Below are 203,237 nucleotides of genomic sequence, written 5' to 3'. Positions count from 1 at the left end.
AGCGCGCGTTTATCTTTATTGCATGGAGCGTGCGCTCGCCCCCTGCGTGACGGGGTGTGCGCCTTGGTGGATGCACGATTTTTTTGATAATCAACTCGCGTTTGTTGGCGCACGCACTTGTTAGCGCGCGTTTTTCTTTATTGCATGGAGCGTGCGCTCGCAACACACTGCGTGGCAGGGTGTGCGCCTTGGTGAGAATGCGCGATTTTTTTAATCAACTCGCGGTTTTTGGCACGCGTATTTGTTAGCGCGCGTTTATCTTTATTGCATGGAGCGTGCGCTCGCACCCCCCTGCGTGGCTGGGTGTGCGCCTTGGTGGATGCACGATTTTTTGATAATCAACTCGCGGTTTGTTGGCGCTCGCACTTGTTAGTCGCGTCGTTTATCTTTATTGCTCGGAGCGTGCGCTCGCCCCCCCTGCGTGGCAGGGTGTGCGCTTTGGTGAGAATGCGTCGATTTTTTTAATCAACTCGCGGTTTTTGGCGCACACTTGCTCCAACAAAGCCAATCTTGGAACTCGACAATCTCCGCAAGCCCCCGGGGGAGGTACGCGCACCGCGCGTGCCGGCGCACGCTTGCTCCAACAAAGCAAATCTTGGAACTCGACAATCTCCGCAAGCCCCCGGGGAGGTACGCGCACCGCGCGTGCCGGCGCACGCTTGCTCCAACAAAGCCAATCTTAGAACTCACAAATTTCTGCAAGCGCTATTTATGGTTTTTAAAAAAACTCTTCGTTTTTATATTGCGATGATGTGGTACTTTTAAATAAGTTAAAGCTTTTGACATTAAAAAGATTTTTTTGCTAATTTTTTATAGGCAAAAGCGAAGACAAATGGGGGTATCTCAAAAATGAACGGAAACGTAATCGTCGGGCAGTCTGGTGGTCCGACTTCTGTCATCAACTCAAGCCTTGCAGGCGTTTTCAAAACGGCGAAGGACCGCGGAGCGAACAAAGTCTACGGGATGATACACGGAATAAAGGGACTTCTCGACAGGCAATACGTCGAGCTTTCCGACAAGCTGAACACGACGATGGCAATCGACCTTCTCAAAAGAACGCCTTCATCATATCTCGGCTCGTGCCGGTACAAGCTTCCCGAAATAGCGGACTCGCGCGAAACGTACGAGAAGATATTCGCGATACTGGACGAGCTTGAAATCGGCTATTTCCTGTACATCGGCGGGAACGATTCGATGGACACGATAAAGAAGCTTTCCGATTACGCGAAGGAAACCGGGAGCGCGATAAAATTCATGGGCGTGCCGAAGACAATCGACAACGACCTCGCGATTACCGACCACACGCCGGGATTCGGAAGCGCCGCAAAATTCATAGCGGCAACGATGAAGGAAATCATACGCGACGGTCTTGTCTACGACTATCCGACGATAACGGTCGTGGAGATAATGGGGCGGAACGCCGGCTGGCTGACATCGGCGGCGGCGCTGGCAAAATCGGACGACTGCGAGGGCGTCGATTTGATTTACCTTCCCGAAAAACCGTTCGACGTGGAGAAATTCATCAAGAAAATCAGGAACCTGTCGAAAACGGGGCGCTCGATTGTCGTGGCGGTTTCGGAGGGAATTAAAACAGCCGACGGGAAGTTCGTCTTCGAGCTTGCCGAGCACGTCGAATTCGTCGATGCGTTCGGGCACAAGCAGATGTCGGGAACGGCAAAATTCCTCGCGAACAAAATAACGGCAGTTCTCGGACTGAAGGCGCGCGCAATCGAGCTTTCGACGCTGCAGCGGTGCGCCGCGCACATGACGAGCAGGACGGACATAACGGAGGCGTACAACGTCGGGGGCGCCGCGATAAAAGCCGCGTTCGAGGGAGAGACCGGAAAAGTCGTCGTGCTCAAGCGCGTCTCCGACGACCCGTACATGTGCATCACGGAACTCGCCGACGTCGGCAAAATCGCGAACGTGGAGAAAAAAGTCCCGCTCGAATGGATTACGGACGACGATTACGTGGCGCAGGATTTGATTCACTACATCCACCCGCTGATTCAGGCGGAGCTTTCCCCGATTATGGTCGACGGACTTCCGCGCCACCTCAAAGTGAACTGATTCCGCGCATAAAAAATCCGCCCGAAAAGACACGCGAAACGCTTCAATCCGGGCGGATTCCTCTTTTTAAGTCAGAACTTACTGCCTTTTGTATTCGGTATCGTCAAAAGTGACAAGCCCGTTCGCAACCGTCAAAGTCACCGGCTCAGCATTTTCGACATTCTCAAGCGGATAATCTGCATTCGTGAACGTAACCGATGTCTTTCCTGCCTGTGCAGCAGTCATAACCTTCTGCATTATGGCTGATTCGGATATAGCATCCTCGTTAACCGCTTTCGCAATCGTAAGAACGACATCGCCGTCAGACTCTGGGGCGCCAGTGTACGTTCCGGTCATCGCATCGAAGTCGAAAACCATCTTGAAACCAGCCTCGGATTCTTCTCCGTTCACATGAACCTTGAACGTTTTATCGGAATAGAAAGTGACCGTCTCCGTTCCGTCTTCAGTATCCTTGTAAACCGCAACCGTGCCTGCGCCGTCGTCATCGCTGTCATCGGAACATGAAACGAACGAAGACGCCACGAAAACAGCGGCGGCTGACGCCATCAGCGCCAAAAGAACTTTGCTCAATTTTTTCATAAAACTCCTCCATTGAAATAGGTTTTTAGACTATACAAAAAAAAAGTACATTGACAACAAAAAACCGATTTTGAAGGGTAAAAAGGCAAGCCATTCTTCTTTCGGGGGATTTTTTAGGAATGCGTTTTTTCCTTTCGGGAAGGCTTTTTTTTAAGGGAACGCCGTTTTTTTTGTCACACGGATTTGTGAAGGTCTAACGACCTTCACGGGGATTTTTTGGAAGGGGAGAATGCGTTTTTTCCTTTCGGGAAGGCTTTTTTTCTAGGGAACGCCGTTTTTTTGTCACACGGATTTGTGAAGGTCTAACGACCTTCACGGGGATTTTTTTTGGGGAGGGGGAATGCGCTATCAATGCTGATAATACACTGTTATCAATGCGCACCTTCCTCGCGTCAATCAACCCTCCAGGGGCGCAACCGCGTTGCGCACGCGCGCGCTCCAATATACGAATGTCACCAGAAAATGAAAGCGCACGCATCGCGCTACATCCGATGCACAACCATCCGAATCAATGCGCACATTCCTCGCGTCAATCGACCCTCCAGGGGCGCAACCTCGTTGCGCACGCGCGCGCTCCAATTCGCGAATGTCACGCGACAATCAATGCGCGCGCCTACATCGAGCTTGAACCGAATCCGCACGACAGCAAATCGGCAAGGGTGTGCTTCTCGAATTTTCCGGCATTGTCGGAGCAGAGCACCTCAAGGTTCGGGTTGAACTCGTACATGAACTGGCGGCACATTCCGCACGGCGTGCAGATTTTTTCGGAAGAGCCGGCAATCGCGATTTTCGTGAATTTGATGTGCCCCTCGCTGATTGCCTTCGACATCGCGGTGCGCTCGCCGCAAATTCCGCACGGGTACGACGCGCTTTCTATGTTGCATCCCGTGAAAACGGTTCCGTCATCGCAGAGAAGCGCGGCTCCGACCTGATATTTTGAATAAGGCGTGTAGGCATTTTTCCTGGCGTCAAGCGCCATCTCGACAAGTTCTTTGTCAGTCATGAGTTCCTCCTTTGAGCCGCGCGGAAAATCCGGAAGCGGCCCAGTTTCCCCGAAAAGCGGGAGCATAATTCTATCACAATGAAAGGAACTCCGCGAATATGCTGAAATCACTCGAAATCGTCGAAATTCGAATATATATTGAGCGATTTCCGCTCGGTCCTCGCCGACTTCCGCGCCTTCACGGCATCTTTCCGCCCGATTTTCTTCTTCACGACCGCCGAAAAATCGGAACTGACGAGCAGCTCGCTCGACTTCTCGCTTGCGACGCGCCGTTTCCGCACATCCGCGCCGATTTCCTTTTCCGTCGGCGTCCGCTCCACAAGGATGACGTTCGCCGACGAGACAGAAACAGCCCAAGAAAGCCCATCCCCAGCTGGAACAGCCGAAAGTGCCGCCTCCAAATCGGAAAGCGCGATTCCCGCCCGCTTCTTCCCGCTGATACCAGCCGCCGCCCTCACCTTCTTCGCGATGTCCGCCTCCGAAAACCGCGCCCGCTCCCCGAACGCCTCCACAGCCCCAGCAATCGCCCGCTGAACAATTGTCAAAGATTCCATTTCCATAAAACCGATTTTACCGAAAACACCCCAACAAAAAAATCCAATCTCAGAACAAAGAATCAGAAAATTACCTCGCACACCTCACCACGGTAGGTACGCGCACCAGCGCGTGCCGGCGAACGCTTGCTACAATCAAGCCAATCTTAGAACGCAAAAATCCCTGCAAGCGCAAAATCAAAGCACACACTCGCACTCCCCACCACGGTAGGTACGCGCACCAGCGCGTGCCGGCGAACGCTTGCTCCGACCAATCCAATCTCAGAACGCAAAAATCCCCGCAAGCGCCGATTGTTTTTTTTACTGTGTTTTCTATAGCATAATTTACAAGGGAACGCTTTTTAGATTATGGCGGTTGCCTCCGATTCTTCATGGAAGAAGGAGGCTGTCTATGACGATTTACGAAATCGTGGTACTTGTCATCATGATATTGAATCTGATTATAGACCTGCTCACCTTCCTAAAAAAATAGGACAAGAGCATAAAAAAGCCCGCCAGACAGTGACCAACTTCGACGGGCTTGTATAAGCAACACGGAGGTAATCGCTTAATCTTCCAAGCGTCCCCGTTTTTTTAAAATACACGCAGATTTTTATTTAGTCAATTGCGCACACATTATTTTACCCGCGCTTACCATCCGCTTTTTATAGCGTTCGCACCTTTGTGGATGATGTATATATGACATAGAATTGAGCAATTACTCCGACAAATAGCAATCCTAAAATTCGAAAACGCTCCGCAAGCGCAAAATCAGAACGAAAAATCAGAAAATTACCTCGCACACCTCACCACGGTAGGTACGCGCACCCGCGCGTGCCGGCGAACGCTTGCTCCGACCAATCCAATCTTAGAACGCAAAAATCCCCGCAAGCGCAAAATCAAAGCCACCCTCGCACACCCACCACGGTAGGTACGCGCACCCGCGCGTGCCGGCGAACGCTTGCTCCGACCAAGCCAATCTTAGAACTCGAAACGCCCCGCAAGCGCACCCTCGCCCCCCACCGCGGAAGGTACGCGCCCAAGCGCGTGCCGGCGCACGCTTGCTACAACAAAGCCGAACTTAGAACTCGCAAAACTCCGCAAGCGCCGATATAATCCCTTTCCGAATAATACTGCGCGTCTTGTGCGCAAAAGAGGTGAAAAATGAGTTTCAAAGATTCGAAAGTCGTCATCGTCGGAGCCGGAAATGTCGGGGCAACAACGGCATACAGCATCCTGAACCAGGCAATCTGCGAGGAAGTCGTCCTCATCGACGTGAACAAGGACAAGGCGATTGCTGAAGCGCTGGACATGCAGCATTCGATTTATTTCATGAACAGGAACATGTCCATAAAGGCGGGGGACTATTCCGACTGCAGGGACGCGGATGTCGTCGTTATAACGGCGAGCGCCCCCATGCCCAAGGATTCGCACAACAGGCTTGAGATGCTCGCACCGAGCATGAGAATCGTCAAGAGCATCGTCGACAGCGTGATGTCGAACGGGTTCGACGGCGTTTTCGTCGTCATCTCGAATCCCGTCGACATCATGTCATACTACATCTGGAAGCTTTCCCGCCTTCCGAAAAACCGCATCATCGGAACTGGAACGACGCTCGACACGGCGCGTCTCTGCTGCGAGCTTTCGAAAATGTACAACCTTGACGCAAAAAGCGTCGAGGCGTTCGTCATGGCGGAGCACGGCGACAGCGAGATGGTCTCATGGGCGAGCGCGACAATCGGCGGGAAAAACCTTTCAGACGTGTTTGCGGACAACGCCGACAGGACGAAGGACATAACGAAGGACGAGCTTCTCAAAAGGACGAAGGAAGCCGGATGGGAAATCTTCAACAGGAAGGGAAACACCTGCTACGGAATCGCATCAAGCGCGACGGCGATAATCAAATCGATTCTGTTCAACGAGAACAGGATTCTTCCCGTCAGCGTCGGATTGAACGGCGAGTACGGGCTGAACAATATGTTCCTGAGCGTCCCGACGATAATCAACAAGAACGGCGCGAAGGAAATCGTCGAGATAAAACTCGCGGACGAGGAGCGTGCTCTCCTGCAAAAATCGGCGGAAGTCGTGCAGGGGTTCTACAAGGAACTGCAAATCTGATTCCCCGCCCGCGAGAACAGACCTGTTCGGAAACTGAGTTTTCCCAACAGGTTTTATAAAAACGCTCACTCGGCGGGAGCAGCCTCCTCGTATTCGTCGACGGCGCTCTTCGCAGGGGTTTCCGGCTCGTAGCGCGGGTCAATTGAGTCGTCGCAGAGGAAATCCGCGAGGGCGCGCGCCTGCGCCTTCGTGAAGTAGTAGCGCTGCTCGATGACGGTGTCCGCGTGGTTCTCGCCTTTGTCCTTGGAAAGGTTCTCCGTAGGCGGAACAAATATGCAGAAATAGGGCGATTTTCCGATGAATTTATATCCGAAATAAACAGTCGGTTTCGAGCGGTTCGAAAGCATCCTCGCGTTTATGCCGAATTCCTCATACGCGACGACGGAACCGTACGCGCGCTCCGTTTTCTTCGCCTTTTTTTCAAGACGACGCGCCTCGAAATCCTCAAAATACCTGTCGACGGCGCGTATCAGAGCGTTGCGCTCCGCCTTCGCGAGGAAGAACGCGTACGACGACGTGTCGTAAAGAACGTAGAATCCCGCCATATCGGTGTGCGGTTTGTATATCGAATAGCCCTTCCGCAAAATCGTGTTTCCGAACGTCGTTTTGAGCGTGAGCGTCATCTCGTCTATCTTCTCGAATTTCTCCGTTCCGAAAAACTGCTCCGAAAACGATTTCTTCCCGCCGCGTATTTTTGCGTCGCTGTAATTTTCCTCCGAGGAAACAGCTTCCGACTTCTGCCCTTCTTCAGCTGCCGGAGCCGAAACAGTCCCGTACTCATCAACTTTTCCGGAACTCGCGCATGAGCAGAGCGCAAACACACACACCGCGATTCCTGCCGCAATTTTTTTCATCATGAAACTCCTGATTTTAATATGGGGGAATCTTACCACAGGCGCACGCATTAGTTAACGAGCGTCGAGCGCACGCTTTGATTAACGCGCGTTTATCATTTGCGGTTTGGAGCGTGCGCCCGCAACCTGCAAAAGCAGGTGTGCGCCCTGGTGGATGACGCGGGGTACGCTTTGGTTAACGCGCGTTTATCATTTGCGGTTTGGAGCGTGCGCCCGCAACCTGCAAAAGCAGGTGTGCGCCCTAGTGGATGGCGCGGGGTACGCTTTGTTTTACCCGCGTTTATCTTCGCAGTTTGGAGCGTGCGCCCGCAGCTCCCGCGTAGCGGGAGTGCGCCCTGATGGATGGATGGAAGTATGCTTTGTTTTACGAGTTTTTCGTGCATGCATTAGTTTATCCGCGTTTATCTTCGCAGTTTGGAGCGTGCGCCCGCAGCACCTGCGTGGCAGGTGTGCGCCTTGGTGGATTTTCGATATTTGCTTTTATTTTCTCGTGTGGGATTTCCTTCGTCAACGTTTTTAAGCTCCAGAACAAACAACACCCCCACCTCCCCGCTCGGGTAGGCACGCATTCCCGAAAGCCCACTTCACCACCAAGGTAGGCACGCCCCGCGTGCCGGCGCACGCTTGCTACAACAAACCCAATCTTAGAACTCCCAAAAGACTCTGCAAGCGCGCTTGCCTCCGATTTCTCGTGAATGAAGGAGGCTGTCTGTATGAAGATTTACGACATCGTGGTGCTCGTCATCATGATTCTCAGTCTGATAATACAGGTGCTCTCTTTCCTGTTCAAATAGGTTAGAAGCATAAAAAAACCGCCCCACAGTGTGACGACTTCGAGGGCGGTTTATATAAATCGCTAACGGAGGCAAGTCGCGCTTTTCGCGAACGTCCCCGATTTCGTTTATATTACGCGAGATGATTTCCTTCGTCAACGTTTTTAAGCTCCAGAACAAACAACACCCAACCTCCCCGCTCGGGTAGGCACGCATCCCCGAAAGCCCACTTCACCACCAAGGTAGGCACGCCCCGCGTGCTGGCGCACGCTTGCTACAACAAACCCAATCTTAGAACTCCCAAAAGACTCTGCAAGCGCGCTTGCCTCCGATTTCTCATGAATGAAGGAGGCTCTCTGTGACGACTTACGAGATTGTGATGCTCTGCATCGCTCTTGCCGGTTTGGTTATACAGGTGCTCACCTTCCTGAAAAAATAAGGACTAGAGCATAAAAAAAGCCCGCCTGACAGTGACCAACTTCGACGGGCTTTATAACAAGCCAACGGAGGCAAGTTGCTTCTTTCCGCAGTCGTCTCCGATTTCGTTTATATTACGCGAGAAGATTCCCTTCGTCAACGTTAAACCTCCAGCAATCTCCGCCTCACGCGTGCGAAATAGTGCCACACGGATTCGGGATTTCCAACGGAATCCCTTTTATTTGTGTTTGACTTTACTTTTTCCAGAACGGGAACTCGGATTTGCTGTAAAATTCTCAGTGAGTTTTTCCCAAAAAGCCACTGACTTTTTTAAAATTCTCAGTAACTTTTTTTGAAATTCTCACTGAGTTTTTTGTCCATGAAGTCCCCACTCGGGTAGGAACGCCCCCGCGTGCCAGCGCACGCTTGCTACAATAACCCCAATCTTAGAACTCGCAAAAGACCCTGCAAGCGCCCCCACCAAGGTAGGCACGCGCCCCCGCGTGCCGGCGCACGCTTGCTACAATAACCCCAATCTTAGAACGCGCAAAAGATTCAGCAAGCGAGCTTGCTACAAACCAAGCCAATCTTAGAACTCGCAAACGACTCCGCAAGCGCAAGCGCAAATAAAAAGCCCCTCCGCAAACTGCGGAAGGGCTTCCTTCTTGTCTAGTTTATGCTGAAAGAGCGCTCAGATTAGAACCAGTACTCGAACTTGACCGGGATTTCCCAAGAGAAGTCTTCGCCAACTCCAAGGAATTTGTCATTTTCATCGAAGTAAGCGTTCTTAAGTGGGTAGCGGCCACCGTTGTTTGTAGCACCTTCGAATGCGATACCAATCTTTCCGTTTGACCAACCCTTCTCAACGCCGAGACCAAAGACGAGGCTGTCCATGTGGTCAGCAGAAGAAGAGTTCTGCCAGATTCCGTTCGCGTAGCGGACATCAGCGAAGACTCCAAGTCCCTCGCCGAGGTCGTAGTCAGCGCCAACGCCGAAGCTGAATCCGAGAGCGTCATCCTTGTTTTCTTTTTTATCAGCAGCATTGATTGCTACGCCGGCAAGGAGGTGAGCCGTGAGAGCGTCAGCCTTGTAGCTTCCGCCGAGCGTAACATAAGGATTGTTATACCCACCATCAGTAGTAGCACCGTTCAGAGTCGGGATTCTTGCGCCGACAGAGATGCTCGCGTTCTCGACTGCGCTGACGTCGAACGCCACGTCAATCTGCACGTTCTCTTTTGACTCAGTCTCGCCGACTTTTGTCGCGCGCGCCTTTGTCTCCAAACCGAGCTTGAACGTTCCGACGTCCTTTATATCGTAAGCTGCGGCGTATTTCGCGCTGCGGCCGTATGTATCCGAGAATTTTTTTGCAGTTCCGTCAAGATTAAGCGGAATATCAGCAACAAGGGTCAAGCCCTCAACGGGGGTTGCCTGGATGCTGACGCCGTTTCCCTTGACGAATGCGGGGAATGTCCAGCCTTCGCATTCGATGCGCTTGTTGACACAACCAAGGCGGTCCCAGTTCCACAATCCGTAAGCGACGTCGCTGCGGAGAGCGTTCACGTCCAATTTTCCCATGTAAAGTTTTACCTGCTCAATCGGCTTGACCCAGATATAAGCGTTGTCGCCCATACCGAAATCAGTTCCATTTCCGTGGATGTCAAGTTTGAAACCAACGTTGTCAGAATCGCCGCTGACGGCAAGCGCAGTACGGGGAGCATTTCCGCCCCAAGACTGGTGCACATCCGTCACTATATCGCCGTCTCCGGAGTTCGCGGCGGTAATCCAAAGACCCCTTCCCCACGAACCGAAAGAAATATCAGCGGAAGCCAATCCCGCAACAGCAGCAGCAAGCGCGGCGACAGTTATAACCTTTTTCATATTAAATCTCCAACCTTTGCAATTTTCACAGGGCTACACCCTGCATTTCTCCTTTTTTTAATGAGCCACATTCCCGAATCCGCATTTCACGAACCCGTGGCGCAGCATCAGCGGAACCTCGCGGCAACAAATTCGCGCGTTCCGAACGACGCAGAATCCTCCCATGTGAAGACGCCTCCTCCGTCCCCAACCCGTTTTACCGAGAAATCCGGCAGCCCACGTCAAAGTGCCGTCTCTCTCTTTCCAACTAATATTGCTGAAAGTATAAAACCCTCTCTCTACAGCTGTCAAAAAAAATCTTCCCGATTTTTATCATTTAATTCTTCTTTTTGTTAACTTTTTGTCATTTTCGTGCAAAAACACATCGGAAAAAACATATTTCCCGCTTTCATTTTCCGCAATTTTGGGCAATCCACACGCTCTTTCCCGGCACAACGGAAAAAACTCGCAGCTAATACACACAACAAAAACGCTCCCCCAAAAGGAATCTCTTCCTCTCAAGGGAGCGTTTTTTGTTTTAGGTGATTCCGCGTTCGCTCAAAAAACACTTGTGGTCACTGAGCGAAGCCGAAGCTGCTTATTTGTACAGCTCAACCAGCTTCTGCAAGTGCTCGAACTTGTCGTATATGTGAAATTGTTGTAATTGGCATTTGAGAAGAAAATGTTAATCTCCATTCTTCAAATGCAGCAGACTTTACAGATTCTATAAATATGGGATAATCCAAAGTGTACTTATATATTAGCCCATATTCAGCAAAAGACAAGTTTAGAAAATGCCTTTTTTTCAAACAATAAAATACCCCAACAGATTCTTTTCTGTCAGGGTATTTTATTCAAAAAAGCCTAAGACTTTACAAAAAACGCCGTTCTTTCAACAATCTCTCGTCGAAAGAACGGCGTTCATTTTTCAGTCAATCGCCCCTCGCAAGGAAATCTCCTCGCAAGGGGCGTTCACATCAGCTATGATTTTGCGTTAGCAAAATCGAATCCGTGTGACAATTATTTGTAAAGCTCAACCAGTTTCTGCAGGTGCTCGAACTTGGCTTTCGCGGCCTGCTCGTTCCTGTCGAAGAGGACTTTCGCCCTTTCCGGGAACTTGCGGGTGAGCGCGCTGTAGCGTGTCTCGTTGTTGAGGAACGCCTGGTAGCTTCCGTCACCCTCTTTTGACGTGAGCGTGAACGGATTCTTGCCTTCCGCCTTGAGAGCCGGGTTGAAGCTGAAGAGGTTCCAGTAACCGGCCTTCACGGCAGCCTTCATCTCGTCCTGGCAGTGGTTCATTCCGCCCTTCACGCCGTGGAGCTCGCACGGAGCGTATCCGATGATGAGCGACGGACCGTTGTATGCCTCAGCCTCCTGAATTGCCTTGAGCGCCTGTGCGGGGTTCGCGCCGAGCGCAATCTGCGCGACGTAAACGTAGCCGTAGCTCATAGCGATTTCAGCAAGCGATTTCTTGCCCATCTCCTTTCCTGCAGCCGCGAACTGGCAGACCTCGCCGATGTTCGAAGCCTTTGAAGCCTGTCCGCCCGTGTTCGAGTACATCTCCGTATCGAATACCATGACGTTGATGTTCTCGCCGGAAGCCAAGACGTGGTCCAAGCCGCCGAAACCGATATCATAAGCCCAGCCGTCGCCGCCCATAATCCAGACGGATTTTTTGGGAAGGTACGCTTTCTTCTCAAGAATCGGCTTCACGCAGTCGCACTGCACTTTCTCAAGCTCGGCGATAAGCGCGTCGCTTGCGGGGCTGTTCGCGAGGGTGTTGTCCTTCGTCTCGATGAATTTGTCGAACGCAGCCTTGAGCTCGGCAGAAGCCTTGTCGCTCTCCGCGATTTCCTTAATCTGCTCGATGAGGTTGTCGCGGATGTATTTCTGGCCGGCGTACATACCGAGACCGTGCTCCGCGTTGTCCTCGAAGAGGGAGTTCGCCCACGCCGGGCCTTTCTTCGAGTCCTTGTTGATTGTGTAAGGAGCCGTCGCAGCAGGTCCGCCCCAGATTGAAGAACAACCCGTAGCGTTCGAGATGTACATGTGCTCGCCGAAAAGCTGAGTGATGAGACGCGCGTATGAAGTTTCCGCACAGCCAGCGCAAGAGCCAGAGAACTCAAGAAGCGGCTGGTTGTACTGAGACGTCATCGGTGAAAGCGGCATCGTGTCCACTTCCGGCTTCTTCGACACGTTCGCGACGAGGTAATCCCACTGTCCCTGGTTCTGGACAAGAGATTCCTGCGGAACCATCGTGAGCGACTTCGTCGGACAAACAGTCGTACACTCGCCGCATCCCATACAATCAAGCGGAGAAACGGAAAGCGTATACTTGTACTGAGACAGTTTCGGGTTCTTCACCGCGAGCGTCTTCGCGCCGAGTCCCTCGACTTTCGATGCCTCGTCAGCAGTAAGAAGGTACGGGCGGATTGTCGCGTGAGAGCAGACGAACGCGCACGAGTTGCACTGCACGCACGTCTCTGAATTCCAAGCCGGAATCATAACGGCTGTTCCGCGCTTCTCGTAAGCGGAAGCTCCGAGCTGGAACTGACCGTCCGCGATGTCCTTGAACGCCGAGACCGGGAGGTTGTCGCCGTCCATGAGCGCAATCGGGTTCATGAGCTTCTCGACCATCTCGACGGTCTTCTTCTCGCCCTTGAGCGCGGGTTTCGCCGCATCGGCAGCAGGGTTCTTCCAAGAATCGGGAATCTTAACCTCGTGCAAAGCGCCCGCGCCCTGGTCAATCGCCTGGCAGTTCATGTCGACGATGTCCTGTCCTTTCTTCGAGAACTTCGCGACGACCTTCTCCTTCATGTACTTGATTGCTTCTTCTGCGGGGAGAACGCCCGCGAGCTTGAAGAATGCAGACTGAAGAACAGTCGAAGTGCGTTTTCCGAGGCCGATTTTCGTCGCGATGTCAACCGCGTCGACGGTGTACACCTTGATGTTGTGGTCGGCGATGTATTTCTTCGATTCCGCCGGAAGATGCTTGTCGAGCTCCTCGTCGCTCCACTGGCAGTTGATGAGGAACGTTCCGCCGTCCTTCACGTCCTGAACCATCTTGTAGCCCTTGATGATGTAGGACTGGTTGTGGCAGGCGACCAAGTCGGCCTGGTTGATGTAGTACGGAGAGCGAATCGGTTTGTCGCCGAAGCGCAGGTGCGAAATCGTGATTCCGCCCGTCTTCTTCGAGTCGTACTGGAAGTACGCCTGGATGTATTTGTCGGTATGGTCGCCGATGATTTTTGTCGAATCCTTGTTCGCGCCGACAGTACCGTCGCCGCCGATTCCCCAGAATTTGCACTCGACCGTTCCCTCAGCAGAGGTAATCGGAGCCGGCTTGACTTCGGGAAGAGAGAGATTCGTAACGTCGTCCGTGATTCCGAGCGTGAAGCGCGCCTTCGGCGCATCCTTCGCAAGTTCCGTGTAGACAGCGAAAACGCTTGACGGCGGCGTGTCCTTCGAGCCGAGACCATAGCGTCCGCCGGAAAGAACGACGTCGTTCAGCCCAGCCTCGCGCAACGTCGTCGCGACATCGAGGAAGAGCGGCTCGCCGAGAGAACCCGGCTCCTTCGTCCTGTCGAGGACAGCGACTTTCTTCGCGGTCTTCGGAAGTTTCTCGAGGAATTTTGCGGAAACCCACGGCCTGTAAAGGTGAACCTTGATGAGACCGACTTTCTCGCCCTTCTTCGTGAGGTAGTCGATGACTTCCTCCGCGACATCGCAGATTGAGCCCATCGCGACGATAACGCGGTCGGCATCGGCGGCACCGTAATAATCGAAAAGGCCGTAGTTCGTGCCGAGCTTCTCGTTGATTTTGTTGATGTACTTCTCGACGACGGCGGGAAGCGCATCGTACGTAGAGTTGCATGCCTCGCGGTGCTGGAAGAAAACGTCACCGTTCTCGTGCGAGCCGCGCATTGCCGGATGCTCCGGGTTGAGCGCATGGTCGCGGAATGCCTTGACGGCATCCATGTTCACCATATCCTTGAGGTCGGCGTAATCCCACGCCTCGATTTTCTGGATTTCGTGTGAAGTGCGGAATCCGTCGAAGAAGTTTATGAAGGCGACTTTTCCCTCAAGCGCGGCAAGGTGCGCAACGGGAGCCAAATCCATGACTTCCTGCGGGTTGCTTTCCGCGAGCATGGCGCATCCTGTCTGACGGCAGGCATAGACATCCGAATGGTCGCCGAAAATGTTGAGCGACTGTGTCGCGACGCAGCGCGCCGCAACGTGGAACACGCACGGAAGCTGCTCGGCAGCAATCTTGTACATGTTCGGAATCATCAGAAGAAGACCCTGCGACGCGGTGAACGTTGTCGTCAGCGCGCCCGATGCCAAAGAACCGTGCACAGTTCCGGCAGCACCGGCCTCGGATTCCATTTCGATGACTTTCACTTTCTCACCGAAAATGTTCTTCTGACCGCTAGCAGACCAGTTGTCAACCCAGTCAGCCATTGGTGACGACGGAGTGATTGGATAGATTCCAGCAACCTCGGTAAACGCGTACGCGACGTGGGCCGCGGCCTGGTTTCCGTCCATTGACTGTTTCTTTCTGGACATATTAGTCCTCCTAAAAAAAATATAGATAGATAGAATGAGAAATGCGATTTTAGAGGGCAGAAAAGTTAATTCTGAAAACGTGCGCCCATTCTATTCGACAACGCTCCGATTAGCAACAAACAAAAAAATACGGAATTTTGCTTATTACGACATACGCGAACCGAAAACAACCTCCACGTCAGATTCAAACGCATCGTCAGCTACTGTAGAACCGGAGGGAACTACAACTTTGCGCAGCTTGAAGCATCCGGCAAACGCCATGCTCCCGATTTCGACAGGCTCGACGTCGCCGTCTCCGCCGCAGAAGACGACTTCCTCAAGATTGTCGCAGTTTATGAACGCCCCGGAATCGAGCACCTCGACGCTCGGGGGAAGCTCGACGCGGCACAAATTCTTGCAGAACATGAACGCGCCGCGCCCTATATACGAGACGCCGTTCGGAATCTCGATTTTGCTGAACGTCCCGAATGAATACGAATTCCACGCAAGCCCCTCCGCCTCTGCCGGAATCGACGCTAGCGCAAGATGGTTCTCCTCGCCGATGTCGCTCGTCGGGCAAAGCACGAAATTCGTGGCGGTGTTCAGGACGACGCCGTTCTTCTCCACAAAAACAGGATTCTTCCTCAAGATTGAGAGCGTGTCCGCAAAGGAGTCGAACGCAAGTTCAAGGAGCGACGGGGGAAGCGAGACGGTATCCGCGTTGAGCTTCACGCAGCTGTCGAACGCCTGCGTCGCGATAATCTCAAGCCCGTCGGGAAAATTGACCGACTCAAGGTTCACGCAGTCGTTGAACGCGCCGTTGTTTATCTCGCGGATTGACGGAGGAAGGACGACCGAGCGCAGGTTCTTGCATCCGGAAACGGCATACGAGGGAATGTACTCGAAACCGTCGGGAAAAACGATTTCCTCCACCTCGCTATTGTCGATGAAGCCGTCTCCCTCGTCCTCCATCGCGACGATTCCGTCGGGAACGACGACTTTTTTGTCATGACCGAGGTACGCCGAAAGAATTTTCCTTCCGTCCTCGTCCTCGTATATCTCGAAATCTTCGCTTTTGTTCATGCATTACCTCAACAGCAAAAAAACAGTAAACGTGAATATGATTTGGATTATGTGGCAGAGCTGGTCGGCGACAAGATTTATCTTCTGGCTGTTCGCCTTCAGATGGTCGATTATGCAGTGGATTACGACGTTTATGACGAACACGAAAAGGAACCAGAGCGGAATCGCGAAGCGGTACCAGACCATGATAGGAAACATTATGCAGAACGACCAGCTTATGCAGTGCATGACGAGCGATATAATCCAATCGTATTTGTACAGTTCCTCGGGTGAGTTCTCGACCCACCAGGATTTTTGCTTGAAGCTCGCAAGAATTCCCTGCATTTTGAAGTCATCAACAATATGAAGGAAAAGCATACACAAAAAAATCGAAGCGTCTTTCATTTGAAGTCCTATCAAAAGAATCCGGAATCCCTTCATCCGGGCACGAACCTAAAAAAATGCCTTTTTGCGGGGCACCCCCCAAAGCGGCGGAACATGTCCGAAAAACGAGGGCGTTCAGGACAGGTCTTATTCTATCACAATCACTTTGAAACGTGAAATTTTTTATCTAGCGACGTGTATTTTCCGCCGTCATACCGGTAATTCAAATCGCGGCTGCGGATTTCGCATCCGCACACCTCGTAATCGCAGATGAAATCGTCGAGCGCCGCCTGCATCTGCTCCTCCGCGTACGGCTCGTCGAAAACCGTCGTATTTTTCGCGAGCATGTTCATGTCGAGGATTCCGGTGCCCGAATCATACGTCATCTCGATTCTGTAGATTTCATCGACTTCGATTTTCTTGGTGAACACTTCTCCGGAACAAAATGCGCAGACGAGAAGCGCCGGAAGAAGGACGATTTTTTTCATGTGGGAACTCCGTAAAAACATATCCCCAAAAACACCGCCGCGCCGAAAAACGCCGGATTTTTCGGGAACAAAATCAGAACCCTGCACGACATGGCGGGATTCCGTTGTCTTTCGACGCCCTTCTATTATAACGCCCCCGCCGCAGATTTTATCCGTTTCGATTTTCGGCCGCCGATTTTTCTACTCCGAAAGGAAATTTTCCTCCACATCCTGCTTTATCTTCACGAACGCGCGCGTGTACGCCATGTCGAGCGTTTTTGCCCCGACGCGCGGGAACTGCTTCGAGTACGAATAGACGCCCGCGCCCGATTTGTTCCGTATCGAAATGTCGAGCGACGGACGGACGAACGGCCCGATTTCAAAATTTTCCTCAGACGCGCTGACCTCGACGACGATATCGTACAGCGCGGAACCGGAAGCCGAGGAGACGTATCCTTTTTTTGCGGCAACTGAGGAGACGACCGTCGAAATGCGCGGGAATTTTTCCGCGCCATCGCCCGATACGGAAACGGAAAACGACACGTTCTTTTTCATCGCGCTGCATTCTGTGGGAAGGCTTGAAAGGATTCCGAGCGACTCGGCATACGTTTTCGTGTCGGCGGGAATGATTGTCGTCTCGGCATGGATGTATCGCTCCGCGGCAGGCGCAAGGACGACCGCCTTCGACAGCGCGCGCTCCGCGACGAACGGTTCCCCGCACGAAAAAGCCTCGGCGCGGTAAGATGCGACTGCCCCCATCAGCGCGGAAATCCTCGATTTGTAGAGCAGAGCCGCGTCATTCCTGTTGAGATACGCGAGGACGAAATGCTTTTTTTTCTTCTTGTCGAAATAGCTGTCGGTGAACTGCGCCCCGAAAAATTCCGCGCACGACGAAATCTCCGCGACCTGCGCAATCGACTGGCTGTTTCTCTTCTCAATCCCGCCGTTTCCCGACACGAGCTGGATTCCCTTCACAGCCTCCGTCACGACTTCCGTTTTCGTGTCGAAGAAAAGCGATATTTCCGCGATTGCAGCCGACTGAGCCGCCTTCGCCGAATCGCCCTCGCCGAGCGCGCGTATAAAAACCGACGACGGGAATTCCTTCTCCGGCTTTTTCACCCACGAAGGAACGTCCGCGGAAAAACACGGAAAACGCAGAAGAATAAACGCGGCGAGAAATAAAATCCTGGTTGTTTTTGTGCTCCTCATTTTTCCTCCATGAAAGCAGCCCACGGCGGATTTTCAGTAAACGGAATAGCTGATTATCGCCTCGAACTGCTTGCCGTCCTTCGACGCGTACACCTCAAGGTTGTCGGGGCAGTCCTGCGGAATGTCGAAGTCGAGCGTAAACGCGCCCGTCTTCGGGTTCTTACCGAAAAAGACGAAATCGTTCCCGCCGAGCACGAACGCGATTTTCGTGAACGATTTTGACTCAACGGAAAACGACTGCCTCGTCCCGCGCTTCACTTTTCCGGCAAGCGGAGAAACGCGGAACAGCGACGTCCTGTCATAGCCGCGGAACATCTGCGGAAAGCGGGGAGCATCCCCGTAGCCGCCGTACGTTTCGTCCGCGCGGACGGACAGCGTGGCGACGTTCTCGTAATTCGACGTGTTCCGCTCGAGCGCCTTGAGGATTTTCGTCACCGCGTTTATGCGGACGGTGTCGAGCGGATCGTCGGCGTAATAATACCTGCCGTTATCCTCCACGAGAACATACGACGACTCGAATTTTTCAAGCTCCGCGGCAGTGATTTTCTTTTTCGAAAGAAGCGCGCGCGCCGCCGGAAGAACGCCCGACTCGAATTCCGCACGCGAAAAATACGGCGGGTTCATCGGCTTTCCGTCGCTCCGAGCCGCAAGCGCTATCCTGTACTCGCCACCGTCGGGGACATCGACGAACAGCCGCTTCCCGCCGCCGATATTCTCGTACCACACCGAATCATCAACGATGCCGCCATCTTTTTTCCTGAGCTTGCACATCGTCATGACGCCGCCTTTCGAATTCAACAAGTCGAACGAGAAAATTCCGCCGATTTTGTTCGTGTATTTCGGCTCCTCCTTCCCGAATTTCAGCCCGTACTCAAAAAACAGCCCCGGAAGATACGGCTCCTCCACGAATTTCTCGCCCGTGCGTATTTCTTTTTCGCCGAGAAGCTGCCAGCGGCTTTCCTCGGGAAGGTGCGAGTAGATGAACTGCGCGGGCGAAAGGGAAAGCCACTGCGTCGTGTACCGCTTTATAAACGTGCGCCCCTCCACATATCCGGCATCCCACGTTATGTCGATAAGCTGCCATTTGTTCCCCATTTTGACGGCATTCCACGCGTGGTCGCTTTCATCCCTCAAATATCCGGGATAGAACGCGCCTTTTGACCATCCGGGAATTATCTTCTGCTCAATTTTCGCGTAATAGCACATCGCCGCAAAAAGATTCGCGTACCCGACACAGACAGCGCGCCTTTTTTTGAGGACGGTTTCGTAATCCTGGCTGCCCGCGCCTTCCTCCGTAAAGACATCGGTATCGTAGGCGATGTTGTCGCAAATCCAGTCGTGCATGACCTTCGTTTTTGACGAGACATCGGCGCTTCCGGAAACGAGGAACGCGACAAGCTCGGGCAGCGTTTCTTCCGGCGTCACGAAAATCCGCTCGGCAATGTTTTTGGGGACGAGCCTGACGCGGGAATTCATCGCCGCAGAGAACAATCCGTGCGGAACCGAAAAAAAGAGGAGCGCAGAAATCGCAACGACAAAATTCTTCTTCAAAAACATACGGCAGCCTCCCTTCTAGTAGCGGTTTGCCTCGCGCTCGTAGATTTTTATGTTCCCCGAAAGCGTGGAGTTCTCGGAGCTGAGACGGTTTATCGTCGAATTGTTGGAGCTTATGATATTTTCCTGCTCCTTTATCTTTTTCACGACGCTGTTGTACGCGTTCAGAAGCGCGATAAGCGCAATCGACTTTCCAAGATACTCGCCGCTCATGCGGATGTACTCGGAATTCTTCGAGTTGTACGTGTTCCGCTCGCTGTTGTATGCGGAGCGCGCAGTGCTCAGGCCGCTCGCGCATGTGTTCCGTACTGTCGACGACGTCGCAGCGTTGTATTCGTTCGTCCAGTACGTGACCCGCGAATCCCAATAATCCATCTGGCTTTTTGCGTGGCGGACTTCACTCTCAATTCTGTCGACGCGGCTTTTCAGCCTGTCGCATTCTTCCTTTGCCTCCTCGTACCGCGCGTCGGCGGCGTCGCGCTCGATGCGGAGCGACGCGATTTTTCCCTGCGCAATCGAATTCGAGCTTTGCAAAGATGAAATCGTGCTGTTGTTCGCCGCGATTTTGTTGTTCGCCGCCGTAATCTGGTTCTGGTAATACGTTTTCCGGTACGCGGCGAGCGTGCGCCCGCTGCTGTCGGAGGCGTACACGTTGGCGCCTCGGTTTATGAGATGGTTTCCGAGGTCAGGGTTTCCGCGCTGGAACGCAAGCATCGCAGCGGTCGTTCCCGACGAGCCCGCGTAATCGACGTCGATTCGCTTCGAGTCGAGGAGCATGTCGAGCATCTGCTTGTCGCCAAGCTCGACGCAGGTATGGAGGAGCGTCGAGCCGTTTTTGCTCCGCACGCCAAGATTCGCGTCAGCCGCGATAAGGTCGGAAAGGACGGCGTAATTCTTTTTCTGCACGGCATACTGGACGGGAAAATTCCCCGTGGAATCAGCAATGTCGATTCCGCCCTGCCACACTATGAAGAATTTGGCGAGGCTGTCGTTCCCGTCGAGGATGCTCCGAACAAGCGCGGTCTCGCCGGAACTGCTTTTCCGTGCGGTGTTCGCGCCGTTTTCCGCGAGCACCTTGAGGCACCTCGTGTCGCTTCCGTCCGATTTCCGGAACGCGAACCAAAGCGGGAACATGTCCGTCGTCGTCTCGCGCTCGATGTCAGCCTTGTGGTACAAAAGGCTTTCGACAATCTCCGGTTTGTTCTGCTCGATTGCGAGGAGCAGCGGCGTTTTGTTTTCCGTGCTCACTATATCGACGACGCCGTTGTGGCCGCTCACGAAATCGAGCGTGACGACGCTCCCGGATTCGACGGCGGCAAAATAGATGTTCTGGTTCTTTATGTCGGCAGTATCGGTGTCCGCGCCCTTCCCTATCAATATTTCCGCCGCCGTCGTGTTGGCGTTCTTGATTGCGTAATAAAGCGGTGTCTCGCCGCGAGAATTCTTGTGCTCGAGCGGAATGTTCTTCTGGAGGAGATACTCGACGATTGCCGACGTATTCTTCGAGAACGCGACGTAATGGAGCGCGTTGTTCCCGTCCTTGTCGAGCGAATCCAATTTCGCGCCGTTTTTTATGAGCGTGTCGATTATCGTGGGATTTCCCGTGCGTACCGCGATGAACACAGGATTCTCGATGCCGGAATTCGAAATCGGCGCGCCGTGCTCCATCAGCGCGATTATGACATCGGAATTCTCCGTCTTGATAGATTCGGAAAGCGCGTTTTCCTTGCGGTTGTTCGCGTAATCGAGCTTGAAGACATCGTTCTCGATGAGGAACAGCGCCTCGTCAGTCCTTCTGTTCTTGATGAGATAGATGAGCGCGTTCGACTTGTCCTTGTCCTTCCACAGCCTGAACGAAATGCTGTCGTAAACGCCCGCGATGTCGTCGTAATCCGCGTTGTCGAGGAATTTCTGCGACATGCACGACACGAGCGACGAGCAGCAAAGCAACGCACATGCAAGTATCGAAATGAATTTTCTCATAATCCGCCCCCGCTCACTCCACAATGACCATGTACCATCCGGCTGTGCTCGCGCTGACTTCCAGGCAGTAGTAGCCGGTTATCTCCGACGTGAATTCGCTTCCCGAAGCCGCCTGTACTGTCGTCGAAACATACGGATAGGGAAAACCCGCCTTGTCCGCGCCCGCCGCAAAATACCGCACGCTCGTCGTTGCCGGAGTATAGACCTCATCGTCGTCCGTCTCGAAAACTTCCGGATTCCGCGTCTTGTCGTATATCGTCACGGTGTACTTCTCGCCGCCGACTACCGGGAAATAATAGAGGACGTGATAGTCCGCCTCGAGCTGGTACACATCGTAAAGCGACCCGTCCGTCTCATCATACACCAGCGGATACGCGTTACCGTACGCCTCGACATCGCTCCACGCGCCGTATTTCAGCTTTCTGGTTCCATAAACCGAAAACGATTTCTCGCCTTCCACGCCGCCGCAAACAGCGGAGACCTTGTAGAGCACGGTGTCTCCCGCATATGCCTTCGTGTCGCTGTATGTTGTCCCGGATACTTTTGACGATGGGGACGACTCGAACGAATATATGCTGTCGCCGCGGTACACATTGTAGTAGTCCGCCCCGGAAACGGCGTTCCATGAAACGGTTATCGCGGATTCGTTCGTCGTCGTCGCCTGCACGTTCGACGGCGCGGACGGCAGCTGAATCGAAATGTCGGAAATGTCGGACTCGTTCAAAGGTGCGCACGACCACAATGCGGCGGAAGCCAGCAGCGCAAAAACAACTATCGCTTTTCTCATCCTCTTCCTCCTACAGCATGTAGTAGATGCCCGCCATAAGCCCGACGCTTCCGCGTGCATTCAACTCCCTTTTCTCCGAGGGAAGCTCGACCGAATACGGAAAAAAATCCCCCTCGAATTTGAACGAAAAATCAAGCCCGAATTTTCTGCCGAGCGGAATCATATAATCCACCCCGAACACGAACCCCGGAATGACGGGGCTGTCCACATGAACGTCGATTTTCTCGCCGGTGCCGTTTCCGCGGTAGACGTAGGTGCAGGAAAGCGGAACGGAAAGATTCAGCCCCGCGATTGTCTTGAGCGACGTCCTGAACAATTTGAACTGGAACGAAAGGCACACCGGAACGTCGAGCGCGACAATCTTGACTTTCTCCGCGTAGAATCTGTTCCCGTCGCGCTCGATGATGATTTCCCCGCCGCCGTTGAAAAGTTCCGCGCCCGTCTCCACCCCGAAGCCGTGCCAAAGCCGGTAATTGAAAATCGCACGCCCCGTCAGCGAGACGTATTCCGACTCCTGAATGTGATACATCCCTGACGAAATGCTCGACTGCCCGCCCTTGTCGGAATACTTGTCGCGAAGTTCATCATAATACGAGCCGTTCAGCCGCGTGCCCACGGAAAGTCCGCCAGAAGCGGCAACGGTCATCGGATGCGCGGGCATTTTTCGGCTTGTCGCGGATTTCGCTTTTTTTGCAGACGTTCCCGCGCCCGCCGCAACCGCTTTTGAGAGCATGTTGCGCAAATCCTTGTCGCGCAGGCTCACCACGCCCTGAAAAGAGATGATTTTCTTCGTCTCGATGTTCGTCATCTTGAGGTTTATGACGTAGCCGCTCGCTTTCGGTTTTCCGTCGCCGTAAATCGAATACTGCGCGCCGAATTCCGCGCCGAGCTCCGCCCAGTCCTCGTCTCGGACGTTGCCCGCCTGCTGGTAGTTGCGCTCCTGCTCGATTATGTTGTCGTTCTCGCGCTCGACGACATCGATGTTGTCGCTGTCGGTAAGCTTGACGAGAAGCGTGCGCGAGACATAAGACGAAAGGTCGGCGCTGAAATTGTTGTTATCATCGCGCGTGTCGATTTTGTCTATCCTGACGTTCACCTTCTCGTCGCCGATTTTCGTGCTGAATTTTGCCGCGGCATCGGCAATCACCTCGTCGAGCGACTTCGACTTTGCAAACGCGCCCGCGCACAGAAAGACAAGGAGCGCGGCAAAAATAGGTTTTCTCATAAAGCAGATTCCTTTTGTTCCTCTTCTCATAACGCCCCCGCCCTAGTTGCTCTCAACGACCTGAATACCGAAATATCCGGAAGTCGACCTGCTGTATTTCTTGCATTCCACGACGATATACGCGTCGTACTCGCACGTAAAAGTATCTGATGCTCTTCTGTCAATGAAATTCGAGTTGCTGTTTCCCGCGTAGTAATAGGTGAATTCCATGTCAGCTTTTGAAGATGACGTAAATGTCGTATATACATCCATGTCCGCATAATAGATTGTGTATCGCTTGCCTTTCGTTGCCTTGAAGTAGAAGCATTTTGTTGTCGTCGTCGAAGATGCTATAAACGTTCTTGTGAAATTTGTCGTATTGAAGTAAGTTCGCGTAGAGACATAAGTCGCTCCGGACGGCAGCTGAGACATCTCTCCATACTGCAAACCGTAGGTGACATAGCCGTATCCTTCTGAATCGCTTCCCTGCACCCACGAGCCGTCATACGAATTATAGGCTTCAACGGTAAAGTAATAATAGATTGTACCATCAGTGCGGTTGTTTATTATCGAAGAAACATCGCAAGAATGCGTATTCTCGACGGGCGTCAAAGTCTGCTTTGTCGTAGTATCGACGGAACCGTTCGTGGCGGATGTGCAGTAGCTGACGCGGAATTTCGTCGCGCTTCCGCGCACATCCCACGTCACGGAATATCCTGTCGATGTCTCAACAACTGCAATGTTCGTCGGAACAGAAGCAGTCCTGCCGCTTCCGGCTGTCCATTCAGTTTTGTAATCGCCGTCAATCGCGCGAACCCAATAATAATAGACAGTATCGATATCGAGCCCCGTCAACGAAATTTGCGTGTCCGTCGTAAATCCTTTGTTGTCTGACGGAAGCGATTCCACATACGCGCTGTCGCCATCAGAACCGGAATACGCAACCTCATAAGACGAGGCACCCTTCACGGCATTCCAGCCGATATACGCGTAATCTGACGAGAACCATGTATGTTCGCTTGAAAATTCTGGTTTCGCGATAAGCGTCTTCGCCTCGACCCATGACGGAATCTCGCCTTCCTCGGCTTCGGTCATCGCGGAACTTTCATACCCGACAACCCTGACAAGATATGTCGTTCCGGCTTGCAATGAGGAGCGACCCATAGAAAGTGAATTTGTTGAATTTTCGGAGACGAGCGTCGCTCCCGTATCATCATAGACGCTGACTTTGTAGCAGTCAGCAGTTTTGTCGGAATTGGTCGCTATATCATGGTACGAAACTACATCCCACGAAACCGTGAGCGACGTTTCCGTCCGTTCCGTAATCCTGATGTTCTTGGGCGCGGGGATTTTTACGGTGTAGGCGGCGCCTTCCGTCGAGCATTTTTTGTTTCCGTCAACGCAGCTTTCGACCCAGAAATACCACGTTCCCTTTGTGAGATCCTGCGCCGTGAAGTTCGGATTTCCGCTCGCGGGATTGCCGATTTCCGACGAAAGAAGCGTTTTCTCGCCGTCGGTTCCGAGCGATTTGTAGACGTTGTATGTCACGCCGTCGATTTTGTCCCAGACGATTTTTGCCTCTCCGTACGTTCCTGTCGATTCGGCGCCGATGTTTCTCGGCGGGAAAAGGTTTATCTGGACTGTTTTTGGCTCGCTCCACTCGGTTTCATCGGACGCGGAGCCTTTTACGGCACGGACGCGGTAATCGATGCTCGGGGCGTACGCCGCCAATGTGACGGCCGCGGAATACGTCTCGCCAGCATCCACGTTCGCGCTCAGCGTCTGGTCGAATTCAGTCCATTCAGATATACCCCCCCCCGTATTTTTATACGACACGCGGTAGCCGGAAACGCCCTCGGCGGCAGTCCACTCAAGGCTCACGACACCGCTTTCGTTGCACGAAGCCGCGGAAATCGCAAGTTTGGGCGCGGAAGTGACGATTTGTCGGCATTCGGTAATCTCGCTTTCCTCGGAATCGTTGTACGCGATGAGCCAATAGCTGAACGACTGGATTTTTGCCGAATACCCGATGACGGTTCCGCTCGTTCCCGTTGCCGCGGGGATGATTTTCACCGCATCCGAGATTTTTCCGTTCACGGATTCCATGACGGAATATCCAGTCGCAGACGGAACTTCCTCCCAAGTGAAATTCGTCACGTTGTTCACGGGGTCGTAAACTGCGGTGAAATTCTTCGGAGTCGCAAGCGTCTTTGTTTTCGAAAGCTCGAAGTCGCCGTCAGCAGCGTCGTTCTTGCATCCCCATGCAAAAAAGAGCAGCGGAAAAACGCATAACAATGATTTCAGTCGTCTCATAGTATCTTCCTTAAAAATCTTCACGAAAAAGCCACGACTTCAGAGTGAATCAACAAAAAAAATGTTGCCATGCTGAACGGATTCCGCATCCCGTTTTTTAGGTTGCGGAACGAGTTTTTGATGACAACTTTTTAGTTAATTTACTTTAATGCAAAGCCCCTAATGCTTAAAAAGTATTTTAAGTTCAAAAGCCCATATTTTCAAACGAAAAAAAACAAATCTTGCCGTTCCGAAAAATCCGGCGCAACAAAAAAAACGCGGCATTTCTGCCGCGTCCTGCAAAGAAAAATCAAGCGTTTATGCGCCGAAGTAGTTCAAAGCGTTGCCGAACGAGATGTCCTTCACGATTTTCGTGAGCATCTTTTCGTCGTTCGGGTATTCGCCGTTCTCGACCCAAGTTCCGATGATGTTGCAGAGGATTCTCCTGAAGTACTCGTGCCTTGAGTATGAGAGGAACGAGCGGGAGTCCGTGAGCATTCCGACGAAGGCCGGAATCATGCCGAGGTTTCCGAGAACCTTTATCTGCTGCTCCATTCCGTCCTTGTGGTCGCAGAACCACCAGCCTGAGCCCATCTGGATTTTGCCCTTGATTCCGCCGCCCTGGAAGCAGCCCATGATTGTTCCGATTGAGTAGTAGTCTTTCGGGTTCAATGTGTAGAGAATCGTCTTCGGTGTGCCGCCGGCGGCCTCGATGAGCGAGAGGAGGCCCGCGAGGTTCTCAGCCATCGGCTTGTCGTGGCTTCCGTCGAATCCAGTGTCAGGACCGAGCTTCTTGAACATTGCCTTGTTGTTGTCGCGGATTGCGTTCATGTGCCACTGCTGCACGATTCCGCGCTCAGCGTATGCGCGTCCGAGAGCGACGAGAACCTTCGTCTTGTAGGCTTCGGCTTCGGCTTCTGAAATCACTTCGCCCTTCAATGCGCGCGCGACGACAGCGTCGATGTTCGCGTCTGTGTCGACCTTGCACGGCGGATACTCAAGCGCGTGGTCCGACGCTTTGCAGCCGTTCTCGATGAAGAAGTCGAGTCTCTTGATGAGGGCCTTGATGACGTCGTCGGATGTCTTGATGTCGATACCGCTGACTTCTGAGAGCTTCTTGATGTAGTCCTTGTATGTAGGGAGATTGATGTTGATTGCCTTGTCAGGTCTGTATGACGGGCGCACTTTCGTCTCGATTTTGCCGATTGGGGCTGTTCCAGCGGCGATTGCCTTGTGGTATTCGAGCGAGTCGATTGGGTCGTCAGTAGTTCCGACTGCGTAGACGTGAAAATTCTTGAAGATTCCCTTCACGCTCAAATCCTCTGTCTGGAGAATCGCGTTAGCCTTTTTCCAGATGCGTGGGGCAGACTCAACAGTGAGAGGCTCAGTGATTCCGAAGTATCTCTGGAGCTCAAGGTGCGTCCAGTGGTAGAGAGGATTTCCGATGAGGTGCTCGATTGTCTCCGCCCACTTGAGGAACTTCTCGTAGTCAGGTTTGTCGCCTGTGATGTAGTCCTCTGTGATTCCGTAGGTTCTCATCTGTCTCCACTTGTAGTGGTCGCCTCCGAGCCAGATTTCAGTGAGGTTCTTGAACTGCTTGTTGTTCGCAATCTGCTCCGGCGGAAGATGGCAGTGGTAGTCCCAAAGCGGCTCGTCTTTGCAAGCTGCGAACAGTTTCTGAGCTGTCGGTGTGTCGAGAAGGAAATTCTCGTCCATGAATTTTTTCATCTTATGCTCTCCATAAATCAACGGTATTTGCAAGCGCAGCAAAAACTGCGTAAGCGGTTCCATTCTAGCATTATTTGCATTTATAAAATAGAAAACAAACGACTGATTTTTGACCGCAACGTCATCGCTCCAGAAGGAACCGTAAATAAAAATCGGCGCAAAAAAATAAACCTGTTCGGAAAACTCAGTTTCAGAACAGGTTACCTAAAAATGCGATGCTCAAAACGTGCCATTTGCGCGCTTTTGAACTCGTCGACCTGAGCGATAAACGAAGTTATCGAACAGGTCTAATCAGCGCCGAAAGAATTCAGCCAAAAACGACAAACGCGTTCCGCCTTACATCGCAGTGTAGCCGCCGTCGACGGGAAGTATGACGCCCGTCACGTAGCCGGACGCGGGGCTTGAAAGGAAAATCGCGGCGGTATCAAGCTCGCCCTCGTTTCCGTACCTCGAAAGCGGAATCATCGTGCGCGCGTTCTGCTGGAAGAAATCGGAGTCGAGCGTCTCCTTCGTAAGCGGGCTGTAGAAATAGCCCGGGCAAATCGCGTTCACGTTGATGTTGTATTTTCCCCATTCGGAAGCAAGCCCGCGCGTAAGGTTCACGACGCCGCCCTTCGCCGCGTGGTACGGGGAACACGGCGCGACTTTGTTCCCGACAAGGCCGTACATCGACGCGATGTTTATGATGCGGCCGTATTTCGCGGGAATCATCGCCTTTTTTGCGACGGCGCGAGCCATCTTGAACGTTCCGCCGAGGTCAACATTCAGCTCGCCGTTGAACTGGTCGTCTGTTATATCCTCGGCAGGAGCGACGGCTCCCGTTCCGGCGTTGTTTATGAGTATGTCTATTCTGCCGAATTTCGCGACAATCGCATCGACGGCTTCATTCACGCGCTCCGTGTTCGTTATGTCGCACTGGACGGCAAGCGTTTCGACGCCGAACTCGTCGGCAATCTCCTTCGCGACGGCTTCAATCAATTCCTTGCGGCGGGCAATCGCGACTATTTTTGCGCCCTGATTCGCCAGCGCCTTCGCCATCTGAACGCCAAGACCAGTCGAGCATCCCGTAACGACGGCAACCTGCCCCTTCAAATCGAAATACGATTTCATAAAAGCCTCCTGTTTTTGCCATTTTCCCGCCCCGGAAATCAGCCTCCGGAGCAGGTCTTTTGAAAATCGCCTTGAATTTTAGCACGGTATTCCGATTCTGAGAAGATGTTAGCTATAACTAACAATTATAACTGAAAAAAAATGTCGGAACTATTCAAAACATGTCGTTTTTTTTACGAAGAAGCGCAATTCTATTGCTTTCCTTATTGTAAAAATTTTGCCTACCTCTAAAATAGGGGGCACCATTCTTAAAGGAGTAGAAACTATGAAGAAAGTTTTGGTCTGCAAGGAAAAAGACGAGCGCGAGACACGCGTTGCGCTGATTCCTGACGACGTGAAAAAACTCGTGTCGATGGGATTCGAGTTCAAGGTTGTCTCTGGTGCGGGCGTAAAAAGCGGTTTTTCCGACGAGGCGTACACGAAAGCCGGTGCGACTATCGTTGCAAAGGAAGAGGACGCTTATGCCGATTCCGAAATCGTCGTGCGCATTATGAAGCCCGAATCCGTTTCGGGGATGAAGGCAGGAACCCTCCATCTCAGCTACATGGATCCGTTCAACGAGAAGGACCTTCTCAACGATTTCGCGAAAGCCGGAATTCAGGCGGTCTCTCTTGAGATGATTCCCCGCACTACCCTCGCCCAGAAGATGGATGTCCAGTCATCGCAGACTTCTTTGGCAGGATACGTCGCTGTCGTCAATGCGGCTGCAAAACTTCCGAAAATTCTTCCGATGATGGTCACTCCGGCGGGAACAATCAACCCGGCGCGCGTTTTCATTATTGGTGTCGGCGTCGCAGGTCTTCAGGCAATCGCTACGGCAAAACGCCTTGGCGCGCGCGTTGACGCATTCGACACGCGCCCCGTCGTCGAGGAGCAGGTAAAATCGCTCGGCGCATCATTCGTCAAAATCGACCTCGGCGAGATGGGACAGACGTCGCAGGGATACGCGAAGGAGCTTACTCCGGAGCAGATTGCGAAGCAGAAGGAAGCTCAGGCAAAAGTCTGCGAGAAGGCGAACATCGTCATCACGACTGCGAAGGTCTTCGGCCGCAAGGCTCCGCGCCTTATCGAAAAAGCTGTCCTCGACCGCATGATGCCCGGCTCAATCGTAGTCGATATGGCTGTTTCGACAGGCGGAAACGTCGAAGGCTCCAAGCTTTTCGAGAATGTCGTCACCGAGAACGGCGTCACGATTATGTCGGGCGACTTGCTCGAGCGCCAGGTTCCGTACGACGCATCGAAGATGTTCTCCGGAAACATCACGGCTTTCCTCACGCACGCCGGTTTCTACAACAAGGAAGCGAAGGAATTCAACGTCAACATGGAAGACGACATCATGAAGGGCTGCCTCCTCACGCAGGGCGGTCAGATTATTCATGAGAGGTTCAAGGCATAAAACGCGCTGTCATTCCGAAAGATTTCGTCGGAATCTCTTGAAAACAGACCCTGAAAAAAGTTCAGGGTGACAAATTGGAGAAAATTATGGACATAATGCTTATTTTCGTTTTTGTAATCGCTGCATTCCTCGGATTGGAGCTGATTGCAAAGGTTCCCTCACAGCTGCACACGCCGTTGATGTCAGGAACGAACGCTATTTCCGGAATCACCGTTGTCGGCGCAATCTCAATCACGGCTGCAGCCGTCAAAATCGGCGGAAAAGTCGGAGCCGTTCTGGGCTTCCTCGCCATCGTTTTCGCGACTATCAACGTCATCGGCGGTTACATGGTCACAGACCGCATGCTTGGTATGTTCAAGAAAAAGGACTCTAAGAAATAAGTCTGGAGGAAGAAAAAAATGAACGACACATTGATAAAAATTCTTTACATGATTTCTTGTATCTTCTTCATCCGCGGCATCAAACTCCTCGGAAAGACTGATACAGCCCGAAAAGGCAACGCGTATTCAGCGGTCGGTATGCTGATTGCGTGCGTGACGGTTCTTATTCAGAAAGACGTCATGAGCGCATTCTCTACGGATGCCGCAACGTGGGGCGGAAACCCGCTTCTTTCAAACGGCTACTGCTGGATTATCGTCGCGGTTTTGATTGGAACTATCATCGGCGCAATCTGGTCCAAGAAAGTCCAGATGACCGGAATGCCGGAATTGGTCGCTTTGTTCAACGGTTTCGGCGGTTTGTCCTCGCTCCTCGTCGCTTTGACGCAGTACATCGCCGCGGCAAAGGGAGATTACTTCTCTGCGGTCTCGCTCGGTCTTACAATCGCAATCGGTGCTGTCGCGTTCACAGGTTCTTTGGTCGCATGGGGCAAATTGAGCGGAAAAATGACGTTCAAGGGTTGGGTCATCCCCGCGAAGAACGCTGTGAACGGAGTTTTGTGCGTTCTCGGTCTTGCTTCAATCGTTGCGTATTCATTCTTCACCGCTGAAAATCCGTTCGGATTCGCTGAAATCGAGAAATGCGGCGTCATCGCCTGCACGGCAATCTTCCTCCTCTTGGGATTCACGATGGTCATCCCGATTGGTGGCGGTGATATGCCGGTTATCATCTCTTTCTTGAACGCTTTGTCCGGTTTGGCTGCGGCATTCGCCGGTTTCGCAATCAACAACACGGTTCTCGTCGTTTCCGGCTGTCTCGTCGGTGCTTCTGGTCTCATCCTCACCTTGATTATGTGTAAGGCTATGAACCGCACATTCGGCTCACTCCTCTTCAAGAGCTTCGGCGGTCAGAAGAAGAAGGGCGCGGCGGGTCCTGCAAAGGAACCGAAGGCAATGTCTGTCGAGGATGCTTACATGATTCTCGAAGCCGCGAAGAACGTCGTGTTCGTTCCGGGATACGGTATGGCTGTTGCTCAGGCTCAGCACGCCGTCAAGGAACTCTGCGACAAGCTTGAGGAAAACGGCGCGGAAGTGAACTTCGCGATTCACCCGGTCGCTGGTCGTATGCCTGGCCACATGAACGTTTTGCTTGCTGAGGCGAATGTTCCGTACGAGCAGCTCAAGACTGCCGACGAGATGAACCCGCAGATGAGCAACGTTGATGTCGCAATCGTCATCGGCGCGAACGACGTCGTAAACCCGGACGCTATCAACGACGAAAGCTCACCACTCTACGGCATGCCGATTGTCAACGCGCACGAGGCTCGCACAGTATTCGTATTGAAGCGCGGAAAGGGTACGGGATTCTCCGGTGTCGAGAACCCGCTCTTCACTAACGACAACACGGTCATGATTTACGGCGACGCGAAGGCTACGGTCAGCGCTCTCGTCAGCGAGTTCAATGAATAGCCGCACTTGATTTTTTGCAGGGGCTTATCGTATATTGATGCAATAAGTCCTTGCCATTCAAGGCGGCAGGCAACTTGAGTGTCTGTTAGGCGAAAGCAGCGTATTGTGTTCAGAAGCAGTATTCTGCCAGCCTCTGAAGGGTTTTCCGTAGACCTCATCTGAACTAGGCGAAAGCCGAACGAAAACGGAACAAAGGCTCTGCGAATGGCGCAGGGCTTTTTTTATGGAGGAAAGATTTGTTTGATATTCTTGCTGCTCAAAATGCCTTTGCAAAATTGCTTGATATTGAATATGAGTTCATTCGTGGGCGGAAAAACAAGAATATTACTTTGAATGTGGAATTTCAGAAGTCACATTTTTTTCACATTGCCGGATTACAGCATTTGACAGATTTGCCACGACTAAAACTCGCAGCGGAAAAAATTTACAATCTTTTGGAATCTGGCGGTATTTCTGCAAGCCACATAGAGTCTTCAAGGAATTATGATTCCATAAAAAAGCGGATTTCTCTTTTGCCGAAGCTGGAGCAGATTTTTGACAGCAACGATACGATTTTCAAATATAATGCGGCATTACAAGCTTTCTCAGTTATTGAAGCAGAATTTCTTCTGAAGAATGAGATAGCGAAAATGCCCATTTTTACTTTTCTTTCAAAAGAAAAGAACGGAAAATCATAGATGGTGGTGGTTGAGCGCAGTCGAAACCAACACAGCGGCAGAATGTGCGCCAGTTTCTCGATTGGGGGCTGGCGTTTTTTGTTTTATAGGTTCTGATTGAAATACAGGGAGGTTGTTTGTGTATATTGCATTTGATAGTAATTTTTCGAGAGTTCATATTGATGATTGTGTGATAAGAGAAAAATATTTCTGTCCATATTGTAAAAGTCCTCTTGTTGTTCGAAAAGGTGATGTACGCCGACACCATTTTGCCCATGAAAAATATGCATTATGCAGCGATTCATGGAGTTATGACCGTATTGCTAATGATTCTGATTGGCATAGAAAATGGCAGGAAAAATTTCCTATAGATAATCAAGAAATCTGTCTAACTTTAGGAGAAATAAAGCATCGTGCTGATGTTATGGTTCTCCGAACAGTATTGGAGTTTCAGCATAGTCCTTTGAGTTCTGAAAAATTTTCAAATCGCAATTCATTTTATTCTGAATTGGGCAACAAAGTAATTTGGGTTTTCGATTATCAAGATGTAAAATTTTCAGTCAATGAAGAGAATGATGATATCAATGTTATTTGGAATCAGCCGAAACATACTTTCGACACTTTTACGGACGCAGATAGATTTGATGGCGTAGAAGTGTATTTTCAGATTTCAGAAAGCGAATTGTGGCGCATAAAAAAAATATCTGAGAAGGGTTTTGAAAATTTTCTTGCAAAAAAGGTGTCTGTTTCTGATTTCTTGGCGAGTTTAAAAGATTCAAACGGAAATTATCCAAATCCTGAACATAAAGATTTAAAACAGAATATAGCATATTTAGATTTTAAGAAAAAATACAATATTACTCTTAACCCTCAACAAGAAAGAGCTGTACAAACTGTAACCGGAGCAAACCTGCTACTTGCTGTACCAGGCAGTGGTAAGACAACAGTTCTTATCGCTCGCATTGGATATATGGTGATTTGCAGGCACATTTCTCCTCTATCAATTTTGGCATTGACTTATACAACGAAAGCGGCCAGTGAAATGAAAAAGCGTGCTGTCGATTTATTTGGTGATATTGTAAAAGGTGTAAGTTTTAAGACAATAAATGCTTTCTCTTATGAAGTACTGAAATATTACGAAAATTCGTCTTTTAGTAAAAAAAAGATGTTCGGCATAATAGACGAAAATGATAGGACAAAGTTGTTACGTGCTATATTCCTCGAAATAAATACTGATAAAGAATTTCCAACGGAAGATGTAATAAAACAGCTTTCGGTCGATATAACACGAATGAAAAACGGCATTGATATTGAATCTATGAAATCGCTAGTTCCAAATTTTAAGCAGATTTATGAACGGTACAACGATAGTTTGAAGAATATAAAAAGAATGGATTTTGATGACCAAATTCGTTATGCCGTCAGTGTTTTGAAAAAGCACCTTGAAATATTGAATTATTGCAAGAATAGATACCCTTATATATGCGTAGATGAGGCTCAGGATACTTCAAAAAAACAGCATGAATTACTGCACTTAATCTCTGGTGACCATATTTTTATGGTAGGTGACGAAGACCAAAGCATTTATTCATTTAGAGGTGCATTTCCTAGAGCATTGACGAATTTTGAAAATATATACCGCAATCCGTATATTTTGCGGATGGAGGTGAATTATCGCTCGAATAGTGAAATTACAGACTTGGCGAATCGGTTCGTCGCAAGAAATTCCATGCGACATAAAAAATCTATTATTTCGAGCAGAGGCAAAGGCGGTAGTGTAAAACTGATTTCGTATAACAATCGTGATGAGGAATATCAAAAAATCTATTCTCGTTTTTGCTGTAATATTAATGAAGACACTGCAATATTGTATCGCGATTCTGATTGTGGAATCTGTCTAATTGCAATGCTTTTTGAGAATAATATTCCGTTTCGATTGCTTCAAAATTCAACGACATTCTTCACGAATAAATTTGTTTCTGATGTTGATAATTTCATAAAACTTGCAACGAATCCGTATGATACGGAAACTTTCTTAAAAATATATTATAAAATTCCTGATGCAAAATACAAAAAAGAAGCTGCGCAGAACATAGCAAAGTACGCTAGAAATACGAGAAAAACAGTCCTTGAGGCTATATGTGGCAGTTATAATCGTAAGGGATATAAATTTGCAGACCACATAGAATATATAGCTCAAATTGCTGACAAACCTGCTGATGTGGTTGAATACATACATGAAATTACAGAAAATAAAGATGAAATGGCTTATAGTGTTTTGAAAAATCTAGCAAACCATATTAAGCATATTTCCGAATTTGGAAATTATCGCACGTTTTTAAAAGATAAAATCAAAGATTGCAGTGAAAATCCCAATAAAGAATCTTTATTAACATTGTCTACGATTCATAGTGCGAAAGGTCTAGAATTCAAGAATGTAATTATACTTGATGTCAACGACCATTTTATTCCGCACGTCGCACCATACGATATTGAGGAAGACGAGGAGAAAAAAGATTTATATCAGGAAGAACGACGCTTGTTCTATGTCGCTATGACCCGTGCAAAAGATAATTTGTATATTGCTCATGTAAAAGAAGAATCCAGCTACTTTGTTAATGAACTAAAAAGAATATCTGGACTTACGGTGAATCAAAAACGACCGTGAGGGTGCTAGTTTCTGAATTTTAGCTAATATTGCCACACGGATTCGATTTTGCTAACGCAAAATCATTGTGATGGGAATATACGCCAGTTCCTTGATTGGGGGCTGGCGTATTTTTTTAATCTTTTCAGGACTTCCCTACACGCTCCACCTGGCTTCTTTTGCCTGCAAGTCGTGCATTTTTACGAAAAGCGAACCTTCTTTTGCTTTCAACTGGCTTGGGCTTCCTTGTTCGGCGACTTTTCCATCTTTCAAGACTACGATTTTGTCCGCGTTTTCTACGGTGCGCATTCGGTGGGCGATGACGAGGACGGTTTTGCCTTTCAAGAGGCGTGAAAGCGCCGACTGCACTTTGCTTTCGTTTTCAACATCAAGGGAGGCGGTGGCTTCGTCCAAAAGTACAATCGGCGCGTTTTTGAGAAGGGCGCGGGCGATTGAGATTCTCTGCCGCTCGCCGCCTGAAAGTTTGGTGCCATTCTCGCCGATTTTTGTGTTGTAGCCGTCGCTAAGTTTCTGCACGAACTCGTCGCAGTTTGCAGCCCGAGCCGCCTGCATGACTTCTTCGTCCGTCGCGCCGTGTTTTCCGAGCCTAATGTTTTCCATAACGGTGTCGTCAAAAAGAACTACGTCCTGAAAGACCATCGAGTAATCTGTCAAAAGCGTTTCTGGTTCGATTGTGTCTATGTCGATTCCGCCCACGGTGATTTTTCCGCTGTCCGCGTCCCAAAGTCGTGCTGCAAGCCGTGCGCAGGTTGATTTTCCGCTTCCGCTTTCTCCAACGAGAGCGGTGACTTCGCCTTCCTTTGCGGTGAACGAAACGCCGTCCAGAACTTTTCCGTCGGAATAGGAGAATGAAACATTGTCAAAAACGATGTTGTGACCGGCTGGCTTGAATTCACTTTTTCCGCCGGCAGTTTTTGTGTCGTAGATTTCCATGAGACGCTCGGCCGACACTTCCGACATGAACACTTCCGCAATCAGGGCAAGGCTCTGGTCAAAAGGAGCGTACACTCGCGTAATCACGAGCAGGAACATGAAGAGCGTCATAAAATCAACTTGCCCGGAAAGGATGAGATTCGCGCCTGTGAGAATCGTCGTGGCGACACCGAGACGCATGATGACGCTCGCCGCGTTCACGAAGATTCCTGTGGCAAGCTCGCCAGAAATCAGCGTCTTTTCCTGAAAATCAATCGTCCTGTCCACTTCTGAAAGGAATTTTTCTTCCTGGTTTGTCGCGTGGATTTCCCGGAGATTTTCGATTGTTTCCTGCATGGTGTCGGAGACGGCAAGGCTCGCTTTTTTTGTTTTTTCAGCATTCCGCTTTGCCATTTTTCGAGAGCCAAACAAAAGTGCAAACGCAACCGGAACTCCCCAGAGGCATGAAATCATAAGCCGCCAGTCAAAAACGGCAAGCATGACCGCAACAATCGCAGTCGAAACATAGGAGCCGTAGAGATAGCCTAAGACGTGCGACCAGACATGCTCCATGCGGTTCACGTCGCTCATAATCGTCTCTGTCAAATCCGCCAAATCACGCTTTCCGAAAAACGAAAGGGGCAGCTTTCGGAGCCGCTCGGCAATCCCGATTCTCATGTCCTTGATTTCGTCGTAAACCAGGCCGTAAGTCGAACGGTACTGCTGAATGTGCGTCAAAAGCGAGAGGACGACGAATCCCAGAATCAGCGCAAGGAAAAATGCCGGTTTTGGAAGAGCTTCGCCACCTGTATGGGCTTTCATAAATCCTTCCATCAGAAAATAGAGGATTCCCATTCCGCCCATGACGACAAGGTTCACGATAATCGTCCAGAACATCCCTCTTTTTGTGTTTGAAACGCCTTTGTCTGAAAGCGCGTATTTTCTTTTGAATTTTTCCCCGAACATTTTTCTGTCTCCTTTTTAATGGCTATGTCTGTAAAAACGATTGATTTTGATGTTTTTCTTGGTGTCATGCTGAACTTGATTCAGCATCCATGTCTTCAGCGTGCATAGATTCCGAATTAAGTTCGGAATGACACTAGAAGTCAAAATTCTGACAAAGCGTTTTCGATTTTCCATTCTGCGGCTTTGTTGTAGTCCGCCCACATTTTTGCGTAAGTTCCGCCTGCGTTTTTGAGTTCTTCGTGCGTGCCGCTTTCGATTATTTTTCCGCCTGCAAGAACGAGGATTTTGTCTGCCCCAACGACCGTGGAAAGCCGGTGCGCAATCATCACGACGGTTTTTCCTTTGGTCAGCCTTTTTAGAGCCGCATGAATCAGCTCTTCGTTTTCCGGGTCGGCAAATGCCGTTGCTTCGTCAAGAACGACAATAGGCGCGTCCTTCAAGATGGCTCTGGCAAGTGCAATCCGCTGCTGCTCTCCGCCTGAAAGATATGTTCCCTTGCTTCCGATTACGGTGTCGATTCCGTCAGGAAGATTTTTGATGATGTCCTCGCACTGCGCTTCTTTTAACGCCAGAAGCACTTCCTCACGGCTTGCATTTGGCCGGGCAACACGCACGTTTTCGAAAATCGAAGTCTTAAAAAGGCGTGAGTTCTGGAAGACGAACGAAATCTTTTCCATCAAAACTTTCTGGCTGATTTCCTTAACATTCACGCCGCCGATTTTTACTTCACCGCCCTGAACATCCCAAAAGCGCGGGATAAGGCTTGCGAGAGTCGTTTTTCCGCCGCCGCTTTCTCCAACCAAGGCGATAGTCTCGCCGCTCTGGGCTTTGAACGAGACATTTGAAAGGGCTGGACTTTCGCTTCCGTCGTAGGTAAAGGTCACATTCTCGAATTCAATGCTGTTGTCGTTTGGCACTTTCGGGTTTTCGCTCTGTGGCAAAACCGGAGCGTTCATCACCGTGTCAATTCGAGCAAGGGCGGTTTTCGCAAGAAGAGTGCCGCTTGAAGCGAACATGATTCTGGCAAGGGCAGTGGAAATGATTGCGCTGAAGACGGCATAAAAAGCAAAATCCGTCAAAAATTCAGCAAAAGTTCCGCCTGAAAGTGCTTTTGGGGCAATCAGAAGGGCAGCCGGAATCAAAAAAATGAAAACGCCTTCCGTAACGGTCAGGTTCACCGACTGAGGAAGCCGGCAAACTCCGTCTGTGTATTCTTCCGCGCGTTTGCTGTATTTTTCGATTGATTCCTTAAAAGAGCGGAACGAATAAACGGTCTGCTGAAAGACTTTTACGACAGGGATTCCGCGGACGTATTCAGTTCCCGCCTTTGCCATTTCGTCCTGTGCGCCTTGGTAAATCAGCATGAGCTTCGCGTTTTTTCCGCCCATCATCGTGCAGAGCATAAGAATTGAAATCACAACCGAAAGAAGACAGGCTGCTCCCATTTTCCAGTCGAAGACGAACATCAAAACGACTGTGGAAATGAACATTGCCGCCGTTCCGGAGATGTCCGCAAGATTGTGCGCAAGAAGCGTTTCCGTTTCGCTCGCTCCGTTGTCGAGTTTGTTGCGCAAAAGCCCGGAGCCGTTCGAATCGAAAAATCCGAACGAGGTCTTCATCAAATGGGCGATTCCCTGCTTTCTGATGTTCGAGGCAGTCCTGAACGCCGCAAGATGAGTGCACATGAGCGCAAAAAAATAGATGAGGATTCCGCCAGTTGCAGAAGCAAACGCAATCCAGCCGTAGCGGATAATGTCGTGCGCCTCGCCAAAATTCGGAGCCACGCTGATTAAGTCCCGCACGACCAGCCACACAGAGATGAACGGCACCATTCCAGCGACCTGCGCCACAGCCGAAAGAAAAAGCCCGATAATGGTGAGGGCTTTGTAATTTCCCGCATAAGCCAAGAGGCGTGAGAGCGGGGATTTTTGTTTTTGCGACATTTGATTTCCTCCGTAACTGTGTAATTTTGCTTTCTAAAAAACGTACCGCGCTTTGAGGTAAATGCTTGAGTAGTCTTTGTATTTGCCGTAAGTGCCCGTTTCTTTGCCTTCGTTAAAAATGTAGCCGCCGAGTTCAAGAAAAATTGAATCGGAAAAGCTGTATTCGCCAGAAAGTTCGATTGCGCTGTCAAAATCCTTCAGCATAAGAACGCCTGAAGCAGAAAGTTTGAGCGTCTCCGATAAAAGCGATTTTGAAATGCTGAGAGTTGTTCCGTGCTCGAATTTTCTTGTGCGCTCAAGATTTTCTGTTTCGCCAAAAAGACTGTCGCAGAAATACTGTGCGGTGAACGTCCAGCCTTCTCTCATCCAATCAAGACCTGCAAGGGCTGCGAGATTGTTGTGCTCTTCGGTGTTTTCGCCGCCGGAAAGTATTTTTTGCGCAGCGGTTTGAAAATGTCTTTTCGGGAAAAATGCTCCTTCAAGGCGCAGGACAGTTTCGCCAATCGGAATAGCGGCATCTGCGCCAAACATCGCCATTTTTTTGTATTCGGCGTTGATTTCGATTTCTGTCTGCGTTCCGTTTTCGATTTTTGGCGCATAATCCAGAAACGGCATGTCTTCCCAGCCGTAAAAGCCGTAAAGCGAAATGTCGAATCGTGAAAAATAGCCCGAAAGTTTTAGCGCGTATTCAGTGTTTTTTATGTTCTTTTCGGGCAATTCGATAGAAGAAAGTTGCGCTTTTTGCTCTTTTGGCAATTCTGCCGCCGTAAAAATCGGAATGAAATATGCGTCGAGGGAAAGATTTCCTTTGTTGAGCGAAAAACGCACCGAGTCGATTGCAAAATACTCGTCGTCAAAAAGGGCGCGGGTGGAAGAATAATCTTTGGGGCAGAGTACATTCACAATGTCGATTCCGTCCGCCTTTCCCCATGCAGCCTTTTGCCTGCCTGCGCGGAGAGACCAAAAGTCCGTCGTGTAGTCGAGGTAGATTTCTTTTAGTTCTGCATACGTTTTGTTTTCAGTTTCATCGAATCCTGCACGCCCTTCCGCATACGCAGAAGATTTGTTGTAAAAAGCTTCGAATTTTCCGTTCAGGTACGTGTCGCCTAAGACGAAATCCCCGCGGTTTTTCGAGCGAATTGCGCCCGCCCAAAAACTCCCTGCTTCGCCTGAAAACTTCACTTCCTGGGAGGCGAGGGAAAAAATGAAAATGGAAAGATGAAAGATTAAAGATAGAACTTTTTTCATAGTCAGCCTCTTTTATTTCATCGAATTCTTCCTTTTTCCAGTGACGAAACGGTAAAGAGCAAGTCGTCAATGTCGCCGCCGTCGTAAACGATGTTTGCCGACTCGAAAAGCGACCAGGTGCCGCTCTGAACGTTTTGCATCTTCATTTTTTGCGCGGTGGTAAAGCCCTTGATTGTGTTAAAGTCGGAGCAGGTGAGGACGCGGTGAAGCTGGTTTTGTCGGTCGTAAAATTCGCACTTTCTAAGGATAAAATCCGACTTTGCGATGTACGAAATGTAGCGCGGGTCTTTCTGATTTTTGTCTTTTGCAAGGCATTCAACTTTGTAGCAGTCAGTTCCGTCCACGCTTTCCTCGCCGAGAAGATTGTAGTCGTAGTCGCTCAGGCTTCGCTCTCCCATGTCGCGGTAAGTAAAGTCCGTTCCCATAAAGCTTCCGTCGCTTTCCGAGCCGCTTGAAGCGATTCGGCGGGTCTTTTTCATTGCGGGCATGTAAAGCCAGTTGTCCGAGTCCTTCTTTTTTCCGCTTGCGTCCTCTGCATAATCGAACATCAGGTAGCCGGTGCCCGAAACATCTTTTGGCTTAACAAAAATGATGACCTCTTTTTTGACATCTCCGTAATCCTTGCTCTTCATGAGGACTTCGCGGATTCTGTCCGAGCCTTTTTTGGTGTGAATCGTGAGCGTCGCCGTGGAGGACGCTGTTACTGGCTCAGGAACTTCGTCCGCCTTTTTCATAATCTCGTAGCCCGAAAGCGACTGTGCGAAAGAGCTGAGAACTGAAAACTGAAAGATAAAAGCGAATGCGATTGATTTTTTCATTGTGGTGTCTCCTTTTTTACAAACGGATTTGTTCAGGTCTAACGACCTTCACTTTTTTAGAGTGAGTACCGTTAGGTACGAACAAATCCGTTTGTTTTATTTTCTTTTCCGAATGGTTTTGCGATATAAAGCAGCACCGGCGTAATCGTATAGTCCGCAATCAGTGCGCTTCCGAGTCCAACTACCGAAAGCCAGCCGATGTTCACAAGAACGTTCATCGTGCTGGTAAGGAAAATCGCGAACATGGCGCAGAGAATTACCGTGGTCATAATCATCGTTTTTCCGATTTCGCGGTAGGAATTTTCTATTGCGCTCCGGTAATTTCCGGTAAGCTCAAAGTGATATTTGATGTGGTTTGTAAAGTGAATCGTGTCGTCAACGGCGATTCCGAGAATCATCGGCATAATCATTGCGGTAATCATGTCCAAGTTCACGCCAGCGTATCCCATAATTCCGCCAATCAGCACAATCGGAACGACATTCGGAATCATCGCGATAAAGCCCGTCCGAACCGAAGTGAATGCAAGCACGAGCAGCACGAGGATTATAACGAGCGACGTTCCGATTGACTTTATCGAACCGCGCACGAGTTTTCTGTTCATCTGCGCATACTGGACGACTTCGCCCACAACGCCCGCATTTTCTGCGTCCGGGAAAAGCTCTGCCACCCATTTTTTTACGTCTGCAAGATTTTTGACGATTTCTTCTCCGTCGTAGCCTGCAAGCTCAACTTTCAAATATGCCGCACGGAAGTCGTTGCTGATGTAGTCGTACAAATCCGTGCCGCCTGAAATCTCGTAAAGGAACATAATTTGCGTCACTAAATCCTGGTCGTCGGGGATGATGTATGCGTCTTCCCGGTCTTCGTTCAGCGTGCGGTTCATCTCTTTTACGATTTTTGTGACCGAAGAAACGCGCGGTTTTCCGTTTGAGACTTTCGTCTGGCTCAAAGTTCCGATTCGTTCAGCCAAAATGTCCATGTTTTTGAGCACCTGCGGATTCTTAATCGCATCTTCGTCCTTATATTCAATCAGAACTTCGTAGTCGTACTGGCTTCCAAGCTGGCTCCGGGTGATTTCAAGAAGGCGTTTGATGTAAGGCGTTCGCTCTCCCATCATGTCCGAATAATTCATGTTCACTTCGATTTTGAAAATGCCCGGAATCACGGCCGCCATAGCAAGGGCGGTTGCAATAACTGTAATCCACTTTTTGTTGAGGATTGCTTTTCCCATAGATTCAACCCGCAAATCCGCTTTTGTGGCTCCTTGTGTGTTCACGAATGTTGAATCTGGCTCTTTGTCCTTTCCAAAACTGTAGAGCACTGGAAGCAGAATGATGATGTAGGCGAAGACTGCAAAAACTGCCGCCGCCGTAATTCCTCCGACCCACCGCATAGGTTTGATTCCCGCCGCAAGGAAGGAAAGCATTCCCGCCATTGTCGTAATCACCGTAAAGAATAGTGCCCAGCCAGAATCCCGCACGCTCAAGACGATTGACTCTTTTCTTTTTCCAGTTTTCCTAAAGTGCATTTTGAAGCTGTTGATGTAGTGAACTGAATAGCCCACCGCCAGCGCCATAGAAAGAAGCACGGTAATCATCAGCATTGAGTTGTTGCCTTTTATGCCAAGCCAGCCTGAAAAACCAAGCGTCGTCGTGAGCGCGCCCACAGTTGAAATCGACGGCACGACAATGCCGCGTAGCGAGCGGATAAAAACCGTAAGACAGACGAGCATGACGATAAAGCCCGTGAGGATTCGCGTGACAAGCTGATTCATTGTGACGGCTTCTTCCTCGTATTCGGTGTAGCTCATGCCAGCAGGCCGGATTTCCCATTTGTCTGATTTGTACTTTGGGTCGCTGAAAACCTTCATCGCGGGCGGTGCGATTTTTTCCATGGCTTCGGTAAGATTTTCCGAGTACTGTTCAAGATTCACGATGAGCCAGGTTTCTGTGGCGTCGGCACTCACAAGCGTGTTCACAAGGGACTGCCGGCTTAAGATAAAGGACTTTTTCTCTGCAAGCTCGCTAGCATCCGAAGGAACGCCGTCCTCAAAAGGGCTGGTAACTTCAAAGCCTTCTTCCGTGCCGATTGGAAGGGAAAGTTCCATGAGCGACGTTATGCTTTGCGCATAGGGAACATTCTGCAAAAGGTCGTCGCCAAGCTCATCAATCATTTTTAGCACTTCCGGGTCAAAAACATCGTCCGCCTTGATGTGGGCTAATAGGCTGTCAGTCGAGCCAAAAATGTCCTCAAAATGGTCCTGATTTTTCTTCGTCGTCTCCCAGTCGTCAAACCAGTCTTCCTCGCCGTTGTCGAGCGTAAGCCGGCTGAGTCCCAGAGTCCCGACTACGGAAACAACTATCAGGCACAACAGAAAAGCCCAGCGGTGTTTTACTTCAAACCGCCCGAACTTTTCAAACCAGTTGTTGATTCTGGTAACTTTCATGCGCTCCTCCCCTTCCTACCACTCAAAAACAGCCCAGCGGTCGTTCATTTTTGGAAGCAGTTTTGCGAAAAGCCAGCCGCCGAACGAGTGCTTTTTCATCTCTTCGTTAAAACTGTGCTCTTCAACAAAACGGATTCCCTCGCACAAATCCGCGATTTCCTGTCCGCTCCAAGTGCCGCTTTTAAAGACCGCATTCGTATTCTTTACCGTGTCGTGATATTTTTGATTTTTGACCATGAGGGGATTATTCTGCTCCGCAATCAACGTTCCGGTCGGGAAATTTTCTTTGAGAACGGAAAGCAGTTTTTTGATTTCATCAAAAGTAAGATACATGAAAAGACCTTCGGCAAGGAAAAGCACTTTTGAATTTGTCTTTTTGATTTCAGAAAGGACTCTCTCGCACCAGCCGTTTTCAAGCACGCTCCCCGAAATCATTTCCTCGCGCTCCCGCTTTGGAAAAACTTTCTTCCGAACTTCGATTGAATCGGGCAAATCAAGGTCGAACCAGAAAATCGAGCCGTTATCCACGCGGGAAAATCGGTTGTCAAATCCGCAGGCCATATTCACGATTACCGCCGACGGATTTTTCGCGACAAAATCATTTACCATGCGGTCGAGCATTACTGTGCGGGCAATAACTCCCTCGTGGGACATGAATTTGTCAAAGGGTTTTGTGTCGATTCCGAGCGTCTTTATCATCTCCACAGCCACTTCATCACGGACGCGGGGATTTTTTCGCAGCGTTTCGTTCGCCTTAATCGCAACAGGAATCAGCGCCGTTGTTTCTATATCACCAAGATTTATATTCATTTTTTTTAAATCCTCCCTTTTTGTTAGTTCCAGCTAACTGTATAACAGCGTTATATCATTGTCAATAAAAACCAAATTTCCCAAAAATCTACAAAACCGTGCGTTCACACTCACTTTTGATTTTTCAAAAGTGCTAGGATTTAGAAACAAAGATTCTGGACTTTCGTTCAAGATGGAAGCCGGTCTTTAGAAATGGGACTGGCGTATTTTGTTTGAAGTTTTGCCCAAGCGTTCAATCTCATTACGGCATTTCTTTTGGGCGACGTTCTGCGACTTCCGATTTTCATGGACACGCTCGGCACGGTTGTCGTCGTGTTCTATGCGGGGCTTGTTTCTGGCATGGCTGTAGAGTGAGCTTGTAAGGCTACTGGAAGAGGGAGGAGAACGCGGAATAAAAAAGGCGGATGACGAGTTTTTTAGCCCGCCATTCGCCATCTTGAAAAATGCGCTTGCTATTTCAGTTTCTTGTAGCCGTAAACAGCGCTTTCGCCGAGTTCTTCCTCAATGCGAAGAAGCTGGTTGTACTTTGCCATGCGGTCAGTGCGGCTCATTGAGCCCGTCTTAATCTGACCGCTGTTCGTTGCGACCGCGATGTCCGCGATTGTGGTGTCCTCGGTCTCGCCTGAGCGGTGGCTCGTTACCGTCGTGTAGCCGTGTCGGTGCGCCATCTCGATAGCCTCGAGCGTCTCGGTGAGAGAGCCAATCTGATTGACCTTGATGAGAATCGCGTTTCCCGCTCCGAGCTTGATGCCTTTTTCGAGGAACTTCACGTTTGTTACGAAAAGGTCATCGCCGACGAGCTGACAGCGCTCTCCGATGCGCTCCGTGAGCTTCTTCCAGCCTTCCCAGTCGTTCTCGTCGAGTCCGTCTTCGATTGAGTCAATCGGATACTTCGTGATGAGCTCCTCAAGGTAGGCAATCTGCTCGTCGTCGCTCAAACACTTTCCGTTCGGGTCTTTCGGCGTGCCGTTTGAAAGCTCTTTGTAGTTGTAGAAGAACTTGCCGTCTTTTTCGACGCTGAACTCGCTTGCGGCGCAGTCCATCGCGATTTTCACGTCTTCGCCTGGCTTGTAGCCCGCGTCGCTGATTGCCTGAACGATTGAGTCGAGCGCGTCGTTAATGCCGTCGAACTTCGGGGCAAAACCGCCCTCATCACCGACTGCCGTAGAAAGTCCGCGCTTTTTCAGGAGCTTTGCAAGTGCGTGAAACACTTCTGCTCCCATACGAATTGCTTCCTTTTCTGTTTTTGCGCCGACAGGACGAATCATGAACTCCTGAAAGGCGATAGGTGCGTCAGAGTGCGCTCCTCCGTTGATGATGTTCATCATCGGGACAGGCAGAACGTGAGCGTTTGCGCCTCCGATGTAGCGATAAAGCGGAATGTTGAGCGCCTTTGCCGCAGCCTGCGCCGTCGCGAGCGAAACACCAAGAATAGCGTTTGCGCCGAGTTTGCTCTTTGTCGCTGTTCCGTCGAGCGCGAGCATTTTCATGTCGATTGCGCGCTGCTCAAACACGTTGTCGCCCTTGAGCGCTGGTGCGATGATTTTGTTAACGTTGTCCACGGCTTTGAGAACGCCTTTTCCGCCATAGCGCGCCTTGTCGCCGTCGCGAAGCTCAAGCGCCTCGTTCTCGCCGGTGCTTGCTCCAGACGGAACTGCCGCACGACCTAAGACGCCGTTTTCAAGAATCACGTCGACTTCAACAGTCGGGTTTCCGCGTGAATCAATGATTTCGCGTCCGATAACATTTGCGATTGCACATTTATTCAGCATTTTTTAAACCTCCAAAACGTTTTCACTTTTGCCGGGTTGTCTTCCCGACATTATAGTTAGTCACAACTAACAAAAGTTGTTATACCCTCCCCGTTCTTTTCTGTCAAGCGAGGAATTGTGCAGTTTCAGAGCTGCATACTTTTATAAAATCTTTCCATGCCGCATAATTCCGTCATGGCAGAAAACACTTTGCAGAAAATCCACGAGATTGCGGTTGCCGAATTCCTGGAAAAAGGATTCCGCGGGGCGTCTCTTCGGGAAATCGTCAAAAAAGCAGGCGTCACGACGGGCGCGTTTTACGGATACTACAAAAGCAAGGAGGAGCTTTTTTCGGCACTCGTGAAGCCGCACGCCGATTGCGTCGCGAATCTTTTCGGCGGACTTATCGAGCAGTTCAAGAACCTTCCGAAATCCGAGTGGGCGGATAACATGGCGACGTTCTCCAAAAAAGGAATCGTTCAGATTTACGAATACGCGTGGAAGCACAAGGACGCGTTCCGCCTCATACTGAACGCGAGCGAGGGAACGGTCTTCGAGAATTTCGTCCACGATATGGTCGAAAAGGAAATCGAAATCACGCACATTTTTTACCGGGAGATGGAAGCGCAGGGATACGAGCCGTATGCGTTCGAGCCGACGCTTGAGCACACGATTGTCTCGGGCGAATTCTCCGCGCTTTTCGAGCTTATCATCCACGACATCCCGTTCGAGGAAGGACTGAAATGCGCCGATAAAATCCACGACTTCTACGAGGCGGGCTGGCAGAGCGTTCTCAAATTGAATTGACCTAAATCGCGACTTTATGATATAACGCTGCTATCTATATTTATAACATTGTTATTCCGAGGTGAGATTATGACTTTTTCAAACAAATGGGTTGCTTTTGGTGTCGGCGTTGTGGCAGGTGCTGCAATTGTTTCACTCGTCAGAACTCCCGCATTCAAAAAAGCGTGCGCGGCTGTCGTCGGAAAAGGCTTGCAGCTCAAAGACGATGCGTGCGCGTTCGCTGAATCCGTAAAGGAAGATGCCGAGGACATCGTTGCCGAGGCAAAATACAACAACGCGAAAAAAGCCGAAGAAGCAAAAGCATAAAAAATATCATTCCGAAAATACGATGATGCCGGGCCATGCTTTTCAAAAAAGCCGTTCGGCATGACAAAAACGCTTTCTGAGGACTAATCCGTGACCGTCACAATCCATCACGCGCTTCCGGGAAGACTCCGCGTCCATTACGATATACGCGAAATCACTCCCCGGCAGGCGATTCTCGCGCAGAGCCTTATCGCCGTTCAGGAAGGGATAACCGACATTTCTGTGAACACGAACATCGGCTCATATCTGATTCTGTTCGACTCCTCCATTATTTCGCAGGCGGAAATCAAAAACCTGTTCAAAGCCCTCGGTCCGAAGTATCTTGACGACGAAAAACTGCTCGAAGCCGTCTCGCAGATTCCGATTACGGAAAGCATAACGAGCATTTTCATCGGCACGATGATAAACCACTTCGCGAAGAAACTGCTTCCCCTCCCCCTCCGAAAGCTGCTGCTCTTCATGAACATCGTCCCGCGCGTCGGCTCTGCGTTGGGAATGTGCTTCAGGCACGGGAACATTTTCAGCACGCAGATGCTCGACGCGACGGCTCTTACAACGGCGGCATTCACCGGCAACACGAACACGGCAAGTTCGATTTCCATGCTGCTGAACCTCGGCGAACAGATTGAGGAAGTCACCAAGCGCGTCTCATACGGAAATCTCGCCCACAAGCTGCTGATTTCCGACGAGCCGGTGCACATTCTCGAAAACGGCGAGGAAAAGACGATTCCTGCCGACGCGCTCAAGAAGGACGATTTGGTCATCGTCCGCGAGGGAAGCATGATTCCGTGCGACGGAACGGTCGAGCGCGGCGAGGGAATGGTCAACCAGGCGAGCATCACGGGCGAAAGCCTTCCGGTTGATAAAAAAGCGGGCAGCGGCGTCTTTGCCGGCACGATTCTGAGCGAGGGCGAACTTGTAATCCGCACGCGGACGACCGGCCGCGACACGAAAGTCCACAATATCATCAAGATGATTGACAACTCGCAGAATTTGAAGGCGAACGCGCAGCGGCGTTCGGAAAATCTTGCGGAGAAAATCGTCCCGCTCAATTTCGCGCTTGCCGGAATCACCTGGCTTTTCACGCGGAATCTCACCAAAACGATGTCGACGCTGATGGTCGATTATTCGTGCGCGATGAAACTTGCCGCGCCGATTGCAGTTCTTTCCGCGATGAAGGAGGCGGCAGGCTTGGGAATCAGCGTGAAGGGCGGAAAATATCTTGAGGAAGCCGCCGAAGCGACGACGATAATCTTCGACAAGACGGGAACTCTCACTTTTGCAAACCCGAAAGTCGAGAAAATCCACGCGATGAAAGAATACGGCGAGGATTTCGTACTTCAAACGGCGGCATGCCTTGAGGAGCATTTTCCGCATCCGCTCGGGCGGGCTGTCGTCTCGCTTGCGGAAGAGCGCGGGCTGCTCCATCCAGAAAACCACACGAAAGTCGAATACATCGTCGCGCACGGAATCGCCTCGACTTTGGACGGGAAAAAAGTGCGCATCGGAAGCGCGCATTTCATTTTCGACGACGAGAAAATTCCGTTCGACGAAAAAGTCCGCGACATTCAGGAAGAATCCGCGAAAAACGGCGAGTCGCTCCTGTATCTTTCCTATGACGGGGAGCTTGCCGGCGTGCTTACTATCGGCGACCCCGTTCGCCCGGAAGCACGGGAAGTCGTTCAAAATCTCAGGAAAACGGGAATCAAGCGGTGCGTGATGATTACGGGCGACACCGAAGGCGCGGCAAAGAAAATCGCGGAAAGCGCGGGGCTTGACGGCTATTATTCGCAGGCGCTGCCAGAAGACAAAGTGTCGCTCATCAAAAAGGAAAAGGCGGGCGGAAAAGTCATCATGCTCGGCGACGGAATAAACGACGCGCCAGCTTTGAGTGCGGCGGACGTCGGAATCGCAATCGAGGGAAGTTCCTCAATCGCGAGCGACACCGCGGACATCGTCTTGAGCGAGGGCGGACTTTCCTCTGTGGCGGCGACGCGCATTCTGGCGCAGGGGCTGATTCGGAAAATCTCCGCGAACAACGCTTTTATAATAGAAGTGAATTCGGCATTGCTTCTGCTCGGCGTATTCGGGCTGATTAGCCCGCAGCTCGCGGCAATCCTCCACAATTCCGTCACCGTCGGAATCAGCGTGAAGTCGATGCAGCCGATTCTCAAAATACAGTAAGGACGATTTTATGATTACCAGTTTTTTTCCCGGGCGCGTCAGGCTTCGCGCTCCGATTTTCAAGGAAAGCGATTTGGTCGAAAAGGCGCGCGCGCTTCTCCAAAAATCAGATGCCGTAAAAAAAATCGAGACGAACCCGCTCACGGGAAGCGTCCTCATCGAATACAGCCCATCGAAAGTCCCGATGGAAAAGCTTCTGCCGATGCAGGATTTCTTCGCGCGCCTCGCAGCTGAAGCCCAGCATTTCGACGGAAGTGCCGAATGCCGGAAAAAAATCTCCGGTATGCTGGATAAATTGGAAAATTTGTTTTAGAAAACGTATGCACAGCCACGGTAAAGCGAAATGAAATAGTCAGCACGAACAACAACTCGGCAACCTTTTTTCTTATGGATTTCATTTTCCACTTATTCATTTCTTGAATTCAATTTCAATTTGAAATTTCTGATATGAGAGTATCTTTGTATTTTGTTCCCGGATAAACAGAAAGAATTTGTACTGCAATAAATGTATTTGATTTCTGCAGTTCATACGAATCAAGTTTTTTGTAGTATCCGACATCAATTTCGTTATATTCGCCCAAATCGAGAGGCTGCCAGCCGTTAATGTCTTTTAATGTGAGTTTTTTTTCACCGATGACCTTCATTTTATAATTTGGACCGTTTACAGATTGCCCGACTATTTCACCCTGAATTATAAATACTTTGATATCTTTTGGACGGTTATTTGTTTCCCATGTTTTCTGGCTTTTACCAAAGCCACTCCAAATTCTCACAGGTCTTTTTACATCGACCCAAGCTATAACAACTTCGCCGATTCCATCGCCTTCAACGCCTTCGCACCAGGCCGTATCTGTTTTTCCGTCAAAACATTTTCCAGGTCCATACATTTCTGTCCATGTGTCATAGCGATATTGATTTGCCCAATCAATTTCGTATTCGTCCCATGAATCGCCGTTTTCATCTTTTTCATAGGGCTGCAATTTTTTAGGCGGATTTCCTTCCGCAGCTAGCCATGAACTTGCAAGAACCGCATCATTTTCTCCGCCAAAGCAGGAAATGTATTCTTTTTCAAGGACATCGCCGACCTTCATATTCTTAAGTGAAAGATTCCAGTCTGACTGTTTTAACGCGCCTTTTGGCCAAAGCTGCGCGAATGTAAAACTGCTAAACAGCGATAAAATCAAAATGCAGATAATAGATTTTTTCATTTTTTCTCCAGCGCCCCAAGTAACGGGCATCCGCCCAATTTTCTGTCGGCTTTGAAAATTTGTTATTACAGAATCATTTCAATTCAATGTAATGAGGAATCGGAATTATCCCCTCACGCACTTTATATTAACAAAAAAATGTTAAAGCGTGAGAACATTCTGACCGTCGCCGGTCAAATTTTCTGCTTCATCGGATGCTCCAATTTGCAACGCAAGCGTTGCTAAATCTTCTACACCCTCCACAGACCTAAATTCGGACACTCCTTGCCCTACTGTTTTTATTGCGTTCATTTTGAGATTGATGGCTGCGTTTACATCACGAATGTGCTCTGCTCCACATTCAGGGCAAATCCAAGAACGAATATTTAAATTCTTTGTAATCGGATTCTTGAATCCACAACAATGGCAAATCTGACTTGAAGCAAAGAATCTATCTGCCTTTACAATCTGACAGTTGTTTTCGTTTAGGGATGCTTTCCACAACAGTTTATTTGTGAAATTTCCCCACGAAGCGTCTCCGTAATTCTTTGCGTTTCGACTAAACTTCATCATTCCTTTCAAGTTCAAGTCTTCAATTCCGATGACTTGATAAGTTGAAACTAGGCGTTTTGTTTCTTTTTCAATCCAATCATTACGACATTCTGCAATGTAATGTTCCATACGAGCAACTTTTACACGAGCTTTTTCACGATTGTTTGAGCCAACTTGCTTACGCATGAGTCGTCTTTGAAGTTTAGTAAGTTTTTTGAGATTTGCCTGCTTCTGAGCAACATAGCCAAAATCTTTTCCGGATGAACCATCCGAATTTATGTAAAAATCTGCTGGACTAAAATCTAATCCGATGGCTTGGTTTTCGTCGCCTTCATAGATTTTCTTTTTATGACAGTATTCTCTTTCAAAAAGCAATACTGCATAATACTCGTTCGCAGGTTTTTTTCGTATTGTTATTGATTTGAGTTCGACTTCCCCTCGAAGGAAGAAGTCTAACTTGCCTTTTTTGTTTCCACTGTGTCGGAATTTCACCAACCCCAATTTAGGAACTTTGATTTTTCTTTCGTTCCAATTTAATGCTTTTTCAGACGGATTACACTCTCTGTAGCTGAAATCGTTTGATTTTTTCGACTTAAACTTCGGTTTGCCAACTTTTGCACCGGCTCGATTGCCTTTGATTGAAGAAAAGAAATTTTTGTAAGCAACTTCCGCAAACATTGTTGCTGAACATAATGCTTGGGCTGAAACTTCTGTCATATATGGGAATTTTGCTTTCATTTCTTTTTCTGTACTGAAATGGGCTTTCTTCCAAAGTTCTTTTTGCTTATTTTTGTCGGATTCGTTTTTGATTACATTCTGATAGAACTCGTTTCGTTCAAACAACCGATTATTATAAATCTGACGGCAGCAGCCAAAAGTTTTGTTGATAAGGATTTCCTGCTCTTTGGTAGGGTATATTCGTAATTTTAATGCTCGGTGCTGTTTTTCAGCATTTACTACTAATTTATTCATCATAATCAATACTTTCCTTATTGGTTGTGCTAGAGGATAATCGGGATTGCCGTCCTGATTACCTTCGTTTTATGTATATAATTAGTGGATTTTTTTATCGTTTTGTTACTTTATGTCGCTAAGCAAAAGCCATCAGATTACATTGTTAATACCCAGATTGACAAAAAAAAGAAGATTGTGTAATAATCCGTTTTGGATGGGGTGCTGGACTGATGGGACTATCCTGAAGCAGGAAAGCAGCAATCTTATAGATTCGAGGTTGCCTTTTGGAGTTTCACTCTTGTTTTCCGCCCATCCTCAAATAAGACAAAATCTCCTTCTTTTATCTTTTTGTATATATCATCTACGTTTTGAAAACTTATGAGTTTTGGTTTTGATGTATCCTGTAAAGAAACAAACCTGCGGTTCATTCTATTTGATTGCTTTTTGAGTGCGTTTGTCCGCCTAACAACGGGTTGTACCGCAGCGGGCTTGACCCGCTGTCGGCTACGAACCTTTGTTATACGTTCTTCTTCAGATGGATTTCCTGTTCCATCAACCAGATTTCTTTTATTTCTTATTATAATTAATAATTACGGGACGTTATACTAAACATTGTGATTTTTTTCATTTGACTCTGTCCCTTTTATCTGATTTTCTCCATCCTCAACCTTTTTAATCAATTTCATTCCTTCTAAATCAAGAACAAACAAAATAAGGATTAGTGATGCGGGAAGGATACCGCCTAAGGCTCCCAAAATTATAAGTCCGTAAGCGGGATCATCATACCCGTCTGCTAAAACCCTAAACAATCCGTTTATAAAAAGAAGAAAGAACGGAAGATTTATAAATCCTGCTGTAAGTCTGACTACTGCTCTCGGAAGATTTTTTGCATAAAACTGATGAACTCCAAATCCTCCGTAAAGAACGAGAAACAGATAGTAAAGCCATTCTTTTGGTTTATTTTTATTACAGAGGGAAAAAATCACACTACCAATTCCAATCAGATAGTAAAGTCCAAGAACAATCATCATACATCAGCCTCCTAAATCTAGTTCAAAGGAACATAACCAGTTTTTCTATGAGTTCGGTTGATGACCCTCCAAAAATTTCGGATCCTTATACCTGTTCAATGCCAATATCAATTCCTATTGATATAAATAAGCGACGTATGTCGCGTACTTACTTTCGCTTCCAGCCCAGTGGGCTGTGCGTATAACAACTGGTTGTACCGCACGCAGCTTGACTGCCTGTCGGATTTGAAAACAGTGTTATGTGTTCTTACTTCACCTCTTCTTTTCTTTCCCCAACAGTTTTATATATCTGTAAATTTTCTATTTTTCCAATACCCCAGATTTCTACAATTTCTATTTTTTCTGGTGTCAAAAGGCGATATACAATTCTTATGCTAGTCCCACAGGCGTACAATTTATAAAATCCTGTTAAATCTACGTTGTCTTTATTTTCTAAAGGAAGTCCACACAATGGGTTCTGTGAAAGTTTATCAATTTTTTTATTTACATCTTTTTTCACGCTTCCATCAAGTTTTTTATAGTCTTCAACAGCTTCAGGAATAAATTTTATTTCATACTTTTTCTCTTCCATAACTATTCTTCCCGAATTGAATCCCAACTTACTGATTTAGAAGCATCATAATTTTTCATTCTGTTTTTTACTGTTTCTGATATTTCCATCCTTTCAAAAATATTTTCAAGAGTGGAGAGATATTCGTATTTTTCAAAAGGAATCATTACTGCTTCCATTGCATTATTTTTTAGAATAAAAACAGTTTCTTTATTTTCTGAAATGTTTCGTACAGTCTGAGTTAATGATTTCTGAAGCTTTGTAATTGGCATCATCTGACTTGTTTCTACTAACATATTATCACCTCGCATATATATTATAATATATAGTTTTATATATAGTCAAATATATAATTTAAAGTAAGAAAAAAGCACAGCTTGATTCGAAGTTTTCATCATCGGCTAATTAAAATAAGCTAATATGCAGATTGCAAAAAAGATATTAATCAGGAACAAGAACACACTTAGGATACAAGTGCTTCCATTTATAATATAAAATTTTTTACCACCATAGAAATGCATGAACACTTTCAACAAAAAACAAACCAGTGAAGACACAAATGTGTAGATGCATACGCCCCCAAACACAAGGCATACTAAAGCAAAGCACAAGTTCACAAGGCGACCATCAGAACAACGATCCAGAATAAAAAGAAACACATCAAAGGCAAGAATTGAAAATAGAATGTAAAGATTAATCTTTAAGAATCGCATAACAGCCTCTTAATAATAACTGACATCATTTTTCATACTTTTTTTACCTTTCGTTGCCACTGGCAATCCACATAACAACTGGTTTAAACTGAAACGCGGCTTGACCCGCTGTCGGCTACGAACCTTTGTTATGTGTTTTTATTTTATCATAGCAAGTACGTATAATTCAGAACCATTTTCTGGAGCACCTGAGATTTATTGTCGCGCTTATCTATTCTTCTTCTGAAGAATTTTATTCAGGCAGTGGCTGGCTGTCGCAAACAAGACGATAATCGAAATATAGTCCACGGCAAACAGAAAATATCCGCGCTCCAAATCAAGAAAGAAGAACTGCTGCTGCAGAATCAGATATTTCCAGACTCCGCGCGCGATGAAGGCGTAAATGCCGTAAAGACAGGCGAGCGAGAAGAAAATGCGGAAGATAATTTTGCGGGCTGACTTTTTCGAGCTGCTTTCTTCTTCAAAATTCCCATTTTCGGCTTCTCTTTTCTGCTTTATCCTGTTCGCAATCATCCCCACATGAAGACCGATATGCAGCGCCATAAAAAGAAAATACCAATGGCTTGAAAGAAGATGCGCGGTTCGTGCAAAGCCAAGGTCGCTTTCAATTTTCAAAAATGAAAAAACGTGGTTTGAAAGAATGATTCCGCTAATCATCAAAAAAACTGCGCAAATCAAGATGCCTATATTTATCGATGTCTGCATTATACGATAGGGATTGTATTTCCCGCGGAAGATTGCACCAAACCAGCGGCGATTCAGTGCAAAATGCACAGCCCAAAGCACGAGCAGAGCCACGCCCAAAATTTCGTGCACAATATCGCTTGGGAACATGTAAGCTCCGCCCATGAGAATTACAGAAAGGATTGTCATTGCAATGTCGATGGGCATTCTGATTTTGTTCGCGTTCATTTTCGTACCACTCCGTTTTCTTTCAAATGCTTTTTTGCGTCTTACTTGAGCAAGCCATCAACATACTTCTTAATATCTGAGCCACTGCCACGGGTAAAATCTTTGCCACCTTTAAAGTCTGCGCCTTTTGCAAATTTTGACAAATCACTTCCGCTCCTGCCAAGTTTACTTCCGCCGCTTGTGCAAAGGGTAATAAGTTTTTTGCCCGACCAGTTTTGGCTTTCAACAAACGTGTAGACGATTTTCGGCGCGTACGCCCACCAGATTGGATAGCACAAAACTACCGTGTCGTAGCCAGAGATGTCGATTTTATTTGCTATGGCAGGTCTGCTCTTCGGGTCGTTGCATTCGATTGTAGAAAGCGATTTTTTGTTGTGCCAGTTCAAATCCGCATCGGTGTATTTGTGTACCGGCTGAATCTCAATTACATCTGCTCCGAGTGCTTGCGCCGCGTTTTTTGCCATGCGCTCGGTTGTTCCTGTCGCGCTAAAATAAACAACCGCAGTTTTTGCAAATGTTCCCGCCAAAATAAAACCTCCGAATAAAAGTGTAAGAATTTGCTTTTTCATAATATTTCCTCCATTAATTTAATTTTCCGTAATCTTCATCGCTCACCGGCTCGCACCAGGTCGTACTTCCTTCTTCCGCCGGAATCTCCAGTGCAAGATGGCTGAACCATGAGTCTTTTGCCGCTCCGTGCCAGTGCTTTACGCCAGCTCTAATGTTCACCACGCTTCCGGGAAGCAGTTCGACGGCCTCTTTTCCCTCTTCCTGATACCAGCCGCGGCCACCAACACAGATAAGCATTTGTCCGCCACCTGATTTTGCATTGTGGATGTGCCAGTTATTGCGGCAACCAGGCTCAAAAGTTACATTGAAAACCGGAATCTGCTCTTTGGAAATCTGAGCAAGGTAGCTTTGTCCCACAAAATATTTTCCATATGGGTTTGGCTCTCCAATCGAGAAGAAAATTGAATTCTGGTAGCGGTCTTTTTCGTTTGTGGCAGGCTCATTTTCCTTCCAGACTTCCTTTGCCAGACGGAATACTGCCCAGCCTTTTGGCCAGCCTGTGTACATTGTAGCATGTGTGATGATTGCGGCGATTTCTTCTTTTGTTACGCCGTTTTTCTTTGCATTTTGCAAATGGTATGTGAGGGAAGAATCAGTGATTCCGCTTGCCATGAGCGACACCACTGTTATGATGCACTTTGTTTTTATATCGATTGCCTCTGCGTTCCATACTTCGCCGAAGAGAACATCGTCGTTCAGGTGAGCGAACATCGGAGCAAAATCCCCGAGCTGCTCTCGACCTGCTGTCTGTGTAATTTTCTCTGCCATATTTGTCTCCTTGTTTCCTATAAAAGAGATTTGATGTCTTTTACAATCTGTTCTGTAGACATTCCACATTCGCGCAAAAGTTCATCGGGATTGTAGCGGTCGTAGAATTGCTTTTTAAGACCGTAGTTTTTTACCAGCATTTTGTTTGGTCCATAGAACGAAGCGATTTTTTGACCGAATCCGCCTTCAAGGATTCCGTCTTCAAGCGTAAGGACAAGCTGATGATTCTTTTCAAGACCATGCAGAAGTTCTTCGTCCAGGCCTGTGGCGAAACGAGGATTTATCAGGGTAGGTGTGAATCCACATTTTTCTTTGATTGCAGAGGCAACTTCCTCTCCTTTCTGGAAAAAGTCTCCGAGGGCGAGGATGGCAACTTTTTCTCCCTGCTTTTCAATCTTGTAGCGGTTCAATACGCTGTAGTCTTTGTCTGCAGGGCGGTGGCTCACGGCATTGCCGGGAATCAGAATGAGGACAGGATTTTCCTTCTGCTTTGAATCCAGGCTCCAATCCAGCATGGAAATGTACTCTTCCGCGCTAGAAGGGCAGAGCACCACCAGATTCGGAATATTTGTAAAGGCTGCAAGACCGAATATGCCCAAATGCGTTACATCTGTAAGTCCGTCAAAGGATGAATAATTCATAAGCATGGTAACAGGCGTTTTGTTGATGCACACGTCCTGGGAAATCTGGTCGTAGGCTCTCTGTAGGAATGTCATGTTGGTCACAACAAGAGGTTTTGCACCACTGCGAGCAATTCCCGACGCAATAGCAACAGCCGCTTCTTCGGCAATTCCGGTGTCGATGTATTGTCCGCCAAGTTCAGAGCGTTCCTTTGGACCAAGGCCCACAGACATCGGCATTGCAGGAGTTACCACTACAAAATCCTTGTCCTTTTTGGCTTTTTCTACTATATATTGGCTCGTCATGCCAAAATACGATTCACCGCTTCCAAAATTTACTGTCGGCTTTCCGGTTGCGCGGTCAAAAGGCATGCACCAGTGCCAGCTTTCCTTGTCCTTTTCCGCCAGCTCATAGCCCTTGCCTTTCTGTGTGTGAATGTGAACCACAACAGGACGATTTGAGTCACGGACTTTCTCAAAAACCGCAATCAATGAAGAAATGTCGTTTCCCTTTTCCTCGTAGATGTAGTCCAAGCCCCACGCCCTGAACATATTGTTTTCTGCCTTGCCGTTAGAGTCGCGAAGAGCTTTAAGATTCTTGTAGATTCCACCGTGGTTTTCGGCGATTGCCTGTTCGTTGTCGTTCACAACCACAATGAAATTTGAATTAAGTTCGCTTCCTGCAACGCTCAAGGCTTCCAGTGCCTCGCCGCCAGAAAGAGAGCCGTCTCCAATAATAGCAACGATATTTTCTTTTTTGCCGAGGATGTCTCTTCCCTTTGCAAGCCCCAAAGCCAACGCAATCGACGTGGAAGTGTGCCCGATGTTGAAAAAGTCGTGTTCGCTCTCATCTGGATTTGTATAGCCGGAATCTTCAGAAAAGCGGCTGTCGTCAAAGTAGCCGGCCTTTCGACCTGTGAGCATTTTATGCGCATAAGATTGGTGGGAAACGTCAAAGACGAATTTGTCGTTCGGAGAATCGAAAACATAATGAAGAGCGATTGTCGCTTCTACAAAGCCGAAGTTCGGCCCGAAATGTCCGCCGATTTTTGTAAGGCGGTTGAAAAGCCCTTCGCGGATTTCACCTGCCACAGTTTCCAGTTCCGAAACAGAACAGTTCTTTAAATCCTTTGGTGAATTAATCTTGTCCAAAATCATAAAAAATCTCCTTATGCTAAGTTTATTACCAGTTTTCTTAACGCCGCCCTGTATCTAGCGCGGCAAGTTTTTTCATTTCGTTCTCAGTCAGTTCAAAATCCCAGACATCAAAGTTTTCCGCAATGTGGGCTGGGTTTGAACTTCCTGGAATTGCCATATAGCCCGCCTGCAAATGCCAGCGGACGATGATTTGTGCGGCAGTTTTACCGTGGGCTCGGGCGATATCCAGCACAGCCGGGTTTTGCAGATGCTCTTTTGTGTGCCCCCGACCGCCGAATGGATAATAGCTTTCTATATAAATGCCTTTTTTGCTTGCCCAATCCCGCAAAGAATTATTCTGATATTTCAAGTGGTTTTCGTTTTGAATGACTGCCGGCGGAATCTCAAAATCGTTTATAAAATGTGAAACAGTTTTTTCGGTATAAAAATTTGAGATTCCAATAGAACGAATCTTGCCATCCTTAACTCCTCGAATCATCGCCTTGTAAACTGCGTCGTCGCCAGAGGCTGAACCGTGCTGATGAAGAAGAACAAGGTCGATGTAAGAAAGCCCAAGTTTTTGCAGAGAGTCGTCAATATCCTTGTCTGGAGAATTGCTCCAGGGCACGAGTTTTGTGGTAACAAAGATTTCTTCCCGCTTGCAGATTCCTTCTTTTATAGCACGTCGGATTGCATTTCCAACTTCACTCTCGTTGCCATAGTAGCGCGCTGTGTCAATCAGGCGATACCCGCTTTTTAGCGCAGCATATACGGCATTTTCACAAGTCTCGCCTGTAAGCGTCCAAGTACCAAGTCCAAGAATTGGCATATTGAAACCCGAATTTAGTTGGATTGTATCAGCGAGTTTTTGCTTGTCAAAAACTCTGGAAGCACGCTCCTGCGTGCGACGCATTTCATAACCGGAATTCAATTCCACATTCATTGAAAGCTTTTTCATGGGATTTTCCTTTGCCAAAACAAAATCTGTCATTAACAATGCCGCCAAAATCAAAAAAGTTTTTTTCAAAAGCATTTTCGCTATTCCTTTATCAAAAATACCGCCGTAACATCGCCCTTTCCAAGAATCTGCTTCAGCTCGGCCTGTGTTTTGCCGTCGACCCGCCCAAGCCGTGTGAAGTTCCAGCTGTTTTTGTCGTAGTAAATCGTAATCTGATTCCCCTGATACAGAATAATGTCGCCAGCGCTCGTTGTAATTTGAGTGTCGTTTCGAGGAAGCGTTTTTCCGAGCGAGCCGACTTTCTCAAAATTGCCGTAATCGTGCATTGAAATCGTTACAGACCCTTTTTTCAAAAGCTCGTAAAACGCCACAGCCGAAGAATTGTCGGTCAGGCTGGCGGAGAGAGTGTGATTTCCGCTTTCGCTTGTGATTTCAATCTGGATTTTCATTGTGGCTTCTCCTTTTTCTGTTGATGATTTATTATTCCCGCCTGCACAGGCTGTCATGGTAAAGAAGCCCAGCAGAGCAAAAATCGAAATAATTTTTTTCATTGTTTTCTCCATATTTTTCAGGGCGTTCGGCGTTCGCTTTGCGCACTTCGCTAACGCTCATCCTCCTCGCTTCGCTGCGGTGGACCGCTTCGCGGGTGCTCCAATCCCTAACGCAGTTTAGTAACATAATGTCACTTAACTAAAATGTATGCCATCTTTTGTGACTTGTCAATACTAAAATCTTATTTTAGTGACAAAAAGTTGCTTATTGCATAAATCCCGCCGCTGTGCTATTCTGCTTTTATGCCAAATTATATCCGCGCGCGAAGCGACGAACACAAAGAAGAGCGACTTTCTCAAATCAAAGAGGCAACGGCAGAACTTTTTCAAAACGCCCCTTACACCGAAATTACGCTCACCACAATTGCAGAAAAACTGGGCTGGTCACGGGCAAACCTTTACAAATACGTTACAACTAAAGAAGAAATCTTTTTGGAAATCGCTGCTGAAAAAATGAATGCCTATTACGGCTCTCTGCTTTCGGCTTTTCCGGAAGGCAATAATTTTTCTATTGAAGTGATTTCAGAAGTCTGGGCAGGAATCTTAAATGCCAATCAGGATTATATGCGTTATGTTTCTTACCTTAACCCGGTAATAGAAACGAATGTTACGGTGGAACGGCTCGCCGCCTTTAAGAAAAAATATTATGAGCTTGCCTACGCTTTCCGCGACAGACTTTCAAAAATGCTAAAAATCAGTCAGGAAGTTGCCTACAAAATTCAGCTGGACGTTCTTTTTTACGCCTCGTCCAATGCGGTCTGCTGCTACAAAAATCCGCTGGTTCAGGAAGCCCTCAAGCAAATCAACATCTCTCCGCCGCCAATGGATTTTTACAAAGATATGAAGGACTTTCTCAAGATGCGTCTGGAGTGGAAAGCGTGAACAATTTTTCATGGCAGCAGTTGAAATCCTCATTTCCGGCAGCTTGAATTCGACGGTCTTCATCTTCCGGATTATCTCGCCTTTTGGCATCTGTTTTCCGCTGCTTCGACAATCTTTCAGCAAGAAGAACGGCGAACCTTTGACGAGCATTACGAAATGCTTGCAAAAGACGAGGCGGAGCAGGCAAAACTCACGCCAACTCCCGAATGGCTAAAGCCGATTGTTGCCGAAGACGAAATTATGACAATCGCAACCATGAACAAAGGCGATACGGCCTTCCTCGTCACAGGAGACGCAAACCGAAACAAAGTGCAGGTCATGCCCGGCGGCGGATTCGTCACAACGGAAATCAAGCTCCCTAAGAACTGGAACGAGCTTGTCGCTCCTTTGGGCTACCAGCCGATTGAAAATTTCTATCTGAAAGCGAATTTTAACACTGACGAAGGTAAAAAGACGGATGCGACAAACAAAAGCAAAAAGCAGCCGACTGCGGAAAAAAGGCCAAAACAACCGAAAAAGCCCGTAACTTTGAAGAAAAAGTGACAAAATCACAGAAAATAATAACAATTCTGTGCTAGAACAATGTCGCATTTTTATGCGGAAAACACGAAACGCATCGAAATGCAAGGAGAACCAAAATGAAAAAGATTTTTGCGATAATCGCATTGCTCGCAGTTACGACACTTTCATTTGCGCAAGAATCGGGCGACAAAATTTCGTTCAGCGCAACTGACTTGAACGGCGCCCCAGTCACAAGCGAGATTTTCGCCAAAAACAAAGTGACCATGCTGAACATCTGGGGAACGTTCTGCGGACCGTGCATCCGCGAAATGCCCGACCTCGCAAAGCTCAGCGAGGCGAACAAGGCGAACGGCGTTGAAGTTGTCGGAATCGTAATCGACATCCTTGACCGAAAAGGAAACGTCGATTCGCGCGTGAAAAAAAGCGGCGAGGCAATCATCAAGCAGACGGGCGCGAACTACACGCACATAATTCCGTCGAAAGAAATGTTTTCGGGCGTTCTCAAAGACGTGCAGGCCGTTCCCACGACGATTTTCGTTGACTCAAACGGAACGCAAATCGGCAAGGCGCATCTCGGCGCAAGAAGCCAGAAAGACTGGCAGAAGCTCATCGACGAGATTTTGAAAAAATGAAATTGCCACACGGATTCGAAAAAAACAACGATTTTTCTTGCGTTAGCAAAACCGAATCCGTGCGACAATAAAAAGAGAACAACAAAAAATGACCGGAAAAAAACGAAAAATCATTTCAATTGTGTCTCTCTGTCTCGGAATCGTCCTTGTGATTGCAGGAATCTTCCGCGGAGAAGCGGAGACCGTCCTAAACAAGGCGACCCGAATCTGCATGGAATGCATCGGAATCGGATAAATCTTCGTACCGGGGTTTCGTCAGAAATCCCAAAATCCGTGTGACAACAAATGGAAAATATCGAATGGCAGAATCAAAATTAAAAAAACACAGTCGAATCCGTCTTTTTGTCCAAGCCGCGTTTGCCGCGCTCTCGAACGGCTACATAAAAGGCTTTGCGAACGGAAAAATCTTTGAGGGCGACTCGAAATTCCTTTGCGTTCCCGGAATGAACTGCTATTCCTGCCCGGGTGCGCTCGGCGCGTGTCCTATAGGCTCCTTGCAGGCAACTCTCAACGCCCGCGAGTACCGCGTCTCGCTGTACGTTGTGGGGCTTCTCGTGATTTTCGGGACGTTTCTCGGCCGATTCGTGTGCGGCTTTCTCTGTCCGTTCGGGCTGATTCAGGATTTGCTTTTCAAGATTCCCTTCATCAAAAAAATCCGCCGCCTTCCGGGAGAAAAAGGTTTGCGCCATCTTCGTTTCGTGTTCCTCGGCGTGTTCGTCATTCTGCTTCCGATGTTCGTGATTGACATTACGGGATTGGGCGAGCCGTGGTTCTGCAAGTGGATTTGCCCTGTCGGAACGCTTGAAGGCGGAATCCCGCTCGTGCTTCTGAACAACGCGATGCGCAGTGCTGCCGGTTTTATCTTCAAATGGAAAATCGCGATTCTTTCAATTACGATTCTTTCTTCTATTGTAATATACCGCCCGTTCTGCCGGTACGCCTGCCCGCTCGGCGCGGTTTACGGGTTCTTCAACAAAATCTCGTTCTGCCGCTTCAAAATCGACACAACAAAATGCACGAAATGCGGCGCGTGCCAAAAAGTCTGCAAGCTCGACATTCCCGTGTACGAAAATCCGAACTCGATGGACTGCATTAGATGCGGAGAATGCAAGGCGGCGTGCCCGAAGGGGGCGATAAAAGCGACAATCTTTTAGAAATCTGATACGACTCATTCGCAGCTTGCCGGATTTGTGCCTGCTACTTGTTGATAAAATAAAGTCCTGCGAGACAAATTAGAATTCCTGCAATTTTCGAAACGCTCAGCTGTTCTTTGTATAAGGCTATGTCCGTAAATAGTGTTGCTACTGCTAAAAAATTGCAAGTCTAAGTCAGTCATTGCTTAGACTTGCAAAAAAAATCAGTATTACCAGTCTTCACCCTTGTTATAATAGTCTAAAATAGATTTTATTCTTTTTTCAACTTGTTCACAATAAGTTTTATCCCCCACATTTTGAACATAAACATACTTATCACCTAACATTGCTATAGTATTAGAGCCCGTAGGTCTAAGAATAGACGCATTTACAACTTTTGCATAAGAGGAAGACTTAAAACCATTGCCGTCAGCTTGTCTAATAACTGCGTACAATTGTTTTTTTGATTCTGTTTTTTTCGAAAACTTATTTTCTAATAATTGTTTTTTTGCCTTATGTTTATTATAAATACTAGTGTATTTACTTTGAGGTAACGCCTCCCAAGCAGAAATAATTCTAATTTTATCATTTTCTACCTTTGCATTGATTACAACCATAACATTATTTTCAGCTACTATACCAAGCGTTTTATCATTTTCAGGATTAGTTTCATTTTCAATTTCTACTGAATAGGGGTCTTCAAAAACGTATCTTGCCAAATAAAAGCTAAACCCCTTTCCATCACCTGTATCTTTTATGTTTTTATTACTTTTTTCTCTATGCCATACAAAATTTCCACATACAACATCTTCGTTCTCTGGGCCAGTTGTATCCAACTCATACCAGGCTTGAGGAGTATCTTCAAATGGTGTTATTTCATTTTTTGTTTTAGCAGTCTGCTCAAGTTTGTCGGATTCATTATAGATTTTTTCAAAATCTTTATTGTCCATAATCGTTACCTCTTTCAACTTTAAATATGGCTATGTCCTGAAATAAAGTGGTTATGTTTAAATACTAACTAATTATGTATGATTAAACTCACAGATTGCTTTTTTGAAGAAGTTTATGGTCTTGCACGCTTACAAGAAGAGAATAATAGGTCATTTTTAGGAAAGATTATAAAATACATTACAAGTTTTGACGATTCAAAAACTTATTCATTTAGTCAAATTATGAGAATCTGTGTGTCTGTATACAAGACCAGTAAAAAACAAGAAAACTGGAATAGCCTTTCACAAGATTATTTTGAAGGAAAGAGTCTTGACGAATTTATAGAAAAAGTCTGTGTAAATAATAATAACATGAAAAAATCTTCAAGACCCATAGAGAGGTCTAAGATAGGATTGTCTGAACGACAGTCTGAAAGACTTTTATACTTTGTTATTGTTTATTCATTAGTTATAGAATGGGAAAGATTAAAAAAACGAATCTCTTATACTGGTGGCCATTTTTCTACTATGAACGACCTAAAACAAGTGATTAAGTATTGGAGAAGAAAAATTACAGATGACCCTCGATAATTTTATTTATCTGGTTACATACATCTAAAAGTTCCAGGTCGTCATTACCGTCAACATCATAACAGTACTGTATCTTTAAGCCATTATCTTTTGCAATGGCTATTGCCTCTGTTAAAGGAATTCCTTTAAAAATCAGATAAAGAGGGGCATTTAGGTCATTTGGGACTTTTCTACGGATAAAAAGGTTCTTAAATCCTTCCTCTGGGGAATAATCTACTTCAAAATCTTTTTCAAGTTTTCCTAAGTCAATCATACAAACCTCCATTTTTCTGGTTTAAATATTATAACTCTTCATACATTTACCCTGTAAAAATAAGTTTATTCCTACTATGCCATCCATTATTTTAACATAGTAGGAATTCTACAATTTGTAAAATCTTATTACTTGGCTACCATAACATACTGAACCTGTGCATTATTGCAAGCCGTAGACTGGGGCTGCAAACCGGTATAATCGTCCATTTTCATAAATGTCTAAATTAGGATAGTATTTTGGGGCATACTTTCTAACTAAATTACTTACATTTACAGAAACCTCGTCTAATCGGTAGTTAGGCTCACTGCTTCGTAAAGTGTTTGTAACAGATAAGTATTGCCGACAAAAATAAACTGCATCGCTATAGTTTGCAAACTGTATGTAATAAAATGTAGAATCGTTTGGACAATAGGCACTAACAAAGTATGTTGCACCGTCTAAACGGTACTTAGGAAGTATTTCACTTACTTCATAAGGTTGTGAACAATAGTAGGTATGGTACCTAGAATTATAAGATACATCAATAATAGCAGTTGCAAAAGAGCTTGTTACTGAAACAAACAGAGCTAAAAAAATTGCTGCAAACTTCTTCATAAAAAGTCTCCTAAAAAAATTGATTTTCTTTAAGAAGACTTCGACTGTCTTAAGAATACAGATTCACTACAATTCGTAGCAAGGAACAACGTCCTTTTGTTTATGGTTTAAATATTATAATTATTATTTGATTTACCCTGCAAAGTTCTAAATACAGTTTTGGCATTTCGTAGAACTAAGCGACACAAGGCAAAGGACTTCTTACGGAAAGTTCCTTAGATTTTACGGTTTTGTTTGTGCAGAACACGAAAGCCGATAAGATTTCAGATTTCTTTTCGTAAGGGTCTTTTGCCCAGTTCACGAAATTATGCCAGACCAAATAGTTATCCAGGTATTTTGTAGCGACACCGTGGAAACGAATTATCCAAGTTTTCAAAATACTGTGATAACTGTTGATGTGTTGAACATGAAAAATGCCTTTCTTGGACTTTCCAGTTTTTAATTGGATAAGCTCAAGTTTGTTTTCCTTAGCAAATTTCTGATAAGAATGATGTGCATCTGCACATAAAACAGAATTACTTGCAATTCTTCCAGAAAATACTTCCGAAAGATTCTTAGTCGAAGCACGTCCCAAATTTGACTGCTTTGAAATAGAAAGTCCGTCCTGTGTAACTGCACAAGGAACGCAAACTTGTTCGTGTGACAATCCACGTGTATGAACGTCGTTTCCACGCTTGTGTGCTTCACGTGGCATAACGAAAGAAGTAGACTTCTTGTGATTTCCTTTGAAAGAAAGTGCAAAGAAAGTTTCGTCGGCTTCGACTACGCCATTTAATTCAACTGAATTCTGCATGTTCTGCAAAGCGTCTAAAACCTTGTGTCGCCAAATAAAAGCTGTGTCTTTATTGATGCCACAGATTTCTGCACTGCGACGAACAGTAAAACCGTTCATCATACATTCAAGGTATTTCTTCCAAGTAGCAAAAGACTTTTTAGATGAAAACGTGATAGTATTGTTTCTGGCAGAAAAAGTTTTGTGGCAGTCATGGCACATAAAACGCTGCATTAAGCCTTTATGACCGTTTTTCTTGATGTTAAACGAACTGCAGTGTGGACAAGAAATCCCGTTTTCTGCTTTCTTGGACAAAAGAAAATCCTCGAATCCGTTGTAATTGTAATCAATGGATTCAAGGAATTGTTTTACAGAGTTCAAGTCTGCTTTTGAAAGTGTCTTTAATGTCTGGAAAAGTTCGCTTAATGTCATACACTTTATAACATAGTGTGAATTTTCAGAACGTCAATTAAAAACAACACTTTTTACGGACATAGCCAAAATTTTTACAAAAAAGTGAATTTTTTAGAAATTCTGGTTATACATATCATGAGGGGAAGGAAGGATTTATAAATCTGGAATTTAATCTAAATTTAGAATTCAAATCTAAATTTATATATACAAGAAATTTACAGGGTAAAATCATTACAAGTTATAATATCTATTCCAGTAAGGGACTAGTATTATGAAGAAATTATTTTTTATTATTCTGACAGTAGTTTTTGTAGGATTTAGTGTTATTGTTAAGGAATACTCTGACATTAATAAAGAACTTGTAAATGCCGTTTCTGAAAGGGTTGGAACTGCCAGAGCCGATAAAGCTCTTACAAAACGTTGTCGAAACATTGAAAAACTCTTTAACGAAACAAAATACCCTATTACAGAAAAAATGTTCTATTTTTACTTTGAACCGAACGCTTCAATTAATCCTAATACTGCCGGTATGTCAATAGGTGAAACAATAATAGTCTTTAATCCAAAGTATGAAATCACTGACAGTACGATAATTCACGAATTATGCCATGCAACTTTAGATAATCATAACATAGCTTCTATAAATCACGATAGCCCAGAGTGGAATGAGCTGATTAGCTATTTTGAAAGCCTCGGTTATACAGACCTTGGTGGCGATGGCTACTTTTATGAAGTAAAGCTCGCAAATTAATATAAACATATTATGCGAAGAGTCTGTCATATTTGTGGAAAACCATACGAATATCCCTCAACTGACCCAGACAAGCCAGTAAGCTTACGTCGGTGTTCATTGCCTGAGGAATGCCTTTTGCACAAATTTGATAAACGGTGTTTGCTGTAACGATTAATAAAATTGGCCAGATGTATGAAAACATGGACAACTCCTTTTCAAGGTTTCTTGTCCATCTTCTAAGACCTAACGATGAGACTGAATGCCCAAAGCATTCCTACCCGGTGGCAGTAAGAGGAGAATATCAAAATTTGCCTGAATCATCAACGAAACGGTTAATGCAAAAAAAGGCATTTCTCATTTTATCCGGAATCTCCATGAAAATCGCAGCATTTCTTCGGAAGCGGTCGATAGCGGCGGGAACGGCATCATGCTCTGCCGCCATACATAAAGAGCCTTGGCATTGAAACGCAGATTCTTGAAAACAGAGGGCAGGACGCTGTTTATGACACGCGAGTTTCGGCTATGGTGCTGAAAAATTCCAAAGCCGAAGTGTTTCTCGAAGCTCTTCAAAAATAGTAGAATCGCTCCAATCGAATGGAGCGATTTTTTTGTTCGGAGGTACAAAATGACATATTCGGAAGTGCTTGAGGAAGCGAGGAAGTGCATCGGCGACAAATGCAAGGCGTGTCCGGTCTGCAACGGGATTGCGTGCAAGAATGCGATTCCGGGACCGGGCGCGAAGGGAAGCGGGACTGTCGCGACGAGGAATTTCAACGCGTGGCAGAACATATTCGTGAACATGGACACGATTTACAAAAACGGCGCAGTCGATACTTCCGTTGAGTTTTTGGGGAAACATTTCGCGCTTCCGGTCTTTGCAGGTCCTGTCGGGAGCGTCAATTTTCACTACGGGGAAAAATTCGACGATTTGTCGTACAACCATACGCTGCTCACCGCATGCGCCAAAAACGGAATCGCGGGTTTCACGGGCGACGGCGTGAACATCAAGGTCATGGAAGGCGCAGCAAAGTCTATTGCGGCGAACGGCGGAATCGGAATTCCGACAATCAAGCCGTGGGATTCAGAGACGATAAAGGAAAAGATGGAGCTTGCCCGTCAGGGAAAACCGTTTGCGATGGCGATGGACATCGACGGTGCGGGGCTTCCGTTTTTGAAGAACAGGAATCCGCCTGCGGGAAGCAAATCCGTCGAGGAGCTTTCCGAAATCGTGAAGGCGGCGGGCGTTCCGTTCATCATCAAGGGAATAATGACGGCGCGTGGTGCGGAAAAGGCGCTTGAGGCAGGAGCGAGCGCAATCGTCGTGTCGAACCACGGCGGGCGCGTGCTCGACGGTTGCCCTGCGACCGCTGAAGTTCTCCCCGAAATCGTCAGCGCGGTCGGCGGACGCATGAAAATCATCGTTGACGGCGGAATCAGAAGCGGAACCGACATTTTCAGGGCGCTCGCGCTCGGAGCAAACGCCGTGATAATCGCGCGTCCGTTCGTCACTGCGGTCTTCGGCGGCGGAGAAGAGGGCGTGAAAGTCTACGTCGAAAAGCTGAAATCCGAGCTTGAGGACACGATGTCGATGACAGGCGCGCTGAAAATCTCCGACATAAGCCGCGACATGATTCGCATTGTGCGCTGAACGATTCCGCAATTTCGTCTATGCGCTTTTTGTTCCCGGGGGCGTTCCCCTACCCGTCAGGAACAGAAGCGTAGCACACCCCGCTGCTACCGAAGTGGCGAGGATGTAGCCGGAAGTGTTTGTCGATTTTCGTCTCTTCGTCTGTTTCTGCGAAATCGGCTTTTTCAGCCTTTTGTATTTCGAGAACGCTTCGGAATGTTCGTCGCGTTTTTGACGAGCGCCATCATCGCCATATTACAGCGCGCCCCACTTTTCGAGCGTTTTTCGAGCGCCTTGTTCTACCCAATCCTTGTAGAGCGGCTTGTTTTTCTCGTAGATTTTCAGGACATGCCCGGTGACAAGCGGATTTTTCTTTGAAAGCAGATAGTCGTAAATCGGAAGGGCGACGTAGCCGTTCTGCTCGGTTTTCAGCCGATTCAAAAGCGCGGCGTCCACGTCATCGTCGGCAAAGCGGCGGATTTGCTTGAAGAATTCGTCAAAAACGCTGATGGAAAGGCCCGGCAGCTTTTTGATGAAGATTTTCCGAATGTCGTATTTTTCGTCCAAAAGCGTTTCTATGCTGAAAGAAAGCGTGTCGGTCTTGTTGAAATATTCGTCCGCGTTGTTCAGCGTCGAAACCATGCAGGAAAGCGCGCGATTTTTGTCGCGTCCATAAAGGTTTTCCGCGATGTCCAGGTTCACGGCGTCGTATTTTTCCCACATCTCGAACAGAATATCGTCGTAGAACCCGTCGTCGCAGGGGCAGAGCGCGTCCGCGATAAACGCAAGATGGTATTTTCGGATGTTCTTGTTCGTCCGCGGCGAGAACACTTTCCGCAATTCTCTTTTCGAAAAATCGTCCTTGAACATCGCAAGCGATTTGTAAAAAGAGCGCCATTCCGCGCCGTAATAGTTTGACGGCAGAATCGAGTCCATGTACTCGGAAAAAAACGGTTTGAGCGAGTCGTTCAGAATGTACGGGCACGCTTTGAAAAACAGGAATTTTTCCTTTTTGTCCTTGAGCGAAAGAATAAGCTCGTAGTCTTCTTTTTTCTGGTACTTTGCGAGCGCGAAAACAGCGTTGTCGTTTCCGTCCAACGCCCACTTTCTCGTCAGTTCGTAGAGTTCCGCGGATTTTTTTTCTCCGTGCAAAAGTTCGAGCGTGTGAATGAGCGGCGATTTGCTTTTCAAAAGCCTTCTGTCGATTTCGTCCTGCGTTTTCTTGGAGATTCGCCCTTTGAGCATTTCGAGGAAAATGTCGCCGACCATTTCGTTTGAGACAATGCAGCCGAACATCGCTTCGATTTTCTCCGTGTCTGAAAGAGAATCGAGCGCAATTTTTTCGTAGTCCGCTTTTTCATCTCGCTCGACAAGTGCCTGAATCGCGTATGCGCGGATAACGCCGTTTTTGTCGGAGAGCAGTTTTTCAAGCTGCCCTGTCGTCGCGGAATCCCGCACGATTTCGTAAAGCTTGTATTGCCCGGGCGTTTCCCCGGCATCAGAGACCGCAGAACCCATGTAGCAGTTCGTTTCGCGCATTTTTTTCAGGACGGAATCGATGTCCTCCACCGCATGGCAGCTCACGAAACTCAAAACGAAAATCAGCAGGAAAATCACTTTTTCCATTTTTTCATTCCGTCGAACACCTCCTCCAGCGTTTTTGCGGTGATTTTCTTTATCAGAACGCCGATGGGGATGACCGTGCCGATTGACGCAACATAGTCGGGACTGTTCTCGGTCGGAAAACGGAGCGAGCAAAGATACTGCCCCGAGCGGTATATTCTTGATTTCGAATCGTACACCCACGGACCGACGACATACGGACGCAAATCGAGGTGCTCCTCGCCCAAATGAAGCTCGTGCCGCTTGTCGAAGTCGGCGCACTCCTTGTCGGTTGCGGGATGATAAAACAGTTTCCCCTCAAGGACGGGCGGTATGTCGTCATAAAAATGCAGGGCGCGGAACGCATCCTGCTCCTTTTCGATTATTTCCCGCGTTTTTTCGGGATTTCCGAACACGGCAAAGTATTCGGCAGTCTCTATTTTCGACTTCCGCTCCGAAAAACGGCAATACCGAAGTTCGTTTTCGAGGATGATGCTTTCCAAAATGAGCGAGCGCTTCGTATTGCGGCGTTTTTTGTGGGTTTCGTCGTCATCGAACGCGCACACCACCACGCATCCGTCTTTTTCGGCCTCTTCGATGATACGCTTTTTCAGCAACTCGTTTTTCCCGGATTCGTCCATTTTCACTCCCCAAAAACGCATAAAAATTCGTCATGCCGGACCGCCCGCACGGAATCGCATTCCGGCATCGCTTCTATTTTAGGTTCCGAATCCGGATTCGTCCATTATTTCAATGAATCTCGTTTCCCGTGTGCTTTCTGATTGATTCGATGTAGAATTCCGCATAGCGCGACAACGCGATATTTTTCCGCGTGAGGATTCCGACCGTCATGCTGTCATTCACGGAAAGCGGGCGGGCGATGATTTCTTTTCCGTTCAGCTCGTGGCTTATGATGCCCGAGCAAATCGTGTAGCCGTCAAGCCCGATGAGCAGGTTGAAAAGCGTCGCCCTGTCGCGCACTTTTATGTTCTTCGTGCACTCGAAATCGATTTCCGTGAGCGGCTCCTCGGCAAAATAGAACGAGTTGAAATCGCCCTGCTCGTACGTCAGGTACGGAAACGGCGCGAGGTCGGAAAGCGAAATCTCGTTTTTTGACGCGAGCGGATTTTTTTTGGAGATGAAAACGTGGAGCGGCGCCGAAAAAAGCGGCTCGAACTGCAAATTGTTCTTTTTGATGAGCTTCGAGATGACGTCCCCGTTCCTTTTCGACATGTACAGCACACCGATTTCGCTTTTCAGATGCGCCACATCCTCGATGATTTCGTGCGTCTGCGTCTCGCGGAGCGTAAAATCGTATTCCGCGCCGCCGAATTTCTTTATCACATCGACGAACGCGTTCACCGCGAACGAATAATGCTGGCAGCTCACGGAAAAAATCGAATTCCCTCCCCCGCCCCCCTTGAACCTGTCCTCGAGAAGGGCCGCCTGCTCCAGAACCTGCCGCGCGTACGATAAAAATTCGTCGCCCTCGTTCGTCACCGTAACGCCCTTGTTGGAGCGCGAGAAAATCACGATGCCCATCTCTGCCTCAAGCTCGCGGATTGCCGCCGTCAGGCTCGGCTGCGACACGAACACTTTTCGAGATGCTTCCGTTATGTTTCGGCAATCCGCCACCGCGACGGCATATTTCAATTGCTGGAGGGTCATAGGGGAATATTAATTTTTCAAATTGAATTCAGCGAGAATTCCGTTCATAGAAAGCCATCTCCCCTCTCCGTTCGGATAATTACAATCCTCTTGTCCCCAAATCCATTTATACACTTTTAATATTTTTTCAGTTTCCAAACCGCCGATATTCACCAACTGCCTGTTTTTAATAACCGCTTCCGGCTCCATTCCATTGCAGACATCCAACAAGCCGTAAATAATTTTTTCCGTTTCAGTTTTGTTCTGCTGATATTTGCATCGCAAATCATCCTTGATTTCATCATGCGAAATAAGCCACAAGCCTTCGTCAGTTGGAGAATAAATGAACACCATGAAGTCATTTTTAGCGAGCCGCCCAAAATTCCGTTTTCCGCCGGGTTTGTTGATTACAATTTTCTCGCCGGTCGACAAAACTTCAACTTCATAAAGCAAATACGGAATATTCATAAGCTCCATTCGAAACGTATCTTGCGTTGAGTTTGAAATGTTCAGCGGAATCAAATGCACGTTATGATTGAACAAGTTTTTTGACATACGTTTTCCCCTACCTGAAAATCACGCTCATAATTCCGTCTTCCATGTCCTTTATGCAGTAGATGTGTTCCATCACGTCAAATGTTTCTTCAAGATTGTGGCGTGCGCTTCTCCAGCCGTTTCCGTCCGTGAACCACACAAAAGTCACGCCGTCAATCGTGTCGATTTCGCCTGAAAGCGTTTTGTAGCTTCGAGATGTCTCGTTGAGTTTTGAGCCGCCGCTTCCGTAAAAGTTCGTTTCAATCACATAAATCTGCTTTTCGGTTTTTACGACATAATCAAATCGCTTTTCCATTTTTCCCTGATTTGATATTGCCGACAAATCGATATTCCATTTTTTTGAGATTTCGTGAATGTACATTTCCTTGAAATACGTTTTGTCTTTTTCAAAACCCGCTTTTTTTATGTAGCTTTCGACCAAATCCTCCATCAGATGCCCGCCCCTGTTTTTGCGGCCATTTGAATCAAGCCCCGTTTCGATTCCTGTCACATAATCAAGAAGATTCGCAATCAGATGTTTTTGGAGCAAATCGAACAAACCGGATTTTTCCATGAACTCAGAATATCTTTCGATTGTGTGAGTCTGCGTCGCAAAATCGAAAAGGCAGCTTCCGTTTTCATCGGAAACGGCGATTTCGGGATTTCTCACCGCGAGCAAAATCGGAATGCACTTCAATGTTTCCGGGTATTTTTTGAGGATTTTTTCAAAATCAGATTTGATATTCTTCGAGCCAATCAATGAATTCAAGATATTAAGTTCGATTTTTATGCTTTCGACATTCCCGTAAACTTTCCCAAAATCTACATAATAAGAATAAGTCGCTATGCTGTCACGAAAAGTCGAAAGCCACTTTGTGAAATCGCGTTTCATAATTTTCTCCTCAAAACACTGTTGCCAGATTGCTGATCAGAAGCTCGCTGATTGCGCCGCGCTTTTTTGCATTTGAATTTACCATTCGCGATGCGAAAACCCTTTTTATTTCAAAGTTTGAGTACAACATGTCAAAAAATTCATCGTTCGAGTCTGCATTTTTCGGGTCGGAATTGCTTGCTAGGACAAACGCGCCTTTTTTTGAAATCTCTTCAATAAAATCCTTCAGCTCAATCTGCTCTTTGTCCGAAAAACCGTTTACAGAATATGACGTGAAAGACGAAGTTTCCGACAACGGTCTGTAAGGCGGGTCTATGTAAACGAACGTATTTTTACCGATAAAGTCTTTGCACTGTGTGTAGCTTCCGGCTTTCATTTCTACGTTTTTCAATATTTTCGAGCACTCACGCAGATTGTCCACATCGCACAAAAGCGGATTTTTCGCGCTGTTGAACGGAACGTTGAAAAGACCTTTTGTATTTACGCGGTAAAGTCCGTTGAAGCATGTCTTGTTCAAGAAAATGAACAATGCCGCTTTTTCTATGTTTTCAGTTTCGTTCAGTTCTACTTTTATCGCATTGAATCGTTCGCGCTTCTCATAAAAGAAAAGCCTGTTCTGTTCCAAAGTCTGTTTTTTGTACCGCTCCTGCAAGTCTGAAAGCACGGTTATCAGTTTCTCGCAATTGCTTTTTACTTGGGAATAGGTGTTTATGAGCTCTTTGTTTATATCGTTTATCAATATTTCTTTGGGCTGAAATTTGCTCAAAACATCAAAAAGCACAGCTCCACCGCCGACGAACGGTTCGCAATACTTTTCAATTTTTGAGGGATATTTTTCTCGGATTTTTTCCAAAAGCTGAGTTTTTCCACCAACCCATTTTACGAATGGATGTGCAATAGCCATGAAAAAAAATATACTTTAACTCATTCAAAAAATCTACTTTCGCCAATTTTTCTCCATAGTCAAATTCTATCGTCAACTGATTGAAAATAGTATTTTTCGCTGTCGGCGCAAAAACGTATACTTCAAAAAATCAAACAGAAAAGGAATCGGATTTTATGGCGACAAGAACATCGGTTATTGGGTTTCCGCGAATCGGAAAAAACCGCGAGCTGAAATTTGCGGCGGAGAAATTCTTCAAAGGGGAAATAACGGCGGAGGAACTTGAAAAAACGGCAAAGGAGCTCCGCTCTTACGGCTGGAAAAAACAGGCGGAATGCGGCATTTCGTTTATTCCGTCGAATGATTTTTCTTTTTACGACAACATGCTCGACACGGCTTTTCTTTTGGGCGCCGTTCCCGAACGGTATGCGTCCCTTTCTCTTTCCCCGCTCGAAACATTTTTTGCGGCTTCCCATGGATATCAAGGCGCGGCGGGCGACGTGAAGGCGCTTCCGATGAAAAAATGGTTCAACACGAACTACCATTACATTGTGCCGGAGATTTCCGACGACACGAAGATTTCGCTTTCGCAGAACAACAAGGTGCTTTCCGAATTCAGCGAGGCACGGTCTCTCGGAATCCAGACGGTTCCCGACATCATCGGCGCGTACACGTTCCTGCGCCTCGCGACTTTTACCGGAAAAAAGGCCGCGGAGGATTTTGCCGCCGGATGTGCCGACGCGCTTTCCTCGCTTGCCGAATCCCTTTCAAAAGCGGGGGCGGAATGGATACGTTTTTCGGAACCCGCCCTCGTCCTCGACATCTCGGATTCGCAAAAAGCGCTTTTTCTTTCTATATATAAAAGCCTGATTCAAAAAATCCGCGCGAAGACGAAAATCAAAATCGCGCTCCAGACGTATTTCGGCGACGTGCGCGACGTGTACAAGGAAATCTGCGCGCTCGGATTCGACGCAATCGGGCTTGATTTTGTCGAGGGCAAGGAATCGCTTTCGCTTTTGGAATCCGGCTTCCCGAACGATGCACTTCTTTTTGCTGGAATCGTGAACGGGAAGAACATCTGGAGAAGCGATTACGCAAAGAAAAATACGCTTCTCTCGCAAATCAAGAATTTTGTTCCGGAAGAAAACATCGTGCTTTCGACATCGTGCTCGCTGCTCCACGTTCCGTACACGACGCAGGCGGAGGAAAAAATCAGCGGCGACATCAAGAAGCATTTCGCGTTCGCGGAGGAAAAGCTTTCCGAGCTGGCGGAACTTTCTTCGGGCGACGAGAAGGCGCTTTCCGAAAACAAAAAGCTTTTTGAAAGCGAGCGTGTGTTCAAAAACATGAGCGTGCAGAAAGCGCTTTCCGAACTGACGGAAGACGATTTTGTCCGGAAGCCTGATTTTTCCGAGCGGGAAAAAATCCAGCGCGGCGTCTTCAGCCTTCCGCTCTTTCCCACGACGACAATCGGCTCTTTTCCGCAGACGGCGGACGTCCGCGCGAACCGCGCCGCGTACAAAAAAGGGACAATCACGAAGGAGCAGTACGTCGCGTTCAACCGAGAAAAAATCGCCGAGTGCATAAAACTGCAGGAAAGAATCGGGCTCGACGTCCTCGTCCACGGGGAATTCGAGCGGAACGACATGGTCGAGTATTTCGGAAGCCAGCTTTACGGATACATTTTCACGCAGAACGCATGGGTTCAAAGCTACGGAACACGGTGCGTCAAGCCGCCGATTATTTGGAGCGACGTGAGCCGGAAAGGGCAGATGACGGTCGAATGGTCGGTTTTCGCGCAGGAGCAGACGAAAAAAATCGTGAAGGGAATGCTCACCGGCCCCGTGACGATTCTGAACTGGTCTTTTCCGCGCGACGACATCAGCCTGAAGGAGCAGGCGCAGCAGATTGCGCTCGCAATCCGCGATGAAGTCCTCGATTTGGAGAAGAACGGAATCAAAATCATCCAGATTGACGAGGCGGCGCTGCGAGAAAAGCTTCCGCTCAGAAAAGCCGACTGGCACAAGGAATACCTCGACTGGGCGATTCCCGCATTCCGCCTCGTCCACGCGAAGGTGAAGGCTGAGACGCAGATTCACACGCACATGTGCTACAGCGAGTTCAACGACATCATCCGCGAAATCGACGATATGGACGCGGACGTCATCACGTTCGAGGCGAGCCGCGCCGACTTGAAGATTCTTGACGCGCTCAAAGACGCACATTTCAGGACGGAAGTCGGTCCCGGCGTGTACGACATCCACTCGGCGCGCGTCCCGTCCGTGGAGGAAATCAAAACCGCGCTCGAAAAAATGCTCCTCAAAGTCTCGAAGAAAAAGTTGTGGGTGAATCCCGACTGCGGCCTGAAAACCCGCGGAAACAAGGAAACGGAAAAAGCGCTTGAAAACCTTGTCGAAGCGGCCCGGCAGCTGAGAGCCTGAAAGGAACTGCAAAAAAAAATGAGGCTTCGCTCATCGGAACGAAACCTCATTAACAACCACATTCCTTGACAGCAGGCCGCCGAATGGAGGTCTTGCGACCGAAAGTAAATGGAACAATGGAAAGCTCTGCGATTGGCGCGGGGCTTTTTTTTTGAGCGTTGTTGAGAAATGCCTAATTGACGTGCCTTTTCATTTCCTCCAATAACGCCATCACAGATTTTTTATCGTTCTCGCAGAGGTCTGCATATATCGAAAGAAGTTTTTTCCCGCATCCGCAGTCAATGTTTTTGCATTTGCGTCCTTCGACAAGCTCTTCCACAGTCACATTCAACGCTTTCGCTATTTTCACCGCGGAATCTATGTTCGGCAAAGCGTCGTGGTTGTTTATGTAGTTTCTGAGAGTATTCACGCTTATTCCAGTTTTCTCTGAAAGTTCTTTCGGCTTTATGTCCTGAAAAATCATTTCCTCTTTCAAATTTTCCTTGAATCCCATGAAAAAAGGATAATCTAAAAAGACGAAATTCTTCTTGCGGACAGTCTTTTCAGATTATATAATGGCGAATTGATGATTAGATTTAATCATTTTGACGTCTTATAAGATGATACAGGAGGCTTTGATTATGGGAAAGAAAAACGGAAAAACATCGAAGTTTTTTCACGAAACTCAAGAAATCACTGACTATCTTGCGGAAAATGATTTTTCCAAGTTTACACAGTACGTTCTAAACGACAACAGCAATGCAAGCGAGGCAGTAGATTTTCTAAGAGAATTATCCAGAAAATGCAGAGAGTTTGCTGAAAGACTAGAAGACACGCTGGAAAACTAAACGCTTGGAGACTGAAATGTTGTTCGTTAAAATTATTGTAGCAGTAATAGCAATAGCACTGATTCTTATTAGTATTGCAGCGCCGAATGATGGAAAAATTGATGTACCTTTCTTTTTTGAGTTAGGAATATTTCCTGGAGTAGCATGCATTCCTCTGGACATTGCATTATGGGGGAACTTCAGAGTACTTTTCATCATTTCAATTATCTTATTGGCAATCTCCATTGTCGGTATTATCGTTGCGTATATCATCAACAAAATTTCTGTTGCGAAAATAAAAGCCATAAAAGCCAAAGTGCTTGATTTGGGAGTTCTCACCTCAGAAACGATGGAATCTATACCCCTAGATTTGCTATACTCCGCCAATTTTTTTATCAGCGGCAGTTTAGGTTTTATAAAATACGATAGCTCGAAACCTGCTTTAAGCGTGGATTTAAAATCACTTGAAAACATGATTGTCATTGGCAGCGACACAAAAGGAAAATTGATGGCCGCTAATAACGGCATGGTAGAGATTCTATTTGAAACAGCAAGAAAATCTTGCACATTATATTTCAAAACATTTGAACATGGGGAGGATGCTGAATATTTACTTTGCAAAAAAGATGGCTCACTAATTCTATCAGACAGAAAAATCACCCTCGATAACGAGGAATATAAAGTAGTGCCACTTTTTCCGCCTAAGTACGAAAAACTGCTATGGGAAAACCGCATTCAAAATTTCACTAATCAGGACATAGCAAACAAAGTGCATGACGATATTGAAAACTGTACGGTATTTGGTTGGGAGGAACTGATTTTCTATCCGCCAACACTCCAATATGAATGGGATTAAATACAATCAACCAAAGCCGCTCCACAAAATCAACAGGAAATATTTCAAATGTGCAATTTTGCTGAACTTATCTCAAAAAATATAGGCTCGTTATTAGGACCGATATCGAATATTGTAGTTCTGATTGCAATTGCTGTAACTCAGTACAGACAAACCAATAGGTTTAAAAAAATCGAAAGTAAAGACATTGAAAAGGAGCGTAAAATCACACTTTTTGACAAAAGGTATGAAATCTACGATTTATTCACAAGACTTTATAACCGATGCTGCGACTTTCTGAACATTATTGAGAAAGAACAAAGAAATGGCAATTGCGAATTGAGTGATGAAGATATAAAGGATTTCCTAAGAGAGACAATCTGTTCTGATTTTTCTAATCTAGATGGGATTTTTGCACGAAATACATTTCTAGAAAATTCTAAGCAAAATGAAGAAGAAGGAAAAGACGGTTATAGAGAGGAACAGCGATTAAAAAGAAAATACCAAATACTGTATTCTAAATTTTTACATGATTCGTTTTCAAAATTGAACATGACAAAATTCTGCTTTGAAAACAAGCAAGTTGCCGAGGCATTGACAAATTTTTCAAAAATCTTGCTTATAGGAATTGAAAAAGAGTCGGATAGCAAAGATTTTGAAGAAAGAGAAAGCGATAATCATTTTTTAGCAGACAAGTTCTTTTCCGACTTACGGAAGTGTATGGATAAAATAGAGGCAGAACAGATAATTCAAAAAATGGAAAACGAAATTGAATTCAACATCGTATAAATTTTTAATCAAAATTTATATTTGTGCTATGACCAATATTTTTATAACAAGAAAAAGAGAGGCTAAGACTGCTGTATGATTGTTAAAATAGTTTTATCAGTAATATCGCTCAGTTTGCTAGTTATTGGATTTATCATTGATACATCAACTGATAGGCAAATTGATTACGATGATAAAGAAAAGAGACGGATTATAGTTAATCAACTTCTACACTTTGGCGTTATTGGCATTCTACTTTGTATTTCACTATGGGGGAATTTTGAAATATTATTTCGCATATCAATAACACTTCTTGCAATATATTTTATTATTCTTGGTATCGGTACGTTTAGTATTCCGCATTTTTCTTTTGGTGTCATTGGAATTCCTTTTTGTATTTCTCTATGGGGTAACTTCAGGCTTCTTTTTGTCATATCAAGCATTGCCGTTATAATTGCTGTGATTGTGGTTGTTGTATTTTTGATTCGCAAGTTCCTGAAAGAGAAAGAAAAAAAATCGAAGAGAGCTTTTGCTGTATACGATATCGAGGAGCTTGGAGAAGATGTATTAATGACTGCATATTTCTTTATTGATCGTGAGTTAGAAATGACAAAATCTGAATCTGAATCCAAAATTACCAATGAAAATGGAAAAGTAGTCGTAAGCAGAAGTTCTCTTAGAGATACAATTATTATTACACCAGATACAAAAGGAAAATTACTGAGTATAAGCGATGATGAAATAAAAATTCAGTTTGATTCAGAAGAGGACTGCTCGTTATCTTTTGAAAAAAGAAATGGAGTAAATTTTTTTCTAGCGACTAATAGCGAAAAAGAAGTTCTTTATGGAAAAAATGAATATAGAGTAAACTGTACCCCTCATGTTTTGTTTAAATTGGCAAAACGAAGGTCAACAACAAAGAGAACTAAAAAAGCAAAAGGTGCGTGGTAAATTTAATCCATGAAAAAAGTAAAAGCAAAAATCGACTGCTCAGCGGATTCTGACGCAGTTTTTCCACGAGCTGAGTTTGTGCGCAAAATCGCCGTTCATCGGCAAAAAGCGCGTCCAGCGTGATTTCACGAAGAGCGAGGCGAAAATCATGAAAATCCTCTTTTTGATGAACAAAGCCGTTGACGAAAGCGACTTGCTATACAAGGACATTTCGTCAGATTTCAGGATGCCGAGTCCGAACCGTGGCAACGGAATGAACAAAGATTTGACATATCTTTACTCTCTTCTCAACAAAAGCGGACGCTTTATGAAAATCTAGGCTTTCACACCCGTTCAGAAACCGTCATGCTGAGCGGGCTTCGACTACGCTCAGCCGCCTTATTAGCATACCTTTTGTAACACCACCAGAATTTTTAATCACCTATACGTGAATTTATACGTCTCCGCCTCAAAATGACAAAACCTTTCACACCCGCTCGGAAGCCGTCTTGTAAACTTCCATATCCTCGCGTTTGCCGATTGCAATAATATTTACGAACAGAACATTTTCCACGACAGAATAAACAATTCGGATTTGTTTTTTGCAGGCGTACATTTTCCTGTAGCCAGACAAATCATAGCCGTTCTTGTTTCCTAATCTTCCCCGAGCAATGGCGATGTTTTCAGCTTATCGAGCTGCTTTTTGACGAGTTTTTGATGCTCCCGTCAAGTTCGCAGAACTCCTGCAAAGCCAAAGGGTGAAATTTTATCTCGTATTCCACTTACAGCCCCGCCTTTTTCATTGCATCGTCATAGGAGATGTATTCGGAAACAGGAGTGTTTTTGCGCTCTTGGACAGTCTCGAAAATCTCTTTCTGCTCGGTACGTTCTTCCAGTGATTTCAGCCGCTCGTATTCGTCAATCGGAATCAGCACCGCCTGCATCTGATTGTTTTTTACGACGGCGATTTTTTCGTCGATGGATTTTGTCATTCTCTGCAAGAATCCTGCAAATCCGCGAACAAACTGGGTGCTTGAAACTATTTCATTACGGGCAAATGTTACCATACGAACCTCCTGTGCAAGATTTTACATAAAATAGTATGCAGAATTCAACAAAAAATTTTCTGCACATGCGCATTTCAGAGCAGCAGTTCAGACAAATACCGCCTCAAAATGATAAAATCGCTCATAAAAACATGAAAAACGAAGGAGTCAAAAGTGAACAACATTGTGGAAGTTCTGAACAACATCGACAGCGTAATGTATTACCCCGTTCTTATCATCGTGATGGCGGTGGCAGGTTTGTATTTCACGCTGCGGACGAAGGGCGTGCAGATTCGCCTTTTTGGGGAGGCGCTGAACGTAATACGCGAGAAACCGGACGACAAGAACCACGTCTCGTCGCTGCAGGCAATGCTCGTCTCGACGGCATCAAGGGTCGGAACGGGAAATATCGTGGGCGTTTCGACGGCGATTTGCCTTGGAGGCGCGGGAGCCGTATTCTGGATGTGGGTCATGTGCATTATCGCGACTTCATCGGCATTTGTGGAAAGCACGCTCGCGCAAATCTACAAAAGGAAGAGCAAGGACGGCTCGTGCTTCGGAGGTCCCGCATACTACATCGAGAAAGCGCTCCATGCGCCGTGGCTTTCCGTCGTCTTCTGCGTGTTCCTGATTGTGACGTATGCGGTCGGATTCAACATGCTCGCTTCCTACAATCTCCAGTCGACATTCGAGGCGTATTCTTTCTATGACAAGGGCACGACTCCGTTAGTAATCGGCATTTTCCTCGCGATTCTCGTAGGCTACTGCGTTCTTGGCGGCGGAAAGAGAATCGTCAAATTCACCGGCGTCATCGTTCCTGTGATGGGAATCTCGTACGTTCTCGTATCGCTCGTTATAATCGCGTTCCACATAAAAACGGTTCCTGCGATGTTCGCGATGATTTTCAGCGACGCGTTCAACTTCCGCTCGATTGCGTCGGGCGTTGCAGGCTCATGCCTCGTCTACGGAATCAAGCGCGGGCTTTACTCGAACGAGGCGGGCGTCGGCTCCGCACCGAACGCATCGGCAAGCGCGAAAGTTTCGCATCCGGTAAGCCAGGGACTCGTGCAGATGCTTTCGGTCTACATCGACACGCTCATTCTCTGCACCGCGACGGCTCTCATGTGCCTTGCGAGCGGAGTCGAGCGCAGCGAGGCAGTTTCCGGCGCGCCGTACGTCCAGAACGCGATTTCCACCGTTTTCGGCTCGGCGGGCGCCGTGTACATAACGGTCGCGATGGTTCTCTTCGCGTTCACCACGCTTATCGGAAACCTCTATTACGTTGACAACGCGCTGATTTATCTGAACAAGAAAAGGGAGCCGTCAAAAGTGTTCATGCGGATTTTCCACGCGCTCTGCGCCGCAATCGTCTTCGTCGGTGCGGTCATCCCGATGGACGCGGCGTGGGCTGTCGCCGACATTCTCATGGGCGGAATGACGTTCATCAACCTCCCCGTCTGCGTAATTCTCGGAAAAGTCGCAATCGACGCGCTCAACGATTACACGAAGCAGCGCAAGGAACTCAAAAAGAAAGGCAGCAGCGAAACTCCCGTCTTCCTCGCCAAGAACATCGCGCTTGACGAATCGGAGCTTGATTTCTGGAAAAGCGAAAACTGATTGGCGCGTTTTTTGAGCAGCAACAAGGGCGTACGGAACAACCGTGCGCCTTTGTTCGTTTTGCGCTACAGTATCATCATGAAACGAAATTACCAGCTTGAGATGGAGGACGTCATAGCGAACCTTCCGAATGACGGAAAAAAACCGACGCTTCTTCTCCACGCGTGCTGCGGTCCCTGCTCGTCGGCGGTCATAGAGCGGCTCGCGCGCACCTTCGACATCACGATTTACTATTACAACCCGAACATACATCCGCAAGCCGAATACGAGCGGCGGCTCGACGAGCTGAGGAAATTCATCGCGGTTTTTCCCGATTCCGTGAAAAACGGCGTGAAACTCGTCGTCGATTCATACAACCCCGAGGACTATTTCAGCGCGACGAACGTTCGGGCGGAGCCGGAGCTGAAAACAGAGCCGGAAAAAGGAGAGCGGTGCCGGCGATGCTACGAATTCAGGATGCGGAAATCGTTCGGCTTCGCGTCAGAAAACGGGTTCGATTTCTTCACGACGACGCTTTCGATAAGCCCGCACAAGGATTCCGAGAAAATCAACAAAATCGGGCGAGACCTTGAATCGGAATCGCCATCCTCAAAAACGAAATTCCTTCCGAGCGACTTCAAGAAAAAAGGCGGATTCCTGCGCTCGACGCAGCTTTCCGACGAATTCGGGCTTTGGCGGCAGGATTATTGCGGCTGCGTCTTCTCAAAAGAGAACCGCAGCTGAGCGACAATCCGCGCGCTGTGGTAGAATCTTCGCATGGAACAGACCGAAATCTCAAAGAATCCGATTCAGGAAAAGGCGGAGCGAATCCGCGACGTAATCAGGTACATAAAGAAATTCAAGAATGCAGCAGTCGTAATCCACATCGACGACAGGATAATCGACTCGCAGCTTTTTTCTAACCACATCCGCGACATCTCCCTCATCCACGAGGCGGGGCTACGCGTGATAATCGTTCCCGGCGCGCGACGGATGATTGACCACGCGCTCAGGCAGAACGGAATCGGCTGGACGGTCAAAAACGGCTCGCGGATAACGCCGCCCGAGGCGATGCCGCTCATAAAAACGGCTGCGTTCGACGCCGCGAATTCCGTGATGACGAGCCTCGCGGGCGAGCATTTGACGGCAGTCATCGGAAACTGGGTTCGGGCGCGCGGCAAGGGCGTCCTTTCGGGAGTCGATTACGGTTCTGCGGGCGAAATCGACAAAATAGACGACGGAACGCTCGCGACTGTCCTTGACAACGGGTTCATCCCGATTTTTCCGTGCATCGGCTGGAGCCTCAACGGAAAGCCCTACAACATCTCGTCTGTCCAGCTTGCCGCGCAGATTGCTGTTCTCCTCAAGGCGGACAAGCTTTTCTATCTGCTTCCCGATGCGGAGATTTCCGGAAAATTCTTTTCGGTCCCGGAGGAAATCGGGCTGTCGCCTGAAGGATGCGTCCCCGCGATGGATTTGGACGAGCTCGATTCGTTCCTCTCGCTGAACAAAAAGGCGGACAAATCGAAAATCGGGAAGGACACATCGTATTTTGACGGCGTCATCTCGATGGTGAAGCTCGCGAAAAACGCCGTAAAATCAGGCGTCACGCGCGTCCACATTCTCAACGGCTCAATCGAAGGAACGCTTCCGTGCGAGATTTTCAGCGACCTCGGCTCGGGAACGATGATTTACGCGTCGAACTACGGCAAATTCCGCGCGATGCGGCGCGAGGACATTCCCGCCGTCCTTTCGCTCATACGCCCGTTCGTCATCAAGAAAATCCTTCTTCCCCGCTCCGAGGAAATGCTCGAATCGACGTACAACGACTACATCGTCTACGAGCTTGACGGAGCGGTACGGGCATGCGCCGCGCTCCACATGTACGGAAGGGAGCAGGCGGAAATCGCGGGCGTCGCGGTCGACGAGACGTGCGCGCATATCGGAATCGGCCCGAAGATGATTTCTTATCTTATCGAGAAGGCAAAAACGGTGAGCATACAAAGCGTCTTCATCCTTACGACGCAGACGGCGGACTGGTTCGAGCGGCTCGGATTTGTCGCCGACACAATCGAATCCCTGCCCGAAGCGAGGCGCAAAATCTGGAACCCAAAACGCGGCTCAAAAGTTTTCCGCCTCAAGATATAGCGGACGGAGGTCAGATGCCGAAACACGCCGTGTTCTTTCCGCTCGTTTTTGAGCGGTAGAGCGCGGAATCGGCGCGGGAAAGCGCATCCTCGTAGCCCGCGTCGTCGGGCGAGAAATACGCGAAACCGATGGAAACGGTGACGTGGTGGATTCTTCCGTCAAAATTGAATTCAAGCGCGGAAACGGAGCGCAGGACTTTTTCCGAGAACGTGACGCATATCTCGCGTTTCATTCCGTCAAAAATCCCTACGAATTCGTCGCCGCCCCACCGGATGAGCCTGTCGCTTGAGCGGCAGTTCGCGTAGACGGTCTCCACGATTTTCCGGAGAACCTCGTCACCGGCTTCGTGCCCGAAATTGTCGTTGACGTACTTGAAGTTGTCGATGTCGAGCATCATTATCGCGGGACTCGGAAATCCCCGGCGGAAATCGAGGAAACTTTCCTCAAGCGCATCCGTGCCGAATTTCCGCGTGTTCGCCCCAGTCAGCGTATCCCAGTTCACCTGCCGCCCCAGAACCTCCGCCTTCTGCCTGAGCGCGCGCCTGTCGAGCGCGGAAAGCCGCATCAGCATCGAGATGAGGACGACGGCGATTATGATGCAGAACGGGATTATGAACTGGAGCATCCGTATGTTGAGGCTTTGGACGGTCTTCATCTTGCGCGCCACAAAAAGCATCCCGACGACCGATTTGTCGGAATTGCAAATCGGCGAATAAACCGAATAATATTTTATCCCGCGCACATCGACGCGGCCGTTGAAAACCTCGCCGTTCTGCAGGACTTTCTCCTCGATGAGCGGATTGGAGATGGTTGTTCCGACGACGTTCGCGAGCGACGAGGCGACGCGCGTGTCCCCGCTGAAAATCGTGCATTCGACGCCGAACGATTTCACGATGTCAAGGAATTTCTTTCCGGAAAGCGAATAGACGAAAACGACAGTTCCGATTATGTTCCCGTCGAGGACAACGGGCGACGCGTAAATCTCCGCAAAAATGAAATCCCCGAATTTTCCGTAATTGAGCGTCGTCTTTCCGTCAAGCGCATATTTTACGGAAACAAGCTCCGACAAATCGGAGTATTTCCTGAACTGCGTCCCCCGTTCCGAAATGACGATTCCATTCGAATCGGTAAGCGCAAACGCGTCAATCCCGAGCCGCTCGACCGTATCGGAAAGGAATTCGCTCATTCCCGTTCCGTCCCTGCCCGAAACCGCTTTTATGACGCTCGGATGGCCGGCAACGACAGAGGCGCTTCCCTTCAGGACGTCGCACCAATACGAGAATGTGTTCTGGATTCCCGTGCTGACGTTCATAAGCTCATTGTTCGTCATGTAGACAAAATCGCTCTCAAAAGCTCTGAATATAATAAAGATGAGCACGACAAACGCCATGATTACGGACAATCCGAAGTAGAAAAGCAAACGCGCGCCCGAAGAAATGACATGTTTTCTTCCCATAAAAACTCCGCCTGAACTGATTGGGCATGGCCGAAAAAAGGAACTTCCGCGCACGCCCGTATATTCCCGATTTCAGCTGGAACGCGAAAAAGAATGGAGCGCCGAAAAACGCGAGGATTGCCGTAAACGATGTGCCAAATTATAGGATAAGTTCGCAAGCCACTTGATTCACAATTCCGCTGAACAACTCCGAAACCGAAATCTCCGAACAGTTTTACTATAAATTGTTCATCCCCATTTGTAAACGAATCGCAAACGCAATTGCACAAAATCGCGTCAATGCCGGTCGATTAGCATTCGCGCGATTTTCCGATATACTTTCCGCATGGCAAAGACATTCGACGACAAGAAAATCATCTACACGATGGACAGGGTTTCGAGGGCTTACGGGACGAAGGTCGTCCTCAAGGACATCTCGATTTCATATTACTACGGGGCGAAAATCGGCGTTATCGGCGAAAACGGCGCGGGTAAATCATCGCTCTTCAAGATTTTTGCGGGAAAGGACACGGACTACACCGGCGAGACGAAGCTCCTTCCCGGATACACGATGGGCTATCTTGAGCAGGAGCCGTACCTTGAGCCGGGAAAGACCGTCATGGAAATCGTCCGCGAGGGCGTGAAGCCGATAACCGATTTGCTCGCGGAATTCGACAAGGTGAACGAGGCGTTCGGAGACCCCGACGCTGATTTCGACAAACTTTGCGCGCGGCAGGCGGAAATTCAGGAGAAGCTCGACGCGGCTGACGCATGGAACCTCGACGCGAATCTGGAGCTTGCGATGGACGCGCTCCGCTGCCCGCCCGCCGACCAGATTGTGGACGTCCTTTCCGGCGGAGAACGGAGGCGCGTCGCGCTGTGCCGCCTTCTCCTCCAGAAACCGGACATTCTCCTCCTCGACGAGCCGACGAACCACCTGGACGCGGAGACCGTCGCGTGGCTTGAGCGTCACCTGAAGGATTATCCGGGAACAATCATCGCAATAACGCACGACCGCTACTTCCTCGACAACGTCGCCGGCTGGATTCTCGAAATGGACAGGGGCGAGGGATACCCGTTCAAGGGGAACTACTCCGAGTGGCTTGAGGCAAAGGAAAAGCGCCTCGCGCTTGAGGAAAAGCAGGCTTCCGTCAGACGGCGCGAGATGCAGGAGGAGCTTGAGTGGATTCACGCGGGCGCGAAGGGACGCCAGGCGAAGCACAAGGAGCACATCACCAAGTACGAGGCGCTTCTTGCCGAGGAATCGAAGCGAGTGACGCTCAAAGACTCGCAGATTTCCATTCCGGCAGGTCCGCGTCTCGGCTCGCTCGTCATCGACGCGGAAAAACTGACGAAATCGTTCGACGACAGGGTGCTTTTCGAGAACCTCGACTTCCACATTCCCGCGGGCGCGGTTGTCGGAATCGTCGGGCCGAACGGCGCGGGAAAGACGACGCTCTTCAAGATGATTGCGACGGCGGCGGGACAGAAAGTCGAGATGCACGACGGAACGCAGGGCGAGGAGAAGCCGGACTCGGGCGAGCTGAAAGTCGGCGGAACGGTGAAGCTCGTCTACGTCGACCAGATGAGAAGCAAGCTCGACCCGAACAAGACTGTCTACGAGATGCTCTCTGGCGGCTCGGATTTGGTCAAGCTCGGCGCTGTTGACGAAAAGGGACGCCCCGTCAACGGAGCCGTCCGCGAAATCAACGCGCACGCCTACTGCTCGTGGTTCAATTTCAACGGTCCGGAGCAGAACAAGAAGATAAGCGTTCTTTCCGGCGGAGAGAAGAACAGGCTCAACATGGGAATGATGTTCAAGGAGGCGGGAAACGTGCTTCTTTTGGACGAGCCGACGAACGATTTGGACATCACGACGACGAGAAGCCTTGAGGAGGCGATTTCGACATTTGCGGGAGTCGTCATGGTCATCAGCCACGACCGCTACTTCCTCGACCGCATCTGCACGCACATTCTCGCGTTCGAGAACAACAGCGACGTGAACTTCTTCGAGGGCAACTGGAGCGAGTACGTCGAATGGAAGAAGAACGTCCTCGGAATCGACGACGACGTTCCCCACAAGACGGTCTACAGAAAACTCACGAGATAGCAGCGCGATTTTGGGGAACGCTTTTCCGTCATCGGGAATCCGTTCCCCAAAAAAATGCAAACAAAAGGAAGGGAACATGAAATTCAGGCGGAAGGAAACCGTAGAGGCGGTTCAGTGGACCGGAAAAAATCAGGCGGAAGTGAAGGCGTTTGCGGGTCAGTTCGCGATGTTCGACTTTGCGGACGTTACCGGAGACGGCGCGCTCGACCCGGTTCTGAAAGTGAAGTCGCGCGAGAAGATTTCCGCGGCGAATGCGGGCGACTACATCGTGCGCGGCCCAAAAGGCGATTTCTTTATAGAAAAGAAAGCCGATTTCGAGCGCGACTGGGAACAGGCTTGACCGATAAAAACGGGCGGATTTGTCCGGCACCGGCGGAATTCACTTGAAAAGGAGCCGCCCGCCGCGAACAAATCCGCTTCTAACCATATGCAAGCCGAACGGATTTCGCGGAAATTCCGTTCGGCATGAAAAAATCCAAATCAACCGTTTTCAGACAAAGCTTTTTCAAAAGCCTTATTCTTAATTCACGATTCCGCGGGCTTTTCGGGCTGAAGGCTCAGGACAAGTTCGGACTTGTCTTTGCCGTATGCGTCGAAGATTTTTTCAAGGACGCGCAGTTTTGCAACGGTACTGTTCGCCTTATAAAGGAAAATTCCCTGCCCCAGGCCGAACCATGAAGAATCGCCGTCCTTGTTGAACGCAATCTCGGCCATTTTCTTGCTGGAAGCTATCGCAATCATCGGCGCGTAATCCTCATAGAAAATCATTTTCGCGACGGACGTGTACATATCCACCCATTGGCTCGTCTTCTGCATCGGCTCGGCGGCGTACTGGAACGAAACGAGCTTCCGCCCCGTCAGGTCGTCGGCGCTTTCGAGCGTAACCTCGTCAAGCGAATCGGCAGGCGGAACGAAGTCGGTCTTGGGATACGGCCAAAGCGCCGTCATCTCCGAAACAAGCGCGTTTGTGCGCTCGTTCATCTCCGCTTCCGTCCATTTTTCGAACTTCAGGAAAATCTTGTTGATGTTCAGCCCGCTGTCGCGGAATCCGTGCTCGATTTCCTTCTTTTTCAAGAAACGCTCGTTGCTGAGTTTTGAATTGTAGCCCGTCAAAGTCAGATTCGGCAGCGTATGAAGGCGCGTCTCGAAAATCGTTTTCCAGTTTTCGCCCAAGTCGCGCTTCCAGTCGGCGGAAAGCGTCTGCGGCATGACATGCTCAACCGTAAGCCTGTTTTTCTCGTCGTCGCTGTCCATCAGCTCCACGATGTTGACGCGCTCAACGGAATCCTTGTTTTCCAGGCGGTCAAAAAGATACTGCTTGTTCTTTTTCTGCATCTTGTAGACATTCTTCTCGCGTATCGCAAGCGCAAAATCCTTGTCCGACGGGAAATCGGCGGAACCGCTCTTGCTTTCGAGCACATAAACAAGAACGGACGAATACGGGAAGCCGTTTTTGTTGAGGCGCCTTATATCGGAATCGAGCGTGCAGAAAATCTTGTTCAGAGCGTTCGTCGGAAGCGCGCACAGTATCCTGCGGAAGACGAACGACTCAACGCATTCGAGCGACTTTTCCACCTCGCTTTCGGAAATCTCGCCCTTCTCCATTGCGCTGAAAAGCGCGAGCAGGAACGGATAGCTGACGGAAACATCGATAAGCGAAAGGCGTCGCAGCGTCGCAGTTATTTTCCGCGAGACTGCCCATTCAAAATCGCCGACAAAAGAGATTCTTCCGTAAATCCGCGCGTAGAACAGCATTTCGGAAAGGAGCGAGCCGTACGAATCAGGCGAAAGCCCCTGCTTACGGACGAATTCCTTGAACGTGAAATAGACCGCGTTTATATTCGGAATGCGCTTCTGCTTGAGCGTCAGATAATGGCGCAGGAAATCGCTCACATGATAGTCGGTGAAACGCTCGATTTTGTTCCAGTATTTCTCGTAGTATTCGTTCTGCGTCTCGGCGTCCAGCCCCATCAGCATGAAATTCCGGATTTTGTCCGCCTCCGTCAAATCAAGCCCCGTCGAATTCAGGCTCTCGAATATGAGCTGCGGATTCTCGTCCTGCTCGACGAAGATGTCGATTATTTCAAGCCGCTTTATCGCGTCAACGAGTTTTTCCGGGGTGATTTCGCCGGCCAGGATGCGCGTGCAGAAATAGTCGTAGTTCTGCGTCACGTGCGAGTCGCGCTCGAATTCCTCCTCGTCGCCGTCAACGAGCTTGTCGAACGCGCGGCAGTCGTCCTTTATCGGCTTGAGCCGAAGCTTCCGCTCGTCCGAGGCGTACACGTCAACTATGAAATTCTCGCGGATGTAGCGCACGAGCATCGGGTCGGAGCAGGCAACTTTTCCCGCCGAGATAAGATTCGAAACCGCCACGAGGAGAATCGAAACAGTCGTAAGCCGCTGCTGCCCGTCGATGATGAGAAAATCAGAGCCGCTTCCGCCAGACGCCGGCGTCGAAACGATGCTCCCGAAAAAGTGCCTTTTCCGCTCCGTCTGCGAAACCTGCACGAGGTCGTCGAAAAGCTGCTTGCACTGTTTTTGCGTCCAATCGTAGTTGCGCTGGTAGACGGGGATTATGTAGCGGTTGTCCGCCCCGCTCATGAATTTGACGAGGAGCTTTGCCTGTCCGTTCATTTTTGACTCCTTTATTTTTGATACGTGAATTATAGCGGTATTTACGATTTCGATATAACCGAATTTTACAAACTGCCGGAAATAAAAATTTGCAATATTTAAAAATCGGACTTATCCTATTCTCTGTCTTAATAGTTAAAAAAAGGAGGTACTATTTTGCAAAGATTTACATTGCCCCGCGACTTGTATCACGGAAAGGGCGCGCTTGAGGCTCTCAAAAACCTCAAGGGAAAGAAGGCCGTCATCTGCGTGGGCGGCGGCTCGATGAAGAAGTTCGGATTCCTCGACAAGGCCGAGAAATATCTGAAAGAAGCCGGAATGGAAGTCTCGATTATCGACGGAATCGAGCCTGACCCGTCCGTGACGACCGTGATGAACGGAGCCAAGAAGATGCTCGAATTCCAGCCTGACTGGATTGTTGCCATCGGAGGCGGCTCACCAATCGATGCCGCGAAGGCGATGTGGATAAAATACGAGTATCCCGACAGCACTTTCGAGGACATGTGCAAGGTTTTCGGAATCCCGGAACTCCGCAAAAAGGCCCACTTCTGCGCCGTCTCGTCAACTTCCGGTACTGCTACGGAAGTCACGGCGTTCTCAATCATCACCGACTACGACAAGGGAATCAAATATCCAATCGCCGACTTTGAAATCACGCCGGACGTGGCGATTGTTGACCCGGAACTCGCCGAGACGATGCCGCAGAAGCTCGTCGCCCACACCGGAATGGACGCAATCACGCACGCAATAGAGGCTTATGTCTCAACAGCGAACTGCAACTATACAGACCCGCTCGCGCTGCACTCAATCAAGATGATTCAGGCGGATTTAGTGAAATCCTACAACGGCGACATGGGCGCGCGCGACAGGATGCACGACGCACAGTGCCTGGCCGGAATGGCGTTCTCGAACGCTCTTCTCGGAATTGTCCACTCGATGGCGCACAAGACCGGAGCGGCTTTCGAGGACGTTGGCGGCCTTCACGCGCACATCATCCACGGAGCCGCGAACGCGATGTACCTTCCGAAAGTCATAGCTTTCAACGCGAAGGACCCGACAGCCGCGAAAAGATACGCGGTCATCGCCGACTTCATGGGCTTGGGCGGCTCGACTGAGAAAGAGAAAATCTCCGCACTCATCAAATATCTCCGCGGCATGAACGACGACCTCAAGATTCCGCACTCAATCGGAACATACGGCTCCGACAGCTATCCGTGCAAGAAGGGCTTCGTCCCTGAGGACGTCTTCCTTGAGCGGCTCCCTGAAATCGCCAAGAACGCGATTGCCGACGCCTGCACTGGAAGCAACCCAAGGCAGCCGACCCAGGAAGAAATGGAGAAGCTCTTGAAGTGCTGCTACTACGACACCGAAGTCGATTTCTAGGAAGCTGAATTGCCACATTGAAAGCGAAAGCCGCCCGGATTTTTGTTCGGGCGGCTTTTTTGTCGATTTCGGCAGCCGGATTTTTCAGTCGTCGGAAATCTCGCCAGCCTGATACATGTTATAAAGCGCGAACTGGGCATTATAATCGCCCTGCTCAGCCGCCATCAAAAACCACTTCACCGATTCCTCTATATCAGCGGGCACGCCTTCCCCATCATGATACATGCAACCGAGATTTCTCTGCGCGGGCGCAAACCCCTGCTCGGCAGCCATGCGGTACCACTTTATCGCCTCAACCTTGTCCTGAGGAACGCCGTCGCCGGTATCATAATAATTCGCCATGTTGTACTGTGCGTTAACGTTCCCCTGCTCCGCAGATTTTCTGAACCATTTTATCGCTTCCGCAACATTCTTCTGAACGCCGTCGCCGGTGTCATACATAATCGCAAGATTGTATTGCGCGCGCTCATATCCTGATTCAGCGGCGGTTCGGTACCATTTCAGCGCCTTGTTTTTATCTTGTGCAGTTCCCGTTCCGTCATCGTACATCGAGCCGACGCAGAACTGCGCAGGGGCAAAGCCTTTCTCAGCCGATTCCATAAACAGCTTCGCTGCCGTTTCCTCATCCTGCTCGATTTCATCGGTTCCGCTTTTGTACAGCATGGCAAGATTGTACTGCGCGCTCGCGTTTCCCTGCGAAGCACATTTTTCATACAAGCCGACAAGATTTCCCGAATTCTGAACAGCAGCGCCGTCCACATTCATCAAATCGAGAACGAATTTCCCGCAGGAAGGGCATTTTTGCGCGCCTCCAGGCAGATTGCTTTCTGGCGGCTCAAATTCAGCACTACATGACGGACATTTCATACTTTTTCCTCCAAAAATCATCATTGCATAAAAAAACTCCCAGGCAGACCACAACCTGTCTGCGACGCGCGATTATAAACCCTGATTCCCGATTTTGCAAAAAAAAATCCGCCTGTTTTTATCAGGCGGACTTGCAGTGCAAATAGCGCGGATATTTTATTTCATCGCCTCAAAAATCACGTCGAAGAGGAAAATCGCGGCGAGAACCCATGTGACGAGCGGGATGTCCTTTCCTTTGCGCGCAAAAATCTTGCAGAGAACGTAGGAAATGATTCCGAACGAGATTCCCTTTGAAATCGAATAAGCGAACGGCATAGCCATTATCGTGATGAACGACGGGATTCCCTCGGAAATGTCCTTGAAGTCGATTCCCATGACGCTCCTCATCATCAAAAATCCGACGAAAATGAGCGCGGGAGCTGTCGCAGCGGACGGAATGAGCGCAAAAAGCGGGCTGAGGAAAAGCGAGACGAGGAAAAGGAGCGCGGTCACGACGGAAGCCAATCCCGTCCGCGCGCCGGCAGCGACGCCCGATGAGCTTTCGACGAAACTCGTGACGGTCGATGTTCCGAGACACGCGCCGAAAACGGTTCCCACGGCATCAGCCATCAGCGCGCCCTTCGCGTTCACGACGTTTCCTTCCTTGTCCTTGAGGTTCGCCTGCTCAGCGACGCCGAGAAGCGTTCCGATTGTGTCGAAAAGGTCGGTGAAGAGGAACGTGAAGAACACGATGAAGAATTTTATCGTGAGAACGCTCTTCCACTCGAAGCTGAAGAGAAGCGGCTTTTCCGGAGCGGAAAGCGGATGGAAGCCTTCCGGAATTTTCGTCACGCCGAACGGGATTCCGATTATCGTCGTTATGATGATTCCGACAAGAATCGAGCCTGGAACTTTGAGCGTATAAAGCGCGATTGTGATGACAAGCCCGATGAGCGCGACGATTGCAGAAGCGTGCTCCATATTCAGGTTAACGAACGCAAGCGGAGTCGCAGCGTCCCCGTCGATAATTCCGGCGTTCGACAAACCGATAAGCGTTATGAAAAGCCCGATTCCGACGGCGACAGCTTTCCTCAAGTTGACGGGAATCGATTTTATGATTGCCTCGCGGATTCCGAAAAGCGACAGTATGATGAAAAGCGCGCCTTCAAGGAAAACGGCGGTCAGCGCGAATGACGGAGAGCATTTCATTCCCAAAACGACAGTGTACGTGAAGAACGCGTTCAGCCCCAATCCTGGCGCGAGCGCGACAGGAAGGTTCGCGGCAAAAGCCATGACAAGCGTCGCCACGCACGAGCTGAGCGCCGTCGCCGTGAAAACGCCGCCCCACGAAAGCCCCGCAGCGGAAAGAATGCCCGGATTGACGGCAAGAATGTAGCTCATCGCGAGGAATGTCGTTATTCCTCCGACGATTTCGCGGTTCACGGTCGTTTTCCGCGAGTCCAGCTTGAAAACTGATTCCAGAATCATTTTCGATTCTCCTTAAAAAATGAATTTCAAGCCCCCATTCTACAAAGGAGGATTTATCGGGGCAAGCGCGCTTGCGAGGTGTTTTTCGTTCTCAGTTTGGATTTGTCGGGGCAGGCGTGCGCCGGTTCGCGCGGCGAACCTTCCGTGCCCGGGAGGGCGGTGCCGGGGGTGTTTTTCGTTCTCAGTTCGGCTTTTGTCGGAGCAGGCAGGCGACGGGACGCGGCTCCACGGATTTTTTATGAAATCCTGAACCGGAATCTGTTTCGGAAGATGCGGAAACAGGATTTCATATTTTTGCCGAAATGCTATCTGATGAAATTGGTGAAGATTTTCTTTTCGGCTTCGGGCTGAGCGACGCCGGATTTTTTTCCGGCTTCGATGCTTTTCAGAATCCACGCCATGTTGCGGCCGAGCGTTCTCAAAATCTGAAGCCCTTCCTCGTCTTTCATCACGTCGTCGCCGTTCGAGCCGTGAATCATGTTCCAATAGCGGGACGTGACGACGGGCTGCTGCGCATATGTCGTGTATTTGTTGAGGACATCGAGACACGCAGTCGTTCCGCCGCGGCGGGCAACTGTCACGGATGCGGCTGGCTTGAAGCGGACGGCGCCCTCGCCTTTCCAGTAGAAACGGTCGAGGAAAGCGATAAGCTCTCCGCTCGGGGAAGCGTAATAGACTGGCGAGCCGAGAACCATTCCGTCAGCTTCCTTCATTTTTGCGACAGCCTCATCGACGAGCGCGTCGATTTCTCCGGTAAGGGCACGCCCTCCGACCCAGAAAATCTCCGAGTCGATTCCGCTCGCCTCAAGTTCCTTCGCGACAACGCTCAATGCAGTGTACGTGCTGCCCTTCTCGTTCCGGCTTCCGTTGAAAAGAATGACTTTCATTTTTCCTCCTAAAAATATGGGAATCCTAAAAAACGCAGAACTCCATGCGGAGAAATGTACATATAAACCGCAAATCAGGCAAATTTTTCCCGCGACGATGACGGCTCATTCCGATTCGGGCACTTCCGCGCCGGAAACAATCTCGACGTTCTCGGCTTTTCCGTTCCGTTCCTTCGTTGATTCGGCGACGTAATCCGGCTCGCGCACGGACTCGAACCGGACTTTCATCCCCTTCCTGATTTTCACCGTGCTGAATTCCTTCCTCAAATTTCCCTTCCAGAAAAAATAATCCTTGCCATCGTCCGTTTTTATGAACCCGTAATTCCCGATTATCCGGACAACGACGCCCTCAAGCATCGAATCGGACGAGGCGGATTCCTTTCTGATGACCATGTAGTTCGGCGGCGTCTTGTCGTCGTGCTCCATGTCGTATTCGTCGGCGAACGCCTCAAGAAGCTGCTTGCACGTCCTGTATCCGTAATCGGAATAGCTGAAATCCGGCTTGAACGACTTTATCGATTTCGCGATGTTCGTGAGCGAGACGTAACCTTCCTCCGTTTTCGGCGACGAATCGTACGCGAGGGAAAGCAGCGTCGAAAGCGTGAATTTGTTCATGTCGGAATCCTCGTGCGCGGGAACTTCCGCAAGCTCGCTCAGAAGCGCGTCGTCGATGTTCCGCAAACGCTCGATGTACTTGAAATCGTTGCACGCGTTCACGAGAATCGAATCCGCCTTCGCCTTTTTCTCCTCGCCGATTCCGAGTACTTTCTTCCCGAGTTCCCGAAGGCGGAGCGCGAGCGGCGCGTATCCTTTGTCCGACGCGACGATGCAGAACGTGTCGATGTCGGCCCGCTCGGAGGCAATCTGAATTGCGTCCATTATTATCGTTTTGTCCACCGCCTGCTGCTCGCCGTTGTGGAACTGCTGAATCGCCGTTATCGGCTGGCGGGAAAGAAGGCTTTTCCACGGTTTCGTGTTTTCGATTGACCAGTCGGCATAGGCGCGCTGGATGACAATCGAGCCGTGGTTCTTGACCTCGGAAAGGATTGATGTTACATGTGCCGCGGAAATGTTCTCCGCATCAAAAAAAATCGCTATGTTCGCCATAAAACTTCCAAAATAAAAACATGCCCCGGAAATTCTGTTTCCGGGAAAGAAATATCAGAAACAATACCCGTACTCAAAAACGGGAATAATCCGCTCGATTCCGCCGACAAAGCGCTTCTGGACGCCGCGCGCGCGGAAAAAACCCCGCCGAAGTTTTTTCCCTTCCATCGTCTCGGGGCTGCGCTTCACAAAAAAATACGCCCTGAACGAAAAGCCGTCAGAAGAGCGTTCTCCGTCGTCCTTCGCAAAAACGACGCCGTCCTCGGTGAACGCGACGGGAACGAACGAATCGACGAAAACGATGCTTTCCTCGGGGACGAGATACGGATTCTCCAAATCCTCCGCAAAAAGCGCGCTGACAACGTCGTCCTTGCCCACGCCGAATTTTCTGACGGCGAATTCCGTCGCGACGAGCCGCAACCGGGCGTTGTCGCGGGACGGATACTCCGAATAGCGCCTGCACAGCCGCTCAATTTTCTCGGTGCCCTCCGACTGAAACGCCTCGTCGATGGACTGGTCCTCGTTTTTGGAAGCGGACTGCTCCGTTTTCGGCGAACGCGATTTTTTTTCGGAGAAAGGCGCAATCAGTATTCCGGCATTCATTCGCACGAAATTATCGTGCGAGATGAACCCGTGCTCGATTCCCGCGTTGACCTCGAATCCGACGTGGCTGCTCACCCATGCGCCGATTTTGAATCCGAAGTTGAAAATGCAGTCGATTTCGTTGTTGTTGAAATCGTAGCATTGCGAAATCCCCGTGTTGAGGAAAAAAAGGCTCGTCTCCATCCCGTACCGAATGCTATTGTGCGGCACGCCGCCGTAACGCGCGAAATCGTGCATGCAGAAAAGCGAAAACAGCGTCGTCCCGCGCAAATCATCGCCGTCGAACCCCTCGTCCATAAAAAGGGAGAATCCCGCGGAATTCGAGAAATTGTCGGCAAGCGAGCCTTCGATTTTCTGCCCGTCGACGCGTGTCGCGAACCCCGCCTTGTCGAAAATCGCGAAACTGAAATCGTCAAAAACGCCCGCGCCGGCGGAAAACGCGAGGAGCAAAAAAAGCGCAATGAAAAAAAACAGCCGTCTCATACACCCCGCCGTCATTTCGTCATGAACGCAATCGCGCCGTCCCATTTTTCCGGCGGAGATGCGATGAACTCGGCGCAGCGGGAACGCATGAGGCTTGCGGCTTTGTCATTCGGCGCGGCGGAAAGCGCCTTGTCGAAATAATCCTTTGCGAGGTTCCAGATTCCCTGCTTGTAAAGCCCCATTCCCTTGATGTAGTAATCCTTGTACGCGGCAGGAAATTCGTTTTCGTCGCGATCGACCGCGTAAATCGGCACTGCCGTCGCCTTTCCTTTCACGCGCACGTCGTCAAGATGGCGGAACGCGAACGCATTCTCGCCGGAACTTTTCAGGACGTCGTCGAAAACGCTTCCGCTTACGAGCACCTGCGTTCCGTATGTTTTCGTCAATCCTTCTAGGCGGCTCGCAAGGTTCACGTTGTCGCCGATTACGGAATAATCCGTCTTGTCCTTCGAGCCGATTGAGCCGACGATGACATCGCCGTAGTGGATTCCGATTCCGATGTTGAACGACATTCCTTCAGGAAGAACGAGGTCGCCGATATCGACGGACGCAAGCGCGCTCCTCATCTCGCACGCCGCGGCAACTGCGCGGCTTGAGTTGTCCTCGTAGCTGACCGGCGTCCCGAATTCCGCCATAATCGCGTCGCCGATGAATTTGTCTATCGTGCCGCCGTGCTTTTTTATGATATCGACCATTATCGAAAAATACCTGTTCAGGAACGAGACGATTACGTCAGGCTTGTTCCGCTCGCTTATGTTCGTGAACGAGCGGATGTCGCTGAACAATATCGCGACCGCCCTCGTCTCTCCGACGCCGACCTTCTCATCCGTGTTGTCGACCTGAAGGACGAGGTCGTCGATTATCTGCTCGGGAACGAACCGGCTGAACGCGCGCCTAATCCTCCGCTCGAAAAACATCTTCTTCTTCACAATCAGCACTTTGTCGAAGAGAATTCCCGCATTTTTCACGCAGAACTCGAAAACATCCTGCTTATCAAAGGAAATGTTCCCCTCCGCGACGACGTGGACAGTTCCGAAATAGCTTCTCTCGTCGAGCGTGCGCAAATCCGCGCTCTCGTACGATGAAAGCTGGACAGTTTTCGTGTAGAACCGGTCCAAATCAGGGCGCGGCTCGAACAGGAGCGGCTGGACTTTCGCGACATTGTAGTCGGGCTGGATTTTCTCGAAATCTGTCGCGCAGACGCCCATAAAATCGTCGATTTCGCGATTCCCGATGTTGCTCGCGTGCAGGCAGTATCCGTGCGGCCCGTCATCCTCGACGATAAAAAGCCCCGCCATCGGAACCTCGCACACTTCCACGATAATCGAGAGAAATTCGCGCACGACATCCTCGACAGATTCGATTATGTCGAAAATCTGTATTATCCTCGTGAGAATCATCGAGCGGAACGAGTCGGAGCGGAGGATTTTTACCGCATTTTTGAAAAGCACCCCGTCGTCAATCTCCTTCCGCGCCTGGACTACCGCAAGCCTGTCAACGCGAAGCCCGGAAATCTGCACAAGTTCCGCGACGCTCATCGACATCGTGTTCTTGTCCATCAGAAGGAAAACGTCCGCGCCGCAGTTCTGCGCCAGCTCCTCGTCAAACGGAAACGGCGTCGTCGCGTACATGCCCACGGAAAGCCCCTTCAAACACGAAATCGTGCGGACAATCCTGACGACCTCATAGCTTCCGGGGTTGTCCAGTTCCGCATTGAGAAGGAAAAGGTCGGGAACGGATTCGAGAAGCATGTAAATCGCCTCTTTTCCGTCCGTCGCGAACTGGATTCCGTATTCATCTCCGTCAAGCGTCGTCGCGAAAAGTTTCTGAAGCGTGGCGGACGGCTCAAGGATTACAATCTTTTTTGACATTTTTTTCTCCTGACTCTAGCGGACCAATTCCTGCACCGCGCTTATCAAGTTTCCGCGTTTGAAATCGCCTTTCGCGATAAACGCATTCGCCCCGGAACGCTCGAACTGCGCTTTTATCTCAGGATTCTGGTCCGCAGAAACGACGATTACGGGAACAGTCTTGTACTGCTCCATGCGCCTGATATTGTCGATGAGGACAAGCCCGTTCATTCTCGGCATATCCTTGTCCGTAAGAACCAAATCGTACTGCTTGCGCTTGAGCGACTCGAGCGCGTCGATTCCGTCCGTCGCGGTATCGACTGAAAAACCGCCGTTCTCCAGAATCGACTTTTCGATATGCCGCGTCGTGTCGGAATCATCGACAACGAGAATCCAGATGTTCCGCTTTTTCGTCGCCGCCTCGTATTTCTTTATGTCGTATCCGCGGAGCGACTTGAATTTTTTCAGGATGTCCGGGACGTGCAGAATCGGAACGATGTCGTAATGCTCGTCGAATACGATTCCCTGCAGAATCGAGAAATTCTTGAACGCCTTCGGGAGCGGCTTTACGACGAGCGAGACGTACTGCTGAACCTGCTCAACGATTATTCCGATTCGCTGCTCCATGTATTCGGCGATGAGAATCGAATCGGCATCGTAATTCTTGAACCCGCGCTGCTCCGTAAAAAGAGACGAAAGGGAGAAGCACGGGATGAGCTGGCTTTCGAGCCGTATGTAGCGCTGGTTCTGGAGCGTTATGTACTCGCTTCTCTTCCGGTAGATTATGTCCACGATATGCTGCGACGGGACGAGGAATTTGTCCTTGTTCGAATACACGAAAAGCCCCTGCAGCGTAGAAAGCGACATCGGGATGCGAAGGATGAACGCCGTGCCTTTTCCCGGCTCGCTCTCAATCTTTATGCGTCCCTTTATCCGCTCGACGTTCGTCCACACGACATCAAGCCCGACGCCGCGCCCCGAAATTTCCGTCACCGTGTCGCGCGTCGAGAACCCCGATTGAAACAGGAACTGCGAAAGCTCCCTGTCAACCATCTCGCTGATTTCCTCTGCGCGCTCCGGGTAGACTTTCATCGCCTTTTCCCTAATCCTCGCGAAGTCCAATCCGCCGCCGTCATCGCTTACAGTAAGCTCGATGTGCTTTGATGAGCGAATGCACTCAATCCGTATCGTTCCCTGCCTTTTTTTGCCCGCCTTCTCGCGCACTTCGGGAAGCTCTATTCCGTGGTCGAGCGCGTTGCGGACGAGGTGCATGAGAATATCGCCGAGCTGCTCAAGGATAACCTTATCTATCGCGATGTCCGTTTCCGGAATGTCGCAGACGACTTCCTTCCCGAGCTGCATCGCCTCAAGCGCGATTTTGCTCGAGAACGGGCGCAGGACGATTTCAATCGGGAGCATCCTCAAGTCGAAAACACGCTCCTGCACGCTGAAAATCGAAGTCTCAAGCGCGAAAAGGTCGGACTCGAACTGCTTGCGTATCTTGGAAAGCTCGTGGTTTCCGATTTTCTCCTCAAGGCGGCGGATTTCGTCGAGCTGGTGCTTCAGGCGGAATTCCCGCGTTATCATCGTGTCGAAGGAACTTATGATTTCGTTCACGCGCGAAAGCTTTATTCGTATCGACTGGATATCGGAAACAGGCGCATCGTCCTCGGCGTCCTCGTCGCTTTCCACGCGGCTGACGTCCGCCGTGAACGCGTCCAAATCGACAAGCTCTCCTGCCGCAATCTTGTCACAATACTGAAGATAGATGTCGATGTTCATCGCGTCGGAACCGGTGCGCTTGATATGCGCGACGCATTCCATAATCTTGTCCGCGACGACGGAAACGAGCTGGACGAGCCGGTCGGAATTCCGAATCTTTCCGTCCTTGACGCTTTTGTAGACGTCCTCCACGGAATGCGACAACCGCTCCACGCATGAGAAACCGAGCATCCTCGAATTTCCCTTCATCGTGTGGAGGTTCCGCAGAAGCCGGGAGAGAATTCCCTCATCTTTCGGCGCGGCTTTCAACGCAAGCACGTCGTTCTTGAATTCAACAATCAGCTCTCCGATTTCAGCAATATAGCTTTCGGTTATGTCGGACGAAATCTTCGCCATCACGCTCCCCCTTTTTTCCGGAAATAGAAGACGCTGCCATCGGAAATCTTATCGAACGAATCCGGCATGACTGTCGCATCGAGCTGGGCAATCTCGCTCATCGAGACGAACAGGCATCCTCCTGGTGCCATGCATTTTTCAGATATCGCGCGCAAAATCCTCGCGCGCAGGTCCTGGCTGAAATAAATGAAGACGTTGCGCAGAAAAACGATATTCTGACCGTGCGGAAGCAGCGCATCGGAAAACGGCGAGTCGATTTCCGCGAGGTTCAGCTTCCGCGTCTTTATGCACGAGCGTATTTCGCTCCCGAATTCGATTTTCCCGCCCTCTTTTGTGTACGGCCTGAGAAGATTCATGAACGAGCAGCCGTCGACGGAGCGGATCGATTTCGAGAGGAACACGCCGCTCTCGCAGTGCCGCAGGACGCGCGAATTGATGTCGCTCGCCGTAATGTCCGCGCGGACGCCGGCATCTTTTGCCAGAAGCGCAAGCGAATACGCTTCCTCCCCGAACGAACACGCCGCGCTCCAAATCTTAATCGGAACGGAACCGAAATTCGCTTTCCAAATAGGAAGAAGCTTGTCGCGCACGAATCGGAACTGCCGTTCCTCCCTGAAAAAATACGTTTCGTTAACGGTGCTTTCGTCAACAAGTTCGGAAAAAATATCGTTGTCCGAGACAAGAAGCCTCTTATATGTCGCGAAATCCGCATTCATCGAAGACAATTTTCGCTCAAGGTAATCCCTTATCCCTTTCCGATGAGACGACCGCGGAATGATTCCGATGCGGGCTGTTATCATCTCGACAATTTCCTCAAGTTCCAATTCTGATATCATCATTCACAACTCCGTCAGTTAGAAACAAGAGATACTATGCGGGCGGCAATTCTTCCCCTCGGAAGAACCTCGCGCGCGCCTCCTTCCTCGATTGCAGCCGCCGGCATCCCGAAAACGGCACAAGTCGACTTGTCCTCAACTATTGTCCATCCGCCGCTGTCGCATATATCGCGGCATCCCAACGCGCCGTCGCGCCCCATCCCCGTAAGCAGGACGGCAAGGCACGATTTCTTGTAGAAATTCGCCGCGCTCCTGAACATCCTGTTCACCGCAGGACGAAGGAACCGCTCCGGAGGCGCATCAGAAATCTTTATTACCGGATGACCATTGTTCTTCACGAACGCTATCTCAAGATGCCTGTCCGCGGGAGCCATGTACACGATTCCGGGAAGCGCCTCGACGCCGTCCTCCGCAAGCCTGACCGAAATATTCTGGCATGACGAATCGAACCAGTTGACCATGTTCCTGTCGGCACCGATTTCAATATGCTGCGTGTAGAAAACCGGAAGCGGGAAATTGTTTCCAAGTCCGCGCAGAACCTCAAGGACTGCGGTCGGCCCGCCGGTAGACGCTCCGATGCAGAGAATCCTGAACGGCCCGGAATCTTGGGCGCACGAGGATGAATTCCTTCCCGATTTTTTCCCGGAAGAGCAGATTGGGCCTGCGATGCGTGTGAGCTTCTCCATCATCTCGGAAAAGAATCCGTCCTTGTAGGAATCAAGGCTCGGCTTCGTCATAAAATCGGAAGCCCCCGCAGAACGGGCGTCAGCCATCGCGGAGGAATTCTCAGAAAGAATCAGCACGGGAATTTTCATGTCGCCGGAAAGAATTTTCGCCGCCTTCAGCCCGTCCATTTCCGGCATGTCGATGTCGCTTATAACTGCATCCGGACGTTCCCGCACAGCGCTGTCTATGGCGCGCCGCCCATTCGATACGGACGCGATTATCTCCACGTCGGGAATCTTTGTGAGATTCTGAGCAAGAATCGCGCGAATCACGGCAGAATCGTCCGCGATTATGAGTTTCATGTCCCCTCCTTTTCCACATCAGTCACAAAAGAAAATCCCCATATCTCAAATTTTGCGGTTCCGCGCCTTCAATTTCAGCGCGCCCGTAGAAAAGAATTTTCTGAGCAGCATGTCCGGAGAAACGACCAGCTGCGTCCGCCCGATTCCCCCTCCGTTGAACGACACAGCGCATATTCCGCACTCGAAAAGTTTTTCCCGAATCCCGAGCGGAGGAAGGCGCAGCGAGTCAAGCGCTATTATATTGCTTGAAATCGCCGCATTCACGGAAAGCGCAAGGCTTCCGCTTGCAGGAAAAGCTGTGTTTGTGTAGTCGATTATCTTTCCGCGGACTTCCTTGTCGAAATCGCTGTTGCGCATGACGATTACGACGTTGTACGATTCCGCGGGCGCGCAGGAAAACGTGCTCTCAAGCAGTCCGCCGATGTGGATATGCGGAAGCGTCTCCCTGTTGAACACGAGGCTGTTCGCCTCCTTGTCAACCTCAAGGTACATACCCGAAATCACGTATCGGCTTTGGATGAGAAAATCGACGGAATCGTATGCTATGCATGTAAAATGATCACGAACTTCCAAGGTCTTTCCTTATCAGATTCTCAAAAGAATTCGGGTTCAGCGCGGGAATTTCCTCACCGCCGTATCCGAATGTACCGAGAAAAAATCCGTCCTCCCCGCCGCCGGGAATCAGATTCAAATCAGAATCCTCGACTTCGGTAAAAAAAAGGATGTCCGAGATGTGGAGCGACAGCTGGTCGTCGACCCGTTTCAGAATCAAAAACAGCGGCTCGCTCGGCGGAGTCGTATTCTCGACGCCGATAAGCGCAAGGGGATTCACCACGGTAAAAGGGTCGCCGCGCCTGTTCAGGACGCCCTCGATATATGGAGGCATGAACGGAAGCCGATAGACGGAGACGTCCCTGATTATCTCCAGAACATCCGCAGACCGCACCGCGTATTTTTTTCCGGAAATTGCAAAGACGAGCCATGTCGTCATGCGCTTCTCGTCTTCCACCTCGACTTTTACATCGTTCTCGCCGATTTTTTCGATAAGCTCTTCGTTCATTTTTCCGTTTCTCCCCGTTCGACAGAAAAATCCGCCGGTAATAATTGAAATGCGGTGCCCAAAAACGCGCTTTCCGGGCGTTTCCGAACCCGCCGACTGTGGATAACGACGTTATCGAACAAGCCTATTTGTTCAGCTCTTCGGCAATCTTCTTGAGGTTCATCGACGCTACGGAAATGTTCTCCGTCGCCGCGCCGAAATTCTCTACGCCGGCAGAAATCTGCTTGAGCGTTATGAGCATCTGCTCGCTCGCGACCGCCTGCTGCTGGATTATAGTCGTTATGTCCGCCGCGCTCGACGCCGTTATTTCCGAAGCGTTCTTTATGTTTGTGAACCGCTCCTTGAGATTCTTGGCGCTCTCGCATCCTTCGTTTATCTTCTCGGTGCCGCTTTCGCTTGCAAGGATGAGCGAATCGGAAGATTCCTGAATCTCGTTTATGCGCTCCTTTATTTCCTTCGTTCCGTCGATGATTCCGTCGGCAAGTCGCCTAATCTCCGTCGCGACGATGTGGAAATTCTTTCCAGCCTCGCCCGCGCTCGACGCCTCAAGCTCCGCATTGAACGCGATTATCTTCGCCTGGTCGGCGACAGAATTGATGAGCGTTACAATATCCCAGATGTTCTCGATTTTGTCGCCGAGCATTTTTATGCCGCTTATCGTCCCTTGGTTCGCTTCCGCAATCTCGCGGAGCTGGCGTACGTTCTGGTCTATGTACGAGACGCCTTCGGAAACGTCGTCGCTTGTTTTTGTCGCCACGCCGGAAACATCCTTTATCTTCGTCGCGATGTTCTCCGACAGGGAGTTGTTGTCCTCCATCGTCGCGACAATCTCCTTTACCGCCGCGCTCTGATCCTGCGCGGTCGCCGCGTTTTCCTTAGAGGCCACGGCGAGATTCTGCGTCTCGACAATAAGCTTGCTGCCAAGCCCGTGCTCTTTCGCGCGCATATTTCCCATGACGTACATGTTTATCAAAGTGCAGATTGCCCCGATGAGAAGCATGAAGCATAGAATCACGATGACCTGAACCTTGAATTTCGCGTTGAAGTCGGAAACCGGGCCTTCGACAACGGCAAACCACGGCGACGTCCCGATTGGCGCGACCGCGTAATACCGCCCGTTCTTTATGAACGCACGCTCAAGCCCGTCAAGATAGCCTGCGACATCGTATCCGCCGAGCTCGGAAATCGACGATTCCTGAATGTAGTTCCCCTTCATTATTTTTGAAGCATCATCGTTCGTAAGATACAATCCTTCGGAATTGACGATATGAACTTTTCCGTGCGCGGAAACATAGACGTCGAAAACGGCATCCTTGAACATATCCAGATTGAGGTCAAGCGCCGCAACGCCGAGAAAATCTTCTTCGTTGTTGTAGACCGCCTGCGCGAACGTCACGCACAGATTCCCCGAGCGGTAATCGACATACGGCTCGGTGTAGGTGAAATCGCCTGCATTCGCCTCCGCATCCTTAAACCACGAGCGCTCCATCGGCTCCCAATCTTTATCCGGCTCCCAGTCGAGATTGTTTATGAAAAATCCGTGCCGGGAGAACCGCGATTCCTTCGTCGAATAATAGAAAAGCTCGGACTCGCTCAAATCGGACGAAAGCCCCTTGATTACGCGCCGGAGCACTTTCTCCTCGTGAATTTCAGAAACGATAGCCTGCCAGTTCGCAAGCTTGTCGACGCTCGGCTGAAGGCGGTCGATTATCTGGTTGCTCAGTTTTCTTGCGGCATTTCCGGCAGTCGTCATCACGTTCTCGTTTATGATTTTCATGGTCAAGCCGGAAAAAGCAATGCTCGCAAATATAGCGACGATTGCAGGAGGAAGGATGCTCGCGGCAAAAAGCTTGGGCGAAAGCGAAAACAATTTGAATTTCTTCATAAAAGCTCCACTTTGGTGATGGAAAAAATAAGCATACAAACGATTTTTCAGCCCAAACTCGCAGCCGAAAGTAAATTATTTGTAAAATCTCATTCCAAAACCAAAAGTTTTAGGGATACATTAAACTTTACTATAAGATTCCGCTTGATTCAAAAGAAAAACACAACTTTTCAATCTTTTTTTTGCTTTTTTCCGCGCTGACATTTTCCAGGAGTTTTTTCGGCGGGAATGGCTTTTTTCCCTATCCGGACGGAAAATTCGGCAGTAGATTAACTTGATAAGTGTCGTTCTGAACGGATTTAAAAAATCCTGTTTTCCGAATCTGCAATAGACCTGTTCAGAAACAAGCTTTCCTACGGAAATCGTTCGGCATGACAATCTTTTTTCTGGTTAGCCTACTATAAAAGCGCACGTATATGCACGATTTTTGGCAGAGCATAAAAAAACTCGCGCCCCGTCAGAGATGCGGAAGCGCGAGTTTTTTCAAAAAGAGGAGTTTTTAAATGCTCTTTCTTATTCCCTGCTGCTGAACGTGAACAGCGGAGCGGACTGCACCGACAAGCGCCGTAGTCCATCCGACGAAGATGACATACGAGCCGACAGCGCTGTACTGGAAAATATTCATCTCAAGGTATGAAGGAATCGTGATTGTCGCGGCGATTCCGAATCCGGCTCCGACAAGCCATACGAGGATGTCGAGTATGATTCCGTTCGAGCAGAAGAAAGCTGCGATTCCGGCAATCGTCATGAGCCAAAGCACGACAAGGAACGTCGCGTTGTATGCGTATCCGGCGCCGCCACGGTCAGCGACGTTGAAGAATTTCGCCGCGGCGAAGATGTTCTTCGACGACTTTACGGTCTCCGTTCCGACCTTCACGGAAATCATGTTTCCCGTTTCTTTCTGCTCGGTTTTCTTTTCAATCTCGGTGCGCTTCTCGACGACTTTTTCGACAGTTCCGTCAGCCGCAACCACTTCTGTCTCAATCAGCTTCTCGACAGGAACTTCCACCTCGACCTCAACGACTTCCTTCTGCTGCTCAAATTTGTCGATTTCCTCGGTCACGGAAACAATCGGAAGAAGAAAACCGATGAACGCGAGCGCGGAACCCGCAACGAATATTTTGCGGTCGAGCGATTTTTTCTTCAGGTTATCTAAAAATGACATAAAAATACTCCTCTTTTGTTTATCAATGGAATTTTTGCAATTATATAGCGTTCGTTTGTGCAAAGTCCATTAAAAAACCGTCGTGTTTTAGGATTTGGATTTTACCGACAACGACTTTGCGGGAAAAAACGGGCGCCGTTTTCGGAACGTTCCCGCCCCGGAAAGCGTACCCGCGCGGCAGGCGCGCATTTCGCGAGTGCCATTCACAGCTGAATTCCGCTATAATGTCCGATTATGACAATCTACGAGAAAGCTCTTGAGAAGCATGAGGAATGGCGCGGGAAAATCAGCACGGAGCTGAAGATGCCGCTTGAGACGAGGGACGACTTGTCCGCAGCGTATACCCCGGGAGTGGCGGAGCCGTGCAGGGCAATCCACAAAAACGCCGACGACGTGTACAAGTACACGTGGAAAGGAAACACAATCGCGGTCGTTTCCGACGGAACAGCCGTCCTGGGGCTTGGGGACATCGGACCTGCGGCGGGACTGCCTGTAATGGAAGGAAAATGCGTCCTCTTCAAGAAATTCGCGGGCGTCGATGCAGTTCCGCTCTGCATAGACACGAAAGACCCCAAGAAGATAATCGAATTCTGCAAGCAGATTGCGCCGACATTCGGGGGAATAAACCTCGAGGACATTTCCGCGCCGAGATGCGTCGAAATCGAGCGGACTCTCATCAACGAGCTTGACATTCCCGTATTCCATGACGACCAGCACGGGACGGCGATTGTCGTGACTGCGGCAATAATGAACGCGCTCAAAGTCGCGGGGAAAAAACCGGAGGACTGCACGCTCGTCGTCTCAGGAACGGGCGCGGCAGGCTCATCAATCATACGGATGCTCCACAAATTCGGAATCGGGAAAATCTACGGCTTCAACGTGAACGGAATCGTCATCAAGGAAGACGCCGACAAATACGATTTCCTCACGAAGGAGCTGACCGAAATCACGAATCCCGACAACAAGCGCATGACGATGGCAGAGGCGATGCACGGAGCCGACATTTTCGTCGGAGTTTCCGCCCCGAACCTCGTCACGGAGGAAATGGTGCGCTCGATGGCGCCCAAGTCGATTGTGTTCGCGATGGCGAACCCCGAGCCGGAAATCACGTACGAGAAGGCGAAGAACGCAGGCGCGTTCATAATCGGCACGGGAAGGAGCGACTACCCGAACCAGATAAACAACATCCTCGCGTTCCCCGGGCTTTTCCGCGGTGCGCTCGACTGCCGCGCGAGAAAAATCACCGAGGAGATGAAAATCGCCGCGTCGCGCGGGCTTGCTTCCCTCGTTTCCGACGCGGAGCTTTCCCCCGACATGATAATCCCGAGCGCATTCGATCCGCGCGTCGCGCAGGTCGTCGCGAAAGCGGTTGCCGACGAGGCGAGAAAGGCGGGGCTTGCGAGGGTCTGAATCCCGCATAAAAACAAGGCTGTGCCCGGCTTCCGGCGTGCTTGAGCGCCGGCTTCCGGGCAAAGCCTTGTTTTATAGGAAGAAACCATCCGCCCGATTGTCCGGGCAGCGCGCGGAGCAAAAACAACATGAAAGTCTTGCTGGCATGTACTTTGATGATTCTCATCCCTTCTTTTTCCGCGTTCCCGTTTGCGAAATTCTCGAAGTTCGGGGATTTCGAATGGTTTCTTGAAACGACGCGCGGAATTCAGAATTTCTCCGTCGGAAACAGCTCAAGCGCGAAGATGACGCAGAACGACGCGCTTGAATTCACGGGGCTTATATTCCATTCGTTCTACAAGCTGCGCCTCGTGTCGAAGGCCCAGCTCAACCTCGGGTTCACGAAAAAACCGATGTTTCTCTGGTCGGACACCCCCGATTTTCTCCACGACGACGAGAATCTGAACGAGAACCTGCGCTGCATCGAATTCGACTACCAGTCGTACCTTCCGAAAATCAACTACCAGTTCATACGGTTCATCCCGTTCGTCGGCTATTCGTTCGTCGATTATTCCGGCCCGGAGAACAGCAACGGCTTCGCATACAACAGCATCGCGGGCGGCATCCAGTATTTCTGCCGGATAAACACCTATTTCTCGCACGGATATTTCATATCATACTCGCCGATGTTCATAATTCAGGGAACGACGCTCGAAGACACGCTCCACTACATATCGTACGGCGCGGAAATAATGACGAACACGCACCCGCTCGCGCTGACCGTCTTTTTCAACGTGCGGAAGGCGTTCTCGCAGATGAACTTGTTCCGCATATTCGAGACGACGGAATACCGGTTCAATACGGTGGAGCTCGGATTCAGCTTCCACCTGAACCTCCGTTAGGCGAATCACGGAATAACGCACAATCCCCTGCCCCGGAATTCGCGCTCGGGCGCGTCGGCGCGGGCTTCCTGCCATTCGCCCATGTAGAACCAGCCTATTTTTCCTCCGGGAAGCGGAATTTTCTCTCCGCCGAGCCAGATTTTTTGCGCGTTTTTTTGCGGAACGCGCGCGAATTCCTCATCGCGGCGCGACTCGTATTTTTCGACGAGCCTCCCGATGAAATCGCGCGGGACGGTCGGACGCGGAACGGGAAAATCGAACCACTTCTGCACGTTCATGCCGATTCCCTCGCCGTGCATCCAGTTCTCAAGCGAAATTTCAAGCGCGCGGGAGAATTTCTCGCTTTTCCGCTCGCCCTCAAAATGCATGGCGTTGCTCGCAAAAATCCCGCCGCCTTTCGGCTCGACCGGCTTGAGCGCGGGAATTTTTCCCTCGCTCCATTCCTTGTACGCCCTCGAATGGCGCGTAAGGACGAATTTATGCCAGAAGCACGAGTCGAGCAGCCCCTCCGCGTAGAACTGCCTGAGCGTCTCCATCGAATTGACGAGGTTTTCGGGCTTCTCCCACCAGTAGCCGTAAATCATGTACGCGTGAACGAGGATTCCCGCCTCCTTGAACGCGCAGCACGCCGAGACGATCGACTCAAGGTCGGTTCCCTTGTGTATTTCGGAAAGCCCGTCGCTAGTCGCGCTCTCAAGACCCGCGGAAACACCGACAAGCCCGCCCGCCGCAAGAAAATCGGCGACGTCACGGGAAAAATACTTCTCGAAGCGGACGTTCCCCCACCAGGAAAGCGGCGCGCCCCGCTCAAGATTCAGCCGCGCGAATTCGACCATGAGCGCAGGAGGCATCGCCTCGTCAACGAAATGGATTCCGAACGTTCCCGTCCGTTCCGCCGTGCAGAGAAGCGACTCGTAAAGCGGGCGGATGTTCGTAGGGCAGAAGGAGCGCACGTAGTCGAGGGTGACGTCGCAGAACGCGCATTTATGCCAGTAGCAGCCGTGCGCCATGTACGCCTTTATCCACGCGCCGTCCGACCAGAGCCGGTGCATCGGATTCGTGTCGTCGATGAGGCGCGGATAGCGGGAAAAGTCGATTCCGGAAAAATCAGGGACGAGCGTACGCGTGACTTCCGCCTCGTATGTTTCGGACTCGGCATCAGACTCGACAGGCTCGACGACGCGAACGTTTTTTCCTTCCGAACGCAGAAAAAGCCTTAATTTATAGAAAGAAGAATCGCCGCACGCAGAAAATCCGCCGTCTTCCGCAGACGAAAGCGCGGAGACAAGATTCCTGTACCCGCCGTAGCCGCGGTCGAACGAAAGCGCGTCGCAATATGCACAAAGGCGTTCCTCGCGCGTCGTGCGCAGCTCCGTGCTGACGAACCCGCCGCCGAGGGAAACGAACGAACCGCGGAACCGATTTTTGAAGAACCGCCCCGTCGAAAGAGCCGCCGCGAATGTTCCCGCGAAGGGAACGGAGACGAGGACGAGGCATTTTTCAGAAAGAATCTCCGCATTTTCACGGGCGACGCGCTCAAGAAGCGGCTCGAAGAACTCCCGGAGAATCGGGGAATCGGCGCCCTTCTCCACCTCGCGGAAGGAAGACTCGCCCACCGTAAGGCTTTCCGCATACCGGACGAGGCTGAAATTCCCGTCAAACGCGACGGCAATGAAATCGGCGATGTCGGCAAGCGCGAAACTTGCGAGGCTCCGCGCGTCGTCCGTCGTCGGCTCGCGGCCGAGTTCCGCAAGGAAACGCTCCATCCTCGCCCCGCGCGGCACGTGCGCCCCGAACACGAACCGGTGAGCGTTCTCAAAACCGCTCCCGTCGGCGCGAAGGATGGCGCAAATGCGGTCAATCCATTCAATCCACAAATCCTTCGTTCCGACGTACCTGCGGAGATTGAGCGCGGTGTCGACGTCGCCTTTTTTCTCCGCGTCAGAAGCGAGCCGGAGCGCGTTCCCGGAGCAAAGCGAAAACAGCTTTGAAAGACCATCGCGCGAGAAAATCGATTCGAAAAGCGCGAGGCTCAAATCAAGCCAGCGCACGCATTTTATTGATTCGGAGAATTCGCTCCGGCGGAAAAACGCGGAAAGATACGCGCCGCTCGGATACGCCGTGTTGAGCTGGACGAGCGGCGGCTGGATAATCAGGACATTCATGGCAGAAGTATACCGAAATGCGCGCCAAAACTCGAACGATGCACAGCGCCGTTTTTTTCAGCAAAAAAAACATCAATTTTACAAAATTTGCTTGCATTATAAAAAATCAGTGGTATTATAAAAATCGTGGTGAGGAAAGAGATGAGGACTTACACCGACCGCACGACAGGAGGCGTTATGCAATTTCCGACAAAGATAGAAGACTCTTCGGAGTGTAATCACTAATTTATTGCGCCACCAGCGGCTAGGCTGGCATACATAAGATGCAGTTCCTTTCCATGAACATGGATTTCGGAATGCTGACATCCCAAACGGCACTGGAGAGACGGTGCCGTTCTTTTTTTTCTTTTATGAATTTTCAGATGTCCGGCGGCTCTTTTTACGCTTCCACAACGAAGGCACGTTCGATATAATTATTTCTCATTATGGAAAACGAAGGCGGACAGAAATCCAATTTGATTTTTTGCGGAAAAACGCCGGCTATTTCTTTTTTTTTGAACGTCTATGGGGACAATGCTTTTTTTGCATTGTTCCTTTTTTTTTGGAGAGAGCCATGACGTGAAATCAGCTCAGAACCTAAAATGCAATCGGAATATTTCAAAGCGGCCTGTCCTGAATCAGTGATTTCCGGGCAAGGTTGATACACAAAAACACACTATTTAAGCACCTGAAGGAGAAAATATGCCACTCAACAAAGATATCCACAAAGTCATGGTAATAGGTTCCGGTCCGATAATCATCGGGCAGGCGGCGGAATTCGACTACGCAGGAAGCCAGGCCTGCAAGGCGCTCAAGGAGCAGGGGCTTGAGGTCGTCCTCGTGAACTCGAATCCGGCGACGCTTATGACCGACCACACGATGGCCGACCAAATCTACATCGAGCCGCTCATCCCCGAGACAATCGAGCGCATAATCGAAAAGGAGAAGCCCGACTCGATTCTTTCTTCGCTCGGCGGGCAGACGGGGCTTACTTTGTGCATGGAGCTGGCAAAATCCGGGTTCCTTGACAGCCACGGCGTCAGGCTTCTCGGCGCGAAACCCGAGACAATCGACAAGGCGGAGGACAGGCAGCTTTTCAAGGACACGATGGAGAAAATCGGCGAGCCGTGCATTCCATCAAAAGTCGTGACGACACTCGAGGATGCGGTCGATTTTGCGGAGAACGAAATCGGATACCCGGTCATCATAAGGCCGGCGTTCACGCTCGGAGGAACGGGCGGCGGAATCGCGTACAACCACGATGAGATGATGGAAATCGCGCAGAACGGACTGCACCGCTCGCCCATCCACCAGATTCTCGTCGAGAAATGCATTTCAGGATGGAAGGAAGTCGAATTCGAGGTCATGCGCGACCATTCGGGGAACGTGCTTACGGTCTGCTCGATGGAGAACTTCGACCCGGTCGGCGTGCACACGGGCGACTCAATCGTAATCGCTCCGACGGTGACGCTTTCCGACAAGGAATACCAGATGCTCCGCTCGGCGGCGCTCAACATAATCTCGTCGCTGGACATGGAAGGCGGATGCAACTGCCAGTTCGCGCTGAATCCAGAGAGCTTCGAGTACGCCGTCATCGAGGTGAACCCGCGCGTCTCGCGCTCGTCGGCGCTCGCGTCAAAGGCGACGGGATATCCGATAGCGAAAGTTGCGACGCTCATCGCAATCGGATACAACCTCGACGAGATTCCGAATTTCGTCACGAAGAAAACTGCGGCGTGCTTCGAGCCCGTTCTCGACTACGTTGTCGTCAAATTCCCCAAATTCCCGTTCGACAAATTCGTCTACGCGTCGCGGAAACTCGGAACGCAGATGAAGGCGACCGGCGAGGTCATGGCAATCGGGCACAACTTCGAGACGGCGATTATGAAGGCGGCGCGCGGGGCGGAAATCGGCGTGAAGTCGCTCACCCTGCCCGTTTTTGAGGAAGAGAGCGACGAGGAAATAAGGCGGCGCGTCGGAGAATGCACGGACCAGCGCATCTTCGCGATTTTTGCGGCGATAAAGCGCGGAATCATGAGCATCGAAGAAATTCATTCCGTCACGAAAATCGACACGTGGTTTTTGGAGAAGCTCCGGAACCTCGCCAACATCGAGAACGAATTCGCAGCTCTCAAGGAAAAGAAAATCGAACCGACGCAGGAAATGTACGTCAGGGCGAAAAAGCTCGGCTACCCGGACAGCGTAATCAGCGCGATTTCCGGCGCGAAAATAATCGGCGCGGGCGGAATCCTTGCGGAGGCGGACGAGGCGAAAAAACTGAGCGCGGAAGGAAAACTCGCGCACATCGCGCCATCGTTCAAGATGGTTGACACGTGCGCGGGCGAGTTCAGCGCGGAGACGCCGTATTTCTACGCGGGATACGACAGCGAGAACGAGGCAGGAGCGTTCCTCAAAGAGCGCGAGTCGGAAGGAAAGAAGTCGAAGAAGGGAACCGTCATCGTTCTCGGCTCCGGCCCCATCAGAATCGGACAGGGAATCGAATTCGACTACGCGAGCGTGCAGTGCGTGTGGGCGCTCAAAAAGCTCGGGTACGACGTCGTCACGATTAACAACAACCCGGAGACGGTCTCCACCGACTTCGACACCGCGGACAGGCTCTACTTCGAGCCGCTTACGCCGGAAGACGTGATGGGCGTGTACAATACGGAAAAACCCGTCGGCGTCGTCGTCGCGTTCGGCGGCGGAACGGCAATCAAGCTCGCGAAATTCCTTTCCGACCAGGGAATCAGGATTCTCGGAACGAGCGCGGACGCAATCGACTTGGCGGAGGACAGGGAGCGATTCGAGGAATTGTGCGCGCGGCTCAACATCAAGAGGCCGAAGGGGCTTACGGTGTTCACGGAAAAAGAGGCGCTTGAGGCGACATCGAAACTCGGCTATCCGGTTCTTCTGCGCCCGAGCTACGTTCTCGGCGGGCAGAACATGATTGTCGCGTTCAACGACGACGACGTGCGCGAATACATGAAAATCATCCTCGCGCAGGGAATCGAGAACCCCGTCCTCATCGACCAGTACATGATGGGAATCGAGCTTGAGGTTGACGGAATCTGCGACGGCGAGGACATCCTCATCCCTGGAATCATGGAGCATATCGAGCGCACGGGAATCCATTCGGGCGACTCCATCGCGGTCTACCCGTCATGGAACCTGAACGACGTTCTCAGGCAGAAAATCATCCGCCAGTCGAAGGATTTGGCAATCCAGCTCGGGACGAAAGGCCTCGTAAACATCCAGTATCTCATCTACAACAACGACCTCTACATAATCGAGGTGAACCCGCGCTCAAGCCGTACCGTTCCGTACATCTCAAAAGTGACGGGCGTTCCGATGGTCGAACTTGCGGTGCGCGCCATGCTCGGGGAAAAAATCCGCGACATGGGATTCGGAACGGGACTGCACCGGATTCCGCCCTATTTTGCGGTGAAGGTTCCCGTGTTCAGCTTCGAGAAGCTGATGGACGTCGACACGCACCTCGGCCCCGAAATGAAGAGCACGGGCGAGGTTCTCGGAATCGCGTCAACGCGGGAGGAGGCAATATACAAGGGTCTCATCGCGGCGGGCTACAAGCTCAACCACCCGACAAAAGCGGCCGCGAACCCGCTCGGCGTCCTGTTCACGATTAGGACGACCGACCATTTTGAGATACCCGACCTCGCGCGGAAATTCTACGACATGGGATTCAAGCTCTACGCGACGGAGGGAACTGCGCGCGTAATCTCCGATTTCGGAATGGAAGTCCAGGTCGTCGCGAAAATCAAGGAGAATCCGAACGACAACGTGCTGACGCTCCTCGATTCGGGAAAAATCGCGTACATAATCTCGACAAGCGCGAAGGGAAGGAACCCGCGCGCGGATTCGGTCAAAATCAGAAGACATGCCGTCGAGCGCGACATTCCGTGCCTCACGGCAATCGACACCGCCAACGCAATCGCAGACTGCCTGAAATCGGCATATTCCGCGGAGAACGTGGAGCTCGTCGACATCAACAAGCTCAGGACTTCCAAGCAGAAAATCGAGTTCACGAAAATGCAGTCGACTGGGAACGATTTCATCGTCGTCAACGCTATGGAGCAGCCTGTCAAGAATCCGGCGGGGCTTGCGGTTCGCCTGTGCGACAGACGGACGCAGGTCGGCGCGGATTCGCTCGTCCTCATCGAGAAGAGCGACAAGGCGGACGCCACGATGAGATTCTTCAACAGGGATGGAACGGAAAGCCGCATGGCAGGAAACGCAATCCGCGCTGTAGCGAAATATCTCTACGACAACAACATAAACGGAATCGCGGACAGGCACGAGCCTTCGTCGCCGACCGCAACGCTGACCGTCGACACTGAGGCGGGCGTCAAGTCGCTCCTCCTCTACAAGCTGAACGGAAAGGTGAATTCCGTCCGCGTCGATATGGGCGCGCCGAAATTCAAGCCGAAGAACATCCCGACGAACCTCGGCGTCGCTCCGGTAAGCTTGGGCGGAAAAACGCCCGCGGAAGCTGTCGTCGCCCAGAAAATCGACGTGGCGGGAAATTCATATTCCGTCACGAGCGTCGCCGTCGGAAACCCGCACTGCGTCGTGTTCTCGAAATTCGTGGACAAGGAGCGCGTGACGGAAGTCGGCCCGATGATTGAGAACCACCCCGCCTTCCCCGAGCGCACGAACGTCGAATTCGTCCGCGTCGTCGGAAAGAACGAGCTGAAGATGAGGACGTGGGAGCGCGGAAACGGCGAGACACCCGCATGCGGAACAGGCGCGTGCGCGGCGGCAGTCGCTGCCGTTCTCAACGGGTTCTGCCCGCTCGACGAGGACATCACCGTAAAAGTCCGCGGCGGCGAGCTGATTGTCCGCTACACGGGCGAGACCGTTTTCCTCACGGGAACGACGGCGGTCTGCTTCTCGGGCGAAATCGAAATCTAAAAAACTGAAAACCCGCGTTTTTTGCGGATGGAAATCGGGATTGCGCGCTCGCAGTCCCGATTTTTTTTTGCGGAGCTAGTCGCGCCATTCTCTACCGTTCGTGAGAAAACCGCTTTCTGTACGGATGCGGAGCCACGCCGAATCAATGCCGTCGATTTTCTCTTTCGCGCACACCTCAAGAACTTCGGCGACGTCGTTTTTCTTCATCAGGGCGATTTTACTTGCGGAAAGTTTTAATGGAATCCGCGGCAACATACGAATGCCCCACAAAACGGATTTCATCCGACTCCTCGATGTGGTCGAGGACGTACTCCAGCACGCTGCCGGATTTCCCGAAATGCCAGTAAATTACGAACGCGCGGAATCTCATCCCGTAAGTTAGATGTTCCGTCCGTCCCTGTTGAACGGATAGACGAACGTCCGTTCGGCGCACTCACCGTCCAGTCCCGAATAGAACGAAATCTCGTACCAGGACCACGCCGTGAGCCAGCTGTTGCGAAGGAGATGGCATTTCGTCTTGAAGTAGAGCGAATAGGAATCAGCGCCCGCAGCGCGCACATTCTCCGCTGAAGCGAACGACGACTCGCGGTACTCGTCCTTCATTTTCGCCCCGAACGAAAGCGAAGACAAAAACGAGGCCTGCGCCATCAAAACGACACAGGCGACAATGGAGAACATTCTTCTCATTCAGGCTCCCAAAAAAAATCCCGCCCCGACACATTCTCCGTCAGGGCGGGAAAATTCATAAAACCGCGAATCCCGCAGGAACCATTCGCATCAGCGAATCATTCCGTGGTATTCCTGAAGCGACTTCACGCCGCCCTCGCCGCCGTTCCCGTTCTTGACGGAGGCGATTCCCTGCACGGCCGCCATCGCGCCTGCAAGCGTCGTGATGTACGGCACCTTGTACTTGAGGCACGCCTTGCGGATTGTCTTCCTGTCCTCGGCGTAGTTGCGCTTCGCTTTGGGAGTGTTGATGACGAGACAGACTTCCTTGTTCATAATCGCGTCGATTACGTCGGGACGTCCGCCGCCGATTTTGTTCACCACGTCGCACTTGATTCCGTTCTCGCGGTAGAATTCCGCGGTTCCTTCCGTGCTGACAATCGTGAATCCCAAATCCTTGAGCGTCTTTCCGATGAAGAGAACCTGCTCCTTCTGCCCTTCCTTGTTCGACAGGGAAATCAGGACCTTCTTGTTCTCCCAGGCGGCAGGCGCGTGCGGAAGCTCCGAGCCGGCGGCTTCCTGCGACTTGTAGAACGCGAGCGGGAAATTCTCCGCCATTCCGAGAACCTCGCCCGTCGAGCGCATTTCCGGCCCGAGAATCGGGTCAACGCCCGGGAAGCGCGCCCACGGAAGGACAGCCTCCTTCGCGCCGAAATACGGAATCGTCTTGTCCTTAAGCCCGAGCGACTCAAGCGACTCGCCGAGCATCATCCGCGTGGCGAGCCGCGCCATCTGCGTGTCGCAGACTTTCGACACGAGCGGGACGGTGCGGCTTGCGCGCGGGTTCGCCTCTATGACGTAGACCTTTCCGTCCTCAATCGCGTACTGCATGTTCATAAGGCCGCAGACGTGGAGGCTTTCGGCGATTTTCCTCGTGTATTCCTTGATTGTCGCGAGGTTCTCCTTCGGAATCGAGACCGGAGGAATGACGCACGCGCTGTCGCCCGAGTGGATTCCGGCAAGCTCGACGTGCTCCATGACCGCGGGAATGTAGACGTGGTTCGAGTCGGCAAGCGCGTCCGCCTCGCATTCGAGCGCGTTCTTGAGGAAGCGGTCGATGAGGAGCGGGCGGTCGGGTGTGACGCCGACGGCTTTCTCGACGTATTCCTTGAGCGTCTTCTCGTCGTAGATGACCTCCATTCCGCGTCCGCCCAAAACGAACGACGGGCGAATCATAATCGGGTAGCCGATTCTCTCCGCGCACGCTTTCGCCTCGTCAAAGTCCACCGCCATCCCGCTTTCGGGCATCGGGATTCCGAGTTTGTCCATCATGTGGCGGAAAAGGTCGCGGTCCTCGGCGATGTCGATGGAGTCGATTGACGTTCCGAGAATGTTCACGCCGTTTTCCTGCAACTCGCGCGCGATGTTGAGCGGAGTCTGCCCGCCGAACTGCACGATTACGCCGAACGGCTTCTCCTTCTCGTAAATCTGGAGGACGTCCTCCGTCGTGACCGGCTCGAAGTAGAGTTTGTCCGACGTGTCGTAGTCCGTGGAGACCGTCTCGGGGTTGCAGTTGACGATAATCGTCTCATATCCGAGTTCCTTGAGCTGCATCGCCGCGTGGCAGCAGCAGTAGTCGAATTCGATTCCCTGTCCGATTCTGTTCGGGCCGCCGCCGAGAATCATTATCTTCTTGGGGTTCGTCGTCGCCGTCGATTTGTCCTCGGCGTTGTACGTCGAATAGTAGTAGTTCGCGCCCTTCACGCCAGAGACTGGAACGGCAAGCCACGCCTCGCGGATTCCAAGCTCGTTGCGCCGTTTCCTGATGTCCTTTTCCGAGACCTTGAGTATTTTCGAGAGATATTTGTCGGAGAATCCGTCCTTCTTCGCCTGGATGAGGAGGCTGTCCTCGGGAACGCGTCCCGGATTCTGGAGCATCTTCTCCTCAAGCTCGACAAGCTCCTTCATCTCGTTGATGAAGTATTCCTTGACGAACGTGATTTCGTGCAGCTTCTCGACGGAAACGCCCTTCCTGAGCGCCTCGTACATCTGGAAATACCGCTCGCTCGAAGCCGTGCGGAGCATCTCGCAAAGCTCGTCGGCGCTCTTCTTGTTGAAGTCTTTCGCGAAGCCAAGCCCCGCGCGCCCGTTCTCAAGCCCGCGTATCGCCTTCTGGAACGTCTCCTTGAACGTCTTTCCGATTGACATGACCTCGCCGACCGCCTTCATCGAAGTGCCGAGCGAATCCTCCGCGCCGCGGAATTTCTCGAACGCCCAGCGCGCGAATTTGAGGACGACGTAATCGCCGTCGGGCGCGCCGCCCGGGGTGTACTTGTCGAGCGTGCCGTCGCGCCAGTACGGAATTTCATCAAGCGTAAGGCCGCTGGCGAGTTTGGCGGAGATGAGCGCAATCGGGAACCCCGTCGCCTTCGAGGCGAGCGCGGACGAGCGCGACGTGCGCGGGTTGATTTCGATTATGACGACGCGTCCAGTCTTGGGGTTGTGCGCGAATTGCACGTTCGTTCCGCCGATGACGCCGATCGACTCGACAATCTTGAACGCCATCGTGCGGAGCTTCTCCTCAAGCGCCTTGTCAATAGTGAGGAACGGCGCGGAGCAGAAACTGTCGCCAGTATGGACGCCCACCGCGTCGATGTTCTCGATGAAGCAGATTGCGACCATCTGGTTTTTCGAGTCGCGCACGACCTCGACCTCAAGTTCCTCCCAGCCGAGAATCGACTCCTCGATAAGACACTGGTGCGTCATCGACAAATCAAGCCCGTTTGAGACGATTGTGCGCAGCTCCTCGATGTTGTAGCAGAATCCGCCGCCCTGGCCGCCCATCGTATATGCGGGACGGACGACGAGCGGGAACCCGATTTTTTCGGCGATTTTCTCCGCGCCCTCGACGGTGTGGCAGATGTCGCTTCTCGGCGTGTCGATTCCGAGGTTCTTCATCGTCTCCTTGAAAATCTCGCGGTCCTCGCCCCGTTCGATTGCGTCGAGGTTCACGCCGATTACCTTCACGCCGTACTTGTCGAGGACGCCCGCCTTGTTCAGCTCCATCGCCATGTTCAGTCCCGTCTGGCCGCCGAGGTTCGGGAGAAGCGCGTCCGGGCGTTCCTTCTCGATTATCTGCGAAAGCCTCTCCACATTCAGCGGCTCGATGTACGTCGCGTCCGCCATGACGGGGTCGGTCATTATCGTCGCCGGGTTCGAGTTGACGAGGACGATTTTGTATCCCTGTTCGCGCAACGCCTTGCACGCCTGCGTTCCCGAATAGTCGAACTCGCACGCCTGCCCGATGACAATCGGTCCTGAACCGATAATCAGCACCTTGTCGATGTCTTCTCTTTTGCTCATAACGAAAAACCTCAAAAAAAAGGCTGAATCCAAAGAATTCAGCCTAAAAAATACGGATTAAAAATAAAGCGGACGATGATTTTATTGAGAGAAAGCCCTTTCTGTTGCAAATACACGCGTCCATAATCGGGATTGGAGTATACATGATTTTCCGGCTTTATGGTAGACGTCGCGCCCGCATAAAAATGCCAGACGGTTTCGATTCGTCACGAAAACCGGCGGAGAATGCCTCCGCGCAAAAAAAGACGGCACCGTATCTCCGGTGCCGTTTAGAATGCTGAAGTTCTTAAAAGAACCGCATTTTTTCTGTGCCAGCTTAGCCGCTGGTGGCGCAATAAATTAGTGAACATGCTCTTCTGAGCCTTCTCTCTTCGTCGGATATTGCATAACGCCTCCTGTACGTGCAGCCGGTGTAAGTCCTCATCTCTTTCCTGACCACGACTTTATGATACCACGGCTTTGTTAAAATGCAAGTGTTTTTTGAAAAATTCTGCGTTTTTTCTCAAAAAAAACGGCGAACGGTCATTTTTGCGCCGCTGAATTCCGCTCCCAAAAAACGCCGTCACCGTACCCCTGAATTGTGGCGTCCGTTTCTGCAAGGACAAGCCGTTTTTCCGCGAGGAGGCAGTATCTCTCGTCGATTTCGATTCCGGCAAACCGCCTGCCGAGTTTTTTTGCGACGACGCTCGCGGTTCCGCTTCCGAGAAACGGGTCGAACACTATGTCGCCGGGATTCGACGACGCAAGGATAAGTTTCGCGTACAGCTTTTCGGGCTTCTGCGTCGGATGCTCGGTATTTTCAGGCATCGACCAAAACGGAACGGTGATATCGTCCCAGAAATTCGACGGATACGTAAGGCGGAATTTCTTCTCCCCGTCAAATTCCCAGTCTTTCGGAATGCCCTTTTCCGTATAAGGCGCCAGAACCCGGCGCTTTACCTTCACGTCATCGATGTTGAAAACGTATTCCGCGGGATTTTTCACGGCGAACCAAATGTCCTCCATCGAATTCTTCCAGTTCCGGCTCGCGCCGCGACCTTTTTCCCGCTGCCATGTTATGCGGTTCAGCACCGTCATATTGCGCTCAAGCACGCGCTGGAGGGAAGCTGTGCATTTCCAGTCGCCGCAAAGATAAAGCGAGCCGCTCGGCTTCACTATCCGGCAAAGTGCGGGAAGCCACGACTCAAGATATTCCTCGTATTGTTCCGAATCCATCGAGCGGAACGAGAAATCACCGAATTTTTTCGAGAGATTGTACGGCGGGTCGCAGATGACAAGGTCGGCGAACGACTCGGGAAGGCGGGGAAGAATATCGACGCAATCGCCCAGAATCGTGCGCCCGACGAATTCATCCGCCCGGATTTCCCCCGAGCGCGCCGGAACAAAAAGCCTTTTCCGAAGAGATTCCGCCTCGGAATCGGAAATTTCGATAGTCTTGTTTCTGGGGGCTTTCGTTTTGTTTTCGCTCATCTTCATCTCCACGGGCGGAAAGCATGATACTTGCGGGATTCGCTCTTTTTCAAGCTATTTTGCAGTTTCCGGCATAAAAAAACGCCCCGAGCGGACTGGTTCCGGGGGCGGGATTTACTCAATTGTCATTCCGGATTCGCGTTCGTTCCGTCGTCAGGCAGCCGCGGGAAAACGATTCTTCTCACGCGGCTGACCTTTTCCGGGCGGAAAAACGACTTACAGCGTCACGCCGTCCTTGAAAATGGCAATCTCGCGGTAGCCGTTCTTCTCGTTTTTCGTGACGGAACGACCGGACACGATGTCGCAAATCTGATTGAGGAGCGCGTCGCGGACGGAATCGCTCGGCTCGTCGAGGAGGCGCGCAGCGTCGAAGTCAATCCAGCCGGATTTTTTCTGCGCGAGCGGATGGTTCGTCGCGATTTTCACCGTCGGGACGGGCGCACCGAGCGGCGTTCCGCGACCGGTCGAGAACAGGATGATGTTCGCGCCCGCAGCCGTCATGTCAGTCGTGGAGACGATGTCGTTGCCCGGACCTTCGAGAAGCGAAAGCCCTTTTTCGGTAAGGCGCTCGCCGTATTTCAAAACACCCGTGACGGGCGCCTTTCCGCCTTTCTGCACGCATCCGAGCGATTTGTCCTCAAGCGTCGTGATTCCGCCCGCCTTGTTTCCCGGGGAAGGATTCTCGTAGCAGACCTGGTTGTGGCGCGCGTAGTAGTCCTTGAACCCGTTGATGAGGTTCACCGTGTTGTCGAACCGGTTTTTGTCCACGCAGCGGTTCATCAGCATCTGCTCCGCGCCGAACATCTCGGGAACTTCTGTGAGCATGACGCGTCCGCCCATTCCCGTCATCGCGTCGCAGATTCTGCCGATAAGCGCGTTCGCCGTGATTCCGCTCATTCCGTCAGAGCCGCCACACTTCATTCCGAGGACGATTTCCGTGAGCGGGGCGCTTTCGCGGCGGAATGCCGAGACATATCCGGCAAGCTCCGTCAAAAGCCGTTTTCCCTCTTCGATTTCGTCCTCAAAATCCTGCGTGACCATGAATTTCACGCGGTTCTCGTCGTAATCGCCGAGGAAATTCTTGAAATACGGGATGTTGTTCTCCTCGCAGCCGAGCGAGACGACGAGAACGCCGCCCGCATTCGGATGGTTCACCAAATCGGCGAGGATGCGCGCGGTCGTCTCCTTGTCCGCTCCCATCTGTGAGCAGCCGTACGGATGCGTCCACGTGAAGAATCCTTCAAGGCCGCCTTCGACGCTCGGTTTCGGCTCGCCCGCGCAGAATTTTCCGTTCGCCCACGCGGCGAGATTCTCGGAAATTTTGTTGACGCAGCCGACGAGGGGAACAATCCAAACCTCGTTGCGGGAACCGACGCGGCCGTCCGCGCGTTTGTAGACGTTTACGGTCGGAACGTTCTTGCGGAGATGCTCCGATTCCGCGTACCATGCGTCGTAAGCCTTCTTCGCGCTGTCGGCGTTGTAGGAATACTCGAATTTCTCCGAAAGAAGCGTGTGAATGTTGTGCGTGTGGACGTGGAAGCCCGCCTTTATATCCTCTTTTGCCGCACCGATTGGGTAACCGTATTTTATTACAGGCTCATCCTTCTTTATGTCCCTGATGGCGAATTTATGCCCGGCAGTGATGTCCTCCTGAAGCGTGACGCTCGCTTCGGGAACGTTGTCCATCGCCTCAAGCACGACAGTGGTGCCCTTCGCAATCGGCTGCAATGCAACAGCAACGACGTCAGCTGAATTGATTCTGATAGCGATTTTGCTCATCGTTTTACCTCTAAAATTGTGTTTCGCAGATTTTATTATGAAAAGCGGTAAAAGTAACGCGTACTTTTAGCCCGATTCCGCCCCAAAAACGAAATCGGGCAATCGGGAATTCAGGAACACGATTTTATGGTGAACGGCCCGCTAATCGACGAATATTTCCGGAACGTCGTCCTCGTTCCCGGCATTTTCGGCATTTTCGGCATTTTCGGCGGGAACGTCCTCCGCGACGGATTCAGGCTCGGCTTCGGCAGGTTTCGCGCGGCCGTCAAGCTCGGCAATTCTCTTCGATTTTAGGGCGCTCCACACGGGAGCCGAAATAGACTTCACGCGGAACGCCTTGTAGGAAACGGAATCGCCGTTTTTTGTCGCGACCCAGAAATCGGCGCAGTCGACGACACCGACTATGACGACAGCCCCGGAAAGGATTTCCTCGCGGGAATACGACGACGAGGCGGAGGTTTCCGTCACGAACCGCTCAAGGATAAGCGAATCAATCTTCGATTTCGCGTCGAGGTCGGCAAGCTCGCTGTCTTCCCCTTCTCCCGAAACGATGAACACAATGTCGTCCTTGTCTATTTTGAGCAGCTTCCGTACCTTCGATTCCTTCCCTTTTTCTGCGGCGGAAACCCATGACGGATTCTTCTTCCCGCCGAATTCGCGCCCCTTCCAATCGACAACGCTCTCCTTCGCGAACGCTTCTGCCGCCATCGCAAGCAGAAAAGCCGCCGCAACGAACCTTCCGATTCTCATAATTCCTCCTAAAACGCGCGTGCGGAAAAACAGCGGAAAACCGTCTTTTCCGTGCGCAAAGCAGGTTCCAGAAACGCGCAGACGAACAACGCGGCACGGAACCGAAACGAACATCGGCGGAACAAAAAAAATCTCCCTCATCCATAAAAAAGACGAAGGAGATTTCGTTTGCGGTCAGCCGTTATTTTGACTCGCTGATAAGCGGCTCAAGAAGGCTTGTGCTGAGTGCCTTTTTGAGGAGCTCGGTCTCTGACGTGTTGTCCTCAACTCCGTTCAAAGCCGCATCGAGCTGTGTCTGGTACACATCCTTGTCCATAGCGAACACGACGATGTAGTTGTACTCGTAATCATAGTACTGGTCGCCCGGAACAGAGCCCTGCTTCTTTCCGACGAATTTCTCGTTGACGCTGCGAGTGCGGGTCCAGAACTGAGCCTCCTTGAGGAGTCCGTTCAGCTCAAGAGCTGAGAGCGTCTTCGTGAGAAGACCGACAGACTTTTCCTTTGACTGCTTTCCTGCGGCATCACTCGCCTGAATGCTTGCGTCCGCAGCCTGAGCGACAGCCTGCGAGAACGAATTCGAAACCTCGGCGCGGACATCAACGTTGTCGGTCCAAATCTGGAGGAAGTCGAGGTCGGTGCCCTTCTTGATGAAAACGAAAAGCTGCTTGTTGTCAAGCTCGAGCGTCTTCGCCACGCCAGACCGAGTTCCGTCAAGAGCCGCGTTGACCCACTTCGGGATTGCTCCGCCCATAGACTTTCCCTGATAGTCAATCATAACAGTTTCGTTATCGACCATCGGAACATTGTTTACGTTTGATGTAGTTCCGCAGCTTGCAAGCAATGATGCAGCCGCCGCAACAGCAACCGCGACAAATTTAGTCATTTTCATATATAAACTCCTTTCCCCCAAAAGGGGATATATTGATTCTAGCTGAATGAATATTCATCGTCAATTTTTTAGGATTTTTTTTTCCGTATTTTCATTCCATCCCCCTTTTTTTTGCCGGACATGATTGCTCCAACAAATCCGGACTTAGAACCCACAAAAGACCAGACAGCCACAAAAGGAGGCTCGCACCGCGTGTCGGACATGATTGCTCCAACAAATCCGGACTTAGAACCCATAAAAGACCACTCCCACAAAAGGAGGCTCGCACCGCGTGCCGGACATGATTGCTCCAACAAATCCGGACTTAGAACGACCAAAAGACCAAGCAATCAATAGAACTGAACCCCAAATCCGTGCTATGATTCGTAGCATTTTGCGTTTCGGATTTTCCGATTCAAATCTTATTGGGGGCTTTTTATGAAGGTCGTTGTAATCGGCGCGCAGTGGGGCGACGAGGGAAAAGGTAAAATCGTTGATTATTTGGCTGAGGACGCGAAGTACGTCGTCAGGTATGCGGGCGGACCGAATGCCGGGCACACAATTGTCGTTGACGGCAAGCAGTACGCGCTCCACCAGGTTCCGAGCGGAATCCTCTACAAGGACAAGAGCGTCTTTCTCGGTGCCGGAATGGTAATCGACCCGGAGGCGCTTTTCAACGAGCTCCAGATGCTCAAGGACAACGGAATCGATTGGGAAGGACGCGTCTTCATCTCCGACCGCGCCCACATCATCCTTCCGAGATACCGCGAGATGGACAAGAAGCGCGACGCGGAGCGCAAACGCCCGATTGGAACGACCGGACGCGGAATCGGAATCGCATACGCAGAAAAAGCCCACCGCGACGGAATCCGCCTCGCAGACCTCGACTGGGCGCAGAAGATGGCCGAATTCGACGGAGAGGACAAGGCGTACCTCGACAAATACCGCGACCGCCTCATCAGCATGCGCGTCGATTTGACGGCGAAGATGCACGAATACAAGGACGAGAACATTCTTTTTGAGGGTGCGCAGGGAGCGATGCTCGACATCGATTCCGGAACGTACCCGTATGTTTCTTCAGGCGCAAGCTGCGCTGCCGGAGCCGCGACGGGATGCGGAATCGGACCGCACGATTTGGACAAGATACTCGGCGTTTTCAAGGCGTACGAGACGCGCGTCGGAAACGGTCCTATGCCGACGGAATTCAACGATTCCGACGCCGCGGAAAGCGAGCTGTGCAGGACAGTGCGCGAGACGGGACGCGAATACGGCGTCACGACGGGAAGGGCAAGACGGTGCGGATACCTCGATTTGGTCGCGCTCCGCTACGCATGCCGCGTGAATTCGCTCGACTCGCTCGTCCTGACCCATCTCGACATCTACGACCCGATGGAGCAGATTGAGGCGTGCGTCGCCTACGACATCGGCGGAAAAATCGTCACGGACTTCCCCGCCGGAGTCGAGGACATGGAGAACGCCAAGCCCGTCCTCAAGAAATTCAAGGGCTGGAAGACGAGCCTCAAAAACATCCGCGAGTACGACAAGCTTCCGAAAGAAGCGCGCGACTACGTCGAATTCATCGAGGACTATTGCGAGACAAAAGTCGGAATCATAAGCGTCGGATACGAGCGCGACGAGACGTTCATCCGCACGGGCGTCTGGAAATAACCCGCCTTCTCCGAAACGCTCTGCCTGAAAAAACGGCTGATGCAGGTCTTGCCATGCTGAAACGGGATTTCGCAATCCGTTCAGCATGACACTTCTCAAGTCAATCAACTATAAAGGAGAGCGGAAAAACTCAGGCGAGAAAAAATGCCTCCGTTACGGGAGGCACTTTTTCTCCGAAATGAATTCGTTTGAAGCAGCAAGCATATTTCATCACCGAACGGAAGAATCACGATTCCTTGCAAAACAGCAAGGCAGCCGCGCCCGTCCAGCCTCATACAGCAAGTCCCCGCCACCATGTTGATTTTGTTCGGAATGACACGCAAAGTCATAAGCGTTCTGAAAACTGCCGTTCACTTCCGCCAGAATTCGGGGAGGAAGAGGATGAGCAGGTTGTACAGCTCAAGGCGGCCGGCAATCATCGCGAAACAGTACCAGAATTTAAGCGCGGGAGGCAGGACCCCGTAGTTGTCCGCGGGACCGAGCGAGCCGAACGCGGGACCGATGTTCCCGACCATGGAAAGCGACGCCGTGAACGATGTCAGTACGTCGAGATGCCCGAGCGTCCCCAGGAACGTCGTGAACACGACGAGCCCGAAATAGACGAAAACGAACGAGCCTATCGTAAAAACAAGGTCATTTCTCCCCGCGCTTCCGTTCAGCCGAATCGAAAAAACGCCGTGGGGATGGAGCATTTTCATCATCTCGTTCCTGCACTGCTTTGCCAGGATGCACCACCGCACGACCTTGAACCCGCCGGCAGTCGAACCGGAACAGCCGCCGACAAAAAAAAGCGCGAATATGACGAACTGCGCGGGAGGGCTCCACGAAAGATAGTCGGACGTCATGTAACCCGTCGAGCTGACAATCGAGGCGACCTGAAACGCCGAATAGCGCAGCGCGGAAAAGAACCCGCCGAACTGGGGAACAAGAAAAACCGCTATTAATATGGAAAAAACGAGGCAAATCACGAGGTACGCCTTCAATTCGGTGTTGCGCCTGACCTCGGAGAATTTTCCGGTGACTATGTAGAAATAGAGGCTGAAATTCACTCCGGCAAGAAACATGAAAACGGTGCAGACGATTTCGATTGGCGCGGAACCGTACGAGGCGACGCTTGCATTTCTCGTCGCGAATCCGCCCGTTCCGAGCGTGGAGAACGCGTACGAAATGCAGTCAATCGCGTCCATCCCGCATATTTTCAGCGCGAGCGCAAGCAGGAGCGTCAGCGAGCCGTAGAGAATCCAGAGCATTTCCGCGGTGTTCGCCATTTTCGGCGTTATCTTTCCCTTCTCGGGGCCGGTGCTTTCCGCCTTTATAAGGTTGAACCCGCCGACGCCCAGAAGCGGAAGGAGCGCGACGGTGAGCGCGATTATTCCCATTCCGCCGAGCCAGTGCATCTCGCACCGCCACAAATTCAAACTTCTCGGAAGGCGTTCGATATCGGAGAGAACCGTCGCGCCCGTCGTCGTGAAGCCCGAGCAGCTTTCGAAAAACGCGTCGGAAAAAGAGGCGAATTCGCCGGACATCAGAAGGGGAACGGAACCGAAAAGGCTTATGAAAATCCACGCGGACGCGACAAAAAGGAACACCGAGCGGGTCGAAAACCGCACCGTCTTCTTTTTTCCCGCAAAAAAGAAAAACAATCCGAGCGCGACGGAAACAATCATCGGGATGAGGAACGACGGAACGACGGAATTCTCCCCGCAGGCAACGGCAACCCCGAGCGGAAGCAGAAGCGAAATCCCGACGACAGCGAGAACGATGAAAATCAGCCTGAAAAATACAAACACGTCCATTCCCCCATTATCGGCACGCAGCAAAAAAGCGGGAACGCGCGCAAAAAATGGTTTGATGGGCCATCGCAGAATCCGATAATAGAAAATGGTTTTTCGTTCGAATTCCGCCCCGCGCGTTTTGGGACGAAGGCAAAACGGAAAACCGTTCGCAAAAAAATCATCACTAATTTTCAAACGGCATATCATTACAGTTATGAACGCTCTTTTAGACAAAATCTGGCAATTCTCAAGGAAAATCAAAAAAACGACGGCGCTCGGAACGGCGCTTTTCACGCTCGCCGCCGTTTTTCTCATCTCGCTTCTTCTCGTCGCAATCGATTTCGGCGGGAACAGCGCGGCGCACAACAACGCGCTCTATCGGTTCGGGAGAATGCTTTCGGGCGCATACGGAATAAGCTCGCTTTTCATACCGGCGTTTTTTCTCGTCTCGGCGCTTCAGATGATTGGGCGCGAATGGAAAATCAAAAACGGCGTGATTCTCGCGCTTTCGATAGTCCCGTTTTTCACCCTCGTCGCGATGGAGCGCCTGTGCAGGCATTTTTCCGCGACAAGCACCGGAACAGTTCTCGGAATCGAGCTGTTCTCGACGATTCTGCTCGGGACGATGATGGTCGTCGGCGAATTCATCCTGATTGCGATTTTCGGCGACATCGTGCAGGAGCGCGTTTCCGAGGACGGCGTCCTCAATTTCAAGAACTACGAAAAAGGCGAGAAAATCGAGGAACAAGTCCGCTCCGTTTACCTGAACGACGTCCTTGAGGAAGCGACGGAAATCGACGACAAGAAAAAATCCCCGTGGAGAAAGCGCGCGAAGGACGAGCCGGTGACGTTCGTGGACATGGCAATCGGCGACAAAATCCTCGACTTCGTGCGGAACGACGTAAAACCGGTCTACCTCGACGAAATGCTTGAGGAAAGCACGAAAATCGACGACGGCGAGCCGACGCTCGACATCACCGCCCCCGCCATCCCGCCCGCCTCCGAAATACTATCCACCTCCTACGAGACCGAAGACGAAAACCCCTTCGCCCACATCTTCGACAATCCCCCCGCAACAGAGCAAATCGACTCCAAAAACGAGGAAAGCGCGAACGAGGAAAGCGAAATCAATTCCGAAAACGAGGAAAGCGAAATCGATTCCGAAAACGTCGAAACGGAAATCGATTCCGAAAACGTCGAAAGCGAAATCAACTCCGAAAACGACGAAAGCGAAATCGACTCCGAAAACGACAAAAGCGAAAACGATTCCGAAAACGACAAAACTGAAAGCGATTCCGAAATCGACGAAAGCGAAATCAACTCCGAAAATGACGAAAGCGAAAGCGATTCCGAAAACGTCGAAAGCGAAATCGACTCCGCAAATGAGGAAACGGAAAGCGATTCCGCAAATGACGAAGCTGAAATCGACTCCGCGAATGAGGAAACGGAAAGCGACTCCGCAGACGACGAAATCGAAAACGATTCCGCAAACGGCGAAAGCGAAATCGACTCCGAAAATGACGAAAGCGAAATCAATTCCGCAAATGACGAAAGCGAAAACGACTCCGAAAATGACGAAAGCGAAAACGATTCCGAAAACGACGAAGCTGAAATCGACTCCGAAAACGTCGAACCGGAAAGCGATTCCGAAAACGAGGAAAGAGAAATCGATTCCGCAGACGACGAAGGCGATTTGGCGGAGGCGGAGATTGCGGGGGAACTTGTCGGGGGAATTTTCTCGCTGATGGACGACGACGCGGCGGCGAATCCTGTTCTGAAAGACGGGGACAACACGGATGAGCGCGCGGCGGCGGATTCTGCCATCCCCGACCGCGAAGAAATCGAACAAAACGAGGACGACAAGGAAATCGAGAGAGCGCGCGCGGAAAGGCAGGCGGCGTTCGCGGAGATTGAGTCGGCGGCTCAGAAAGCGTTGGACGAAGCGGGAAAAAATCACGAGGAAAACGGCGCCCGGTACGAATTCGACCCGACCGCGCGCCCTGTTGTCGACTCGGACGGGAACGTCATCGAATACGACGACGAGCAGGAAAGCGCGGAAAATGAGGAAGGCGACGAGGATTTCGACGATTTGAGCCGCGCGATGAACCACAAGATGAACGTGACGGACGACTTGGACGATTCCGATGACGAGGATGACGACGAGAACGACGATGCAAAAACGGACCCGTTCCGTCCTTCGACGAACAACTCGATTCCCGAGTCGCAAAAATTCAGGAAGGGGCCGTATTCGGTGCCGACCGATTTGCTCGACACGTATCCGGGAAACGAATACTGGATTGTTGACGAAGAGACGCGGAAAGCCGGCGAGGAACTGAAGGCGACTCTCTCGGAATTCAAGATTGAGGCGGAGGTTACGGGAATACGGAAAGGACCTGCCGTAACGATGTACGAGCTTCTTCCGGCGCCCGGCGTGAAACTCAGCAAAATCGTCGCGCTGCAGGACAATATAGCGCTCAGGCTCGCGGCGGCTTCCATCCGAATCGTCGCCCCGATTCCAGGAAAGCACGCCGTGGGAATCGAAGTCCCGAACAAAAGCCGGGCAATCGTAAGCTTCAAGGAAATAATCGAGCAGAATCTGCCGGCGTTCGATAAAATGGCAATTCCGGTCGTTCTCGGAAAGGATATTTCGGGAGAGGCGCAGCTGCTCGATTTGGCAAAAACGCCGCATCTTCTTATTGCCGGCTCGACGGGCGCGGGAAAATCGGTCTGCGTAAACTCGATGCTGCTTTCGATTCTCTACAAACGGAGCCCCGAGCAGGTGAAGCTCGTCCTCGTCGATCCGAAAATCGTCGAGCTCAAGCTCTACAACGACATTCCGCATCTTCTCACGCCCGTAATCACGGAGCCGAAACGGGCGCTCCAGTCCCTTCAGTACTGCCTGTGCGAGATGGAACGGCGGTACGCGCTCCTCGACGGAATGGGAGTCAGGAACATCATCTCGTACAACAAAAAAATCGTAGAGAAGCACATCGCGACGGAAAAACTTCCGTATATCGTCGTCATAATCGACGAATTCGCGGATTTGATGGCGACAACGGGAAAGGAGCTTGAGACGACAATCGCGCGCCTTGCCGCAATGAGCCGCGCTGTCGGAATCCATCTCGTCCTTGCGACGCAGCGCCCGTCCGTCGATGTCATCACCGGCCTCATCAAAGCGAACATCCCGAGCAGAATCGCGTTCATGGTCGCGTCAAAAATGGACAGCCGAATCATAATCGACCAGCTCGGCGCGGACAAGCTTCTAGGAAAAGGCGATATGCTCTACGTCGGCGTGACAGATCCGTTCCCGTCGCGCATCCAGGGAACGCTCGTGGGCGATGACGAGGTTGAGCGCGTCGTGGAATTCGTGAAGACGTACGGCGAGCCGGAATACATCGATGAGGAAATGTTCGTCGACGAGGACGAGGACGACGGCGGAAGCGGCGAGAGCATGTTCGACGACGGAAGCGACCCGCTTTACGACCAGGCGCTCCAGATTGTCATCCAGTCGGGAAAAGCGAGCGCAAGCTACATCCAGCGCAGGCTCAAAATAGGCTACAACAGGGCGGCGCGACTCGTCGAGGAAATGGAGGAGCGCGGAATCGTCGGCCCCGCAAACGGAAGCAAGCCGCGGGAAATTATCCATATGCCCGGCTAATTGTCTGGCACTGCCAAACGATTATGAGAAGCGCTCAAGGACGGCGGTGCTGTCTTTTTTGGGCGCGATGACGACAACTTTGTCGCCCGCGTTGAGGACCGATTTTCCGCCGAGAATCGAATACGCTTCCTCGCCGCTTTTGTGGCCCATAAGGATGAGGAACCGCCCCGGGTCGGAAATCTCCATGAGCATTTTTCCGTCAACGGCGGAACCTTCGGCGACCGTCACCTCGGCAATCTCAAGGAAACCGCCGTTCACCGTATGGATTCCCGTGACGGAGGAGCCGCGCAGATGGCTCATTATCGAATCGACGACCGTATCGCGGACGGGAACCGCGACTTCGATTCCAAGCCGGTGCGCGATTCCGCCGTACGCGTCGGACGGGACGAGGACGATTGAATTCTCGACGCCGAGTGATTCGATGTAGGCCGCCGTGACGATGTTCATCTCGTAATTCGACGTCGAACAAATCAGCAGGTCGAATTCGCCGAGGTGCTCCTCCTCGATGAATTCCTCCTCCGTGACATCGGCGCGGAACACCTTCGCAATTTTGTTGAATTTCTCCTCGGCGGCGGCGGCCCGCTCCGCATCGTTTTCGATTATGACGAAATTTGCCCCGCGGCGGCGAAAGAATTTCGATTCCGCCCTTCTCTTTTCCCCGAGTTTTTCCGCGACAATCGTGCCGATTTTCCCCGCGCCGACGAGCGCTATTTTCTGGATGTTCTTGAGTTTTGACCCGCACAGAGTCAGAAGCTCGCCTAAGAATTTATGCTCAAGAAGAATCCCGAGCACGTCGCCCGAACGAACGATAGTTTCGCCATACGGAAGAGAGGTCACGCCGTCGCGCTCGATATACGAGACGAGAATCCGCTTGTCCGTCAGCCGCCACAAATCCTTGAGCGCGTTCCCGTCGAACCGGCTTCCCGCCTCGACGCTTATCCTGACGATTTCATACGGCGAATTGTCGAACTGAAGCGAATCGGTTATCGAATTCTTTTCTATTGAATTCACGATTGCCTGCGCCGCCTCGAAATCGGGATTGACCATAAAATCGATTCCGTACAGCGGGCGGTGCTTCCTCGCGTCGGAGGAATGCTTCATCGTCGCCTCGGCAGTGTTCGCGTAATAGGCGTAGTTCCGGACGCGCGCGATTTTCAGCACGTCGGGGTAGACGGAATCGACGAGCGAGCACGTTATCATGTTGACCTCATCATTGCTCGTAACGCATACAAGCGCGTCGGCATTCGCTATTCCCGCGTCCTCAAGCGTCGAAAGATTGTTCCCGTCCGCAAGAATCGCCCCGCAGTCGAGCCTGTTCTCCGCATAAAGCACCGCATCCTTGTCGTTGTCAATCAGAACGACATCGTTCTTTCCGTTCACAAGCCTTTTCGCAAGCTCAATCCCCGTAAAACCAGCACCGATAATCACGATTTTCATGCTGAAAGTATAGCGTGCCTGCGCTTGCTTGGTCTTCATTTCGTTCTCAGTTCGTTTTTCTCGGAGCAAGCGTTCACCGGAACGCGGGGACGCGTTCCTACCCGCGCTTGCTTGGTCTTCAGTTCGTTCTCAGTTCGGCTTTCTCGGAGCAAGCGTTCACCGGAACGCAGGGGCGTTCCTACCTGCGCTTGCTTGGTCTTCATCTCGTTCTCAGTTCGGTTTTCTCGGAGCAAGCGTTCACCGGAACGCGGGGACGCGTTCCTACCTGCGCTTGATTGAGGCTTCATTTCGTTCTCAGTTCGGTTTTCCCGGAGCAAGCGTTCACCGGAACGCGGGGCGTTCCTACCTGCGCTTGCTTGGGGCTTCAGTTCGTTCTTAGTTCGGATTGGTCGGAGCAAGCGTTCACCGGAACGCGGGGACGCGTTCCTACCCGCGCTTGCTTGGTCTTCATCTCGTTCTCAGTTTGGATTGGTCGGAGCAAGCGTTCACCGGAACGCGGGGACGCGTTCCTACCCGCGCTTGCTTGGTCTTCAGTTCGTTCTCAGTTTGGATTGGTCGGAGCAAGCGTTCACCGGAACGCGGGGACGCGTTCCTACCTGCGCTTGATTGAGGCTTCATCTCGTTCTCAGTTTGGATTGGTCGGAGCAAGCGTTCACCGGAACGCGGGGCGTTCCTACCTGCGCTTGATTGAGGCTTCAGTTCGTTCTTAGTTCGGATTGGTCGGAGCAAGCGTTCACCGGAACGCGGGGCGTTCCTACCCGCGCTTGATTGAGGCTTCATATCGTTCTCAGTTTGGATTGGTCGGAGCAAGCGTTCACCGGAACGCGGGGCGCGTTCCGATGGGCGGTGGATAACGCGCGTTTAGAGCACGTGCTCCGTGATGAAACGGCCGACGCCGCTTTCGTTGTTGTCGAAGTCGGTGACGTATTTTGCGACGGATTTTATGTAGTCGCTGGCGTTTTTCATCGCGACGCCGTAACCGCATTTTCTGAGCATCGACTCGTCGTTGAGCGCGTCGCCGAAGCCCATCGCTTTTTCGATTCCGAACCCGAGGCGGTTGCAGAGCCATTCAACGGACTCGCCTTTTCCGCAGCCGGGGGGAAGGACTTCAAGAAAGTACGGTTTGCTCGTAAAAACGACCGCCCGTTCGCCGAATTCCTCCCGCATTTTTATCATAAGCTCGTGCGCGACCTCGGGCGTTTCCGGATTGCAAGGAATGAGCATTTTCGGGGAGCCGGCAGCAAGCAGGGAACGATAATCGGGCACCTGGACGCCGCGGACTTTGCAGAGGTCGATGTCCATCTTTATCCACGGGGTGAGCTTACCGTAATAGATTGTGTCGGTCGAATACACCTGCGTCTCAAGACCGGCTGAACGCGCCATCTCGTCAGCGCGAAGAAGAACATCGCCGGGAACTTTGTGGCACTGAATCTGCGTGCGCTCGTGCATGTCGAAAACGCTGCATCCGTTAATCGCTATGACGTACCTGCCGGCTTCCGTCCCCGCAATTTCGAGGCGCCTTACGAACGGGACGATTCCAGCCTCAAGCCGCCCCGAACAAAGAACAACGTATATCCCGCGGCGGGCGCATTCACGCAGCGCGGCGACATTCTCATCGCTAATCAGCGCGTTCCTGTCAAGAAGCGTGTCGTCCAAGTCGAGGGCAACGAGCTTAACGTCGAATTTTTCCATTTCTCCTCCATACATTGATTCCGGTAAATATTTTCCGCTGCCGGATTTCGCCTGAAAAAGTTTCAGGACGGGCAATCGCCTGATGATTAGAACGGCACCCCGAAAAACGATTCCGAACGAGCGGCAGAGCGACGACGAAGGTACCGAACACGCCCATTCTACCGAAAACGAGGCTGCTTTTCAGCGTCGAAAAAAAAATCGAAAATTTACAAAAAAATGATTTGACAGTTTCAGAAAGCTGGTCTTATACTTGAGGAAATCAAAAATGGAAACGTTTCCAAAAAGGAGAAATCTATGAAAAGACTGAACGCAATTGTTGCGGCAGCGGCTGGAATAGCTCTCGCCGGAGGAATCCTCGCTTCATGCAAAAAAGAAGAGGCGCCGACGGTCCGCTACCTGAACTTCAAGCCGGAAGTTACGGAGCAGTACAAGCAGCTTGCCGAAGAGTATGAGAAGCTGACGGGAACGAAGGTTATCGTCGAGACTGCCGCGAACAACTCCTACGAATCGACGCTCATGTCAAAGATGGCGACAAAAAAGGCACCGACCCTTTTCCAGATAAACGGACCGAAAGGCTACGCACGCTGGAAGGATTACTGCGCCGACCTCAAGGACACGGCTCTCTACCAGCATTTGAGCGACAAATCGCTTGCGGTGACGTCTGGCGACGGCGTTTACGGAATCCCGTACGCAATCGAAGGATACGGAATCATCTACAACAAGGCGATAACGGACAAATACTTCGCGCTCGAAGCGAAGAACACGCCGTTCACGAGCATGGATGAAATCACCGATTTCGAAAAACTCAGCGCGCTCGTAACGGACATGCAGGCGAACGCGGAAGTTCTCGGAATCAAGGGCGTTTTCGCGTCGACTTCGCTCAAAGCTGGAGAAGACTGGAGATGGCAGACGCACTTGGCGAACCTCCCCGTCTACTATGAATTCAAGGCGAACAACGTCGACCTCGCTTCCGACGCGACAAAGCGCATCAAATTCGAGTTCGGCGACAACTTCAGGAACATCTTCGACCTCTACCTCAACAACTCTACGGTAGCGCGCGAGACTGTCGGAACTAAGACGGTCGTCGACTCGATGTCAGAATTCGCGCTTGAGGACTGCGCTATGGTTCAGAACGGAAACTGGGCGTGGGGACAGATTGCAGACGTCGCAGGAAACAAAGTCAAGGCGGAGAACGTCCGCTACCTCCCGATTTACACGGGCGCGGCAGGCGAGCAGTCGCAGGGTCTGTGCGTCGGAACTGAGAACTTCTTCTCTGTGAACAGCCAGGCAACGGAAGCGGAGCGCAAAGCCGCAATCGATTTCGTCTACTGGTTGTTCTCAAGCGACATCGGAAAGGATTACGTCACGAACAAATTCCACTTCATCGCTCCGTTCGACACGTTCGATGAATCAGAGCGCCCCAACGACCCGCTCGCGCGCGAGGTCACGAGATGGACGCAGAGGGCTGGAATCGAATCCGTGCCGTGGAACTTCACGCTCTTCCCGTCGCAGAAGTTCAAGAACGATTTCGGCTCTTCGCTTCTCAAATACGCGCAGGGCACAAAAGAATGGAGCGCAGTTGCCAAAGATGTCGTGGACAGCTGGGCAAAGGAAAGCGACTCCGCTGAATAACAAAACAAAAGGGGCGAATTAATGAGGAAATCAATCGCACGCTACTTTCCGGTCTTCGTTCTGCCGACGTTGCTGGCGTTCACGCTGTTCTTCGTCGCGCCGTTTCTCATGGGAATCGGTCTCTCATTCACGAAGTTCACCACCGTCACGAACGCCAAGTGGGTCGGATTGGGCAACTACATCAAGGCGTTCACTTTCGACTCGGAATTCGTGCACGCGCTTGGTTTCACATCTTTGTTCACCGTCGTCTCGATGGTGACGGTGAACGTCATCGCATTTTCGTTCGCGATTCTTCTGACGAAAAAAATTCGCGGGACGACATTCTTCCGCTCGGTGTTCTTCCTCCCGAACCTCATCGGCGGAATCGTCCTCGGATACATCTGGAACCTGATGATTAACGGAGTCCTTTCCGTCTTCAATGTCGACATAACGTTCAAGACGGAATACGGATTCTGGGGTCTTGTGATTCTCACAAACTGGCAGCTTGTCGGATACATGATGGTAATCTACATCGCGGGTCTTCAGAACGTGCCCGACGAGCTTCTTGAGGCGGCGGAAATCGACGGAGCGTCCGCATGGGACACGTTGTTCCACGTAAAGCTCCCGATAGTCATGCCGTCGGTGACAATCTGCACGTTCCTGACGCTTGCAAACACGTTCAAGATGTTCGACCAGAACCTTGCTCTCACGGCAGGCGCGCCGGAGAACACGACGGAGATGCTCGCCCTGAACATCTACAACACATTCTACGGGCGCACCGGCTGGCAGGGAGTCGGACAGGCGAAGGCAGTAATCTTCTTCCTGATTGTCGCGCTGCTCGCATTCCTGCAACTCAAACTGACGAGCAGAAAGGAGATTGAACAATGAACAGAAAATGGAAAAAATGCACGACGCAGATTCTGCTTTTCCAGCTTTTGAGCATTCTCGCCGTCATATTCCTTATTCCGATTGCGCTTGTCGTAGTCAACTCGTTCAAGTCGAAGCTTTTCATCTCGAGCGAACCGTTCGCAATTCCGAGCGGGGAGATGTTCGCGGGATTCTCGAACTACATCGCGGGCCTTTCAACATCGGGATTCTTCGCGGCGTTCATGCGCTCGGCGTTCATAACGGTCGTTTCGGTCGTGCTCATCATAATCTGCACGTCGATGACGTCATGGTTCATCGTGCGCGTGAGAAACAAATTTACGGCGGGCTTGTATTACCTCTTCGCTTTCAGCATGATTGTCCCGTTCCAAATGGTCATGTACACGATGACCTACCTCGTCAACATACTGAACTTCGACAACGTAATAGGCGTGAACTTCGTCTACCTCGGATTCGGAGCAGGGCTTTCGGTATTCATGTTCGCGGGATTCATAAAATCAGTTCCGCTGGACATCGAGGAAGCCGCGGAAATAGACGGATGCAATCCGCTGCAGACGTTCTTTCTTGTGGTTTTCCCGGTGCTCAAGCCCACGACGATAACGGTGGCGATTTTGAACTCCATGTGGATTTGGAACGACTATCTGCTGCCATATCTCGTGCTCGGGACGGACAACAAAACCGTTCCGGTCGCGATCCAGATTGCGATGCAGGGCGCTTACGGCGCAACTGATTACGGCGGATTCATGGCGATGCTCGTGCTCGCAATCATTCCGATAATCGTCTTCTATCTGGCAGCGCAAAAATACATCATCAGCGGCGTAATATCGGGTGCTGTAAAAGGATGACATGATGACGATACGGGACATCGCTAGGGAATGCAACGTGGGGTTGGGAACAGTCTCGCGCGTGCTGAACGGACAGCCGGGCGTGCGGCCTTCCACGCGGGAAAAGGTTCAGTCGATAATCGACAAATACGGATTCGTGCTGAACCAGAACGCGAAATTGCTCAAGGAGCAGGACAGGCACACGATATTCATCTTCGTAAAGGGAACGTCAAGCATCCTGCTCAACTCCCTTCTCGAAACGATACAAGGCAGGTTCGAAACCCTTCCGTATACGGCGAACGTCGTCGTCCTTGACGAATACGACAACGAGGCGAAACGCGCATGCAGGATTTTCTACGAGCAGAAACCGCTCGGCATGATTTTCCTCGGCGGAAGCCCCGACGTTTACAAGGATGACTTCGCAAAAGTTCAGGTTCCGTGCGTAATCATATCGAATCAGGCGCATTCCGTGGTGAACAGGAACCTTTCGAGCGTCAGCACTGACGACGCAAGGGGCGCCGAGGAAGCCGCGGAATTTCTTATCAAAAACGGCCACACGAACATCGGCGTGATTGGCGGCGAGCTTGAAAGCTCCGAGCTTTCACGGCGGCGATTGGCAAGCTTTCTTTGCGCGATGAGGCGGCACGGGCTTGCGTTCAACAAGGAAACGCATTTCGTCCACTCAAAATACTCGCTTGAAGGAGGCGCGAGCGCCGCAAGGACGCTGATGAAAAGCGCGCGCGGGATAACGGCGATTTTTACGATGTCCGACGTCATGGCAATCGGAGCGATGAGAAGCCTCGCGGACATGGGGCTTTCCGTTCCGGGCGACATATCAATCATCGGTTTTGACGGGATACCGCTCGCGGAATTCTGCTGCCCGCGCCTTGCCACAATCAGGCAGAAAAGGGAAATGCTCGTGGAGGAAGGTCTCAACGCGCTTCTTGAAAGCATCGAACAGCAGAAACCGAGCGTGCACACGCTCCTTCCGTTCGAATTCATAGAAGGCGAGAGCGTGAAGGACATACGGCCGGCCCTCTAGCAGGGCATTTTTCACTCGCGTTAAGGAAGGAGCCGCGCGACAAAGGAAATCCGGCTGGACTCTTGAAAATCCGGATTTTGAGCCAATTTTCATTCGCGCCGTACTGGCGCAACGGTTTTCTCCGAAATCATTCGGGGATGCCCAAAATCAACGCAAGAAAAACGGCTTGTCCATAAAATCAGGGGCAAGCCTTTCGCACTCTTTCGGCACCGAAAGCCGGAAAACGCGCGACCGATGACTGAACAAGACGTTTTTCGGGCAAAAGGACTTAAACAAAATGGTACATCAGAACAAAAGGTCTTCGGGCGTGCTCATGCACATTTCGTCGTTGCCGGGAAACACAGGAATCGGCACTCTCGGAAAGCACGCTTTTTCTTTCATAGACAAACTGAGCGTGGCGGGACAATCATACTGGCAGCTTCTGCCGATATGCCCAACGGGATACGGCGATTCCCCCTACCAGAGTTTTTCGACGGCGGCGGGAAATCCGTATTTCATCGACTTTGAAGAGCTTGTATCGGATGGACTTCTCGAAAAGAGCGACTACGAATCAATCGATTGGGGAAACGACGAGCGCAGGGCCGATTACGGCATCCTCTACCAAAACAGGCGCTCCGTTTTCGAAAAAGCTGTCGCGAATTTCAAGGAAAAGACGCCCGCCGATTTCGACTCGTTCTGCAAGGAAAACGAAAACTGGCTTGATGACTATGCCCTTTTCATGGCGGTAAAAGACGCGCATGTCGGCGCTCCCCTCTCCTCATGGGAGGACGCGTTCCGCTTCCGCGACGGGCGCACGATAAGCGCGTTCAAGGCGAAGCATAAGGACGACATCGAATATTACAGAATCGTGCAGTATTTCTTCTTCAAACAGTGGATGAAGATGAAGAAATACGCGAATTCGAAGGGAATAAAGCTCATCGGCGACCTTCCGATATACGTTTCTGCCGACAGCGTTGACGTCTGGGCGTCCCCGGACAACTTCGCGCTCAACGGAAACCTCCGCCCCATCGAAGTCGCCGGATGCCCGCCGGACGGATTTTCCGCGACGGGACAGCTCTGGGGAAATCCCGTCTACAACTGGGAGCACATGAAGAAGACGAATTTCACGTGGTGGAAGAAACGCCTTGACCACAGCCTCCTCATGTTCGACGTCATTCGAATCGACCACTTCCGCGGATTCGAATCATACTACTGCATTCCTGCCGACAGCAAAACGGCGGAGAACGGAACGTGGCGCCCGGGTCCGGGTATGGAGCTTTTCACGAAGGCAAACCTTCTCGACAAGCCGATTATCGCGGAGGACCTCGGATTCCTTACGGACGGAGTTCGCGCGCTTCTCAAGGGAACGGGATTCCCCGGAATGAAAATCCTACAGTTCGCGTTCGACACGAGGGACGGAAACGACTACATCCCGGAGCATTACACCGAAAATTCCGTCGCGTACACGGGAACGCACGACAACGACACGATTGCCGGATGGACGAAAAGCGCGCCGAATGCCGACGTGAAGAACGCGATGGCGTATTTCTCGCTTGAGGACGAGTCCGCTCTTCCGAAAGCGATGATGAAATCCGCGATGAAAAGCGTCTCGGCGACGTGCATTCTGACGATGCAGGACATTCTCCTCAAAGGAAGCGATGCGCGTATGAACACGCCCTCGACGCAGAGCGGAAACTGGCAGTGGCGCGCGACGGAAGAGGAACTTGAGAAAGCCGATTGGGCATGGCTCAAAGACCTGACCACCGAATCGGAAAGGCTCCGGAAATAGCGTTTTTGAAACGCCCTGTACGTAAAAGCGGTTGGCTTCGCTTTTGCCCACCGAAAATTCTGGCAGAGTGTTAAAAAAAGCAGCATGGCACAAAAAATCCCGCGGACAAATGAAGCGCATTCCGTTTCACATCCGCGGGATTTTTTTATCGCCCCGTTTCCTCTACTTTCTGAAGAAGACTTTGTTCAAAAGCCCAATCGGAAGGACTGTGAGCGAAAGAACGATGCACAATCCCCACTGCGCGAACGAAATCGGCGTGCAGTTGAACAGGCGCCCGACAACGGCAAGTCCAGGAACGATGCCGATGCACACGATTGCTGCCTGAATCGCGACAATCATGAGGAACACCTTGAGGAAGTTCTTGTTCTCGCCAAGCCCGTTGAACACGTCGAACCCGTCGGAACGGCAGTTGAAACCGTTGATGAGCGCGCTCCAGATGAAGAAGACGAAGAACATCGTCTGCAAAACAAGCGCGTTCGCGACGTTCGCGGCGCCATCATCGCCGAACGAGAACGAAGGAACGACCCCGAGCGAAAGCGGATTCTTTATAAGGAAGAAACCGACAGCGGCAATCCAAAGGGAAGGAACGACAATGTTCGACATCATCGCTTTTCCGATTATGCTCTCGTCGCGGCGGCGCGGTTTTTCCGTCATGTATTTCTCAAGAGCCGGCTCCGTTCCGAACATAAGGCTTCCGAGCGAGTCGCAGACGAGGTTCACGAACAGAAGCATGACGACCGTAAGCGGCGTAACGGACTGGAAAACAGGCGACAAAAGCGTCACGAGAACGGCAGCCACATTTATCGAAATCTGGAAGCGCACGAATTTCAAGATGTTGTGGTAAATCGTGCGTCCGTACCAGACGGCATCCTTGATTGAGCGGAAGTTGTCGTCGAGGACAACGATATCTCCGGCTTCCTTCGCGGCTTCCGTTCCGCTGCCCATCGCGAATCCGACATCCGCTTTCTTGAGCGCGGGCGAATCGTTCACGCCGTCGCCCGTCATTCCGCAGACGAGGTTGAGCTCCTGCGTGAGGCGCACCATGCGCGACTTGTCCGTCGGGAGAGCGCGCGCGATGACGCGGATTTTCGGGAGGATTTTCTTCACCTCGTCGTCGCTCATCGCGTTGATATCGGCAGACGAAAGCGCGATTTCGTCATCGCTCTTTATAAGCCCCGCATCCTTCGCGATCGCCTTCGCCGTCTCAAGCCTGTCGCCCGTAATCATGACGACCTGGATTCCGGCTTTCTGAACTTCCGCAATCGCATCGCGCGCCTCGGGGCGCACGTCGTCGCGGATTGACGCGATTCCGACGAGGACAAGCCCCTCCTGAATCTCGTTCTCGACAAGCTCCGACTTTTCCTTGTACGCGAACGCGAGCATTCTCATCGCCTTCGCCGCCATCTCGTCGATTTTCGGATTTATGAGCGCGATGTCGAAATCTTTCACCGAACCGTCAGCCGCAAGATACTTCGAGCATTTTGCGAGCAGCTTTTCTGGAGCGCCCTTGTAGATGACGCGGCCGTCATCGAGCTGCGCCTGGCTGAATTTGTTCGCGGAATTGAATCCCTGCGCGCGGACGACACCGTCGGCGGAAATTTCCTTCGTGTTTTTCTGGACGAATTTCATGAGCGCCTGGTCGGTCGCGTTTCCGCCGATTACGTTTCCGGAAGAATCGATTACCGACTGCGTGTTCTTCGCGATGCAGTCGACAAGCTCCTTGCGGCAGCCGACGCTTGCGCCGATTCCGTCAAAAACCTCGACGACCTCAAGATGACCTTTCGTGATTGTTCCCGTCTTGTCGCTGAAAAGGATGTTGAGCGAACCCGCCGTCTCGATTCCCTGCGCCTTCCTGACGAGAACGTTGTGGTCGAGCATTTTCGACGTGTTCTGCATGAGGACGAGCGAAATCATGAGCGGAAGCCCTTCGGGGACAGCGCAGACGACGATAAGAATCGCCAGGTCAATCGCCTGGATGAACGTATTGAGCGCTTGCTGCCATCCCAGAGAGACGAACCCGCCGAAACCGCCCGCCTTGACGATTCCGATTGCGATGTAGAGCACGATTATGAGCGCCGCAGAGCAGTAGCCGAACACGGAAATCTGCTTCGCAAGCTTCGAGAGCTTGACCTTGAGCGGAGAGGGAACATCCTCCTCGTTCATCTCCAAAGCCATTTTTCCCATCATCGTCTTGATTCCGACGCGCTGGACTTTGAGATATCCTTCGCCATCAAATACGACAGCACCGCGGAAAAGCGACGACGCATCGACGAACGTGTCGCCCGTTATCTTCTCGGGAACGATTCCGTCAGGATTGGCCGTCTTCTTGCATTCCTCCGCCTCGCCGTTAAGCGCCGAGTTGTCAACGGAAAGGTGCCCCTCGACAAGCGTTCCGTCAGCAGGAATCTTGTTTCCGGACTGAAGAAGGACTACGTCGCCGACAACGACATCATCGACATCCACGACGCACACAGCGCCGTCGCGGACAACTTTGCATTTTTCCTTTTCGGTTCGCTCTTTCAGGCTGCGGTATTTCTGGTCGCTCGAAACACCAGTTTTTGCGGATATGAACGCGACGATAAAAACCGCAAGAATCGTCCCTATCGGCTCAAAAATAGTCTGCTCGATTCCGAGATGGGGGAAAATACGGCTGATGACGAACATTCCAATCATCAGCGCCGCGATTGCGAGCAGAATCCTAATCATAGGATCCCCGAACGTCTCCTTGAATTCCGACCAGAATGTAGCCGGCTCGCTGTCGGGAAGACTGTTGCTGCCGTTCTCTTTTCTCGAAACGAGAACTTGCTCCTGACTTAAACCTTCCATTTTTTACTCCTGTTCCCGGTTTTATTTGCCATCCGCACGCGCGGAGAAGCCGGAACGGGAACAATCCTATTATATACAGATTTTGTAAAGAAAAAAGAATCCAAAACAGGACACAGATGCGTTTACCTGCGGCAAAAAATCGCGCGGAACACCGATTGGGGCTGTTTTCCTTGACGGCACTGCTATTCGGAAAATATAATTTTACTGTTCTTGACCGGTACGATTTTTTCGAAAGATGAATTAGGGCGAGGCCAAATACGTTTTCCGGCGGAGGTTTTTTCGATGTTGCATTCCATAAAAAGCGCCATAATCATCACCATTCTTGCGGCAATCAGCATATTCCTTATTTTTTTCACGAGCTGGCTCGGCGCGCAAAGCATATCGTCCGTAACAATCGGCGCCATGACAATCCCGACGCTGAGCCTTCAAGGCGTCATGCAATACATGAGCTTTCTTTTCTGCATGCTCATGGTGCTTGTCGAAAGCCAGAACATTTTTGTCAGGGCGCTTCCGCTTACGATTGTGCTTGCATCGACTGCCGTCAACATTCTGAAAATCATGCGGACGGGGCAGCTTTCTTCCGTGCCGGGGCTTTCAGCGGCGCTGACGACATTCTGCGCGATAATCATCCAGATGAAATTCATAAGGCGGGAATCCGCGAACAGCAAGACGGATTACGTCACGGGGCTGAAAAACAGGCGCATTTTTGACGAGACGCTCCGCGAATCGTGCAAAAAGGGAAAGCGCGCAAGCCTCGCCTATTTCGAGCTGGAGAATTTCAAGCGGATAAACGACGAATTCGGAATCCTTGCGGGCGACATCGTGCTCAAGCGGGTTTCCGAGCGCATGAAAAAATTCGTCGGGAACGAAATCTCGCTTTTCAAGATGAACGGCGCGAATTTCGCGATGATTTTTCCGGGAAGCATCAGCCGCAAGGAGCTTTTATCAACGCTGAACGAAATAATCGACGAGGCGGCGAAGAAAATCGACGTGTTCAACGGCGAAGTCTCGGAAAACAGCTTCGAGCAGAGCTGCGAGGTCTCCCTTGTCTGCGGCGTGTCGAAATTCCCGGACGATGCGAGCGACAGCGTCGAGCTTCTGCGCGATGCCGCCAACGCAATCAGCTACGCGAAAAAGACGAACGCCCACGTGATTTTCTACAACAAGACGATGGAAGACGAGATGACGAACCAGCTCGAGGCGGAAAAGCTCATCAAGAACGCGCTCAAAAACAATTGGTTCTACCTCGTCTACCAGCCGCAATTCGAGACGAACACGAAGCGGCTCCGCGGGTTCGAGACGCTCATCAGATGCAGGAAACCCGACGGAACGTCCGTCAGCCCCGGAATTTTCATCCCGCCGGCGGAAAAATCGAACCTCATCATCCTTATCGACCATTACGTTCTCCGGCGCGGCATGATGGAATTCAAGCCCGTCCTCGACAAATCGAAAAAAAAGTTCATCCTCTCTCTCAACGTTTCCGCAAAGAACATCGCCAGCTCCGATTTTGCCGATCGGGTCAAGGCGCTTATCGAGGAGACGGGATTCCCGCCGAAATGCCTCGAAATCGAGATAACGGAATATTCGTTCTCCGATTCGCTCGAGACGACGGTCAGAAACATACAGATGCTCAAGAATATCGGCGTGCAGATTGCGCTCGACGATTTCGGGACGGGGTACACGTCGATATCGCAGCTCCTCAAACTTCCGATAAACCTCCTCAAAATCGACAAAAGCCTCATCGACAACATCGAGACAAGCCAGATGAACCGCGACCTCGTCGATTCCGTAATCTACATGGGCCACGTGATGAACTGCGAGGTGATTTCCGAAGGTGTCGAGAACGAACGGCAGCTTTCGCTCCTCAACGCGCACAAATGCGATTTCATCCAAGGCTTCGTCTGGGGCCGCCCGCTCGAATACAAAAAAGCTGTGGAGCTGTGCATGAAGCCGCAGTGATTTTTTCGTTCCAAGTTCGGCTTTCTCGGAGCGGCTTTGTGCGCACGTGCGCCAACGTGCGCCCCGGGCGGAATTGCGCGCGTGGTTTTGCAAAACGCGTTTTTTTAAGAAAGAAGCGGATTGCCGGTCTTTATGAAGCCGCATTAATCTCCCGTTCCAAGTTCGGCTTTCTCGGAGCGGCTTTGTGCGCACGTTCGGCAACGTGCGCCCGGGCGGAATTGCGCGCGTGGTTTTGCAAAACGCGGCGGCATTGTGGAAATGAGGGTTCTTTGGAATAATCAGTGTGATTTTTTAAGCTGTGTCCGCAAAAAGTGTTGATAAACGGGAGGGAACATCCGCTCATCATGGCAGTTTGCAATTCAGCACGGATTTCGAACAGAGCAAAAAGCGAGGTGGTTTTATGAAAAAAGTTCGGGGATTTTCCCTGCTGTGTGCGGGCGGGCTGCTTTTCTGCGCGGCGTTTTTAGGATGCGCGAAGAAGAGCGCAACGGTCGCGCTTTCGCAGATGCCAAAAGCGGCTTTCCGCGAGATGGCTGTTGCAGACGAAGCAGAAGTCGCTGATTTCTCGAATGCCGAATCGGGCGGCGTTCTTCCGGAAAGAGAGCGGAAACTCATAAAAAACGGATATGTCAGCATCGAGGTCGAAAGCCTGCGGGTGGCGCGGGAAACGGCGGAAAATTGGGTGAAAGCGTTCGGCGGGTTCATAAAGGATTCGGACGAATACGCCTCGCACCTTTCGATTACGGCGAGAATTCCTGCCGCGCGTTTTGACGAGGCGATGAAAGCGACCGGCGATTTCGGAAAAACGCTTTCGCGGAACATCTCCACGAACGACGTCACCGAGCAGTTCTACGATTTGGAAAGCCGCCTTGCCGCAAAGGAAATCATGGTGGACAGGCTCAATTCTTATTTGTCGAGCGCGAAGGACATCAAGGACATGATTGAAATCGAAACGAAGCTGAACGAGGTGACGTCCGATTTGGATTCCATGCGCTCGCGGATGAAGCGGCTTTCCGGGGACATCGATTTCTCCACGATTTCCATTTCCGCGGCACTTCCCGTAAACCGCACCGAAGATGGCTTCACGCTTCCGGACGCAAAAACGAAAATGCGCGAATTCACACGCAACGTCCTTGAATTTTTTGTGTCGCTCGCGTTCTTCGTCCTCTACGCCGTCGTTTTCGGCATCCCGATTATCCTCATCATCGCGCTCGCCTTCTGGCTCTTGTTCGGGAAAATCGGCATAATCCGCCGCCTCTACGCAAAACTCAAAAACTAAGCCGCGATGGTTCTCCCCTTCTGCGTCTCTTTGTTGGAGCGGAACAGGGCGCGCGTTTTTTATTTTCGCTCTGTCAGGTACCGGTTTCTCTTTTTATGAACGTTTTCCGCTGCGCCCAAGCCACCGATTTTCGGCGCTAAATAAGCAAACAAAACAGCCGGAGTCGCGGCACGGCTCCGGCTGTGTATTATGGGCACGCTATAAACTGTAGTTCAGTTTGCAGTCGGTTACTCAGCAGGTGTTACTGCGATTTTCTTTACATCCAATCCGCCTGTTCCGCTTGAACCTTTCTTCGCACCGTTACGGCTGAATACGAGGTAAACAGAGCCTGCTGCACTAACGGAACCAGTTACTGATACATCTTTTGAGCTTGCAGTAACTTCATCAGAAGCAACTGTTCCAAGAAGTTTTCCGTCTTTGTCTACGAAAGCAGCCTTGAATGGACCACCTGTTGGATTGTCAGATTCATTTGCACCTTTGAAATCGACAGTTGCAGATACTGTACCAGCTCCGTCAACTGAAATCTCCACATAGCGGTCAACAGTTGAGAGGTCAACGCCGCTTGACAAGTCACCGTCTGCCAAACCACCGTTGTAGTTGAGGGCAGTCGCTGCATTTGCAATTTCTTCTGTCAAAGATGCACCTGCAGCATGTGTTGAGCGGAATCGAAGAGTTCCTACTTTTGAACCTTTCCAATGAAGAATAGCACCGTTAGAAAGTGTTTTTGTAGTTGCTGTTGATGCAATCGGCGAGCCGATAACATCTTTCGAAGCCATATCCCAGCCCTCTACATCTGCGAGAACGATACCGTTTTCTCCGCCTGCGAAGTTGTATGTCTTTGCCGTAGCCTTTGTCTGCTCTGTAGCAGGCGATGCCGTACCGCTACCATTGTTGTCAGTACCGCTGCCATTGTTGTCAGCATCGCTGTACTGAGTCCCCTGGTTCTGTGACGAGCTGCCGTCGTCGTCGCTCGAATCGGAGCACGAAACGAGACCAAAAGACAAGAGAAGCGAGAACGCGCCACCAATAAGCGCCATCCTCGCGATTTTCCCAGAAGCTGTTTTTTTCATTTTTTCCCCCTTAGTTACCTGGAACTTTTTGTATAACAGAAGTATCCTATGGACGGAAAAAACATAAATTAACAATTTTTGTACTTTTACGATGTTTTTGAAAAATTTTTCACAACCACGGCGCATCACGAGGCGCGCGGCGGGCGGAAGAAACGCTCCATCATGCCCAGAAGCTTGTTGCAGAATTCCATTCCGTAGACTTTCGAGACGAACATCCCCACGTCGCTGCGGAACGAAATCGATTTGTCGCGCAGGATTTCCGCGTTGTCGCCCTCGCCCACAAAATTGAGGTAATTGAGCGCGATTCCCGATTTTCCGCACATCTCCACAAAACGACGCGAGGAATCGGCGCTGCGCCTTTTGTTCACGATTATCGCAAAGAAATACTTCGAGGAAAGAGTCGCCTTCGAAAGGAATTCGCGCAGGGATTCCGGAAAATCGTTGTCCTCGCACGGAATGATGAATCCGATTTGGTCGTCGGCGTAGATAAGGTTCAGGTTCTCCACTGCGCGCTCAAGCGGCTCGAAGTTCACGCCGTCAAAAAACTCAAAAGAGCGCTTGATTTTTCCGCAAATCCCGCATTTTGAAAGATAAAATACCGTCATTTTTCCCACCAAGAAGGAAATTATAAATGCGAATCTCCTTTTTTCAAGCAAATTTTTGACGAACCTGAAATCAGTGCTATCATAAAAAAAACTGTCGGCAAAACGCAGGGGAGTATGTACTATCATGACGGAAAACGAAATTTACGAAAGCGCAATGGCGAAATTCAAGGCGGAAAGCGAAAAGATGATTTCGCTAATCGAAGATTACATCACGGGAGAGAAATTCATCGACGAGATTGCCATGCTCCTCATCTACGCGGGCGATGAAAAATCGCGCGGCATCCTTCAAAAAGTTCCCGCGGATTTTGCGGAAAAAATAAAAACGCGCGTCGATGAATTCTCAAAAAGCGGAAGCGCGCTCAAAAACGATTCACCAAAAGTCCTGTCGTCGGTCGGGAGCACGATGCGTAAGCTAGGATTTTATGGAGAGGATTCCGTAAAAGGGCTGATTGACTCGCTGACGCTGGCCGAGGAAACATGCATGAACCACAAAATCGACGATTTTTTTGCGGTAAATCCACTTCTTGCGATGAACGCCGAGGAAAACTTTTTCGAATTCCGCGACATCTTGCTTCTCGACGACCGTTCCATTCAGAAAGTGCTCCGCGAGACGGAGTCGACTGACCTTGCGATAGCGCTCAAAAGCACAGACGAGGAAGTTCAGGACAAAATCTACAAGAACATGAGCCGCCGCGCCGCCGCACTGCTCAAGGAGGATATAGAATTCATGGGGCCGGTGCGGCTCAGCGACGTTGATGAAATGCAGTCGAAAATCGTCGCGATAATCCGGAAACTCGAGAGGAACGGCGAAATCATCATCGCGCGAACGCAGCTCCGGGAGACAGTCGTATGACGCAGATAGATTTTTTCTACAGAGAATTCGGCACGGACCGGTTCATCCACGAAAACGCGGCAATCGGAAAGGAAATCGTCCGCGTCGTCCCGAAAAGCAAATACGCCGCCGCGGACATGTTTTTTTCAAGCCGGGAAAAGCGCTGGAAAAATCTTTCGGAATTTCAGGGTCCGGGCGAAAAAAATGATTCCGCGATTTTTTTTGAGTACGCCGAGCGCCCCGCGTGCATTCCCGCTCTTGACATGCGGCAGAGAGACAAGGACGCGAAATACATCGAAGACTACACGGCCGCGGAGATGGAATTGTACCTCGAATACAGGGCGGAAGAGGCGCGGAGCAGATTCGCGGAATCGAACGCGCTCGACGGGAACAAAATCCCGAAGAACATTTTCGCATACGAGATTTCCACGGACACGGATTCGCTCGCCGTCGGGATAAAGGCGCGGGAATTTGTTCCGGTCGAAAAACCCGTGGAGAGGCAAACGTGCGACGAGACCGAGGAAACCCCGGAAATACGGTACGACATCAGAAACGGGAAAATATTCGAGACGATTGAGAAATTCGACATTCCCGAGGAAATCGCCTCGTTCGCGCTCGGAAAACTGCTCGAAGTCGCGTCGCTTTTTACGGGAAAGAACATAACGGCACAAAAGGGAAGCTCAAGCGAGGAAACGCTTTTGATGATGGACTACATCACGAACATCCCGCTCGAGCCGAACCTGTTCCCTGTCGTCAACGACGAATATGCCGCCCCGCTGAAATTCAAAATCGACCGCACGAACAGCCGCATTTTCGGCGATTTCTGCAAAAAAGCGGGAATCAAAAACCACCGGATGCTCAGAAAATCGTATATCGAGCGCCCCGCCGCGCTTCTGACGTACATGCGCGTAAAAAGCTGCGGCTTCAGGGACGTGAACATCTTCAACCGCGTCCTTTCCGAGCGGAATTTGTACACGCTGTTCGACGAAAACTGCCGGAGAACCACCGACCAGAATCTCGTCTTTTTTTGCAGGAAGTGCATAAAGGCGCGCGGTGAGACGTGCACGCTGAACCTGCTTTCAAAAACGACAACGGGCATCTACGGCGCGCATACCGACTTTGCTTTTGCCGACGGAATCGCCATGTTCCGCGCGTATTTCAAAAAAATCCCGCAGTTTCTCCGCGCGGAAATATACCGCGAGGGATTCACGCCCACCATCCACGACGCGCTTTCCGAAATTTCCTACAAATGCGAGAACGAGAACAAAAAATTCACCTACACGAAGAAACAGCGCTCGCTTGAGGACGACATCGACGGGTTTTCGTTCCGCCTGCCAACGGATTCGTCCAAGCTCTGCGACATCGGCATGAAAATGCACAACTGCGTGGCATCGTACACGGACAGCGTTCTGTACGGGAAATGCACAATCGTCTATGCCGAAAAAAAGGGCGAATACCGGATTTGCATCGAGATTTGCGGCACCGAGGCGAAACAGGAGCTCGCGCCACGGAACGGGGAACCGGGCGACGAGGAGAAAAACGCGCTCAAAAAATGGCACGAGCGCCACGGGATAAAGGAATAGCGCCGAGCCGCAATCACAGCGAGCCGAAGCACCGCTCGAAAATCTGCATGAATTCCTCGAACGATTCCTTTGTCAGCGCAGTCGAGGCGTACGTGCGGACGTTTTCGAGAAGCGATTTCGCGCCGTCGCTCGAATCGATGACTTTCGCAAGCCCGTCGTGGAATTTTCCGCTGTTCATCTTGTCGAAGTGCGTCCCGCCGTTTTTGAACGCGACCGTCTTCGTGTCCTGGACAAGCTCCGTCAGCGCGAGCGAAATCGCCGGGCCGTCCTTCCCCCACTTCGTGTTCGTGAGGAAATCGACGTAGTTTTTCGTCATCAGCCATTCGTGGACGCCGCCGCCACCGCGTATCGCGTGGTTCACGGTTTTCTTGATTTCCGGAACGGCCATCAGCTCCTGCACGCGCCGGGAATCGCCGTCGGCAACGCGGATGAAGAATTCCTGGAATCCCTCGCCGAGCGTCTTCGAGCCTGTTTTCGAGCGAATCATCGCGCGCAGATTCACTTTCGGGTCTTTCAGAATCCACGCCATGTCGCGGTCGGAAAGCTTTATCGCGCCTTTTTTCCTGAACGATGCCACGCGCGACTCAATCCGCCCCAGATTTATTTTCGAAAGCGACGCGGAGCGGATTCGCCTGATTGACGCGGAATCGGGAAGTTTTCCGCCGAGCTTCTTTATCGCGAGAAGCCCCTCTTTTCCGTTCTGCGAAAGATATTTGAGCGTCCTGTTCAGCTCGTCGGGATTCTTCCCCGTTTTTCTGATTACGTCGAGGAATTCGTCGCCGTCGCGGATGAGCAGTTCCGCAAAAATCTTCCTGTTTTCCTTTCCCGCTTTTTTCGCAAACACGAAAATCTCGTCGCCCCATTTTGAGTATGCCCGGAAGAATTCCGCCGATTTTCCGCCGAATTCCGAGACGAGCTTGAGACCGGAACGCCCCTGTTTTGCGGCAATCGCGCAGATTTCGTCGATGTGCCCCATGTTTTTCGAGAACACGTCGAGCGCGCTTTCCCCGTTCGCGAAAACCGCCTTGAGAGCGCGCTCCCCGCCCTTTTTCGCGACTTTGAGCGTCATGTCCCCGCCTTTCGTCAGCGCGAAAACAGCGTTGTCGCCGTATTTGAACAGCATCCGCGCCGCGTCGTCGCCGTACTGCTTCACGAGGGTGCGCCCGACTTTTCCGTACGCGATTTCGACCGTACCGCGGACGAGCTTGTCGCCCACTTTCGCGCTCCTCGCAACTTCCGCGACGACGCCCGAATTCTTTATCGCCTGCTGGATTCCCGGATAGATTTCCGCGGCTTTTTTCGCCGCCCGGCTTGCGCGCACCGCCTTGAACGCCGCCGACCCGAACGTGAGCGCAACATCGGCCGCATTCCACGCCTGCTCCTTGAAATATTCCTTCCGAAGGCGCGCGACTTCCTTTTCGTCGCCGAGCGCGCGGGCATTTTCCGTATCGCGCACCATGACACCCGTCCCGACGATTATGTTCAGCCCGGAAATCGAAGCGTTCGCGATGTCCGCGATTTTCGATACCGCAAGCGCGACACCCGCAACAGGCGGGCACGGAACCATCGTCACGGCAGCGACGATATCGCCACCAATCGAGATTCCCGCGAGGACAAGCTGCGTCGTCGATGTGACGCGCTTTATCGTCTGCTCGTGCGCCTTGTAAAAATCATACGCCTTGTCCGCCGCGGTTTTCGCGCCCTTTCTCTTCCACACGCCGTCGGAAGTCGGCTTTCCGTCCTCAAGCGTCCCGATGAATTCGTCGCCGTTCGGAAAAAGAAGGCTTCCCCTGCACGGAAGGACGTTCCCGCTCCAAATCGAGGAAGTGAGGATTACGAATTCGTCGCCCTCGGGAATGTAGAGCGCGCCCGTGCCCATCATCACGCCGTCGAGGAACTGCCCGTCGTAGAAAGAGCCGTCGGTGAAGAAGAATTTTCCCGTTCCCTCGATTCTGTCTTCCTTGAATTCGCCCTCGTATGAATTTCCGTCGGCAAAATAATACGCGCCCACGCCGCTTTTGAGGTTGTCCTTGAATTCGCCTTCGTACCTGTCGCCGGAAGCGTAGCGGAAAACGCCGTTCCCATCGTACTTTCCGTCGAAGAATTCGCCCGCATACGAATCGCCGTTCGCAAGGTACAGCTCGCCCTCGCCGTTCTGCAGGTCGTCGACCCACTCGCCGAAATACGCGCCGCCGTCAGCCCAATAGTATTCGCCGTATCCTTCCTGCCTGGAATCGACCCAGTTTCCGTCGTAATAATCGCCGTTCGGGTAGACCATAAGTCCCTGCCCGTTGAGCATGTCGTCCTTGAATTCGCCGTCAAAATGCGCGCCGCCCATCGACAGCGAGCCGAACCCGTTTTTCTGCCCGTCCTTCCATTCGCCGCGGTACCGGTAGTCGCCCGCATTGAGCACGCCCTGCCCGCTGAACGAATTGTTCTCCCAATTTCCCGAATAAAACCATTTGTCGCCGAAAAACGCCTCGCCGAATCCCGTGCATTTGTCGTCGAGCCATTCTCCGGCATACGAAACGCCGTCCGCGGACGTGAACGTCCCGAAGCCGTTCCTTTTGTTCGACTCGACCTCGCCCTCGTAAACGTCGCCCGTCGAATAGAGGACGGTTCCCTCGTCTTTCGGGTCGAATTTTTCGTCGAGCGCGCCGCGCCACACGACGCCGCCCGTATAAGTCACCGTGCAGTCCGAAAGTTTTGGAACGCCGTTCTTGAATTCGACCTCGCGGACGATTCCCCTGCCGCTGATTTTGAACGCGCCGTTCTTCACGTCCTTCTTGAATTTTCCCGAAACGGAAAGCCCGTCCTGAAATTCAGTTCCCGCGCCGTCCCTTTTTCCCGACTTGAAATTGCCCATGTAGACAATCTCTCCGCCTTCGTACAGCTCGCCCTGCCCGTCGTAATATCCGTTTTTGAATCCGCCGCGATAGACAATCGAAAGGTTCCCGCCGGTACGGAAATAGCGCGCCGCAAATCCGTCCACGCGCCCTTTCCGGAAATCGCCCAGATAGACGTTCCCGTTCGACTTTATGAGGATTCCCCTGCCGTCGGGGATTTTTCCGCTTCCCTCGCCGCGCCCCTCGCCCGCGTAGAAATCGCCGCTGAACGAAAGGTCGTGGAAATCCTCGGCACGCGCGCCGCACGTGAATTTTGCGAGGACGGCGCTTCCACCGGAAAACGACAGGACGCCCGCCCCGTCGGCGAATCCCTCCACGGACGAGCCGGACCACGAAAAATCGCGCTCGTCATCGCTCCAGATGTAGGCAGAACCGTCCTCCGACGCGCGCCATGCAAATTCCCCGCCGAAAGAGACGCGCGCGGAAAAAACGAAAACGACAAAAGCGACCGCCCGGAAAAAAACTGCGCGCAAAGAAAACCGTGAAACCATTTTTTCTATTATGCTCCGTTCAAAAATGTATCGTGAATAATAGACCTGTTCGACAACTTCGTTATCGCTCAAGTCAACGAGCTCAAAAACGTGCCGACAGCACTTTTTTGAACATCGCATTTTAAGGGAATCCGTTCTGAAACTGAAGTTTCCGAACAAGTTTTATACATGCTAACGGCTCTGTCAGTAAAATACGGGCGATTTATTTTTGGTCATGCTGAACGTGATTTCCGCGAAATCCGTTCGGAATGGCACCAGAAACCATGCCTCCACCGAAAATGCGGGCAGAGCGGAAAAATCTACTTTCCGATTTTCACGTTGCTCGCGGAATCGTTCCCCGCATTCTCGTTCGCCTGCTCGAATTCGTCGCCCACATACACATCGTTGAATTTCGTCTCGCGCGAGCCGCCCCAATCGACGCTGCTCGCCCCCAGCTTCTGTACCGGCGCCGCGTCCCTGTCCTCCGACGACTTGTACTTCGCGCACGCCCCCGCCATCATCCCCACCGCAACAACAAAACAAAAAACGCCAAAAATACGAATCATCTTGCACCTCATCCCCCCATTATAAACCAAAAACCCCCGCCTCTCGCAAAGCCAAACGCGCGTAAACCAAAGCGTCCCCGCACGAAAAAAAAACTCAACCACATTCCAAACACGCCCACAAACAAAAGCATCACCCACAAACCAACAAAGGCGCACTCCCCGCCCCACAGGGAGCTGCGTGCTCACGCTCCAAACCGCAATGACAAACGCGCGTAAACCAAAGCGTCCCCGCACGCAAAAAAAACTCAACCACATTCCAAACACGCCACCAACAAAAACATCACCCACCAACCCCACCAAGGCGCACTCCCCGCCCCGCGGGGAGCTGCGTGCGCACGCTCCAAAAAGCAATGACAAACGCGCGCCAACCAAAGCGTGCGCAAGTTGCAGTCACTCTTAATCGATATTAAAATAACGAATGTTCATTTCGGAACGAAAAAGCAAACCATCCGAGGCCTGCATAAATCGGATGGCTCTACATCAACGAGGAGTCTGCAATATGAAATTGAAAAGCTTGAAATCGAAACTTATTTTACTATTATTTGGCATCATCTTAATCTCCAACGGGATTCTCGGATTTATTGCCTACTCTATGTCAAAAATGGCTTTGGAAGATTCTGTCGAGCAAGTCGTAACCGCAACAGCAGAAAAAGTCGCGGTCGCAATAAAAGAATCGATTAATACGGAATTCAGAATGCTTGAGGCGATGGCTGAAAACCCCGCGCTCAGCAGAGATGACATTTCGCTTGATGAAAAATGCACCACCGTCCGAAGCGCGACAAAAATCGACTCGATTTATGAGAACATCGCGTTCTACGACAAAAACGGGAACACGGTGATGGACAGCGGTGAACTGTTGAATTTTGCAGACCGCGAATACTTCAAAAGCGCGATGAGCGGATCGCATTATCTGTCAGACCCCACAATCAGCCCGCTCAACGGAAAGCTCCTCGTGTTCTTCGCCGTTCCGGTAAAGGAAAAAAACACGAATCAAGTCATCGGCGTGCTTGTCGCGGTCGCTTACGGCGAAAAATTCTCGAACATTTGCCAGGAAATCACAATCGGTGCGGAAAGCCATCCGACTGTCATCAACATGAAAACAGGAAAAACGGTTGCGGACGCGAAAATAAAATACGTTCAGAATGGGCAAGTTCTGAAAGACACAACGCAGGGCGCGATGAAGGAAGCTATTATCGCCACGATGTCCGGATTCAAGGCGTACAAAATCTTCCACGAGCCGAGGCGCAACAAAATGATGGTCGCATCGTATATGCCTGTCGGCGGGAAATGCGATTGGGCGGTGTTCTGCATGGCGCCGCACGACGAATTCTTCGGAATCATAACGCGCATGACATCGTCGATGGGACTTTCGCTCGTCCTCATCCTTATCGTCGCGGCAATTCTCTGCACCGCCCTCATATCGTACAACCTCAAGCCGCTCAAGTTCCTCGAAAGTTCGATAACGGAAATAGCGAGCGGGAACGCCGATTTGACGAAGCGAATCAAGGTCACGACGAACGACGAAATCGGAAACGTCGTGAAGGGATTCAACAGCTTCACGGAAAAACTTCAGTCGATAATCGCGAACCTGAAATCATCGAATTCGACGCTCGGTTCCGTTGGCGAGGACATGACAGCGAGCGTCAGCGACACCGCCACATCGATAACGCAGATAATCGCGAACATCGATTCAATGCGCAGGCAAATTGACGGCCAGAACCAGTCAGTGAACCAGACGGCAGGCGCAGTGAACGAAATCGCATCGAACATAGAGTCGCTCGAGCACATGATTGAGTCGCAGTCGCGCGGCGTTTCCGAGGCGTCCGCGGCTGTCGAGGAAATGATTGGGAACATCTCTTCCGTGAACCAGTCGGTTGACAAAATGGCGCGCTCATTCAGCGAGCTCCGCTCGAACGCGCAATCAGGAATTGAAAAGCAGCGCGCGGTAAACGAGCGCGTCGACCAGATTGAGAACCAGTCGCAGATGCTTCAGGAAGCGAATGCGGCTATTTCGAGCATCGCAGAGCAGACGAACCTTCTGGCGATGAACGCGGCAATCGAAGCGGCTCACGCGGGCGAGGCGGGAAAAGGATTCGCTGTCGTCGCGGACGAAATCAGGAAACTTTCGGAAACATCGACCGTCCAGTCGAAGACAATCGGCGACCAGCTGACGAACATCAAGGATTCGATAAACGAAGTCGTCGCGGCATCTTCTGAAGCGAGCGTCGCGTTCGAGGCAGTCTCGAAAAAGCTTGCGGAGACGGACGCGCTCGTCATGCAGATAAAGTCGGCGATGGAGGAGCAGAACGAAGGCTCGAAGCAGATAACGGATACGCTCCACACGATGAACGACAGCACTGTTGAAGTCAGGAACGCGTCCGGCGAGATGGCGGAAGGCAACAAGCTCATCCTGCGGGAAGTCCAGTCGCTGCAGAACGCGACGATGACGATGACGCAGGGAATGGACGAGATGTCCGTCGGCGCGCGGAAGATAAATGAGACGGGAAGCGCGCTCAACGGAATCGCGACAAAAATGAGCGATTCGATTACGGAAATCGGCTCGCAGATAAACCAGTTCCAAGTATAAGAGACCTGTTCTGAAAATTAGGGTTCCGAACAGGTTTAATGCCGAACGATTTTCGTAAGAAAGTTTGTTTCTGCATATCTTGATTACAGATTCTGAAGCAGGCATTCTTTCTAAAGCCGTTCAGAATGACACTTTTCAAGTTAATCGATTAAAACGAAACTCCGGGAGATTTTCCCGGAGTTTTTTTTCTCACCGCGCAAAACGAAGACGATGAACGCGGACGACTTTTCCGAATCCGCTCGTTATGCCATTATTAAACCTGCTCGGAATTTTCGCTTTCCGAACAGCTCTATTGAAACGGGGTATTTTTCCATGAAGAATTTCAAGTCGTTCATACATCCGGATTTGACCGGCGGGCCGATATTGCCGGCTCTCATCAGTTTTGCGTTTCCGCTCATTGTCTCGCTTGCGTTCCAGCAGCTCTACAACGCCGTCGATGCGATAATCGTCGGGCATTATCTTGCGGAAGACTCGCTCGCGGCAATCGGCTCAAGCGCGGTGCTGTTCGAGCTGCTCGTCGGGTTCGGGAACGGGTTCGGGAACGGGCTTTCGATTGTGGCGGCGCGGGCGTTCGGTTCGGGGAACAGGGACTCATTGAAGAAAGTCGTCGCGATGTCGCTCATGCTCACCGCACTTGTCACCGTCATCGTCACGGCGGTTTCGCGATTCTGCCTTATGCCCGCGCTCGACGTTCTCGGAACGCCCGCCGAAATAAAGGAAGAGTCGTTCTCATACATAAACACGGTCACGATGTTCGCCGTCGTCATGTTCGCGTTCAACCTTCTTTCGGGACTTCTGCGCGCGACGGGCGATTCGTTCTCCCCGCTCGTGTTTCTCGTAATCGCATCAATCCTGAACATCGCGCTCGACCTTCTCTTCATCACGAAGCTCGATATGGGCGTCCGCGGCGCCGCAGTCGCGACGGTCGTCGCACAGGGAGTTTCGGCGATTTTGTGCGCCGTGTTCATCGCGACGAAGGCGAGAATCATCATTCCGGCGGCGCGGCATTTTTCGGCGGAAAGAAAAACAGTGAGCGAACTTTTGGGGCAGGGAATTTCGATGGCGCTGATGGGCTCGCTCGTCAGCTCGGGAACGGTCGTTTTGCAGTCGGCAATAAATTCGTTCGGAACGATGGTAATCGCGGGGCACCTCGCATCGAGGAAGATTTTCTCAATCGTGAACATCCCGCTCATTTCGCTCGGAACGGCGTCTTCTACATTCGTCTCGCAGAATCTCGGCGCGGGAAAACCCGACAGAATACGGGCGGGAATAAAGCTTTCGATAACGATGGCGGTAATCTGGGCCGTTTTCCTGATTGCGACGATGAAATTCACCGTGCGCCCGCTCCTTTCGTTCATCTCCGGCTCGGCAAACGAGACGCTCCTCGAATACGGGACGAACTACCTCTATTTCTGCATCCCGTTCTTTCTCATTTTGGGCGGGCTTTTCGTCTCGCGGAATTCGCTCCAGGGGCTTGGAAGCAAAATCCTCCCGCTCATATCGAGCGTCATCGAGCTTTTGGGGAAAATTCTCTTCACCGCGCTGATTGTTCCAAAGCTCGGAACGTGGGGAATCATCATCTGCGAGCCGCTCATCTGGTGCGTCATGTTCGCGCAGCTGATTTTCGTGCTCCTGCGCCATCCGGCGATGAGGGAGGGAAAAATCAGAAAATGAAATGCGGAAAACTCGTAATCGCGGGAATCGGGCCGGGAAGTTTTGGCGGGATGACGCTTGACGCGAAAGCGGCAGTCGAACGCGCAGAGATAATCGTCGGCTACACAAAATATATCGAGCTTGTCAGAACTGCTTTTCCCGAAATCGACGGCGAAAAATTCCTCTCCACAGGAATGATGAGGGAGGAGGAGCGGTGCACAATCGCGCTTGAGGAGGCGTCGCGCGGAAAAGAAGTCGTGCTCGTCTGCTCAGGGGATTCGTGCATTTACGGGATGGCAAGCCTAGCCCTTGCGCTTTCAGAGCCGTTTCCGCTCGTCGAGATTGAGATTGTCCCCGGCGTCACGGCGGCAGTTTCCGGCGGCGCGATTCTCGGCTCGCCGCTGACTGCCGATTTTGCCGTCATATCGCTTTCCAATCTCCTCATCCCGCAGGAAAAAATCGAGAAGCGGCTTCGGGCATCGTCGAAAGGCGATTTTGTCATCGCGCTGTACAACCCAAGAAGCAAAAACAGGCCCGACGTCCTCGCGCGCGCGGCGGAAATCCTGCTTGAGGAGCGCGACGGGAAAACCGTGTGCGGCTTCGTCAGGAACATCGCGCGCGACGGCGAGGAATTCGGTTTCTGCACGCTTTCCGAGCTGGGAAAACTCGACATGGACATGTTCTGCACCGTTTTCGTCGGGAATTCGGAGACGGAACTGATAGAGCGGAACGGGCGGAAATTCATGGTGAATCCGCGCGGATACGGACGGAAAGGAAATGGCTGACACAACCGCGAGTGAAAATCGGGCGAAGATTCTGGTCTTCGCTGGAACGACAGAAGGGCGGATTTTCGCAAAGGAAGCCTCGGAGCATTTTGACGTCACGGTTTCCGTGGCGACGGAATACGGCGGGGAAATCATCCGCGAAAAGAACGGTTCCGTTCCCGTCTCGCAGGGGCGAATGTCGCAAACGCAGATGGAGGAATTCATCTCGCGCGGCTCGTTCCGTTTTGTCGTGGACGCAACGCATCCCTACGCATCCGACGCGACGAAAAACATACGGGGCGCGTGCGACTCGCTCAAAACGCCCTACGCGCGGCTCATCAGGGAAAGCGGGAACATTTCAGCCGAAAAAAGCGGAATCAGGATTTTCAGCTCGATAGAGAAAATCGCGGACGACATCGCCCGGAATTTCCCGACGGGAACTATTTTCGTCTCGACGGGAAGCAAGGAGCTTCTTCCGTTCACCCGCATAGAAAACTGGCGCGAGCGGCTGTTCGTCAGGGTGATTCCGAGCATCGATTCGCTCAAAAAATGCGCCGACGCGGGAATTCCGCCCTCGCGGATAATCGCGATGCAGGGACCGTTCTCGAAAAAAATGAACGAGGCGATGTTCTCCGAAACGAACAGCCGCATCCTCGTGACGAAAATCAGCGGGAAAAACGGCGGATTCGACGAGAAAATCGAGGCGGCGAAAGAACTGAACATGGAAATATTCGCCGTGGAAAAGCCCGGCGAGCGAGAGGGCGCGTTCACGGACAACAGCGCGCTTATCGGGTGGATAAAATCCGTGCTGCTCGAAAATGACGAACGCTGATTCGGCGGGCATACGGGTTCGGTTCGCCCACAAAAAAAGGAGGCGGAGGAAAAAATGATTTATTTTGTCGGAGCCGGGTGCGGCGCGCCCGACTTGATTACGGTGCGCGGCGCGAATCTTCTGAAGGAAGCCGATGTCGTCGTCTGGGCGGGAAGCCTCGTCAATCCCGAGTTGCTGAAAAACTGCGCGGAGAACGCCGAAATTTTCGACAGCGCGCGGATGACGCTCGAAGAGACGACGGAAATTCTCGTGAACGCCGAACGCAACGGAAAAAAATGCGTGCGGCTCCACACCGGCGACCCGAGCATTTTCGGAGCGATACGAGAGCAGATGGACGAGCTGAAAAAACGCGGAATCGGATACGAAATCGTTCCGGGCGTGTCGAGCATGTTCGGCGCGGCGGCGTCATTGAAAGCCGAATTCACGGTGCCGGAACTGACGCAGACGGTCATAATCACGCGGATGGAAGGGCGGACGCCCGTTCCCGAGCGGGAAAAAATCCGCGAGCTTGCAAAACACGGCTCTACGATGGTTCTTTTCCTTTCAAGCTCGATGATTCCGTCCCTCGTCGAAGAGCTTCTGGAAGGCGCATACACGAAAAACACCCCCGCGGCAGTCGTCTACAAGGCAACATGGAGCGACGAGAAAATCGTTCGCGGCACGCTCGGCACCATATCGTCGCTCGCGGCTGCGGAAGGAATCACGAAGACGGCGCTCGTACTCGTCGGCGATTTTCTTGACGGGTCGATTGAGGCAGCAAAAAGCCGCCTTTACGACGCGACGTTCCCGACGGAATTCAGGAAATGAATTTCGCATCGCTTTCGATTGTATCGTTCAGCGCGCGCGGAAGCGCAACGATGGAAAAAATTGCCAAAGCGCTTCCGGAATTCATCTCTGAAGGCGGGGAATTCAGCGCGGAAACGTTCGAATGCTTCGGGGAAAAACACAGAACCCTCGGCGAATTCACTGAGCGCGCGTTCAGCAAAAAAACGAACGGCCGTTCGCTTGTCGTTTTTGTCGGCGCCGTCGGGATTGCCGTCCGCGCAATCGCCCCATTCGTAAAAAAGAAGACGGAAGATCCCGCCGTCGTCTGCGTTGACGAAAAAGCGTCGTTCGCAATCCCGATTCTAAGCGGGCACATCGGCGGCGCGAACGACGCGGCGCGGGCAATCGCAGTCATAACGGGCGCCCTTCCCGTCATAACGACGGCGACGGACATCAACGGTGCGTGGGCAGTCGATTCGTGGGCGGTTGAAAACGGATTCGGAATCGAAAACGCGCGGAACATAAAACTCATCTCGGCAAAAATCCTCGCAAAACTCCCCGTCCGGGCGATAATCGACGACGAGGAATCAACGGAAGCCGAATCGCTCAGGAAAACGCGCGGGCTTGAGCTTTCGTCGCGCGCGGACGGAATCGACGCGCTCTTCTCGACGGCGCAGCGGAAGGCCGTTCTCTTTGACGCGGGAGAAGAGCGGCGGTTCGTCCTCGGAATCGGCTGCAGGAAAGGAACGGATGCCGGCGAGCTTTTGGAATTCGTCCACGAAACGCTTGGAATCCACAAAATAAAGGAAAGCCGCATCGAAAAAATCGCGACAATCGACATAAAAAAGAACGAGCCTGCGATTCTGTCGCTCGCCGAATTGCTCAACGTCCCGCTCATTTTTTTTACGGCGGAGGAGCTCGGCGCGGCACACGGGAATTTCAGCGACTCGGAATTCGTGCGAAAAACGGTCGGCGTCGGAAACGTCTGCGAGCGGAGCGTCGCTTTGTCGGGCGCGTTCCTCGCCGCAAAAAAGAAATCCATGCGCGGAATGACAATCGCAATCGGAATCATCGGCTGACGGAAGTGGGCGCATTCGCCCTAAAACCATCGCGGAACGCGCGCGGACGGGACATTTTTACCCAAATGCGCCCGGACAAACGCGGAAAAATGCGCCCATCTGTTCCAAAAATCGCATTCCAAAAAACAGCCCTTGTTCGAAAACTTCGCCATCGCCCAAGTCGCCGAGTTCAAAATCGCGCCAAAACTGCGTTTTTTCGCTTCACGGGCGCCCTTTTTCGCGCGGCGCATGTTTTTTACGAAAAAAATCCGCGATTTTCAAAAAGTTGGCACACATCATGCTGTTATATAAGGCGTAAGGAAAACAAAACGGTTTCCTACAAAAAAGTTCAACGAATTATCAGGAGGTTTTAGTATGAACGAATTGGCACTTTTCAACAGCTTGTTTGATGATTTTGGTTCCGTGGCGTGCGGATTGCCCTCGGTGAACTTCAAGAAGGTTTTCGCATCCCCGAAAGTTGACGTCAAGGAGACGAAGGATTCCTACACGCTCGAGATGGATCTTCCCGGAAAAACAGAGAAGGATGTGGACATCGAGCTGAACGGCAACGTCCTCACGATTTCTTCTCTTCAGGAAACAAAAGAGGAAAAGAAAGACGAGGAAAAAGAGAACGGCGCGAAGGACGAGACGAAGTGGCTCATCCGCGAGCGCTCTACGGTCGAGTTCAAGAGGAGCTTCACGATTCCCGAGGACGTCGATTACGAGAAACTTTCCGCGGCGGTGAAGAACGGCGTTCTTACGGTGATGATGCCGAGACGCGCAGTCGCACTTCCTAAGAAAATTGCAGTCACCTGCGCCTAAAAGATGAGAAAAGCCCGCGCTTCAAGAGCGCGGGCTTTTTTTGTCGCAGAACAATCACAGCCGAATCATTTTCGGTACGCCGTCCTCGATTATCGGGGAAAGCTCGCCCTGAATCAGCGGACGTATATAGCGGACAACATCATCCGTAACGTATCCGTCGCAAATCCATTCATCGGGAACTTTCCGCTCGACATTCGCGATTTCGTGGACGTCGCGCAGTTCCGTCGCGCATTCGTACGGTGAATCGGATTTCCGCACGAAGATGACGACTTTTCCGGATTCCCCAGAAACGGCGGCACAGGCGGCTTCGGCACCGACAGCGAACGCCTCGTTTATGTCTGTCAGGCTCGCGAAGTGGCTCGCGCATCTCTGCGGCGTCGAAAGCTCGACGGAGCGGCATTTTATACCGCGGATGCGCTTCCGGATGCTCGTCTCAAGGTATTTTCCCGCACCGCTCATGATTTTGTGCCCGAACGCATCGACGGACGAGTCGTTTTCTCCGCGCTCGCAGAGGAGCTTTCCGTCCGCGGTTCTGATTCCCTCGCTTATCACGACGACGACAGAATGCTTTTTGGCGGCAAGCGTCCTGACTTTCGCGATGAACTCCTCCTCGTCGAACGGTTTTTCCGGAAGATATATCAAATCCGCGCCCTCGCAGTCCCGGCTTCTCGCCAAAGCAGCGCTCGCCGTAAGCCATCCCGCGTTCCGTCCCATTATCTCAAGAATCGTGACAGCCTCGACATCGTAGACGCGGCAATCGCAGACAAGCTCGCGCACGACCGTCGCGATGTATTTCGCAGCGCTCCCGAAACCCGGCGAATGGTCGGTGACAGCCAAATCGTTGTCGATTGTCTTCGGAACGCCGATGAATTTCACGTCGGAACCGACAATCGAAGCGTATTCGGAAAGCTTCTTGATTGTGTCCATCGAGTCGTTCCCGCCGATGTAAAGGAAATACCCGATGTCCAGCGCGTGAAGGCGCGAGAAAATCTGCTCGTAGATTTCGCAATCGCCGTCAACGTCGGGAAGCTTGAACCGGCACGAGCCGAGGAACGACGCAGGCGTTCTTTTCAGAAGCTCGATGTTCTCGTCGGAGCCGAGAATTTCATCGAGGACGACCGTCTCGCCGCGCAGGAATCCCTTTATCCCGTGCTGCATTCCGTAAACCGTCTTAATCCCCTTCTCTTTTGCCGCAGAGAACGCCCCGGCAAGGCTTGCATTGATGACGGCGGTAGGTCCGCCAGATTGTCCGATTATCAAATTCGGCATTTGAATCCCCCGTATTTTTTTCCGTGCCATTATGCGATGATTCAGCCGTCGATGGGAATATGTGGCGGGACAAAAAAACGCCGCGATTTCTCGCGACGTCATCAGTTCGTTTGCACGCTGAAAGCCTTTTCGGGCTCTTACTTGTTCACGCGCGCCTTAAGCGCTGAACCCGGCTTGAATTTGGGAAGCTTCGATGCGCTGATGGTGATTGTCTCTCCCGTCTTGGGGTTGCGTCCTGAACGGGCAGCGCGCTCGACGACGGAGAACGTTCCGAAACCGACAAGCTGAACATCCTCGCCCTTCTCAAGTGATTTTGCCACGTTCTCAGTAAAAGACTTAAGGAATGCTTCCGCCTCTTTCTTATCGAATTTTGTCTCCTCGACAATTGCTGCAATCAATTCAGATTTGTTCATTTTGTTTTCTCCAGTTTAAGATAGAAAAAAATTCGCCCGGGCAATAAGCCGAACTGAACAAAATCTTATATGATAACGCCCCGTTTGTGAAGCGAATAAAACAGTATCAAGAACCGCCATCTGTGATACAGTTTCGGGCGAAAACAAAAGCGGCGGAAAGCCGCGGGGAGCAAAAATGGGAAAAGCAATTCTGTTTGCGCTGTCTTCTATCGTATTCGGAATTTTCGGGGGATGCGCAAGCACGAACGTCGAAGGAACGTCCGTTTCCGTGTCGCTTGCGTCGAATCCGACAACAGGCGCACGATGGACGGCGCGAATCGAGGACACATCTGTCGCCGTTCTCGAATCCGACACGTACGAGCAGGACAAAACAAAAAAGAACATCGTCGGTGCCGGCGGCACGCAGACGCTCACGTTCCGCTGCAAGAAGGAAGGCGAGACGGCCGTCGAATTCGTATACGGGCGCCCGTGGAATGGCGGAGAGACGTGGGAACGGCGGACTGCCGTAATCCGTTCCGACAAGAACCTCCGCGCGACAATCGAGTTCGCCTCCCCGACAAAAGCGAACCACATCGACGGTGGAGCGTGCATTTTCGCGCAGATGGAATTTCTTCCCGCCGGAACGGAAATCGAATTCGGCACAGATGAAATCTACGAAAACGCCGGAATCTATTTCGTCGATTTGAAGGAAATCGCGGAAGCCGACAAATCCCTTTTCAACGCGTCGAACGAAGCCGAAAAGGGCGACGTTTTTCTCGACACGAGCAACAGAATCGTGATGTTCCTCGGAGATTACGGCGCGGCGACGAAAATCAAGGGAACGAAAATCGGTCACATAAACGAAAGCGTCGATTTCCTGCACGCGCTGAAGAACGGCAGGAAAGTCAGGTTCACGAAAACAATCCGCTAGGAAATCGACGAGGCAATCCGCGCCATCGACTCCACCTTCGCGCGCCACAACGAGACAAGCTCCGGCGGCGAAAGCGGGACAGCCTCGTCGCCCCAGCCCAGAATCCACGTGAGGACAGGGCTTCCGAGCGCGGCGCAGTTTTCCGGCGAGAACTGCGTCGTCGTGAACGAAAGGACGATTTTTCCGCCGGACTCGTCCTCAATCGTCTGCGCGCCGCCCCACATGCGTATGCGCGCGTATTTTGCCGCGTACCCGGAAAGCCTGATTTTTATGCGGCATTCGCTGTTCGTGTGGAACGTCCCGAAAAAACCCGGAGTCTGAAGGCGGAAATCGAAATCGTTCGGGAGGACGAATTCGTTCTTCTTCGAGGAATCGCGGGCGCGGACATCGCTCATCTCGTGCAGGTTGAAAAGCCGCCGCGCCTTCCTCGAATAATCGAAGCACCACAAATGCCAGTTTCCGCGGCTGAATATGAGCTGGTACGGCTCGACCGTCCGCACGGAAACGGGGCGGCATCCGTCATCGCCGATTTTTCTGTACGAGAATTTCAGAAGCTGGTTCGCATTTATCGCGTCGCGGATGGCGTTCCACGTATCGTCTGGAATCGGCACGCACGGGGAGCCGATGAATATTATCCTGGCGTCGCGGGAGATTTTCAGCGGGGCCGTCCCGGTCGCATCGGTAACGGGAACCTCCGTCGAAAGCTCGTCGATTACTTCCTTCGCCTCGTCGTAAACCTGCGTCCCGCGTATCGAATCGAGAAGGCTCGCCATCATCTGCGCCGATTTTATCTTCTCCTCGCTCGAAATCATCGCGGGAACACGGAACGTTTTCGACGTGTAGATGTATCCCGTCCGCCGCTCGTTTCCGGCAATATAATCCTTCTTGTCGAGAGGCGCGTTGTATTCGTTTTCGAGAACCTGAAGGTCGCGCCACAACGTCGAGCGGTTCACGCCCATTCCCGCATTCTCCAGCGCGCCCAAAAGCTCGCTTATCGTCGGCATGTCGCCGGAAGCAATCATCCTGTCAATCAGAAGAATCCTGTTGTACCTGTTTCTCTGGTTTTTCATTATTCCGTCCAACGAATATATGCGATTTTCCGCCCGCTAATACGACAAATTCAGTTTCACGTACGAGCCGAGCGTAATCTTCTTTTCGTCATCCCCGTATGAATATTCCACGCCCGTCCGCCAGTCCGCATGTGGAAGAATCCCGGAATTCGTGACGGCAACCGTCAAGACCCCCGACGATTCCGTGAAATTGTGGATGAGTTTTCCGAGAACGCGCCAGTCGTGCCCGGAACCGAGCCGCTTCACGCCGCCCTCGAACGCGAGCCTGTTCACGACGTCGTTCACCACGCCGCCGTTGTTGTCGAGATGGTTGAACACGCTCTGGAATTCCGCGTTGAAGCCGAAGCTGCACGCCGACAAATCCCACCATCTGTAGAATCCGCCCGTCGTCGAAAGTTTCTGAACCGAAGAAAAATCCCCGCCGAACGCATTTTTCAGCGAGCCGACGTCGAAAATGCGGACAAGCTCCTGCCCGTAAATGTCAAACCCGAAAACAGTTTTCTTGACCTCGAATCCCAAAATCGGGTACTGGTGGAACGTGTCGACGAAATGTGTCGAATTCGCCCCGTCAAGCTCCTCAAGCCGGCTCCTGCTGGGGAATTTTCTCGCCTCGAACGTGAGGAGGAATCCGCGCACGATGCAGTCGAACGAAAACGCATACGACATGAGCGCGGGGCTTACGGAAGTCTGCTCAAGCGATGTCGTCGAGCCGCCAGACGCGAAAAGCTCGTCAGAAAGAAGGGCGACCGCAGAAACGTTCGATTGCAGCCACGGAAGCGGAACCGTCACGCTCCCGGAAATTCCCCCGAGGCTGTCGGACAATATGTTCGTGAAGAGCGCGTCCGTATCCGCTTTCGAAAAATCGTCGTCGTTGCTGAAAAGCCTGATGTTTCCCCACGTCGTCGTCTTTTTTCCGGCGTTTATATAAATCCTGTCGAAAAGCAGGTACGTCATGTAAAGCTCGTACAGCGAGAAATTTGCCGAGACGACGGATGCGCTTCCCGATTTCGGCATCTCGGTTTTGAACGCGCCCCGCACGGAAAGGTATTTGTCCGGACGCGCCGTAAAATACAGGTAGTTCGTAAGGTTGAAATACGCGGAATTGCCGGGGCTTTCCGCTTCCGAGTCGAGGTTTTTGATGTACCCGTAGCCGAGGCTTCCCTCAAGGCTTCCGGAAAACGTCAGCGGAACGAAAAATCCGCCCGCGCCAATCGTCACGGACGGCTGCTCCGACTCGACGACGGTCTCGACGGCAGTGTCGTAATCGGACGCCCCCCCGAAAATGATATCGATGTCGGAAGAATCGCCGTCCCATTCCCCGAACGACTCCTCGCCGAACGTCACGAATCCGGCATCATCCTCATCCGAAAACGCGCCGTACGCGCAGAAGAACAACGCGGCGGCAAACGGCAGAATCCGCAGCTTGCTCATCGCTACCTCGCGCTCATCATCTCAAGATACGGTTTCGTATAGACGGTGTCGTCGACCGACTCGAATTTCACGTTCGATATGGAAATCGTCGTGCTCTCGTTCTCGATTTTTCCGTCGGAACGCTTTTTTCCTTTGAGGTTGTCCAGAATAACCATTTTGACGGGAACGCTGAACGCGCTTTTTCCGCCAAGAACGTTCTGATACGACGGAATCCCTGTCGTGCGGAGCTTCATCCCCGAATCACTGTAATCTTCCTTTTTGCGAGTGAGCCCGTCATTTTTCGTCACCCAAAGCCGAAGCCGCGAATAATCGATGTTTTTTGCGCCCGCTTTCGCCTTCAAATCAAAAAGGACGCAGTCGTAGCTCCCGAGCTTGCTGTCGGAATAGCTTACGATGTCGTATCCCGAATAATACGACTGCGGCCCGAAATCGGAATTGTTGGCGTTTGTGTCGCGGAACTGGTCGCTCGCGCTTGAGAACGTGAACCGGTTGTCGTGCGGGTCGTAGAACCATATGTTCGAATCCGTCTGCAAATACCCTTTTCCCTTCTCGCTCGACGGACCGGTAAGGAGAATCGTCCATTTTGCCGCGCTGTCACGCCTGTACATCACCGCCTCGAACGATTTTGCTTTCTCGCCCGGCCTTGTCTGCTCGATTTTGTACGAGCCGCGGAAATCCGTCCCGTAAAACGCGGTGGATTCCTCAGCCTTCTTCAGCAGCGATTCCGCCTCCGCTCTCGTCACGGCAAACGACGGGATAAGCGACGCAACGGAGAAAAGGGCGAGCGCACATCCAAAAAACTTTTTCATAAAACGAACCTCCAAAATATGAAACGAGACCTGTTCGGAAACTGAAATTTCCGAACAGGTTTACTGATTTTTCGTGCCGGAACCGACAAAAAGTCAAAACAAAAACCCCGGAGAGCGGTAACGCCGGACCATCTATTCCATGTTCGCAAGCGCATCGACGGGCATTATCCGCACCGACTTCCACACGGACTGCACGACGACGAGAAGCGTCACGAAAACGACGGCAGCGATGACGGCAGCGCAGCCGAGCATATCGAAACTGAAATTCAGGCATCCGTCCGAAAGGAAAATGTCGAACGAAGGAACGAACGAGAAATCGAAAAGCCGCATAACCGCGCAGATGACGCCCGAAAATGCCAGCCCGCCGGCGCACCCCGCGACGAGCAGGAAAAACGCCTCGAGCGAAAGGACGCCGGTGACCGCCGCCTTCCCCATGCCGATTGCCATATAGACGCCGATTTCGTTTATCCGCTTCATCACTATGACCTTGTACGAGCTTCCGATGCCGACGACTACGATGACGACGAGCACGATTATGACGAACATCGTCACGCCGTCCATCGCGACTTCCATAATCTCAACGTCGCCGAGATACGCGTCGAGCGGGAAAATCGCGAACGTCTCCACGCTGAACGAGCCGAGCATGTCGTAGAATTCGTTTTTGTCGGAGACGATGGGGAACATCTCGATTTTTTCCGAAAGCTTCTCGCGGATTGCCTCCACGTCGGCGGTTTTTCCTTCCGGAAGCTGGACGCATATCCTGTTCGCCCAACCGCTTTCCATCCCGCACGATTCCATGAGGACGGACTTGTCCGCATATGCCGTATACATCCCGAAAATGCTCGAGTCGCTGAAAATGCCCGTGACCTCGAATTCGACGGTGTTCAGGAATCCGCTCGGAAGCCGCGTGAGGAACGTGACGCGCGAGCCGACAGTGCAGCCGAGTTTTTCGGAAACCGGACGGGAAAGCAGGATTCCGTGACGCGCCATCATCTCGCCGGAAGAAAAAAATCCGCCCGCAGAAAAATTCATCGTCGAAAGGAGCGCAGTTTCGGAATCAAAATCGATTCCGTTTATGACGCGGACGTGCGCCTCCGTTCCGTCGAAAAACAGCGAGGAACTCCACGCGAGCATGTTGAACCGCTCCGAAACGACGGAGCCATCCGGAAATGCGTCCCGGACAAGTTCCGTTATCCGCTTCGCGTCCGGAATCGAGAGAGCGCTTGTGCCGCCCGAAACGACGTAGTCGCCGCCGAAATACACGCGCGCTTTCTCGCGGAGGGCAGCGTTCATCCCGCGGCACAAAAAAAGGCTCGCAAGGGAAACGCCCGCGCCGAAAACGCAGACAAAAAAAAGCGAGGAAAACTGCCGGCGACGGAAAACAAGAGACCTGAGCGCCATTTTTACCATAAAAGCCATATCCGCCCCCTACTTCGCCGAAGTCATCGCATCGACAAGGCGAATCCGCAAAACGACCGCCGACGGATGAATCCACGCGACGGCACCGAGGAAAAACGCGAACGCGAACGAATAGAACGCCGTTCCCGCAGAAATTTCCGTGACGAGCGAGCCGCTTCCGAACAGCTGTATCAGAAAATCGTTCTCGAACGAAATTCCGGCGGAATTGACGAGCGCGCAGATGAGCGTCCCCAGAACAAGCCCGAAAACGCCTGCGGATGACGCGAGCATTCCCGTCTCAAAAAAACATTCCGCGCGGATGTAATTCCTCGACGCCCCGATTGCGCGCATCGTCCCGATTTCCCGCGTTCTGTCGAGGACGTTGACGACGAGCGTGTTGTTCACGACGATAAGCCCCGCGACGAGGATGATGATTATTCCCGCGTTGAGGACAAGGCGCAGGATGTAGAGATAGAACGCTGTGCTTCCCGCAGCCTGCCTCCAGCCGACCGCCTCCGCGCTTATCCCGTTATGGCGGAAAAAAGAATTGAGATTCGCGATTGCAGAAGATGCTTTTGACGAATCGGAAAGCTTGATGACAAGGAAATGCCACGTTCCGCCGTCAATTTCCGGTATTTCGCTTTCCTCCTGCTGCATTTCCACAGGCGGAACATCCTCTTCGGAGCTTTCCTCCACGAAAAAATCCTCCGCCCCGTCAAAAATCGTCTCGAAATCGAACGCGTCGCCCGCATTTTCGTCTTCCTGCGGCGAACCGGCATCGGAAGGTTCGGTGCCCGCGCCGACCGCGAGAAGCTCACGGAGCGTTCCGTCATCGACGAGCGCGATTTTCGAAAGGACGGACTCGCCGCCGGCTGACGGATAGGAATAAACCGCCACGACCGGAACGGCGCGAATCCTGAACGAAAAACCGTCCGCAACGGAAAACTGCACGATGTCGCCGACCCCGCACCCGAATTTCGCCGCGACGGAATCGGAAATCGCGATTCCCTTCTCCCCGCTGGCCGGAAGCGCGCCTTCGACAACGGAAAGCGAATCCATCACGGAAAAATAACGGGCGAATTCCACGCCGAAGAGATGGACGGGAAAACGCGCCGCATTCCCGCCGTCGGGAAAGAATTCCATAAGGACGCGCCCGGAAAGCTGCGGGACGCACGAAGAAAAAAAGCGCATGTTCCGCGCCCTTTCCTCGATTTCGGAAAAACGCTCAAGAATCGGAATCGAAGTGAATTCCCCCGTAATCGGCGTCTCGTCCCCGAAAAGGCTCAGCGACACGAAACTCTTCGGGCGGACAACGACATCGCCCGTAAAACTCGCCGAAAACGATTCGCGGACGCCCTTTTCCGTGCTGTCGAAAACAGCGTTCGTCACGGAAAGAAGCGCGACCGCAAACGAAATGAACGCGACGATTACGGCCGAGCTTTTCCGCGAGACGATATTCTTGAATGAAATACGGAGGAGCGTCCTCAGCATCTGCCGTACTTGTCCTCGAAGCGAACGATATCGTCTTCCTCAAGATAACTTCCCGACTGCACCTCGATGAATTCAAGCGGCATCTTTCCGGGATTCTCGATAGCGTGGACTGTCCCGAGCGGTATGAACGTCGACTGGTTCTCAGAAAGGATGAATTCCTTGTCGCCGTTCCGCACTTTCGCCGTTCCCGAAACGACAATCCAGTGCTCCGCCCGGTGATAGTGCATCTGGACGGACAATTTCTGTCCCGGCTTTACGGTTATGTGCTTCACGCGGAATCGGCTGCCAAGCTCAATCGTCTCGTAAACGCCCCACGGCCGATATCCGACGTTGCTTTCGGTCGCGCACGGAACGCCTTTTTCCTTGAGGGAATCGACTATTTTCTTGACGTCCTCGGCGCGCGTCCTGTCGGCGACGAGAAGAGCGTCCTTCGTATCGACGACGACGACATCCTCGACGCCGACAGCGGCAACGACGCGGTTTTTTCCGTAGACGAACGAATTCTTCACGTTGTCGGAAACGACGTTGCCGCGGAACACGTTTCCGTCCTCGTCCTTGCCGAGAACATCCCACAGCGACGACCACGAGCCGACATCGCTCCAACCCGCATCGAGCGGAACGACGCGCCCTTTTCTCGTGCGCTCCATCACCGCGTAGTCGATCGAAATCGATTTGTTGAGCGAGAACGAATCATTCTCAAGGCGGATGAAATCCAAGTCGACGACGGCGTTCTCCATCGATTTTTTCGTGTTCGCGACAATTTCAGGCTCGAATTCATTCATCTCGGAAATCAGCGTCTCCGCGCGGAACACGAACATCCCGCTGTTCCAGAAAAAGTCCCCGTTCTCGCGGTAGCTTTTGAGGTATCCGGAAGCCGTTTCCGCATCAGGCTTTTCGACGAACCGCTCAATCGCAAGCGAATTTCCGTCGCTGCTGCCCTCCGTTATGTTTATGTACCCGTATCCCGTCGCCGCAAACGTCGGGATGACGCCGAACGTGACGAGGGAACATTTCTGCGCGACGTTCACCGCTTTCTCCATCGCAGCGGTGAACGCGTCCGTATTCTTTATGCAATGGTCTGCGGGAAGAACGGCGACGACCGCATCCTTGTCCCGCGCCATCGCATGCAGGCACGCCGCGACAATCGCGGGGGCCGTGTTTCTTGCCGCCGGCTCAAGAAGAATCGACGGCTTTTCGATTCCGATTTTCGCGAGCTGTTCCGCCACGACAAAACGGTGCCCCTCATTGCAGACGACAATCGGGGAATCGACAGAAAGCCCCGACAAGCGCGAGACAGTGTCCTGAATCATCGACGAATCGGACACAAGGCTGAGGAACTGCTTCGGAAAATTCATCCTTGAAAGCGGCCAAAGACGGCTTCCGCTTCCACCGGACAAGACAACTGGAATCAACTTCATCAAAAAAAACTCCTTTTCGCGTTTGTGCAGCGACACGCTTTTTGTCAATGCTCTTTTTGCGGGCAATCAGCGAGATGCCCGCGCATCTTGATGTTCACGGCGCGGTTTATGTAGTGAATCGTTATGAAGAACAGTATGACGAACGAAAATACGGACGCAATCAGCATGAGACCGATATCCCTCGTTATGAAAAGCGTCATCACGGCAACGCATGAAATCAAAAACTGGAACGTAAGAAGAAAAACGAGAATTGAGCCGCGCGAGAATCCGATGTTCAGCAGCTTGTGGTGAATGTGCCCCCTGTCCGAGCTGAAAATCGAGCGTTTGTCGCGGACGCGCCTGAAAATCGCCGCGAACACATCGATGCAGGGAATCGCGGAAAGAAGCGCGCAGAGAATAATCTTGTTGTAGTTGAAAACCGGGTCGCCCTGAAGGAGCATCGGGAAAATCGCTATCGCGTATCCCAGCGTCTCGCTTCCGCCGTCGCCCAAAAAAATCTTCGCGTCGGGCTTGTTCCAGAACATGAAGCCGAGAATCGCGGCGCACAGGCTCAGCGAGATGACGCCGACATCAAATCCTTTATAAAGGAAAATAACGGAAATCGCCCCGAGCGCGAGGAACGAAAGCCCGCTGCACAACCAGTCGATTCCGTCGATGAGATTGTACGCGTTCATGAAGAAAATCACCCAGAAAACGGTCAGCACGCGCCCGGTAATCCACGGGACGGGAAATTTGAACCCGAAAATCTCGTCGAAATAGCACTCGCCGAGCGACATTATTATCGCGGCGACAATCTGCACGGCAAATTTGAGGCGCGCGCGAAGATTGAGGAAATCGTCGAGAATGCCCATCACAAACACCAATATGCCGCCGACAAAAGCCGGAAGCACAAATGAAAAATTCCCGTCATCGACAACCGAAAAATAAGCTACAGAAATAAGCAATCCCGTAAAAATCGCGATGCCGCCGAGCCGCGGAACCTTCTCCTTGTGGATTTTTCTCGGGTTTATTTCGTCGTACCATCCGTATTTGCAGCACACCGCCGTAATGACGGGGCACAGCGCGAACAAGACGACAAAAGAAATAGCAACAGCAAGAAATTTCAATTATGACTCTCCAAATAAAACTTACTGATTCTACATTCAATGCGTTTTCAATTCAACAAATCCCAGAAGCGCACCATGATTCCGATGCGGTGATATTTTTCCGCACTCGCCTCTGTAAAAAAGTCAGCAAACGCGTTCGGAATGGCGGGCAGGCGGCGGGGATTACCAAACGGTGTTTTTGTGGTATCGTTCGGCTCTTGATTTCTTGCAAAGGAGCGTTCTTGGGATGGCTTTTCTTCCGGTTTTCATGCGGATGGGAAATTGCCTCGTCGTCGGCGGAGGGATTGTGGCGGCACGGAAAGTCGGGGATATCGTGTCGTCAGGCGGGCGCGCAAAGGTTGTCGCACCAGCCGTCTGCGATGAAATCAGGAACCGGGAAAAAAACGGCGAGGTCGCCATCGAACAGCGGGCTTTCGAAACGCACGACATTGACGGCTTCGACATCGTGTTCGCGGCGACGGACGACAAACGCGTTGACGAGCGCGTCGCTTCCCTCTGCCGGGAAAAACGTGTTTTGGTGAATGTCGCCTCGAATCCGGAGCTGTGCGATTTTTTTGTTCCGTCGTGCGTCAGGCGCGGCGAGCTTACGGTCGCAATCGGAACGTCGGGCGCAAGCCCCGCCTCCTCTGCAAAAATCCGCCAGTTCATCGAATCAATCCTCCCGCATTCGCTCGCAGAAAAAATCAGCGGAATCGGGCTTCTGCGGCGGAAAATTCTTTCTTGCGGAAAAAATCCATCTGATTCGGAAGAATACAGGCGCGAAGTCGAATCGATTCTCGATGTGTGCTTCCAAAAAACAAAATCCCCGGACGGAGAATAAAACATGTTCCCTCTCTTTTGTCTCAGCGTGAACCACAAAAACGCGGGCGTGGAAATCAGAAACAAATTCTCGTTCTCGGACGATGATTCGCGCGAATTCCTTTTGCGGATACGGGAAAAAGGAATCGCAGCGGGCGGCGTCGTCGTCTCGACGTGCAACAGGACGGAATGGTACGCGTCCGGCTTTCTCCCGGGGCAGGAAACAGCCACGCAGCGTCTCGTCGAGGAGGAAGTCGCCGCACAAAAACACGTCGACGTGTCGCTTTTGCGGACCGTATGCTTCGCGTATTTCGGGGAGGAGGCGGCAGGCCATCTTTTCCGCGTTGCCGGCGGGCTTGATTCGATGATTCTGGGCGAGAACCAGATTCTCGGGCAGGTTCGGGAAAGCTATTTCCGCGACAGGAATGCGGGAATGACGGATTTCCACGCGAACATACTGTTCCAGCGCGCGCTGACGTGCGCGAAGCGGATAAAGACGGAGACGAACCTTTCGAGGACGAGCGAATCTGCGGCGACGCTCGCGGTAAAGGAGATAATGTCGATTGAACCACCCCGGAACGTCCTCCTCGTTGGCGCGAGCGGTCAGATTGGCGGAATCGTAGCGAAGGAGCTTTCCGAACGGGAGGGCGTGCGCGTTTTCGCGACGGCACGGAACTGCAAGGGAAGTTCCGGAACGCAGAATCCCGCGCTTGCGAACGTCGAGACCGTTCCCTACGAAAAGCGGTACGATTACATCGATTGCGCCGATGCCGTCATAAGCGCGACGAAAAGCCCCCATTACGTTTTCGCGTTCGAGGAGACGCGCGACAGAATTTGGACGGAAAAGGCGCGGCTTTTCATCGATTTGGCTGTTCCTGCCGACATCGACCCGGACATTGCGCGCATACAGCGGTGCGAAATCCACACGGTGGACGATTTCAGGAAAATAGCGGCGGAACACAACGAGCAGAAAAAGGAAGGCGTGCGCATTGCGGAGGAAATCATCGGCGAGGAAATCGAATCGGCGAAGAAAGAGCTTCTCCTTCACGGTGAGCGTGAATTCATCGAGGCGCACAAGGATGAGCTTTCGCAAAAAAGCGGGCTTCAGTTCCTCTACGAGCTGAAAAAAGTCGCGGATGCCGAGACATTCGCTTCCGTCCTTGCGCTCTGCCACAAAATAGTCCGGAAAAACGGCGACGGAGGTACATCGCGGTGAAAGTGAGAATCGGAACGAGGAAAAGCATCCTCGCGCTCAAGCAGACGGAGCTTGTCGCAAACGCAATCCGCGGGGCATTCCCCGGAACGGAAACGGAGGCGCTCGGCCGGGAAACGTCGGGCGACAAGAATCTGTCATCGCCGCTTTCGGCGTTCGGCGGAAAAGGCGCGTTCGTCACGGAATTCGAGGATGCGCTTCTTGAAGGGAAAATCGACATGGCCGTCCACAGCGCGAAGGACCTTCCCGCAAAAATCGCTGACGGGCTTTGCATTGCGGCTGTCCTCAAGCGGGAGGACGCGCGGGACGTAATCGTCTGGCGGAAGGGCGCGGAAAAGTCGGAAAAAAGCGTCATCGGGACGAGCAGCCCCCGGCGCGCCCTTCAAATACGCGGGAAACTCGGATGCACGGTCAGGACGCTGCGGGGAAACGTCGGGACGCGGCTGACGAAACTCGAGGCGGGCGAATTCGACGGGATAATTCTCGCGGCGGCGGGGCTCAAGCGGCTCGGGATTTTGAGCGACGGCGGCGGGGAAATCCGCGAAAAATTCGACGTCGAGATTCTCGGCGAGGATGAATTCTGTCCCGCCGGCGGACAGGGAATTATCGCAATCGAATGCGCGGAATCGAACGCGGAAATGCGGCGCATACTCGAAAAAATCTGCGACGAGACTGCGTTCATCGAATTCTGCACGGAGCGGAAAATCCTCGCGCTGCTCGGCTCGGGCTGCCACGACCCCACCGCCGTTTTTGCGAAGGTGCGCGGCGGGGAAATCACGGTAAGCGTCGTCGTCGAGCAAAACGGGAAGCCGCACAGAATCACGATGCGCGGGCAAACCGCGGATTCTGGGCGCATTGCCGAAAAAATCGCGGCGGAAGCGGAAAAAGCGCTCGCGGCAGAAAAAACGCGCGTCTATCTTGTCGGTTCTGGGCCGGGGGACGATTCCCTCGCGACGCAGAAAGCTGTCTCGCTCATAAAAAACGCGGACGCCGTTGTGTACGACGCGCTCGCGAATCCCGCCCTGCTTTCATACGCGAAAACAGGCTGCTCATTTTTTCCGGTCGGAAAAATTCCCGGAAAGCATTCGAAAACGCAGGACGAGATAAACGAAATTCTTGTTGACCTTGCGAAAAGCGGCAAATTCCGGAACATCGTCAGGCTCAAGGGCGGTGACCCGTTCGTGTTCGGGCGCGGCGGCGAGGAGGCGGAGCATCTTTCGAGAAACGGAATCGCCTACGAAACGGTTCCGGGCGTGACTTCGGCAATCGCGGCGCTTGAATGCGCGGGAATTCCCGTGACGCACCGCGGGGAGTCGCGGAGTTTCTGCGTCATAACGGGGCACACGGCAGACGGCAGCGAATCGTTCGTCAAATACGCGGGAATCGGCGGGACGCTCGTGTTCCTCATGGGCGTGGCGAACATCAAAAAAATCGCGGACGACCTTCTTTCTGGCGGAATGGACGCGGACACGCCTGCCGCAATCGTGGAGAACGGGACGACGGCACGTCAGAGGCGCACGAACGGGACGATTTCGACAATCGCGCAAATCGCGCTGGAAAGGAACGTGTCGAATCCCGCCGTAATCGCTGTCGGAAAGACCGCGGCGTTCGACATGAGGTGCGGAATCCTGCCGCTTTCAGGCAGGCGAATCTGTATCACGGGAACGCGCTCATTCGTGCAGAAAGTCGGCGCAGAAATTGAGGGAAGCGGAGCCGCCGCAACGCTCGCGCCGATTCTGAGGACGGAGCTGGACGAGCGCGCGTTCGACACCGCATTCGTCGGAAAACACTACGACAAAAACGAACGGTCGTTCCGAAACGTCGATTGGCTCGTCTTCACCAGCTCGAACGGGGTCCGACTCGCGTTCAGGCGGATGTTCGCGCTCGGAATCGACATACGCGCGCTTTCGCGCATACAATTCTGCGTCGTCGGAAGCGGGACGGCGGACGCGCTCGCGGAATTCGGCATCACGGCGGATTTCGTCCCGAAAAGCGGCTTCACCGTCGCGGAAATGGAGAAAGAATTCAGCGATTTTGTGGGCGGCGGGAAGAACATCGTCGCGCTGCGCGCCGCGGAAGGCTCCCCGCTCGGAAATTCGGGCATCAAAATCGAGGACATCCCGATTTACACGACGAAAGCCGACAAAAACGCGCTCGAATCCGTTTCCGCCGGGGCATCCTCGTTCGACGCGGTGACGTTCGCAAGCTCGCTGGGCGTAAAATCGTTTTTCGGTTTTATACCGCCCGAAAGCTTTTCAGAAAACGCGAAATTCATCTGCATCGGCGGGAAAACGCGCGCAACGCTCGAACAGTTCGTCCCGCGCGAAAAAATCGTCACGGCGGGCGAATGCACGGCGAACGGAATCGCGCGCGCGCTTTTCGAATCGCTTTGAATCATGTCACTTTGGAGGGAAAAAATGAGGAACAGGCTCAGAAGGCTCAGAATGAACGAGGGAATCCGCGCGATGGTGCGGGAAAACGCGGTTTCGGCGGACGATTTGGTCTACCCCGTGTTCGTCGCGGAAGGGAACGGCGTGAAGAAGCCGATTGATTCGATGCCGGGCATTTTCCAGTTCTCGCTCGACACGCTCGGCGAGGAAATCACGCGGATGGTCGAAAGCGGCGTGAGGGCGGTGCTTCTGTTCGGAATTCCGTCAAAAAAAGACGAATTCGGAAGCGAGTCGTGGAACGACAACGGCGTCGTCCAGAATGCAATCCGCTTTATAAAAAAGGAATTCCCCGAGGTAATCGTAATCGCGGACATCTGCCTGTGCGAGTACACGAGCCACGGTCATTGCGGACTTGTCAGCGCGGGAATCATCCTCAACGATGCGACGCTCCCGCTTCTTTCGAGGATGGCGGTGAGCTGCGCGAAGGCGGGCGCCGACATCGTTGCCCCGAGCGACATGATGGACGGCCGGGTCGCGTTCATGAGGGACGAGCTCGACAAAAACGGATTCCAGAACGTCGCCATCATGGCGTACAGCGCGAAATTCGCCTCGGGATACTACTCGCCGTTCAGGGATGCGGCAGATTCGGCGCCGCAGTTCGGCGACAGAAAAACGTACCAGATGGACTGCGCGAACGGACGCGAGGCAATGCGGGAAATCGAAGCGGACATTGCGGAAGGATGCGACTACATAATGGTGAAGCCCGCCCTCGCCTATCTCGACGTCGTGAAGGAAGCCTCGCAGCGGTTCGACGTTCCGCTCGTGACATACAACGTTTCCGGGGAATACGCGATGGTGAAGGCCGCCGCAAAAAACGGATGGATAGATGAGCGGAGAATCGTCATGGAGAACATGGTTGCGTTCAAACGGGCGGGCGCGAAAATCATAATCACGTACCACGCAATCGACGTGGCAACATGGCTCCGCGAGGAAGCGGAATGCCGGAAATAGCGGCGAAAAAAAAAGGAGGAACAATCATGAAAGAGGAAAGGAGCGCGGAACTTTTTGCGAAAGCCCAGCGTTTCATGCCCGGCGGAGTGAATTCACCGGTCAGGGCGTTCAGGAATGTGGGCAGAATTCCGCGGTTCATAAAAAAGGCGAAGGGCGCGCGGATTTTTGACGAGGACGGAAACGAATACATCGATTACGTCTGCTCGTGGGGCCCGGGAATTCTCGGGCACGCGTTTCCCTCCGTCGTGAAGGCGGCGCAGGAAGCGTGCGAGGACGGGCTTACATTCGGCGCGCCGACGGAAAAGGAAGTCGAAATCGCGGAAATAATCAGCCGGCTCGTTCCCGCGATGGAGATGATGCGCCTCGTCAATTCCGGGACGGAAGCCGTGATGAGCGCAATCCGAGCCGCACGTGGATTCACGAAGCGCGACAAGATTATCAAATTCAAGGGATGCTACCACGGGCATTCGGACGGTCTTCTCGTTAAGGCGGGCAGCGCTGCCCTTACGACGGCAGTTCCCGACAGCGCGGGCGTTCCGGAAGGATGCACGAAGGACACGCTCGTCGCGCTCTACAACGACGAGGAATCGGTGGAGAACCTGTTCAAGGCGAACGAGGGAAAAATCGCCGCGGTAATCGTCGAACCGGTCGCCGCGAACATGGGCGTCGTCCTTCCTAAAGACGGATTCCTGAAATTCCTCCGCAGAATAACGGAGGAGAACGGCGCGCTTCTCATATTTGACGAGGTCATAACAGGATTCCGGCTTTCGATTGGCGGGGCGGCGGAATTCTTCGGAATCAAGCCCGACATGATTACGCTCGGAAAGATTGTCGGCGGGGGAATGCCCGTCGGCGCGTATGGCGGAAGGCGCGACATCATGAGCGTCGTCTCCCCGCTCGGCACGGTCTATCAGGCAGGCACGCTTTCCGGAAATCCCGTCGCGACTGCGGTAGGAATCGAAACGCTCAAATATCTCGACTCGCACCGCGAGATATACGGCGAAATCGGGCGGAAAACGGCACGGCTTGCGGATGCGTACCGGAATGCGTTCGGGAATTCGGCGCGCGTAAACCAAATCGGCTCGCTGATGAGCGTTTTCTTTACGGACAAGGACGTGACGGATTACGAATCGACGCAAACGAGCGACACGAAACGATACGCGCGGTATTTCAGCTTCATGCTCGACAGGGGAATCTACCTTGCGCCGTCGCAGTTCGAGGCGATGTTCGTCTCGGCGGCGCACACGGACGGCGACGTAGAGCGGACAATCGCGCTCGCCACGGAATTCGCATCGGTGGAAGCGCACTGACGCTGATGCGGCGCGAAAAAGGAACTGGCTCTGAAAAAAAACGGATGCCGGAGCCGGTTTACTATCCGAACGGCTTCAATGGAGGTTATAATACGAATATATGGCTAACATAATTTTAGGAACAGCTTTCAACATGAACAAATATCGGGGGCTCGTGAAGCAGCTCGTGACACGCGACATAAAGCTCAAATACAGGCGGAGCGTGCTCGGATACGTCTGGAGCGTCATGAACCCGCTTATGACGATGATTGTCCTTACGATTGTGTTCTCGACGTTCTTCAAATTCGAGATTCAGAATTTTCCGGTCTACCTTCTCTGCGGAAGCGTCATTTTCGGCTACTACAGCACGGCAACGACAGGCGCATGCTCCTCGATAATCGAAAACGGCTCGCTCATCAGGAAAACATACGTCCCGAAATATATTTTCGTTTTCTCGAAAGTGACGAGCGCGTTCGTCGATTTTCTGTTCTCGCTTGCCGCGCTCGTGTTCGTGATGATTTTCACGCACGCGAAATTCTCTCCGATAAACATCATGTTCATAATCCCGTCGCTTGAGATTTACATTTTTTCCATCGGAATGGGGCTTCTTCTGTCGCAGGCGAACGTTTTCTTCCGCGACGTGCAGTACATCTACAGCGTAATCGTCACCGCGCTCAACTACCTGACGCCGCTCTTCTATCCTATCGAAATTCTTCCGGAACAGGTGAAATTTTTCGTGACGCACTTCAATCCGCTCTACCTGTACGTCCAGCAGTTCCGCGACTGCGTCTACAACTGCCAGATGCTCGACTGGAATCTCGTCCTCAGCGGCTTTTTGTGGGGCGTGGGCGCGGTCGTAATCGGCGCGTTCTTCTTCCGCAAGAACCAGGACAAATTCATCCTCTATATCTGACAATTCGGAGATTTCTCAATGGAAAACGACATCAAAATCAGAGTGAACGACGTCTACGTGCGCTTCAACATGGCATCGGAGCGAGTCGACAACATAAAAGAATACGTAATCAAGGTTTTAAAGCGGCAGCTTCTCTTCCAGGAATTCATCGCGCTCAAGGGAATCTCGTTCGACGTGCGCGCGGGGGAATCGTGGGGATTTATCGGCTCGAACGGTTCGGGAAAATCGACGCTTCTGAAAACGATAAGCGGAATCCTGAAGCCGTACAAAGGTTCCGTCACGGTGAACGGCTCGATTTCGCCGCTTATAGAGCTTGGCGCGGGCTTTGACGGAAACATGACGGCACGCGAGAACGTCTTCCTCAACGGCTGCGTCCTCGGCTACAGCGAATCGTTCATTCGCGAGAAATTCGACGAGATTATCGACTTCGCTGAAGTCCGCGACTTTCTCGACGTCCCGCTCAAGAATTTCAGCTCGGGAATGGCGGCTCGTCTCGGCTTTTCGATTGCGACAACCGTAAAGCCGGATATTCTCATCTGCGACGAAGTTCTTGCCGTCGGCGACTTCAAATTTCAGGAAAAATGCGAGAAGCGCATGAACGAGCTTCTTTCGGGCGGAACGACGCTTCTGTTCGTCAGCCATTCAGCAGAGCAGGTCAAGCGTATGTGCAAAAAAGCAATCTGGATTGACCACGGCGAGATGAGGATGATAGGAGACGCCTCGGAAGTGTGCGAGGCGTACAAAAACAGCTGAAGCCGCTACAGCTCCTTCGCAAAATCAGTTCCGTCGGGAATGAATCCCATCGCGCGGAGATACGGCGCGTGCTTTGACGAGGCGTCGGCAACTCTGAGATGCCGTATTCCTTCCGAGGCAAGGTGCGCGTACAGATACTTTCCGACGGAACAGTCGCGGAATTTCGGCAGCGCGTAATCGAGCTTCACGCGGAGGGAGTCGCCTTCTGCCGTCCCGAGAAGTATTCCGACGGGCGACGATTCGTTGCATACGATAAACGCGCGGGAGAATTCAACATTGCGGGAAAATTCCGGGAAAAATTTCTTTATGTCCTGCTCGCACGCGGAAAGCAGATGGCGCAGGAACGAATCATCGGCAGAAACTTCCACGACGGAATACGAGACCTTGTTGCTCAAAAGCTTGTACAAGTTGAACAGATTTATCAGCACAAGACAGAAATTCATCGCGGCGGTCGGGTATGAATGTATTATGAGCGCATATCCCGTAAAAATGGAGCTTCCGATTGCGTTTATAATCCTGAGCCTGACAACAGACGTCATCAACATCGACACGATGACGAGAAAAGAGCCGAAATAACCAATCAATTCAATTATATCCATAAAATACCTCGCCTTATTTTAACTGAAAACAGCGTCCTTGTATCAATAGCCGACGCTGATTCGGGACGACGCAATTCAGAACAGAGCCGTTATTTTTGTGGATTTTTCTTATTATCACCGATTTCTCAAAAAAAAATATTATAATTCATACCATAATTTTACTATAAACTGCAGAGGTTTCCGATGAAAGCAAAAAAAACTGAAACAACAAAAAGGCGGACAAGCCTGATAACGGTGCTTCTCGCAAGCATCTGTTTTACAATTTCATTCTTCAACTTCTTCCAGACATTTTTTGTGGCGAGGAACGCGCGTCTTTCAATCGAGGAGAACAGCACAGAAAATTATATGGAAACGGTCGCAGGATATGCGCGCTCAATCGAAAAGGACATAGAGTCGATAATGAACTCGCTTGATTATTACGTCAACGCCGACATAATCGCCGAGGGCGATTTCGATTACGCGGGAAAATGGATTTCCGAGCACGGGAACGTCAGGAATCCTGTTTTCGACTACGTGATGCTGATTGACGCAAGCGGAATTTCGTACAACGACAACGGGACGCGCACGAACGTCTCGGAGCGCGATTATTTCAAGGAAGTTGTCTTCAACGGCAAGGAATCGTTCATTGACAATCCGGTGCTTTCAAAGACAACGGGCGAATACGTCGTGCATTTCAGCCGCGCTGTCAAGGCAGGCGGAAAACGGCTTGCCGTCGTCGGTGTCGTCACGCTGAACAACATAACAAAGGAAATCAACGAGATACAATTCGGAACGGGCGCGTACGGTTGGCTCATGACGAGCGACGGAACGGTCATGGCGCACAAAATTTCCGACTTTATAATGAAAAAGAATTTCATCGCGGCAGCAGAAAACGATGCGGAACTTTCACAGATTGCCGCACGCATGACGAAAGGCGAATCAGGATGGGGAACTATAAAAAGAGGCATTTCCGAATTCGACCTTGTGTGCTTCCGGCCGATAAGCGGAACGCCGTGGAGTTTTGCGATATCGATTCCCGCCGACATGATTTACAAGCTTATATCAAAAATCCGCTCGCAGATGATGATTTGCGGCTGTCTCACCGTTCTTTTCACTATCATCATCACGGGATTCCTCATCAACCGCCTCATAAAACCCCTAAACCGCGTCAACGAGGGAATGTCGGCAATCGCGCAGGGGGATGCGGATTTGACGCGCCGCATAAACATCTCGCTCAACAACGAAATCGGCGCCGTCGTCGAAGGGTTCAACAATTTCGCGGCAAAAATGCAGGCGATAATCTCAGACGTCAAGAATTCAAAAAATATGCTCAGCGAGGCGGGAACGAACATGGGAATGGCGGCACATGACACATCGTCGTCGATTTCCCAGATAATCGCGCAGATAAAGGAGATGCACGAGAAAATACGGACGCAGGTCCAGAGCGTCGAGCAGACCGCAGGCGCTGTCAACGAAATCGCCGCAAGCATCGAGTCGCTTGAGAACATGATACAGGATCAGTCTGCCGGCGTGACGCAGGCGAGCGCGGCTGTCGAACAGATGATAGGAAACATAACGTCCGTAAACCAGAACGTCGACAAAATGGCGGATTCGTTCAGCAGCCTGCAGCGCAACACGCAGAGCGGAATCGAAAAACAGCGCGCCGTTGACGAGCAGATAAAGAAAATCGAGCAGCAGTCTACGATGCTTCAGGAGGCAAACACGGCAATTTCGAGCATCGCAGAGCAGACGAACCTTCTTGCGATGAATGCCGCGATTGAGGCGGCGCATGCAGGCGAGGCAGGAAAGGGATTCGCCGTCGTCGCGGACGAAATCAGAAAACTTTCGGAAACGTCCAGCGCGCAGTCGAGAACAATCGGCGAGCAGCTCGGAAAAATCCAGTCTTCAATCGAAACTGTCGTACAGGCATCGGCAGATTCGAGCGATGCGTTCGGTGCTGTGTCTCAGCAAATCGCAAACACCGACCAGCTCGTGACGCAGATAAAATGCGCGATGGAAGAGCAGCAGCAGGGCTCGCTCCAAATAACGGAAGCGCTGCACAGCATGAATGACAGCACGAGCGAGGTTCGCAACGCCGCAGGAAAAATGAACGACGGGAACAAGGTCATTCTTCAGGAAATCGGAAAACTTCAGTCGTCCACGAGCGAGATGAGCGGAAACATGGACGAGATGGGAGCCGGCGCGCGAAAGATAAACGAGACAGGTTCCGCCTTGAGCGCGATTTCCGCGCAAGTCCAAGATTCAATCGAAAAAATCGGCAAGCAGATTGACCAGTTCAAGGTCTAAATCGCATTCATCCATTCCCGAGTCTTTTTTAAAATCGCGTTCGGACAGCTAGCGGGAAACGATATTCCGTTTTTCGAAAAGAACAAAAAAGCCCCGGCTCTTTTCCAAGAACCGGGGTTTCTCCTTTTTAGCAGCTTTTTACGTCGTTACGCGAGGAATTCCTTCGTGTAGTACGCTTCCTTAAGAATCTGCTTCATATCCTCAACGAGCGGCACGCGCGGGTTGACCGGCGAGCACTGATCCTCGAATGCGAGGAATGAGAGCTTGTCGAGAGCGGCGAGATATTCCTTCTCGTCCAATCCCTGGCTCTGGAAGTTCATCTGAATTCCGAGGCGCTTTCCAAGCTCACCGCAAGCCTTCGCGTAAGACTCGACGCCTTCCTCGACAGTCTTTGCCGGGAGACCGAGCATGCGGGCAAGCTCGCAATAGCGCTCAGCAGCCTTGTAGCTGTTGTATTTCGGCCATGTTGAGAGCTTGTCAGGCTGAGTTCCGTTGTAGCGGATTGTGAACGGAAGGAGGATTGCGTTCGCGCGGCCGTGCGGAACGTGGAATTCTCCACCGATTTTGTGAGCCATTGAGTGGTTCATACCGAGGAACGCATTCGCGAACGCCATACCGGCGAGACAAGAAGCGTTGTGCATCTTCTCTTTTGCCTCATAGTCAGCAGGTCCGTTGTTGTAGCTCCTTTCGAGGTACTGGAAAACCATCTTGATAGCCTGGATACACAGACCGTCCGTGTAGTCGTTCGCCATCGTAGAGACATACGCCTCGGTAGCGTGCGTGAGAACGTCCATACCAGTATCCGCGACGATTTTCTTCGGGAGAGAGAGCGTGAACGTCGGATCGATGATTGCGATAGTCGGTGTGAGAGAGTAGTCCGCGAGCGGATACTTCTTGTGCTCTTCCTTGTCCGTGATAACCGCGAACGGAGTAACCTCAGAACCTGTTCCTGAAGTCGTCGGGATACAGACGAGCTGAGCCTTCTTTCCGAGGTCAGGATAGCGGAACGCGCGCTTGCGGATATCCATGAACTTCTGCTTGAGGTCATTGAAATCGACTTCCGGATACTCGTAGAAGAGCCACATACCCTTCGCGCAGTCCATTGATGAACCGCCGCCGAGAGCGATAATCGTGTCAGGCGCGAACGTGCGCATCAACTCGACACCCTCGCGGACTGTCTGGATTGACGGATCAGGCTCGACATCGCAGAAAAGCTGATACTGGACGGGATCGCGGCGCAACTTGAGCTGGTCGGTGATTTTGTCAACGAATCCGAGATCGACCATTGAGCGGTCTGTGACGATGATGACCTTGTGGACATCCTTCATCTGGTGCAAATATTCGACTGAATCGCGTTCGAAGAAAATCTTCGCCGGGACCTTGAACCACTGCATATTGTTACGTCTCCTTCCCAATTTCTTAATGTTAAGCAGGTTGATTGCGCTTACGTTGTCGTCCGTTGAGTTGTGTCCGTAAGAACCGCAACCAAGCGTGAGGGACGGAATGAACGAGTTGTAGACGTTTCCGATACCGCCGAATGTTGACGGAGAGTTCCAGATTACGCGGATAGCAGGAACGATGTCGCCGAATTTCTCAGCGAGAGCCTTGTCCTTCGTGTGGATTGCCGCAGAGTGTCCGAGACCGTTGAACGTGACGAATCCCTTCGCCTTCTTGAGACCATCCTCAGTTGATGTAGCCTTGAGAACGGCAAGAACCGGAGAAAGCTTCTCGCGTGTGAGGCATTCCTGCGGTCCGACATCCTTACACTCGACGAGGATGATGCTCGTGCGGGCAGGAATCTCGAATCCAGCGTTCTTTGCGAGAACGACCGGGTTCATACCGACGACAACCGGGTTGAGTTTTGCGACGCTCGGGTCACCATCAACGCCGAACATGTATTTTTCGAGGAGTTTCTTCTCCTTTGCGTTACAGAGATATGCGCGGTATTCCTTGAACATCGCGAGCGTCTCGTCGTAGATTTCCTTGTCGATGATGGCGCCCTGCTCTGACGCACAAATCATTCCGTTGTCGAACGCCTTCGACATCACGATGTCGTTGACGGCCTGCTTGATGTCGCATGTCTTCTCGACATATGCGGGAACGTTTCCCGCACCAACACCGAGCGCCGGCTTTCCCTGAGAGTAAGCGGAGCGAACCATCGCGTTTCCGCCAGTCGCGAGGATAGTCGCAACGCCTTCGTTTCCGATGAGGAGGTTCGTTTTTTCCATTGACGGCTCTTCAATCCACTGTATACAGTTTTTCGGAGCGCCGGCAGCCACAGCCGCATCATAAACGACTTTTGCAGCAGCGATTGAACACTTTATTGCGCTCGGGTGGAACGAGAAGATAATCGGGTTCCTTGTTTTCAAACAGATGAGCGACTTGAAGATGGCTGTAGAAGTTGGGTTCGTGACCGGAGTAAGACCAGCGACAACACCGACCGGCTCCGCAATTTTTACGATACCTGTAACGTCATCATCCTCGACGACGCCGACAGTTTTCAAATGGCGCATGTGGTTCACGACATACTCGCATGCGAAGAGGTTCTTTGTAGCCTTGTCCTCAAAAACACCGCGCTTCGTTTCCTCGACGGCAAGCTTCGCAAGCGAACCGTGATGATCGAGAGCAGCAACGCTCGCCTTAGCTACTATGTAGTCGATTTTTTCCTGGTCAAAATCGGCATACTCTTCCAACGCCTTCTGCGCCTTAGCAACAAGCTCATTGATTTCTTTCTGTGGTTCTGAAAGTTCTACTTTTTCTTCAGCCATTCTTTGTTTCTCCTAGACAATAGAATTGACGACTATTTTATCACAAAATTGTTATAAATCTATAACAATTCAGACTTTATCGAAAAATTAAATAAAAGAATTCCGACAAATTAAATTCATTCTGAAAATATTTGATAAATATGACACGTTTTTAACATGATTTTTTCCTGAAGCCGCGTCATCCTATCCGCACTTTTACGTGCGAGCCGCCGGATTTTCCGTCGGAGGACGCGTAGAAACCGAACCGTCCGCCGACCCAATGTCCTTTTTCCACGCTGAATTTCCCCGTGCTGAACGAAAATCCGCCGTCGCATCGGAGCGAAATGCACGCTTCGCCGGAGCGCCCGCCGGTTTTTCTGAACGAGACGCGGAAAACGGCGGACGAGCACGTTCCGGAAACGGTGCCGCCTTTTTCCGTTTCGTCGCGCTCCTCGTCGCCTTCCCCGCCAGCCGACTCGACGACTGCGTATCCGAACGAATCCCCGAGGCGGCGCACCTCAAGCGACTTGTACTCGTTCCCCACAAAAATGACGCCGAACCGCGAGCCTTCATCCATTGCCGAAAAATCGGCGGCCAGCTCAAAATCGAAATTTTCCGCGTCGATTTTTTTCGTCATGACGTTCGCCATCCGCCAGAGCGACGATGAAGACGGCACGCACCGCAGAACGACGCTTTTCCCGTCGAACCGCGCATAATCCGGCTTGGGATTCGCGCTGAACTGGAAGTCGCGGAACGGGAATTCGCACGCGCTCGGATTTCCGGAAAGAGGAACGGGCATCTCAAAAGAACTGACCGGCTCGCCGCATTCCGCCCCCGTCATAACGGCGCTTCCCATAAGCGGCCATCCGTCTTCCGTCCATTTCATCGGCTGGAGGTGGACGATTCTCCCGAACACGCCTCGCTCCTGAAAATGCACGAACCAGTCGCGGATTCCCACTCCGTTTTCCTCGGCGGACTCGACCCACGCGCCCTGATGCGGCCCGTTCACGCTGCTGCTTCCCTGCGCAAGGACAATCCGCTCCTCCCACTTCCCGTCGATTTTCCGAGAGCGGAGAACCGCCTGCCATCCGTCCGTCACGCCGCCTGCAGGGGCAAATATATAGTAGAATCCGCCCCGCTTGTAGAATTTCGGCCCCTCGATTGTCGGCTGCGTTTTCGTTCCGTCAAAAATCACCTTGTCATCGGAAATAGCAAGGAGCGTCACGGGGTCTAGCTCAAGAAGCCCGAGCTTGGAGTTGAACCCGATGCGGCTTTTCACGTAGGCGTGGACGAGGAAAACGCGCCCGTCGTCGTCCCAAATCGGGCAAGGGTCCTCGAACCCTTTTCCTTTCCACACGCATTCGAGCGCGCTCCATTCGCCGAACGGATTTTCCGCGGACGTGAAGAAAATCCCCTCGTCAGGGGTCGCGACGAAAATATAGAACTTCCCGCCGTGAAAGCGGATGGACGGCGCCCATATTCCGCACGCGTTCTGAACTTCATCGTAGCGCGCGAAGGGAATTTCCCGGCAAGCGTAGGATGCGAGGGACCAGTGCACGAGGTCACGCGACGCGAGGACGGGAAGCCCCGGCAGAAAATTGAAGCTGGAAGCCGTCATGTAGTATGTATCGCCGACGCGGATTACGTCGGGGTCGGAATAGTCGCAGAGGACAATCGGATTTGTGTATGTCATGGTCCGATTCTACCACGAGGGAATATGTAAAAACGTGATGAGAAATTGGACAAACGGAACACAACCCCGATTTTCCGCGAGGACGGCGGCGCAAAAAAAAACGGTCCCGGATTTCTCTTCCGGAACCGTCCTTATCAGTTTTGCCGCGCCCGAAAAAACGGCGGACGTTTATTTTGCAGAGACGACCATAACGTCGAACGCGATGTACGCGCCGCCGGGAATGCCTGCATGCGGGATTCCGCGAGAACCGTACGCGAGTTCCGGCGGGATGACAATCTTGCGCGTCTCGCCCACTTTCATGTCCTGCACCTGAATGTCGAATCCGGGAATCATCTGCCCGCCGTTCGTCCTGAATTCAAGTCCCTCGTGCGCGCCCTTCATCATTCCTGATGACGCGTCGAAAACCATTCCGTTGGCAAGGTAGCCTTTGTACTCGACGAAAACCGTTTTGCCCTTTCCGATTTTGCTTCCCGCGCCTTCTTTGAGAATCTTGAAGAACGTGCCGTTAGACGATTTATCGCAGCCTTCGGTAAATGCCTCCTCGTTCACTTTCTTAACCACACGCGCGAGCCTGTCGAAATCGCCCTGTGTCGCGGTGAATTTCTCGGCGTCGGCACCCTGGCGCACGATTTTGACGCTGACAATCTTGTCGTCCTGCGCGATCTTGTTGACGACATCCTGCGACGCCGAATCGACGACCTGCCCGAAAATCGTGTGCTTTCCGTTGAGCCAATCAGTCGGGACGTGCGTGATGAAGAACTGGCTTCCGTTCGTTTCCGGGCCGGAATTCGCCATCGCGAGGTATCCGGGCTTGTCGAATTTCAAACCGTCGCGGAATTCATCCGTAAAACAGTATCCCGGTCCGCCACATCCCGTTCCCTTGGGGTCGCCGCCCTGAATCATGAAGTCGGCTATGACGCGATGGAATTTCAGCCCGTCGTAGAACGGCTTTCCTGCAGCCGCGTCGAGCGTTCCTTCCGCAAGTCCCACGAAATTCGTGACCGTGAGCGGTGTTTTCTTGTAGAAGAGCTCGAGGTAAATAACCCCTTTTGAAGTCTCCATGACGGCGAAAACGCCTTCCTTTCCTTTCAAAACGTTTGAATCCATATTTTTTACTCCTGTCGAAGAGGAAGCAGTTTTTGCCGCCGCCTTCTTGTTGTTGCTGCTGCCACATCCGAACGATACGAGCAGGCATCCGATTATGCCCGCAAGAATGATTTTCTTCATGAAATCCTCCGGTTAAAACGCGGGATAAAAATCCCCTTGCTTTTTCGATAAAAATTCAGAACGCCATCGAGAACCACTTGAATATCGCGTCGACGCGCGCGTTGAACGAGCGGTTCAGCCTGCTTTCAAGGAACGGGAGGCTCGGATATTTTGCCTGCACGAACATGTAGACGAGATAATAGGAGCCCTGGTCGATGACGACGAGATTTATATTCAGGTTTCCCGGCTTCACCGCCGTGACGGGACCGTATTTCAGGTTCTCCGCATTCGTGAAGCACACGGCGACTTCGTTCGGCTCGCTTTTGTCGCGCTGGAAATATTCGAGCTTGTAGACGCACTGCCCGAACGAGTTGTCCTGCTGCAGGCAATAGAAGCGCTTTCCGTCCGCCGAGCCTTCCAAATCGTCGGGAATCGCCTTTTTGCTTTTGAGCGAATCGATAAGGTGTGATTTATGGTAGAGCGTTTCCCATTTCTTGTCGCCGTTCGAGTAATACTGCATTCCCTTCATTTTGGAAATCGAGCGGACGACTTTCGACACGGCGTCTATCGATGTGTCGCATTTTTCGCCGTTGTCGCTGTTCGCGATGAGGGTTGCCTTCTTGAGGAAGAACAGGTTCTCCGTGGTGAACCGCGGCGAACCGGAACCCGCCCACGTCCCAACGGCTTTTCTGGAAAGCTCCGTGTCGGGCGTAAGCGAAAGGACAACCTTCTCGTCGTTCAGAAACGTATTCTGAAGCTTCCTGTTCGGCGATGCGACGAGCTCATCGAGCACGGATTCCGGGATTACGCCGGCAAAAGCAGAGACCGCAATGACGAACAATCCAAGAAACGCGAAAATTCTCTTCATCGCACCACCTCTCTTTCGGAAAGCTTCCTAGAAATTCTTGAGCATGACGCGCACCTGCTTGAAGTGCCCCTCGCCCTCGCTCTTCGTCTCAATGTCGGGAATATCGTTGAGCGTTGTGTGGACAATCATGCGGTCGTAGGGATTCATCGGCTCAAGAAGGACGGACATGCGCCCGCGCCTTACTTTGTCCGCCGTGTCATACGCAATCTGGACGAGAACTTCCTCGCGGTGCGTTCTGTAATTCTCTATGTCGAGCACGACGCGGAGGTCTTCCCTTCCGAGATGCCCCATGTACACGTTCGCAAGAAGCTGGATTGCGTCGAGGTTCTTTCCCTTGCGCCCGATAAGAATCGACGAGTTGTTCTCTGAACTGAGCCGTATCTCGACCTTGCGCTCGTCGCGGTAGGAAATCTCCGCGGAAACCTCGTATCCCATTTTCTCGATAAGCTCACGCACGAAATCGAGAAGCTTCTGCTCGACTTCCCCCTGGGGAACGAGCGGCTTTGCCGAAGGCGTCCTCGGTTTTGCGGGAGCCTTCTCATGCGCTGCGCTTTCGGATTCCTGCTTGGCATCCTCGACGACGACACGGATTTTCACGTATCCGCTCTTGAAAAGCGTTTTTTTCTGCGCCTCAAGAATCTCGACATCGAACTGGTCGCTTTCAAGCCCAAGCTCGCTGGCGGCCTTCTCGATTGCCTCTTTCTCGTTCTTGCCCTCAAATTCGTATGTCATGTGTAACCTCTTCAAAAGAAAGCGGGTCAAAGCCCGCCTTCCCGTAAATTTTCACTTTGATTTCTTTCCGCCTTTTTTTGAGACCGTCATCGATTTCGGATTTTTCGACAAGACGACGGGCGCCTTTTTCATCATCGCGTTGATGACGAGCTGCTGACCAATCTGGAACAGGTTGCTGACCATCCAGTAAAGGAGAAGCCCTGACGGCGCATTGTAGAACAGGAAGAAGAAGATAATCGGCATCGCGTACATCATCATCTTCATCTGCGCCGCGTTCTGACCGGTCGCCGTTCCGCCGTTCTGCGTAATCACGCCGTAAAGGAGCTGCGAGATGAGATAGAGAATTGGCAGGATGTGCAGCTCGTTCCCGAGCCACGGAATATCGAACCCGAACGTGAGCACCGTGTCGGTGGACGAAAGGTCGGAAATCCAGCCGTCGATGAACGACGCGCCGCGGAATTCAAAATAATTGTTGAAAAGATGGTACATCGACCACAAGATGACGAACTGGATAAGAAGCGGAAGGCATCCCGACATAGGGTTGTAGCCAATCTGCTTGTAGAGCGCCATCGTCTCCTGCTGGAGTTTCTGCGGGTTGTCCTTGTACCGCTCCTGAAGCTCCTTGATTCTCGGCTGGTACGCCTGCATTTTCTGCGTTCCCTCAAGGCTCTTCTTCGAGAACGGGAAGAGCGCGAGACGGAGGAGGAGCGTGAGGATGATGATTGAAACGCCCCAGTTCGGGATGACCTTATAAATCATCTGCATGATGAACTTGAGGACAATCTCTATCCAGTTGAGGATTCCAGAAGTCGGGAGGCTTTCGTTGTAGTGCTTGTTGTCGGAGACGGAAATTCCCCATGCGTTCTTCGAGTCGGAAATGTACTTTTTGAGCTCAGACTCGCTTCTCGGTCCGATGTAGATGAAATACGAGTCGCGGACCTCGCCCGAAGAGACGCCGTCGCGAGAGAAAATCGCCTGATTGTCGGAAGTTCCGTTTTTCACCGGCGAGACGAGCTTGAGCGAGCCGGAAACGGGAACGGAATCCGCGGGGTCGACGAGAATCTCGAAATATTTTCCCGCAGACGCAATCCATTCCCAGTCGCGCGCCTTCTTCGCTTTCGGCATGAATTTCTTGTCGCCGTCAAACGCGATGAATTCGCGGATGTCGTAGCGGTCCTTCGCGTTGTATTTCGGGCCAATCTGGGGAGCCGTCCTGAGCGAGTACGCCGCGCCGTTCGTGTCGAGCCCGCGGAAATTCTCCCCGCCGTCAATCGCGATGTCGAGCTTGAACATGTAATCGCCGTCTTTGAACGAATACGTCTTCACGAAGGTGAATTTTCCCTCCGTCCCGTCGGCATTCTTCCTGGTGAATTCCCTGTAGAACCCAATCGTGCGGTCGTCGATGATTTTCGCGAAGAAAACGTCGTTCACAATCGGCGAGTCGACGCCGCCGAAAGACACCGCGAACGCGCGGTTGATTTCTGACACGTTGTTGACCATCTCGACGCCGCGGCCAGTATCGCGGTCGAGGTGCTCCTTCAGCTCGTAGCTTATGATGTCGCCGCCGCGGTTCGTGAAGACCGCCCTCACCTTGTCCGTCTCGATTGTGAACGTCTGCTCGGCAACGGCTTCCCCGTCAGAAACGATTCCGCCCAAAGCTGAAACGGCCGAACCTGAATCAGCTGCGGAAGCCGCCTGCTCCTGGACAACCTGCTGCTGCGCGGCCTGTGACTGTTCCTGCGCCTTCCGCACCGGGAAGAAGATTGTCTGAACGGCGAAAAATCCGACAAGCACAACAGTCGAAAGAGCAATCGCCCAAATAGTATTTTTTTCCATCGAAATTTTCTCCGTACTCGATATGTTTTTGCATGGCCATCGTCAGGGAACCGGGTCGTATCCGCCCTTGCAGAACGGGTTGCACCTTAAAATCCGCCTTATAGTCAGGAACATTCCCTTGAACGGACCATATTTCTGAAACGCCTCGATCGCATACTGCGAACACGTCGGATAGAACCTGCACGCATCGGGCAATAACGGTGAGATGCATCTCTGGTAGAACCGGATTGCCAGGCAGAACGCGCTGACGACAATCCGCGATATGGCGCGAACGACTGGCATTGCTCAATCACCCGCTGATTCAGTTCCGAGACTAAGCAAGCCTGCTTTTTCACACAAAGTACGAAGTTGAACACACCGCGTGCTGAACGAGTCCTTCTCGGATGTCGGATATACGAGGAGAAGCATATCGAATCCGGTGTTCAGGTGTGTTTTTAAGATGCGATAGGCTTCACGGCTGAACCGCTTTGCGCGATTCCTCTGCACCGCATTGCCAAAGCCACGGGGAAGGGGAAAACCGATGCGGTTGAATCCCAAGTCGTTCTGAAGCAGAAACAGCTTCGCTCCAAAAATGCTGACCTTCTTCCCGTTTTTGAACAGATTCTTGATTTCCAGAGCGTTCTTCATATGCTCAACGCGTTTGAACCGGCTGGCTCGATTTTCAGTTGTCAAAATAAAACGCTCCAGATTGAAAGTGAAAAATCAGTATTTCTTGCCTTCGCTGCAGACAGAGAGCTTCTTGCGGCCCTTTGCCCTGCGGCGGGCGAGAACCATGCGTCCGCCTCTCGTTGCCATTCTCGCGCGGAATCCGAATTTCCTATTTCTCTTGACCTTACTCGGCTGATATGTACGCAACATAAGAATTACGTCTCCTTGATATAAAAATAAATTTTGGTTTGAGCAGTTGTGGAACCCGCGCGCGCCTGTCCACGCAAGGATTCTCAAAGATAGTGAAGCATACTATACCGATTTCATTCGCCGTTGGTCAACATATCGACTTTCAACTTGTCGAATATTTTCCTGATTTCAGGGGGCAGCTTCCTGTACGCCTCCTCGCCCGTCATCTCCGGTTTCTCCAGAAGCCCCTGCCCCTCGATGTACTGCTCCTCCATCTCGTACCGCCGCGCCATCTTCGCGCGCTCCGCCATGAGGCACTGCTCGTACGTGTCGGAAAGCCCCGCCGTCGTCCCGCGCAGCCTGAACGCGAGCGTCGATATGTTCAGCTCGGGGAAGCGGCGCTGGATGCTGCCGAGTATGTAGCGCTGGTGGAGCTGGAGCATCTGCAGCCACGCCGAATGGTCCGCCTCGACGAGGAGAATCCCGTTCCGCAAATCGACGATGCGGGAATGCGACGCGAGGTTCTTCCCGATGTTCTGCCCGTTTTTCGCGGACGAATGAATCGATTCGAGTATCGCCCTCCACGAGCGCAGGATTTTGTTCCCCTGCTCAATCTCAGAGTTCTTAACGTTCTCAATCAGGCGCGTCACCATCTCCGCCGCGTCGATTGTCTCACAATCCGTCTTTCCGAAATAGTTCATCGAATGTCACTCCAGCTTCCGTCTTTGATGTGATAGACCTTCGTCGTGCTTCTCGCATACCGCTCGAACGGCTCGCCCGGAAGGAACGTGCAGAAAAGCTGCTCGTAATCAGGAAGGAGCGAAGTCACGCTCTGCCTTTTTTCGGGGTCAAGCTCGAGAAGCACGTCGTCCATAAGGAGTATCGGCAGCCGTTCCGTCGCCTGCGTGAAGAAAATAGCCTGCGCGACGCGGAGGAGAATCGCCAGAAGCCGCCGCTGCCCGGTGGACGCCGTCGGGACGAAATCAGCCCCGCCCCTGACGAACCGTATCCTGTCCCGGTGCGGGCCGCTCATCGTCGTCTGCATCCTCATGTCGTCCGCCCTGCGCGCGCCTAGCATGGAGAGCGCGTCCGAAGCCGACGGCGGCGCCCCGCTTCCCGTCTTCCACGACGGCGAATACTTGATTGAGACGCCGGAAATGCCCGTTATCCGCTCGTACAGCCCGCCGAAAATCTGGTTGAACTTGAAAATCGCGTCCCCGCGCATCTTCTGAATCTGGACGCCGAATTCGCAAAGCTGCTGGTCAAAGACGTCGAGCATGTCGGCGCGGGATTCCTTCAGCACCTGGTTGCGGCTTTTGAGAACCTTCGCGTAATTCCTGACGACATCGAGGTACATCAGGTCGTACATCGCGAGGCACTGGTCGACGAAAAACCGCCGGCGCTCCGGCTCCCCGACCGCGAACGACAAATCGTCGTGGCAGAAGAGGACGCACGGCATCGTCGTGATGAGGTCCCGCCTGTCGCGGAGCGTCTTCCCGTTCTTCACAATTTTCTTCTTCCCGCCGCCGCCTTTCTCGTACGAGACGAAGACGGAATCGGCGCTGTCCCCGTTCCTGCTGAAAAGCGTCTTCAGCCCGAACGCGTCCGCGCCGTTTTTGACAAGCTCCGCGTCCGAGCGCGTCCTGAACGAGGAACCGTACGCGAGGATGTATATCGACTCGAGAAGGTTGCTCTTCCCCTGCCCGTTCTCTCCGACGAAGAAAATTTCCTTCGCGTTGAGATGAAGCATGTCGTCCTTTATGTTGCGGAAATTCGCGTACGAAACGGAAAGAAGCGGCACGTCTCGGCTCCTCCACTAAAGCTGCATCGGCGTGAGGATGCAGAAATCGTCGCCCTTCGGCTCGGGGCTGAGCGTCACCGGGCGGAGCGGCTCGGAGAACGCGAACAGAACGACGTCGCTCTCTATCGGGCGGAGCGCATCGTCGAGGTATTTCTGGTTCATCGCAATCGACATCGGCTCTCCCGCGAACTCGCACGGGATTTCCTCGCGCGCGTCACCGTCCTCGCTCGACGCGTGGATGCTGAGGACGCCCGGCGTTATGTCGAGGAACACGCGGATTTTGTCGCTCATGACGGAGATTCGCTTGAGGGCGGACATGAATTCCTCGCGGTCAACCTTGAACGATTTCGGCTGCGCCTCGGGGATTACGCGCCGGTAGTTCGGGAAAAGCCCCTCGATGAGGCTCGCGGAAATCGTGTAGTTCGAGAAGCGGAGCACGATGTCGTTCTCCGTCACGGCAATCTCCACGTTCCCCTCGTCGGAAGCGTACTTCGCGAAAATCGAGAGAATCTTCGGATGGACGATTATCGACCTGAACTCGTCCACCTCGGAGAGAATCGCCCTTGACGCGAACGCAAGCCGGCGGCTGTCCGTCGCGACAAGATTGAGCCTGTCCCCGTCCTTCTCGAGAAGGACTCCGTTCATGATGAACTTGTTCTTGTCGTTGCTGACGGCGTAGGTGGTGAGGACAATCATCTCCTTGAGCGCCGAAGCCGGAATGCTTATGAAATCGAGCCCGCTGAAATCGACCGCCTCGACAGATTCCGGGCGGCACCTGAGGCGGAAGCGGATTTTCTTCGTGGAGTGCTTGATGACCGCTTCCTTCTCCCCGTCCTTGTCCACGACCTCGAACTCGATTTCCCCTTCAGGAAGCTGCGAGAGGATTCCCATCAGCTTGGAGCACAGGACGATTGCCGTTCCTTCCGTCTCCGCCTGAACCGGAAGTCGCGCGATGAATTTCATCTTCGTGTCCGTCGCGCGGATGGTCAGGGAATTTCCTTCTGCCGTGAGAGAGACGTAGGAGTATATGACCGCGGAATTCTTCTCCGAGATTGTCTCCTGGGCGATTGCGATTTCATTTATCATCGCGTTCCTGTTGAATGAAAACTTCATATGTTCTTCTCCTTGAACCCGTTGCGGCGAAGCCGCTTATTATTTATAAAATTTATATATATAGTAATAGTAATAATAAGGGCTGTGGAAATGTGGATAAGTGCCTTCAGCCCTTTATCCATAAGGGAATTCGATGTGGATAAACCTGTGGATGTACATCCACAGGTTATCCACAATTCCACATTTTTTAAAGTTATCCACACTCAATCCACCGTCTATCCACAGGAAATCCACCGGAATTTGGGTAGTTGTCCACACCCCCTGTGGATAGAAATTTACTAAATTCGATTCGAATTTAGTAAATTTATGTCAAATTCATTTTTTATCCACACCTTTATATAAATTTAGTGTTTCCATTGTATCACACGCTGAATTCATGCGGTAGCACCTGCCCTTTTTGTGATGCTCAGACGAAATCGTGCGCGTCTTTTTCGAGCTGCTTGACGACGGCTTCCGTCGTAGGATTGATTTTCATCTGCGTCGTTATCTTCTCGATTGCGCTCAGAATCGTCGTGTGGTCGCGCCCGCCGAATTCATATCCTATGTCCTTGAGCGAATACTCGCGGAGCATGTCGCGTGTTATGTATATCGCGATTTGTCGCGGGAGAACATACTGCTTGTTCTTCTTTTTCCCGACGATGTCCGCCTGCTTTATGCCGTAGTATTTCGCGACCGCCTGTTGGATTGCCTCCACCGTCACGGCGCCCGCCGGCGCGGATTCGTCGATTTTGTCCTTGAGCAGCTCCCGCGCGATGTCTATCGTCAGCTCCTGCCCCACGAGGTCGCAGTATCCGAGCATCTTCATCATGCACGATTCGAGGTCCCTGACGTTCGACTGAATGTTCTGCGCGATGTAGTCGATGACGTCCGACGGAATCTTTTTTCCCGAGCCCTGGCTGTTCATTTTCTGCTCGAGGATAGCGCGCCTCGTCTCGTATTCCGGCGGCTGCAAGTCGATGTTCAGCCCCCGCGAGAACCGCGTCCTGAGCCTGTCCGTTATTCCCTGAATCTCCGTTATGGGACGGTCGCACGTGAACACGAGCTGTCCCTTCCTGTCGTATATCTCGTTGAACGTGTGGAACAGCTCCTCCTGCGTCGCCTCCTTTCCCTCGAAGAACTGGATGTCGTCGAGGAGGAGGACGTCGAGGCTGCGGTATTTCTTCTTGAATTTGTCCACGGTCTTCGTCTGCAGCGAGTACGTGAATTCGTTCGTGAACGATTCCGCGCTTATGTAGCAGATTCTGGCGTCGTTGTTGTGCGCGAAGATGTAGTTTCCGATTGCCTGCATGAGGTGCGTTTTCCCGAGCCCTACCCCGCCGTATATGAGCATCGGGTTGTATTCACGCCCGGGGTTCTCCGCCGCGCGCTGCGACGCGTGGTACGCGTACTGGCTGTTCGCGCCGGGAATGAAATTGTCGAACGTGTAGTCGTCGCGGAGCATCGGGTGGTTCGTCAGCGACGTCTTCGTGTTGAGCTTCTGCACTTCCTGCGAGAGGAATTTCTGGTATTCCTCGTCGTAGCCGGACGTTTTCTGGGGCAGGTTCTGCTTCTGGAGTTCCTGCGCGATGTATGACTGGTAGTCGTCGCCTGCCTGCGTGGGCTCGGCTTCCTCTTCCGCTGCTGCCTTTCCCGCGTCTCCGTCCTCGATTTTCTTCCTGCGCTCGATTTCCTGCGTGAGCCAGTCGTTCACGTTGTTGAACCGCTCCTGGTTGGAGAGCTTCGGCTCCTCCTCGTTCTGCGGGGATTTCTGCGCCTGCGCAGGCTGCTGGCTTTGCGGCATCTCCTCGCTCTTGACCGCGCGCTTCGCCGCCGGGATGAGCGTGATTTTCTGCCCCGCAAGCTCGTCTATCTTGTTCTGAATTTCCTCCGCGCTCCCGTTCTTCTTCATCAGCTTCCACATTGCCTCGGAGGGGATGGAGACGGTTATCGTGTCGAGCGTGTCCTCGACATAGCCGAGGTTGAACCAGACTTTGAAATAGTCCTCGCGACCGTTGGCAGCGTATTCCTCGCGAATCTGGTTCAGAGCCTCCTCAAAAAAATCTTTGTAAATCTGTTCGGACATACCCCCGATTCTACCCCAAAACCCGAAAAGTTTTGAGCGCTCCCGCCCATCCCTTCCCAAAAAAAATCCGCCCGCTCCGCTCAGCAATGAAAAACGCTCGTAAAACAATGCGCGCCAATCTTCACCAGTGAGGGCACAACATCCCCGATGTCGTGCGCTCGCACGCTCCACTAAGCAATGAAAAACGCTCGAAAAGCAATGCGCGCCAATCTTCACCCGTGGGGGCACAACATCCCCGATGTCGTGCGCTCGCCCGCTCCGCTCCGCAATGAAAAACGCTCGTAAAACAATGCGTTCCAATCTTCACCCGTGGGGCACAGCATCCCCGATGTCGTACGCTCGCCCGCTCCGCTCAGCAATGAAAAACGCTCGTAAAACAATGCGCGCCAATCTTCACCAGTGAGGGCACAACATCCCCGATGTTGTGCCCTCGCACGCTCCATTCAGCAATGAAAAACGCTCGTAAAACAATGCGCGCAAATCTTCACCCGTGAGGGGCACAACACTCCCCGATGTTGTGCGCTCGCACGCTCCACTCAGCAATGAAAAACGCTACGTAAAACAATGCGTGCGTACTTAGTTACCCTTTTAAAAAAATACAAGTATAATCGACCGCGTTCACTTATCATTTCACGAGAGAATCGTAATAAACACAT

General features: G+C 51.4%; 163 protein-coding genes. 62 read left to right on the top strand and 101 right to left on the bottom strand.

The genetic code is table 11. The features are described from left to right. Positions 1-849: 849 nt before the first annotated feature. Positions 850-2,070, top strand: coding sequence for a 6-phosphofructokinase (locus tag TRESADRAFT_RS14715; protein ID WP_002706778.1), 1,221 nt, complete (start codon positions 850-852; stop codon positions 2,068-2,070). 78 nt (positions 2,071-2,148) lie between these two features. On the opposite strand, the gene TRESADRAFT_RS14710 is transcribed toward TRESADRAFT_RS14715, so the two are convergent. The 3 genes from TRESADRAFT_RS14710 to TRESADRAFT_RS14700 form a co-directional block, all read right to left on the bottom strand. Then, positions 2,149-2,649 (bottom strand): hypothetical protein, encoded by a 501-nt coding sequence (locus TRESADRAFT_RS14710; RefSeq protein ID WP_002706776.1) that lies wholly within the window; start codon positions 2,647-2,649, stop codon positions 2,149-2,151. 613 nt (positions 2,650-3,262) lie between these two features. Next, on the bottom strand, positions 3,263-3,652 hold the full coding sequence (gene cdd, locus TRESADRAFT_RS14705; RefSeq protein ID WP_002706775.1) for a cytidine deaminase: 390 nt from the start codon (positions 3,650-3,652) through the stop codon (positions 3,263-3,265). A gap of 107 nt (positions 3,653-3,759) precedes the next feature. After that, positions 3,760-4,212 (bottom strand): hypothetical protein, encoded by a 453-nt coding sequence (locus TRESADRAFT_RS14700; RefSeq protein ID WP_002706773.1) that lies wholly within the window; start codon positions 4,210-4,212, stop codon positions 3,760-3,762. A gap of 1,137 nt (positions 4,213-5,349) precedes the next feature. Between TRESADRAFT_RS14700 and TRESADRAFT_RS14695 the strand changes: the two genes are divergently transcribed. Beyond that, a complete protein-coding gene (locus TRESADRAFT_RS14695) occupies positions 5,350-6,303 on the top strand; it encodes an L-lactate dehydrogenase (RefSeq protein ID WP_002706771.1) in 954 nt (317 codons plus the stop codon). Between the two features lie 65 nt (positions 6,304-6,368). On the opposite strand, the gene TRESADRAFT_RS14690 is transcribed toward TRESADRAFT_RS14695, so the two are convergent. The 14 genes from TRESADRAFT_RS14690 to TRESADRAFT_RS14625 all read right to left on the bottom strand — a co-directional run bounded on the left by TRESADRAFT_RS14690 (position 6,369) and on the right by TRESADRAFT_RS14625 (position 28,529). Beyond that, entirely contained in the window at positions 6,369-7,160 is a 792-nt protein-coding gene (locus TRESADRAFT_RS14690) for a hypothetical protein (protein ID WP_141607455.1), read from the bottom strand. A gap of 1,883 nt (positions 7,161-9,043) precedes the next feature. Beyond that, positions 9,044-10,225, bottom strand: coding sequence for a hypothetical protein (locus TRESADRAFT_RS14685; protein ID WP_002706768.1), 1,182 nt, complete (start codon positions 10,223-10,225; stop codon positions 9,044-9,046). 999 nt (positions 10,226-11,224) lie between these two features. Beyond that, a complete protein-coding gene (nifJ, locus tag TRESADRAFT_RS14680) occupies positions 11,225-14,770 on the bottom strand; it encodes a pyruvate:ferredoxin (flavodoxin) oxidoreductase (RefSeq protein ID WP_002706766.1) in 3,546 nt (1,181 codons plus the stop codon). 144 nt (positions 14,771-14,914) lie between these two features. Beyond that, a complete protein-coding gene (locus tag TRESADRAFT_RS14675) occupies positions 14,915-15,832 on the bottom strand; it encodes a leucine-rich repeat domain-containing protein (RefSeq protein WP_002706764.1) in 918 nt (305 codons plus the stop codon). Positions 15,833-15,835: 3 nt separating this feature from the next. Then, a complete protein-coding gene (locus tag TRESADRAFT_RS14670; protein ID WP_159100072.1) occupies positions 15,836-16,189 on the bottom strand; it encodes a DUF3307 domain-containing protein in 354 nt (117 codons plus the stop codon). A 167-nt stretch (positions 16,190-16,356) separates the two neighbouring features. Next, on the bottom strand, positions 16,357-16,683 hold the full coding sequence (locus TRESADRAFT_RS14665) for a hypothetical protein (protein ID WP_002706762.1): 327 nt from the start codon (positions 16,681-16,683) through the stop codon (positions 16,357-16,359). Between the two features lie 180 nt (positions 16,684-16,863). Then, on the bottom strand, positions 16,864-17,871 hold the full coding sequence (locus TRESADRAFT_RS14660) for a hypothetical protein (protein WP_002706761.1): 1,008 nt from the start codon (positions 17,869-17,871) through the stop codon (positions 16,864-16,866). Between the two features lie 33 nt (positions 17,872-17,904). Next, positions 17,905-19,428, bottom strand: coding sequence for a transglutaminase domain-containing protein (locus tag TRESADRAFT_RS14655; RefSeq protein ID WP_002706759.1), 1,524 nt, complete (start codon positions 19,426-19,428; stop codon positions 17,905-17,907). Positions 19,429-19,443: 15 nt separating this feature from the next. After that, on the bottom strand, positions 19,444-21,408 hold the full coding sequence (locus tag TRESADRAFT_RS14650; RefSeq protein WP_002706757.1) for an ankyrin repeat domain-containing protein: 1,965 nt from the start codon (positions 21,406-21,408) through the stop codon (positions 19,444-19,446). A 13-nt stretch (positions 21,409-21,421) separates the two neighbouring features. Beyond that, positions 21,422-22,195 carry a fibronectin type III domain-containing protein gene (locus tag TRESADRAFT_RS14645; protein WP_002706755.1) on the bottom strand — a complete coding sequence of 258 codons (774 nt, stop codon included), beginning with the start codon at positions 22,193-22,195 and terminating at the stop codon, positions 21,422-21,424. Between the two features lie 10 nt (positions 22,196-22,205). Further along, positions 22,206-23,420: a CsgG/HfaB family protein gene (locus tag TRESADRAFT_RS14640; RefSeq protein WP_002706753.1), complete on the bottom strand. Its 1,215-nt coding sequence runs from the start codon at positions 23,418-23,420 to the stop codon at positions 22,206-22,208. Between the two features lie 42 nt (positions 23,421-23,462). Beyond that, on the bottom strand, positions 23,463-25,712 hold the full coding sequence (locus tag TRESADRAFT_RS14635; RefSeq protein ID WP_002706752.1) for a fibronectin type III domain-containing protein: 2,250 nt from the start codon (positions 25,710-25,712) through the stop codon (positions 23,463-23,465). 297 nt (positions 25,713-26,009) lie between these two features. Then, positions 26,010-27,419, bottom strand: coding sequence for a glucuronate isomerase (uxaC, locus tag TRESADRAFT_RS14630; RefSeq protein WP_002706751.1), 1,410 nt, complete (start codon positions 27,417-27,419; stop codon positions 26,010-26,012). A gap of 336 nt (positions 27,420-27,755) precedes the next feature. Beyond that, entirely contained in the window at positions 27,756-28,529 is a 774-nt protein-coding gene (locus tag TRESADRAFT_RS14625; protein ID WP_002706750.1) for an SDR family oxidoreductase, read from the bottom strand. 265 nt (positions 28,530-28,794) lie between these two features. Here TRESADRAFT_RS14625 and TRESADRAFT_RS14620 point away from each other — a divergent pair, with 265 nt between their 5' ends. The 5 genes from TRESADRAFT_RS14620 to TRESADRAFT_RS14600 all read left to right on the top strand — a co-directional run bounded on the left by TRESADRAFT_RS14620 (position 28,795) and on the right by TRESADRAFT_RS14600 (position 35,096). Further along, a complete protein-coding gene (locus TRESADRAFT_RS14620) occupies positions 28,795-29,925 on the top strand; it encodes an NAD(P) transhydrogenase subunit alpha (RefSeq protein ID WP_002706749.1) in 1,131 nt (376 codons plus the stop codon). A gap of 86 nt (positions 29,926-30,011) precedes the next feature. Continuing rightward, positions 30,012-30,305, top strand: coding sequence for an NAD(P) transhydrogenase subunit alpha part 2 (locus TRESADRAFT_RS14615; RefSeq protein WP_002706748.1), 294 nt, complete (start codon positions 30,012-30,014; stop codon positions 30,303-30,305). An 18-nt stretch (positions 30,306-30,323) separates the two neighbouring features. Then, positions 30,324-31,772, top strand: coding sequence for an NAD(P)(+) transhydrogenase (Re/Si-specific) subunit beta (locus tag TRESADRAFT_RS14610; protein ID WP_002706747.1), 1,449 nt, complete (start codon positions 30,324-30,326; stop codon positions 31,770-31,772). A gap of 236 nt (positions 31,773-32,008) precedes the next feature. Then, the gene (locus tag TRESADRAFT_RS14605) at positions 32,009-32,449 is read left to right on the top strand and encodes a PBECR4 domain-containing protein (protein ID WP_002706745.1); all 441 of its coding nucleotides are present in this window, start codon (positions 32,009-32,011) and stop codon (positions 32,447-32,449) included. A gap of 118 nt (positions 32,450-32,567) precedes the next feature. Beyond that, positions 32,568-35,096 (top strand): competence protein CoiA family protein, encoded by a 2,529-nt coding sequence (locus TRESADRAFT_RS14600; protein ID WP_002706743.1) that lies wholly within the window; start codon positions 32,568-32,570, stop codon positions 35,094-35,096. A 135-nt stretch (positions 35,097-35,231) separates the two neighbouring features. Here the strand turns inward: TRESADRAFT_RS14600 and TRESADRAFT_RS16650 are convergent, their stop codons facing one another. The 7 genes from TRESADRAFT_RS16650 to eno all read right to left on the bottom strand — a co-directional run bounded on the left by TRESADRAFT_RS16650 (position 35,232) and on the right by eno (position 46,012). After that, positions 35,232-36,974 (bottom strand): ABC transporter ATP-binding protein, encoded by a 1,743-nt coding sequence (locus TRESADRAFT_RS16650; RefSeq protein ID WP_002706741.1) that lies wholly within the window; start codon positions 36,972-36,974, stop codon positions 35,232-35,234. Between the two features lie 140 nt (positions 36,975-37,114). Next, a complete protein-coding gene (locus tag TRESADRAFT_RS14590; RefSeq protein ID WP_002706739.1) occupies positions 37,115-38,917 on the bottom strand; it encodes an ABC transporter ATP-binding protein in 1,803 nt (600 codons plus the stop codon). 33 nt (positions 38,918-38,950) lie between these two features. Next, a complete protein-coding gene (locus TRESADRAFT_RS14585; protein ID WP_002706737.1) occupies positions 38,951-40,165 on the bottom strand; it encodes a DUF1302 family protein in 1,215 nt (404 codons plus the stop codon). 17 nt (positions 40,166-40,182) lie between these two features. After that, positions 40,183-40,983, bottom strand: coding sequence for an outer membrane lipoprotein-sorting protein (locus TRESADRAFT_RS14580; RefSeq protein ID WP_002706736.1), 801 nt, complete (start codon positions 40,981-40,983; stop codon positions 40,183-40,185). Positions 40,984-41,054: 71 nt separating this feature from the next. Then, positions 41,055-43,430 carry an efflux RND transporter permease subunit gene (locus TRESADRAFT_RS14575; RefSeq protein WP_002706734.1) on the bottom strand — a complete coding sequence of 792 codons (2,376 nt, stop codon included), beginning with the start codon at positions 43,428-43,430 and terminating at the stop codon, positions 41,055-41,057. A gap of 15 nt (positions 43,431-43,445) precedes the next feature. Further along, a complete protein-coding gene (locus tag TRESADRAFT_RS14570; protein ID WP_002706733.1) occupies positions 43,446-44,240 on the bottom strand; it encodes a class I SAM-dependent methyltransferase in 795 nt (264 codons plus the stop codon). A 452-nt stretch (positions 44,241-44,692) separates the two neighbouring features. Further along, positions 44,693-46,012, bottom strand: coding sequence for a phosphopyruvate hydratase (gene eno, locus TRESADRAFT_RS14565; RefSeq protein ID WP_002706731.1), 1,320 nt, complete (start codon positions 46,010-46,012; stop codon positions 44,693-44,695). Positions 46,013-46,186: 174 nt separating this feature from the next. On the opposite strand from eno, the gene TRESADRAFT_RS14560 reads away from it, so the two are divergent. From TRESADRAFT_RS14560 to TRESADRAFT_RS14545, 4 genes are all read left to right on the top strand, one after another. Then, complete coding sequence (locus TRESADRAFT_RS14560; protein ID WP_002706729.1) at positions 46,187-46,798, top strand: TetR/AcrR family transcriptional regulator; 612 nt, start codon at positions 46,187-46,189, stop codon at positions 46,796-46,798. Positions 46,799-46,867: 69 nt separating this feature from the next. Beyond that, on the top strand, positions 46,868-47,104 hold the full coding sequence (locus tag TRESADRAFT_RS14555) for a hypothetical protein (RefSeq protein ID WP_002706726.1): 237 nt from the start codon (positions 46,868-46,870) through the stop codon (positions 47,102-47,104). Between the two features lie 90 nt (positions 47,105-47,194). Further along, on the top strand, positions 47,195-49,288 hold the full coding sequence (locus tag TRESADRAFT_RS14550) for a heavy metal translocating P-type ATPase (protein WP_002706724.1): 2,094 nt from the start codon (positions 47,195-47,197) through the stop codon (positions 49,286-49,288). A gap of 10 nt (positions 49,289-49,298) precedes the next feature. Then, positions 49,299-49,601, top strand: coding sequence for an HMA2 domain-containing protein (locus TRESADRAFT_RS14545; RefSeq protein WP_002706723.1), 303 nt, complete (start codon positions 49,299-49,301; stop codon positions 49,599-49,601). 115 nt (positions 49,602-49,716) lie between these two features. On the opposite strand, the gene TRESADRAFT_RS15480 is transcribed toward TRESADRAFT_RS14545, so the two are convergent. The 11 genes from TRESADRAFT_RS15480 to TRESADRAFT_RS14490 all read right to left on the bottom strand — a co-directional run bounded on the left by TRESADRAFT_RS15480 (position 49,717) and on the right by TRESADRAFT_RS14490 (position 59,791). Next, positions 49,717-50,496 carry an NADase-type glycan-binding domain-containing protein gene (locus TRESADRAFT_RS15480; protein WP_002706721.1) on the bottom strand — a complete coding sequence of 260 codons (780 nt, stop codon included), beginning with the start codon at positions 50,494-50,496 and terminating at the stop codon, positions 49,717-49,719. A gap of 141 nt (positions 50,497-50,637) precedes the next feature. Continuing rightward, complete coding sequence (locus tag TRESADRAFT_RS14535; RefSeq protein ID WP_002706719.1) at positions 50,638-52,002, bottom strand: RNA-guided endonuclease TnpB family protein; 1,365 nt, start codon at positions 52,000-52,002, stop codon at positions 50,638-50,640. Positions 52,003-52,586: 584 nt separating this feature from the next. Continuing rightward, a complete protein-coding gene (locus TRESADRAFT_RS14530) occupies positions 52,587-53,012 on the bottom strand; it encodes a hypothetical protein (protein ID WP_002706718.1) in 426 nt (141 codons plus the stop codon). Between the two features lie 247 nt (positions 53,013-53,259). After that, positions 53,260-53,583, bottom strand: a complete 324-nt coding sequence (locus TRESADRAFT_RS14525) for a type II toxin-antitoxin system RelE family toxin (RefSeq protein WP_002706716.1) — start codon at positions 53,581-53,583, stop codon at positions 53,260-53,262. A 2-nt stretch (positions 53,584-53,585) separates the two neighbouring features. Further along, positions 53,586-53,837, bottom strand: a complete 252-nt coding sequence (locus tag TRESADRAFT_RS14520) for a type II toxin-antitoxin system Phd/YefM family antitoxin (protein WP_245534363.1) — start codon at positions 53,835-53,837, stop codon at positions 53,586-53,588. 645 nt (positions 53,838-54,482) lie between these two features. Next, on the bottom strand, positions 54,483-55,187 hold the full coding sequence (locus tag TRESADRAFT_RS14515; RefSeq protein WP_002706710.1) for a DUF4405 domain-containing protein: 705 nt from the start codon (positions 55,185-55,187) through the stop codon (positions 54,483-54,485). Between the two features lie 41 nt (positions 55,188-55,228). Then, the gene (locus tag TRESADRAFT_RS14510; RefSeq protein WP_002706709.1) at positions 55,229-55,756 is read right to left on the bottom strand and encodes a flavodoxin; all 528 of its coding nucleotides are present in this window, start codon (positions 55,754-55,756) and stop codon (positions 55,229-55,231) included. Positions 55,757-55,769: 13 nt separating this feature from the next. Then, positions 55,770-56,525: a carboxymuconolactone decarboxylase family protein gene (locus TRESADRAFT_RS16645; RefSeq protein WP_002706708.1), complete on the bottom strand. Its 756-nt coding sequence runs from the start codon at positions 56,523-56,525 to the stop codon at positions 55,770-55,772. Between the two features lie 17 nt (positions 56,526-56,542). Next, on the bottom strand, positions 56,543-58,303 hold the full coding sequence (locus TRESADRAFT_RS14500; protein ID WP_002706706.1) for a 1-deoxy-D-xylulose-5-phosphate synthase: 1,761 nt from the start codon (positions 58,301-58,303) through the stop codon (positions 56,543-56,545). A gap of 37 nt (positions 58,304-58,340) precedes the next feature. After that, positions 58,341-59,315, bottom strand: a complete 975-nt coding sequence (locus TRESADRAFT_RS14495) for an aldo/keto reductase (protein ID WP_002706704.1) — start codon at positions 59,313-59,315, stop codon at positions 58,341-58,343. Between the two features lie 5 nt (positions 59,316-59,320). Next, positions 59,321-59,791, bottom strand: a complete 471-nt coding sequence (locus TRESADRAFT_RS14490) for a cyclophilin-like fold protein (RefSeq protein WP_174320788.1) — start codon at positions 59,789-59,791, stop codon at positions 59,321-59,323. 243 nt (positions 59,792-60,034) lie between these two features. On the opposite strand from TRESADRAFT_RS14490, the gene TRESADRAFT_RS14480 reads away from it, so the two are divergent. The 5 genes from TRESADRAFT_RS14480 (at position 60,035) to TRESADRAFT_RS14465 (ending at position 62,981) form a co-directional block, all read left to right on the top strand. Next, complete coding sequence (locus TRESADRAFT_RS14480) at positions 60,035-60,673, top strand: TetR/AcrR family transcriptional regulator (RefSeq protein ID WP_040843324.1); 639 nt, start codon at positions 60,035-60,037, stop codon at positions 60,671-60,673. A gap of 156 nt (positions 60,674-60,829) precedes the next feature. After that, positions 60,830-61,216: a hypothetical protein gene (locus TRESADRAFT_RS14475; RefSeq protein WP_002706692.1), complete on the top strand. Its 387-nt coding sequence runs from the start codon at positions 60,830-60,832 to the stop codon at positions 61,214-61,216. Between the two features lie 95 nt (positions 61,217-61,311). Beyond that, positions 61,312-61,827, top strand: a complete 516-nt coding sequence (locus tag TRESADRAFT_RS14470; RefSeq protein ID WP_002706689.1) for a TlpA family protein disulfide reductase — start codon at positions 61,312-61,314, stop codon at positions 61,825-61,827. Between the two features lie 121 nt (positions 61,828-61,948). Further along, positions 61,949-62,062, top strand: a complete 114-nt coding sequence (locus TRESADRAFT_RS16730) for a CD1871A family CXXC motif-containing protein (protein ID WP_281054630.1) — start codon at positions 61,949-61,951, stop codon at positions 62,060-62,062. A gap of 64 nt (positions 62,063-62,126) precedes the next feature. Next, a complete protein-coding gene (locus TRESADRAFT_RS14465) occupies positions 62,127-62,981 on the top strand; it encodes a 4Fe-4S binding protein (protein ID WP_002706686.1) in 855 nt (284 codons plus the stop codon). Positions 62,982-63,190: 209 nt separating this feature from the next. On the opposite strand, the gene TRESADRAFT_RS14460 is transcribed toward TRESADRAFT_RS14465, so the two are convergent. Further along, positions 63,191-63,910, bottom strand: a complete 720-nt coding sequence (locus tag TRESADRAFT_RS14460) for a BrnT family toxin (protein ID WP_002706684.1) — start codon at positions 63,908-63,910, stop codon at positions 63,191-63,193. Positions 63,911-63,988: 78 nt separating this feature from the next. On the opposite strand from TRESADRAFT_RS14460, the gene TRESADRAFT_RS15815 reads away from it, so the two are divergent. After that, a complete protein-coding gene (locus TRESADRAFT_RS15815; RefSeq protein ID WP_002706682.1) occupies positions 63,989-64,480 on the top strand; it encodes a hypothetical protein in 492 nt (163 codons plus the stop codon). On the opposite strand, the gene TRESADRAFT_RS14455 is transcribed toward TRESADRAFT_RS15815, so the two are convergent. The 3 genes from TRESADRAFT_RS14455 to TRESADRAFT_RS14450 all read right to left on the bottom strand — a co-directional run bounded on the left by TRESADRAFT_RS14455 (position 64,461) and on the right by TRESADRAFT_RS14450 (position 66,534). Next, positions 64,461-64,733, bottom strand: a complete 273-nt coding sequence (locus TRESADRAFT_RS14455; protein ID WP_002705723.1) for a hypothetical protein — start codon at positions 64,731-64,733, stop codon at positions 64,461-64,463. The two genes, TRESADRAFT_RS15815 and TRESADRAFT_RS14455, sit on opposite strands and share 20 nt — an antisense overlap. A gap of 162 nt (positions 64,734-64,895) precedes the next feature. Continuing rightward, entirely contained in the window at positions 64,896-65,330 is a 435-nt protein-coding gene (locus TRESADRAFT_RS16125; protein ID WP_141607453.1) for a hypothetical protein, read from the bottom strand. A gap of 175 nt (positions 65,331-65,505) precedes the next feature. Next, positions 65,506-66,534 (bottom strand): IS1595 family transposase, encoded by a 1,029-nt coding sequence (locus TRESADRAFT_RS14450; protein ID WP_002706680.1) that lies wholly within the window; start codon positions 66,532-66,534, stop codon positions 65,506-65,508. 253 nt (positions 66,535-66,787) lie between these two features. Here TRESADRAFT_RS14450 and TRESADRAFT_RS14445 point away from each other — a divergent pair, with 253 nt between their 5' ends. The 3 genes from TRESADRAFT_RS14445 to TRESADRAFT_RS14440 all read left to right on the top strand — a co-directional run bounded on the left by TRESADRAFT_RS14445 (position 66,788) and on the right by TRESADRAFT_RS14440 (position 68,897). After that, positions 66,788-67,267, top strand: coding sequence for a hypothetical protein (locus tag TRESADRAFT_RS14445; RefSeq protein ID WP_002706678.1), 480 nt, complete (start codon positions 66,788-66,790; stop codon positions 67,265-67,267). Positions 67,268-67,437: 170 nt separating this feature from the next. Further along, complete coding sequence (locus TRESADRAFT_RS16375; protein ID WP_159100071.1) at positions 67,438-67,713, top strand: hypothetical protein; 276 nt, start codon at positions 67,438-67,440, stop codon at positions 67,711-67,713. A 161-nt stretch (positions 67,714-67,874) separates the two neighbouring features. Beyond that, entirely contained in the window at positions 67,875-68,897 is a 1,023-nt protein-coding gene (locus tag TRESADRAFT_RS14440; protein WP_002706676.1) for an alpha-hydroxy-acid oxidizing protein, read from the top strand. A 234-nt stretch (positions 68,898-69,131) separates the two neighbouring features. Here TRESADRAFT_RS14440 and TRESADRAFT_RS14435 read toward each other — a convergent pair whose 3' ends face one another. The 6 genes from TRESADRAFT_RS14435 to TRESADRAFT_RS14410 all read right to left on the bottom strand — a co-directional run bounded on the left by TRESADRAFT_RS14435 (position 69,132) and on the right by TRESADRAFT_RS14410 (position 74,455). Next, positions 69,132-70,502 carry a hypothetical protein gene (locus TRESADRAFT_RS14435; RefSeq protein ID WP_002706675.1) on the bottom strand — a complete coding sequence of 457 codons (1,371 nt, stop codon included), beginning with the start codon at positions 70,500-70,502 and terminating at the stop codon, positions 69,132-69,134. After that, positions 70,490-71,119: a hypothetical protein gene (locus TRESADRAFT_RS14430; protein ID WP_002706672.1), complete on the bottom strand. Its 630-nt coding sequence runs from the start codon at positions 71,117-71,119 to the stop codon at positions 70,490-70,492. Before TRESADRAFT_RS14430 ends, TRESADRAFT_RS14435 begins: the two co-directional genes overlap by 13 nt. A gap of 109 nt (positions 71,120-71,228) precedes the next feature. Next, the gene (locus TRESADRAFT_RS14425; RefSeq protein ID WP_002706670.1) at positions 71,229-72,146 is read right to left on the bottom strand and encodes a LysR family transcriptional regulator; all 918 of its coding nucleotides are present in this window, start codon (positions 72,144-72,146) and stop codon (positions 71,229-71,231) included. Between the two features lie 9 nt (positions 72,147-72,155). After that, positions 72,156-72,680 carry a hypothetical protein gene (locus TRESADRAFT_RS14420; protein ID WP_002706668.1) on the bottom strand — a complete coding sequence of 175 codons (525 nt, stop codon included), beginning with the start codon at positions 72,678-72,680 and terminating at the stop codon, positions 72,156-72,158. A 10-nt stretch (positions 72,681-72,690) separates the two neighbouring features. Continuing rightward, entirely contained in the window at positions 72,691-73,551 is an 861-nt protein-coding gene (locus TRESADRAFT_RS14415) for a type II restriction endonuclease (protein ID WP_002706665.1), read from the bottom strand. Positions 73,552-73,561: 10 nt separating this feature from the next. Then, positions 73,562-74,455 carry a DNA adenine methylase gene (locus tag TRESADRAFT_RS14410; protein WP_002706664.1) on the bottom strand — a complete coding sequence of 298 codons (894 nt, stop codon included), beginning with the start codon at positions 74,453-74,455 and terminating at the stop codon, positions 73,562-73,564. Between the two features lie 155 nt (positions 74,456-74,610). Between TRESADRAFT_RS14410 and metE the strand changes: the two genes are divergently transcribed. Then, complete coding sequence (metE, locus tag TRESADRAFT_RS14405; RefSeq protein WP_002706653.1) at positions 74,611-76,875, top strand: 5-methyltetrahydropteroyltriglutamate--homocysteine S-methyltransferase; 2,265 nt, start codon at positions 74,611-74,613, stop codon at positions 76,873-76,875. A gap of 172 nt (positions 76,876-77,047) precedes the next feature. On the opposite strand, the gene TRESADRAFT_RS14400 is transcribed toward metE, so the two are convergent. Continuing rightward, positions 77,048-77,368 carry a helix-turn-helix domain-containing protein gene (locus TRESADRAFT_RS14400; protein ID WP_002706650.1) on the bottom strand — a complete coding sequence of 107 codons (321 nt, stop codon included), beginning with the start codon at positions 77,366-77,368 and terminating at the stop codon, positions 77,048-77,050. Positions 77,369-77,495: 127 nt separating this feature from the next. Between TRESADRAFT_RS14400 and TRESADRAFT_RS14395 the strand changes: the two genes are divergently transcribed. From TRESADRAFT_RS14395 to TRESADRAFT_RS14375, 5 genes are all read left to right on the top strand, one after another. Further along, the gene (locus tag TRESADRAFT_RS14395) at positions 77,496-77,702 is read left to right on the top strand and encodes a hypothetical protein (protein ID WP_002706648.1); all 207 of its coding nucleotides are present in this window, start codon (positions 77,496-77,498) and stop codon (positions 77,700-77,702) included. A 16-nt stretch (positions 77,703-77,718) separates the two neighbouring features. Further along, positions 77,719-78,537 (top strand): hypothetical protein, encoded by an 819-nt coding sequence (locus TRESADRAFT_RS14390; RefSeq protein ID WP_002706645.1) that lies wholly within the window; start codon positions 77,719-77,721, stop codon positions 78,535-78,537. A gap of 48 nt (positions 78,538-78,585) precedes the next feature. Further along, complete coding sequence (locus tag TRESADRAFT_RS14385) at positions 78,586-79,305, top strand: hypothetical protein (RefSeq protein ID WP_002706644.1); 720 nt, start codon at positions 78,586-78,588, stop codon at positions 79,303-79,305. 75 nt (positions 79,306-79,380) lie between these two features. Continuing rightward, positions 79,381-80,235, top strand: a complete 855-nt coding sequence (locus TRESADRAFT_RS14380; RefSeq protein ID WP_002706642.1) for a hypothetical protein — start codon at positions 79,381-79,383, stop codon at positions 80,233-80,235. A 76-nt stretch (positions 80,236-80,311) separates the two neighbouring features. Further along, positions 80,312-80,554 carry a hypothetical protein gene (locus TRESADRAFT_RS14375; protein ID WP_040843318.1) on the top strand — a complete coding sequence of 81 codons (243 nt, stop codon included), beginning with the start codon at positions 80,312-80,314 and terminating at the stop codon, positions 80,552-80,554. 442 nt (positions 80,555-80,996) lie between these two features. On the opposite strand, the gene TRESADRAFT_RS14370 is transcribed toward TRESADRAFT_RS14375, so the two are convergent. Beyond that, complete coding sequence (locus tag TRESADRAFT_RS14370; protein WP_002706640.1) at positions 80,997-81,281, bottom strand: hypothetical protein; 285 nt, start codon at positions 81,279-81,281, stop codon at positions 80,997-80,999. Between the two features lie 153 nt (positions 81,282-81,434). On the opposite strand from TRESADRAFT_RS14370, the gene TRESADRAFT_RS14365 reads away from it, so the two are divergent. From TRESADRAFT_RS14365 to argA, 3 genes are all read left to right on the top strand, one after another. Continuing rightward, positions 81,435-82,877, top strand: coding sequence for an alanine/glycine:cation symporter family protein (locus TRESADRAFT_RS14365; RefSeq protein WP_002706639.1), 1,443 nt, complete (start codon positions 81,435-81,437; stop codon positions 82,875-82,877). Between the two features lie 78 nt (positions 82,878-82,955). Beyond that, positions 82,956-83,600, top strand: a complete 645-nt coding sequence (locus tag TRESADRAFT_RS14360; RefSeq protein ID WP_002706638.1) for an epoxyqueuosine reductase QueH — start codon at positions 82,956-82,958, stop codon at positions 83,598-83,600. A gap of 33 nt (positions 83,601-83,633) precedes the next feature. Continuing rightward, on the top strand, positions 83,634-85,004 hold the full coding sequence (gene argA / locus TRESADRAFT_RS14355) for an amino-acid N-acetyltransferase (protein WP_002706637.1): 1,371 nt from the start codon (positions 83,634-83,636) through the stop codon (positions 85,002-85,004). Positions 85,005-85,014: 10 nt separating this feature from the next. Here the strand turns inward: argA and TRESADRAFT_RS15475 are convergent, their stop codons facing one another. Next, complete coding sequence (locus tag TRESADRAFT_RS15475) at positions 85,015-86,460, bottom strand: diguanylate cyclase (RefSeq protein WP_002706635.1); 1,446 nt, start codon at positions 86,458-86,460, stop codon at positions 85,015-85,017. 325 nt (positions 86,461-86,785) lie between these two features. On the opposite strand from TRESADRAFT_RS15475, the gene ettA reads away from it, so the two are divergent. Both ettA and TRESADRAFT_RS14340 read left to right on the top strand, forming a co-directional pair. Next, positions 86,786-88,549, top strand: a complete 1,764-nt coding sequence (ettA, locus tag TRESADRAFT_RS14345; protein WP_002706633.1) for an energy-dependent translational throttle protein EttA — start codon at positions 86,786-86,788, stop codon at positions 88,547-88,549. Between the two features lie 76 nt (positions 88,550-88,625). Beyond that, positions 88,626-88,889, top strand: coding sequence for a hypothetical protein (locus tag TRESADRAFT_RS14340; protein WP_002706631.1), 264 nt, complete (start codon positions 88,626-88,628; stop codon positions 88,887-88,889). A gap of 185 nt (positions 88,890-89,074) precedes the next feature. Here TRESADRAFT_RS14340 and TRESADRAFT_RS14335 read toward each other — a convergent pair whose 3' ends face one another. Continuing rightward, complete coding sequence (locus TRESADRAFT_RS14335; protein ID WP_002706629.1) at positions 89,075-91,183, bottom strand: DUF262 domain-containing protein; 2,109 nt, start codon at positions 91,181-91,183, stop codon at positions 89,075-89,077. A gap of 156 nt (positions 91,184-91,339) precedes the next feature. Between TRESADRAFT_RS14335 and TRESADRAFT_RS14330 the strand changes: the two genes are divergently transcribed. Beyond that, positions 91,340-92,566 (top strand): iron-containing alcohol dehydrogenase, encoded by a 1,227-nt coding sequence (locus TRESADRAFT_RS14330; RefSeq protein WP_002706627.1) that lies wholly within the window; start codon positions 91,340-91,342, stop codon positions 92,564-92,566. Between the two features lie 84 nt (positions 92,567-92,650). Here TRESADRAFT_RS14330 and TRESADRAFT_RS14325 read toward each other — a convergent pair whose 3' ends face one another. The 13 genes from TRESADRAFT_RS14325 to TRESADRAFT_RS14265 all read right to left on the bottom strand — a co-directional run bounded on the left by TRESADRAFT_RS14325 (position 92,651) and on the right by TRESADRAFT_RS14265 (position 107,922). After that, on the bottom strand, positions 92,651-93,433 hold the full coding sequence (locus TRESADRAFT_RS14325) for an SEL1-like repeat protein (RefSeq protein ID WP_002706625.1): 783 nt from the start codon (positions 93,431-93,433) through the stop codon (positions 92,651-92,653). A 156-nt stretch (positions 93,434-93,589) separates the two neighbouring features. Then, a complete protein-coding gene (locus tag TRESADRAFT_RS14320) occupies positions 93,590-94,894 on the bottom strand; it encodes an NCS2 family permease (RefSeq protein WP_040843361.1) in 1,305 nt (434 codons plus the stop codon). A gap of 311 nt (positions 94,895-95,205) precedes the next feature. Then, positions 95,206-95,787 (bottom strand): flavodoxin family protein, encoded by a 582-nt coding sequence (locus TRESADRAFT_RS14315; RefSeq protein WP_002706623.1) that lies wholly within the window; start codon positions 95,785-95,787, stop codon positions 95,206-95,208. 105 nt (positions 95,788-95,892) lie between these two features. Beyond that, a complete protein-coding gene (locus TRESADRAFT_RS14310) occupies positions 95,893-96,894 on the bottom strand; it encodes an NYN domain-containing protein (protein ID WP_002706622.1) in 1,002 nt (333 codons plus the stop codon). Positions 96,895-96,948: 54 nt separating this feature from the next. After that, a complete protein-coding gene (locus TRESADRAFT_RS14305) occupies positions 96,949-97,980 on the bottom strand; it encodes a hypothetical protein (protein WP_002706621.1) in 1,032 nt (343 codons plus the stop codon). Between the two features lie 11 nt (positions 97,981-97,991). Beyond that, on the bottom strand, positions 97,992-99,851 hold the full coding sequence (locus TRESADRAFT_RS14300; protein ID WP_002706620.1) for an adenylate/guanylate cyclase domain-containing protein: 1,860 nt from the start codon (positions 99,849-99,851) through the stop codon (positions 97,992-97,994). A gap of 15 nt (positions 99,852-99,866) precedes the next feature. Continuing rightward, complete coding sequence (locus TRESADRAFT_RS14295; protein WP_002706619.1) at positions 99,867-101,948, bottom strand: hybrid sensor histidine kinase/response regulator; 2,082 nt, start codon at positions 101,946-101,948, stop codon at positions 99,867-99,869. Then, entirely contained in the window at positions 101,948-102,787 is an 840-nt protein-coding gene (locus TRESADRAFT_RS14290; protein WP_002706618.1) for a CheR family methyltransferase, read from the bottom strand. The genes TRESADRAFT_RS14295 and TRESADRAFT_RS14290 overlap by 1 nt, the downstream gene beginning before the upstream one ends. Before the next feature lie 11 nt (positions 102,788-102,798). Continuing rightward, entirely contained in the window at positions 102,799-103,812 is a 1,014-nt protein-coding gene (locus TRESADRAFT_RS14285) for a chemotaxis protein CheB (RefSeq protein WP_002706617.1), read from the bottom strand. Between the two features lie 45 nt (positions 103,813-103,857). Beyond that, on the bottom strand, positions 103,858-104,385 hold the full coding sequence (locus TRESADRAFT_RS14280; protein WP_141607449.1) for a hypothetical protein: 528 nt from the start codon (positions 104,383-104,385) through the stop codon (positions 103,858-103,860). Further along, on the bottom strand, positions 104,372-104,872 hold the full coding sequence (locus TRESADRAFT_RS14275; RefSeq protein WP_002706615.1) for a chemotaxis protein CheW: 501 nt from the start codon (positions 104,870-104,872) through the stop codon (positions 104,372-104,374). Before TRESADRAFT_RS14275 ends, TRESADRAFT_RS14280 begins: the two co-directional genes overlap by 14 nt. Positions 104,873-104,996: 124 nt before the next feature. After that, on the bottom strand, positions 104,997-106,757 hold the full coding sequence (locus TRESADRAFT_RS15470; protein WP_002706614.1) for a methyl-accepting chemotaxis protein: 1,761 nt from the start codon (positions 106,755-106,757) through the stop codon (positions 104,997-104,999). Between the two features lie 499 nt (positions 106,758-107,256). Beyond that, positions 107,257-107,922 carry a hypothetical protein gene (locus TRESADRAFT_RS14265; RefSeq protein WP_002706613.1) on the bottom strand — a complete coding sequence of 222 codons (666 nt, stop codon included), beginning with the start codon at positions 107,920-107,922 and terminating at the stop codon, positions 107,257-107,259. Between the two features lie 234 nt (positions 107,923-108,156). Here TRESADRAFT_RS14265 and TRESADRAFT_RS14260 point away from each other — a divergent pair, with 234 nt between their 5' ends. Beyond that, complete coding sequence (locus TRESADRAFT_RS14260) at positions 108,157-109,332, top strand: NAD(P)-dependent malic enzyme (protein WP_002706612.1); 1,176 nt, start codon at positions 108,157-108,159, stop codon at positions 109,330-109,332. Positions 109,333-109,460: 128 nt separating this feature from the next. Then, the gene (locus TRESADRAFT_RS14255) at positions 109,461-110,213 is read left to right on the top strand and encodes a hypothetical protein (protein ID WP_002706611.1); all 753 of its coding nucleotides are present in this window, start codon (positions 109,461-109,463) and stop codon (positions 110,211-110,213) included. 5 nt (positions 110,214-110,218) lie between these two features. Here TRESADRAFT_RS14255 and TRESADRAFT_RS14250 read toward each other — a convergent pair whose 3' ends face one another. Next, a complete protein-coding gene (locus tag TRESADRAFT_RS14250) occupies positions 110,219-112,378 on the bottom strand; it encodes a radical SAM protein (protein WP_002706610.1) in 2,160 nt (719 codons plus the stop codon). A 681-nt stretch (positions 112,379-113,059) separates the two neighbouring features. On the opposite strand from TRESADRAFT_RS14250, the gene carB (TRESADRAFT_RS14245) reads away from it, so the two are divergent. Continuing rightward, positions 113,060-117,286, top strand: coding sequence for a carbamoyl-phosphate synthase large subunit (gene carB, locus TRESADRAFT_RS14245; RefSeq protein ID WP_002706609.1), 4,227 nt, complete (start codon positions 113,060-113,062; stop codon positions 117,284-117,286). Between the two features lie 75 nt (positions 117,287-117,361). Here carB (TRESADRAFT_RS14245) and TRESADRAFT_RS16725 read toward each other — a convergent pair whose 3' ends face one another. From TRESADRAFT_RS16725 to TRESADRAFT_RS14215, 7 genes are all read right to left on the bottom strand, one after another. Then, a complete protein-coding gene (locus tag TRESADRAFT_RS16725; RefSeq protein WP_281054629.1) occupies positions 117,362-117,493 on the bottom strand; it encodes a hypothetical protein in 132 nt (43 codons plus the stop codon). A gap of 171 nt (positions 117,494-117,664) precedes the next feature. Continuing rightward, entirely contained in the window at positions 117,665-117,973 is a 309-nt protein-coding gene (locus TRESADRAFT_RS14240) for a hypothetical protein (protein ID WP_002706607.1), read from the bottom strand. Between the two features lie 90 nt (positions 117,974-118,063). Further along, a complete protein-coding gene (gene carB / locus TRESADRAFT_RS14235; RefSeq protein WP_002706606.1) occupies positions 118,064-121,315 on the bottom strand; it encodes a carbamoyl-phosphate synthase large subunit in 3,252 nt (1,083 codons plus the stop codon). Positions 121,316-121,837: 522 nt separating this feature from the next. Continuing rightward, complete coding sequence (locus tag TRESADRAFT_RS14230; protein ID WP_002706605.1) at positions 121,838-122,785, bottom strand: DNA-methyltransferase; 948 nt, start codon at positions 122,783-122,785, stop codon at positions 121,838-121,840. 216 nt (positions 122,786-123,001) lie between these two features. Beyond that, on the bottom strand, positions 123,002-124,564 hold the full coding sequence (locus TRESADRAFT_RS14225; RefSeq protein WP_002706604.1) for a UxaA family hydrolase: 1,563 nt from the start codon (positions 124,562-124,564) through the stop codon (positions 123,002-123,004). A gap of 141 nt (positions 124,565-124,705) precedes the next feature. Then, positions 124,706-125,314: a hypothetical protein gene (locus TRESADRAFT_RS14220; protein WP_002706603.1), complete on the bottom strand. Its 609-nt coding sequence runs from the start codon at positions 125,312-125,314 to the stop codon at positions 124,706-124,708. Positions 125,315-125,495: 181 nt separating this feature from the next. Then, entirely contained in the window at positions 125,496-126,203 is a 708-nt protein-coding gene (locus TRESADRAFT_RS14215; RefSeq protein ID WP_002706602.1) for a hypothetical protein, read from the bottom strand. Positions 126,204-126,620: 417 nt separating this feature from the next. On the opposite strand from TRESADRAFT_RS14215, the gene purA reads away from it, so the two are divergent. After that, a complete protein-coding gene (gene purA / locus TRESADRAFT_RS14210) occupies positions 126,621-127,850 on the top strand; it encodes an adenylosuccinate synthase (RefSeq protein ID WP_002706601.1) in 1,230 nt (409 codons plus the stop codon). Positions 127,851-128,200: 350 nt separating this feature from the next. Here the strand turns inward: purA and TRESADRAFT_RS14205 are convergent, their stop codons facing one another. Next, positions 128,201-129,646 (bottom strand): TrkH family potassium uptake protein, encoded by a 1,446-nt coding sequence (locus TRESADRAFT_RS14205; protein WP_002706600.1) that lies wholly within the window; start codon positions 129,644-129,646, stop codon positions 128,201-128,203. Positions 129,647-129,839: 193 nt separating this feature from the next. Here TRESADRAFT_RS14205 and TRESADRAFT_RS16850 point away from each other — a divergent pair, with 193 nt between their 5' ends. Further along, positions 129,840-133,283: a DNA translocase FtsK gene (locus TRESADRAFT_RS16850; protein ID WP_002706599.1), complete on the top strand. Its 3,444-nt coding sequence runs from the start codon at positions 129,840-129,842 to the stop codon at positions 133,281-133,283. A gap of 21 nt (positions 133,284-133,304) precedes the next feature. Here the strand turns inward: TRESADRAFT_RS16850 and TRESADRAFT_RS14195 are convergent, their stop codons facing one another. Both TRESADRAFT_RS14195 and TRESADRAFT_RS14185 read right to left on the bottom strand, forming a co-directional pair. After that, positions 133,305-134,720: an NAD-binding protein gene (locus tag TRESADRAFT_RS14195; RefSeq protein ID WP_040843354.1), complete on the bottom strand. Its 1,416-nt coding sequence runs from the start codon at positions 134,718-134,720 to the stop codon at positions 133,305-133,307. 861 nt (positions 134,721-135,581) lie between these two features. Next, a complete protein-coding gene (locus TRESADRAFT_RS14185; protein WP_002706597.1) occupies positions 135,582-136,412 on the bottom strand; it encodes a Cof-type HAD-IIB family hydrolase in 831 nt (276 codons plus the stop codon). A 294-nt stretch (positions 136,413-136,706) separates the two neighbouring features. Between TRESADRAFT_RS14185 and TRESADRAFT_RS14180 the strand changes: the two genes are divergently transcribed. The 5 genes from TRESADRAFT_RS14180 (at position 136,707) to malQ (ending at position 142,542) form a co-directional block, all read left to right on the top strand. Next, on the top strand, positions 136,707-138,044 hold the full coding sequence (locus TRESADRAFT_RS14180) for an ABC transporter substrate-binding protein (RefSeq protein ID WP_002706596.1): 1,338 nt from the start codon (positions 136,707-136,709) through the stop codon (positions 138,042-138,044). A gap of 21 nt (positions 138,045-138,065) precedes the next feature. Further along, positions 138,066-138,911 carry a carbohydrate ABC transporter permease gene (locus TRESADRAFT_RS14175; protein WP_002706595.1) on the top strand — a complete coding sequence of 282 codons (846 nt, stop codon included), beginning with the start codon at positions 138,066-138,068 and terminating at the stop codon, positions 138,909-138,911. After that, positions 138,908-139,753, top strand: a complete 846-nt coding sequence (locus TRESADRAFT_RS14170) for a carbohydrate ABC transporter permease (protein ID WP_002706594.1) — start codon at positions 138,908-138,910, stop codon at positions 139,751-139,753. The genes TRESADRAFT_RS14175 and TRESADRAFT_RS14170 overlap by 4 nt, the downstream gene beginning before the upstream one ends. Before the next feature lies 1 nt (position 139,754). Beyond that, entirely contained in the window at positions 139,755-140,774 is a 1,020-nt protein-coding gene (locus tag TRESADRAFT_RS14165; RefSeq protein ID WP_245534362.1) for a LacI family DNA-binding transcriptional regulator, read from the top strand. Between the two features lie 277 nt (positions 140,775-141,051). After that, positions 141,052-142,542: a 4-alpha-glucanotransferase gene (malQ, locus tag TRESADRAFT_RS14160; protein ID WP_002706592.1), complete on the top strand. Its 1,491-nt coding sequence runs from the start codon at positions 141,052-141,054 to the stop codon at positions 142,540-142,542. A 162-nt stretch (positions 142,543-142,704) separates the two neighbouring features. On the opposite strand, the gene TRESADRAFT_RS14155 is transcribed toward malQ, so the two are convergent. Further along, the gene (locus TRESADRAFT_RS14155) at positions 142,705-145,368 is read right to left on the bottom strand and encodes a calcium-translocating P-type ATPase, PMCA-type (RefSeq protein WP_002706591.1); all 2,664 of its coding nucleotides are present in this window, start codon (positions 145,366-145,368) and stop codon (positions 142,705-142,707) included. Positions 145,369-145,650: 282 nt separating this feature from the next. On the opposite strand from TRESADRAFT_RS14155, the gene TRESADRAFT_RS14150 reads away from it, so the two are divergent. Both TRESADRAFT_RS14150 and TRESADRAFT_RS14145 read left to right on the top strand, forming a co-directional pair. After that, positions 145,651-147,327 carry a putative bifunctional diguanylate cyclase/phosphodiesterase gene (locus TRESADRAFT_RS14150; RefSeq protein ID WP_002706590.1) on the top strand — a complete coding sequence of 559 codons (1,677 nt, stop codon included), beginning with the start codon at positions 145,651-145,653 and terminating at the stop codon, positions 147,325-147,327. A gap of 400 nt (positions 147,328-147,727) precedes the next feature. Then, positions 147,728-148,606 (top strand): DUF4349 domain-containing protein, encoded by an 879-nt coding sequence (locus tag TRESADRAFT_RS14145; RefSeq protein ID WP_002706589.1) that lies wholly within the window; start codon positions 147,728-147,730, stop codon positions 148,604-148,606. A 227-nt stretch (positions 148,607-148,833) separates the two neighbouring features. On the opposite strand, the gene TRESADRAFT_RS14140 is transcribed toward TRESADRAFT_RS14145, so the two are convergent. Next, positions 148,834-149,676, bottom strand: a complete 843-nt coding sequence (locus TRESADRAFT_RS14140; protein ID WP_141607445.1) for a hypothetical protein — start codon at positions 149,674-149,676, stop codon at positions 148,834-148,836. A 125-nt stretch (positions 149,677-149,801) separates the two neighbouring features. Next, the gene (locus TRESADRAFT_RS14135; RefSeq protein ID WP_002706587.1) at positions 149,802-150,281 is read right to left on the bottom strand and encodes a hypothetical protein; all 480 of its coding nucleotides are present in this window, start codon (positions 150,279-150,281) and stop codon (positions 149,802-149,804) included. A gap of 124 nt (positions 150,282-150,405) precedes the next feature. Here TRESADRAFT_RS14135 and TRESADRAFT_RS14130 point away from each other — a divergent pair, with 124 nt between their 5' ends. Both TRESADRAFT_RS14130 and TRESADRAFT_RS14125 read left to right on the top strand, forming a co-directional pair. Further along, entirely contained in the window at positions 150,406-151,134 is a 729-nt protein-coding gene (locus TRESADRAFT_RS14130; protein WP_002706586.1) for a FliG C-terminal domain-containing protein, read from the top strand. Next, entirely contained in the window at positions 151,131-152,696 is a 1,566-nt protein-coding gene (locus TRESADRAFT_RS14125; RefSeq protein WP_002706585.1) for a PcfJ domain-containing protein, read from the top strand. The genes TRESADRAFT_RS14130 and TRESADRAFT_RS14125 overlap by 4 nt, the downstream gene beginning before the upstream one ends. A gap of 13 nt (positions 152,697-152,709) precedes the next feature. On the opposite strand, the gene TRESADRAFT_RS14120 is transcribed toward TRESADRAFT_RS14125, so the two are convergent. Next, positions 152,710-156,093 (bottom strand): MORN repeat-containing protein, encoded by a 3,384-nt coding sequence (locus TRESADRAFT_RS14120; protein ID WP_002706584.1) that lies wholly within the window; start codon positions 156,091-156,093, stop codon positions 152,710-152,712. Between the two features lie 299 nt (positions 156,094-156,392). After that, on the bottom strand, positions 156,393-156,638 hold the full coding sequence (locus TRESADRAFT_RS14115; RefSeq protein ID WP_002706583.1) for a hypothetical protein: 246 nt from the start codon (positions 156,636-156,638) through the stop codon (positions 156,393-156,395). 499 nt (positions 156,639-157,137) lie between these two features. On the opposite strand from TRESADRAFT_RS14115, the gene TRESADRAFT_RS14110 reads away from it, so the two are divergent. The 7 genes from TRESADRAFT_RS14110 to TRESADRAFT_RS14075 all read left to right on the top strand — a co-directional run bounded on the left by TRESADRAFT_RS14110 (position 157,138) and on the right by TRESADRAFT_RS14075 (position 165,119). Beyond that, the gene (locus TRESADRAFT_RS14110; protein ID WP_002706582.1) at positions 157,138-159,225 is read left to right on the top strand and encodes a methyl-accepting chemotaxis protein; all 2,088 of its coding nucleotides are present in this window, start codon (positions 157,138-157,140) and stop codon (positions 159,223-159,225) included. Positions 159,226-159,537: 312 nt separating this feature from the next. Next, complete coding sequence (locus TRESADRAFT_RS14105) at positions 159,538-160,899, top strand: MATE family efflux transporter (protein WP_002706581.1); 1,362 nt, start codon at positions 159,538-159,540, stop codon at positions 160,897-160,899. Next, on the top strand, positions 160,896-161,663 hold the full coding sequence (gene cobJ, locus TRESADRAFT_RS14100) for a precorrin-3B C(17)-methyltransferase (RefSeq protein WP_002706580.1): 768 nt from the start codon (positions 160,896-160,898) through the stop codon (positions 161,661-161,663). Before TRESADRAFT_RS14105 ends, cobJ begins: the two co-directional genes overlap by 4 nt. Beyond that, on the top strand, positions 161,656-162,474 hold the full coding sequence (gene cobK, locus TRESADRAFT_RS14095) for a precorrin-6A reductase (RefSeq protein ID WP_002706579.1): 819 nt from the start codon (positions 161,656-161,658) through the stop codon (positions 162,472-162,474). Before cobJ ends, cobK begins: the two co-directional genes overlap by 8 nt. 54 nt (positions 162,475-162,528) lie before the next feature. Further along, positions 162,529-163,281, top strand: coding sequence for a precorrin-4 C(11)-methyltransferase (gene cobM / locus TRESADRAFT_RS14090; protein ID WP_002706577.1), 753 nt, complete (start codon positions 162,529-162,531; stop codon positions 163,279-163,281). After that, positions 163,278-164,318, top strand: a complete 1,041-nt coding sequence (locus tag TRESADRAFT_RS14085; RefSeq protein WP_002706575.1) for a cobalt-precorrin 5A hydrolase — start codon at positions 163,278-163,280, stop codon at positions 164,316-164,318. The genes cobM and TRESADRAFT_RS14085 overlap by 4 nt, the downstream gene beginning before the upstream one ends. Positions 164,319-164,672: 354 nt before the next feature. Continuing rightward, a complete protein-coding gene (locus TRESADRAFT_RS14075) occupies positions 164,673-165,119 on the top strand; it encodes an Hsp20/alpha crystallin family protein (protein WP_002706574.1) in 447 nt (148 codons plus the stop codon). Between the two features lie 54 nt (positions 165,120-165,173). Here the strand turns inward: TRESADRAFT_RS14075 and TRESADRAFT_RS14070 are convergent, their stop codons facing one another. Further along, entirely contained in the window at positions 165,174-166,388 is a 1,215-nt protein-coding gene (locus tag TRESADRAFT_RS14070) for a 6-phosphofructokinase (protein WP_002706569.1), read from the bottom strand. A gap of 137 nt (positions 166,389-166,525) precedes the next feature. Beyond that, positions 166,526-166,801, bottom strand: coding sequence for an HU family DNA-binding protein (locus TRESADRAFT_RS14065; RefSeq protein WP_002706567.1), 276 nt, complete (start codon positions 166,799-166,801; stop codon positions 166,526-166,528). A gap of 175 nt (positions 166,802-166,976) precedes the next feature. Here TRESADRAFT_RS14065 and TRESADRAFT_RS14060 point away from each other — a divergent pair, with 175 nt between their 5' ends. Further along, on the top strand, positions 166,977-167,711 hold the full coding sequence (locus tag TRESADRAFT_RS14060; protein ID WP_002706565.1) for a protease inhibitor I42 family protein: 735 nt from the start codon (positions 166,977-166,979) through the stop codon (positions 167,709-167,711). On the opposite strand, the gene TRESADRAFT_RS14055 is transcribed toward TRESADRAFT_RS14060, so the two are convergent. The 7 genes from TRESADRAFT_RS14055 to TRESADRAFT_RS14025 all read right to left on the bottom strand — a co-directional run bounded on the left by TRESADRAFT_RS14055 (position 167,708) and on the right by TRESADRAFT_RS14025 (position 176,434). Next, entirely contained in the window at positions 167,708-168,781 is a 1,074-nt protein-coding gene (locus TRESADRAFT_RS14055) for a helix-turn-helix transcriptional regulator (RefSeq protein WP_002706564.1), read from the bottom strand. The two genes, TRESADRAFT_RS14060 and TRESADRAFT_RS14055, sit on opposite strands and share 4 nt — an antisense overlap. Positions 168,782-168,817: 36 nt before the next feature. Continuing rightward, complete coding sequence (locus TRESADRAFT_RS14050; RefSeq protein ID WP_002706563.1) at positions 168,818-170,212, bottom strand: hypothetical protein; 1,395 nt, start codon at positions 170,210-170,212, stop codon at positions 168,818-168,820. A gap of 2 nt (positions 170,213-170,214) precedes the next feature. Beyond that, positions 170,215-171,021, bottom strand: coding sequence for an outer membrane lipoprotein-sorting protein (locus tag TRESADRAFT_RS14045; protein ID WP_002706562.1), 807 nt, complete (start codon positions 171,019-171,021; stop codon positions 170,215-170,217). 132 nt (positions 171,022-171,153) lie between these two features. Continuing rightward, positions 171,154-172,440 carry an ABC transporter permease gene (locus tag TRESADRAFT_RS14040; protein ID WP_002706561.1) on the bottom strand — a complete coding sequence of 429 codons (1,287 nt, stop codon included), beginning with the start codon at positions 172,438-172,440 and terminating at the stop codon, positions 171,154-171,156. 9 nt (positions 172,441-172,449) lie between these two features. After that, positions 172,450-173,910, bottom strand: coding sequence for an ABC transporter permease (locus tag TRESADRAFT_RS15465; RefSeq protein ID WP_002706559.1), 1,461 nt, complete (start codon positions 173,908-173,910; stop codon positions 172,450-172,452). After that, the gene (locus TRESADRAFT_RS14030; RefSeq protein WP_002706558.1) at positions 173,904-175,328 is read right to left on the bottom strand and encodes a mannose-1-phosphate guanylyltransferase/mannose-6-phosphate isomerase; all 1,425 of its coding nucleotides are present in this window, start codon (positions 175,326-175,328) and stop codon (positions 173,904-173,906) included. The genes TRESADRAFT_RS15465 and TRESADRAFT_RS14030 overlap by 7 nt, the downstream gene beginning before the upstream one ends. Before the next feature lie 44 nt (positions 175,329-175,372). After that, positions 175,373-176,434: a glycosyltransferase family 4 protein gene (locus TRESADRAFT_RS14025; protein ID WP_002706556.1), complete on the bottom strand. Its 1,062-nt coding sequence runs from the start codon at positions 176,432-176,434 to the stop codon at positions 175,373-175,375. 226 nt (positions 176,435-176,660) lie between these two features. Between TRESADRAFT_RS14025 and TRESADRAFT_RS14020 the strand changes: the two genes are divergently transcribed. From TRESADRAFT_RS14020 to TRESADRAFT_RS13990, 7 genes are all read left to right on the top strand, one after another. Then, positions 176,661-177,254 carry a precorrin-2 dehydrogenase/sirohydrochlorin ferrochelatase family protein gene (locus TRESADRAFT_RS14020; protein ID WP_002706554.1) on the top strand — a complete coding sequence of 198 codons (594 nt, stop codon included), beginning with the start codon at positions 176,661-176,663 and terminating at the stop codon, positions 177,252-177,254. 3 nt (positions 177,255-177,257) lie between these two features. After that, a complete protein-coding gene (hemA, locus tag TRESADRAFT_RS14015; protein ID WP_002706552.1) occupies positions 177,258-178,448 on the top strand; it encodes a glutamyl-tRNA reductase in 1,191 nt (396 codons plus the stop codon). Then, a complete protein-coding gene (cobA, locus tag TRESADRAFT_RS15460) occupies positions 178,445-180,838 on the top strand; it encodes a uroporphyrinogen-III C-methyltransferase (protein ID WP_002706551.1) in 2,394 nt (797 codons plus the stop codon). The genes hemA and cobA overlap by 4 nt, the downstream gene beginning before the upstream one ends. 24 nt (positions 180,839-180,862) lie before the next feature. After that, entirely contained in the window at positions 180,863-181,846 is a 984-nt protein-coding gene (gene hemB, locus TRESADRAFT_RS14005) for a porphobilinogen synthase (RefSeq protein ID WP_002706550.1), read from the top strand. Between the two features lie 26 nt (positions 181,847-181,872). Further along, positions 181,873-183,156 (top strand): glutamate-1-semialdehyde 2,1-aminomutase, encoded by a 1,284-nt coding sequence (gene hemL, locus TRESADRAFT_RS14000; RefSeq protein ID WP_002706549.1) that lies wholly within the window; start codon positions 181,873-181,875, stop codon positions 183,154-183,156. Positions 183,157-183,256: 100 nt separating this feature from the next. Then, positions 183,257-184,048, top strand: a complete 792-nt coding sequence (locus tag TRESADRAFT_RS13995; protein WP_217169732.1) for an ABC transporter permease — start codon at positions 183,257-183,259, stop codon at positions 184,046-184,048. A gap of 18 nt (positions 184,049-184,066) precedes the next feature. Then, a complete protein-coding gene (locus tag TRESADRAFT_RS13990) occupies positions 184,067-184,801 on the top strand; it encodes an ABC transporter ATP-binding protein (protein ID WP_002706547.1) in 735 nt (244 codons plus the stop codon). A gap of 5 nt (positions 184,802-184,806) precedes the next feature. Here TRESADRAFT_RS13990 and TRESADRAFT_RS13985 read toward each other — a convergent pair whose 3' ends face one another. Then, positions 184,807-185,400 carry a YgjV family protein gene (locus TRESADRAFT_RS13985; RefSeq protein ID WP_002706546.1) on the bottom strand — a complete coding sequence of 198 codons (594 nt, stop codon included), beginning with the start codon at positions 185,398-185,400 and terminating at the stop codon, positions 184,807-184,809. 183 nt (positions 185,401-185,583) lie between these two features. Between TRESADRAFT_RS13985 and TRESADRAFT_RS13980 the strand changes: the two genes are divergently transcribed. Then, positions 185,584-187,686 carry a methyl-accepting chemotaxis protein gene (locus TRESADRAFT_RS13980; protein WP_002706545.1) on the top strand — a complete coding sequence of 701 codons (2,103 nt, stop codon included), beginning with the start codon at positions 185,584-185,586 and terminating at the stop codon, positions 187,684-187,686. 146 nt (positions 187,687-187,832) lie between these two features. On the opposite strand, the gene adhE is transcribed toward TRESADRAFT_RS13980, so the two are convergent. From adhE to dnaA, 13 genes are all read right to left on the bottom strand, one after another. After that, positions 187,833-190,454 (bottom strand): bifunctional acetaldehyde-CoA/alcohol dehydrogenase, encoded by a 2,622-nt coding sequence (gene adhE / locus TRESADRAFT_RS13975; protein WP_002706543.1) that lies wholly within the window; start codon positions 190,452-190,454, stop codon positions 187,833-187,835. Positions 190,455-190,632: 178 nt separating this feature from the next. Next, positions 190,633-192,126 (bottom strand): glycoside hydrolase family 43 protein, encoded by a 1,494-nt coding sequence (locus TRESADRAFT_RS13970; protein WP_002706541.1) that lies wholly within the window; start codon positions 192,124-192,126, stop codon positions 190,633-190,635. Positions 192,127-192,294: 168 nt separating this feature from the next. Beyond that, the gene (locus tag TRESADRAFT_RS13965; protein WP_002706539.1) at positions 192,295-193,353 is read right to left on the bottom strand and encodes a peptidylprolyl isomerase; all 1,059 of its coding nucleotides are present in this window, start codon (positions 193,351-193,353) and stop codon (positions 192,295-192,297) included. Positions 193,354-193,408: 55 nt separating this feature from the next. Next, entirely contained in the window at positions 193,409-194,200 is a 792-nt protein-coding gene (locus TRESADRAFT_RS13960) for a DUF6675 family protein (protein WP_002706537.1), read from the bottom strand. Between the two features lie 27 nt (positions 194,201-194,227). Beyond that, positions 194,228-194,932, bottom strand: a complete 705-nt coding sequence (gene jag, locus TRESADRAFT_RS13955) for an RNA-binding cell elongation regulator Jag/EloR (RefSeq protein ID WP_002706535.1) — start codon at positions 194,930-194,932, stop codon at positions 194,228-194,230. A 51-nt stretch (positions 194,933-194,983) separates the two neighbouring features. Then, positions 194,984-196,768: a membrane protein insertase YidC gene (yidC, locus tag TRESADRAFT_RS13950; protein ID WP_002706533.1), complete on the bottom strand. Its 1,785-nt coding sequence runs from the start codon at positions 196,766-196,768 to the stop codon at positions 194,984-194,986. A gap of 42 nt (positions 196,769-196,810) precedes the next feature. Continuing rightward, complete coding sequence (gene yidD / locus TRESADRAFT_RS13945; RefSeq protein ID WP_217169735.1) at positions 196,811-197,032, bottom strand: membrane protein insertion efficiency factor YidD; 222 nt, start codon at positions 197,030-197,032, stop codon at positions 196,811-196,813. Positions 197,033-197,053: 21 nt separating this feature from the next. After that, positions 197,054-197,440, bottom strand: a complete 387-nt coding sequence (rnpA, locus tag TRESADRAFT_RS13940) for a ribonuclease P protein component (RefSeq protein WP_245534360.1) — start codon at positions 197,438-197,440, stop codon at positions 197,054-197,056. Between the two features lie 30 nt (positions 197,441-197,470). Then, positions 197,471-197,626, bottom strand: coding sequence for a 50S ribosomal protein L34 (gene rpmH, locus TRESADRAFT_RS15805; protein ID WP_002706526.1), 156 nt, complete (start codon positions 197,624-197,626; stop codon positions 197,471-197,473). Positions 197,627-197,739: 113 nt separating this feature from the next. After that, on the bottom strand, positions 197,740-198,306 hold the full coding sequence (locus TRESADRAFT_RS13935; protein WP_002706524.1) for a DciA family protein: 567 nt from the start codon (positions 198,304-198,306) through the stop codon (positions 197,740-197,742). Further along, positions 198,303-199,406 (bottom strand): DNA replication/repair protein RecF, encoded by a 1,104-nt coding sequence (recF, locus tag TRESADRAFT_RS13930; protein ID WP_002706522.1) that lies wholly within the window; start codon positions 199,404-199,406, stop codon positions 198,303-198,305. Before recF ends, TRESADRAFT_RS13935 begins: the two co-directional genes overlap by 4 nt. Before the next feature lie 15 nt (positions 199,407-199,421). After that, a complete protein-coding gene (gene dnaN / locus TRESADRAFT_RS13925; protein ID WP_002706520.1) occupies positions 199,422-200,519 on the bottom strand; it encodes a DNA polymerase III subunit beta in 1,098 nt (365 codons plus the stop codon). A gap of 406 nt (positions 200,520-200,925) precedes the next feature. Beyond that, a complete protein-coding gene (gene dnaA, locus TRESADRAFT_RS15455; protein ID WP_050985109.1) occupies positions 200,926-202,581 on the bottom strand; it encodes a chromosomal replication initiator protein DnaA in 1,656 nt (551 codons plus the stop codon). Positions 202,582-203,237 lie beyond the last annotated feature (656 nt).

Source organism: Treponema saccharophilum DSM 2985 (assembly GCF_000255555.1).
GTDB lineage: Bacteria > Spirochaetota > Spirochaetia > Treponematales > Treponemataceae > Treponema_D > Treponema_D saccharophilum.
Note: the sequence above shows the minus strand (reverse complement) of the source record. Positions and strands in the feature narration are given on the sequence as shown.

What these genes read in the sequence shown, in the direction of transcription:
- TRESADRAFT_RS14715 (WP_002706778.1), top strand. Translation starts at nt 850, where the DNA reads ATGAACGGAAACGTAATCGTCGGGCAGTCTGGTGGTCCGACTTCTGTC.
- TRESADRAFT_RS14710 (WP_002706776.1), bottom strand. Translation starts at nt 2,649, where the DNA reads ATGAAAAAATTGAGCAAAGTTCTTTTGGCGCTGATGGCGTCAGCCGCC.
- cdd (WP_002706775.1), bottom strand. Translation starts at nt 3,652, where the DNA reads ATGACTGACAAAGAACTTGTCGAGATGGCGCTTGACGCCAGGAAAAAT.
- TRESADRAFT_RS14700 (WP_002706773.1), bottom strand. Translation starts at nt 4,212, where the DNA reads ATGGAAATGGAATCTTTGACAATTGTTCAGCGGGCGATTGCTGGGGCT.
- TRESADRAFT_RS14695 (WP_002706771.1), top strand. Translation starts at nt 5,350, where the DNA reads ATGAGTTTCAAAGATTCGAAAGTCGTCATCGTCGGAGCCGGAAATGTC.
- TRESADRAFT_RS14690 (WP_141607455.1), bottom strand. Translation starts at nt 7,160, where the DNA reads ATGATGAAAAAAATTGCGGCAGGAATCGCGGTGTGTGTGTTTGCGCTC.
- TRESADRAFT_RS14685 (WP_002706768.1), bottom strand. Translation starts at nt 10,225, where the DNA reads ATGAAAAAGGTTATAACTGTCGCCGCGCTTGCTGCTGCTGTTGCGGGA.
- nifJ (WP_002706766.1), bottom strand. Translation starts at nt 14,770, where the DNA reads ATGTCCAGAAAGAAACAGTCAATGGACGGAAACCAGGCCGCGGCCCAC.
- TRESADRAFT_RS14675 (WP_002706764.1), bottom strand. Translation starts at nt 15,832, where the DNA reads ATGAACAAAAGCGAAGATTTCGAGATATACGAGGACGAGGACGGAAGG.
- TRESADRAFT_RS14670 (WP_159100072.1), bottom strand. Translation starts at nt 16,189, where the DNA reads ATGCTTTTCCTTCATATTGTTGATGACTTCAAAATGCAGGGAATTCTT.
- TRESADRAFT_RS14665 (WP_002706762.1), bottom strand. Translation starts at nt 16,683, where the DNA reads ATGAAAAAAATCGTCCTTCTTCCGGCGCTTCTCGTCTGCGCATTTTGT.
- TRESADRAFT_RS14660 (WP_002706761.1), bottom strand. Translation starts at nt 17,871, where the DNA reads ATGAGGAGCACAAAAACAACCAGGATTTTATTTCTCGCCGCGTTTATT.
- TRESADRAFT_RS14655 (WP_002706759.1), bottom strand. Translation starts at nt 19,428, where the DNA reads ATGTTTTTGAAGAAGAATTTTGTCGTTGCGATTTCTGCGCTCCTCTTT.
- TRESADRAFT_RS14650 (WP_002706757.1), bottom strand. Translation starts at nt 21,408, where the DNA reads ATGAGAAAATTCATTTCGATACTTGCATGTGCGTTGCTTTGCTGCTCG.
- TRESADRAFT_RS14645 (WP_002706755.1), bottom strand. Translation starts at nt 22,195, where the DNA reads ATGAGAAAAGCGATAGTTGTTTTTGCGCTGCTGGCTTCCGCCGCATTG.
- TRESADRAFT_RS14640 (WP_002706753.1), bottom strand. Translation starts at nt 23,420, where the DNA reads ATGAGAAAACCTATTTTTGCCGCGCTCCTTGTCTTTCTGTGCGCGGGC.
- TRESADRAFT_RS14635 (WP_002706752.1), bottom strand. Translation starts at nt 25,712, where the DNA reads ATGAGACGACTGAAATCATTGTTATGCGTTTTTCCGCTGCTCTTTTTT.
- uxaC (WP_002706751.1), bottom strand. Translation starts at nt 27,419, where the DNA reads ATGAAAAAATTCATGGACGAGAATTTCCTTCTCGACACACCGACAGCT.
- TRESADRAFT_RS14625 (WP_002706750.1), bottom strand. Translation starts at nt 28,529, where the DNA reads ATGAAATCGTATTTCGATTTGAAGGGGCAGGTTGCCGTCGTTACGGGA.
- TRESADRAFT_RS14620 (WP_002706749.1), top strand. Translation starts at nt 28,795, where the DNA reads ATGAAGAAAGTTTTGGTCTGCAAGGAAAAAGACGAGCGCGAGACACGC.
- TRESADRAFT_RS14615 (WP_002706748.1), top strand. Translation starts at nt 30,012, where the DNA reads ATGGACATAATGCTTATTTTCGTTTTTGTAATCGCTGCATTCCTCGGA.
- TRESADRAFT_RS14610 (WP_002706747.1), top strand. Translation starts at nt 30,324, where the DNA reads ATGAACGACACATTGATAAAAATTCTTTACATGATTTCTTGTATCTTC.
- TRESADRAFT_RS16650 (WP_002706741.1), bottom strand. Translation starts at nt 36,974, where the DNA reads ATGTTCGGGGAAAAATTCAAAAGAAAATACGCGCTTTCAGACAAAGGC.
- TRESADRAFT_RS14590 (WP_002706739.1), bottom strand. Translation starts at nt 38,917, where the DNA reads ATGTCGCAAAAACAAAAATCCCCGCTCTCACGCCTCTTGGCTTATGCG.
- TRESADRAFT_RS14585 (WP_002706737.1), bottom strand. Translation starts at nt 40,165, where the DNA reads ATGAAAAAAGTTCTATCTTTAATCTTTCATCTTTCCATTTTCATTTTT.
- TRESADRAFT_RS14580 (WP_002706736.1), bottom strand. Translation starts at nt 40,983, where the DNA reads ATGAAAAAATCAATCGCATTCGCTTTTATCTTTCAGTTTTCAGTTCTC.
- TRESADRAFT_RS14575 (WP_002706734.1), bottom strand. Translation starts at nt 43,430, where the DNA reads ATGAAAGTTACCAGAATCAACAACTGGTTTGAAAAGTTCGGGCGGTTT.
- TRESADRAFT_RS14570 (WP_002706733.1), bottom strand. Translation starts at nt 44,240, where the DNA reads ATGAATATAAATCTTGGTGATATAGAAACAACGGCGCTGATTCCTGTT.
- eno (WP_002706731.1), bottom strand. Translation starts at nt 46,012, where the DNA reads ATGCTGAATAAATGTGCAATCGCAAATGTTATCGGACGCGAAATCATT.
- TRESADRAFT_RS14560 (WP_002706729.1), top strand. Translation starts at nt 46,187, where the DNA reads ATGGCAGAAAACACTTTGCAGAAAATCCACGAGATTGCGGTTGCCGAA.
- TRESADRAFT_RS14555 (WP_002706726.1), top strand. Translation starts at nt 46,868, where the DNA reads ATGACTTTTTCAAACAAATGGGTTGCTTTTGGTGTCGGCGTTGTGGCA.
- TRESADRAFT_RS14545 (WP_002706723.1), top strand. Translation starts at nt 49,299, where the DNA reads ATGATTACCAGTTTTTTTCCCGGGCGCGTCAGGCTTCGCGCTCCGATT.
- TRESADRAFT_RS15480 (WP_002706721.1), bottom strand. Translation starts at nt 50,496, where the DNA reads ATGAAAAAATCTATTATCTGCATTTTGATTTTATCGCTGTTTAGCAGT.
- TRESADRAFT_RS14535 (WP_002706719.1), bottom strand. Translation starts at nt 52,002, where the DNA reads ATGATGAATAAATTAGTAGTAAATGCTGAAAAACAGCACCGAGCATTA.
- TRESADRAFT_RS14530 (WP_002706718.1), bottom strand. Translation starts at nt 53,012, where the DNA reads ATGATGATTGTTCTTGGACTTTACTATCTGATTGGAATTGGTAGTGTG.
- TRESADRAFT_RS14525 (WP_002706716.1), bottom strand. Translation starts at nt 53,583, where the DNA reads ATGGAAGAGAAAAAGTATGAAATAAAATTTATTCCTGAAGCTGTTGAA.
- TRESADRAFT_RS14520 (WP_245534363.1), bottom strand. Translation starts at nt 53,837, where the DNA reads ATGATGCCAATTACAAAGCTTCAGAAATCATTAACTCAGACTGTACGA.
- TRESADRAFT_RS14515 (WP_002706710.1), bottom strand. Translation starts at nt 55,187, where the DNA reads ATGAACGCGAACAAAATCAGAATGCCCATCGACATTGCAATGACAATC.
- TRESADRAFT_RS14510 (WP_002706709.1), bottom strand. Translation starts at nt 55,756, where the DNA reads ATGAAAAAGCAAATTCTTACACTTTTATTCGGAGGTTTTATTTTGGCG.
- TRESADRAFT_RS16645 (WP_002706708.1), bottom strand. Translation starts at nt 56,525, where the DNA reads ATGGCAGAGAAAATTACACAGACAGCAGGTCGAGAGCAGCTCGGGGAT.
- TRESADRAFT_RS14500 (WP_002706706.1), bottom strand. Translation starts at nt 58,303, where the DNA reads ATGATTTTGGACAAGATTAATTCACCAAAGGATTTAAAGAACTGTTCT.
- TRESADRAFT_RS14495 (WP_002706704.1), bottom strand. Translation starts at nt 59,315, where the DNA reads ATGCTTTTGAAAAAAACTTTTTTGATTTTGGCGGCATTGTTAATGACA.
- TRESADRAFT_RS14490 (WP_174320788.1), bottom strand. Translation starts at nt 59,791, where the DNA reads ATGAAAAAAATTATTTCGATTTTTGCTCTGCTGGGCTTCTTTACCATG.
- TRESADRAFT_RS14480 (WP_040843324.1), top strand. Translation starts at nt 60,035, where the DNA reads ATGCCAAATTATATCCGCGCGCGAAGCGACGAACACAAAGAAGAGCGA.
- TRESADRAFT_RS14475 (WP_002706692.1), top strand. Translation starts at nt 60,830, where the DNA reads ATGCTTGCAAAAGACGAGGCGGAGCAGGCAAAACTCACGCCAACTCCC.
- TRESADRAFT_RS14470 (WP_002706689.1), top strand. Translation starts at nt 61,312, where the DNA reads ATGAAAAAGATTTTTGCGATAATCGCATTGCTCGCAGTTACGACACTT.
- TRESADRAFT_RS14465 (WP_002706686.1), top strand. Translation starts at nt 62,127, where the DNA reads ATGGCAGAATCAAAATTAAAAAAACACAGTCGAATCCGTCTTTTTGTC.
- TRESADRAFT_RS14460 (WP_002706684.1), bottom strand. Translation starts at nt 63,910, where the DNA reads ATGGACAATAAAGATTTTGAAAAAATCTATAATGAATCCGACAAACTT.
- TRESADRAFT_RS15815 (WP_002706682.1), top strand. Translation starts at nt 63,989, where the DNA reads ATGATTAAACTCACAGATTGCTTTTTTGAAGAAGTTTATGGTCTTGCA.
- TRESADRAFT_RS14455 (WP_002705723.1), bottom strand. Translation starts at nt 64,733, where the DNA reads ATGATTGACTTAGGAAAACTTGAAAAAGATTTTGAAGTAGATTATTCC.
- TRESADRAFT_RS16125 (WP_141607453.1), bottom strand. Translation starts at nt 65,330, where the DNA reads ATGAAGAAGTTTGCAGCAATTTTTTTAGCTCTGTTTGTTTCAGTAACA.
- TRESADRAFT_RS14450 (WP_002706680.1), bottom strand. Translation starts at nt 66,534, where the DNA reads ATGACATTAAGCGAACTTTTCCAGACATTAAAGACACTTTCAAAAGCA.
- TRESADRAFT_RS14445 (WP_002706678.1), top strand. Translation starts at nt 66,788, where the DNA reads ATGAAGAAATTATTTTTTATTATTCTGACAGTAGTTTTTGTAGGATTT.
- TRESADRAFT_RS16375 (WP_159100071.1), top strand. Translation starts at nt 67,438, where the DNA reads ATGTATGAAAACATGGACAACTCCTTTTCAAGGTTTCTTGTCCATCTT.
- TRESADRAFT_RS14440 (WP_002706676.1), top strand. Translation starts at nt 67,875, where the DNA reads ATGACATATTCGGAAGTGCTTGAGGAAGCGAGGAAGTGCATCGGCGAC.
- TRESADRAFT_RS14435 (WP_002706675.1), bottom strand. Translation starts at nt 70,502, where the DNA reads ATGGAAAAAGTGATTTTCCTGCTGATTTTCGTTTTGAGTTTCGTGAGC.
- TRESADRAFT_RS14430 (WP_002706672.1), bottom strand. Translation starts at nt 71,119, where the DNA reads ATGGACGAATCCGGGAAAAACGAGTTGCTGAAAAAGCGTATCATCGAA.
- TRESADRAFT_RS14425 (WP_002706670.1), bottom strand. Translation starts at nt 72,146, where the DNA reads ATGACCCTCCAGCAATTGAAATATGCCGTCGCGGTGGCGGATTGCCGA.
- TRESADRAFT_RS14420 (WP_002706668.1), bottom strand. Translation starts at nt 72,680, where the DNA reads ATGTCAAAAAACTTGTTCAATCATAACGTGCATTTGATTCCGCTGAAC.
- TRESADRAFT_RS14415 (WP_002706665.1), bottom strand. Translation starts at nt 73,551, where the DNA reads ATGAAACGCGATTTCACAAAGTGGCTTTCGACTTTTCGTGACAGCATA.
- TRESADRAFT_RS14410 (WP_002706664.1), bottom strand. Translation starts at nt 74,455, where the DNA reads ATGGCTATTGCACATCCATTCGTAAAATGGGTTGGTGGAAAAACTCAG.
- metE (WP_002706653.1), top strand. Translation starts at nt 74,611, where the DNA reads ATGGCGACAAGAACATCGGTTATTGGGTTTCCGCGAATCGGAAAAAAC.
- TRESADRAFT_RS14400 (WP_002706650.1), bottom strand. Translation starts at nt 77,368, where the DNA reads ATGGGATTCAAGGAAAATTTGAAAGAGGAAATGATTTTTCAGGACATA.
- TRESADRAFT_RS14395 (WP_002706648.1), top strand. Translation starts at nt 77,496, where the DNA reads ATGGGAAAGAAAAACGGAAAAACATCGAAGTTTTTTCACGAAACTCAA.
- TRESADRAFT_RS14390 (WP_002706645.1), top strand. Translation starts at nt 77,719, where the DNA reads ATGTTGTTCGTTAAAATTATTGTAGCAGTAATAGCAATAGCACTGATT.
- TRESADRAFT_RS14385 (WP_002706644.1), top strand. Translation starts at nt 78,586, where the DNA reads ATGTGCAATTTTGCTGAACTTATCTCAAAAAATATAGGCTCGTTATTA.
- TRESADRAFT_RS14380 (WP_002706642.1), top strand. Translation starts at nt 79,381, where the DNA reads ATGATTGTTAAAATAGTTTTATCAGTAATATCGCTCAGTTTGCTAGTT.
- TRESADRAFT_RS14370 (WP_002706640.1), bottom strand. Translation starts at nt 81,281, where the DNA reads ATGGTAACATTTGCCCGTAATGAAATAGTTTCAAGCACCCAGTTTGTT.
- TRESADRAFT_RS14360 (WP_002706638.1), top strand. Translation starts at nt 82,956, where the DNA reads ATGAAACGAAATTACCAGCTTGAGATGGAGGACGTCATAGCGAACCTT.
- argA (WP_002706637.1), top strand. Translation starts at nt 83,634, where the DNA reads ATGGAACAGACCGAAATCTCAAAGAATCCGATTCAGGAAAAGGCGGAG.
- TRESADRAFT_RS15475 (WP_002706635.1), bottom strand. Translation starts at nt 86,460, where the DNA reads ATGGGAAGAAAACATGTCATTTCTTCGGGCGCGCGTTTGCTTTTCTAC.
- ettA (WP_002706633.1), top strand. Translation starts at nt 86,786, where the DNA reads ATGGCAAAGACATTCGACGACAAGAAAATCATCTACACGATGGACAGG.
- TRESADRAFT_RS14340 (WP_002706631.1), top strand. Translation starts at nt 88,626, where the DNA reads ATGAAATTCAGGCGGAAGGAAACCGTAGAGGCGGTTCAGTGGACCGGA.
- TRESADRAFT_RS14335 (WP_002706629.1), bottom strand. Translation starts at nt 91,183, where the DNA reads ATGAACGGACAGGCAAAGCTCCTCGTCAAATTCATGAGCGGGGCGGAC.
- TRESADRAFT_RS14325 (WP_002706625.1), bottom strand. Translation starts at nt 93,433, where the DNA reads ATGAAATGTCCGTCATGTAGTGCTGAATTTGAGCCGCCAGAAAGCAAT.
- TRESADRAFT_RS14315 (WP_002706623.1), bottom strand. Translation starts at nt 95,787, where the DNA reads ATGAAAGTCATTCTTTTCAACGGAAGCCGGAACGAGAAGGGCAGCACG.
- TRESADRAFT_RS14310 (WP_002706622.1), bottom strand. Translation starts at nt 96,894, where the DNA reads ATGGCGAACATAGCGATTTTTTTTGATGCGGAGAACATTTCCGCGGCA.
- TRESADRAFT_RS14305 (WP_002706621.1), bottom strand. Translation starts at nt 97,980, where the DNA reads ATGAGACGGCTGTTTTTTTTCATTGCGCTTTTTTTGCTCCTCGCGTTT.
- TRESADRAFT_RS14300 (WP_002706620.1), bottom strand. Translation starts at nt 99,851, where the DNA reads ATGTCAAAAAAGATTGTAATCCTTGAGCCGTCCGCCACGCTTCAGAAA.
- TRESADRAFT_RS14295 (WP_002706619.1), bottom strand. Translation starts at nt 101,948, where the DNA reads ATGGCGAAGATTTCGTCCGACATAACCGAAAGCTATATTGCTGAAATC.
- TRESADRAFT_RS14290 (WP_002706618.1), bottom strand. Translation starts at nt 102,787, where the DNA reads ATGATGATATCAGAATTGGAACTTGAGGAAATTGTCGAGATGATAACA.
- TRESADRAFT_RS14285 (WP_002706617.1), bottom strand. Translation starts at nt 103,812, where the DNA reads ATGAAACTCATAATCGCGGACGATTCTGCCGTGATTCGCGCGATTCTT.
- TRESADRAFT_RS14275 (WP_002706615.1), bottom strand. Translation starts at nt 104,872, where the DNA reads ATGAACGAAGAGCTTATCGAAAAAATCGGCGAGAACGATGTAAAAGTC.
- TRESADRAFT_RS15470 (WP_002706614.1), bottom strand. Translation starts at nt 106,757, where the DNA reads ATGAAGAAATTCAAATTGTTTTCGCTTTCGCCCAAGCTTTTTGCCGCG.
- TRESADRAFT_RS14265 (WP_002706613.1), bottom strand. Translation starts at nt 107,922, where the DNA reads ATGTCATTTTTAGATAACCTGAAGAAAAAATCGCTCGACCGCAAAATA.
- TRESADRAFT_RS14260 (WP_002706612.1), top strand. Translation starts at nt 108,157, where the DNA reads ATGACAATCTACGAGAAAGCTCTTGAGAAGCATGAGGAATGGCGCGGG.
- TRESADRAFT_RS14255 (WP_002706611.1), top strand. Translation starts at nt 109,461, where the DNA reads ATGAAAGTCTTGCTGGCATGTACTTTGATGATTCTCATCCCTTCTTTT.
- TRESADRAFT_RS14250 (WP_002706610.1), bottom strand. Translation starts at nt 112,378, where the DNA reads ATGAATGTCCTGATTATCCAGCCGCCGCTCGTCCAGCTCAACACGGCG.
- carB (WP_002706609.1), top strand. Translation starts at nt 113,060, where the DNA reads ATGCCACTCAACAAAGATATCCACAAAGTCATGGTAATAGGTTCCGGT.
- TRESADRAFT_RS16725 (WP_281054629.1), bottom strand. Translation starts at nt 117,493, where the DNA reads ATGAAGAAAAACGACGTCGCCGAAGTTCTTGAGGTGTGCGCGAAAGAG.
- TRESADRAFT_RS14240 (WP_002706607.1), bottom strand. Translation starts at nt 117,973, where the DNA reads ATGAGAAGAATGTTCTCCATTGTCGCCTGTGTCGTTTTGATGGCGCAG.
- carB (WP_002706606.1), bottom strand. Translation starts at nt 121,315, where the DNA reads ATGAGCAAAAGAGAAGACATCGACAAGGTGCTGATTATCGGTTCAGGA.
- TRESADRAFT_RS14230 (WP_002706605.1), bottom strand. Translation starts at nt 122,785, where the DNA reads ATGAGCGAAAACAAAACGAAAGCCCCCAGAAACAAGACTATCGAAATT.
- TRESADRAFT_RS14225 (WP_002706604.1), bottom strand. Translation starts at nt 124,564, where the DNA reads ATGAGCAAAATCGCTATCAGAATCAATTCAGCTGACGTCGTTGCTGTT.
- TRESADRAFT_RS14220 (WP_002706603.1), bottom strand. Translation starts at nt 125,314, where the DNA reads ATGAGAATCGGAAGGTTCGTTGCGGCGGCTTTTCTGCTTGCGATGGCG.
- TRESADRAFT_RS14215 (WP_002706602.1), bottom strand. Translation starts at nt 126,203, where the DNA reads ATGAAAATGACTAAATTTGTCGCGGTTGCTGTTGCGGCGGCTGCATCA.
- purA (WP_002706601.1), top strand. Translation starts at nt 126,621, where the DNA reads ATGAAGGTCGTTGTAATCGGCGCGCAGTGGGGCGACGAGGGAAAAGGT.
- TRESADRAFT_RS14205 (WP_002706600.1), bottom strand. Translation starts at nt 129,646, where the DNA reads ATGGACGTGTTTGTATTTTTCAGGCTGATTTTCATCGTTCTCGCTGTC.
- TRESADRAFT_RS16850 (WP_002706599.1), top strand. Translation starts at nt 129,840, where the DNA reads ATGAACGCTCTTTTAGACAAAATCTGGCAATTCTCAAGGAAAATCAAA.
- TRESADRAFT_RS14195 (WP_040843354.1), bottom strand. Translation starts at nt 134,720, where the DNA reads ATGAAAATCGTGATTATCGGTGCTGGTTTTACGGGGATTGAGCTTGCG.
- TRESADRAFT_RS14185 (WP_002706597.1), bottom strand. Translation starts at nt 136,412, where the DNA reads ATGGAAAAATTCGACGTTAAGCTCGTTGCCCTCGACTTGGACGACACG.
- TRESADRAFT_RS14180 (WP_002706596.1), top strand. Translation starts at nt 136,707, where the DNA reads ATGAAAAGACTGAACGCAATTGTTGCGGCAGCGGCTGGAATAGCTCTC.
- TRESADRAFT_RS14175 (WP_002706595.1), top strand. Translation starts at nt 138,066, where the DNA reads ATGAGGAAATCAATCGCACGCTACTTTCCGGTCTTCGTTCTGCCGACG.
- TRESADRAFT_RS14170 (WP_002706594.1), top strand. Translation starts at nt 138,908, where the DNA reads ATGAACAGAAAATGGAAAAAATGCACGACGCAGATTCTGCTTTTCCAG.
- TRESADRAFT_RS14165 (WP_245534362.1), top strand. Translation starts at nt 139,755, where the DNA reads ATGATGACGATACGGGACATCGCTAGGGAATGCAACGTGGGGTTGGGA.
- malQ (WP_002706592.1), top strand. Translation starts at nt 141,052, where the DNA reads ATGGTACATCAGAACAAAAGGTCTTCGGGCGTGCTCATGCACATTTCG.
- TRESADRAFT_RS14155 (WP_002706591.1), bottom strand. Translation starts at nt 145,368, where the DNA reads ATGGAAGGTTTAAGTCAGGAGCAAGTTCTCGTTTCGAGAAAAGAGAAC.
- TRESADRAFT_RS14150 (WP_002706590.1), top strand. Translation starts at nt 145,651, where the DNA reads ATGTTGCATTCCATAAAAAGCGCCATAATCATCACCATTCTTGCGGCA.
- TRESADRAFT_RS14145 (WP_002706589.1), top strand. Translation starts at nt 147,728, where the DNA reads ATGAAAAAAGTTCGGGGATTTTCCCTGCTGTGTGCGGGCGGGCTGCTT.
- TRESADRAFT_RS14140 (WP_141607445.1), bottom strand. Translation starts at nt 149,676, where the DNA reads ATGAAAAAAACAGCTTCTGGGAAAATCGCGAGGATGGCGCTTATTGGT.
- TRESADRAFT_RS14135 (WP_002706587.1), bottom strand. Translation starts at nt 150,281, where the DNA reads ATGACGGTATTTTATCTTTCAAAATGCGGGATTTGCGGAAAAATCAAG.
- TRESADRAFT_RS14130 (WP_002706586.1), top strand. Translation starts at nt 150,406, where the DNA reads ATGACGGAAAACGAAATTTACGAAAGCGCAATGGCGAAATTCAAGGCG.
- TRESADRAFT_RS14125 (WP_002706585.1), top strand. Translation starts at nt 151,131, where the DNA reads ATGACGCAGATAGATTTTTTCTACAGAGAATTCGGCACGGACCGGTTC.
- TRESADRAFT_RS14120 (WP_002706584.1), bottom strand. Translation starts at nt 156,093, where the DNA reads ATGGTTTCACGGTTTTCTTTGCGCGCAGTTTTTTTCCGGGCGGTCGCT.
- TRESADRAFT_RS14115 (WP_002706583.1), bottom strand. Translation starts at nt 156,638, where the DNA reads ATGATTCGTATTTTTGGCGTTTTTTGTTTTGTTGTTGCGGTGGGGATG.
- TRESADRAFT_RS14110 (WP_002706582.1), top strand. Translation starts at nt 157,138, where the DNA reads ATGAAATTGAAAAGCTTGAAATCGAAACTTATTTTACTATTATTTGGC.
- TRESADRAFT_RS14105 (WP_002706581.1), top strand. Translation starts at nt 159,538, where the DNA reads ATGAAGAATTTCAAGTCGTTCATACATCCGGATTTGACCGGCGGGCCG.
- cobJ (WP_002706580.1), top strand. Translation starts at nt 160,896, where the DNA reads ATGAAATGCGGAAAACTCGTAATCGCGGGAATCGGGCCGGGAAGTTTT.
- cobK (WP_002706579.1), top strand. Translation starts at nt 161,656, where the DNA reads ATGGCTGACACAACCGCGAGTGAAAATCGGGCGAAGATTCTGGTCTTC.
- cobM (WP_002706577.1), top strand. Translation starts at nt 162,529, where the DNA reads ATGATTTATTTTGTCGGAGCCGGGTGCGGCGCGCCCGACTTGATTACG.
- TRESADRAFT_RS14085 (WP_002706575.1), top strand. Translation starts at nt 163,278, where the DNA reads ATGAATTTCGCATCGCTTTCGATTGTATCGTTCAGCGCGCGCGGAAGC.
- TRESADRAFT_RS14075 (WP_002706574.1), top strand. Translation starts at nt 164,673, where the DNA reads ATGAACGAATTGGCACTTTTCAACAGCTTGTTTGATGATTTTGGTTCC.
- TRESADRAFT_RS14070 (WP_002706569.1), bottom strand. Translation starts at nt 166,388, where the DNA reads ATGCCGAATTTGATAATCGGACAATCTGGCGGACCTACCGCCGTCATC.
- TRESADRAFT_RS14065 (WP_002706567.1), bottom strand. Translation starts at nt 166,801, where the DNA reads ATGAACAAATCTGAATTGATTGCAGCAATTGTCGAGGAGACAAAATTC.
- TRESADRAFT_RS14060 (WP_002706565.1), top strand. Translation starts at nt 166,977, where the DNA reads ATGGGAAAAGCAATTCTGTTTGCGCTGTCTTCTATCGTATTCGGAATT.
- TRESADRAFT_RS14055 (WP_002706564.1), bottom strand. Translation starts at nt 168,781, where the DNA reads ATGAAAAACCAGAGAAACAGGTACAACAGGATTCTTCTGATTGACAGG.
- TRESADRAFT_RS14050 (WP_002706563.1), bottom strand. Translation starts at nt 170,212, where the DNA reads ATGAGCAAGCTGCGGATTCTGCCGTTTGCCGCCGCGTTGTTCTTCTGC.
- TRESADRAFT_RS14045 (WP_002706562.1), bottom strand. Translation starts at nt 171,021, where the DNA reads ATGAAAAAGTTTTTTGGATGTGCGCTCGCCCTTTTCTCCGTTGCGTCG.
- TRESADRAFT_RS14040 (WP_002706561.1), bottom strand. Translation starts at nt 172,440, where the DNA reads ATGGCTTTTATGGTAAAAATGGCGCTCAGGTCTCTTGTTTTCCGTCGC.
- TRESADRAFT_RS15465 (WP_002706559.1), bottom strand. Translation starts at nt 173,910, where the DNA reads ATGCTGAGGACGCTCCTCCGTATTTCATTCAAGAATATCGTCTCGCGG.
- TRESADRAFT_RS14030 (WP_002706558.1), bottom strand. Translation starts at nt 175,328, where the DNA reads ATGAAGTTGATTCCAGTTGTCTTGTCCGGTGGAAGCGGAAGCCGTCTT.
- TRESADRAFT_RS14020 (WP_002706554.1), top strand. Translation starts at nt 176,661, where the DNA reads ATGGCTTTTCTTCCGGTTTTCATGCGGATGGGAAATTGCCTCGTCGTC.
- hemA (WP_002706552.1), top strand. Translation starts at nt 177,258, where the DNA reads ATGTTCCCTCTCTTTTGTCTCAGCGTGAACCACAAAAACGCGGGCGTG.
- hemB (WP_002706550.1), top strand. Translation starts at nt 180,863, where the DNA reads ATGAGGAACAGGCTCAGAAGGCTCAGAATGAACGAGGGAATCCGCGCG.
- hemL (WP_002706549.1), top strand. Translation starts at nt 181,873, where the DNA reads ATGAAAGAGGAAAGGAGCGCGGAACTTTTTGCGAAAGCCCAGCGTTTC.
- TRESADRAFT_RS13995 (WP_217169732.1), top strand. Translation starts at nt 183,257, where the DNA reads ATGGCTAACATAATTTTAGGAACAGCTTTCAACATGAACAAATATCGG.
- TRESADRAFT_RS13990 (WP_002706547.1), top strand. Translation starts at nt 184,067, where the DNA reads ATGGAAAACGACATCAAAATCAGAGTGAACGACGTCTACGTGCGCTTC.
- TRESADRAFT_RS13985 (WP_002706546.1), bottom strand. Translation starts at nt 185,400, where the DNA reads ATGGATATAATTGAATTGATTGGTTATTTCGGCTCTTTTCTCGTCATC.
- TRESADRAFT_RS13980 (WP_002706545.1), top strand. Translation starts at nt 185,584, where the DNA reads ATGAAAGCAAAAAAAACTGAAACAACAAAAAGGCGGACAAGCCTGATA.
- adhE (WP_002706543.1), bottom strand. Translation starts at nt 190,454, where the DNA reads ATGGCTGAAGAAAAAGTAGAACTTTCAGAACCACAGAAAGAAATCAAT.
- TRESADRAFT_RS13970 (WP_002706541.1), bottom strand. Translation starts at nt 192,126, where the DNA reads ATGACATACACAAATCCGATTGTCCTCTGCGACTATTCCGACCCCGAC.
- TRESADRAFT_RS13965 (WP_002706539.1), bottom strand. Translation starts at nt 193,353, where the DNA reads ATGAAGAAAATCATTCTTGCGGGCATAATCGGATGCCTGCTCGTATCG.
- TRESADRAFT_RS13960 (WP_002706537.1), bottom strand. Translation starts at nt 194,200, where the DNA reads ATGAAGAGAATTTTCGCGTTTCTTGGATTGTTCGTCATTGCGGTCTCT.
- jag (WP_002706535.1), bottom strand. Translation starts at nt 194,932, where the DNA reads ATGACATACGAATTTGAGGGCAAGAACGAGAAAGAGGCAATCGAGAAG.
- yidC (WP_002706533.1), bottom strand. Translation starts at nt 196,768, where the DNA reads ATGGAAAAAAATACTATTTGGGCGATTGCTCTTTCGACTGTTGTGCTT.
- rpmH (WP_002706526.1), bottom strand. Translation starts at nt 197,626, where the DNA reads ATGTTGCGTACATATCAGCCGAGTAAGGTCAAGAGAAATAGGAAATTC.
- TRESADRAFT_RS13935 (WP_002706524.1), bottom strand. Translation starts at nt 198,306, where the DNA reads ATGAACTATTTCGGAAAGACGGATTGTGAGACAATCGACGCGGCGGAG.
- dnaN (WP_002706520.1), bottom strand. Translation starts at nt 200,519, where the DNA reads ATGAAGTTTTCATTCAACAGGAACGCGATGATAAATGAAATCGCAATC.
- dnaA (WP_050985109.1), bottom strand. Translation starts at nt 202,581, where the DNA reads ATGTCCGAACAGATTTACAAAGATTTTTTTGAGGAGGCTCTGAACCAG.